Here is a 230,686-nt window from a genome sequence, read left to right as displayed (position 1 = left end):
GAGTAGTGGGAGGTATATTTCTAACCATGAACTGCGGAAGCCCTTCAGAAGTAGCTTCGTTTACCGGACTCATGGCAAAACCGTAACCATGGGTATATTTTAATCTCAAGTTAACCCAAGTTTTTGCCGTTTCCGATAGTTCGTTTTGGTCAAGTTCCCGGGCGGAGAGCATCACCTGCCGGTAGGTTCCGTCCAGAATATATCGGTCGATGTCTATGTCATGGAACTTATAATAAGGTCTGATCCCCTGAAGCTGGTTGTAGGTGGTCTTGATGGGTCGGTAGTCCCACAGCCGGATGTTTTGAATGGTCCCCTGGTTCTGATCCAGTATCTCTGGATCAAGCTGGGTTGAAATTGAATATGTTTCCGTTCTAACATCGTCCAGGGCAAAAGCTTTCCGAGTAAATTCAATATTATGTTCTAGATAGGGCATTTCCATGGTCAGTTCGTTAGGCTCAACCCGGAAATTTTGGATAGCCGCTGGATAAATGGAACCCAGCAAAAGAGAGGCGATAATCAACGCTCCTGCAGCCATGGGCAGGCTTCGGGTACTAGGCTTGAAAGATTTAAAAATAAGAAATAATGCAAGGCCCAGTGATATGAACATCAAAACCCTAAGCATCGGGATCTGTACGGTCACATCGGTATAACCGGCACCAAAGGCAGCTCCTCGAGGAGAAAACAGCATTTCATAAATTTTTAGGTGGTAGTCATAAGCTTTAAGAAGGAAAAAGAAGGAAACCAGCAGAGAAAGATGCTTTTTACCCTCCAACTGATTCCACCAGCCGGTTGGGGAGGCTTCTGGAGACATGCTTATGGTGAGATAAAGACCTCCTATGGTAATAATGGACAGAACCAGCAGTGAGGTTAGATAGTCTTTAACCAGGAGAAAAAAGGGCAGCTCAAACATGTAAAAACCTACATCCCGGTTTAAAATAGGTTCGGTAATATCAAAAGAAGTGCGGTTAACATATTGTAACACGGTCATCCATTGTTCACCGGAGGCAGCAGAAAACAGTAGAGCTACCAGTCCGCTGGCTCCCAAAGCCAGTAAAGTATAAGTTTTTGGGACTAAAAGATTCCCTATTTGACTTTTGAAAAGTTTGTGCCGGAGCATCAAGTTGGACGGGTTTAGAACGGCATTTCGGGCCAGCATTAGATTGAGAAACAACACACCAAAAATTCCTAAAAAATAAAGTACACTAATTCCTATCTGACTAAAAAGGATTGTGGTAAACACGGACCCGTAATCCAGGCTTTGAAACCAGAGTAAGTCCAGATAAAAGCGGTTTAATACATTAAAAAACACGAAAAGTAAAGCCAGTGCGATAAATATTACGTATTTTCGTTTCATGGTTATTCTCCCCTCCCGGAGCAATAGTATTTTTTAAATGAACTGCCAGATAAAGCGATATGAAAGCCGAACCGATTATGACAAGAATATAGCTTTTTTAGAGGAATGTAACCTTAGCAGTCACATTTATAATATAATATATTATTCTATCAAATTAACAGTTTCCCTCTATTAAAATTTTGTGTAAAGAACCAAGGGCAGTGCCAAGGGAACGGTTCTTCTAAATAGTTAGTCTTCTGTATCCGATAGCAATTGGGTGGCTAAAGCTACACGGTTATGTACATTCATTTTACGCATAATATTTTGTATGTGAAATTTTATGGTATTTTCACTCAAAAAAAGATTAGCAGCTATTTCTTTGTTGGTCAAACCCTTTGCTACTAATCTTGCGATGTTTAACTGCTGTTCAGTTAACTGGGGAGTACTGGAATCTTTTCGCGGAACTTCCTTGACTTTCTCAATTAAGTGTTTTGCTACTTGAGAGTCTAATATTGTTTCCCCTCTGACTACTGCTTTTATTGAACGTTTAAGCTCTGCGATTCTTACATTTTTAATTAAAAAACCCTTTGCCCCTGCCATTACTGCCCTTACAATAGAATCCTCCTGTTCAGCATATGCCGTTAAAATAATTATACGGATATCAGGATAACGCCTCATTAGTCTTTTGCAGATATCGATACCGTTTTCATTGGGCATACGGTCATCTAAAAGAATTACATCCGGGCATACATTTTCTAACAGCTTAATTAGTTCATTCCCATTAGCCGCTTCTCCGATGATATTAAAACCAGGTTCACACTGCAGAGTTAATTTAAGTCCTTCCCGTACTATTTCTTGATCATCCACAATTATCAGTGAAATGTTTCCCGTTTTAATCATCCCCTTTAAGTGGAATTAAAACAGATACTTTTGTACCCCAATCGTTTACCCTTTTTATTTCCAGGATTCCATTTAGATAATTGGCTCGCTGCATCATATTTTTAAGTCCAAATTTTTTATTTTCCTGGTATAAGTCGTTCAGGTTATTATCAGAAATTCCTATACCATTATCAATGATTGATAATTCTAACTGTTTCTTTTTAAATATTAAAATAATATCTATCTTAGTGGCTGATGCATGCTTTAGAGCATTTACTAATGCCTCCTGGGTTATGCAGTATACTATGTTATGTAATTCCATCGGTAGTGTAGGTTCTATACCAGTAATATCTATAGTAATTTGGGCAGAACCAACCTGATTCAGGTCCTGTACCAGTTCTATTATACTTTTGCTTAAAGTATGATTTGTTTTCATGGAGGAGAATTCATAAATAACTTTTCGTATTTCCTGGCTCGCTTTATCTACCATTGAATCTAAAACTTGAAGCTTATTATAAACGGAACATCCGGGAGAAAGCTGGTTGTAACACCAGTCAAAGTGAAGCCCTATAGCGAATAAAATTTGCAGTACATTATCATGCAGGTCTGCGGCAATTCTATTTCTTTCTCTGTATAGAGTTTGCTCCTCTCGAACACGGGACAGCATATCGTAAATATTTTTTAATTCCCGGTTTTTTTGCTCCAGATGTTCCTTCTGCAGGCATTCTGCCTCATAGTGTTTTTCTGCTTCTTGTTTTAAAAACAGTGTGTCCTCAAAAAGCTTGGCGTTTTCTAACGCTATGGCAGCCTGATTACCTAGTATTTGTAGTATGGACTGGCAGGCATTATCATGTTTGTACCGTTTATCAAAAAATAATAAAATTAGACCTACTGTTTTTCCACTTGCTCTCATGGGAAAGGCTACTAATTCTGTTAAACCATAGCGTTCCGGTAAAAAACTTAAGGTTGCTTCATCTTTAAGATTTTGATAATGTGTGCCCAGAAAGCTTAAAAAATCTTCTCGATCAGTTTTATTAAACCAGGAAGAAAAATGGGTTTCTAATATCTTCTGTTCTTTGCAAGGTTCGGGTACGTGTATGCTTATGAGTCTTTCATGATTTACCATCATGATTATATACTGTGCATCGGATACCTCCAGAAGAGATTTTCCCAAAGCCTGTATGAGGGGTTCAACCCCCTTATGCAGCATCAGCAGGTTGTTGGACATCATTTCCAGGGATTGGATGGCTTTTTTTAAGCGAATGCTTTCCATCTCTAATTTAGCTATACTTTCTTTTAACACGCTGTAATGAGTTTTTCCAGAAGTTTTAACCCCACTCAATTTTTCCAGAGCAGCCGTTTTTATGTAAGCTGCATTCTGGTAGCTGTTATCCCTGGTTTGACTAAGTGTTTCCGATACATTCAGCTGATTGTTTTTAATGAGGCGAAGAGTCTCTAATACTTTCAGTTGTTTATCACTCTGAAAAGATGTGGGGATAAGATTCTCATTTTTACCGGTGTCCTGTTTTTTGTTTTTATCCGGTTTAGATAGCCCGGAGGAACAATTCCCGGATTTCATCAGGTCCAGCCTCCTTAGGATTGGTAATCAATACTGCATCATTTGCAGCTTCTCTACATAATATATCGAGGCAGTCTTCTGTTAGATTGCAGCCCAAATCAGAAAACTTCTGATTAATGCCTACTTCTTTTGCCAGGGTCCTTACAGTCTCAACAGCACTGAGAGCCGATTCTCTAAGACTTCGGTTTTGAGTTGGCTGCCCCAAGGCCTTGGCAATTTCAGCAAACCGCTCAAAACAGGCCGGTAAATTGTATTCCATTACATAAGGAAGCAGTACAGCGTTTACTTTACCGTGGGGAAGATCAAACATTCCTCCAATTTGGTGTGCCATGGCATGCACTGCTCCGATTAAAGCATTTGAACAGGCTGCTGCAGCCAGAAGGCTGGCCTTGGCCATGGCATCTTTAGCCTTAAGATTGGTTTTACTGGAAACTGATTTGCTCAGGTATTTTGAAATCAATTTGATAGCGGCTAATGCATATGAGTCTGTTAAAAAATTTGCGGCTATTGAAACATAGGCTTCAATAGCGTGGGCCAGGGCGTCCATTCCTGTATTAGCCGTTAATTCTGGATCTTTTGTGGTTAAAATTAGAGGGTCGGTAATAGAGATATCCGGGATTAGGGATTTGCTTATTAGAGACATCTTAATCTGGCGCCTGCTGTCCGCAATGATAGCAAATTGAGTAATGTCTGCACCTGAACCTGCCGTTGTGGGAACCATAATCATGGGAGGAAGGGGGTTGGTGATTTTGTCTACTCCTTCATAATCATGGATAGTTCCCGGGTGAGCAGCCATTACTGCCACTGCCTTAGCTACGTCCATTGGGCTGCCTCCTCCAATGGCTAAGATAGAATCACATTTTGAATCCTTGTAGGCAATTGTAGCCTGTTCTACTTCATAATCTTTAGGATTAGGAGTGAGATTGTGCCAAATTTCAAATTTTATTCCCGCTTGTTTAATTTGTGGTACAGCAACATCTATCCAACCGGCTTTAATAATTCCAGGATCTGTTACGAGAAATACTTTTTCAGCCCCTACCCGCCGGGCGCAGTTGCCTACCTGCTGGATAGCCAATCTTCCAAAAACAATCTCGGGGATTCTAAACTCTCGTATAAATTCCAATTGGACCACCCTTCCCAATATAAATTTAAAAAAATATTACTGTGCTTGTCTTCAAAGGAATGGCTGTGCTTTTATAATAAACATGGCAGTTTTATTCATTCCCCTGTGTTTATAACTTAATATTAACGTAAATAAAGCTTGTCAACAATAGTAAATATTTGTTGATATATAAAAAATCACTGCCGATGACCGTTATGAAAAGTATCAGCAGTGATTATCACTACAGCAATAAATTTTCTATTCTGCTTTACCGCAAAGCCATAGTTGACAGTTCCATCGGCTTCCCGAGGGACTCTGCTGCGTTTCGGGTAACCGAAATGTCCAATGGCACACGGATATTAACAGTTTTCGCTATAGACCCCCATGCCGCCCCCTGCGGCGGCGGCACCAAGGGAATGAGGAAAACATTTTATGAGTCAAGGAACCGTCCCCTGACTCATTGACTCATTGACTCATTGACTCATGATTTTTTATGGAAGGGTAAGGGATCAAGTATACACTATTTATTCATCGGTAGTAGTATATCTGCTCACTTTTTTTAGGAGGAGGAGCAGAGGCAGGAGTTCATGCCTTTAAAATCCAACAATATGAAAATTAAAATAGGTACCGGTATACTCTCGATATGAAAGAGCCCTTACCCCGGGTAAAAACTGATGGGATTGTTAACAATTAGATAATAACAACAGGCTTAATTAGGTCACGGGGTTTATCTTTCATCATCATCAGAGCTTCTTCTGATTTTTCTAAACCATTAAAAACATGGGTAACCAGTTTACTTGGGTCTACTCTGTTATTTTTAACCAGCTCTATCATTTTTTCCATTCTTAAACGTCCACCGGGAGTTAACCCACCTCGGATAGTCTTGTGGGCCATGCCGCAGCCCCAATCAAGTCTAGGGATGGGAAGAGTATCCCCTTCTCCAAAATAGTTAACGTTACCAATTGTTCCTCCGGGAACTGTTATCTTAACTGCGTCAGCCACAGCACTGGGAGTTCCCCCGGCGATAATGGATGCATCAACTCCTTTATTACCTGTCAATTCCATAATCTGTTCCACAATATCTCCGTCCTTGTAATCTACTACATCAGTAGCACCATAAAACTTAGCTGCCTCTATAGTAACAGGCCTGTTGCCAACTACAATGATTCTTCCGGCACCTCTTAATTCTGCACCGGCTACACTCATTAACCCTACTGGACCGATACCCAGAACAGCTACGGTGTCTCCCAGTTGAATATCAGCCAGCTCTGCACCGTGAAAGCCTGTAGTCATCATATCAGGCATCATAGCCGCAACTTCCAAAGGAATATCATTGGGGAGAACAGCAAGGTTCATGTCTGCATGGTTTACATGAAAGAATTCTCCAAATACGCCGTCTTTAATATTTGAGCATTTCCATCCGGCCAGACAGCCTCCCGAGTGCTGGTGAAAACCTTTTTGTATTTCTAAGGTGTCCCAATCAGGAGTAATGGCAGGAACGACTACCCGGTCACCGGGCTTAATATATTTTACTTCACTTCCTACCTCAACTACTTCTCCTATGGCTTCATGTCCTAAAATCATATTGTTTCTTTCCCCAATAGATCCTTCCCAAACGGTATGAACGTCTGATGTGCAGGGAGCTACAGCAAGCGGCCGACAAATTGCGTCGTATGGACCTGCTGTGGGCTTATCCTTTTCAATCCAGCCAACTTCACCGATTCTTAACATAGCAAAACCCTTCACTTTTTAAAACCTCCCTATTGTTTTTTATTGCACTCTTTATGTGTATAATCTTAGCGCTGGCCTGTAATTATGTCACCATGAAGAAGTATAGTCTTTAGGATACATGATATAGTAGTTTTTACACTTATTTCTTACTATACGAATTTACAGTTCTCGTAATTTCCTACCCGATTAGATAGTGTGCTGCTTAACCCGTATGCTTTTTCTTTTCAATCAAAACCCGTGTCATTTCGTGCCAGGATTCAATTGCCGTATAATAGGCCTTAATTCCTTTTTGTGTCAATGTATATACTTTTCTTTTCCGTCCTGCAACTGTACTAATACTACAGGTAACGTAACCCTCGGACAAAAAGTCATTCAGAACAGGATAGAGCGAACCTTCTGACGGAGAACAATTTCCATCAGTCAGCTGTGTAATGAACCTGGTTATGACATAACAGTGCAATGGCCTGCCGTAAAGTACACGGAGAATTAAAAAACGGGAGAGACCAATTTTTAATAGTCCGTTCCAGTAACTTTTGTCAAGATAGTTTCCCATATTATCACCTCCCTGTAATCTTTAACTTTTCATGTTTAGCCAAAGATGTGTAAATAGTGAATTTTAACGACATAATTCTAGCAATTAGGACATCCTTTGTCGCCATGAAAGGGTGTAGTATTTAAATACTAAATATAGTGGTTTCTTTGTATTCTCATTTTACTGTTCAGTTTTATTTCTTTCGTTATTTCACTACCCGTTCAGGTAAGTATTAGCGTACGTTTATGTACATGAAAAACCCTTTTATACCGGGCATAGAATGTTTGACAAGGGTATTTAATCGTGAGATAATGGTTAAAAGTTTGGTGGTCATCAAAGATGCTGCAGTGTAAGGGGGGGTAGGAACATGGAGGATAAGGCAAAAATATTAATAAAGAGGTTATCTGAGCTGAAAGATGAGAGAAATGCCGTTGTTTTGGCTCATAATTATCAAATAGATGAAGTTCAAGACTGTGCGGACCATGTGGGGGATTCTTTTGAGTTAAGCAGGATTGCTGCAGAGACCCCGGCACAGGTGATTGTGTTTTGCGGTGTACATTTTATGGCGGAAAGCGCTAAGATTTTAGCGCCAAACAAGACGGTGCTGCTGCCGGAAACAATGGCGGGCTGTCCTATGGCGGACATGGCAGTGGCCGAGAAGGTCAGGGAAATGAAAGAGAAATATCCTAAGGCGGCAGTGGCCTGTTATATCAATACTTCGGCTGCGGTGAAAGCAGAGTGCGATGTTTGTGTAACTTCTGCCAATGCTTTGAAGGTGATTAACAATTACCCTGCAGATGAGTTTATTTTTTTGCCTGACCAGAATTTGGGTAATTATGTTGCCGGTAAGACCCAAAAGAAAATTATATTATGGGATGGTTATTGTATAACCCATCACCGGGTTACGGCAGAGGAGGCCAGGAAGGCCCGGGAAGCTATTCCTGGGGCGTTACTTATGGTTCATCCGGAATGTCGTCCGGAGGTAGTTGATCTGGCAGATAAAGCATTGGGTACCGGAGGGATGCTCCGTTACGCTGGGGAATCCCAGGAAACCAAGTTTATAGTGGGGACGGAGATGGGTCTTATATATCGTTTGAAAAAGGAGAACCCCAGTAAAGAATTTTACCTGCTTTCGGCAGGAATGATTTGTCCTAATATGAAACTAACGAATCTGCAGAAGGTGGTTGACTCTCTAGAAAATATGTCGCCGCAAATTGAAGTTCCGGAGGATATCAGCACCAAAGCTAAGATCTGTCTGGATCGTATGATGCAGTATTCTTAAGAATTAAAGGCCTTTCTTGGCTCGGGCCAGGAAGGCTTCTTTATTTTTGGTTTATAAGAGGTGTATACTATGTTTCCAAGGTACCTGGTTAATTTTAATCTTTCCGAACTGGAAACTCGAACCAGTGATTTTTTAATCATTGGCGGGGGAGTGGCCGGTCTTTTTACGGCTGTTAAGTTAGCCTCCTTAGGAGAGGTTACGGTGATAACCAAGCTTTCTTTGGATGAATGTAATACTTCCTATGCTCAGGGAGGGATCGCTTCGGTTATTAGTGAAGATGACAGTACCCTCCTTCACGTAGAGGATACTTTACAGGCCGGCGCCGGGATTTGCAACGAAAAGGCAGTGAAAATTCTTGTGGAGGAAGGCCCCTCCAGGGTTAGGGAATTGATTCGAATGGGGTTAGATTTTGACCGGACTAACCAAAATTATGCCCTGGGTAGAGAGGGCGCTCATTCCAAAGACAGGGTTCTTCATGTGGGAGACTGTACCGGCCGGGCTATTCAGAAAGTATTGATGGATACGGTTATATCTAATAAAAAAATAAATATAGTGGAAAACTTGTTTGTCATTGATCTTTTGACGGACCGGGACCGCTGTGTGGGAGCCCTGGTTCTTAATTTAGAGAAGAATCGGATAGAGGCCTACCTTTCCAAATATGTGGTGCTGGCCACCGGGGGGATGGGTCAGCTCTTTAATAGAACTTCAAATTCTGATGTAGCAACCGGTGACGGTGCAGCCATGGCTTACCGGGCAGGGGCTGAGGTGATGGACCTGGAATTTTTTCAGTTTCACCCCACGGTGTTTTATCCCACGAAAGGCAAGCCATTTTTAATATCTGAAGCGGTACGGGGGGCCGGGGGTATTCTTCGCAATGAAGACGAGGAACAGTTTATGATACATTATCATCCTATGGCGGATCTGGGCCCCCGGGATGTGGTTACCCGGGCCATAACCAGTGTGCTTCGGAAAACTAAAACCAATAGTATTTATCTGGATTTAAGGCATATGGGAGAAGACTATATTAAGAAGCGCTTTCCTAACATATACTGTACCCTTAAGGATTATAATATAGATATAACTAAAGATTTAATCCCAGTGGTACCGGCAGCCCATTATACCATGGGAGGAGTAAAGACCAATGTTTTTGGCGAAACCAATATAAAGGGTTTATATGCCGCAGGGGAGGTAGCCTGCAATGGTGTCAATGGAGCCAACAGATTGGCTAGTAATTCCCTGCTGGAGGGCCTGGTGTTTGGAGAACGGGTAGTGAGAAAGATTAAGAGTGACAGGGAAAAAGTCTCATTTCAGCCTTCTTCTATGGAAATAAAGTGTCTGGAAACAGTTGATGCCGCTGATTTAGAGTTGGATATTCCCGCCGTAAGAGCCATGTTAAAGGAAATTATGTTTAGTCGGGTGGGAATTATTCGTTCCCAGGAATCCTTACAATCAGCACTGGATTTTATCAGCGAATATGAAGGTATTTTTGGTAATAAAGATTTAAATCAAAAAGGTTTTGAGTTAATGAATATGTTTTTAGCTGCGGCAATAACGGCCAAGGCTGCCCTGATGAGGGAGGAGAGCAGGGGAGGACACTTCAGACAGGATTTCCCGTCTCAGAGAAAAAAATGGCGGGGGCATCTGGTGTTTTCACTATCCAGAGAAAGAAGGGAGGAAGTGAATTGGATAGAAACCACGTGGTAAGAGAAATAGTAATCAAGGCGTTAAAAGAGGATATAGGAAAAGGGGATATTACCACTGAGAGTATTTTTACCCAGCATCATAACAGCCGGGGTCAGATTGTGGCCAAAGAAAAGGGGATCATCGCCGGCCTGGATGTAGCCAGAATGGTTTTCAGCCTGGTTGATCCTGCTGTGAAATTGATTGCTAAAATGCCCGATGGCGAAGAGATAAAAGATATGCCTTTAGTGGTGGCAGAAGTAGAAGGTCCAACCCGGGGGATTCTCCAGGGAGAAAGGGTAGCTTTGAATTTTATCCAAAGGCTTTCGGGGATTGCCACCCGAACACGAAGGTATGTTGAGGCGGTAAAAGATTATCCAGTTAGAATTACGGACACCCGGAAAACTACTCCGGGTTTAAGAATCTTAGAAAAGTATGCGGTTTCAGTAGGGGGCGGGATTAATCACCGTTTTGGGCTTTATGATACTCCTATGATTAAAGATAACCATATTATAGCTGCGGGGAGCATTCGGGAGGCCGTTAGAAAAGTAAGGGAGAAGGCTCCCTTTACGGTTAAAATAGAGGTAGAAGTCAGCAGTTTAGAGCAGGTTCAGGAAGCCCTGGCAGAGAAGGTGGATATCATTATGCTGGATAATATGAGCCTGGATATGATTAAGGAAGGGGTTTCCCTGGTGAATGGGCAGGCGCTGGTAGAGGCTTCAGGAGGCATAACTTTAATAAATATTAAACAGGTGGCAGCTGCGGGAGTAGACTACATTTCAGTGGGAGAACTTACCCATCATATCAAGTCCCTGGATGTCAGTATGGAATTGTAACAAACACTTAAATAAACATCAACCAATAGATTATTAAAAATTTTTTTTAAAAAATAGTATATATATACTTATTTCGGGACAATATATTATCAGAGCCCGCGACAGTAAAGTTAAACTTCCAGTTCTTGAAAGTTAATTCTTACAGTTTCTTGGGAGTTACTTTAAAACTTTAAAACTGATCCATACTTTATAAGTCCCTGGATTTAAGTTTTTAAGCCAACTGTATCGCGGGCTTTTATTATTGTGTTTCTTTAGTAAAAATGTAGAACCCAGCTTTAGTTAATTAATTCAATTCCATAATTAGAACTTTTTCTTCAAAAAATACAAAAAAATAGCAAAAAAATCACTGCAAACAAGGAAAACCAGAATCAATTGAAGAAGTATTATCTCCTTAATATATTAAATCTTACTTTATTGAAGACAAAATAAATTTTACTTCGAGGTATTTACTTATGTTTTTCAATGTATTTTCCCTTCCGTTATTTGCATCGGCTGTAGTTGCATTTTTGCTGGTCCTTTTTTCCTGGCGCTTTAAGGAAATTAATGGTGCAAAATACTTTATATTTCTTTCCCTTGCCGGTGTTATCTATTCCCTGGGCTATGCGTTGGAGATTTCTACCCAAACCTTATGGGGGTCTTTATTTTGGCTAAAAATACAATATATAGGCATTACCACACTTCCAGCTTTTTTGATCCTCTTCACTTTAAGTTATACCGATAGAGACCGATGTATCACCAGGCCGTTGTTGGCTGTATTATTCTTTTTATCCCTGTTTTTTATGGTTTTGGTAGTCACCTTAGAAAATCATGAGTTTTATTATCAGTCTGTTCAATTGAATGTACAGAGTCCGTTCCCGGTTATTTCTTTTACTAAGGGCCCCGGTTATTGGATGTATATTGTTTACATGGGAGCTGCTTCTATTTTCAGCTCTCTTTTACTATTTCAAATGTGGCTGCATTCCGTTTCTATGTACCGCCGCCAGATTGCTATTGTTCTCATAGGTTCCCTGATTCCCTGGGGGGCAAACCTGGTTTATCTATCATTTATTAACACCTGGTTTTTGGATTTTACCCCCTTTGCATTTACTTTTAGCGGGATTTTGTTTTTTATAGGCCTTTTCCGTTACCAGCTATTTAATCTGGTGCCAATAGCTTCTACAGCTTTATTTAAACAAATGTCTGAAGGAGCACTGGTTTTAGATCAGCACAAGAGGATTGTGGATTTTAATCTGTCTGCTGCGAAATATCTTGGGTTAACCGTAATTGATAATGGAAAATTATGGGAGGATGTATTGGCCTGCTGGCCGGAACTATTAAGTGAGGGGGAAGATTTATTTATAAAAAATCTTGTTGAAGTGCAGAGGAATAAGGATGGGAAATTATGCTGGTTTGAATTAGAGTCTTTTCCCCTGAAAGATAACTCTGAAAAAGTAATTGGGCAAATGCTGGTTATGAAAGAAATTACAAACCGTAAAAATGCGGAGAAAGCTTTGAAGGTTTCTGAAGAACATTACCGTATCCTGGTGGAAAATGCCAATCAAGCTATTGTTGTCTACCAGGATGAAATGCATAAATTTGTGAATCCTATGGCAGTAACACTTTTTGGAGGCAGTAAAGAGAAACTGCTTTCTGTTTCTTTCCTGGAATTTGTTCATTCTGAAGACCGAGAAATGGTAAAAAATAGGTATCTAAAAAGATTAAATGGTCAAGATCCTCCGGACAAATATAATTTCAGGATTATCTTCGAAGATGGCAGTTTAAAATGGGTTGAAATAAGTGCAGTTTTAATAGAATGGGAGGGTAATCCTGCAGTTTTAGGGTTAATTAGCGATATAACCGATAGAAAACGCTACGAAGAACAGCTGACATATTTAAGCCTTCATGACCAGCTTACCGGTCTTTATAACTATACTTTTTTTGAAGAGGAGCTCAATCGATTGAGCAAAAGCAGGGATTATCCCATAACGATTATTGCTGCTGATGTTGATGGGTTGAAATTTATAAATGATACTATGGGGCATGACCGGGGCGATAAGCTGTTAAAAATCTGCGCAAAGGTATTAAAGAAGTCTCTACGTGAATCGGATATCCTGGCCCGGGTGGGAGGTGATGAATTTACAGTTTTGCTGCCCCGAACAGAGAATAAAAAGGGAAAAGAGATTGTTGAACGAATACGATTACAGGTTGTCCGTTATAATAAACAGTTCATTCATTTGCCTTTAAGTATTTCCCTGGGTATTGCTACGGCTAAAAACCAACAAGAATGCCTTCGGGAGACATATAAAAAAGCAGATGATTTGATGTATCGCAGTAAGATCTTACATGGGAGCGGTGCCCGCAGTCAGATTATGAGTACGCTTTTGGCTGCTCTGTCTGAGAGGGACTTTATTACAGAGGGTCATACCCAGAGACTGTCTAAGCTTTGTAAAGTTATGGGGGAAATGATGGATCTTTCATCCCGGCAGATTATTGATCTGGTTTTATTGGCCCAGGTACACGATCTGGGAAAGGTGGGGATCCCGGATCATATATTATTTAAAAAAGGACCGCTGACAGAGGATGAATGGGAGATAATGCGTCAGCATCCGGAAAAAGGATATCGAATAGCTGTCTCTTCTCCCGAACTTAAAGAAGTGGCGGAGTTAATCCTTAAGCATCACGAGAGATGGGACGGTAATGGTTACCCTCTAGGTATTAAAGGGAAGGAAGTTCCTGTGGAGTGCCGTATCCTCTCTATAGTGGATGCTTTTGATGCCATGACTAATGATAGGCCTTATCAAAAGGGGAAATCTAAAGAGGAAGCTGTAGAAGAATTGAGAAGGTGTGCTGGAACTCAGTTTGATCCAGAGCTGGTAGAAAAGTTTCTGTCGGTATTAGATTGGTTAATTATAGATGAAGAGATAGACGAAGAGATAGAGGAAGAAGTCAGTTGAACATAAATTAAAAATATTAACTCCAAAAGGATATTTAATTGCAGAAGCTGGAGCGTCAAAATTGTTATAAATTTACATATATAAAAAATTAAGAATATCTGTATATTAAATTAAAATCGGGACAATATAATATTAGAGTCCGCAAGCAGTAAGTTGTCTTCCAGCGCTTTTAGCCTTGCTTGAGCCTCCTGGAAGCTGCTTTTAAGGCCTTTAACATTCTATACTTTATAAGTCCCTGGAATAAGTTTTTGAGCCTGCTGTCTGCGGGCTTTTAATTTTTTTAAAAAAGTTGTATTAAAAATTGTATAATAATTTAGATAGTGGGCAATATAATATCAGAGCCCGTTGATGTAAGGTTTTTCTTTCAGTGCTTAGAAGTTAATCTTTTTAAGCTTCCTGAAAGTAACCTTTAAGGCCTTTAAATGGTTTCATACTTTCACTAGTCCCTGGAATCATGTATATGCCTTTTGCATCTCGGGCTCTTTTTTGCTCTTTTGGATTTTTTAAGGAGGGCTGATTTCCATGGATGTTGAGATTGCCTTGAAGTAGCCGCTTTTAATGTGTTATAATGACTTAGTTGTTAAGACAACAGAAGCTAAAAGAGGTGTTGGTATGAATTATGATTTGGCTGTGATAGGGGCAGGGCCTGCTGGTGCTTCGGCAGCACGAAATGCAGCGTTAAAAGGACTTTCCGTGGTTATCATTGAAAAACAAGCACTGCCCAGGATGAAACCCTGTGCCGGCCTGGTTAGTAAAAAAGCTCTTACTGAGCTGGACTTTGATTTGCCCGAAGGGCTTACTGCTCAAAAAATTAGAGGAGTTAAGCTGGTTGACTCAGTTTTTAACGAATTTACGGAAAAAACCTCAAGAATTATAGGAAGAACGGTTAAAAGAAGTGAGTTCGATGCTTTTCTTACCCAAAAGGCCAGGGAAGCAGGAGCTGACCTGAAGGACAATACCCGTCTTTTGGACTTCAAAGAGGAGGGCCAAAAAATTGTTCTAAACACCTCTCAGGGCCAATTGACCTGTCGGTTTTTAGTAGGTGCCGATGGCGTTTACAGCAGAGTAGCTAAAAAGTCCGGCATCAGAAAAAAATGGCGCCGTTGGGATTTAGGTTTTACTTTATATATGGATCTTCCCCTGGAGGGCCCCGTGGAGGGCATAGATCCCGAGGTGGCTGAGCTGCATTGTGTTTCTCATCCATTTAGTATGGGCTGGTTATTTCACCACGAGAATTACCTAAATATTGGGATTGGCACATCTAAGTTAGTGGAGAAAAAAAGTATTGGTGTTTTCCATAACTGGTTGGACAGGCTTTGCAGAGAAAAGAATCTTCCTTTGAAAGATTACAAAACTCAAGGATATTATCTGCCGGCGGGGGGTTTTAAAAGAGCTATTTCTCAAGGTCAGGTGTACCTGGCGGGTGATGCAGCAGGTTTTGTAGACTCTTTTTCAGGAGAGGGTATTTATTTTGCCTTGAAAAGCGGACGTTTCATTGCTGAGGAGATTATATCCGGTTTGGAGCAAAATAGAATAGAACAGATTGGTTCTCGATATACTAACAGGTGTTACCAGGATTTTTTAAAGGAGTTTCGACTGTCCCTGGCGGTGGCAATTCTTTTGGGCAAAAAAGTAATTCCCTTTCAGTTTGTCCGTTATAACCCATTTTTGGTGCGTTATATAGCCAATATTATGGAAAATACCGGAGGCTATGGGCCAATGTTAAAGGATATTGGAATTAAGTTTCCGCAGTTGTTAAGCCGTTATGCTAAAGGGAAGATAGGGCAAGAAAAATCGTAGGAACAAACTTTGGGACTTAATTAAAATTTGCAATATATTGATAGGATTAACCATAATAGTAAGGAGGTGCTTTCCCTGTTATATGATGTAATAATTATTGGCGGTGGCCCGGCAGCTTTGACGGCGGCAATTTATGCCAGTAGAGCCAAGCTTTCTACGCTGGTAATAGAAAAAATGGTGTTGGGCGGCACAATAGTGATTTCCGAAAAGGTAAATAATTACCCGGGGTTTCCCCAGGACATTTCCGGATACGAATTGGGTAAGCTTTTTGAAGAGCAGGCTAAAAATTTTGGTGCGGAAATAAAATGGAAAAATATTGTCCGGTTTGAGGACAGAGGCGATGTAAAAGCGGCCATAAGTGAAAAAGAGGAGTTTCTGGCGAAGTCTGTAATTATTGCCACCGGAACCAGTCATAAGAGCCTGGGTGTGCCGGGGGAAGAGAATTTTATCGGCAGGGGGATATCTTTTTGTGCTACCTGTGATGCTCCTCTCTTTAGGAATAAAAAGGTTTTGGTGGTGGGAGGCGGAAATGCTGCGTTACAAGAGGCCATTTTTACAACCCAATTTGCAGAGAAGGTTTATATAGCCCATCGTGGCGAAAATCTAAGGGCAGAAAAAGATTTACAAGAGCAGGCATCGGAAAATGAAAAGATTGAGTTTTTATGGAATACAGTGGTGAAGGAAGTAAAGGGAGAAAATCTTTTAGAAAAAGTTCTGCTTCGGGATAATGTTACCGGGGAAGAGTGGATGTTAGAGGTCGGCGGTATGCTTATCTATATCGGAGTTCACCCCAATACCTATTTTCTGGAGGATTCAGAGGTGGAAATGGATGAAGAAGGCTACATAATAACCAATGAAAAGATGGAGACCTCTATTGCGGGAGTTTATGCCGCCGGCGATGTAAGGCAGAAGAAGGTGCGGCAGGTGATTACCGCCGCTGCTGACGGTGCTGTTGCTGCCAACCTGGCCAAAAGCTATTTAAAGAAGAGAAAATCTTAAAATATAAAGGAGGTCAAATTAATGTCAAAAGTATTAGAGATAAAGGACTATAACTTTGAAGAAGAGGTTCTGCTGCATGAAGGGGAACCTGTTTTGGTGGGTTTTATGGCCCCATGGTGTGGGCCTTGTCGAATGTTAGCTCCGTTTTTAGAGGAGTTGGCTGAGGAATTTCAGGGAAAAGTTAAAGTGGCAAAGGTTAATGTGGACGAAAGTAGTTTAACAGCCACCAATTATAAGGTGTTAAGTGTCCCTACCCTGGTCTTTTTTAAGGATGGAGAGATGAAGGAAGTATTGGTGGGTTTTAGACAAAAGGAAGAGCTGCAAGGTAAGCTGAAAGAGTACATAGTATAAAAACTTATATATTATTGTTGATGTGAATTGATGAATATTGGTGTGAATTGATGTATGTTGGTGTGTATTTATGTGTATTAAAGGTAGTATAATGCTAATTTAATATAAATAAGCCCTCCGGGTTATGTTGATGTATAGAATGCCATTATATTCAAAAGATATAAACAATCAACTTGATCTTTGGGGGGTTTTTTATGCGCACAATTTGGAAGGGAGCTATCAGTTTTGGGCTGGTCAGCATACCGGTAAAACTTTTTCCGGCAACGGAGAGGAAAGAAGTAAAATTCAAGTTTCTGCACAACAAATGTAAAAGTCCTATTAAAAATAATAGAGTATGTTCTTCCTGTCAGCAGGAGGTTGGATGGGATGAAATTATCAAAGGTTATGAGTTTGAAACGGGAAAATATGTAGTTTTTGATTCTGAGGAACTGGAGCGGTTTCCCCAGGGTAGATCAAAAACGGTGGACATTGTGGATTTTGTAAACTTAGAGGAGATTGACCCGGTTTATTTTGATAAAACATATTATATGGCTCCCGGTGAAACCGGAGAAAAGCCTTATGTCCTGCTTAGAAACATTATGGAGGAAACCGGGAAAATTGCCATCGCACGGGTGGTCATCCGGACCCGGGAAAATCTGGCAGCCATTCGGGTTCATAACGGGATTCTTACCATGGAAACGATGTTTTACCCTGACGAAGTAAGGAACACTGACCTGGTTCCTGTGGAAGGCCGGGGAATTACTATTCATGAAAATGAGCTGAAAATGGCTCAGCAGCTGGTGGAAAATCTGGCCTCATCCTTTGACCCAGAGAAATACTTTGATGAGTATCGGGAAAGAGTGCTGCAAATTATTGAGGCCAAAGTAGCGGGGCAGAAGATAGAGGTTCCCGAAGCGCCGGAAAAAGCCAAGATTGTCGATTTGATGGAGGCTTTGAGGGCCAGTGTGCAGATGACGGAGGGTAAAGAGGAAGAGAGGGCAGGACTAAAAAAGGATAAAAAGAAAAAACCACCCCAGGGGCGGAAGAAAAAAGAGAAAGCAGGGATTGGCTAGATTATGGAACGTGACCTGTTGGAGGAAAAAATAAAACCCATGGAACCCCATTCCAGAAAGGATATTCCCCTGGGCCGGCAATATCTATATCAGGTAAAATGGGATGGGGTCAGGATGCTGGCATTTATTAGTGAGGGGAAGGTGAGGCTGCAAAACCGGCGGCTGAAGGATCGGACCCTGCAGTATCCGGAGGCCATCCAATTACCTTCTCAGGTGAAGTTTGCTAAAGGGGTTTTAGACGGGGAGATGGTGGTGCTTCGGCAGGGGAAGCCCAGTTTCCCTTCTATATTGAAAAGAGATCTATTGACTCGTCTGGAACGGCTGCAGACACTGACACACACCCTTCCTGCTGTGTATTATATTTTTGACCTTCTTTATATTGAGGGGAAACCTCTCTTTTCATGTCCCTATGAAGAGCGTCAACGGCTGTTACGAGAGTCGGTGCAGGAAAGTGATTTTATAAAGATTACCGATAATTCACAGGAGGGGGAAAAGCTGTTTGCCTGGGCAAAAGAGAACGGTCTAGAGGGTGTGGTGGCTAAAGTGAAAGACAGCCCCTATGTTTCCGGTAAAAACTCACATCACTGGTGGAAAATAAAGGTGAAGCATAAAATTATGTGCACCATAGGAGGTTTTACGGTTAAGGACGGCCGGATCTCATCCCTGATGGCGGGAGCCTATTTGGGACAGGAACTATTGTATGTGGGCCGAGTAGGGACCGGACTAAAAGAAGATGAGTGGAGAAACCTTATGGGTTATTTAATGGAACGACAAATTTCTGAATCTCCTTTTACCAATCTTCCCTCCTCCCAAAGCAGCATTTGGGTGCAGCCCAGCCTGGCCATGTGGGTGGAGTTCAGTGAGTGGACACCACAATTAAAATTAAGAGCACCCTCCATAAAAGGCTTTACCACCGCAGACCCGGAAGAATGTACCCTCCCCTGACACCTTTTTTCGTTATTTTACTATTTGCACTTATGACTTAGAATATTAATTTAAATTACACAAAAATACAGTGAACTCGTTTCAGCAAGCTGAAACATCTGGGAATCAGGTGGAGACTCTACTCCACCAGATTTTAAGCCCCACCTACGCTAACGCTTAGAGGCGGGGGTCCTATACCCTAAAAAAAAGAGATAAACCGGTTTGTTGTTATAGTTTGGTATGCTGTATCAAGGAGCGCAGCGAAGATTTTGAAAGCAGTGAAAGGAGTGATTTTAGTGTCGTAGTGTCAGGAGATTGTCAAGAGAACTGTCCCCCTGGCAATCCCTGGCACTTAACACTTGAAATGTATGGAAAGTTTTTTTGAAGTTAATGGCCAAGAGTTGAGGTTAACTAATTTAGATAAAGTACTCTGGCCCCGTGAGGGCTTTACCAAATCTCAACTGATTAAATATTATCTGGAGGCTGCTCCTTATTTATTGAAGTATTTAAGGAACAGGCCGGTGGTTTTTCAAAGATTTCCCGGAGGAATCCAGGAAAAAGGATTTTATCAAAAGAATTTTCCTTTGGAGGGTCCATCCTGGGTGAAAACTTTTTCCATTAATTCCCGAAGCAGCTCCAAGGTGACCCGTTATATTCTTGTGGAGGATGTGCAGACCCTGGCCTGGTTGGGCAATCAGGCTTGTATTGAAATTCACCCCTGGTTTTCCAGTCTGCAGAGTTTGGAGAATCCAGATTTCGCAGTGTTTGATTTGGATCCTATGGAGGAATCTACCTTTGAGCAGGTCTGCAGTGTTTCCCTGACTATCAGGGACCTTCTGGTGAAGGTGGGGCTCAAGTGTTACCCCAAGACCTCGGGCTCTACGGGATTACAGGTATATGTGCCTCTTAAGCCTCGTTATTCTTATGAGGAGGTAAGGAAATTTGTATCCTATTTTTGTTCTTTAGTTCATGATATTCACCCTCAGATTACTACCATGGAAAGGAAAGTGGATAAGAGACAGGGTAAGATTTACCTGGATTATCTTCAAAATGCCTGGGGCAAAACCATAAATGCACCTTATAGTATAAGACCCCATCCCGGGGCACCGGTTTCTACCCCTCTGTTATGGGAAGAAATCCAGCAGGGTAATATTACATCCTCTTCAGCTTTTCATTTGTTGAATATAAAGGAACGGCTGGAGGCTAAAGGTGACCTCTTTGAAGGTGTGCTGACAGGCAAGCAGAGTATAGATGGTATCCTGGAGAATCTAATGGTTTCAAAATAATTTCAGAAATTTCTATAGACGCACTACATGCTAATGACAGAAATTTCTGAAAACGAAGGTCCATTCAGTTGATTTTTAAGGAAAAAGCGCATATAATAGCTTATATAACGTATACAGGGAGACATAAAATGAACATTTCCCATTTAGAGTTGGTTATAAGGCTAATTTTATCCGTGCTATTGGGTGGTCTGGTGGGGTTTGAAAGGGAAAGGCATAACCGTCCAGCAGGATTTAGAACACATATTTTAGTTTGTGTAGGCTGTGCTCTGGTAATGCTGGTGTCTATGTATGCCTTTACTTCAGAATTAGGAGAAGTAGGCCGGGGAGCCGATCCATCCAGGATGGCCTCACACGCTGTCAGCGGTATTGGTTTTCTAGGGGCAGGAACTATAATGCGCTATGGAAATACTATTCGGGGGTTGACAACGGCAGCCAGCCTGTGGGTGGTGGCCATTATTGGCCTGGCGGTGGGCAGTGGTTTTTATGTAGGAGCATTGGTAACTACTTTTTTGCTTTTATCCAGTCTTTATGCACTGCGGGGAGTTGAGGTTTACCTGGCCCGACAGCAGCGTCTGAGAAAAATGGCGGTGATGGCAGTAGATAAACCAGGTTTGTTAGGAAAAATAGGGGATGCCTTCGGTGAAATGAACATTAATATTCATAACCTGGAAATGGGCCCGGCGGAGTATTTGGAGGCTTATAAAACCAATGTTATCTCACTGGACTTTTTGCTGAAAATACCTTATAAATTAAAAACCCATGAAATGCTTAAGAAAATAGTTCAGATTAATGAGGTATTGGAAATATCCTGGGACGGGGAAGAGGTAGATAAAAGGAATTATCCCTACAGCCGACCTGGCCCGGGGAAATTTATGGATACAGGCGGCGAAGGTGCCCATCTTGACCATTAAATATTTCTTCATTCTTAGCTTAGAAGGCTGCTTCCTCTAAGCTAAGCGGGGCGGGGACGATGTTTTAATAATAAAAATTGTTAAGTAAAACTTAATATTAAATATTTTAAATTAGGGTAAAAAAGGCACAATTCCGTGCCTTTTTTTAGCAAAGTAAAATAAAATCGTATTATATTAGATATAATAGTTCACAAATAGCAAATAATAAGAAATGCGGGGTTTTTTCTATTTGATAATCTTTGAAAATCATATATAATTAAGCTATAAAGGTCAGGGAAGGTCAAAGAATTGGTCAGGGGGTGGTATTATCCCTAGTTTAGTTGACGGTATTGAATATTATTTAAAACAGCTCCTGGCTCTTTCCTCAAAGGATCATATCCTGTTACAGCGTAGAGAGTTGGCTGCAAAATTTAACTGTGTTCCTTCTCAAATCAACTACGTCCTCTCTACCCGTTTTACCATGGAAAGAGGTTATTCTGTAGAAAGCCGCCGGGGCGGCGGTGGGTATATTCGTATAAATAAACTGGATGTAAGCAAGGTTTCAAATTATACCAAGGTGATCAGTCATCTGCAGGAAGAACCCTTGAACAAAGTTCAGGTGACTAATTTTATATCTCGCCTTTCCCAGGGGAAAGTAATTACCCGTCGGGAAGCTAAAATCATGGAAGTCGTTATGCTGGAGTTTGATGCTTTTGGTGAAGGATTGTTTGCAGAGGATATAAAGAAACAATTTTTGTTGAAAATGTTTGAGGCAGTTATGAAAGGGTAAAAAGATCCTCTAACTTTAAATATTTAGCCTGCTTTTTAATAGACTAATAAGGAGTCTTTAATTATTAATGATTTATACTCTTTTTTCGGCGTTCATCTTTTATTTAAAAAAGGATGGGGTTTTAAGCCGGGGGGGAGTTCAACTAAAATTTTAAGGAGTAATTAGTTATGCTCTGTCAAGAATGTCAAAAGAATAATGCCGTTGTCCATCTGACGAAAATAATAAATGATAAAAAGACAGAAATGCACCTTTGTCAGGAGTGTGCAAATAACAAGGGAGAGCTTGAGCTGACTCTTGAACCCAATTTTTCCTTGCACCATTTTTTTGCAGGGCTTCTTGATTTAGAGGGATTCGAAACAACGGTGGATATTCCCTCCAGCACCAAGATTCAGTGTGAGGGCTGTGGTTTAACATATGCTCAGTTTTCCCAGATTGGGCGGTTAGGCTGTGCCAAATGTTATGAGCATTTCGGAGAAAAACTAGGGGTGTTATTGAAGAGAATTCACGGCAGCATTCAGCATACCGGGAAAGTGCCTGAACGTTCAGGTTCTTTAATTAAGGTAAAAAAAGAAATTGAGAAACTTCGGGCTGCTTTACAGCAGAAGATAATGAATGAAGAATTCGAGGAAGCGGCTGTGATCCGAGATAAAATTCGAGAACTGGATAGAGAAGTAGTGGAAAGTGGTGAGAAACAAAATGACTAAACAACATTTTTTGGATATCCAGTCCAGTAAATGGATGGAGGGAACCGGTCCACATTCTGAGATTGTGTTGACCAGCAGGGTTCGTATGGCCAGAAACTTAAAGGAGCTTCCTTTTCCCTGTCTGGCGGAAGGCGAACAAAGGGGGAAAGTGTTAAAAGAGGTTAATAGAGTCTTAGATCATAAGAAAGAATTCTTTCAATTATACAGCCGTGTAGATCTGTCTAAGCTTACTCCATTGGAAAGACAGCTGTGTGTGGAAAAGCATATTATCAGCCCTCAAATGGTAAAGGATGCCAAAAATAGCTGTGTGCTGCTGAAAAATGATGAGTCCGTCAGCATTATGATAAATGAGGAAGACCATATTCGAATTCAATCTATTTTCCCGGGCCTCCAGCTGGAAAATGCCTGGAAACAGGGAGATGATATTGATAACGTTCTGGAGGAAGATCTTGATTTTGCTTTTAATGACCAACTGGGTTATCTTACCTCTTGTCCTACTAATGTGGGAACCGGCATGCGGGCATCTTTAATGATGCATCTGCCGGGCTTGGCCATAACTAAACAGATTAACCGGATACTTTCCGCCCTTTACCAGGTTGGAATGGTGGTAAGGGGCTTATATGGGGAAGGGACAGAAGTGGTGGGTAATATTCTCCAGTTATCCAACCAGATTACCCTGGGGCAGACTGAAAGGGAAATTATTCGAAACTTATATGGTGTGGCAAAACAGCTGCTGGAGCAGGAAGAGGGGGCCCGGCAGGGTCTTTTGAACGAATGTCGGGAAAAGCTGGCAGATCGGGCAGGCCGGGCGTATGGTATTCTCTCCAATGCCAGGATTATGAGTTCCTTGGAGGCCATGCAGCTTTTTTCAGATTTCCGACTGGGAGTTGACCTGGGGCTTTTAAAGCCTGTAGATCTTAAGGTGCTGAATCAGCTGTTGGTTATTATCAGCCCTGCATTTATTCAAAAAAACGAAGGTAAAGAGCTGAGCGATTATGATATAGATGTCAGCAGAGCTGGTATAATTAGGGAGAAATTGGCGGAGGCGGTGCAAGGTTGAGGAATGAGAGAACACACTAAAAAACTATTACATTGCTTCCATATATAGTTAGTCAAAGAAGGTCATGAATTTATATAAACTTATTCGGTGTAGATCAGGTAAAAGTTTATATCAAAATTTGAAAGGTGAGGTGATATCAATGTTCATGTTCGGAAGATTTACCGAAAGGGCTCAAAAAGTACTTTTTCTGGCTCAAGAAGAAGCCAAGAGATTAAATCATAATTTCGTGGGGACAGAACACCTCCTGCTGGGATTGGTGCGGGAGGGAGAGGGTATTGCTGCCAGAGCTCTGCAGAAATTAGGTGTGGATCTGGTGAAGGTACGCCAGGAAGTTGAAAGAATGATAGGCAAGGGGGATAAACCGATACTTCAGAGCATCAGCTATACTCCCAGGGCTAAAAAAGTAATTGAGTTGGCCATAGAAGAAGGAAGAAATCTGGGTCATAATTACGTAGGTACAGAACACCTGCTGTTAGGGTTAATTAGAGAAGGGGAAGGAATCGCCGCTAAGGTGCTGGCAAATCTGGGAGTGGATTTGAAAAGGGCCCGGGTTCAGGTTATGCACCTTCTGGGAGGAGATGCTCAAGGAATGACTGGAGGGTACGAAAAGGGAAGCAAGACTCCCACCGTTGATACCTTCGGTAAGGATTTAACCAAGATGGCTAGGGAAGGGAAATTGGACCCGGTGATTGGCCGTGACAAGGAAATTGAAAGAGTGATTCAGGTATTAAGCCGCCGCACTAAGAATAATCCCTGCCTTATTGGGGAACCTGGTGTGGGTAAAACTGCCATCGTGGAAGGATTGGCCCAAAGGATTACTACAGCCGATATTCCCGAGACTCTAAAGGAGAAGAGGGTGGTTACCCTGGAGCTTTCCGCAGTGGTGGCGGGAACTAAATATCGGGGTGAATTTGAGGAGAGGCTTAGAAAGCTTATTGATGAATTGAGGTCTGCAGGCAATATGATCGTATTCATCGACGAACTTCACACCATAATTGGAGCTGGCGCTGCAGAGGGAGCCATTGATGCTTCCAATATTTTGAAGCCTGCCCTGGCCAGGGGGGAACTGCAGTGTGTGGGAGCTACTACCCTGGATGAATACCGGAAATATATTGAGAAGGATCCCGCCCTGGAGCGGAGGTTTCAACCTATTACTGTAGAGGAGCCCACCAAGGAGGAGGCTCTAGCCATTCTAAAGGGTTTACGGGATCGTTATGAAGCTCATCACCGGGTAGAGATGAGCGATGCTGCCCTGGAGGCTGCAGTTAAACTGGGAGATCGTTATATCACTGATCGTTTTTTGCCGGATAAAGCAATTGACCTGATTGATGAGGCCGGTTCCCGGGTGCGGCTTCAGACCTTTATGCCGCCTCCGGATCTGAAAGAGATGGAAGAAAAACTGGAAACTCTGCGCAATGAAAAAGAGGGTGCAATTAAGGGCCAGGAGTTTGAGCTGGCTGCTAAGCTCAGGGATAGAGAGCAGAGAATGAGGGAAGAAGTTGAGGATTTGAAGATAGAATGGGAGCAAAAAAAAGTGACCGACAAGTCCGTGGTTACTGAGGAGGATATTGCTCAAATCGTATCCAGCTGGACGGGTATTCCTGTGAAAAAGCTGGCAGAGGAAGAGAGTGAAAGATTGCTGAAGCTGGAAGAGGTGCTGCACCAGAGAGTTATTGGGCAGGATGAAGCGGTGGTGGCTGTGTCCCGGGCAGTCAGAAGAGCCAGGGCAGGGCTGAAGGACCCTAGAAGGCCTATTGGATCATTTATTTTCCTGGGACCCACCGGTGTAGGCAAGACAGAACTGGCCAGGGCTTTGGCGGAGTCTCTTTTCGGAGACGAGGATTCTATCATCCGGCTGGATATGTCGGAATATATGGAGAGGCATACCACTGCACGGCTTATTGGAGCGCCTCCGGGTTATGTGGGATTTGACGAAGGAGGGCAGCTGACGGAAAGAGTTAGGAGAAAACCTTATTCTGTAATCTTGTTAGATGAAATAGAAAAAGCTCATCCCGAGGTATTTAATGTCCTGCTGCAGGTTCTAGAGGATGGACGTCTTACGGACGGTAAGGGCAGAACTGTAGATTTTAGAAATACCGTAGTAATAATGACCTCCAATGTGGGAGCAAACCATATTAAAAAACAGGGTACCATGGGATTCAGGCCAGCAGGGGAACAAGCCGCTTATGAGAGCATGAAGGAACAGATCCTCGGGGAATTGAAAAGGACCTTCCGTCCGGAGTTTTTAAACCGTATTGATGAAGTGATTGTATTTCATTCCTTAGCCAGGGAACATCTGAAGGAGATTGTGGTCTTGATGCTGCAGGAGTTGGTGGAGCGTCTCAGGGATTACGATATTGAGCTCCAGACTACGGAATCGGCCAGGGAATTATTAGCTCAGGAAGGTTTTGACCCGGTGTATGGAGCCAGGCCATTGAGAAGGGCCATTCAAAAACATGTGGAGGATAAACTGTCAGAAGAAATGTTGAAGGGTACATTCCATGATAAAGGCGTAGTTATTGTGGACGCCGGGGATGGAGAATTGGTGTTTACCACCGGGGAGAAACCGGAGAAGGTGAAGCAGTAACATTACATTAGGAGGGATTAAAAAAATGGCCCAAGAGGGAAACAAAGACAGTGAAAGTGCTGAAAGGTTATTCCTACGGTCCATTGGCAGAGCTATTGTTACTCTCAGCTATGCCGAAATACTTTTGAGCAAGGCACTGAAGGATTATGGGCTGCAGCAGATAATAAGCTATCCCGATACAGCTTATTATCTTCCTGCCATCCGGACTACTGAGGGGGACGGCATAAGCTGCCTGGGGCAGCTGCCCGTAATTTTAAATGAGATGAGGGCCCGGGTGAAGGAAGGAGAAATTTCCTTTGCCATGTCCCGGCAGGCAGATGAGTCCACAGCCTATGCTCTGGAAATTATTGAAACTATCAAATTTTTAAAGAGTGAGGAACGTGGGGATGCCTGGACAGGCTTTTTAGACGAACTGTAATTTTAGTGGAAATTTTAGGTAGCATGGGTTTATATTGATGGGCCAGTGTTATTTTGGAGTTGATAAATTTATTTGAAAGTTATGGGACGGTTTGAGAGTCAATCATAGTAGTAAAGGTATCATGGGAGACAGGAGAACCGTCCTTATGTTTTGTCTGAAGAAGAAGTTAATTAAAATAATTGCTGCTGAATAATTGTGGTAATTGATCCAGGTGGGAGGCAATTAGTTTGACTTAAGGAGGTGAGGGGCGGCACTAGATTTTTTGTTTTTGAGGGCATAAGGATAAGTCTTGAAGTGGCTTTGTCAAAGAGTCTACCAGGTGAAAGATGGTTTAATCAAATATTGTTATGATTGGTGCAATGTACCAAAATGTGTTTAAGCGAACTGGTTTCAGCAAGCTTAAAAAATCGGGGAATCTGGTGGAGACTCTACTCCACCAGATTTTAAGCCCCACAAACGCTAACGTTTAGAGGTGGGGGTCTTATTCCCTAAAAAAAAAGATAAACTTAAATATACTTAAATGTACATAATTTATACGTTTGACTTATGAATTAAGCGAATAGGTTAAATTGAAGGGAAAATAAGGAGGAATGAGCTAAGTGAGTAAAAAAGCAAAAGACTTTAAAAACACTTCAGATCCAGCGGCTCTGGAAATCCTGGAGCAGATTGAGGACAAGGGTTACGATACGGCGTTTCAGCGGTATCTGGATCAGCAGCCTCAGTGTAACTATGGAAGTACCGGTGTTTGTTGTAGAATCTGTTTGAACGGCCCCTGCCGGATTACCAAGAAGGCTCCTAAGGGTGTTTGTGGTGCCACCGCCTACACCATTGTAGCCCGTGGTATTGCCCGGGCAGTAGCCGGCGGTTGTTCCGCCCACTCCGACCACGGCCGTCATGTAGCGGAGACACTGTTAGAAGTAGCGGAAGGACATGCTAAAGACTATAAGATTACGGATCCCGATAAGTTAAAGAGGGTTGCCGACAGAGTAGGTATCAGCTACGAAGGCAAAGACGATAACACTCTGGCTGCGGAAGTAGCCAAGCTGGCCCTGGAAGATTTCGGAACCTACAAAGGCGTGCCTCCCGTATGGTTGAGCACCACCATCACCGAAGGCCGCATGAAGAAGTTCAACGAATGTAATATCCTTCCCGCCAACGTAAACGGTTCTGTGGTTGAGATTCTCCACCAGACTCACATTGGTGTGGATGCCGACCCCGTAAACATTATCTTCGGGGCACTTAAGACAGCGCTTTGCGACTATACCGGCATGCATATTGCTACCGACTTGACCGACGTGCTCTTTGGAACACCTAAGCCTGTTAAGTCAGAGGCCAACATGGGAGTTATTGATCCCGAGATGGTTAACCTGGTAGTTCACGGCCACAACCCGCTCTTGAGTGAGATGGTAGTAAAAGCTGCCAAAGAAATGAAGGCAGACGCAGAAGCTGCAGGAGCCAAAGGTGTTAAGTGCATGGGTATCTGCTGCACCGGTAACGAAGTATTAATGCGGCAGGGTGTTCCCATTGTGACCAGCTATGCCTCTCAGGAACTGATTATGATGACCGGAGCAATTGACGCCTATGTGGTGGACGTACAGTGCATCATGCCGGGTCTCCGGGCGGTATCCGAGTGTTTCCATACCCGGATTATCACCACATCTTCAATCTCTAAGATTCCCGGATCCTATCATATCGCCTATAACGAAAAGTATGCCATGGAAAACGCAAAAGACGTAGTTCGCACCGCTATCGCTGCTTATAAAGAGCGTAAGCCCGGCGTAGTTAATATTCCTAAGGTTGTTAAAGATGTTATTGCCGGATTCAGCTTCGAAGCCATGATGGATGTTTTTGCTTCCGTCAATAAAGAGAACCCCATCCGGGTGCTGAATGATGCCATTATGGAAGGCCAGGTTAAAGGTGTAGCTTTGATGGCCGGCTGTAATAACCTGAAGGCTAAGCAGGACGATGGCCACAACACCATAGCCAAAGAACTGGCTAAGAACAACGTTTTTGTAGTAGCCACCGGCTGTGCCGCCCAATCTTATGCTAAAGAAGGCCTGCTGAGTTCAGCAGCTATCGATGAGTATGCTGGAGACGGCCTGAAGGCTTTCTTGAAGAAGCTTTCCGACGCCAGCGGCGTAGAGCTTCCCTTAGTATTCCACATGGGTTCCTGCGTGGACAACACCCGTTGTTATGACCTGGCAACCGCCATGGCCAATGACATGGGCGTAGACGTACCTCGGATTCCTTATGTAGGAAGCGCACCGGAAGCCATGAGTGAAAAAGCGGTTTCCATCGGTTCCTGGGTAGTTGCCTTAGGCCTGCCCTGTCACGTAGGAGTATGGCCTCCCATCGAAGGAAGCCCACTGGTAAATGATGTGGCTCAGCTGATTGCCCATGATGTATACGGCGGATTCTTCTACTTCGAAACCGACCCCAACATTGCGGCGGAAAAACTGATCTATCACCTGGATTATCGTGCCTGGAAACTGAAAGTACAAAAGGCTACTGCTGAGAAACTGGGCACCGACCTGATTCATCTTTGGTAATGAAGTAAGTATTGTCAGGTGAACCGATAACCAACATAGATGCTCTGTAAAAGGTGTTCCCCCAATTAGAAAGAGTGGGGAGAACACCTTTTTTGTAATTGTTTTTATTTTGTGACTTATTAAAAAATTTAAATTATTTTTTGGCAGGAAAAAATCCTTCGAGAAGGAAATAAAAATATATATCAGTTAATGTCTTAATTAATTTCAATTTAAGCGCTGCTGCATTAAAAGTAAGTTTTAGAAGGTTAATTTTTAGAAGGAAAAGTTTTGCAAACATTTGAAAAAAATTTTTTAGAAATGTGTTGTATTTTTTGTTCATATTTCTAGATGTTCTGAGGATAAAAGGGGTTTGCAATGATTTGAAAAGTGAATAAAAGAACTTAAAGTAAAAAAAGGATTTCAATTAAATCCGTCGAATATATATCAAGGGTACATGTAATAGGCTCTAGTATTAATCAAAACTATATATACTTTATTATAGGAGGTTTTGCAGAAGTGAAGATAGCCGTATCCGGAAAAGGCGGTGTAGGCAAAACAACTGTAGCAGCAAACCTGGTTAAAGCTTTTTTAAATGATGGTTATAATGTATACGCCGTAGACGCTGATCCTGATATAAGCCTGGGGCAAACTCTTGGTTTCCCCTCGGAGGAATTGGCTAATTTGACTCCCTTAGTTGAACTAAATGAAGTTATTGACAAAAAAACGACGGGTGGAGGGGGCCTTTTCTTTGACCTGAACCCTGATGTTGACGATGTAATTGAAAATTACAGTATTGCTAAGGATAAGGTGAGACTGCTGAGGATGGGCGGCATAAAACAGGGAGGTTCAGCCTGCTACTGCAAGGAGAATACCTTCCTTAATGCTGTACTGAATTCTCTTCTCTTTGATAAGAACGACGTGGTCATCCTGGATATGAGTGCAGGCATTGAACATCTTACCCGGGGGACATCTGATGGTGTGGATACAATGATTATTGTTACTGAGCCCACCAAGGTCAGCGTGCAGACTGCTAAGGTAGTTCAAAAGCTGGCCCAAGACCTGGGAATCAGGAAGATAAAAGTTTTGGGTAATAAAATTAGACATAGCAAGGAAGAGGAATTCATTCGTGCCCAATTTACAGAAGATGAACTAATAGGAGTCCTTAAATTCGATGAGGGCGTGTGGGAAACCGCCATGGCTGAAGAGAAGGGTGTTCTGGCGGAAGAAGAGTTATTACCCAACCTGGAGGGAGTTTATAAAAAAATTCTGGAGGAGGTGAAGATTTAGTAAGTCGGAGCACTATTTTTTTAGGAAACAATGCATGCGTTTTTATAGGACACATTGCATGCGCTTGAAGGATTTTAGTTAAGCGTATGCTGTGATTAAAAAGATTCAAGGAGGTTAGGAAAAACATATGTCTGCTAAAAAAGCAAAAGACTTTAAAAACACTTCAGATCCAGCGGCTCTGGAAATCCTGGAGCAGATTGAGGACAAGGGTTACGATACGGCGTTTCAGCGGTATCTGGATCAGCAGCCTCAGTGTAACTATGGAAGTACCGGTGTCTGTTGTAGAATCTGTTTGAACGGACCCTGCCGGATTACCAAGAAGGCTCCTAAGGGTGTTTGTGGTGCCACCGCCTACACCATTGTAGCCCGTGGTATTGCCCGGGCAGTAGCCGGCGGTTGTTCCGCCCACTCCGACCACGGCCGTCATGTAGCGGAGACACTGTTAGAAGTAGCGGAAGGACATGCTAAAGACTATAAGATTACGGATTCCGATAAGTTAAAGAGGGTTGCCGACAGAGTAGGTATCAGCTACGAAGGCAAAGACGATAACACTCTGGCTGCAGAAGTAGCCAAGCTGGCCCTGGAAGATTTCGGAACCTACAAAGGCGTGCCTCCCGTATGGTTGAGCACCACCATCACCGAAGGCCGCATGAAGAAGTTCAATGAATGTAATATCCTTCCTGCCAATATCAACGGTTCTGTAGTGGAAATCCTTCACCAGACCCATATTGGTGTGGACGCCGACCCCGTAAACATTATCTTCGGGGCACTTAAGACAGCGCTTTGCGATTACACCGGCATGCATATTGCTACCGATTTGACCGACGTGCTCTTCGGAACACCTAAGCCTGTTAAGTCAGAGGCCAACATGGGAGTTATTGATCCCGAGATGGTTAACCTGGTAGTTCACGGCCACAACCCGCTTTTGAGTGAAATGGTAGTAAAGGCTGCCAAGGAAATGAAGGCAGACGCAGAAGCTGCAGGAGCCAAAGGTGTTAAGTGCATGGGTATCTGCTGCACCGGTAACGAAGTATTAATGCGGCAGGGTGTTCCCATTGTGACCAGCTATGCCTCTCAGGAATTGATTATGATGACCGGAGCAATTGACGCCTATGTGGTGGACGTACAGTGCATCATGCCGGGTCTTCGGGCGGTATCCGAGTGTTTCCATACCCGGATTATCACCACCTCTTCAATCTCAAAGATTCCCGGATCCTATCATATCGCCTATAACGAAAAGTATGCCATGGAAAACGCAAAAGACGTAGTTCGCACCGCTATCGCTGCTTATAAAGAGCGTAAGCCCGGCGTAGTTAATATTCCTAAGGTTGTTAAAGATGTTATTGCCGGATTCAGCTTCGAAGCCATGATGGATATTTTTGCTTCTGTCAATAAAGAGAACCCCATCCGGGTGCTGAATGATGCCATTATGGAAGGCCAGGTAAAAGGTGTGGCTTTGATGGCCGGCTGTAATAACCTGAAGGCTAAGCAGGACGATGGCCACAACACCATAGCCAAAGAACTGGCTAAGAACAATGTATTTGTCGTAGCCACCGGCTGTGCCGCCCAATCTTATGCTAAAGAAGGCCTGCTGAGTTCAGCAGCCATCGATGAGTATGCTGGAGACGGCCTGAAGGCCTTCTTGAAGAAGCTTTCCGACGCCAGCGGCGTAGAGCTTCCCTTAGTATTCCACATGGGTTCCTGCGTGGACAACAGCCGTTGTTATGACCTGGCAACCGCCATGGCCAATGACATGGGCGTAGACGTACCTCGGATTCCTTATGTAGGAAGCGCACCGGAAGCCATGAGTGAAAAAGCGGTTTCCATCGGTTCCTGGGTAGTTGCCTTAGGCCTGCCCTGTCACGTAGGTGTATGGCCTCCCATCGAAGGAAGCCCATTGGTAAATGATGTGGCTCAGCTGATTGCCCATGATGTATACGGCGGATTCTTCTACTTCGAAACCGACCCCAACATTGCGGCGGAAAAACTGCTGTACCACCTGGATTATCGTGCCTGGAAACTGAAAGTACAAAAGGCCACTGCTGAGAAACTCGGCACCGACCTGATTCATCTTTGGTAGTCCATTTTATACAGTAATGCAATGGTATGAACATGTAAATAAAAGGAGGAATGAAAGTGTCTGAAGAGCTGAATTTTGAACAGATTTATAATGAAGCAGAAGAGGCGATTAAGGATAATCCCCCGACGCGCCTGTTCCAGCGGGCTATCAATGGAGCAATTATTGCCTGCAGTTACGCTGAAATTCTATTAAGTAAAGCCTTGGCCGAGTTTGGTCCGGATGCAAAAGTAGGTTATCCTGATACCGCTTATTTTCTACCGGTAATACGGTCCCTCAGTGGTGAGGAAATTACTGAACTGGGACAATTACCCCCTATCCTGAACCGGATGCGTGCCCAAGTTAATGAAAGTGACGTAAGCTTTAACATGGCCCGGTTGGCTGGTGAAACTACCGCCTATGCCGCGGAAATTATTGAAACGGTAAACTATCTGAGATATGGTCACAGGCATGTTGATCCATATACAGGTTTTATTGAAGACCCCATTATGAGGAAATATGGTATTTTGATGGTGGACTGGACCATCCCCGGTGAAGCAGTTATCGTGGGTAAGGCCAGGACCTCGGAAGATGCCGGCAACTTAGCCAGGGAACTGATGGGCAAAGGTATGATGAACTTCTTCTGTAACGAAGTATGTGAGCAGGTGCTTGAAGCTAAGGTTAAAGTTGGTAAGGATTTCTTCCAGTTCCCACTGGGCAACTTTACCCAGGTTATCCACGTGGTTAACTATGCTCTCCGTGCCGGTATTGCTTTTGCGGGTATTGACCCCGGCTTAAGGGAACAGCACAGAGAATACCAGCGTAAACGTATCATGGCTTTTGTCCTTCACCTGGGAGAAATTGATGATGTGCAAGTAGCTGCACACTTTGCTGCTATATTCCTGGGCTTCCCGGTTATTTGCGACACTGAGCTGCCCGAAGATCATCAAATTCCAGGCTGGTATGAGTCCCATCCCGATTACGATACCCTGGTTTCCTATGCTATGGAACTTCGGGGCATCAAGATTAAGATTCTAGATATTCCTGTTCCCATCGCTATCGGCCCATCCTTCGAAGGTGAAACCATTCGTAGAGCCGACATGCATGCTGAACTGGGCGGACCCAAAGCCTCCGGTTTTGAAATTGTTCGTTCCGTGGGAGCCGATGATATTGAAGATGGCAAAATTACCGTGGAAGGCCCTGACCTGGATGCCATTGAAGTGGGTGGACGGCTGCCCATCGGAATATGGGTCAAGGTTTACGGCAAAAAGATGCAGGACGATTTCGAAGGGGTTCTGGAGCGCCGTCTCCACGACTTTATTAACTTCGGTGAAGGCCTGTTCCATATGGGTCAGAGGGATATCAACTGGATCCGTGTAAGTAATGAAGCTTTTGAGAAGGGCTTCCGCGTAAGCCATTTCGGTGAAATCATTCTGGCTAAAATGAAGAATGAATTCCCCGCTATTGTGGACCGGGTAGAAATTGGCCTTTATACCGACCAGGCAAAAGTTGATGAACTTTTAGCCCAGGCTAAAGAAGTTTATGCAACCAGGGATCAGCGGTTGGCCGAGCTCAGCGATGAGTCTGTGGATACCTTCTACTCCTGTATACTTTGTCAGTCCTTTGCCCCGGCTCAGGTCTGTGTAGTTTCTCCTGACCGAACCGGCCTATGTGGTGCGGTTAGCTGGTTGGATGGACGGGCTGCTTATGAAATTGATGCCAACGGCCCCTGCCGTCCCATCGATGTCAGTGCGGCTCCCATTGATGCCGAGAAGGGCCAATGGCAGGCTGTAAATGAATATGTCTATGAAAATTCCCAGCGGAAGACTGAAACTCTGAACCTTTACTCCATCATGGAATATCCCATGACTTCCTGCGGATGTTTCGAAGCTATTGCCGCAATCGTTCCCGAGGCCAACGGTGTTATGGTCACTACCCGGGATCACGGTGGAGACACCCCCTGTGGAATGAACTTTTCCACTCTGGCCGGTTCTGTGGGCGGCGGTATGCAGACCCCCGGATTCATGGGCCACTCCAAAGGGTATCTTCTCAGCGATAAGTTCGTCAAGGCTGAAGGCGGCCTGGCCAGACTGGTCTGGATTCCTAAATCCTTGAAGGAACAGCTGGGTGAAGACCTGGTGAAAGTTGCTGTAAAGCAGGGTCTGGGAGAAGACTTTGTGGATAAGATTGCCGACGAGACCGTGGGCACCACCGCAGAGGAAATTCTGGGCTTCTTAGAGGAAAAAGGACATCCCGCTTTAACTATGGATTCCATGTTTTAAAATAGTTTAATTTAAAAAATGTTCCCTGCCTCCTTTATTAAAGGGGGCAGGGATACAATAAATAGGGTTGGGGCCTCATAGTTTAATTTTTTTATGAAAATTATGGTCGACCCCTTACATTTAAAACATCGATGAAATTCATCGGTGAAAGTAAAAAGTCCCACTTTGAGGAAAAGCCTTAAGGCTTGTCAACTGCTGTGGGATGGAATAAAGCCTCCTTAAAGAGGCAGTCCAAAAATGTATTGAAATGGTAATAGTATAAAAATACTAACTAACTACCATTAAGAAAGGAGTCAGAATTATGGGTTTAACAGGTCTACAAATTTTTAAACTTCTACCCAAGACCAACTGCAAAGAATGTGGTGTTGCCACATGTATGGCTTTTGCTATGGCTCTTGCAAACTCAAAAGCTTCCTTAGATCAGTGTCCTTACGTGTCTGATGAAGCAAAAGAGCAGTTAGATGCTGCTGCTGCACCTCCAATCAAGAAGGTTACACTGGGTGCCGGCGACTTTGTAAGGACTATGGGGGATGAGACAGAACTCTTCCGTCATGACAAGAAGTTCTTCAATGAAACCGTTATCGCAATTATGGTAGATGATACTGAGGATGTCGCCGCCAAGGCTGAGTCCTTCGACAAAAAGGTATATGAAAGAGTTGGACTTACCTTCTATACCGATGCTCTTGCTATTATTAATGCTTCCGGAGATGCCGGAAAATTTAAGGCTGCTGTAGAGGCTGCCATGGGCAAGACCAATCGTGTACTGGTATTATGTTCTGAGGATGCCGATGCCATGGCTGCTGCTGTTGAAGCCGCCGCTGACCGTAAGCCTCTGATTTGTTCAGCTACTGCTGCAAACTTTGATAAGATGGTTGAACTGGCCGTCTCCAAGGGTTGCCCTCTGTCAGTTAAGGGAGCTAACTTAGAGGAAGCCGTTGAACTGGCAACCAAAGCTGCTGCTGCCGGTGCTAAAGAAGTGGTAATCGACAGTGGTTCCCGTCAGGTATCCCAAACAGTGGCTGATCTTACTCAGCTTCGCCGTCAGGCACTGAAGAGGACCAAAGGATTTGGATTCCCCGCTATGGCTGTAGTAACTGCAGAAGATCCCATGGATCAAGTAGTTGAGGCAGTTTCCTATATGTCCAACTATGCCGGACTGATTGCGCTGAAGGCTGATGATGATGCCCTTCTGCTGCCCCTGATGGCATGGAGACAGAACCTGTACACAGATCCTCAAAAGCCCATCGCTGTTGAGCCTGGCCTAAAGGAAATAGGTGATGTAACTCCGGATTCCCCGGTTTATACCACCACCAACTTCTCACTGACCTACTATATTGTGGAGGGTGAAGTGGAAGCCAGCAAGGTTCCTTCTTACATTCTTTCTGTAGATACCGATGGTATTTCGGTTCTTACCGGATTTGCCGCCGGCAAATTTACCGGCGATACCATTGCTGCGGCCATTAAGGAAACCGGTTTAGAAGAGAAGGTTAATCATAAGAATATTGTAATTCCCGGTGGAGTAGCTGTAATCAGCGGTAAGTTGGAAGATGCTTCCGGCTGGAAAGCAATGGTTGGTCCAAGGGAAGCTTCCGGTATACCCAAGTTTGTCCGGGAGAACTTTGCAAAATAAATAATAAACGATGAATATAGTGCCTTAAGGCTTTGATATTAAGATTTTAGAAAGGAGAGTTATAATGGCTTTTACACCGTTAAAAGAGAAATACAGAAATAAAGTAGCACAGATTACCCTGGGAGCCACCGCTGACCAGGGCGGCACCAGGACTTCTACCGTAACCATTGGCGGGGAAGAAGCGCTTCCTTTCCTTCATTTTGAAGGAACCATTGCCAACAAGCCGGTAGTTGCTTTAGAAGTATGGGATATTGCTCCCACGGAGTGGAATAGTTGTTTTGACCAGTATTATGGAGATGTTTACAACGATACCGCTGCATGGGCTAAGAAGTGTGTGGAGGAGTACGGCGCAGAAGTGATCTGCTTGAGGTTCAAGGGTGCTGACCCCGATCTTGGAGATAAATCTCCTGAGGATTGTGTAGCTACCTTGAAAGCCGTTCTGGGTGCAGTTGGGGTTCCCCTGATTGTCCTGGGCTGTGGTAAATATGAGAAAGACAATGCTCTTTTCCCAGCCATAGCAGAAGCCGGCGAAGGCGAAAACCTGCTTTTGGGTGTAGGCGAACAGGAAAATTACAAGACCCTGACCGCCGCTGCACTGGGTTATAAACATGCTATCATCGCCCAGTCTCCCATCGATATCAACATTGCCAAGCAGCTGAATATTCTGATTGGTGAGATGAACTTTGACACCTCCAGAATTGTAATGGATCCCACCATTGCTTCCCTGGGTTACGGAATTGAATACGGATATTCCATCATGCAGCGGGCCCGATTTGGCGCGCTGACCGGGGACAAGGCTATGGCCAACCCCATGATTGGAAACGTAGGTTTTGAGGCCTGGAGAGCCAAGGAAGCCAATGCTAGTCAAGAAGATTTTCCTGGTTGGGGCGATCAGGAGACCAGAGGTATCATGTGGGAAGCAACTACTGCTACCGCTTTGATTTCAGCCGGCCTGGGTATTGCTGTATTACGTCATCCCAAGACAGTGGCACTGGTCAAGAAGAGTATTGATGCTTTGATGGTTCCATCCGCCTATTAATATGAAAAAGCATTTTTAAAAAGGAGGTATGTGAATGTTAATTATTGGCGAGCGTATTAATGGTATGTTTAAAGATATAGCCAATGCGATTAGAACCGGAGATCCCACTGCAGTGCAGATGTGGGCAAAGAAACAGGAAAAGAATGGTGCCGGTTGGTTGGACATTAACACCGGACCCGCTTCCGACGACCCGGTAAAACACATGAAATGGTTGGTTGAAGTGACTCAGGAAGTTAGTGACGTTCCCCTGGCATTGGATTCCACCAACTATGATGCTATTGAAGCCGGCCTGGAAATCTGCAAGATTCCACCTCTGATTAATTCCGTTCCTGCGGAGTGGCCGAAGATGGAAAGAGTTTTTGAAATGGCTCAAAAGTACAATGCTGGTGTTATAGGACTGGCCATGAATGAAAAGGGTATTCCTAAGGATGCGGAAAGCAGAGTAGCCCTGGCTATGGAACTGTGTGCCTGTGCTGACGGTTATGGCATTTCTATGGAAGATCTTTACATTGACCCTCTGCTGCTGCCTGTAAATGTAGGGCAGGATCATGGGCCTGAGGTTTTAGAAACTCTTCGTCAGATTAAAACTCTTTCAGATCCTGCTCCCAAGACTACTATTGGACTGAGCAATATTTCTCAGGGAACTAAGAAGAGAGAACTAATCAACAGGATTTGTGCTGTTATGCTTATTGCAGCCGGCTTGGACACTGCTGTGGGCGATGCCTGTGACGATGAGCTGATGGAAGCTATTGCTACCGCTCGTTTGATTATGAACCTGGATATTTACTGCGATTCCTTCGTGCAGGTGTACAAGAACAGGTGGTAAATTAAAAACAACATAATAAAAATAACTCTGCAGGGCTTTCAAGCCCTGCAGAGTTATAATATGGACTTAAAATAGAATTATTATTAAACTATACATACATAATTTTAAAAATTTTTAACCAAAAAGCAGGAATCTAATGTTTATTATCGAAATTAATTACTGTCTTTAAAAATATATTATGCTAAAAGTGAGAGTATCTAAAATCAGATACTCTCCCCTTTCCTAAGAAAGGAGGAATAAAAAGGGAGTATGAATGCCCAAGCAAAGTATCCACCTGCACCAGAAGAAGTGCAATTCAATCCAACGGTACTTGTTATTGGGGGAGGAGCTTCCGGCATTGCTTCAGCAGTAAAAGCGGCAGAAGCAGGATTATCTGTTGTACTTTTAGAGAAAACTGCTGAATTAGGCGGAAAATTTGCTCAGATCTCCAGTATGTACCAAACAGACCTGTCACCATCCCAATGGCTCAAAGAAAAGATTAACGTATTAGAGAAAAACGATAAAGTAGCCATCTATACTAATGGGAGCCTAGAAAAGGTAAAAGGACAGGCCGGCAGCTTTACAGTTACCTTAAATGTTTCTGGAAAGAAAGAAGAAATTGTTGTCGGGGCCATAGTGGTGGCCACGGGTATGGAGTTAAGTTCCAAGATGCCTGTTCCGGAGGGTGCCGACGCAGGTCGCTTTATGTCCCAAATGGAACTTGAGAAAAAGATGGGTGATTTTACAGGAGATTCCAAATGTTTTGTGTTTGTAGTTAAGGAGGACGATTTTCTTTGCGGGATGGCCAATGCTTTAAAGAATTCGCTAAAGTTGAAGAATTCAGGCCATGAGGTTTATCTCTTTTATGATGAGATGAAAATCAGTGAAGAAAAGATGGAAAAGCTTTACCATCAGGCCCGTAAAGAGGGAGTTTATTTCGTGCGGGGGACTCAAAATCTTAAAATTGGCCAGCAGGCAGATAAGCTGACTATAACTACTGTTGACCCTCTGCTTCCCATTAAATTGGCCAAAGAATTAATTATTAATTGTGATTACCTTATTTTCAATGAGGATTTGGTTCCCGGTGCTGATACTAAGAAATTAGCTGAAATACTAAAAGTTACACGGGGGCCGGGAGGCTTTTTCCAGGAGGACAATTTCCATCTGGAGCCAGTAAATTCATTCCGTGCCGGCATTTATTTTGTGGGTGCCTGTAGGATGCCTGATTTCCTGCATAATGTTCAGGAGCAGGCCGGCTCAGCAGTTAATGCCATTTATCAGTTAAGTACTGCTGATGTAAAGAGTTTAATGGATCAAAAGCCCTTAATTGATGTAGCAAAATGTGCTTATTGTCTTACCTGTTACCGTTCCTGCCCCAGAAACGCCATTGAACTGCTATATGGTATTGAAGGAGCTGCCTGGGACGGTGCACCGTATGTACATCCCTATGCCTGTCAGGCCTGTGGAAGTTGTGTTGCAGAATGCCCCAACCGGGCCATCAGCTTTCCTGGATATACTGATGAAGACATGAAGAAACAATTTTCGGGGATAGGGGGTAAGTCATAATGGCAGAATTTAGTCCTTCTATGGTAACTCTCTGTTGTGAGAACTCAGCCTTCTTGGCTGCAGAAAAAAGCAAACTGTCAGGTGTTAAAGCAGTAAGAATCCCTTGTGGGGCCCAGCTGGAACATGTTCATATTCTTAGGGCTTTTAACGAAGGGGCAGACGGGGTCTTGGTAATGTCCTGTTTAAAAGAAAACTGCAAGCACTCTTTCGGAAATGATCGAGCAGAGAAAAAAGTAGCATACGTTAAAGGTTTATTGAAGGATATAGGAGTAGGTGAGGACCGCCTGGCTTATGCTCCTGTAGCCGCAAATAATGAATTTAAATACAATCAGGCAGCACAAGAGATGCTTGAAAAACTCAAAGAAATGGGTCCGATAGAAGGGAAGGTGAAAAAATGATTATTGGTGAAAGGAAACCATTAGAAGAAATATTTAGCAGAACCGATTCTTTTAAAAAGATTTGTGTTTTAGGTTGTGAGACTTGTATAGCTGTGTGTCTAGCAGGGGGTAATAAGGAAGCCCAGGAAACTGCTGAGGCCATTAAAATGCACAGGGAACAGACAAACAATCCAGTGGAAATTAAAGCTTCATCCATACAAAGACAGTGTGAACTGGAATTTGTTGATGAAGTAATGGAAGAATTAAATGAATACGATTGTGTTCTTTCTCTGGCATGCGGGGTAGGAGTACAGACCATGGCTACTAAGGCTCCTGATATGTTTATACTTCCAGGGGTTAATACGTCATTCCTGGGATATCCTTTGGAGCAGGGAGTATGGATGGAAAACTGTCAGGCCTGTGGAGACTGTGTATTGGACAGGACCTACGGAATTTGTCCCGTCACCCGTTGTTCTAAGAGTATGATGAACGGTCCCTGTGGAGGTTCCTCCGAGGGAGTTTGTGAGGTAAGTAAGGACACCGAGTGTGGGTGGGCCCTGATTTATGAGAGGCTTAAGAAATTAGGCAAATTGGAATACATGGATGAAATTATACCTCCGAAAAATTGGAGTACTTCATTCAGTGGCGGGCCTAGAAAAATAGTAAGGGAGGATGTTAAAATTGTTCGCGGGGAGTAACTTAGAGAAAGTATTATCCAACGGTCACTTTGCAGTAACTGGCGAGCTAGGCCCCATGAGAGGCACAGACCTGGGTCCCTGCCTGGAACACGCGGAACACATGAGAAACCATGTGGACGCTTATAACATCACCGACAACCAGACCGCCGTGGTGAGGATTGCCAGCATGGCAGCAGCTATTAAGTTAGTAGAAAGAGGCCTGGATCCAGTCATGCAGATGACAGTCCGGGACAGGAACCGTATTATGCTGCAGGCAGATGTATTGGGGGGAGCCGCTTGTGGAGTAGGGAATTTCCTCTGCATTCAAGGGGATCACCAGACCCTGGGCAGTGAGCCTCAAGCCAAGGGCGTTTATGATCTTGATTCTACACAGTTAATGCGTATGATCAAGAATATGAGAGATGAAAATGAATTTATCAGCGGGGATAAACTGGAAGCTCCACTAAAGGCTTTCATCGGGGGCGTAATAAACCCCTTTGCAGATCCTTTTGAATACAGGGTGGACAGGTTTGCCAAGAAAATTGAGGCCGGAGTTCAGTTTGTTCAGACACAGTGTATTTATGATATGGATCGGTTAAAGGAATACATGAAAAGGGTAGTAGATAAAGGACTTCATGAAAAGTGCTATATTCTAGCTGGCATAACACCCCTGAAGGCTGTTGGAGCTGCCATGTATATGAAGAATAATGTAGCCGGTATCATCATTCCCGATGAAGTAGTCAAGAGATTAAAAGGGGCCAAGGATAAGAAGAAGGAAGGCCTCAAGATGGCTATAGAACAGATACAGCAGATACGGGAGATTGAAGGTTTTAAGGGAGTTCATATTATGGCTATTGCCTGGGAAGAAATGGTTCCCCACATCGTTGAGGAAGTTGGAGGTCTGCTGCCGCGGCCTAAGATTGATTAAACTGCTAGTTTGGAGGGAGACAAATGGGAAAAGATAATGTACTGGTCCTCGGAGGAGGAATAGCCGGTCTAACTTCCGCATTGGAATTAGCAGAAAGCGGCAGCCAGGTCTTTTTGATTGAAAAAGAGGCCGAAGTGGGAGGATATGCAGGCAAATACTGCTGTAAAGCCCAAGAAGACTGCCAGAAATGTGGAGCCTGCTTTGTTGCGCAAGCCATTGATGATGTGAATAACCATCCCAATATCAGTGTGTTCTGCGGATTGAAAATTAATTCATTCCAGTCAACAGGCGATGGCTTCAAGGTAAATTTTGTTAATGACCGCGGAGAAAAGTCCGGTTTTGATGTAAATGCAGTGGTGGTTGCTACCGGCTTTAAACCTTTTGACGCTACTGAAAGACAAGAGTACGGCTACAAGGTTTATGACGGTATTTATACCGCACTGGACCTGGATGAGAAGGTCAGGGAAAAGGGTAGTTTTACCTATGCATTCCCCAAGCCTGTAGAGAGGATTGCCTTTATACAGTGTGTTGGTTCTAGATCCGATAACCCCCAGCAGGATTACTGCTGCAGGGTAGGCTGCATGTATGCCGTAAGAATGGCCAGCATGATCCGGGAGGAACTTCCGGAAGCAGCTATAGATATATATTATATGGATCTGCAGAATTTTGGGAAGGGATTTATGGAATATAAAAATGACTGCATTACGGATAAAAACATCAACTTTATCCTGGGCAGGCCTGCAAAGACATATTTCCACCCCATATCCAAAAAAGTAATTTTAAAACACGAATCACCGGCAGAGGGAGAGCCTCAGGAACATGAATATGACCTGGTATTCCTCTCCATCGGAAGTCAGCCTGGTGAGGATACAGGCAGCATAGCAGAGATATTAAACCTGCAGTTAACTGAAGATAGCTTCTTTATGAATGAAGACAGTTTAAATCCCGGGGTAACTTCGCAAAAAGGCGTATTTGTTGCCGGGGCCTGTACTGGCCCCAGGGATATAGCTGCCTCTATGCAGCAGGCTAAATCAGTATCTTTGAGTGTAATTGACTATCTTAAAAAATAAGCAGGCTAAACGCCTGCTTATTTTTCTTTAAGGGGTTTAGGTGAGGGAATATGGGAATAATTAAAAAGGTGCAGTTTGTAAAAAGTTTAAAAGTTGGAGACAGGGTAGATACATTACTTGCGGTCAGGGAAAAGAATTTACAGCAATACTCTAAACCCAGCCGGGCAGGTGAGAAATTTCTACGGGTTTTTTTATCGGATACCAGTGGGACTATTACAGGTGTTCTTTGGGACAACGCTCAGGAAGTCAGTCAGATATTTAAGGTTGGGGAGGTTGTTCATGTCACCGGGCAGGTCACTGACTACAGGGGCCTACAAATCACGATTGAAACATTGAAAAAGGTTAATATGAAAAACATTGATCCTACTTATTTCCAAGAGGTAGTTAAAAAAAGCCGTCGGGAAATGATGGAAAAAGTCAAGTCTCATATTAATACTTATGTTAATGATCCTTATCTGTGTCGGTTGCTTCAAGAATTTTTAGATGACCGTGATTTTAACTCTCAGTTCATCAAAGCCCCCGGAGGAAGGCTTATCCATCATAATTATGTGGGGGGATTGTTAGAGCACAGCCTTGAGGTGATGGAGATTTGCATTCAACTGCTGCACCTCTATCCTAAATATATGAATTCCAGTTTACTTATCAGTGGTGCTGTTCTTCATGATATCGGAAAAATTAAAGAATACGATATGAACAGTATTTTGTTCCAGTATACGGACCGAGGTAAGCTCATTGGCCATATCACCATGGGAAGGGATATGGTGATGAAAAAAGCTAATAAATATAAACATTTTCCAGAGGATATTAAGCTGGAGCTAGAGCACATGATTTTATCTCATCATGGCAAAAAAGAGTGGGGTTCCCCAGAAATTCCCAGGACCATAAATGCTTTTGCCTTATTTCATGCTGATTTGGTCAGTGCTCGGATGAATCAGTTTACCGGGGTGATACAGCAAAGCTTGGAAAATGAGCAGCCATGGTCAGATTGGAACCGTTTTTTGGAAAGGGATGTATTTATTCCGAATTATCTTAAAGAGGACAGGGATACTTCTCATGAATAATATTTCATTAAGTTGGTAACCTTTTAGGTTAGCTTATTGTCATAAATGTAAAATTACGGCTTTTTGATATGGGAAAGGCCTAAAAATCATCAAAAAATAACTTTTTTAAAAGGTTATTTTTTTTGCATTTTTTAAAAAGTATGTCATAATGGTGAGTATGGGTTTTTAGTGAATTACCTTCTACCATTTTTACCATAAATTTTAGGAACTAGATATTTAAATGTTTTATATAATTAAAGGAAGGATATTAATGTTAACTTGGAGAAGTATAAATTATTGTTTTTTAAGGATAAATTGTAAGGATAAAAGATTGGTGGTGAATTACAGTTGACACAGGCCAGACAAAGAGCACATGAAAATAAAGTTGTTAAATTTCAAAAGGATGCCAGCTATTATTTTGAAAAGGGCACCTTATATTACAAGCGCAATAATCTCGATAAAGCTCTTATGTTTTTTAGAAAAACCATCGAAACCGAACCGGATAATCCTCTCAATCATTATAATGTTGCATGCCTTTTGAGTAAGATGGGTTGTTTAACCGAGGCCAATGAGATTTTTTGTTATATTGTTGAAAAACTGGATTCCACCATGACAGAATGCTATTTTTTGATGGCAGTAAATTATGGGTTGCTGGAAGATTTGACTCAAACACGGATTTATCTAAAGAAGTATTTGACATTGACTCCAGACGGAGAGATGGCATTCGAAGCGGAGGAACTTCTGGAGGCCATTAGTGAAGATGAAGATTTTTATGAAAATTTTAATTTTATTAAAGCGGAACAAAAATTTCCTCCTATTGTTGAAGAGACTAAAGAAAAATTGGTTGCAAAGTATAATCAGAACCCCCAATTTCGTAATAAACTTTTAGATATTTTATACTGCAGAGATGAAGAAATTGTCAGTGACGTTATATATCTTTATGGCTTAATTGGTACTGACGCCGCGGAAAAAGTATTGAGATCTTTCATAAAGAACCCCTGGGTAGAAGAACAGCACAAACAACTGGCGCTGTTGATATTGAAGGAAATGGGGGCACCTGAACCCTATGAGATCTATTTAGACGGAGAGTTATGTCGGGTTAATCTTAAGGAGTATACTGTGGATGCCCCAGAATGGCTGGAGGAGTGGCAGGAGGTCTTGAACTGCACTCTGCATAAAATGAAAGAACTAGACTGTTATGATAAAGAGTTCATTGAGGATGTTAAAGCCATTTGGTCGGATTTTATTAACACTGTTCACCCCGAGGTTCCATTGATTAAGAAACCCATGGTTTGGGCTGCAGGACTAGAATATGCCCTGGTGCGATTCCACTTCCTGGATTTTACCCAAAAACAGATTGCCCAACGTTATGGGGTTTCAAGCTCCAGCGTTTCAAGTAAGTTTAAATTGATCAATGAGGCTCTGAAGTTAGATGTAAAGGCCTATAAGAATGTTTTAAGATATCTTAGAGAAGAAGAAGAGGATTAGAGGCTCTTAAATGAGTCTCTTTTTTTTTAAAGGAGGTAAAATTTAAGTGAAAATTCTTAATTTGAAAACATCAAGAAGAACAGAATTATTAGAGGTTACCACACTAATAGGAAATCTGATAAAGGAGGAAACTGTGGAGCAGGGGGTATGTTATCTTTACGTCCCCCATACCACGGCAGGACTCACAATAAACGAAAATGCAGATCCTTCGGTAGTCAGGGATATTCTCACCTGCCTTAACAATTTAATTCCCTTTGATGGGGATTACCATCATATGGAGGGAAACTCAGCTGCCCACATTAAAGCCAGCCTGATGGGTTTTTCTTTAAGCCTTTTGATTCAAGGGGGGCAGCTGGTGCTGGGGACCTGGCAGGGTGTCTATTTTTGTGAATTCGATGGCCCCCGTACTCGAAAGCTTCATGTGGAAATCATAAATAATAAGAAGTAAGACATAGTACTGCTTCTTATGGACAGAATGATTTTCAATTCTCAAATCTCAATTCTCAATTCTCAATGCATGATAATTTTAAAGAGGGTGAATTTAATGAAGGTGTTACTGATTCAGGCGGAAATAAAAAAGGGAAACCCTGATAAAAATCGGGAAAAGATTTTAGAAATGATGGAAAAGGCCTTGAATCAAAATCCTCAGGTTCTTGTCCTCCCAGAACTTTGGAATACAGGTTATGCGGATAATTATTTGCAGGTGGCAGATAAGGAAGGGCAGTCTACCTTGGGTTTTCTAAGTTCCTTTGCCAGGAAACATAATGTAAACATTGTAGGAGGCTCTACTGCCGATTATAAGCAGGGGAAGCTTTTAAATCGCAGCCTAATTATAAACCGTCAGGGTGAATTAGTGGGGGATTATTCTAAAATACATCTTTTCAGTCTCAATGGAGAACAAAATTATTTTTCTCCAGGAGAAAAAATAGGATTGTTCAAGTTGGATAATGTTTCCTGCGGTATTATGATCTGTTACGACCTTCGTTTTCCTGAACTCAGCCGGGCTCTTGCCCTGGAGGGGGTGGAGATTATTTTTGTTTGCGCTCAGTGGCCCCGATCCAGGATTCATGCCTGGAGAACCCTGGCATGTGCCCGGGCCGCGGAGAATCAAGTTTTTTTGGTGGGGGTAAACCGTGCAGGAATCGAAGGGGAGCAGGGTTTCGGTGGTTCTCTGGCAGTGGACCCCGGTGGAGAGATCCTGGCGGAAGCAGGGGAAGAGGAATCTGTGCTGGCTGTGGAGATATTTCCAGATCAAATTAAATCAGTTCGTAAAGAAATTTACTATTTACGGGACAGAAGACCGGAAATATATTAAATAAGAAGCTGATCTGTCAAAAGGTTTCATATTTCTGTGGATTTTTATTTCCCCCGGCATAACATAAAGAGCTAAAACAATTTTAAGGGGGTATTCAAATTGACAGAAAAACTCTGGGAAAGGTGCGATAGTATTGCAGCTCTGCTCCCAACATACCAAGAGGGGAAAGGCAGGTTGACCAGGGTTCTGTTTTCTGATGGGTCTGAGGAAAAGATAAACAAAACAATAAAAGGAGTAGTTAAAAAGCTGGCTAGAAAGTTTTCTGTGGATCTAGTGTCTGCAGCTAAAGAATATGGTAAAGTATTGGGAAAAAGTAATTTGGTGCCCATACCATTTTCGCAGCATTTAATTTTAGTACCTTTAAAAACCATTACTCCACTTTTACCCGGAGATTCAGCTTACGGGTATTTTAACCTGCCGGCCATTAAGGAGATCAGAAGAACCAGGGACAGAGAATATAAAACGGCGGTAATTTTCCATAACAAGTCTGAGGTTGGTGTATTTCTAAGTTATGAAACAGTATTGAAGCAGTTAAAGAATGCCGAACTGGTGGATAAGCACTACCGCATCAAGCATTTCTGTTGGTTAAGTGATAAGTCTTCTTCTTTGGATACGGGAGAGGAGATAACCCGGAGAGATTTAGTTTCAATACATCTAAAGCTGGATCAAATTATTTCCTTTTTATTTCAAAAAAAGCATTATTAAGGTAGAAATGGAGGATAGGTCAGGGCACAGATGTATATTATGTTTAAGTTATGTTAATTTCATAGAATTTTAAAGAAGGGTTTTGCTGTCCGTATATCGAATAAAACTCAAGGGAAATTATATACTGGTTGGATTGACACGTATAAAAGGATAAATTATAATTTAGAATGTTATGTTATAATTATGTTGAGAGGGTGCTATGGGGTGGGGAGAAAAAAGAAAAAAGAACCGGTTATGAATCTGACCGGACATTTAGATGAACTTAGAAAGCGAATTATCATTTCTGTTATTGCTATTGTCATCGGTTCTATCGTAACCTTTATGTATGTGGATTTGATAAGAGAGACCATCATCAGGCCCGCTGAAGGAAATCTCGTTTTTATCGGTGTAGCGGAAGCTTTTATGACCAATATTAAAATTGCCATTATTGCTGGTGTTCTGTTGGCCTTTCCGGTTATTTTGTATCAGGTCTGGAGCTTTGTCCTGCCTGGTTTAGATCCAAGAGAAAAAAAGTTTGTTTTTGTTTTCGTGACTGCCTCTCTTCTGCTTTTTACCGGGGGAGTTTCCTTTGCATTTTTCGTTATTATTCCCATAAGCATCAAGTTTTTCCTGGGATTTGAAACAGAAGGAATCTCGGCGATGATTTCTTTTGGTAATTATATTTCTTATATTGCCGGGGTAGTTTTTGCTTTTGGCATGGTGTTTCAAATGCCCATAGCTGTTTTTATACTCTCCAAACTGGGGCTGATTTCCTCAGAGTTCTTAAAAAAATACAGAACTCATGCATTGGTGGTTATATTTATTTTGGCGGCTATTATTACGCCACCTGATGTAATTTCTCAGATCTTGATGGCCATACCTATGCTTTTGCTTTATGAAATCAGTATCCTGGTTGCTAAGGTTACCAGAAAGTAATTTTAAAGGAGGAGGTGATACTGTGATAGGAAGATTAGGTACAACGGAGCTTTTAATCATACTAGGGGTTGTCCTGGTCATCTTCGGACCCAGCAAACTGCCGGAATTAGGAAAGTCCCTGGGAAAAGGGATCAGAGAATTCAGAGGTGCTGCCAAGGATATAAAAGACAGCATAAATATTGAAGATGATGAAGAAAAACCTAGAGTACAAGCCAAGCCTGAGCCTGTAAAAGAAAAGCCTGAGGAGTCTTCATCGGATGAAAAGGATTCCACATCTTAAGTTTCAGAGATTTTAAAGATAATAGAGGGGTCAAAATAGTTTTATTGTTAAATAAGTGCTTCTTGCAGTAACCGTAAGGGTTAAACTATAAAAACTGATTGCAATGCTTGAAGGATGGTATCCAATGGGGAAAACAGCAAAGTCTGCAGTTGTTCTTGCAGGGGGCAGCAGTAAAAGGATGGGTAAGGATAAATCTCAGCTCACTCTTGCTGGGATGACAATGTTGGAAATTATTGTTGGGAAACTTCAGAAAGTGTTCGACGAAATTATTGTGGTAGGGGAAAGGGAAGAGCAAGCAGGAAATCTTCCGGTGATTTTTACCAGGGATATCATTGTTAAGCCCGTGAAAAATTCCCTGACGGGAGTCCATGCCGGCTTAACCAGGTCCTCCAGTGATTTCAGTTTAGTGGTGGCCTGTGATATGCCTTTTCTAAATCTTAATTTGCTGCATTATCTTTCTGAATATCCTGTTAATGACTATGATCTGGTTGTTCCCCTGATTAATGATTGTCACCAGTCACTGCACGCGGTGTACAGCAAGAGTTGCGTAGATTATATTGCTGAACATTTGAACAAGGATTATTATCGAATAGGATATTTCATCACCCAGATAAACACAAAATATATTTCACAGCAGGAAATAGAAAAGTATGACTCAGAATTTCTTTCCTTTCAGAACATTAATACCAGGCAAGAGTTTGAAAGAGCTGTTAATCTGGTTAAGGAAAGGCCTGAGTTGGTCCGCCAGTAAAAAAATATGATTCTCCGAGCCGTTATTCCTAAAGGATAATTCCCATGGTTTGCGGCCGATAGGGTAAGAAGGGAAACTTTTTTGCCTCTCGCTGCTTAGAAAGGAGAATTTGTTGTTTTTTTAGTCAACCTGTCTTTTATAAGCAGCTGGTTGACTTTTTATTTGGAGGGGGATGTAGTATGGGAAAATTAATTGATCCATATGGTAGAGAAATTGATTATCTCAGGGTTTCAGTCATAGATAAGTGCAATTTGAAATGTTTTTACTGTGTTCCCGATGATGTTGGTTCCTGTTCTCCTAATGTATCTGAAGTAATGTCTCTGGAGGAAATTATAAATATATCCAAGGCTGCAGCTGCCCTGGGTATCAAAAAAGTTAGGCTGACCGGGGGAGAACCCCTGGTTAGGAAAGATATTGTGGAGATGGTCTCTAAAATATCTCAAATTGAAGGAATTGACGATATCTCTCTGACCACCAACGGAGTTTTATTAAATAAATTGGCACCGGCCCTGGTGAAAGCCGGCTTAACCCGGGTCAATATCAGCCTGGACTCATTAAACCCGGAAAATTTTAAAAAAATTACCCGGGGAGGTGCGTTGAAAAAAACTCAAGAAGGGATTCAGGCAGCCCTTAAGGCGGGGCTTACCCCGGTAAAAATTAATGTTGTGGCTATGAAGGGTATCAACGACGGAGAGATAGAAGAATTTGTGAAGTTAACTGTGGAAAATGATCTTCATGTGCGATTTATTGAGTATATGCCCATCAGTAAGAGCCACCAAAAGCAGTGGGGGGAGTGCTTTATCCCTCTATCTGAGATTCAAGGGCTTTGCGAAAAAATTGGTCCATTGGAGAAGCAGTTCTCTTTTCATGGTAATGGCCCGGCAGATTATTATCGAATTCAAGGAGCCAAGGGATTAGTGGGCTTTATCTCTCCAGTCAGCAGGCATTTTTGCGGCCAATGCAACCGGTTGAGGATTACCTCTGACGGAAAGATTAAGCCCTGTCTTTTCTCAATGGATGAAATCGATTTGATAGAGGCCGGAGGAGATCAAGAAAAAATTAAGCAGCTGTTTCTTCAGTCCCTAAAGTTTCGGCCGGACCCTCATCAGGTGGATAAAAATCCCGACAGCAGGTTCAACTGCAGCAAGAGGGAAATGCAGCAGATTGGCGGCTAGTTTCTATCAATTAACTTGGGGGAGAGCCTTTATCTTTGGAAGATAAAGGTATGCAGGAAGTAAGCTTTAAAATATTACTAAAATAATAACTGAAAATATTATTATAAATACCAGGGGGAATACTTCATGACAGGGAAAGTTGCAGCTGTCTGTACCAGCGACACCAAAGGGGTCAGAAAAAGTAATGTAGGAGAGGCTGTCCTTCAAGAAGAGCATGGCTTTGTGGGAGATGCTCATGCCGGAGGCTGGCACAGGCAGGTCAGCCTCTTGGCACTGGAGAGTGTTCAAAAAATGAGGGATATGGGGTTGGATGTAAATCCGGGTGATTTTGCTGAGAACATTACTACAGAAAAGCTGGACCTGGTTTCTCTGCCAATTGGCACCAAAATGGCATTGGGAGAAGAGGTGCTCTTGGAAGTAACCCAGATCGGAAAAGAGTGCCATAACCGATGTGCTATTTATTATCAGGCAGGGGACTGCGTGATGCCCAAAGAAGGGATATTTGCCAGGGTTCTTCAAGGGGGCAAGGTTTCTGTGGGGAATACGATTAAGGTATTGGAACAGTAAAAGATTTATTATCATCCTCCGGGTTTGATTTTATGCCGAGAGGACGATTAAACAGGGGGACTTAGAAAAGTTGGAACATATTGTAGGTATTAAGGAAGGCTTGTCCGCAATCTTAAAGGATCTTCCCGTTACCCGGGTCACTTCCCGAAAAACATTAAACAGCCAGGGTTATATTCTGGCTGAAGATATTACCGCACCTTTTGATTATCCGCCCTTTACCCGATCTAGGATGGACGGTTATGGGGTTGTTTCCGGTGATTTTAAGAACCTGCCTCCCGGCTGTACCCTGACTTTAAAAATAAAGGGGACGCTGGGGGCCGGAAGTGAATCCAGGGTTAAAATTAATCCGGGAGAAACCGTTAGAATCATGACCGGTGCGGTTCTCCCCCGGGGGGTTGATGCAGTAGTACCTTTTGAAATGGTGCATCAGCAGGGGGGTTATGCCCAATTTACCCAAAGGGTCAAGCCGGGGGATAATATCTCCCCAGCGGGAGAAGATTTTAAAAAAGGCCGGCAGATATTATTTCGAGGAGGCCTGATTCGTCCCGGGGAGGCTGCACTGCTGGCCTCTTTAGGGAAAGCCAGGGTGAAAGTTTATTCCCGTCCCCGGGTAGGGGTTCTGGCTACCGGTGAAGAATTGATGCCTTTGAATAGAAAGAGGGAATTTGGTAAAATTTATAATTCCAACAGTTATATGGTGAGCAGCCAGGTGGCTTTAAGCGGTGGGGTTCCTGTGTATTTAGGGATTGCCGGGGATAAAAAAAATATTACTGCCGGTGTTCTTAAGAGGCAGATGCCGGGGTTGTCTGTTTTTGTTACTACGGGAGGAGCAGCCCGGGGAGAGTACGACCTTACGGAAGAGGTTTTTTTATCTTTAGGTGCAAAAATTTTATTTAACCGGGTATCCATGAAGCCGGGGAATTACATGGTGGCGGCCCGTAAAGATGGTTTCCTCTTTTTTGGATTATCCGGCAGCCCCTCGGCAGCTTTTGTTTCTTTTCAGCAGCTGGTCAGGCCTGTCCTGTGGAGGCTTCAGGGATGCCAAGAAAGCACGGCATCGGAGGTAAATGCTCAATTGGTGGGAGATATTAAGGGGGTATACCCCCAGGACAGGTATTATAAGGCGAATACATTTGTGCGGCAGGGAGTTTTTCAGGTAGAACCCACTGGATATGGATTTTCCTCCTTCGCCCGGGTAAATTCTCTAATCCATATACCACCGGGAAAAGGGCCATTTGGCCCCGGAGATGAAGTGCAGGTCCAGCTGATGGACCTGCCGTGAATCAGGGGATAGTTTTCTTAGCTGCGCTAACTTAACAAATTAATGAAACACAGTTTTGATCTTAAAACAGTTTGAGGGTTCGAACAGTTCGACCTGTTACATAAAATTTTGGCATGCAATTGTGTCAGGAAGGAGAGAATCTATTGATTCCAGTAATTTCTGTAGTAGGTTGGTCAAATACCGGCAAGACTACTTTGATTTGTAAACTTATTCCAGAACTAAAAAAGAGAGGTTATAAAACGGCCACGGTCAAGCACCACAGGAAAAGTTTTGAAATGGATTCACCGGGTAAAGATACCTGGCTTCATCGGCAGGCGGGAGCAGTAGTTTCTGCCATTTCTTCACCCCAAAGGTTTGCTTATGTCAGGGAACTGGAGGAGGAACTGTCTCTGGAGGAAATCGTAAAGGATGTTAAAGGGGTAGATTTGATTATTACTGAAGGATATAAGTTTGGTGACAGGCCTAAGTTGGAAGTATTTCGAAAAGAGGCAGCCAATAAAATGGAATTGATCTCTTCGCCTCCGGAACTTTTTGCGGCAGCTACGGACTATGATTTTGGCCTGCCCGGAGTATCTCAGTTTGACCTTGAGGATGCGGTGGGAATGGTAGACCTTATTGAACAGAAATTTTTAAAAAAGGCGTAAGGCATTATGTGCAGCTAAAGCTTTTAGAGGACCAGGCAGAGTAAGTAAAAGCGGTTGAATGTAAAAAATAATAATTAGAAGAACAGGATAAAATGTTTAAATTAAGAAAAAGGGTTCAGCAGTAGCATTATTTACTTCACCGTTAAAGGCATAAGTTTCCCTCGGTCACAGCATATTAACAATAGCAGGAAAAAGAGATAAAAAACATGAGAGCGGATGATAATAATATGCTGACGGGAACTTTACATTATACGTTAAACCATATTCTTATATTAAGACTGATGATGGTCTTTCCTTTTAAAAAAGTTAAAACTCTTCACAATTTTTTATACCTGGCTGCCTCCAGGAGCAGTGACTGTCCAAGGCCCTTTATATTTATTAAGCTGAGAAGCGGTGCATACAGCTTTGAAATTCAAAAAGTGCTCAGTGAATTTAAAAGAGCCGAGTTTCTGATGGAAAAGGAAGCCTTGAAATTGAATGACCAGGGCCGTGAAATATATTATAGTTTTGCCCATGTGTTGAAATATCATAAATTTCCACAGAACTGTTTGACAATGGCTGAAAAATACGGTGAAAATTTATGGCGGGTGAACCATGAAATATTATTTGATAGGATGTTTCGGGAGAAGAAAGTAGGGGATAAAATTATTTTTCAACCAATTTTATAACTGTGTTGAGTTAAAATTATTGAAACGTCAGCACTGCTGGCAGATAATTTATTCAGGTCTAGATGGCTGGTGAATTTTTTTCACCAAGATTGTTGCTTATTGTTTCGTTTTCGGGTTGTTTCGTTTCGTATTACAAAAATGGTTTTTTTTTGTTGACAATGCCTTAAGGCTTTGTTAAACTAATTCTAAATGAAGAACCTTTAAACTGACCCCGAGAGGTTAGTAAGGATTCTATATTTAATTTAAGTTTTATTATGATTAAAGAATCTTCCCACTTCTCTCGGTTGGGAAGATTTATTTGTTTAACCTTTAAATTGGTCCGGCGAGGCTGAAAAGGTTTTATTCGCAAAAATGCGTGTACTCCTTCCAGCTGTCCGGCGGTGGGAGTATTTATTTGTACATAATGGCTGTGAGGGAGGTAATAACTTTGCAATGTGAAACCGGTAGTTCCATTACTGCAAGAAATGTGACAGGAAGTGAGTTTATAGAAAAAGACCTGCTGGGAATCAGAGATTTAAAAAAGGAAATCATTGAGCTGATACTAAAGAAGGCGGAGGGTTATAAAAAAGCTTTTCAGGAAAACCTGGAGTTCCCTCCTCTGTTAACGGGGAAAACGGTAGTGAACCTCTTTTTTGAAAACAGCACCAGGACCCGGATGTCTTTTGAAAAGGCTGCAGTGAATCTGGGGGCAGTGGTGATGAACTTCGACAGTGGAACCAGCAGTGTAAAAAAAGGGGAAACATTGGTGGATACGGTGAGGACGGTTGAATCCCTGGGGGTGGAGGGAATTATCCTCAGACATTCCCTGGCCGGTTCCCCGGTCATGGCGGGTAATGCGGTAAAGATACCGGTGATCAATGCCGGGGACGGCTGTCATGAACACCCCAGTCAAGCTCTTTTGGATTTGTTCACTATACAGGAAATTAAAGGCGGCATTGCCGGACTGAAGGTCCTTTTTGTAGGAGATATTCTGCACAGCAGAGTAGTGAGGTCAAACCTCTGGGCACTCCTAAAGCTGGGGGCGGAAGTAACGGTGGTGGGGCCTTTTACTTTATTGCCTCCGGGTCTTTGGGATATGGGGGTCAAAATTTCCTGGGATCTGGAAAGTTGTTTGGAGGAGGCAGAGGTAATATATATGCTGCGGCTGCAGAGGGAAAGACAGGAGAAGGGTTACTTTCCTTCTATAGGTGAATACAGGAAGTATTTTGCGCTTACGGCAGAAAGAGCTGAGAATATTTCTCCTTCTGCAGTAATTATGCATCCAGGCCCGGTATTTCCCGGGCTAGAAATAGACCACAGCTTGATGGATGATCCCCGTTGTTTGATTCAAGAACAGGTAAAAAACGGTGTGTTCGTGAGGATGGCTCTGCTGGACCTTTGGGTCGCCCGGGAGGTGAATTAGAATGCTATTATTAATCAAGGGCGGCACGGTACTGAATCCTCCTACCGGGTTGTTGGAAGTGTCGGATATATTAATACAGGGGGGCAAGATTACTGAAATAGCTCCTCAAATACAAGTTGGCCAGGCGGAAATAATTGAAGCTTCAGGCCTTTTGGTAGTGCCTGGATTGGTTGATCCTCATGTACATCTGCGGGAACCAGGGTTTGAAGGAAAGGAAACCATCCGCACCGGCTGCGCCAGTGCGGCGGCAGGTGGATATACCTCCATCGCTTGTATGCCCAACACTGAACCGGTAACCGACAACCGCCTGACGGTGAATTATGTTAAAAATACCGCAGTCCAGGAGGGCGTGGTGAAGGTTTACCCCATCGGGGCCGTTACTAAAGGTTCTTTGGGGAAAGAAATGGCGGAAATTGGATTGATGGTTGAAGAGGGGATTGTGGCGGTTTCAGATGACGGTCAGCCGGTGGACAGTGCTTCCATGATGCTTTCCGCCATGCAGTATGCGGCCATGTTTGATCTCCCCATAATCAGCCACTGCGAGGAAAGGTCCCTGGCCCAGGGGGGAGCCATGCATTACGGACTGCAGAGCACTCTATTGGGAATTCAGGGAATTCCTGATGTGGCAGAGGCCATCATGGTAGCTCGGGATATCCTGTTGGCAGAGTTTACCGGGGCAAGGCTTCACATCGCCCATGTCAGCTGTGCTAAATCGGTGGAATTAATCCGCAGTGCTAAAGCTAGAGGAGTAAAGGTTACCGCTGAAGTAACCCCACATCATCTGGTTTTGATTGATGAAGATGTGAAAGATTTTGATACCCATATGAAGATGAATCCACCTTTACGGAGTCGGGATGACCGCAAAGCATTGAGGGAGGCCCTGAGGGACGGTACTATAGATATGATTGCCACAGATCATGCTCCACACAGTATTTTGGACAAGGATGTAGAATTTGAAAGGGCGCCCTTTGGGGTGGTGGGTCTGGAAACAGCTCTATCTCTGGTGCTGACGGAACTGGTGGAACCGGGGCATTTGACGTTGGAACAGGCAGTCTCCGCTTTTAGCTGTAATCCGGCCAGCTTTCTGGGAATTGAAGGGGGGAACCTGAAGACTGGGGTTGAAGCTGACCTTACACTAATTGACCTAAAGGCTGAAAAGATTATCAGTCAGGATAAGTTTTATTCTAAGGGGAAAAATACACCCTTTGAAGGCCGAAGAGTCCGAGGATTTCCGGTGATGACCTTGGTACGGGGAAAAGTAGTTATGAAAGAGGGTAGAGTGTTACTTTAAAAATAGCAGGAGCTTATATAAAAGGCAAAGGTGCCTGTTAATATAAAAAAGATGCTCAGACTCAACGGAGAGGAAGGGGTAAATATGAAAACTGTTTTAATGCTGGCTGATGGAACCTGTTTTAATGGAAAAGCTTACGGAAGTCCGGTGAAAGCGGTGGGAGAAGTAGTGTTTAATACTTCCATGGGGATGTATGGGGAAATAATAACGGATCCTGTTTCCTGCGGACAAATTGTGGTGATGACTTATCCTTTAATAGGCAATTACGGCATTCATTCTGCTGAACTTTACAGCCAATACGTTCATGCCAGCGGTATGGTCTTACGGGAAGGGGCTGCAGAACCCAGCAGTTGGAGGATGGAGAGCACCCTGGAAAAGTTTTTACAGGATCATGGAGTCCCGGGGGTGGTGGAGGTTGATACCCGAGCTCTCACCCGGCACCTCCGCAGGCACGGCTCAATGCCGGGATTGATTGCCAGTCAGGATGAAGTGGATCCTGCCTTTTTTAAGAATTACGGGTTTGAACCCGTCCGTTTTATTGAAAAGGTTACTACTGAAAAAGCGTACAACCTGGTGGAAGGGGAAAGCCCTGTGGTGGTGGTAGACTTAGGGATGGGAAGCTGGCTGCCCACTGCCCTTCAAAGTTTGGGATTAGCGTTAAGGGTTGTACCTGCCGGGACACCGGCAGCAGAAATTCTTGCCATGAATCCCCGGGGACTGGTAATATCCAGCGGCCCAGAGGGGGATCCGGAGTTGACAGAGATTGCCCGCCAACTTTATCCGGCAGTCATTTCACTGCCTACGATGGGGGTGGGCTTAGGGATGGAGGTCATTGCCCTGTCTTTAGGTGCCCGCCTTGAAAAAATGAAATTTGGACACCGGGGAACCAACCAACCGGTAACTAACTTGGCCGGGGGCAAAAACTTTATCACCTGTCAGAATCACGGATTTGTTGTGGAGGAATCCAGCCTAAAGGGTACCGGATTAAAGGTTACAGAGAGGAATATTCATGATGGAACCCTGGAGGGGTTAGCTCATGAGGAACTGCCGGTTATAGCTGTGCAGTATTATCCTTCGGTGGAATCACTTTTAGAAGGAGAAGAGACTTTGTTTGCCCGATTTAAAAAGATGATTAAAATATAGCAGGAGGTAAGGATAAGATGCCAAAGAGAAAAGACCTGAAAAAAGTAATGGTAATTGGTTCCGGCCCTATTGTTATTGGCCAGGCTGCAGAATTTGACTATGCGGGAACCCAGGCTTGTCGAGCCCTGAAGGAAGAGGGGATTTTAGAGGTTATTCTGATAAACAGTAATCCGGCTACCATCATGACCGATCCCCATATTGCCGACAAAGTATATATTGAACCCCTTACCGCCGAATTTGTGTCCAGGATTATTGCCAAAGAGAAACCCGACGGCCTTCTTCCCACCCTGGGTGGACAGACGGGTTTAAATATTGCCGTGGAATTAGCAGAAATGGGGATATTGGAGGAAGAAAATGTCGAACTATTGGGGACACCTCTGGAAACTATAAAGAAAGCAGAAGACCGGGAATTGTTTAAGCAGATGATGACGGATATTGGCGAACCGGTGCCGGAGAGTGTCATCGTAACTTCATTTAAGGAGGCCCGGGAGTTTGCGGAATCCATTGGTTATCCTGTGATCGTACGACCTGCCTATACTCTGGGGGGTACCGGTGGAGGTATTGCTCATAATCTTGAGGAATTGGAAGCCATTACTGTCCGGGGTTTACGCTACAGCCGGATTAACCAGGCCCTTATTGAAAAAAGCGTGGTAGGATGGAAAGAGATGGAATTTGAAATGATGCGGGATGGTGCCGGCAACTGTATTGTGGTCTGCGGCATGGAGAATTTTGACCCCATGGGTATTCATACTGGGGACAGTATCGTTACTGCTCCCATCCAGACTCTGACTACTACGGAATTTCATCGACTGCGGCAGTCCTGCATAAAAATTATGCATGCCTTAGGGATTGAGGGAGGCTGCAACGTGCAGTTTGCCGTGGATACCGAGAGCTTTGATTACTATGTGATTGAAGTAAATCCCCGGGTCAGCCGCTCCAGTGCCCTGGCCTCTAAGGCTACAGGTTACCCCATCGCCAAAGTTTCCGCTAAAATTGCTGTGGGGCTTACCCTGGAAGAGATTCAAAATCCGGTCACTGAAAAAACTACTGCTTGTTTTGAGCCTACTATTGACTATGTGGTTATGAAGATTCCCCGCTGGCCTTTTGACAAGTTCTATAAGGCGGACCGGGTGCTGGGGACTCAGATGAAGGCCACCGGTGAAGTCATGTCCATTGATCGGACCCTGGAGTCCTCCTTGATGAAGGCTCTTCGTTCTCTGGAAATCGAAGTAAGTGGGTTGATACTGCCGGGAGTTTCTCAACTCTCTATGGAGGAAATAAAACGTAGGATAGTAAAGGCTGATGATGAGAGGATTTTTCTACTGGCGGAAGCTATAAGACGGGGTATGTTGATAGAGGAAATAAATGAAATCACTAAAATTGACCTTTTCTTTCTAAAAAAGCTGAAAAATATTATAGATGGGGAAAATGAAATTAAAAAGGTTGGTTTTGAAGGTTTAAATAAAGAGAACATGAAAAAGTTTAAAAAGATGGGATTTGCCGATGCGGAAATGGCTCTCCTCCTGGATAGAGAAGAGGAGGAAATCAGGGAAAAGAGGTACGGGTGGAATATAAAACCTGTTTTTAAGATGGTAGATACCTGTGCTGCAGAGTTTGACGCCGTGACTCCCTACTATTATTCAACTTATGAAGAGGAAAATGAGGCGGAAATTTCTAAAAAAGATAAGGTCATCGTTTTAGGTTCCGGCCCCATCCGTATCGGACAGGGGATTGAATTTGACTACTGTTCTGTGCATGCTGTCTGGGCTTTGAAGGAGTCTGGGGTAGAATCCATCATTATTAACAATAACCCGGAAACGGTGAGCACAGATTTTGACACCGCCCACCGTCTTTACTTTGAACCCCTGACTACAGAGGATGTTCTGCATGTTATAGAGCAGGAGAACCCTCTGGGGGTGGTGGTTCAGTTTGGTGGACAGACGGCCATCAATCTGGCGGAACCCCTTCACCGGGCCGGGGTGAAAATTTTGGGAACCTCGGTGGAACAGACTGCCCGGGCAGAGGATCGGGAACAGTTTGATCAGCTGTTGACCAAACTGAATATTCCCAGGCCTGCTGGTAAAACCGGATTTTCTTTGCAGGATGCTAAGAATACGGCGGAAGAATTGGGCTTTCCCATGGTCATACGGCCCTCCTATGTGCTGGGGGGTAGGGCTATGGAGATTGTTTCCAATGAGAAGGAATTAATCTCATACATGGAGACGGCGGTGAAAGTATCCCCCAAACATCCTATTCTTTTAGATAAATATGTTAATGGGGTGGAGATAGAAGTGGATGCTATTTCCGATGGGGAGGACGTGTTTATTCCAGGGATTATGGAGCATATTGAAAGGGCCGGGGTGCACTCCGGCGACAGTATCGCCGTCTATCCCGCTCAAAATCTTCGTCCTGAGACGGAAGCTACTATTGTGGATTATGCCACCCGTATCTGCAGGGAAATGAAGGTTGAGGGAATGGTGAATATCCAGTTTGTGGTCAGTAAGCATAAAGTTTATATTATCGAGGTGAACCCCCGGTCCAGCCGCACAGTGCCCATTATCAGCAAGGTAACAGGGGTTCCTATGGTAAATCTGGCCACCAAGGTGGCTATGGGCAAGACACTGAAGGAACTGGGCTACGGCACCGGCCTGCATCCTAAACCTGGATTTGTGGCCATAAAAGCGCCGGTATTCTCCTTTGCCAAAATGATTGAGGTGGATATTTCCTTAGGCCCGGAAATGAAGTCCACGGGAGAAGTGCTGGGGGTGGATCAGGATTATTCCAAGGCCCTTTATAAAGCACTGCAGGCAGCGGGGATGGATGTCCCCAAACAGGGGGGGGTTCTGGCAACCATATCAGACAAGGATAAAAGTGAATCTTTAGCCTTGATTCGAGGATTCTCAGAGCTGGGCTTTAAAATATATGCTACCAAGGGCACGGCGGAATACTGCCGCAACCATGGGGTTAGTGTATGTGTAGTAAACAAGATTGAGGAGGGTACTCCTAACCTGCTGGATTTAATTCGGGATGATCAGATTAAGCTGGTAATTAACACTCTAACTAAGGGCAAAACCCCGGAAAGGGATGGGTTTAAGATTCGCCGGGAAGCGGTGGAACAGTCTATTCCTTGTTTAACCTCTCTGGACACGGCGGCGGCCCTCTTAAAAGTACTGAATTCTATTATTTTTAAGATGAACCCTATGGAGCATTACATTTCTTAAGAGATAGGAGTTATGTTAAATGAGTCAGGGGACGGTTCCTTGACTCACTGACTCATGGTCATAAATAAAAAGGGAGTTATGTGAAGATGACTTTTTCTGGTAAAGTGGAAGTGATAAAGCAAGAGAAAAAAGGCCCAGGAATTTTCCGGTTGGATTTGGATGCCCCGGAAATATGTGGTGAGGCCATGCCGGGGCAGTTTGTTCACCTGAAAACGACAGATCGGGGATATGATCCTCTGCTGCGGCGCCCTTTCAGTATCTATGACCTGGACCGGCAGCAGGGGGTACTGTCCATAACCTATAAAGTGGTGGGATTGGGCACGGGAATCCTTTCGGGCAGGCAGCGGGGGGAAACCCTCGAAATAATGGGCCCCCTGGGCCGCCCCTTTAGCATCTTTGAGGAGGATCGCCGGGTGCTCATGGTAGCCGGTGGGGTTGGATATGCTCCACTGAACTTCCTGGCCCGGCTGCTGCAGAAAAAAAACGTAGAGGTAGAAGTTCTTTTGGGAGCCAGGAAGGCGGAGGAACTGGTGGGAAAAGAGGATCTGGAACTGCTGGGAATTTCTGCAGAGGTGGCAGTAGAAGAGGGTTCACCCCGGGGATATAAAGGAAGGGTCACGGACCTGTTGGAAAGAAAGCTTAAAGGGCATTCCTTTCACCGTCTTTATTCCTGCGGCCCCTGTTCCATGCTGGAGCAGGTTGCCAGACTTTCCCGGCAATGTTCTCTTCCTGGAGAAGTATCCTTGGAATCCATCATGGCCTGTGGTGTTGGGGCCTGTCTGGGGTGCGCTTTTCCGGTAAAGGTTGATCCTTCTTCCACAGCTGACAATGATCAGAGCATCCAGGCGGTGGAATATGAGACCAGGTATAAAAGGATTTGTGTAGAAGGCCCTACTTTTTCCCTGGAGGAGGTTTTTTGATGATGAAACAGCCGGATCTGTCGGTAAAAATTGCAGGTATAAATTTAAAGAATCCGGTAATGAGTGCTTCGGGCTGTTACGGATATGGTAAGGAATACGCTCTATATTATAATATAGAGCAGCTGGGAGCCCTGGTGGTTAAGGGAACTACCTTAGAACCCAGGGAGGGAAATTGTCCCCCCAGGATTGTAGAAACCTCCTCGGGGATACTAAATTCCGTGGGACTGCAAAATCCCGGAGTGCAGCACTTTATCAGGGAAGAGGTTCCCCTGTTTAAGGAAAGTACTGTTCCTTTGATTGTGAATATTGCTGGAAACCTGGAGGAGGAATACTTCAAGCTGGCGGAAATGTTGGACCAGGTGGAACAGGTGAAGGGCCTGGAGGTGAATATCTCCTGTCCCAATGTAAAGAAAGGGGGCATGGCTTTCGGGACCGATGTAGAATGTGCTTATCGTCTGGTAAAAGGTGTCCGTGCAGTCACCTCGAAACCTTTGATCGTAAAGCTTTCACCCAATGTTACTGACATTGTGGGGGTGGCTCTGGCGGTTCAGGAGGCAAAAGCGGATGCACTGTCGTTAATTAACACCCTTTTGGGCATGGCCATAGATATTCACCGCCGAAAGCCGGTGCTGGGCAATGTCATGGGGGGGCTTTCCGGTCCCGCTGTGAAGCCGGTGGCGCTTCGTATGGTTTGGCAGGTATCGGAAAAGGTGGAAATTCCTATAGTAGGCATGGGCGGAATTATGACTGCCGAAGATGCCCTGGAGTTTATAATGGCCGGCGCCTCAGCAGTAGCGGTGGGTACCGCAAATTTTGTTAATCCCCTGGTGATCCCGCAAATCATTAAAGGGATAGCCGATTTCATGATTGATAATAATATAAGCCAGATGAAAGAGTTAATCGGTGCCGCAAGAAAAGGAGAGTGATGAAGTGATTATCGTTGCCCTGGATGTGGATACCCGGCAGGAGGCTTTGGAACTGGTAGACCTCTTAAAGGGCCGGGTGAGTTTTTTTAAAATAGGGATGCAGCTGTACAACAGTCAGGGCCCTGCTATCGTATCACAGGTGAAGGAAAAAGGGGTAAAAGTTTTTCTGGACTTAAAGTTCCATGATATTCCTAATACTGTAGGTGCGGCTTCAGCAGTGGCGGTGAGGATGGGGGCAGATATGTTCAACCTGCATGCATCGGGGGGAGAAGCCATGCTCCGCAAGGCTGTGGAATCGGCCCAGGAGGAGGCACTGCGCTTAAACCGCAGTGAAAAGCCTCTGATTATCGGAGTAACAGTCCTTACCTCCATGAACCAGGCGGCTCTGGAGCAGTTGGGTATAAATAGGCCTTTGGAACAGCAGGTAAAAAGCCTGGCGGAACTGTGTCAGGGGGCGGGGCTGGATGGAGTAGTAGCCAGTCCCAAAGAAATAAAGATTATTAGGGAATCCTGTGGTAAGGATTTTGTCATCGTAACTCCGGGAGTAAGGCCCCTCTGGGCTTCCCGGGATGACCAGGAAAGGGTTAATACCCCTGGAGAGGCTGCGGCCTTGGGTGCCAGTTACCTGGTCATAGGCCGTCCAATAACGGCTGCTGCTGATCCCGGGGAAGCCCTGGATAAGATATTGGCCGAAATAGAATAAGGCTAAAAACTTCATCTTGTCTTATTTTGTTGTGTCTTTAGCAGTTGCATACGATCTAAATATATCGAAAAAAAGAGAATTGGGGGGAAATATCTTGTCGGAAGCTGGAGTGTTGGATATTTTTGAAAAAAGCGGTGTCCTTCTGGAGGGTCATTTTTTACTGACTTCGGGAAAGCACAGCAGGCGCTATATGCAGATTGCCCAGGTGCTCAAGTATCCTCATTATAATGTGGAGCTTTGTGGATACCTGGTGGAACCTTATTTGAAAGAGGGGATAGATCTGGTGGTGGGGCCGGCCATGGGAGGAATCATTATTGCCTATGAGGCGGGGAGACAGCTGAACTGCAGTGCCTTCTTCGCCGAGCGGGAAGAAGGTAAAATGGCTTTTCGCCGGGGTTTTAAAATATCTAAAGGTCAGAGAGTGCTGGTGGTGGAGGATGTGATCACCACCGGTGGTTCAGTCAAAGAGGTGATTGACCTGGCCATTAGTGAGGGTGCCGAAGTGGTGGGAGCCGCTTCGTTTGTGGATCGCAGCGGTGGAAAGGCTGCCCTGGGAGTCCCTTTAACCAGCCTGGTGTCCATACACATTGAAACCTATGAGCCAAACCATTGTCCCTTGTGCGCTGAAGGACTGCCCCTGGTCAAACCCGGCAGCCGAAAACAGGCATAAAAATAGTGAACTCTTAAAGGCACCTTTTAAGGTGCCTTTAACTATGGATGTTTTTTAGGTACAAAAAATAAATATTATAAAATTTAAAATATTCTAAAAATTCAGAGGAATTTTAAGTATTTAAATAGAACTAATACTATATAATGTATCTAGCAGAAAAATAATTGTTAAAGCAATAAGGCTGACTAATAAACGAGGTGTATCCTATGAAAGTGAATGTTCTGGGATGCGGGAATATATTGGCTTCAGATGAAGGTGCGGGGATACATGTAGTAAGGAAAATTAATAAGTATAGGTTTCCCAGTGAAGTTAAGATTTTTGAAGTAGGGCGTCCAGGCACTTCCCTGCTTGATTTCTTGCTGGGGGCTGAATTATTAATTATAATTGACGCTGTAATCACGGGGGATAAACCCGGTTCAATTATAAAATACGATACTGATAATTATACTCCCCAGGAGCTTTTTAAGATGTCTATTCATGGCTTTAATTTGATCAATAGTTATGATTCCGGTATGAAGCAGTTCCCGCAAATAATGCCTGTTAAGTTTATATTGTACGGTATTGAAGTAAAAGAAAGAGGAAAATTTAGCGCCAATTTGAGCAGTCCGATTAAAAAGTCTGTGAACAGACTGGTCCGGGACCTCAAGAAAGAAATACTTCTGGTGTATCAAAAAGAAAAGAGTTAAGATCAAATAAAATATTCTATTGATGCTTCGGGGAAAAGTTCAGAAATTTTTTTCTGGAAGAATTCTTTTAGTTGTTCCAGATCTTCTTTTTTGTACAAGTATTTTCCATAACCGAACTGTCCCCATTTAAACTGACGTTTTTCTTCCTCCATCTCAAGAAGGCTCTGGGGAAACCTCTCCAGTATAATATTCTTTGCCTTTTTAGTAAAGCGGTGAGTGATTAATTCAAAGGTAAGGTCCATATTTCCTTTTGGAGGGGAGATATTTGTTCTGATGTTTTTTAAAAGTATTTCGTAATCCTTTTCCCAGCCGGAGTAAACAAATATAGGAGCCAGGATAAAGCCCAGGGGATAACCGGCAGAGGCAATTTTAGCTGCAGCTTCCAGGCGGTGCTCCAGGGAAGGAGTTCCCCTTTCGTGAGTTTTGATAATGTGATGAGTATTAAGGCTAAACCGCACGTGAGTGCGGTTGTTGTGTTTTGCTGTCAGCAGGGTATCTACTGCGTTGAACTTGGTGACGAACCGAAGAAGCCCATGCTCCTGCCTGCCAAAGAATTCTATAGTTTTAAACAGGGATTGGGTCCAGGGTTCCAGGGAAAGTGGGTCTGAGGTAGCGCTGGCTTCAAAAAGAGTTATCTCCGGTAATCTTTTATGGATGTATTTTTGGGCAGCTTCTAGTATTTCGTCTATATTCACATATACCCGAATGTAGGGCTGTCGACCCAATGTGGTCTGTAGATAGCAGTATTCACAGCGGCCGGGACAACTGGTGGCCAAAGGGAGCTGATAATGGGCTGATGGTTTGCAGCTGGAGAAACTCAAGCTTTTTTTAACCGTAACTGCCACAATTTTTTTTGCCCTGCGATATTTTTCTGCCGGAGTTTTTCCCGGAAGGTTGGTAACCCTCATGGAGGAGAGGATTTCCAAGGGAATATTGGCATGTTTGAATTTCTTATATAGTTCATCTCCCAGTGGATAGGAAAGGGCCTTTTCTTCAAAAATCACTCTTTCAGGATAAAAAAGATATGTCATGACATAATTTCCTTTATATGTTTTTTTATTTAAACATTCTGTTAAAGGTAGTATTTACTTATTTTAAAAAAAAATTAGCCTTCCTGATTTGATGTTTTCGTAAAAAAATATACAGCTGGTATACGTCAAGTTTTTTTGAATTTAAATAAATTTTTAGAATCCTCCTAACCTTGAGCAGCGGGCCCGGTGGGAAATGAATTAATTATTAAAAAATACTAGACAAACATGTGTTCCATGGGATAAAATTATAATAGGATACCCGTGGGAATCCTTGGGGTTTATTGACCCCCGTGAGGAGGTCACTATAGAAATGGGGTGTTATTATCAGCACTAAAACTAAAAATGTTTTTGAATGTTCAAGTTGTGGATATCAAACTATGAAATGGGCCGGCTGCTGCCCTGACTGCAGTAAATGGAACACCTTCGAAGAAAAGGAAATTTTTGTGACTAATAAAGCAAAAAGCTCAATGAAAAATCCAACTAGAAAGATACCTGTCCGTCTGAATGGAGTCGAAGTAAGCAGGAGTAATAGAATTATAACTTCTATTAGTGAATTTAATAGAGCTATGGGGGGCGGAATTGTAAGAGATTCCGTTACTATTGTTTCAGCAAAACCTGGTGCAGGTAAATCGACATTACTTCTGCAGGTTGCCGATGATATTGCACGGCAGGGGTTTAAAGTACTATATGCTTCGGGGGAGGAAAGTGAAAGTCAATTAAAAAGCAGGGCGGACAGGTTGTTCCAGTCTGTGCATAATAATATTTGGGTGCTCTCTGATTTAAGTATGGACAACGTTCTTCGGACCATTGAAGAAATAAATGCTGATTTGATAATTATCGACAGTATTCAGACCTTTGTGTCAGAAGAATATCCTGGTTCCAGGGCCGGGTCTCCGGTACAAACCATGGAATGTGCAAATAAACTGGTAAAAATATCAAAAGGTTCCATTCGGCCCAGAGCAGTAATAATGGTCTGTCAAATGAATAAGAGCGAAGAACTGGCAGGGCTGCGGGCACTGGAACATCTGGTAGATACAGTGTTAATTATAGAAGGTGAAAATGAGGAGGAGCTTCGGGCCCTGGCAGTTTTAAAAAACCGATTTGGGAGTACCTGGGAAAGGGGTTTCTTCCTTATGTCTGATATGGGGATGTTGCCCATTGACAATCCATCCCAAGTTTTTATGACCAAAAGAGAAAAAGGGGACCTATTCCCTGGAAATGCGTTAACTGTCATAAAAGAAGGTTCAAGGCCTATAATTGTTGAAATTGAGAGTCTGGTATCTAAAACTTTTCTACCTTATCCATCAAGAGTTGGGGAGTGTCTTTCAAGGGAACAGTTGAATACGGTTATTGCTATACTTGAGAAAAAAGGCGGTATCTCTCTTTTTGATAAAGACGTAGTTTTAAAAACTACTGGTGGTATAAAATTTAAAGAACAAGCTGTAAATCTTTCAGTAATGATGAGTATGGTATCCTCTGTGGTAAACAAGCCAATACCAAATGATACAGTATTTATTGCCGATGTTGGTTTAACCGGGGAATTAAAAACAGTTGCTTCACTAGAGATAAGGCTCAAAGAAGTTGACAGATTAGGCTTTAGTAAAGTCTACACAGCTAAAAATGCGGTTATGCGAAAGCTTACTTTAAATAATACGGAAGTAATTAAATGTAAGACTTTATCAGAGGTGATTAAGGATATTTTTAAGTAAGGTTAAAATGACCCAGGGTAGATATTTTGTTTAACTCTTTAGCCAATATTTCATCCAGGTCTAAATCAAGAATATTGCATAAAGCGGCCAGGTAAAAGAGATTATCTCCTATCTTACCTTCAATGATTTCCCTACAGTTTTCGCAAAGGTCACCCTTAAAATGTGAATCCATATATTGTTTGTAATCCCTGAAAGTAGCATCTTTTGGTATGTTTTGACGGGTGGCGTTAACGGTCAGACATCCACAGGTAGTAACAGTTTTAGTGATAGCCCGGTTGACCTTGGCATTGGTATCTTGATATTTTGATAAACTGTCCAGAATGCTGCGATGTCTTATTAAAAGTTGGTCAACTTTTTCCTGAAAATCACCAATAACAACAGTCTTCATATTTTCACCTCATTTATTATTATTATATATATTCAGGGGATGCATGTATTTGATATCATTATATTGCTACGCATAATCCTTTGTCAAGTCAACATCATATTTCCTATACCTGTAAAAATTCCAATATATAGCATAGAAATTGACAGAAAGCCTTTAGTGTGTTAAAATTTGTTTGTAGCTTTTCTAGGAGGTCTTATTATGTTTAATGTGGGGGATAAGGTTGTTTACCCGATGCATGGAGCCGGAGTGATAGAAGCTATAGAAGAAAAAGAGATTATGGGAATCACTAAGAAATACTATATCATGAAAATGCCCATTGGTGAAATGAAGGTAATGATCCCTTTGGATAACGTCAGTAAAATAGGATTAAGGCAGATTATTGATGAAGAAGGCGTTAACAAAGTTTTTACCATACTCAGGGAACATCACACTATTATTTCAACTAATTGGAACCGACGGTATCGGATGAATATGGAGAAAATAAAGAGCGGCAATATTTTCAATGTTGCCGAAGTGGTTCGCAATTTGATGATTAGAGATAGAGATAAGGGCCTTTCCACAGGGGAAAGGAAGATGTTAGAAAGTGCTAAACAGATTTTGGTTAGTGAGTTGGTCTTAGCAAAAGGGATAGACGAGGATCAGATGCTCTGCATACTGGACGAAGTCTTTCAACATCAAAAGTAAGCACTTTTGATGTTTTTCTTTATATAGAGGTTTTTTACTTTGTTTCATATGCATACATATTCAAGCTTGAATTTGGATATTTATATAAGTTATAATGAAAATAGCAGCAGTGATTCTATATTTATTTACATAAAGGAGGTGAAAAAGATGATTCCTAAAATATTTCGTATAATTTCACTGATTATTGGTTTTGTGCTGGGGTACCAGGCCTTTAATGCCGGGTTTAATGCTCTTTCCACAGTTACCACGTTTAATTTAACTGAAACCGGCCTAAGCGCTGCCAGCATAAGCGTTTCTGTTTTGGGAGGGTCAGCATTTGGAATTATATTTTATATTATTACTCCCATAGTAATAAACCAAGTGGTTCAGTTTACATCCTGGGTTGATGGGAAATTGAAGCTTATTCCTACACAGGATATAGTTTTAGGTACCATTGGTTTGGTTATAGGCCTTTCTATTGCGGCTCTTTTGAGTCTTGCTCTTTATAGGATTCCCTGGGTGGGGGTTTATCTTTCCCTGGCAGTTACTCTAGTTTTGGGATACGTGGGGATTCATATTGTCACTAATCGGAAAGAAGAACTTTCTTTTATAACTTCTCTCTTTGCCTGGCAGGCGAAAGGGGAAAAAGTATTATCGGATAAAGGAATAAAAGTACTGGACACCAGTGTAATCATAGACGGTCGCATCGCCGATCTTTGTAAAACCGGTTTTATGGAGGGAGTACTGATGATTCCAGGCTTTGTTTTAGATGAACTCCGTCATATTGCTGATTCATCAGATGTACTTAAGAGAAATCGCGGACGACGGGGTTTAGATATTTTAAACAAGATTCAAAAGGAACTGGATATTCCCGTAAAAATTACTGAACAGGACTTTGAGGACATGGAAGTTGACAGCAAGCTGGTGAAATTAGCTAAACTATTGAAAGGGAAAGTAGTCACAAATGATTACAACCTGAACAAGGTCTGTGAACTCCAGGGGGTTTCGGTGCTGAACATTAATGAGTTGGCCAATGCCTTAAAGCCGGTAGTTCTCCCCGGGGAAGAAATGACCGTTCAAATAATTAAAGATGGTAAAGAAATGGGACAGGGAATTGGTTATCTAGACGACGGTACCATGATCGTGGTTGATGGAGGGAAGAAACATATGATGCAGCATCTAGAGGTAGTAGTCACCAGCGTATTGCAGACAGCCGCGGGAAGGATGATATTTGCCCGGCCAAAAGCATATCTGGCCAAGTATATTAACGAGGCCAAATAGTGTTGGTCTCCGCTGTAGTAGCAGCCGCTGGAAAAGGAAAGAGAATGGGTGAAAAAGTCAATAAACAGTATCTGTTGTGCGGTGGGAAGCCTGTTTTAGCTCAGACTTTGTTAAAGATTTCCCAGTATCCCTTTGATAAAATTGTGGTAGCAGTTGCTCCGGGGGAAGAAGATTTCTGTCAAAATAAAATTATTGATCCTTTACAACTGGATATTCCCATGACCGTGATTCCCGGGGGTAAGGAAAGGCAGGAAACCGTTAACAAAGCACTGAAAACCTTGGCCCCACAGACTGAGGTGGTGCTCATACATGATGGGGCCCGTCCCTTTATTACCCAAGAGCTTTTGAAAGAATCTGTTGATACAGCCAGGAGTTATGGAGCTTGTGTGGTGGCTGTTCCGGTTAAGGACACTATAAAAAGGACAGATGAGGAAGGATTTGTGGTGGATACGCCAGCCCGCAGCCTGCTGTGGGCAGCGCAGACACCACAGGCCTTCCTTTTCCCATTAATCTGTGAAGCTTATGGGAAGGCACTTGAGGAGGGTTTTTTAGGTACTGATGATGCATCCCTGGTGGAAAGGTTAGGCCATAGGGTGAGAATTGTCCAGGGCAGGTATGAAAATATTAAGATTACTACTCCTCAGGATCTGATGCTGGCGGAGGCTCTCTTACGAGAAGAAGGGGTTGGAAAAAAGCCATGGTGAGAGTTGGAATAGGCTATGATGTTCACCGGCTGGTCAAGGACCGGCCGCTTATTTTGGGAGGGGTGGAAGTCCCTCATCATATGGGACTTCTTGGGCATTCCGATGCTGACGTTTTGATTCATGCTCTGATGGATGCTCTGCTGGGAGCTGTGGGTAAGGGAGACATCGGCAGGCATTTTCCCGATACCCAGGAGCAGTATCGGGGAATTTCCAGTGTTATTCTTCTGGCAAAAGTGAATCATATTCTAAAAGAGGAAGGATACCAGATCGTCAATGTGGATACAGTTGTTATCGCTCAGAAGCCAAAATTGGCCCCTTACATAGAAAAGATGACGCAAAATATTGCTTCCACCCTTGGAGTAGATGAAAAAGCCGTCAATGTGAAAGCAACTACCACCGAAGGATTAGGTTTTCCCGGCCGAGAAGAGGGAATAGCAGCACAGGCAATAGTATTGCTTTCAAGTATGTGAGAATATTGCCAAATTGTCAAGGGGACGGTTCTTCTACAATATTATTTAAAACTTTTTTTTAGAAAATTTCATTAGGTTTAAAATCCGTTTAATCTCTTTTTTTTAGGGTATAAGACCCCCACCTCTAAGCGTTAGCGTAGGTGGGGCTTATAATCAGGTGGAGTAGAGTCTCCACCTGATTCCCCGATGTTTAAGCTTGATGAAACGAGTTTACTCATAAAAATTAAAATGTTGTAACAAAAAATATAGATGAAAGTCAGGAGGTATACAATTTTGGATAGAAGAGTGAGGGTTAGATTTGCCCCAAGTCCTACTGGGCCTCTACATATCGGTGGAGCCAGGTCGGCTCTTTTTAACTGGCTTTTTGCCCGAAAAAACGGTGGGGACTTTGTAGTCAGGGTTGAGGATACCGATGTTGAGCGTTCTACCCTGGTATCGGAAGAGGTTATCTTAGATGATTTAAAATGGTTGGGGATGGCCTGGGACGAAGGGGTTTTAGTGGGGGGAGAGAATGGGCCTTATCGGCAGAGTGAAAGACTGTCCCTTTACAGCACTTACTGGGAAAGGCTTTTAGAGGAAAAGAAAGCTTATCCCTGTTATTGTACCGAAGAGGAGTTGGAAGCGGAAAGGGAATCCTTGCGGAATAAGGGACAAATGCCCAGGTACCTGGGAAGGTGCAGGGATTTGACTCTTGAGCAGCGGCAAAAGCTTGAAAATGAAGGGAAAAAGCCAACAGTCCGTTTTCAGGTACCCCAAGGGGAGATTATCCCGGTGGAGGATTTAGTCCGGGGCAGGGTAGAATTTGAAAGCGATGGAATCGGTGATTTTGTTATTGTAAAGTCAGACGGTATTCCTACTTATAATTTTGCGGTGGTTGTGGATGATGCGTTAATGAAGATTAGTCATGTAATCCGGGGAGAGGAGCATCTTTCTAACACCCCCCGGCAGATTATGATATACAAGGCCTTGGGATTTGATATGCCTGAGTTTGCCCATATTTCCTTAATCCTGGGGGAAGATCGGTCTAAAATGAGCAAGAGGCATGGAGCCACTTCTATTCAGCAGTATCGTGAGAAGGGTTATCTTCCCCATGCCCTTTTAAACTTTCTGTCCCTTTTAGGTTGGGCGCCGGAGGGGGAAAGAGAGGTTTTTTCTCTTTCCGAACTGGTGCAGGAGTTTTCCCTGGACCGGGTTTCCAAGAGCCCTGCGGTTTTTAACTTGAAGAAACTGAACTGGATGAATTCCGAGTACATAAAGAAGGAAGCACCGGAGGTCATCGCCGGGTTGGCTTTGCCTTATCTGGTAGAGGCAGGGCTCTTGGAACAGGATCTGACAGATGAGCAGAATGATTGGCTGGTAAAGGTAATATCCCTTCTGCAGGAACAACTGCATTTTATTGAGGAAGTGGTGTCTTTCATTCAGGTGTTTTTCGGGGACAAGATAGATGCGTTTACCCCAGAGGCACTGGAAATGATGAAGGAGGAATCCTCCCCCAGGGTAGTAGAAAGATTTAGAGAGCAGATATTGCAGGAGGAGAACTGGGAGGTGCCCTCCATTAAAGCAATTTTTAAGGGAATCGGAAAAGAACTGGGTGTAGGCGGCAAAAAGCTGTTTCAACCGGTACGGGCAGGTTTGACGGGAAGCCTTGAGGGCCCCGATCTCCAGAATTTAATTCTTCTTTTGGGACGGGAACGGGTGGCCATGCGTTTGGCTTTTACATTGGAAGCCTTAGAACATAATTTTTAAAGGTAAATACCGAAATACGGGGACACCATACTTAATTAGGGAAATAAGGTAATTCAGTATGGTGTCCCCGTATTTTTCCATGGCCAAAAGAGGACGCTTCGGCTTTTTCAGCGGCCTGATTACCCGAGGATTTTTCTAGAATTGATTTTAACTTGATTCACTATAGGGAAATAACGGCGGTAGGAGCTTACGGCTGTTCTCTGGAGCACAGTCGGCAGGCTTTGCAGCTGTTCAGGAAATACGGGGACACCATACTGAATTATAATAAAGAAATATTTTAAGTGAATTCGTTTTAGCTTTGCTGAAACATCGGGGAATCAGGTGGAGACTCTACTCCACCTGATTAAAAGCCCATATACACTAACGCTTAGAGGTGGGGGACTTATTTCCTAAAAAAGAGAGATAAAATAATTCAGTATGGTGTCCCCTTATTGTTCCTTATTGTTCGGTGGTAACTACCAGGAAATGTTTACCATAAATTACTATATTGACATTTCTTTGAATTGCTAATAGAATAATAGTGAAAAATAAATATTATTAGTTCCAGGTGCCTAAAACAGGAGAATAGGGAATTAGGTGAAAATCCTAAACGGGCCCGCCACTGTATGGGGAAGCCGGTACCGGCAGCCACTCCGAGAGGGGGAAGGCGGTATCTTAGGTGATGAAACCGAGTCAGGAGACCTGCCTGGAATGAATGAAAAGAGCTGCTTTCGTGCTCAAAGCAGGCTGTAACGTAGGATGATGGAAAGTCCACGCTGTAATTAGCGTGGACTTTTTTATTTCTAGTATAAAGGAGGGATTTCAACTGAAAGCTGCTGTTTTGGAGGGACGAGAAAAGCTGGTAATCAGGGAAATTGAAACACCCCAATGTGCCGGGGGGGAAGTTCTAGTCAAACTGGAGGCCTGCGGAATCTGCAGGACGGATATGAAGTGTTACTTAATAGGCCAGCGTGACCTTAAGCTTCCCCGTATCCTGGGGCATGAAATAGCCGGCACAGTTTTCGCCATAGGAGAGGGGGTAAAAAATGTAGTGCCCGGAAGCAGGGTGCAGGTGCATCCGGGAATCTTCTGTGGGGAATGCCATTACTGTCGGCAGGGCTTGGACAATATGTGCGACTCAATTAAAATCATGGGGTTTAATTATGATGGAGGTTTTGCAGAGTATCTTCGAGTTCCCCTCCAGGGAGTTCAAAACGGAATATTAAATGAGATACCCCTGGGCCTTTCCTTGGTAGAAGCCTCCATGACGGAGCCCCTGGCCTGTTCATTAAATATGCAGCAGTCTCTGGGAGTACAATCTCCAGACACGGTTCTCGTGGTAGGGGGAGGCAGGCTGGGGATATTAAATGCAAAATTAGCCCGGCTGCGGGGAGCCCAAAAGATTATACTGCTGGAGCAGGATCTTGGAAGATTAGTTGGAGCGGCAAATTATGAGTTTGATTACTGCATAAATCCGTTAAAAACATCTGCTGAGAAAGAAATAAGGATGCTTACAAATGGCATGGGGGTTGACGTAGCTATCCCCTGCTGCCCTGGTCCTGAGGCTGTCAGCATCAGTTTAAATGTTATGGCCAAAAGAGGACGCTTCGGCTTTTTCAGTGGCCTGATTACCGAGGATTTTTCTAGAATTGATTTTAATTTGATTCACTATAGGGAAATAACAGCGGTAGGAGCTTACGGCTGTTCTCTGGAGCACAGTCGGCAGGCTTTGCAGCTGTTAGGGGAAGGGGCAATTCAGGTGAATGATATGATTAGCGGCATTCTTCCGCTGGAGGAGGTGGAACAGGGGATTTGCCGGGTTAAAGAGTTGAAAGGTTTGTCCCTGGTTATTAATTTTCTTGATTCTTAAAGAGGGGTGAACTTTGGGAGTTTTTGATACCCTGTTTTGCAAATATGTAAGCCCTTTTAGTAACTTAAGCAATACTGTTGATTTAAGCAGAGGTTAATAATTTAAAAGCCTATCACATGATGGATTTTAGTTAAAAACTATAAATAAGGGAGGAAGTAGTATGTCAAAAGGAGATGTAAAGGAGTTTGGAGCGGTTATATCAAAACTTATTAAAAAGGAAAACATAACCCGAGAGGAATCCCGGGATATGTTTTATGAAATCCTGGATAATGCTCAAAGCGATATGCACCAGGGTGCTTTTCTGGCAGCACTGGCAGCCAAAGGGGAAACGGCCGAGGAGATTGCCGGTGGTTGGGAGGCTATTTACGAATTGGATACGGTAAAAGTTGTGCCGGAGACGGAAGGCCCTCTGGTGGATAACTGCGGCACCGGAATGGACTCCATTAAGACCTTTAACATCAGCACCGCTGCTTCAATTGTGGCGGCAGCTGCAGGAATTACTATGGCCAAGCACGGTGCTCGGGCCATTACCTCAATCTGCGGCACTGTAGATATATTGGAAGAGTTGGGGGTGGATGTGGAGTGTGGCCCCCAGGTGGTGAAAAGAAGTATTGAGCAGGCGGGTATCGGAATTTTTAATGGTATGAGCCCTGAGGTTCATCCCAGGGCATTGGGCAGAATTCTTTCCCAGATTTCCTTCGGGACGGTGCTAAATATTGCTGCTTCACTGGCCAATCCGGCGCTGCCCGGTTACGGAGTAAGGGGAGTTTATTCCCGGGAACTGCTGCAGCACGCCCCACTGATTATGCGGGAAATTGGCTACAAGAAAGCCCTGGTGGTACACGGCCTGGCGGAGGACGGTGTACATGGCATGGACGAAGCTTCCACCCTGGGGGAAACTCTAATGGCGGAATTGAAAGAGGACGGGAGCATTCATTACAGTTCCTTTACGCCGGAGGATTTGGGGATTAAGCGGGCATCCGCTGAAGATATAAAGCCGCTGCCCGATATTGCCCAGGAGGCGATGCGCTTGGTGAGGCTTTTAAGCGGTGAAGAGAACGGAGCTCCCCGGGACATAGTCTGTTTGAACAGTGGTTTGATTTTATATTTAATGGGGGCCAGCGGCAGCATTAAAGATGGTTATCATTTCTCCCGGGAAATTATTCAGTCGGGTAAGGCCGTGGATAAGTTAAAGGATTGGGTAAGAGAGCAGAATGCACAGCCGGAAGCGGGACTGGCCAGGCTGGAGAAATACTTCAATTAGACTAAAAGGAACAAGGGAGGAAGATATGATTAAGCTTTATGCTTTAAAATGCAGGAATGGGTATGTTAGGAACAGTAGAGAAGAGGGTTGCCAGTGTGTGCCCTTTAATAAAGCCAGCGTATATAATGACCCGATTAATCTTGAGGATATAGTCTCTTTAGCTGAAAAAGCAGGGATAAAGGATATTAAGAGGGTCGAATTGACCATCACGGAGAGGGAATATACCCCATAAGAAAGTAAAGAAATATGGAAGAGGAAATACGGAAATACGGGGACACCATACTGAATTAGGAAATAAGCTAATTAAGTATGGTGTCCCCGTATTTCCGTACCCGTATTTCCGTATTTCCTTTATTTCCCTTAGGTATTTTGAATATAATTATCATTTTGGATAAATTATAAAAAGGTAGAAATATTTAATTTGGGAGGTGAAAGTATTGGGTGTATTATCAGATGCTCCAAAACATATGGATTCCTGTATTAATGCCTGCGCCAAATGTGCCCAGGCCTGTGAAGAATGTTTTACGGCCTGCTTACAAGAGCCGGATGCAAAGGCCAGAGCTAAATGTATTACAATATTAAATGATTGTGCGGAGGTTTGCATGCAGGCTGTTCAGTATATGGCCAGAAACAGTGATTTTTCTAAAGAATTTTGTGATCTTTGTGCAAAAATTTGTGACGCCTGTGCAAAAGAATGTGAAATGTTTAAAGATAAACATTGCCAGGAATGTGCTCAAATTTGCCGCCAATGTGCAGAAGAATGCCGTAAAATGGCCATGGCTGCCGTTTAATATGATAAGGTAACCGTTGGTTTCTAATAAGTGTAATAAGTGTAATAAGGCTAAGGCTAATACCGGGGACACCATACTAAATTAGAGGAAATAAGCTAATTAAGTATGGTGTCCCCGTATTTCCGTGGTGTCCCCGTATTTCCGTCCACCCCGTATTTCCCTAAGTATGGTGTCCTCATATTTCCCTATATGGAAAATTAATCTCCTAATTGACAATGAAATGCCTTATCGTTATAATAAATGAAACAAAGGATAAAAGGGAAAAGTGATGATGGGGAGAAGTACGTTTCCGGGAACCACACCAGAGAGAAATTCTTGACTGAGCTGAGAGGAATTTCGGGGAAAGGAAGCAGAAAATGCACCCTTGAGTGGGACCAGGAAAGCGATTCCGTATGGGTCCCCGGTTAAAGGCCGTTATCTTGTTCAAGAGGGGTGGTAAATTTAATATCACCTAAACAGAGTGGAACCGCGGAATCAATCCGTCTTTGTAATGATTACAGGACGGTTTTTTTATTTTTTTTCTTCGTTAAATTTTGTTGGGGCGCTGGAACCTTTTATGTGACAATTGGCTTGTAAATGTTTCAGAAGAACTGTCCCCTTGACAATTTTATTTTTTAAGGAGGTTTTAAGAAATGTTGTCTAGATTAAAAAGGGACATTAAAGTTATTTTTGACCGGGATCCGGCGGCTAAAAGTATTTTAGAGGTGGTTTTGTGTTATCCCGGCCTGCATGCACTTGTGCTGCACCGTATTGCTCATTTTTTATACCAGAGGAAAATGGTTATACTACCCCGTTTGCTATCCCAGGTGAACCGTTTTTTGACGGGGATTGAAATTCACCCGGGTGCTAAAATCGGTGACGGAGTTTTTATAGACCATGGGATGGGAGTGGTTATCGGGGAAACGGCAGAAATTGGTCACAACGTGACCCTATATCAGGGAACAACTCTGGGAGGCACCGGTAAGGAAAAGGGGAAAAGACATCCTACCATAGGAAGTAATGTGGTGGTAGGGGCCGGGGCCAAAGTGTTGGGCCCGGTAGAAGTAGGAGATAATGCGAAAGTTGGGGGCGGCTCTGTGGTGCTCACCAACGTTCCCCCAAACACCACCGTGGTGGGGGTGCCAGGTCGTGTGGTGAATTTCAATGGGGAAAGGGTCCCCCACATAGATTTGGACCATCACAAGCTGCCTGACCCGGTTTTAGAAAAGTTTAAGGGTATGCAGCGGCAGATTGATGATCTTCGTTATGAACTGGAATGCTTGGAAAGGGGTTGTAACCGTGTCGATAAAGCTGTTTAATACTGCCACCAGAAAAAAAGAGGAATTTCTCCCCTTAAATGGGAAGCAGGTGGGGTTTTATGTCTGCGGCCCCACCGTTTATGATTATTTTCATATTGGAAATGCCCGGGTGTTTATGATTTTTGATGTGATTAGGCGATATTTGGAATACCGGGAGTATAATGTAACCTTTGTGCAGAACTTTACTGATGTTGAGGATAAAATGATTAAAAGGGCCAATGAGATGGGCATCACCATGGAAGAACTGGCGGAAAAATTTATCGACGCCTACCTGGAGGATGCGGAGGCATTAGGGATAAAAAAAGCCGACCATCATCCCAGGGCCACGCATCATATGAAGGAAATTATTCAGCTAATAAAAAAGCTGGAGGAGAAGGGCCTTGCTTATGAGGTGGAGGGGGACGTATATTTTGATACGGTCTCATTCACAGAATACGGAAGCCTTTCTCAGCAAAACCTGGAGGAATTGGAATCAGGATCCCGGGTTGAAGTGGATGAACGGAAGAAGAATCCTCTGGATTTTGCCCTCTGGAAAAATGCCAAAGAGGGGGAGCCTTATTGGGAGAGCCCCTGGGGGAAAGGGCGGCCCGGTTGGCATATCGAGTGTTCCGCTATGTCTATGAAATATCTGGGGGAAACGCTAGATATCCACGCTGGGGGGCCGGATCTGGTATTTCCTCATCATGAAAACGAAGCTGCCCAGAGCCAGGGGGCTACCGGCAGGACTTTTGCCAATTATTGGATGCATGTAGGTTATCTTAACATAGATAAGCAGAAGATGTCCAAGTCCCTGGGTAACATTCTTACTATCCGAGAAATGAAGAAGAAAGTTGACCCTCAGGTAATTCGATTTTTCATGCTTTCCGCTCACTACCGGAGCCCCATAAATTTTAATTTTGAACTGTTGGAGCAGGCCAAAGGGGGGCTGGAAAGGCTTCGCACCATGCTTTCCTCCCTGGAGGAATCCCAGGCCAGGGCCCAGGAACTTTCTTTAGAAGAGAAAGATCTGAAGATGATGGGGGCGGTGAAGGAGTATAAGGAAAAATTTATCCATTCCATGGATGATGACTTCAACACGGCGGATGCTCTATCAGCCCTCTTTGAGCTGACCCGGGAGGCCAATATCTATATTAAAGAAGAAAAATTAGACAAAAGGGTAATTACCAAAATTCTAGATACCTTCCGGGAACTGGGGGGTGTGCTGGGCCTTTTTGCTGACCAGCATAAGGAAGCTCTGGACCCGGAGATTGAAGAAATGATTCAAAAGAGGCAGGAGGCCCGGAAAAATAAGGACTGGGCCACAGCGGACAGCATGCGGGATGAACTGCTGTCTAAAGGGATTATGCTGGAGGATACTCCCCAGGGGGTAAGGTGGAAGAGAAAGAGCTAAAATACGTTTAAAGATCAATATGAGCGCGATCAAAATAGGTAATTTATGCAAAAAAAACTGCTTGCAGCTCATAATATAAAAGGGAGGAGTTTAATGAAATCCCAACTTAAGGTAAGCCTAATTAATTTTACACCCCAGCCGGAGAAAACTATTGCTGCGGCGGCAAAGCTCTGCTACTCCCGGGTGGGGGTAGAAGAGATTGATAGAAACTTGACCCCGGAAAATGTGGAGAAGTTTTTGAAAATTTTGATGGATATGGGACATGAATCCCCTATTGAACATGTCTCTTTCACCTTTGGGGTGGAGGGGGTGAGCCGGGCCATGTCACATCAGCTGGTTAGGCATAGGGTGGGATGTTCTTATTCCCAGCAGTCCCAGCGTTATGTTAAGCTGGAGCAGTTTGATTATATTATACCTCCTTCCATTGAAGCCATTCCTGAAGCCCGGCAGCGTTTTATCCAGGCCATGGAACAGGCTCAAGTTGAATACGATTTCCTGGTGGAGCTGCTGTTGGACAGGCATACAAAAGCCCTCCTGAAGAATGGAATGAAAGAAGAACAGGCCCGAAGAGCCGCGGAAAAAATGTCCATTGAGGATGCCCGATATATATTCCCCAATGCCTGTGAAACTAAGGTGGTTTTCACCATGAATGCCCGGGCCCTTTATCACTTTTTCCACCAGCGGTGCTGTGAGCGGGCTCAGTGGGAGATCCGACAGCTGGCCACAGAAATGCTGAAAAGGGTTCGCCAAATTTCTCCTGTTTTGTTTGCCAAGGCTGGCCCTCCCTGTCTAAAAGGTGCCTGTCCGGAGAAGCAGATGACCTGCGGCAGCGGGGAGGAAGTAAGGAAAAAGTTTCAAAACCTATAAAACAGGAGGATTTTATGGAAATTAATGTTCTGATAGGAGGGGCTGCCGGCCAGGGTGTGGATACGGTGGCCGCTCTTTTATCTAAAGTATTGGTACGGTCAGGATACGGCCTTTGCTCCCACAGGGATTATATGTCTCGGGTGCGGGGGGGACACAACTTTTCCCGCCTGCGTATTGCTTCAAAAACCCCCTGGTGCATTGGGGAAAGTGCGGATATCTTAGTGGCTTTAAATGAGGAGACCTACACTGTTCACCGCTCGAGGCTTACGGAGGGCAGCCGGGTGGTTTATGATCCTGATTCTTTTTCCCTACCTTCAGAGGAAGAGCGGGGAATCGCCGTGAGGCTTCAAGGGTTGGCTAAAGAATCCGGTAGTGCTGTTATGGCCAATACTGTAGCGGTGGGTGCAGTGCTGCTGTTATTAGGATTGAATCTAACCGCTGCAGAAGAACTGTTGGAGCAGATGTTTGCCCATAAAGAGGGAATGGTAGATAAAAATATCACAGCCTTAAAAAAGGGCTATTCAGAGGCTTCCAACCACTGTTCCCAATGTTTTTCCCTGCCGGAGAAGGAAGCAGAGGGAAAGAGGTTGTTTATTGACGGCAGCGAAGTCTTGGGCATGTCTGCCCTGGCCAGCGGGTGCCGTTTCCTTTCGGCTTATCCCATGACCCCCTCCACGGGAATCATGAACTATTTGGCAGGGAAACAGCAGTATGGTGTGGTGGTGGAGCAGGCAGAGGATGAAATAGCCGCTATTAATATGATTCTGGGAGCTTCTTTTGCCGGAGTCCGGTCTATGACCTGTACCTCCGGCGGCGGGTTTGCTTTGATGGTGGAGGGCCTTTCCCTGGCGGGAATGACTGAAACCCCGGTGGTAATCATTATGGGAATGCGCCCCGGCCCTGCTACGGGACTTCCTACCCGGACTGAGCAGGGGGACCTGGAATTTGTAATGCATGGGGGACACGGAGAGTTCCCCCGGGCAATCTTAAGCGCCACCCATCTGGAGGACGCTTTTTACCGGCTTAATAAGGCCTTTTACCTGGCGGATAGGTATCAGCTTCCGGTGATCTTTCTCACTGACCAGAATTTTGCGGATACGGCTTGCTCCATAGAACCCTTTGATTTCCAGAGGCTAAATTATGAGCGTTACCTGGTGGAGCAAAAGGACCTGGTAATTCCTTATTGGCGGTACCGCATTACTGATGATGGAATATCTCCCCGGGCTCTGCCGGGGCAGTTTCCAGGAGAAGTGGTGCTGGCGGACAGCGATGAACACGATGAAAAAGGAAATATCATCGAAGATGCTCACACCCGCAGGCAGATGGTGGAAAAGCGCCTGCGAAAGCAAATGGGGCTGGCCTCTGAAATGGAGGAGCCGGTCTTGTACGGCCATGGAGAACCGGACATCCTCTTACTGGGTTGGGGTTCTACCTATGGGTCTCTGAGGGAAGCGGTGGATGCTTTGGAAGCCCGGGGGAGGAAGGCTGCTTCTCTTCACTTCAGCGACCTTTGGCCTCTGCCGGTTAAAACTGTATCCCAGATTATTCCCTCGGTGCGAAAAAGTTTTTGTGTAGAAAACAATGCCACCGGCCAATTTGCATCCCTGCTCCGGCGGGAAATTGGGTATGAGGTGGATCACAAGATATTGAAATATGATGGGCGGCCCTTTATGGTTGATGAAATTCTTCAGGAGGTGGAGAAGAATGTTTAGTTCTAATTGTTTTATCACGGACCAGGAAATTGCCTGGTGTCCCGGCTGTGGAAACTTTGCCATATTGGAGGTTTTGCAGGAAACATTGGCGGAGCTGGAACTTTCCCCTCACCAGGTTCTGCTTTGTTCCGGTATCGGCCAGGCGGCTAAAATCCCCCATTATGTAAGGGTGAACGGTTTTAACGGCCTGCATGGCCGGGCACTGCCCCCGGCGGTGGGGGCTCGAATCGCAAATTCCTCCCTGAAAGTTATCGTCCAATCCGGGGATGGAGATACCTATGGGGAAGGGGGAAACCATTTTCTTCATACCATCCGTCGAAACCCGGATATCGCCCATTTTGTTCACAATAACCAGGTTTATGGACTGACCAAGGGGCAGGCCAGTCCCACCAGCGACCCGGGAATGAAGACCAAGGTACAGGCGGCAGGAGTAATCCTCTCTCCCTTTAATCCCCTTTCCCTGGCTCTGACCCTGGGGGCCGGTTTTGTGGCCCGGGGATTTAGTGGGGAAAAAGAACATTTAAAGCAGCTGATGAAGGCAGCCCTGAGCTTCCCCGGTTATGCACTGGTGGATATCCTGCAGCCCTGTGTTTCCTTTAATAAGCTGAACACCTTTGCCTGGTATAAAAAGCGGGTTGAGATACTCAAAAACCATGAACCTACGGATATTGAGGCAGCCCAGCGGTTAGCCCGTAAATGGGGAGAGAAGATTCCCATTGGTATCTTTTATGAGGTTCCCACCCCTACCTTTGAGTCACAGATTCCGGCTCTTCAGGGAAAATGGGGCAAAGAACCATTGGCCTATCGTCACTTTGACCCCAACACCCTGGCCCACCTGCAGGAGGAATTTATGTAAAAGTTTAAGGGGTTATTTGTAAATAGTTTTGAAATATTTCGAATAATGTTAGTTTTTTTCATCTTTTAATGTTATATTAATAGGTAATACTATTGATGGATAAACAGTGAACTCGTTTCAGCAAGCTGAAACATCGGGGAATCAGTTGAGATTCTACTCCACCTGATTATAAGCCTCACCTACGCTAACGCTTAGAGGTGGGGGTCTTATACCCTAAAAAAAAGAGAAAAATCAAACAGGTTGTGCTAATTTTATGAATAATTTGGATTTAATTGTAGGACGGCAGCCGGTGCTGGAACTTCTGCGGGCAGGAGGGGTTTTGAAAAAAGTGCTGCTGGCTTCTGGAATAACTGGAACAGTGATAAGTGAGATAGAAAAGCTGGCTCACAGCCAGGGTTTTAATGTGGAGCGGAAAGACCGGAAACATTTGGACAGTCTGGCTCCTGATTTGAATCACCAGGGGGTAATAGCTCTGGGATATGAGTTCCGCTATACTGCTCTGGAGAGTATTTTATCCAGGCTTGAGAAAACAGAAGAGAAGCCCTTTTTGGTTCTTTTAGATCAGATTCAAGACCCACAAAACCTGGGGGCTATTATTCGTACCGCAGAGGCTGTGGGTGCCCACGGGGTGGTGATTCCCTCCCGCCGTTCTGCTCAGGTTACTTCTGCTGTTTTCAAGGCATCCGCCGGCGCTGCTTCTTATATACCCATTGCTTTGGAAAAAAATTTGAATTCTTTGGTGGAGCAGCTGAAGAAAAAGGGATTTTGGATATTCGGTACTGATGCTTCAGGATCTAAAATTTATCATAGGGTGGATTACCGCATTCCATTGGCTTTGGTGTTGGGCAGTGAAGGTAAGGGAATCAGCCGCCTGCTGAAAGAAAAATGTGATTACCTGGTAAATATACCCATGAGGGGGAAAATAAATTCACTGAATGCTTCGGCAGCAGGTGCGGTACTGATGTATGAAGTGCTCAGGCAGAGGGGAAATTAGGCAGTCCCTTTTGAAGGAGAAAATGTTTTGGAATATTTAATTATTGATGGATATAATATTATCAATTCCTGGCAAGAGCTGCGTGAACTGGCTGTGGAGGATATGGATTTTGCCCGATACAGGTTGATTTATAATCTTTCTCAATTCAATGATATGTGGGACAAACTCACAGTAGTTTTTGATGCTCACCTGGTACCTGGCGGAACAGAGAGCCGGGAGATGGTGGATATTATAGAGGTTATATATACCCGAGAAGGTGAAAGAGCGGACAATGTTATTGAAAGAATTACGCATAATTTTAAAGGGAGCTCTAATATAAATATATGGGTAGCTACTTCAGACCAGACAGAACAGCAGACCATCTTTAGTCGAGGGGCCAACAGGATTACGCCTTCGGAGTTAAAGAGCTTTTTGGATTTAGTTAAGCAGGATATCAGCATAAACTATACTGAAAACATTTTTTTGTCAACTAGAAATCCTCTGGATAAGCTTCTTAAAAAAGAGGTTAAAGAGAAACTGGAACAGTGGCGTCGAGGTAAGTGAATTTAAGACCTTGACGATTAACAAGGGATTAAGTTATAATTATTTTGTAACTGCCATATCCCCAAAAAAAATGGAGGCGAGGCTATGTCAAATGCCCAACAAGATATCCGTGAGGTGGTTTTGGAGTATGATTACAAGACCGACGAGGAAATTGCCGAGGAGGCAAAGGAAGGAAGTTCGGTCGCTTTAGAATACTTGATTAACAAGTACAAGAATTTTGTCAAAGCTAAAGCAAGGTCATACTTTTTAATTGGCGCTGATCGGGAAGATATTATACAAGAAGGAATGATTGGGCTATACAAAGCAATTCGCGATTTTAAAGGGGACAAGCTGTCGTCTTTCCGGGCTTTTGCAGAGCTTTGCATTACCCGGCAGATAATCACGGCTATTAAGACGGCTACCCGGCAAAAACACATACCTCTTAATTCATATGTATCCTTGAACAAGCCTATTTATGACGAGGATTCAGATAGAACTCTTCTGGATATTTTGTCCGGGGCAAAAATCACTGACCCGGAAGAGCTGATGATTAACAGGGAAGAATACGATGATATCGAGTTTAAGATGGGGGAGATCCTGAGCGACCTGGAATGGAAGGTTTTGATGCTTTACCTGGAGGGTAAATCATATCAGGAGATTGCTGTAGAACTGAGAAGGCATGTGAAATCTATAGACAACGCACTGCAGAGAGTCAAAAGAAAACTTGAAAAATATTTGGAAATTCGAGAAAGTTAAAAGAGGACTTGACTTTTCATTTGATACCTTGTATAATTTAAAATGTTGCGATTGGCCGACGTAGCTCAATGGAAGAGCAGCTGACTTGTAATCAGCAGGTTGCGGGTTCGAGTCCCATCGTCGGCTCCAAGGAAGATTAACTTTAATAGAACAGTTTAAAATATGGAGAGATACCCAAGTTGGCCAAAGGGGGCAGACTGTAAATCTGTTGGCAGCGCCTTCGGAGGTTCGAATCCTCCTCTCTCCACCATAATGACATTTTTGCGGGTGTAGCTCAATGGCAGAGCCCTGGCTTCCCAAGCCAGTCGCGTGGGTTCGATTCCCATCACCCGCTCCAGGATATGTCCTGGCTATAATACAATTTTAACAACGCGGGGTGGAGCAGTCAGGCAGCTCGTCGGGCTCATAACCCGGAGGTCGCAGGTTCAAATCCTGCCCCCGCAACCAAAAAATTTAAGCTCACGTAGCTCAGGAGGTGGAGCGTATCCTTGGTAAGGATAAGGTCACCGGTTCAAGTCCGGTCGTGAGCTCCAATATGGCGGCGTAGCTCAGGTGGTCAGAGCATACGGTTCATACCCGTAGTGTCCGGGGTTCAAGTCCCTGCGCCGCTACCACATATAAAGGCTTGGTAACGTTACTATCAGGCTTTTTCTTTTTGTAGGGTAGTTTTTTTATTTTGATTTCTTTTTGTCCATATCTAATCTCAATTTATCCTGGCTTGAAAAATTTAGTAAAATAATTACATCAATACAGTATAAAATTTACAATAATTAACATACTAAGTAATTACACCTCACATTGCTAAACCAACTTACCAAAAAGCCAGTATTATCAGTGTTTTGCCCGGTAAAGATTGAAGGCCAAAATGTTGACATTCCCTATAAATTGTGGTAGATTTGATAGAGTGACGAACTTTAAGTTTAATAAATACCAAAGATAAAGTCTAATTTAGCTATAATCCTGGGGGTGTGCAAAATGCGAGTAAAAATAATTTTGGCTTGTACGGAATGTAAACAGAGAAATTATAACAGTATGAAGAATAAGAGGTCTAATCCTGACAGAATGGAAATGAATAAATACTGTCGTTTCTGTGACAAGCATACCTTGCACCGGGAGACCCGATAGAGCTTGTTCAGCTAAAGTCAGATTAAAGGATGTGAAGTTATGGGTGCTCCAGCTAAAACCAAAAAAGAAGTAAAGGGCATTCAAAAGATAAACAAGCACTTTAAAGATGTCAAGGTTGAAATGAAGAAAGTTCATTGGCCAACCCGCAAGGAGCTTACGGTTTTTACCGTAATCGTTTTCATTGCAATAGCTTCTGTTGGAGTATTTTTTTGGTTTTTGGATACCGGTTTTAATGCATTGTTGAGGTTGGTAATCCAATGATCAAGGAGGGAAAGGTATTTTAGGAACTGTAATTATGGAAATTGAAAAACAATGGTATGTAGTACATACATACGCCGGTTATGAAAATAAGGTAATGACAAACCTGGAAAAACGGGTGGATTCCATGGAAATGCAGAACAAGATATTTAGAGTTCTGGTGCCCATGGAAAAAGAAATTGAAATTAAAGACGGAAAGCGCAAATCTATCATGAGAAAGGTTTTCCCTGGTTATGTACTGGTAGAGATGATTATGGAAGACGATTCATGGTATGTGGTGCGTAATACTCCAGGGGTAACTGGTTTTGTAGGCCCGGGATCCAAGCCCGTACCTTTGGCGGCAGCTGAAGTGCAGCAAATATTAAAGCAGATGGGCGAAGTTGAGCCCAGAAGCAGAGCCCGCTTTGATGCCGGGGAACAGATCAGGGTGATTGAGGGTCCTTTTGCTAATTTTATTGCGGTAGTAAAGGAAGTATATAATGATAAACAGAAGCTCAAAGTTCTGGTTTCTATGTTTGGCCGAGAGACGCCTGTGGAACTGAACTATGATCAAGTAGAGAAAATGTAAGGAGGTGGATGGAAAGAATAATGGCCAGAAAGATTATTGGATTAATTAAACTACAAATTCCCGCCGGTAAAGCAACTCCGGCTCCTCCTGTAGGCCCTGCATTGGGACAGCATGGGGTGAATATCATGGCATTTTGTAAGGAATTTAACGAGAGGACCTCAGCCCAGGTAGGCTTGATTATACCGGTGGAAATCTCTGTTTTTGAGGATCGTTCCTTTACATTTATCACTAAAACTCCTCCGGCAGCCGTTCTATTGAAAAAAGCAGCCGGACTGGAAAAGGCTTCTGGTGAACCCAACAAGGTAAAGGTAGCTACCCTTCCCCGCTCTGCTATTAAGGAGATTGCGGAGACTAAGATGGTGGATTTAAACGCCAACGATATCGAAGCTGCTATGAAAATTATCGAAGGTACTGCCAGGAGTATGGGAATCATCGTTGAAAAGTAAAAATAATAATTAATAAGTGGGAGAGCCAATGGCTCGCTGGTACCACAGGGAGGTTTTTTAAAATGGCATCAAACAAAAGATACCTGGAAGCCAAAAAGATGGTGGACAGAGATATGCAATATGAACCAGAAGAAGCTCTGGAAATGGTGAAAAAATTGGCTACCGCTAAATTTGATGAGACTGTTGAGATTGCTGTGAAGCTGGGTGTTAACCCTAAGCATGCTGATCAGCAGGTCAGAGGTGCGGTGGTTCTTCCCAATGGTACAGGTAAAGAAGTAAAGGTTTTGGTTTTTGCCAAAGGAGATAAAATCAAGGAAGCTGAAGAGGCTGGAGCAGATTTTGTGGGTGCCGAGGATATGGTAGCCAAAATTCAGGGAGAGGGTTGGTTGGGTTTTGATATTGCTATTGCCACGCCTGATACCATGGCTTTGGTGGGAAAACTAGGTAGGATTTTAGGGCCTAAGGGTATGATGCCCAATCCCAAGACCGGTACCGTTACCTTTGATGTTGGCAAAGCAGTCAACGACTTTAAGGCAGGTAAGGTAGAATATCGCACGGAAAAAGCAGGATTGATTCATGTTCCCATTGGTAAAGCATCCTTTGAAACGGAGAAGCTTTTGGAAAACTTTTATACATTGATTGATACGTTAATCCGTGTAAAACCCTCTGGAGCCAAAGGACAGTACCTAAAAGGTATTACTGTTTCTTCCACCATGGGGCCGGGGGTTAAGGTGAGCCCTCAAAAGGCAGCCCTGTTGGGGAAAGTAAGGTAGGATTCGCAGACATTTGAATATATTTAATTTCATTTTTGATTTAGGCTGTAGACAGCAGGTGTCCTATCGGGCTTAATCCAATCCTGCCGAGGTCGGTAAATTTCTTATTAGAAATTTGTACCTCCGTATGTCTGCGGGGGTTTTATTATTTTTGACCTGGAGGAGGTGAAACAAATGGTTGTCCAGGAAAAGAAGAAAAAGGTAGTAGAAGAGATTAAAAACAAGATCGCCCAATCCCAAGCGGTTATTTTAACCGACTACCGGGGCCTGAATGTTTCTCAGATAAATGATTTACGGAACAAGTTGAGCCAGGAGGGGATTGAGTATTCTGTAGTAAAAAACACACTTACCCGGATTGCAGCCAAGGAAGCTGGATATGAGGATTTAAGTGAATTTTTGCAGGGTCCTACGGCCATTGCTTATAGTCAAGAGGATCCGGTAGCTCCTGCTAAGATTTTATCAGTTTTTGCCAAAGAGAATGACAAGCTGGGAATTAAAGGTGGGCTGCTGGATGGAAAAATCATTGACATATTACAAATTAAGGCGCTGGCGGACCTTCCCTCCAGGGAAGTGCTGCTGGGCATGGTAGTGGGTGGTATGCAGGCTCCGGTTTATGGTATAGCATATGCCATGCAGGGTTTACTGCTTAAAACCGTTTATGCCCTTAAGGCTATTAGTGAACAGAAAGAGCAGGAGGCTTAAGGTTAGAGCTGAAAAGATTTTTTTAAGATTATCATTTTAAACAGGTTGAAGAATAATAATTCATCCTGAAAAATTTAAAACATATCAGGAGGTTAAAAAATGTCTAAAATAGCAGAAGTAATGGAAATTATTAAAGGAATGACCGTATTAGAGTTATCGGAATTGGTGAAGACTTTTGAAGAGGAATTTGGCGTGTCCGCAGCAGCTCCCGCAGCGGCGGCTGCAGCCCCTGCAGCGGTAGCAGAAGCAGCAGAGGAACAGACGGAGTTTGATGTAATTCTCACCGGTCCCGGAGAAAAGAAAATTCAAGTGATTAAAGTGGTTCGGGAAATTACTGCACTGGGTTTAAAGGAAGCTAAGGCTCTGGTGGATGAAGCCCCCAAACCTGTGAAGGAAAAAGTTGGTAAAGAAGAAGCTGAGCAGCTTAAGGCTAAACTTGAAGAAGCCGGCGGCAGTGTAGAAATTAAGTAGGACTCTTAAAAAAATAGTATGAGCCGCCATTTTGGTTGTTTGTACTGGTGGTTGACTAAGTGAGTGAACTGGTCTCAGTAAGCTGAAACATCGGGATCAGTTGGAGACACTACTCCAGTTGATAAAAAAGCCCCCCTACGCTAACGCTTAGAGGTGGTGCCTTATACCCTAAAGTAAGAGATAAACCAAAGTTAAAAAGAAAGTTAAAAGAAACGCCCACTAACGGGCGTTTCTTATTCCTTGACAAAGGAAAAATACTATCTCGTCTTTGACAGTTGTTACAAGCAAAAAGCTTGATGATCCCTGATTTACAAGGATTATCAAGCTTTTTTTGTATTCAAAAAAGTGAGTAATGTTTTTATTTTTTTGTCGCTTTAAAAATTTTTTTCATTTGTTTTGTTTTTATAATCTGGTAGTCTGTACGGAAATCAAATGCCTCATGTAAATCATCAGTAAAGTCAGTTCTCGTATATGTTGGAGTGTAACCCTCCCCCTTTATTTCATGAAAGTTCATATCCTTTAATCCTCTAATTATTTCACTGCAGGTATATTTCTCACCAAGCTTTTTTTCCAATAATCTGTAAATAATTAAGGATATAAAGCAAGTTGTAAAATGTGCTTCTATTCTGTCATCACGGCTTAAATAAACAGGTCTGGCTTTAAATTCACTTTTCATAATTCTAAAACATTCTTCAATCTCCCATCGTCTATTGTTTACTTTAATTATTTCAGAAGCATCATCCTCAAGGTTTGTACATACAGCATAAAACCCATCAAAGGCTTCTTCTTTAGCGATAACCTCTGTATCAATACTGTATATTTCTTTTTCAGCAATTTCTCCATCAGGAGTAAAATTAGTTTTTTTAATAAATCTTCTGCAATCATTCTGATTACATTTTTTTATTTTTGTAGGATTTGAATCTATTGTTTTTTGTGCACGTTCTATCTGTGAATTACGGATTTTTCTTTGATAATCTCTATACTTGATAGAGTACGTCACAATGATTTTTTGTTCAAGGTCATTTTCTTTAATCCAACGTTCTTTGTAAAACATTTTATTTTTAGCTTTCTCATCATCTAGTTTAGAGATGTCATAGGTTTTTACATCGTTAGAGAGGTGCCATTCGTTTGGATCAAGTGCCCATTTTTTTAGATGTGCTTTTAATTTCTTAATTGATTGAGTTGTAATAAATGCTCGTTCTTCCCTGTCGTTAAATTTTCTGTTATTTTTGGACGCTAGACCGGCATCGGTACATACGATAAATTTAGAAAGATTAAAATCAGATAGAATTTTCTTTTCTAAGGGTTTTAGTGTTAATTGTTCATTTGTATTTCCTTTGTTGATGCTAAATGCAAGAGGGATACCGTCTCCATCCATAAATAGGCCCATTTGAATGATTGGGTTTGGTCTATGCTCTTTTGATGGACCGTATTGCTTATCGCCATCTGCCTGTTCAATTTCAAAAAAATAATTGGTGCAATCATAATAAAGTACACCAGTATTTCTCTTAGAAACTTTTAAACTGTTGTTGTACAAGGATGATTGTAAAAAATCCGTTTCCTTAGCAATAACTTCAAGAGCTCTGTATATATGTTGAAGTTCAAAGTTAGGTTGTTCTATAAATCTTGAGGAAAGTTGGTAAGTGGCGAGCTTAGATGAAGGGAAGATTATTCTTCCGTAAATCAATCTGGAGAGTATGGAGTTTAGGTCATATGTAACCTTGTATTTTCCTAACATTTCTTTACATATTTTGTGAAGGCCAAGTTGATAGTATATTTGTTGAAGAAAAAGATAACCACCGTTAAAAGAGCGCTGTTCATCTTTCGTAATGACCTTGGAAGGTGAGTACTTTACCAACACATCAAGCTTTTCTTCCTTCTCTTTTTGATTCAGCTCTGCTATGTATTTCTTTGCCCATTCAATGGGATCCTGGCCGTTTAACTTTTTACTCAAATCATTAACTGTTCCAAGTTTTTCAACAATCTTTGATGAATGTACACCATTCTCATAAGTTGATTTAATTACGTAAAGAGATGTGGAATTTTTTGATTTCGAAATAGACAATCTCATATTAACCCCCCAATCCCTTATATTATAACATAATACTCAATAATACTCAATAGAAATAGGTGAAAAATTGACAAATTTGCAATAAAAAAAGCCCTATTTTCAAGGCTTTTAAGACATGTGTTCATTATTCAACTGTCAAAGACCCGAGGTGGTGTCTTATACCCTAAAGAAAGAGATAAACCAAAGTTAAAAAGAAAGTTAAAAGAAACGCCCACTAACGGGCGTTTCTTATTCCTTGACAAAGGAAAAATACTATGCTAAAATAGTTTAGCCGGTTAGAAAGACTCCTGGAAGAGGAGGCTTTCCTTAAACCGGTTTTAAACCGCATGAAAAAGGTTTTAAATCGAGAGGGCAGAAGGGAAAGCCCTCCGTACCTATTTTTAGCGAGACTTTTTGAGGAGGTAAAGGAGATGTATGCAGTTATTGAGACCGGTGGAAAGCAGTACAGGGTAGAGGAAGGCCAGGTTATTAAAATTGAAAAAATTGATGCCCAGGTGGGTGATGAAATCACCTTTGACAAAGTACTGGCAGTGAACTCCGGCGATGGTTTAAAAGTAGGCACACCCCTGGTAAAAGGAGCTGCTGCTACCGCCAAGGTTGTAAGACAGGATAAAGATAAAAAGATTATTGTCTTTAAATATAAGGCCAAAAAGAATTACCGGAAAAAGACCGGTCATCGTCAGCCTTACACTCAGGTAAAGATTGAGCGTATTGAAGCGTAAATTTATTTAAATTATCTAATAATAGAAATCGGAGGTGAATGATATGGCTCACAAAAAAGGTGTAGGTAGTTCAAGAAACGGTCGGGACAGCAACGCAAAAAGATTGGGTGTAAAACGTGCAGACGGTCAAACTGTTACTGCCGGAAGCATTCTGGTTCGTCAGAGAGGGACTCACATTCACCCAGGTCTTAATGTAGGTTTGGGTAAAGATGACACCCTGTTCGCAAAGGTAGATGGAATGGTAGCCTTTGAGCGTAAGGGCAGGTCTAAAAAACAAGTAAGTATAGTACCTTCAGAAGCAGGCATAGTTGGTTAATAATCATCCAGTACGTAAGTACTGGTTTTTTTTTACCTCAGAAATTACGATTACTTCATAATTGGAAAGGCTCCTGTCTATGCTAAAAAATTATATACATGATTATAATTTTAAGCGTTTTAAGGCTTTGTCAAATAGAGGAATATAAAGAGATATGACGAATGTAATCCCTATAACTATAACAATAGCAAAAATATAGATAATATAGATTAATGTGGATAATGTGGATAATATGGATAATACCCCGAAAAACATAAAAATCAATCAAATAACCTTAATCATTACGATATTATTGGGATTAATGGTTTTATTATTATTCGGTTTTACCGGCATTGTTACTGTAGGGCAGGTGGTTTTAGTTCAGAGTATTTTCCTGCTGCTTATTTTTTTGCAGTTTTTTAGGCTCAACGGACTGCATCGAAAAGAATTGGAGATAAGAGAACTGGAGGGCCTAAAGCAGTGTCGAAATATATTAAGAGTTTGGCGCCATGATTTTTTAAACGATTTACAGATGCTTCTAACTTTGGTACAGATGAAGAAATATTTCCGTCAGATGGAATATATCAAAGAAATAACGGAAAAAATTCATGAAACGGGAAAAATATTGAGTATAAGGGATGTATCACTGGCTCTTTTTCTCGTAAATCAATATCAGGAATTTGAAACAAAAAATATTGATTTGAAGATTATAGTTGAATCTGATCTCAGTAAAATTACAGCTGACGGAAGGTTTTGCCGTCAGTTGTTTGAAATTATCTTCGGGTTGGTGGAAAAACATCCAAAGGAAGAAGGAGAATGCCTGCTTATAATATCAGATATGCATGAGGGGGTCAAAGTTTATTTTAGTTTCCCAGGGAATGCTGAAGAGTTTGATTTTGCCCGGGCCGATCTACTGAAGAAGAAGATTACTCAGTTCGGAAGTTTTGACCTTTCCTTTGAGGAAGACGAAGTAACTCTGCAATTATTATTTTCGGAACAGAAGTGAACTCGTTTCAGCAAGGTTTAAAATCGGGGAATCAGGTGGAGACTCTACTCCACAAGATTTTAAGCCCCACCTACGCTAACGCTTAGAGGTGGGGGTCTTATACCCTAAAAAAAAGCGATAAATATTTCAGAAAAAAAGGTGATTATTATGTTTATTGATAGAACTAAAGTGTATGTCAAAGGGGGAGATGGAGGAAGCGGTGCAGCATCTTTTCTCCGGCAAAAATATATGCCTTACGGTGGACCCGATGGGGGAGATGGGGGAAGCGGAGGCAGTGTGATTTTTGAAGTGGATTCAGGACTCAGGACCCTGCTGGATTTTAAGTATCAACAGCATATTAAGGGATCCCGGGGTCAGCACGGACAGGGGAAAAAAAGACACGGCAAAAATTCTCCAGACCTGGTGGTAAAAGTCCCCCCGGGAACTATGGTCTATCGGGATGAAACCAGTGAGTTAATTGCCGACTTAATTGAACCGGGACAGAGGGCAGTAATCGCCCGGGGAGGCCGGGGAGGCCGGGGAAATACCCGCTTTGCAAACGCCACCCGCAAAGCCCCGAAATTTGCCGAAAAAGGTGAGCCCGGAGAAGAATTGACTATTATTTTAGAGTTGAAACTTTTGGCTGATGTGGGCCTGGTGGGTTTTCCTAATGCCGGGAAATCTACTTTCCTATCCAGGATCTCTGCTGCTAAACCAAAAATCGCCTCTTATCCCTTTACTACTCTTACTCCTAACCTGGGAGAGGTCCATATTTCTTCGGGAAGAAATTTTGTGGTGGCAGATATCCCGGGAATAATAGAGGGGGCTCACCAGGGAACGGGACTGGGGTTGAAGTTTCTACGACATGTGGAAAGAACACGTCTTTTGCTCTTTATATTGGATACAGCGGGAACAGAGAATCGGGAACCCCTGGAGGATTTTAATGCTCTGCAGAGGGAATTGAGGCTGTACAGTGAGAAACTCAGTGAAAAACCCCAAGTAGTGGTGGCTAATAAAATTGACCTGCCTCAGGGTCAGGAAAATATTGAAAAAATCAGGAAAAACCTTCCTCAGGGCCTTCGTTTTTTTGCTGTATCTGCAGTAACCGGAGAGGGAATTCAGGAACTTCTTTTTTTCCTGGCGGATGAATTGGATCGACTGGAGAAGGAAGAGAGGGAAACAGTTTCTGAGGAAAAGCTGCAGGATAAAGAAAGAAAAATATACAGACGCCGGGATGAACCAGAGGAGCTGTCCGTCATTTTTGATGGGGAGGCGTACCGGGTTAAGGGAGAAAGAATAGAAAAGTTGGTTCATATGACAGACTTTAATTACGAAGAAGGCGTGGAGAGGCTCCAGTATATTTTTAGCAAAATAGGTCTGGAGGAGCGGTTAAAAAAAGAGGGTATTAAAGAGGGGGATCTGGTTAGAATCGGCCCCATGGAGTTTAACTTTACGGAGGAAGGGTTTTGAGGTGATTATTTTTGAAAAGGGAGAAAGAACAGAGGAACGGAAATATTGGGATTATGGGAGGAACTTTTGATCCTATTCATTTAGGACATCTGCTGGCAGCGGAAGAAGCCCGGGAACAATACTACCTGGAAAGGGTAATATTTGTTCCCTCAGGAAACCCTCCTCATAAAGAGGAAGAATGCCTGAGCCACTGGGAACATCGCTACATGATGACGGTAATTGCCACCATCACTAACCGTTATTTTTCTGTCTCCAGGATTGAACTGGATTCTGCCCCATATCACGTTAACTATACGTTGGATACCGTTAGTAAAATTAAAAATATTTTTGGTGAAGACTGTAGACTGTTTTTTATCACCGGGGCTGATGCTATTTTGGATTTAACAACCTGGAAGGGTTATGAGGATCTTTTGAAAATGTGTGAATTTATCGCCGTAACCCGTCCCGGTTATTCACTTACCCGTCTTAAAAAAATTTTTGATTCAGAGCATTCTGAGCTTTTATCCCGGATAATGATTTTGACCATTCCTGGACTGGCTATATCCTCTACGGAAATACGGGAGAGGGTCAAGCAGGGGAAGACTATTAAATATCTCACTACCTCTGGAGTGGAGCAGTATATTTTAAAAAATAACCTTTATGGGGAGTAAAAATATTTTATTTCAAGTTATGTATAATTTTTGCTCAAAAGGAAAATAATATATCGTAGGTTACTAGTGAAAGGAGGGAGAGCTATGACTAAGACCCTTTATGTAGGGAACATTCCATGGGCTTTAGATGAGAATGAACTCCTGACCGTTTTTTCTGAACACGGTGATATCGTTAACTGCAGGATAATCACCGACCGGAGAACTGGAAGGTCTAAAGGTTACGGTTTCGTTGAGGTAGATGAAGAATCAGCAGATAAAATAATTGAAGCCATGAACGGGACAGGACTTAATGGAAGAGAGATAATTGTAAACGAAGCAAAAGCTAGAGAAGAACATTAAATTAAAGGCAGCGAAAAGTTGCCTTTTTTGTTTTTAAGGCAGGGAATACTTCTATGACTGTCGAAGAATAAAATTTTGGAAGATTAATTGGAAATCACAAAGATAATTGGTAATCGCTTGGAAGGTGAAGGATCATTAACTTAAACAGCTGGAAAAAAATTTTAAAAAGAGTACTGGACTCAGAAAGGTTTATTCATTCAATTGGGGTACAAAAAGCTTCTTTAGAATTGGCTCTCCTTTATGGTACGGACCCGGTAAAAGCGGAAACAGCCGGCCTTTTGCACGATTTTGGAAAGCAGTTTAAGACTGGTGAGCTTTTAAAAAAAGCCCGGGAATGGGGAATCCCCGTTCAATTGGTAGAGGAATTGTCTCCGGATTTGCTGCACGGCCCAGTGGGTGCCCAAGTCTTAAAAAGGCAGTTCGGCCTGGCGGATACGGAAGTTATTGAAGCTATAAGTTTTCATACCACCGGAAAAGAACAAATGGGGGATTTATCCCGCATTGTTTTTTTAGCAGACTATATTGAAGAAAATCGTTCTTTTCCAGGAGTCCAAGAAATCAGGGTGTTGTCCAGAAGGGATTTAAGAGAGGCGTTGCTTGAAGCACTAGATGCGACTATACGTTATGTCCTGAATCGGGGGCTTCCCCTTCACCCGTATTCTGTAGATTTTCGTAATGCTATTCTGTGTGAAAAAAGAGACAAGTCCGGAGGAATAGATTAATGCAGAGAAAAAAGACAGTTCGCCTGAAAAAAAAGAAAGTTATTTTTTTGTCGGCAGTACTGCTTTTCATTGCCTTGCTGCTTATTACCGTAAGGATTGTGAGTCTTTTAAACAGTCTACAGATTAAATCCGTGGTTTCGGAAAGCCTGATAGAAACCGGGGATGAGGAATGGGAAAATACCTTACTGGTGGGAGTAGATACTGGAGAGAACGGAAAAAAATACATAGATCAGCTGGTGGTGGTGAGTTTTAATCCTTCTGAGAAGAGGGCTTTTATGCTTCATATTCCAGGAGAAACCCAGGTGTACTTGAGGGACTATGGTGGTGAAAAGGTGGAGAATATTTACGCCTTGGAAAGTGCTTCCAATCAGCTGCCTCTTCTGGTGGAAACAGTAGCGGAACTTTTGTATATGCCAATGCATTACTATTTTGAGATAAATTATTGGGAACTTCCCCAGGCTATTAAGTCGGTGAAAAATATCACGGTAGATGTGAAAGAAACCTTAACCAATAACCAGAGAATTGTTTTTCCCCGGGGAGAATATCTTTTGGAAGAGCAGGTAGTATACCAGTATTTTACCTTTGAGTTAGAGGGGGAGCATGCCCTGGACCGTTTGGAAAGACAGCGTATCTTTATGGCTGCTCTGGGGGAGAAAGTGATGGGGAAAAACTTGATTACAGGACTGCCGGGGTCTATCAGCAGACTGTCTCCTTTGGTCAGCACCAATATGGCATGGAGAGAATTGTTACAGTACTATAATCATATCAAGGACATGTCTTATAAGGGACAGGTTTCCGCTGAAATTATTCCGGGCTGGTGGGAGGAAATAGATGAAGTTACTTACTGGGTGGTGGACAGGGAAGAGACCCGAGGCCTGATTAACGATTTAACCGGCGGGGAGATGCTAAGTCTTGAATCCGGGATTACCTTGGAGGTTTTAAACGGTAAGGGAGTAGGAGGAACTGCCAACCGGGTTTCCAGGGCCCTGAGTGGACTGGGTTATGAAGTGGTCAGGGTAGCCAACGCGGATCATTTTAACTATACCTCTACACAGATAATAAGCCGTATTGAAGACCTGGAAACGGCCGAAATCGCCGAAACCCTGGCAGAACTGTTTGAGGGTTCTGAAGTGGAACAGGAGATTATTGAAGGCCATAATGCACAGATTACTATTATTATTGGACATAATTTTGATGAAAAGCGGTTAACAGAAAGGCTGCAATAAGGTATAATAGGGATTAATGAAGGTTATACTAATATAAAGGTTAAGGAGGGGTTTTGTGAGCCAAACGGCGAAAGATTTAGCTCTGAAAGCCGTTAACCTGTTGGAGGAAAAGAAAGCCGCAGATGTGGTAATATGCGATATTAGAAAGATTTCATTAATTGCTGATTATTTTATTATCTGCAGCGGTCAAACGGCTGTTCAAGTTAAAGCCATTGCCGATTTTTTGGTTGATAAACTGGACGAGCATAATTATGTTCTTATGAGGCAGGAAGGGTACCGAGAAGGATTATGGGTCTTATTAGACTTTGGTGAAGTGGTTATTCATATCTTCCAGCCGGAGGTAAGGAGTTTTTATAATCTCGAACGTTTGTGGAAAAATAGCTCCCAGATTTATCCCGAAAGTAACAGTTCCTTAACTTCCATGGGTTTTTCGGAAAAGGAATAATATATTTAATATTTTTAACATGCTTTGAAGAGGAGTAGTAAGCTTTTAACCAGGATTCAAAAGAGAACCGGCGGCAGGTGAAAAGCCGGTAGTCTTGGTCAGCTGAACTCGCCTCGGAGCATCTCCGGGGAAGGCCTTTTTATAAAAGGTTGATATTCGGAGACGGCTGGCAGCGTTATTTTGCTTTTTAAAAGGGAACGCAGGACATTTGAATGACATTTTATTTTTAAAGTCCAGCAGCGTTAATTCGGGTGGTACCGCGGGAAAAATTCTCTCGTCCCAACAGACGGGAGTTTTTTGTGTGTCAAGTGCCAAGAAGTTAGAAAACATTATGGCAGGAGGAAAAATTTATGACCAGCAGAGAATATAACCCTAAAGAAATTGAGCCTAAGTGGCATGATATTTGGAAAAAGACTAATTTTTATCAGACCGGGGATGAGCCGGGAAAAGAAAAGTATTACGTTTTGGAGATGTTCCCCTATCCTTCAGGGAAACTTCATATGGGCCATATGAGGGTTTATTCCATTGGGGATGTCCTGGCCCGGTATTTTAAAATGAAAGGGTACAATGTCCTTCACCCTATGGGTTGGGATGCTTTTGGGCTGCCGGCGGAAAATGCAGCCATTCAGAATAATGTGCATCCCTCCCAGTGGACAGACCAGAACATTGCCTATATGAAAAAACAGCAGGAATCTTTGGGGTTAAGTTATGACTGGAACCGGGAGGTTACCACCTGCTATCCTGATTATTATCGATGGACTCAATGGCTGTTCTTAAAACTGTATGAAATGGGCCTGGCCTATAAGAAAAAGGCTGCGGTAAACTGGTGTGCCCAGTGTGAGACTGTACTGGCCAATGAACAGGTAGAAGACGGCTCTTGTTGGCGCTGTGGCACCGATGTTGCCACAAAGGACTTGGAACAGTGGTTTTTTAAGATTACCAGTTATGCTGACCGTCTCTTAGAAGATTTGAAAGAACTGGAGAACTGGCCGGAGAGGGTCAAAATTATGCAGAGAAACTGGATTGGGCGTAGTGAAGGAGCAGAGGTGGATTTCCCGGTGAAAGATTCTCCGCAGGTAATTCAAGTGTTCACCACCAGGCCTGATACCCTTTATGGGGTGACTTACATGGTGCTGGCCCCGGAACATCCGCTGGTCAGCCAGATTACTGCCGGAACTCCTCATGAAGAAGAGGTCCAGGCCTTTGTTGAAAAGATGAGGAAAGTAAGTGAAATTGAGAGGACTTCGGGAGATACAGAAAAACTGGGGGTTTTTACCGGTGCTTACTGTATTAATCCTTTAAACGGAGAAGAAGTCCCTATACTGGTAGGCAATTATGTGTTGATGGGTTACGGCACCGGTGCCATCATGGCTGTGCCTGCTCATGACCAGAGGGATTTTCTGTTTGCAAAAAAATATAATTTATCTATACGGCAGGTTATTAAACCAAAGGACAGCCAATTAACTTTGGAAAGTATGACCGAAGCCTTTGAAGAGCCTGGGATAATGGTCAATTCTGCTCATTTTGACGGGATGGAATCTAAAGACTGTATTAAGAAAATCACCTCTTATTTAGAGGAGAAAAACTGGGGGAGAGCTCATATAAACTATAGGCTCAGGGATTGGCTGGTTTCCCGTCAGCGTTATTGGGGAGCCCCTATTCCCATTCTTTACTGTGAACGCTGCGGCACAATACCTGTCCCTCTTGAGCAGCTGCCGGTAATCCTGCCTTTAGATATACATTTTGAGAACAAGTCCCAGTCACCTCTGGCGGAATCGGAGAGTTTCATGAAGGCGGTCTGCCCACAGTGCGGCGGGGAAGCCCGGAGAGAAACAGATACTATGGATACCTTCGTTTGTTCCTCCTGGTATTTCCTCCGATATACCAGTCCCACAAGCGAAGACCTTCCCTTTGATAAAGAACCAGGGGATTACTGGATGCCTGTAGACCAGTATATTGGTGGAATTGAGCATGCCATCCTGCACCTGATGTATGCCCGTTTCTTTACCAAGGTGCTGTATGATGCCGGCCTGGTGGGGGCCACAGAGCCTTTTTCCCGGCTGTTGGCTCAAGGGATGGTCTATAAAGATGGGGCCAAAATGGCCAAGTCCAAGGGGAACGTGGTGTCTCCCAATGAGATTATTGACAAGTACGGGGCGGATACCGGTAGACTGTTTATTTTGTTTGCCGCTCCTCCAGAAAAGGATCTGGACTGGAACGACCAGGGAGTAGAGGGTTCTTTCCGCTTTTTGCGTCGAGTTTGGAGACTGGTTAATGAAAACCAGAACCTGGTTTTTTCTGGTGACACTACTATAAATCTCATGAGACTGAGCAGCATGGAGCAGGAGCTGTATCAAACTCTGCACTCCACCATAAAGAAGGTTACCGAGGATGTAGGTCAGAGATTTAATTTTAATACGGCTATCAGCTCTATCATGGAATTGGTAAACGCCCTTTATCTTTATTTGGATAAATCAAAAGAGTCAGAGGTCAATCGTTACCTGTTTACTTCAGCGGTAAAAAACCTAATCACTCTTCTGGCTCCCTTTGCACCTCACATCTGCGAAGAATTGTGGATTGTCATAGGGGAAGAGGGAAGTGTCCATCTTCAAAGCTGGCCGGAATATGAGAAGGAGGCCCTCCAGGTAGCGGAGGTGGAAATTGTGGTGCAAATAAACGGAAAGGTCAGGGATAAAATTAAAATTTCCGTAGACTGTAGTAAAGAAGAAATGATCAGCACAGCCATGGAACTTCCTCGAATTCAGGGTTACCTGGAGGGGAAAAGTATTGTGAAAGAAATTGCAGTTCCAAAGAAGCTGGTAAATCTGGTGGTTAAGTGAACCTGGTGAGGACAAAAAAATCTTGAAAAAGAAGGTTATCATAAAAATAAAAAACCGGAAAAATCCGGTTTTTTATTTTTAAAAACTTATTTGAGTATTGACAGGAGAATGAAATTCTTATAATATATTACTAAGTTACTAAGTAATATAAAGTTCTTTTAAATTAACTTTTCTTTTTTAACGGGGACTAAAAAACTAGTCAGTTAAAGCAGGTTCATCATTAAAGTATAAAAAGGAGGAAAATAATTGTGGGAAAGCTGATAAAAAGGGATATTATTAAAATTAATGAAGATTTATGCGATGGGTGTGGAATATGTGTGCCCTCTTGTGCAGAAGGTGCTATTAAAATTATTGACGGTAAGGCTAAATTAGTGAGTGAGATTTATTGTGACGGACTGGGAGCCTGTTTGGGAGATTGTCCACAGGGAGCCATAAGTATTGAGGAGCGGGAAGCACAGCCCTTTGATGAAGCGGCGGTAGAAGAATATTTAAAATCGTTAGCACCAGAAGAAAAAGAGGAGAAAGAAATTTCCTGCCTTTCCGAATCAGCCTGTGCCTGTCACTTAGAGGGGAAGGAAGTCTCTGAAATTCCTCAAGAGGAATCCCAGGGAAACTGTGCCTGTCATCAGGCCGGGGAAAATCAAGCTAATGCGGAAATGCTGCAGGCAGCCTTCAGCCCGGAAAATTCTTCTCATCATGAAGCGGGGGCTTCCCATGACCATGAAGATGATGGTGGTTGTCCGGCTTGTGCGGCCTTAAGCGGAGAGATTCATCGGGAAAATAAGGGGAAAGAAGTTATGGAGACTGTCGGGGAAGGGCCTACTATTGAATCGGAGCTTACCCATTGGCCGGTGAAGTTGAAACTGGTATCTCCGGAAGCTTCATTTCTAAAGAAGCCCCATCTATTAGTGGCGGCGGATTGTGTCCCCTTTACTTATGCTGATTTTCACCGCCGTTTTTTACGGGATAAACCGCTGGTAATTGGCTGCCCTAAATTGGATGATGCTTCATATTATATGAAAAAGCTTGTGCAGATTTTTAAGAATTATGATTATAAGAAAGTGACAGTAGTAAATATTGGTATTCCCTGCTGTTCAGGGCTCCAGGGTTTGGTGGAAAAAGCCTTGTTGGAGGCGGGATCCAAAGCTGAGTTAGATAATGTTGTAATAGGCATTGAGGGGAATATAAAATAATAGTTACCTTAGTTTCCCAGGCCCAAATGAGCAGGAGATCAGTTCCGGGGTAGGAAATAATGCTAATCAGGCAGTGGGAAGGCGGCAAAATGAAAGGAAAAGGGAACCGCAAAAGTATTTATCACGGCTTTTCCGGTTCCTTATATGGTAATAATAGTGCATGCTCAGCTTACCTTGGCTCTTTGTCGGTTGGTTATGAAGTTAGCTGTAAGGTTAATTATAATGATAGCTATTATTAAGACAGAGCCTGTGGCATACGCTTTTTCCATGGAAATACCTTCTACTGCCAGGATATAAAGGTGAACTGACATGGAGCGTCCCGGATCAAAAAGCGATGCCGGAATGCCCAGGGCGCTTCCAGCGGTCAGTATTAATGCGGCAGATTCTCCAACAGCTCTTCCGATACTAAGAATAATACCGGTAATAATGCCGGGCAGGGCAGAGGGAATTACTACTCCTACTATGGTCTGCCATTTGGTGGCCCCCAGGGCCAGGCTTCCCTCCCTGAAAGGGTTAGGCACAGCAATAATAGCCTCTTCGGCGGTGCGGACCATGGTTGGCAAAATCATCAAAGCCAGGGTAAGTCCACCGGAAAGGATTGACCAACCTAATTTTAAAAATATAACAAAGAAGGCAAAGCCAAATATTCCAAAAATTATAGAGGGGATACCCGCCAGGGATTCTGTAGTAAAGCGTATTAGCTTTAACAGTGTCCCTTTTTTCTTATATTCTGTAAGAAAAATAGCCGAGCCTATTCCTATGGGAGTGGCTATTAGCAGGGAAAAGATAATTAAATAGATTGTGGAGATGATGGAGGAGAATATACCTCCTTCTCTTCCCATGCGCCGGGGACTTTCCAGCAGAAATTCCAAATTAATAAACTGCAGGCCGTTTTTTAATATATTGCCGATGATGGCCAGCAGGATAAACACAGTAAAGAAGGCCATGAGCCAGAGAAGGGTTTTACATATTTTTTCTTCAAGTTTAGGGTTCATCAGGCTTCACCTTCCTTTTTAAATTTAAGATTAACCAGAATGTTGAGTATCATGATAAAGACAAAAAGCACGACACCGGTGGCAAACAAGGCCTGTTGGTGATCACCGTAGGCGTAACCGATTTCAATGACTACGTTTCCGGTCAAAGTTCTAACAGGATCCAGGAAAGAATCGGGCATGGCAGCGACGTTACCAGTAACCATTATGATGGCCATGGTTTCCCCGATAGCTCTTCCCATGCCCAGGACTATGCCGGTAATTACTCCGGGTCTGGCGCAGGGAAGTATGACATGTTTTATGGTCTGCCAGTGGGTAGAACCCAGAGCGAGAGATCCTTCTTTATATTCATTGGGGACTGAAAGAATAGCGTCTTCGGAAATATTGACAATGGTGGGAAGAATCATAATGGCTAGAATAATAGAACCAGCCAGGGCGCTGAAACCGCTGCCTCCAAAATAATTTCGCATCAGGGGGACCAGGATGATAAGGCCCCAAAAACCGTAAACTACCGAGGGAATGCCCGCCAATAACTGAATGGCCGGCCGTAGAAACCGTGTAATAAATTTTGGAGCAAATTCAGCCAGGAATATAGCGCCTCCGATTCCCAGGGGAACTGCCAGAGCCAGGGCTCCAAAGGTAACCATAATTGAACCGGCAATCATGGGGAAAATGCCGAAAATTCCCTGCATGGGAGCCCAGGTGCTGTTAAAAATAAAATCCTTAATGCCAATTTTAAAAATTAATGGCAGCCCGCTGTAAAAGACAAAAATAGTGATGGTGGAAACAGCCACAATTGAAGTTATAGCGCAGATAAACAGGAGCTTTTCCACCATATTTTCATACAGCTTTCGGTTGAAAAATGATTTGTAATCAAATTTTTCCTTTAAATTAAACAGACCGGTTTTATACCTGGGGGAAACTTCTATCTGGAAGTTGTTTTTATGCATTATCATCATCCTTTAAAATTTGTCTTTGTTTGCATTTGATCATAAGATAAAACAAAAAAACGTCAAAGATATAATTAAAAAAAAGAATGGGGAGGGAGCAGTTTTTTTTTAAAAAAACTGCTCCTTTAAAGATGCTGCCTTGTTTTTAGCTAGAGGATAAATTATTTTACTGCAACCAGCCCTTCTTCATTGCACAACTCTTGGCCTTCGGCACTCAGTATAAAGTCTATAAAAGCTTTAACCAGACCCTCAGGTTCTCCTTTGGTCAGGTAGAGGAAAGGCCTTGCCACTTTGTAGCTTCCACTTAAGATATTTTCTTTAGTAACTTCAATCCCGTCTACTTTAACTGTCTTAACATCATTATTTAAAGCTGCCAGGGAGATATATCCGATAGCATTAGGGTCACCGGCCACCGTAGTGCTTATGGCACCGGTTGAACTTTGGACAATAGCTTTGCTGCTGATGGGGTTATCGCTGCCCATTACAATTTCTTCAAAGGCTCCGCGGGTTCCTGAACCCTCTTCCCGGGTTACCGCAATGATGTCAACATTTTCTCCACCCACTTCACTCCAATTTGAAATGCTGCCGGCAAAAATGTCCCGCACCTGTTCCATGCTTAGGGTGTCGACATTGTTGGAGGGGTGAACTACAACAGCAATTCCATCCTTGGCAATTACGATTTCATTTAAGTGTTTTTCTTCATCCTTAAGATCCCTGGAAGATGCTCCAATATCAGCCGCTCCCTCATCTGCAGCTTTAACACCGGCGCTGGAACCTCCCCCCTGAACGTTTATTCTTACGTCAGGGTATAAATCCATAAATTCTTCTGCCAGAACTTCAGAAATAGGCTGAACTGAAGTTGAACCGGCGATGGTGATTGTACCGCTCAATTGGGTGGGTTCCTCTTCAGCAGGGGTATTGTCAGCAGATTCATCAGTTGTGGTGTCGGAGGATGAATCCGATTCGTCACAACCAACCATGGAAAACACTAAGAGCGTTAAGATGGTAACTAAAGATAGTAACTTTATGACTTTCTTAAAATTCATAAACTTTTTTCCTCCCTTAATATTAAATTATATTTTTTTAAGGCCTGGCCAAGTTAAATATAACATGTTAGTGTAAATCTAAATTCTAGGGTGTGTAAAGTTATTGTAAAGATATCCTTTAATGTTAATCCCATATATCAAGCAGATTGTTTTATCTTAAATTACTGATAAATTAGGAGTGTGAAAATTTAAATTAGAGGTGTGATATTGACAGTGGATTAAAATGTTATAATATGATTTTTTTTGTTTTAAAAAAAAGAGGGAATTAAAAACATCGTGGGGAATAAATGGAATAAATATATTTTTTTGTAAGGTGGTGTTCTGGTTTTGAAAAATTTTCGGTGGAGAGAAAATGCAGCGGTGATTTTATTAGTTTTGTTGATTATTGCTGGTTTGGGTTACAGGTTAATAGTGGGCCGGCAGGCGGGAAGGGGCGGCCAATTTACGTTAGAGACCTCAGGAAACCAATATGCTGAAGGGAAAAGAACTGACGAGAGCTTCCAGGAGGAACAATTTGTGGAAGAGTCAAAGGAGCCTGTTATAATTCATGTTGTTGGAGCGGTAAGAAATCCAGGAGTGTATACTCTTCAGGAGGGGGATAGGGTATTAGAAGCGGTAAAAAAAGCAGGGGGTTTTTTAGAGGATGCTTATGGGGATGCGGTTAACCTGGCGGCCAGGGTCTATGACGGGCAGCAAATTTATATTCCTCGGGAGGGGGAGGAGGCCTCCCTGTCTGTCTATCAGGAAACTCAATCACAAAAGATTAATATTAACACGGCCTCTCAAGTTGACCTGGAAACCCTGCCTGGAATTGGCCCTGCCAAGGCCGGAGCCATAGTCCAGGACCGGGAGAAAAATGGCCCTTTTAAATCGGTGGAAGACCTTACCAGGGTCACAGGGATTGGGGAAAAGACGCTGGAAGGGATGAGGGATAGTATAACAATTTAATTTGTAAGTGCCATTTTGTGTATCAGATAATTGTAGTTTTTTAAAAATTAATGTTTAAATCTTACTATTAGTGGGAAAATATAATGTTTGTATTATGTCATGTTTATAGAAAAACAAAAATATATTAGAAAATTTTTATTTGCTATAGGAGGTTACCATGGAACAGCAGCAGATGGTTCAAGAAATTGTAGACTTTGTTACTCGAAACAGTCATTCTCATGCCAGCCGTATTGTATGTCAGACAGCTCTAGGGGATTATCATGCTCAGTTGAATCTGCAATCTAGAGAGGAACTGTTGAAAAATTTACAACAAATTGGTTATGATGACCTGGAATATTGTTACTATTTAATAAAGTAATTTTTTACTTAGTATTGTAATCACATATAACTCTCCATCATTAAAAAGCTCGCCAAAATATAAGTGAGCTTTAAATTTCAATGATTTAATAATACACAATATTCTATTAGAAAAGTATGGAAAAAAAACTGTACATTATCATTATACTACCCATATTATTTTAAAGGACTCAGTGGCTTAAAAATACTTTCAATAATGTCCGTAGGGTTGATAACTTCTACCCCTAGAACCAGGGCCAAAGCCAGGGAGAAGCTTATAAACATGAAAAGGGAATGCACGGCTATTTCCTTCCACATTTTTTTTTGGTACAGGGGAATTACATCAATGCTGCCCAAGAAAAGGAAGAGCAGCACTACCAGTACAGCCATGGGTTGGGCTCCTTTCATTATTCAATATTATTGTAAACTTTAATAGATTTGTAACAGCGTTATTCCTGTATTATGGGGGGTGAGATAAGCCCCGTCCTTCTTATTTCTGCGCTTACCCTTACCTCTATTTCCACTTCAGGAAGCAATTCCCGCCAGTTTTCCTCAATTTCTTTCCATTTCTTCTGGTCTTTACGCCGGAAGGACGCACCGAATGCGAAAAAATCAGACTTGAATTCTTTGGATTTCGTAACGGCCATCAGTATCTCCTGTTTAATCTGATTGGCCAGTGTCTTTTCCAGTTCTTCAATCACTTTAGGGTCGGTAATATCCTGTTTAATATTAGCGGCTGCAATATCTCCCTCTGTTTCAACCTGAATGCTCATTTTTAAGCAATTTTCTGTAAACTCCGGTTCCAGTTTACTGATGCTTCGGGTTATATATACCGTAACCTGTCCCCCGTTGGATTGTCTGGGGATCAGGTTAGCCCTGTTTACTTCCCCTCGAACCCAGAGGAGCCCTTTGGTCTCGGGAACATTCAAGTAGCCTGCCAGTTTATCCTCAGAGAAAACGGCTGTGCCCTGGACGGAGATAAATTTTTTGTTTCTTTCACTACTACCTATAAATTCTTCATCCGGAGCAGGGTTTTTCTCCCGTACTTCTATTACCGGGGCATAGGCATCGGCGCCGGGCCGGTTTAAAGCATTTAAAAAATCTTTTAAGTCCATCGTGGGAGCAGCAGAGAGGTTCTGTTGGTTCTCCAACAAACCTTTTATTTCCTGGGATAATATGTTTTCCAACTGCGGTTCGGCTCTTATTACTTCCCCTGCTGTACACTTAGTAACTAGTAGAGGGTGAATGAGACGGTGTTCCCTTTCCCGTACAATAAAATCAACTAATTCACCTATTCCCCGACGGGCCAGCTCTTCTCCTACTACCATGGCCTGCATATGGGATTCAAAAAGACGGCGGGGGTCTTTGACAGCTATATTGCGGGAGGCCTCAAATATGGTTTTTCCAGTGGATTGGGCAACCCATACTGGACCCATAAAGAGCTGTCCCACCCCTCCCTCTGTTCCTCCCCCCAACTGTCCGGGGCGGGCTATGAGGGAGGTGTAGACTATCTGGTTTTTTTCCGGACAGTAGTCTATTCCCGCTACCATGGCCAGGGAAAGTTTGTCAATTTCCTGACGGTCCCAGCAGCCTAAATTGAAAAAGAGCAGGAAGAGCATAAGGATCCCGGCCGCTGTTTTTTTAAGAACTTTTCTGGGATGAAGCATTGTTTATCCCTCCTTTTCTTCGGATTAAAGCGGTAAGTAACAGCAGGGCCGGGATTCCCACTTCAAAGGTGCTCAGGGCATACACAGGAAAGGTCATGCTTAAGAAATCCACCAGGTCCACCACTCCTTCAAACAGGTGTATGGAGAGGATTACGTTCAGGATTCCCAGGGGCAGGGCCAGGGGGCGGTAGTCCTTCAGGTTAAACCACTGGGCCGCAGCCATAACGGTAACGTAATGAAAGAGGGAAACCTTTATGAATACTCCGCCTACCCAGATCACCATGACCAGGGTTTCAATTCTCTCAAAAAATTCAGCCAGACTGATTAAACGTGCTACTTCAATAATAGGAAATTTGAAATGGCTTATGAGTTCCGGACCGAAAATGCCAATGGTAATTATAGCTCCAGCAAGCAGGAAAGCGCCGGTAATCAGTTGGGCTCCCACGGCAGCCCGGTATACTCTCTGGGGTTGAGTTATAAAGGGGAAGATCATTCCCAGGGTAATAATTTCACCGAACCAGCTGGTAGGGGTATATGCTCCCCGTAGAGCGGGTATGATGCCTTCTTCCAGGGCGGGCTGCAGGTTTTCTAAATTCACTTCAAATAAAGAAATAGAAATAATTGTGATTAGAATAAAGGAATTCAGTATGAATAACCATTCGTTCATTCTGCCTATTGGTTCCAGGCCGTTTTTAACCGCCATGACTGCCAGGATGACGATCATGGCGTTAAAGACCAGCAGGGGAGTCCTGGGCATGAAGGCAGCCACCATGAAGTCGCCGAATTCCCTAACAATGATGGCATTGGTGCTCAGAAAGAACCAGATGTAGCCCAGGCCGATTATTTTACCGATAAATTTTCCCATGATGTCTTCACTGTACTGTATCAGGGTTTGTTCCGGGAAACGGCGCATAAGGGTAACCACCAGCAGGGCAATCAGTACTCCATTGGTTGTGGCAATAATTGTGGAAATCCACGCATCCTGCAGAGCCTGTCGGGTAGAAATAGCCGGCAGAAAGAGGATGGCGGTAGCCAGGACGGTGGTTACCATGAGCAGGGTTGCCTGCCGGATTGAAATTTTTCCTTCTTCCAGCATATGATTTTCTCCTTTATTTTAAGGATTATCCTTTTTTTCGCCGCTTTTGTCAGATTGTGGTGGTCGGGGCATAAGGTTTTCCTCCTGCCTCAACGGGTCCAGGGATCGAACATAGCGGGGCCGACGGTTCATAGCCCAGAAAGGGGGGCGCATAAAAATATCTTTTAAATCCCGGGGCATCAGGGGAGCCAGCGGGGCCATGTAGGGAACTCCAAAGGAGCGCAGAGAAGTTATATGTATTAAAATGACCAGCAGTCCAAACATCACTCCGAACAATCCCAGGGTAGCCGCCAACAGCATCAGGGGAAAGCGCATCTGCCGTAAGGATAAGGCTACCGCAAAGCCAGGGATAGAAAAGGTGGAAATGGCGGTCAGGGCCACCACGATTACCATGGCTGGGGAGACGATACCGGCCCGGATGGCGGCGTCCCCCAGCACTAAAGCACCTACAATGCTGACGGCAGTACCGATGGAGGCCGGCAGGCGCAGCCCGGCCTCCCGCAGGAGTTCAAAGGTAACTTCCATAATCAAGGCCTCCACCAATGCGGGAAAGGGCACCCCCTCCCGGGCCCCAGCCAGGCTTACTAAAAGTGGTGTGGGAATTAGTTCCTGGTGAAAGGTGGTTATAGCAACATAAATGGCCGGGAATAGCAGGGCGACATTAAAGGCAAACACCCGAAGCCAGCGGATTAAGGCTGCTCCAAACCAGGGGCGTTGGTAGTAGTCGTCTGCCGCCTGCAGGTGTTCAAAAAAAGTGGTGGGAAGAATCATACTGAAGGGAGTATTTTCAATTAATATAGCCACTCTACCCTCATAAAGCCCTGCAGCCACCACATCGGGACGTTCTGTAACTTTTGCTTGAGGGAAGGGGGAAAAGGGGTTATCCTCTAAAAATTCTTCCATATCGCCGGTGTCCAGGATATGGTCGGTATTGATACGCTCCAGGCGTTGTTTAATTTCCTTGACCAGTTTAGGGTTGGCAAGGTTATTTAGATACGTCACTAATATTGTAGTCTGGGAGATAAGTCCAATATAATAGGAGTCAAACCTCAGGTGGGGTGATTTTATACGCCGCCTGAGTTGAGACATGTTCACTTTTAGAGTCTCGGTGAAGCCTTCCCGGGGCCCCCTGATGGTTGATTCATTTTCCGGTTCTTCTACTCCCCGTCCTTCCCAGGCCCGGGTGCAGACAGCGATAAAGGGAAGGTGGCCGTCAATTAAAATAATGGTGTCGCCTCCCACCAGGTGTGCAAAAAGTTCGGAATTATTTTCCTTTTCCATAACTTCTCCGGCAGAAAGGCGGTTTTCAATGAGCTTTTTAAAAACTTTTTGAGGGGATAATTTCTCTAATGTTTGGATAGACTGTGCTTCAAACATAAGGGGGCGAAGAATATGCTCAAAAACAGTATTTTTATCTACAATACCGTCTAAGTAAATTACAGCCGCCGGTATTTTAGATTCATCCCCAATGACAATTTCCCGGATGACCACATCCAGGCTGCTCCCCATAACTGTTTTTATCATGGCAATGCGCATTGAGAGTTTGGAGGTAGCTGGAATATTGTCAAACTCCGCGGTATTGCTTCCGCTGAGCTGTTTGTTCTCACCGGGTTTTTTAGACTGTGATATAAATATCCGCAGAATCTTTCTAAGCAGAAACCGCATTATATTTATCTCCTTTATAAGGGTAGCTTTACATTATTTATGTATTAAAAAATTATTTACTACATAATACAGATTTATACAACATTTTTCCTCTGTTAACTTCACATTTATTTTCAAAAAGTTTTTAGCATTGCTTTGTTCCCTTTGTAACTTGTTATAAGACTGCTTAAAGTTCAATCTCCGGGTAATACTCTCAAAACTAAACATCCGCTGGAAATGCTAGCGGATGTTTAGTAAAGTACGTAATTATGAAGGAATTAAGGGAATTAAGGGGGAATTAAGGGGACAGTATACTTAATTCCTATGATGTAAGGTCCCTAATATCAATGAATGCTGAATTTTAGTGACTTTTAACCCGGGGTACTGTTACACTGCCGATGGGAAGGATGTAGACTTGTTTATGATCCGGTTCCGCCATATCCATGGCTTGTTCCAGGTTTCCTGCCGGGGTAAAACCCATCTTTTTGACAGTATCTCCAGACAGCTCCGACACCATAATTACCGGGCTTCTCCGGGCTATTCGCATCACCGAAAGGGCAGTGAACCCGTTCAGCTCAAAGTTCTGCCTGAGCAGTTTCTCCGCAGCTTCCGGGGAAGGGTAAGAAAACCAGTTTAGAAAAAGTTCTGAACCCATGCCTCCAGCGCATTCCGCCAGGAGTATAATACTTCCTCCCTCCTTTACAGCCAGGGAAGCATTGAAAAGGGTTTTTTGAGCTTGAATCACATTAATATCCTTGGGATAACCGCCGCAGCTGGCCACAATCAGTTCGGCTTTTTCTTTAAGGGGTACGGAAAATATTTCGTCAGCTTTTTGGCAGCCAAAATAGTGCGCCTTAACGTAGTCTCCCCCTACTGCCTCCAGGATGTTTCCTTTCATATCTAGAATTACGTTCAGCATGAAATCAGGTGGGGCAAAAGCAGCGGCCTCTATCATATCTTCATGAACCGGGTTCTCCTCTAAGATTCCCGGAGCTATCCGAGGATGCACTCCGGTTTCCCGGTCCAGGTCAAAGACCAGCCGGTGATTGGCTAAAATAGTCTCCCGGGAGGAAACCCCCGGCAGCAGGGATTTGCGTCCGCCCCCAAATCCGGCAAAATAGTGGTGCACTATGGCACCGGTAATTATCTTAAAGTCAGCTTCCACATAGTGCCGGTTGAATTTCACCGGTGTCCCCCGGGAGGTTACTCCTAAGGGTATCAAGTCTTCTTCTCTGTCGGCATCATGGCAGATGATTTTGATCCTGTTTAAGATTTCTTCTCCCAATAACATTATTTTTTCCTGGTGGCTTATGTTTTTGTGCGTACCGGTGGCTATAAGTATGGTAATATCCCTGTCAGGGATCCCGGATGCATTTATTTCTTCAACAATTAAAGGCAGAAATATTTCGCTCCGGGTAATTCGGGTGGAATCTGATACCAGGATGACAACTTTGTCTCCGGCGGAGGCAATTTGTTTCAGGGGCTTTGAATCATAGGGATTATTAAGTGCGTCCTGAATCACAGAGTTTGCATCCTTTGGGACAGGATGTGGGGGAGGGGTGATCATTTTAAAGTTTTCTTTTAAAGCTAAAGGTAATTTTTTCTTACCGTAGCTAAGTTTTATATTGGTTATCATTTTTTCCTCCAGTTGAAAGGTTTTTCAATAGAAAGGTAGAACTTTGGCGGCCGGGGCCTTCCCTCCTGGGACGAAGGGTCCAAGTTGAAAGGTTTCAAAATATATATGCATAATTATATTAGTGACATATTAACATTAATTGCAGTTTTGGGCAATTATATTATAAGACAAAAAACTTATTAACAGGTGCTTACTAATTTTAGCTGTATACTAATTTAAGCACCAAGTCAGGCAGGATATTTTTAATAGGACCCCCACCTCTAAGCGTTAGCGTAGGTGGGGCTTAAAATCTGTTGGAGTAGAGTCTCTACCTGATTCTCCGATGTTTTCAGCTTGCTGAAACCAGTTAACTGGATTTCAGGAGCAGATAGGGTCTTATGGAAATTTTGTGGTAATCATGGTATACTTACCAAAAGTACAGTGACCTACTCATGGGGTCAATAGACTCAAAGGATTTGGAGGTGTTAAGGAGAATTATGAAAAAGCATATAGAAATATATACCGATGGAGCCTGCTCCGGTAATCCCGGTCCGGGGGGGTGGGCGGCAGTTTTGATGTATGGTGACAAAAAGAAAGAGATTTCCGGTGGGGAGCCTCAAACTACTAACCAGCGGATGGAAATGAAGGCGGCGGTGGAAGCACTGAAGGCGCTGAAGTATCCTTGTGATGTGTCCTTATATAGCGACAGTGCTTACCTGGTGAACGCTTTTAACCAGGGATGGTTGGACCGGTGGCAGAAAAACGGCTGGAGGACTTCGCAAAAAAAACCGGTGGAAAATAAGGATCTGTGGGAGGAACTTCTGAAGTTTGCCGCTAAACATAAAGTAAAGTTTATTAAAGTAAAAGGGCATGCAGACAACGTATACAACAATCGCTGTGATGAACTGGCCCGGGCAGAAATTACTAGGAGGAGAAATTAGTTTGAGAGGGTAAGCCCTTTTTACGCACAAGTTATTAGTTTATATTTTAAAAAAAGGTGATTCTTTTTTATAGAACACCTTTTTTATATTGGCACTTAAGCTTGTTACAATTACAAGCTTTAAATTGTGCAATTAAAATGTGGAGGTGAAGTTTTCTTTTATTATCGTATATTAGTTCCCTCTATAGAGAAAATAATAGGGTATATAAGATAATACGAGGTGATTATAAATGAAGCCAAAGGTTATGCTTGTTGAAATAGAAAAGGAAGAAAAGGAATATTTTCGAAAAAGCCTGCGAAAGGATGTATCCATAGCATTTCAGGAGGAAATTTTGACCGAGGATAATGTGGAAAAGTATAAAGATGAATTAAAAGATACGGAAATACTTAGTGTATTTGTATATTCTAAAATTACTGAAAAGGTAATAAAGTCAATGCCCGCATTAAAATATATAACCACCCGTTCCACCGGATATGACCATATTGATGTAGAGTTCTGCAATAAAAATGACATCATAGTATCTAATGTTCCGGTTTACGGGGAAAACACAGTGGCGGAGCACACCTTTGCTTTAATTCTTTCCCTATCCAGGAATATACATAAGGCTTTTTATCGTACCGCCCGGGATAAATTTGATTTAGTTGGCCTTAAGGGGTTTGATTTGAAAGATAAAACCTTAGGAGTGATTGGAGCCGGACATATCGGTCTCCATGTAATTCGCATGGCCCGGGGATTCGGCATGGAGGTGTTGGCTTATGATGTAAATAAGCAGCCTTTTTTAGCAGAAATTTTGGGGTTCAGGTATGTACCTTTAGACCAGCTTCTGAAAAATTCAGATGTAATAACCTTACATGCTCCTCTGATTGAGCAGACCTATCACATGATAAATAAAGAAAATATTCAAATAATTAAAAAAGGGGCTCTGCTCATCAACACAGCCAGGGGGGAACTGGTAGATACAGAGGCTCTTCTGATGGCCTTGGAGGATGGTATTATATCTGGTGCGGGACTGGATGTTCTGGAGGGAGAAGCATTAATTCTTGAAGAACATAGACTCTTTTCCCCTGAATTACCCCAGGATTCTCTGCAGAAGCTGGTAAGAAATCATATTCTCCTTCATCGGGAAGATGTGGTTATCACCCCCCACATTGGCTTTTACAGCACAGAGGCCATTCATCGCATCCGCCGCACTACGGTGAAAAACATACGGGCTTATATTCGAGGAAATCCCCGTTACACGGTAGGAGAGAAAAAAAATCGGTCTAAAGATCTTCAGCCTGTGTAGCAGTGGGGGAGTTCTCTACTGGAAAATAAGAAAGACAAGGACGGAAAAACCCTTACAACTGGACAAGTGAGTTGTTTTTTGTTACCTTAAAGGAAGATGCGTAAAATAAGAGAATATATGGGTAAACAACTTACTATTTCAGCAGGAGGGTATTTATGGATAAATTGAACCAAGAACGGTGGGCCAGAATTATTAATACGGCCAGGGAAGAGCAGCCTGCAGACCTGCTGCTGCTCAACGCCCAGGTAGTAAATGTATTTACCGGGGAAATAGTTAAAACCAATGTAGCTGTTGTGGAAGATACTATTGCTGGGGTTGGAGAGAATTATAAGCAGGCCGGTGAAACTATTGATTTGCAGGGTGCCTACCTCATACCAGGATTAATTGATGCCCATATTCATATTGAAAGCAGTCTCTTGAGCCCCAGGTACTTTGCGGAAGCTGCACTGAGTTGGGGAACTACGGCGGTTATTGCTGACCCCCATGAAATCGCCAATGTCCTGGGTGTTTCGGGAGTGGAATTTATGCTGAACTCTAGTGAAGGACTTCCGGTAGATTTTTTCTTTACCGTGCCCTCCTGTGTACCTGCTACGGACATGGAAACTTCCGGGGCACGGCTCACGGTAAAGGAAATTGGAGATCTGTTAAAACATCCCCGGGTTTTGGGACTGGGGGAAATGATGAATTTTCCCGGAGTTATTTATAAAGATCCCGAAGTAATGGAGAAGCTGTCCCTGGCGAAGAAATTAAATAAAACTATTGATGGCCATTCTCCGGGGCTGTCGGGAGGTGACCTTCAGGCATATCTGGCAGCAGGCATCCACACGGACCATGAATGCACTTCCTTAGAGGAAGCTCAAGAGAAAAGTTCGCTGGGGATGAAGGTTATTATTCGGGAGGGCACGGCAGCCCGAAATTTAAGGGATCTTCTCCCCGCCGTAAGGCACAACAATTATTCTCAGTTTCTGTTTGGCTCTGATGATTTGGAGGCCCATGATCTGATGAACCGTGGTCATATTAATCATGTCCTTAAGGAAGCGGTCAGCCAGGGACTTGACCCGATAACTGCTGTAAAAATGGCTACCATTAATACCGCCGGAACCTATGGATTGATGAACCGGGGTGCAGTGGCCCCGGGGTATCGGGCAGACCTGGTGGTGGTTTCGGACCTGGTATCTTTCCAACCTACTGTGGTTATTAAAAACGGCCGGGTGGTTTACCGGGGTGGAGAAGTAACAGGAATCCTAAAAGAAACCTCATCTCTGCCGGAGCAGATATTAAAAAGTGTAAATTTAAAAGAGATCTTTTCTCCAGATATGTTTACTTTACGGCTTCAAGGGGAAAAGGCCCGCGTTATTGATATTATCCCCGACCAGGTTGTCACTAAGAAGTCAGTTCTTTCACCTAAAAAGCAGCAGGATATGATCCTTTCGGACCCAGAGAGGGATGTATTAAAAATTGCCGTAGTGGAACGTCACCGGGGTACTGGTAATGTTGGCCTGGGTCTGGTCCGGGGAATGGGACTTAAAGTTGGGGCCATAGCATCTAGTGTGGCCCATGATTCCCATAACATTATTATAGTAGGAACTAATGATGAGGATATGTATGCAGCTTTAAAACAGATAGTGCATATGCAGGGAGGTTTTGCGGTAGCACAGGGGGGAAGGGTAAAGGCCTCACTACCCCTGGAGATTGCGGGGATTATGTCCCAGAAAAATGCGGCAGAAGTGGCTGAGGGGATGGAAGCTGTGGTGAAGGCAGCTCATAAACTGGGGGCCCAACCTAAAAATCCTTTCCTAACCATGTCTTTTTTAGCGCTGCCGGTAATCCCTTCATTGAAGCTGACAGACCGGGGTTTAGTTGATGTAGACCTTTTTCAGTTTACGTCTCTTGATGTGTGAAGATTTTCAAATGCAGTATGTAATATATCACCCATGCCAGAAGTCCCTTCCTTTAGGCATAGCTAAAGCGGGGATGAAATAATTTTCTTCTAAGAGCGTCTATTTTTATTTTTTGAATATTTTTAAAATGAAGTAAACGATTAGCCCCAAAAACCAACCGCAGGGGAACCCAACCAAGGCTATAAATAAATATGTTTTCAGTTGGTTGGAGGATCCATATATTATATTGGAGAAAATGAGCATCAAGTAAAGAATTAAAGCCAAAACCAGGGGAAAAAGGATGAGAGATTTCCATGGGTTGTTTATATTAAATACGTTTAAAATAGTTGCTATCAAAAAAAATGAGACCAGGCCCATCAGGGCAAAACCAGCTGTGCAGCCTAAAAATATGGATATTTCTGTAGGGAACAAAATCCTTCACTTCCTTTGGAGTCAATTCTTCACTACTATAATATTCAATGAGTATTATTAATTATCCTGGAAGGGTTTCGTAAAAAGTAGGAAGGTTAAAAAATAAGTTTTAATTCACAGGAGGATAAGAAATGTCTGAAGATATCTTGACTGTCCCTGAAGAAATACAGGATTACCGTCATTTTTATCTAACTGGAAATCAATATATATCTCTGCCGGATATTGATCCCATGCAGGGGGGTGTCTGTTCTGTAAACGCTCTGCATTTAGGAGCGAAAGGCCTCTTAGAGTTCAGGGGAGAAGCAAAAAAAACACTGCTCTCGCCTTTTATTCGATTGGAGGGAAAAGAATTTCCCCTGTCAAATAAACTTTCCTGGAATTACCTGCACTCCTGGATTCCGGCCTTTATGCTGGATTCTAAAAAACTTCAGGTGGAAGGATCAATATATTTTCCCCCGGGACATAGAGGGGGAGTATACTGTCTTAAGGTTAATAATCCAGGTATTAAGCCTATAACCCTGGAAGCCGGCTTTGAAGTTGACTGGGCTCAACTTAATCTGGTGATTTTTAAAAGCCGGGAATTAGAGGTCCAGCGGCGGGCCTTCTTTGATAAATGGACCGGAAGCCTGGTGATGGAGGCCGGGTGCGGGCTGCCCCTGGTATCTATGGCCCTGGGAATGGCAGGCGGCCGGTCCTGGCACGTTGAAGAGCAGTCGCCGGGTGCTCAAAGGGCAGTTACCGGGGAGCAAATATATCTTAACCCTGGAGAGGAAAAAAGTATTCCACTATATATCGCTTTAAATATTGAAGGGGACGGTGCTGCCACTACTGTGGTAGATCTCCGACGGCATGGGTTTCAAAAGCTTTTTAAAGATACGGTTAATTGGCTGCGGCAGCGGGAGATGTTTCCGGAGCCGGACATTTCAGGCAGTTATAATGAAGCAGTGAGAAAGGTTGGGAATGAGTTCAATAATGGACTGCAAACAGAAGAAAATTGGTCAATTGGGGAAGGCCTTGAGGGAAAAAGGACGGAAGGAATAGAGACCGCCGGTGAAACCGCAGTCGGTTGTGATGATAATACAGTCAGGTCAATGGCGGACCAAAATCTCTTCTTCAATTTTTTCTATGCCCTGGGGAGAACCATAGATACAGATGAATTGATTCCGGTCACCTCCCGTAGTCCTAATTATTATGTGAGCGCTGCCTTTTGGGGTCGGGACTGTCTTCTATGGAGTTTTCCCGGTCTACTGCTTGTAGATCTTAAGATAGCCCGGGAGGTTCTGGTCAGGGTATACTCTCATCATCTGGATAAAGCCGGGGAGCACGCTCACTATATAAATGGAGTTTTACTGTATCCTGGTTTTGAGCTGGACCAGCTGTCCGCTTACCTTCTGGCCCTAAAAAATTATGTGATTGCTGCCGGTGACTGGAGTATAATAAAAGAGGGGCTTATTAAAAAGGGTATAGTTACTGTGGCGGATAAGCTTCTGTCCTGCAGAGATGAAGATACCGGCCTGTTCAGCACTTTTTTGGACCCCTCAGATGACCCGGTAAAGTATCCTTTTTTGATTTATGATAATGGCCTGGCTCAGAGGGCGCTGGATTTTTTGGCAGATTTACAGGAGAACAAACATATTAATTTCTTAGAAAATTTCAGAGGAATGGCAGAGGGTTTAAAAGAAATTATTTATCGGCTGGGAGTAGTAGACGGTCCACTGGGTCCCATGTTTGCCTGGTCAGTGGACGGTGAGGGGAATAATGAACTGTACGACAATCCCCCGGGGAGCCTTCAGCTGTTGGCTCATTATGGCTTTTGCTCTAAAGAAGATCCTGTTTATGTAAATACTGTGAAGTGGGTGAATTCTTATCATAACCCTTATTTTTGTCAGGAGGGTAAGGTTAAAGGAGGGGCTGCTTCCCGACATGCAGGTAACCCGTGGCCCTTGTCGGGGGTAAATGACCTCTTGTCCCTAAACCTTTCGGAGGGCAGCTTTTTTTATAATGTTACCATGGACAACGGGTTTTTCTGTGAAACGGTGAACCCTTCAACGGGCAGGGCTTCCACAGGGCTGGCCTTTGCTTCTGCTTCTGGATTTCTGGCCTATGCCCTTTGGAAAGTTTACGGAACGAGAGATTAAGGAGAGGTTACCGGAACCGGACAAGCCCCTAAGGCAGCTTAACGTTTTAGCAGAATCATGTCTAAAAGGTTAGGTCCAGAACTTATGTAAACAATAAGGAGGGAGAGTCGAGATAATGTTAAAAAAGCTGCCCTTTTCAGGGAAGATGCTTTATGCCTCCTCTTCAGCGGGTTGGGCAATGATTGATAGGATTGTGCTAACCTGGCTTATGTATTATTACATTACTTCCCCTGCAGGGGGGGAGCCTCTGATGATGCCGGTGGTGTTTGGGACTATTATGCTCCTGGGAAGAGTGGTGGATGCGGTGGCAGATCCCATGGTGGCCTTGTGGTCCGATAACTTTAAGGGCAGGTTAGGGAGGAGAATTCCTTTCATGCTTGTGGGAGGTATCTTTTACTTTATTGTTTTTGTAGCTCTATTTTACCCTCCGGTGGCCGGGAACAGTGTGGTTAACGTGGTTTACCTTGCCCTTCTGGTGGGAATGTATTTCTTTCTTTTTACCGTATATGTTTGTCCTTACCTGGCGCTTTTGCCGGAGTTGGCAAGGACCAGCAGGGATCGCGTGGATCTGGCAACTCTACGAGCAGTTTTTTCTCTTCTGGGAGTGGCTGTAGCCCTGGTGGGGTCCGGTCTCTTAATTGCTGCTTTAGGATTTAAGGGTATGATATGGAGCCTGGGTTTTTTGGGCCTCTTGTTTATGTACCTTCCGGCCTTAATAAAAGAGAAGGATTATGCTCAATCTCTGCCGGCGACCCTGGGGTTAATTGATGCAGTAATGACTACATTCAAAAATAGGGCTTTTCGTATTTACCTGGTTGGAAACGCTACTTTCTGGTTTGGATTTAATATTATTACACTGGGGCTGCCCTTTTATGTTACAGTTTTGTTGGGTCTTCAGGAAGAACAGACTTCTATCTTTTTTGCCGTAACCTTTGGAATGGCTGTGTTAACTTTTCCTCTAGTTAATATTCTTGCTAAAAAAATGGGGCCCAAAATAGTAATGGTAATTTCCATGTTTCTTTTTGTCCTGGTGCTTCCTTTCTTTTATTTCCTGGGAGGGGGTTACCTGGGGCTAAGCCCCTATAATTTTGGGCTTTTGATTATGGGTTTTGCAGGTATTCCTTTAGCCAGTCTGTTCGTTCTGCCTGATGCCATAGTGGCTTCCATAACCGATGTGGAACAAAGCCTCTCGGGGCAGAGGCGGGAGGCTATGTACTTTGGTGCCCAGGGCTTTGTATTAAAAATAGTTATGGGGCTGTCCTCCTTCATCACGGGGCTTTTAATGCAGTTTTTTGGACAGACTGCTGCCAGTCCTCTGGGGATTCAGCTCACCGGTCCCGTGGCCGCTGTATTCATTCTGTTGGGGAGCCTGGCTTTCATGAAATACCCTGAAAAAGAAGTGCTTTCTTATGAAAAAACAATACCCCCTGTTGGGGGGTAGCAGAACCAGCTTTAGGGTGTATTTTGGTAAATCCCAGGGAAATATTTTTGTTGAAGATTATCATTCCTGTCTCCCAGATAGGGATGATTTTTTTTGAGTTCCCCAAGGGCCAACAGGTTTATTTCCGCTGTAATCAGCGTTTCTTCATTCGAAGTTTTTGCCTCTGCCAGGACTCCGTCCCCTTCAGGAGTCAGTTCCAGGGGAGCAAATATGCCCGCTTTTCCCGTCAGGGTATAACCCAGCAGATTTCCTACCAGGGCGCTCTTTATTCCATAGGTTAAACTTTCCTGCACCCGGGGCCAGATACCTCTCAGGGCCAGCCAGTAGTTATAAGGTTCCGGGTTGGCGATAGGTACCATCACCACTTCTGCCCCCATATATTCTAGAATTCGAAACGTTTCAAAGTAGGTGGCGTCCATGCATACCGGCATTGCCAGTCTGCCCAGGGGGGTGGGAAAGATATGGAAACCGGAACCCTTGGATAGGCCCCAGTCATTTTCTATGGGCATAAGGTGGGCTTTGTCCTGAGTACCCAGTTGACTGCCGTCGGGACCAAATAAATAAGCTTTGTTGAAGACCTCTCCCCCCTTCGGAGTAAGATAGCTTCCTGCCATGATGTACATGCCAAAAGCCCTGGCCAGGTAGGAAAAGGTTATTTCCGCTGTTCTGTTGAACATGGGCCCCACAGAACGAAAAATATCCGCAACTTTCACGGAAGGATTACCCTCAATTGCAGCGGCATTCCCCACTTCTCCCGTCTCCCCCATTTCTTCTATGCCTGGAAGAAGTCCCAGCAGGTGGAAGGAATTATTCTCCGGGAATACCAGAAGCTGCACTCCTTCTTTGGCGGCAGCTTCTACCTTTTGATACATTATTTCTACGTAATCTAAAGGGTCTGATAGCAGTTTCAGTTCCAACTGGCAGGCTCCTACTTTGATTTTTTCCGGGTCGGGGAGGTTTATGTTATCGGTTCTGCTAATATTTTTTGATTGCAGATATTTATTTATGGGCGCAGGCCTGGTTCGCCATTTTAAGTATTTTAGGAACAGCCATTCTTTTGTAGTATTTAGCTTCACCGGTCGGTTTCCTTTCTTGAACATACTTTAGTGGAGATGCAGGGGTCCATAGGCTGCCGGGTTCAGCAGTTTTAACAGGGGATAATTTTTTATTACTTTTTTTCGGGCTTTAAAGTCCAGCAGTGCCTCTTGAGGTTCAGAGTATAGTATCCCTTCGGTTGTTTTGTTAGTGTCTAGATCATCGCCATTTTGTTTTTTATTTTTCTGTTTCCCTTGGGTCAAATCTTTCCGGGGCAGTCCGGACAGGTTGGGGCCTCCCCGGGCCAGGAAACCACTTTTGTCACTGGTCATTTCACAGGGGGCCATGATATAGGAACTTCCTTGAAAATTCCGGCCAAGGATGGAGGAAGCTAGCTGGCTTTCTAAGCAGAAAAATTGGTTCTGCTGAACCTGGGACCACATTCCTGACATCTGTCTCCAGTAAATAATTCTATCTTTTTTAGGCGCTAATTCTTTTTCTAAATCCTCTTTATTTCCGGTATCTTCATCTTGAATATTGAAAATATTTTTTTTCTCCCCTGGTGATTCTGTCTGGGTCTCCTCCGGGAGAGCGCCGCAATGGCAAACTATTTCTGCTCCCTTCAGGGCCAGTATCCGCCCTACCTCCGGGTAAAAAGCATCGGTGCCTATCACCAGGCCTATATTTCCTAGAGGGGTTGGGAAAACCTGTAGGCTATCACCCCGGGAAATCTCCAGAGAACGCTCTTCCCGGGAGAGATACAGCTGTTTCTGGCAGCCCAGTATACGGCCCTGGGGTGAAATCAGGTGGGTGGCAATAAATTTATTTGTATTAATTGTTAATATGTCTGTTCCACATACTATATATAAGGATAATTGGCGGGCAGCCTGAATATGAAGGGATAGCAAATCTTCATGCCAGGAAGCAGGCAGTTCTAAATATGCTTTATATGCTTCTTTGAAGTGCGCAGGAGTGCCCAGGTCCCCCCAGTTTAAGGCCAGCGTTAGGCCGGAATTACCCGGAAGCACCACCAGGCATTTTTGCCCATTATAAGTTTTTAAAATGTTAGTTAAATATAACATATAATTTTTGCGGGTACCGAAGGCTCCCCGGGAAAAATTTAAAGTAACAGCCTTCATAATCCTGCCCCTTTCCATTACTTAATATTTCAATATTTCTGTCTATTTTTCCTTCTTTAGTCAGACAACCTTCCATTTTAAACACATTTATGGGTTTTTTTAAAAGAAGCAATCTGCAGGACTTTAGGGTCATCTGCCAGGGTTAGAGCTTCTTGTTTTTTTTAACGGTAATATTTTTATTTATTTTATAAGCGAATAAAGATTCATTTTTTTTTAGATACTAAAGGCGAGGTGAGATAAAAATGACTGTTGCTTCACAATTAAAACAGACGTTGGCCAGTTTGAAAAGTGCTCAGGGAACCATCAGAACCTATGCACTGCAAAGCCAGGAGGAAGAACTGCGCAATATTTTTCAAGAATCTTTGGAAACTACTGGTGAGATTATTAACAGTTTAGAAGATAGGTTGAAAAAGATAGAGTTTGAAGAACCACAATATAAGGGAAATTAAGGGAGCAAGATAAAAATGCCTATATGGATAGTAATACTGAGGTCAATATTATTATTGTTTTTAGTTTTATTTTTGGTTCGAATCATGGGGAAGAGAAACCCCTCCCGCTTGATTCCCTTTAAATTTATCATCTATGTGATGATTGGAGTAACTGCCGTTTTTACCGCAGTGGGTGCCCTAAATCTTTTCCTGGGGGTTGTAGTTTTGGCTGTTTTTACTCTGCTTCCCATAGGGTTGGAGGTTTTGTCTGTACGAAGCAAATTTGTCCATGACGTGGTGAACGGCCGGGAAACCGTGCTGATTAAGGAAGGAACAATCATGGAAGAGAATTTAAATCAGGTGAGGCTTACCGGGGAAGACCTGCTGAGAGAACTTCGCTATAAAAATGTTTTCAACCTGAACGATGTAGAGTTTGCCGTTATGGAAGCTACGGGAGATATTAATATGGTATTAAAGTCTGATAAAAAGCCAATAACCCCTAAGGATTTGGAGTGGAAGGTTTCTCCTCAGACAGAACCGCAGACGGTAATTTTAGATGGCAGTGTATTAAACGAACCTTTGACAGAAATGGGGTTGAACCGGAACTGGTTGGAACAGCAGCTGGAAACTATGGGCATTTCCCTGGAAAATGTTTTTGTCGGCCAGATGGATACCGTAGGGGAATTATATGTTGACCTTTTTGACGATACAGTAAGTGTTTCTCAGCCAAAGGTCAGGGAATTGCTTTATGCTAACCTGGAAAAGGCACAGGCCGAGCTATCCGGGTATGCCCTGGAGACAGAAGACCAAGAGGCAAAGGATGTATTTTCCGGAGATGCTCAAAGGCTGGAGGGTTTACTGCAAAAATTGAGGCCGCAATTATTACGGTAAAAAAATGTTCAAATATAATGAGGATGGTTTACTTATGTCAAATCAAAAGAAAAAGAAGTTAAGCCCTACGCAGCAGCAGTATCAGGTTTTTGCCCAGGCCCGGGAACCCAAGCGGCCCGTTCTCTTGAACAGCGCCAGAGCTTTCCTGGTGGGTGGAATTATCAGCACCATCGGCCAATTTTTCCATTGGATTTTTGTAACCTTTTTTGACTTTACCGATGTTTCTGCCAGTAATCCTACGGTAGCTGTGCTTATCATAATTGCTGCTCTGCTTACGGGATTGGGAGTATATGATCATCTTGCCCAATGGGCGGGAGCAGGCACCATTGTCCCGGTAACCGGCTTTGCCAACACCATTGCCTCATCAGCCATTGAGCACCGTAGTGAAGGTTTTGTGCTGGGGGTAGGGGGAAACATGTTTAAAATAGCCGGCCCGGTAATTACTTACGGGGTTTTTGCTGCCTTTGTGATAGCCATTATCAAATTGATTTTCATGGAACTGGGGGCGATTTAGCTGCTTAAGGGACACCAGTCATGGTTATTTGAAAATGAACCGGTAATTCTGGCTGCGGCCACTGTAGGGGGGCCCTTTGAAGCACAGGGAGCCCTGGCCCGGGAAATTGATATTCTTCACGATGATATATGGTTGGGACAGCCCAGCTATGAAAAGGCAGAGATAAAACTGCTGGAGCAGGCTTGTGAAAAAGCTATTGATAAAGCCGGTAAAAGGAAAGAGGATGTTCAGTTTTTTTTAAGTGGTGATTTAATTAACCAAATTATTGCCAGCAATTTTGCAGCCCGAACCCTTTCCATTCCCTATATAGGTATGTTTGGGGCCTGCTCCTGTTCTATGGAGGGATTGGCTTTAGGCGCTCAGCTGGTGGACAGCGGATCTGCTAATTTAATTTTGGCCGCTACCTCCAGTCATAATGGGGCGGCGGAGAAACAGTTCCGTTATCCTACGGAATACGGGGCTCAAAAACCTCCTACAGCTCAGTGGACAGTAACTGGAGCCGGGGCAGCCCTGGTGGGACTAAAAGGAGAGGGGCCCAGGGTTACTTCTGCTACCATAGGCAGAGTGATTGACATGGGGCTGTCCGACCCTTTTAATATGGGTGCAGCTATGGCTCCTGCGGCTGTAGATACCATTGAGGCACATTTCAGGGACTTGCAGAGGGATTCTTCGTATTATGACTTGATTGCCACCGGCGATCTTGCCCAGGTGGGGCATCGGATTGCTGTAGATTTGTTCAAGGAACATAATATTGATGTGCCGGAGGAAAAATTTACTGACTGCGGACTCTTAATATATAAAAAAGATCAGCCGGTGATTGCCGGAGGAAGCGGTTGTGCCTGTTCTGCTGTGGTAACTTACGGTCATCTTTTAAACCGCATGAAAAAGGGGGAGCTGAACAAAATATTGGTTGTGGCTACCGGTGCACTGCTCTCTCCCCTTTCTTTTCAGCAAAAAGAAAGCATACCCTGCGTTGCCCACGCGGTGTCCATAGAAAATCATTAAAGGAGCAAGTTTAAAATGGAACAATTTTTATATGCATTTTTGGTAGGGGGGGCAATCTGTGTAATAGGCCAGCTTTTGATGGACGTAGGGAAATTGACTCCGGCTCATACTACCGTTACGCTGGTGGTAGCGGGAGCGGTGCTGGGGGGGTTGGGCCTTTATGAACCACTGATTGAATTTGCCGGCGCCGGCGCCTCGGTTCCCATCAGCAGTTTTGGTAATTCCTTGGTTAAGGGTGCCCTGTCGGAGGCAGAGAGGACTGGAATTGTTGGGGTTCTCACTGGCATTTTTGAAGTTACCAGTGCAGGTATTTCAGCAGCCATTATTTTTGGGTTTATGGCAGCTTTGATTTTTAAACCGAAAGGATAGTGAAAAAATTTTTTCAAATGATAACGAAGCTTGGTTAACAGGGCATTACAGAAAAGTGTAAGCAGCAGAAACTCTATTTTTAAAAAGTAACGCTTAAGTAACGTCATATGTGCGCAGGAGGATAAAAATTGCAACGAAGTAAACAGACAAAACAACAGGAGGTGAAATCTATGACTGTAGGAACTCAAATTCAGCAGGCTATTGCCGGTGTGCAGAGCGCCGCGGCCAGCATGAAGACCTGTGCCCTGGAAACCCAGGATCAACAGGCTAAAAAGACTTTTGAAGAATTAGCTCAAACTATGGAGGATGCGCTGACTAAATTAGAACAAAGACAAAAGTACATCCAGGAACAGGAGCCCCAATATAACTAATTTATAAAAAACTACGACTGAAAGGTAGCAGCTGCCTTTCAGTTTTTTAATGCAGTAATTGTCCTTCTCTTTAATCGAACCTGTTTTTTTAAGAGAGTTACATATTTTAATCTGGAACATATCTGAAGGTGATTGCATAACGTGGAATATTAATAGTGAACTAGTTTCAGCAAGCTTTAAAATCGGAGAATCAGGTGGAGACTCTACTTCACCAGATTTTAAGCCCCACCTACGCTAACGCTTAGAGGTGGGGTCTAATAACCTAAAAATAAGATAAATTTTTGAAAAATTAGTGGTTTCGGGCGGTTTCATAATATTATTTGTATTAATTGCAGAGGCAGGAAAGGGGGGAAGGGATTGTCCGGACACGATCAAGCTCAAAAAACTTTCTGGAAGCTGCAGAAACAGTATTTTACGGCGATTCATGAAGCAGAAATAGCGAATTTGGTTATGAAAGAACATGAAGAGGGTTTCAGGGAGGGAAATATGATTGAGGTGGTAAATAATGTGATTAACGCTCAAATAAAAATTTCTTTGACCTACATGAAACTGGAAAGTCACATTTTAAAATACATCGACCGGGAGTTTTCTCTCTTCAACCCGGAAGATATAGATGAAAATATTCCCAAAAAAAGAGAAGAGAAGTAAAGTGAAAATAAGCCTCTATTTTAAAGATTTAAAGGGGCTTATTTTTAATTTTACCTGTTCACTTGACTTATGGATAGTTTAAAACTATAATGAAACCAACCGACCGTCGGTCTTTTTTTGGCTGGTGGGGTTTTCTTTATCAAAGAGCACCTTAAAACACCTGGCTGGCGTAAGTCATGGGGATTATTAAGGAAGGTGAATTGAAAAATGCATGATAGTGGTCGAAAACAGGAATTCTTGGCTGCTGCCCTGGAATTATTTTATGAAAAGGGTTATGACAAAACAACTGTTAATGATATTGTCGGCAGGCTTAATGCGTCTAAAGGGGCATTTTATCATTATTTTAAGTCAAAGGAAGACATACTGAGAGAAGTGGTGTTTTGTCATATTGAAGAAGAAATTACATTGAGCCGAAAGATAGCACATAACAATCAGTTGAGTGCTGGTGAGAAGCTTACCAAAATTTTTAATGAAGTATTAATGCATCAGGATTCTAATATAGAGAAACGTAAAAAGCTTTTTATTGTGTTTAAAGATGAGGGAAACGTAAAATTTCGGCGTAAAATAGTAGAAAACAAGATAAAAATGCTGCGCCAGCCCTATAAAATTATAATCCAGCAGGGAATCAAGGAGGGTATTTTTGATACTTGTTATCCTGAAGAAGCAGCGGAGCAGATAATAAATTTATTAATTATATTGAAGATGTCTGTGGTGGGACTTTCCTATAATGTAGAAAAAAATCTTGATAACATTGATATTGTTAACCGAAAGATTGAAGCTTACCGGGAGGCAGTTGAAAGAATCTTGGGAGCCAAAGGCAGTCTTATCAACACAACACAGGTGGCGGAATATTTTAAAGATCAATCTATGCAGAATAACAGCCAATAATTTTTCTTGGCATAAATTGTATTTTTGTCATTAAAAAGTTATACAACATGGAGTTTGAAAATGGCTGGACAAAAAAAAGAAATATTGGAGGATAAAGAGATGAGCAGTAATGATATGGAGGAGCCCATCATCCAGGTAACGGATCTGGTGAAAAAGTATGGGGAATTTTCAGCTGTTGATAATATTTCTATCAGTGTGAAAACGGGGGAAATATTTGCTTTTCTGGGTCCCAATGGTGCCGGTAAAACCACCACCATTAAAATGTTGACTACATTGTTGGTCCCCACCAGCGGTCAGATAATCCTAAATGGTTATGATCCGGTTCGGGAGCAGGACGCGGCCCGACGCTCTTTTGGCATTGTGTTTCAGGACCCCAGCCTGGATAATGAGCTGACCGCTTATGAAAATATGATTCTTCACGGGGTGCTGTACAGCATGCCTAAAAATTCCCGGGATGAGCGCACTAAAATGCTGCTTGAACTGGTGCAGCTTTGGGATCGGAAAGATGAGCTGGTTAAAAAATTCTCCGGGGGTATGAAACGTAGATTGGAAATTGCCAGGGGATTGCTGCACCTGCCGCAGATATTCTTTCTGGACGAACCCACCCTGGGGCTTGATCCCCAGACCCGAAATCTGCTCTGGGAACATATAAGGGAATTGAACCAAAAGGAAAATATCACCGTATTTTTTACGACACATATGATGGAAGAAGCTGAACGTTCGGCAGACACTGTAGCTGTTATTGACCATGGTAAAATAATCGCCCAGGGCTCTCCTAAAGAATTAGCTGAACGAACCGGTACAAAATCTCTGGAGGAGGCCTTCCTGGCATTGACGGGCAAGGAGATAAGGGAAGAGGAAGCGGAAAATAAAAATCGAATGGTTAATAAAATGATGAGGGGTAGGTGGTAGTATGAATGTTATTTATATACTCTGGCTGCGTCAATTGAAGAGGTATTATCGTTCTAAACCCCGGATAATAGGTGCCCTTGGTCAGCCTCTGCTTTTTCTCTTTGCTCTGGGGTTTGGTTTTGGGCCGGTATTTCAAAGGGCCGGGGAAGGAAACTATCTGGAGTTTCTGGTCCCCGGTATTATTGCCATGACTGTTTTGTTTACATCTATGTTTAACGGAATTGAAATCATCTGGGACCGTCAGTTTGGTTTTTTGAAGGAAACACTGGTGGCTCCGGTTTCAAGAGTTAACATCATGCTGGGTAGGACTCTGGGTGGTGCCACGGTGGCCGTGTTCCAGGGGATAATCGTTTTGGGTATATCTTTTTTAATTGGTTTTCGGGTTTCCAATCCGGTGATGCTGCTGTCGGCATTAGTTTTTATGTTTCTCATTGCTATACTTTTTACTGCTCTGGGTACGGCAATCGCCTCGGTTCTGGAGGATATGCAGGGCTTTCAGTTGATTATGAATTTCATGATCATGCCCTTGTTTTTCCTTTCCGGCGCGCTGTTTCCGTTAAACGATCTTCCTGCAGCAGTAGCTACCATAGTTCATATAAATCCTCTTTCCTACGGGGTAGATGGGCTGCGGGGTGTTCTGATTGGCCAGTTTCAAATGGGGGTATGGTTGGATCTTGGGGTACTGTCAATCAGCAGCTTTATCCTGGTTATAATCGGTGCTTATATGTTTTCTAAAATTCAGATATAAGCCGGTGTTTGGTTTGATTTTTTTAGACAGAATAAGCTAAAGGTTAATGACTTTAGCTTATTACTTTTTGACCATCAGTTGACACGGTTTAACTATAAATGCAGTCAGCAGTTTATCACGGTGATATATTTGAGAGGAGCAACTGATATGAAAGAGGCTGACCAAATGTTTTATGTTTATATATTGGAATGCAGGGACGGGACCTTATATACAGGTTGGACTATGGACATAGCAAAAAGGCTGGCAGAACACAACCGGGGAAACGGTGCAAAATATACCCGGGGAAGATATCCGGTAGCAGTCAGGTATTATGAAACATTTGGGACAAAAAGTGAAGCTATGCAGAGAGAATACTGTATAAAAAGATTGTCCAGGGAAGAAAAATTAAAAATGATTGCCGGGCATAGCTCTTAGGGATACTGTTAGGAAATTTGATGGGCTGCATCTGTGTTGAGCGTAATGTAATATCTTTACCATAGTTTTTTTAATTCAATGTTTAACCCTGAAAAATCTGGATGTTCTACAATATCTTCATCCATTCCCGCTGTCACCAGTGCATACATGTCATCCCGAAGGGAAAAGCATTCCAGGGTTTTTTCCGCCGGATCCACTATCCAGTAGTGCTGCACCTGAACTTTTTGGTATATGCGCATTTTTTGCAGTCTGTCCTTGCGGAAGTTGGAAGGGGACAAAACCTCAACTACCAGAGTAGGTGGCCCGTCAATCCGGGTATCTTTTACAATATTTTCTTGTTCTGCTGATACATAGAACAGGTCCGGTTGGACTACAGTAATATCGTGGAAGGTTACATCTAGTGGCGCATTGAAAATTTCTCCTTTGGGGTCAACCTCCCAAAAATAATCTTCTAAGATACGCTGCAGCCGACGGGAAACCCGCTGGTGTATAACATTGGGGGAGGGGTCTTTTATCAATATCCCTTCCAAAATCTCGAAGCGATAGCCAGGTTCTTCCGGTAGCTCCAGGTAGTCCTGATAAGTGTATTTCTTATCGGTTTCGGTTTTGTACGGGGCTGTTTTTTCTCCAAGGGTTGAATTGCTCAGCGCCCGGACTACATCAGTAAGTTTATAGCGGTACTGTTTTCTGCCTAATTCGATGTAGGGTATTTTTTTTTCTCTGGTGTATCTCCATATTGTTTCTACAGAAAGGTCTAATGCTTCCGCCAGGACCTGTGCAGTTATCAATTCCTTATTACCAGCCATAATTATCACCTCCGACTCTAGTATAGGTTTATTGTTGACAAAAATCAAGTAAAATAAACTAAAAGCAATTATTTTTTTTGAATCTTATAGATAAATAATTTATAGCTTATTAGTTTTTAGCAGTTCCAAATGAATCTAAAAAAGCTGACTGTTCAGTCAGCTTTTCCTTTCCTTAAGATTGCAGGGTAAGGCAGGTAAGTATCTACGGATAATATTTCTTCACTTTTTTCACCATCTGGCCTTTGTATTATTCTCCAAACCTTTATAGTACCGCCGGGTTTTCCTTTTAACTTTTCTTCTTCTCCCGGAGCCAGCTGGGAGGTAACTTCAATTCGTAGAGACGGTTCAATATAATTTAGATAGTTGGTCTCAATTTCAACTTCTTCCTCCAAACCACCGCCTACTATTGCAATGGTAATTTCACCGTTTTCTACCCGGGTATTTATTAAAATATGATGATCCCGGTTGTTTCTGAACATTAAGTCGTAGGTGCCATAAGAGACGGCTGCATCTCTCCCGGCAGAAACATAGGCTGCCATGAAGCGATGATTATGCCGTTCTAAAATTTGCATATTGGAGAGAAGTGCAGCGTTGTAAAGGGTGGAAGAAACCTGGCACACTCCCCCTCCGTATCCTGTGGTGAATTCTCCTCCTTGAATGATAAGAGCTTCCTTATATCCTTTATCGGGGGTGGTATCACCAACAATTTGGTTAAAGGAAAATATATCTCCGGGAGCAATAAGGTGTTTATTAATTATTGATGCAGCCAGCTCTATATTATGGACACGTTCTTCGTAGGAAGCATCAAAGGCGGTGGTAAAGGAAGCCATCTGTTGGGTAATTCCCTTTTCTACAAAATGGGAAACGGTGAAGTCCGGGGTGATTTCTGTTCCCGGAACGGTTATCTGCAGGGGCGTTTCCTCTTGTTCAAGATTCTTTAATATTTCTTGAACAAGATTTTCTTTTTGAACCTGAAAACCAAATTTTTCAGGATTCAGTTGGGCAGTTTCCTTAACAATTTCAAAACCAGCATCTGCCGGCGCTCGATTAAAGGTATTTATAAGGTTATCTACGCTTTCATATAATTGGTTGTCATTGATTTTATAGGGTAATGAGATATAAGAACCTTTTTTTAGACTCAGCCGATCCAGATAGTTGAACGGCCATATACGCTGCCTCCCCATTTGGTAGCATTGGTGAATCATTTCATCGTTTAAGATTTCTACTCCTAAGTTTTTTAAGGTTAATGATTCTTTTTCTTCCCCCGGCCCCCAAAAAGTCATTTGAAGATTTTTTACAGTGTTTTCCGCTTCTGACAAGGTTTTATTACCAAGGTTTATTTCTTTGATATAAATCCCCGGGTACAGTCTTTGATTATAATAAAAATAGTCTGCCCCGCTGAGGAGTAAGATTAATCCCAGCAGCAGGAAAATAAAGTATTTGTTAATTCCTCGTTTTAATAAAACAATTTTCATATGTTCACCTTTTTCAGGAGAGATTTTCTCCTCTTTTTTTACGGGCGGTTTTAAAAGTTTAATAAGACAAATAGATACAGTTGTTCTAAGAACCTCTGAAATAAGTATATATAAAATAGCGGTAAGTTATGAGATATTATTAAAATTACTTATAATTTGGAGTTGAAGGAATTTGCCTTTATATCGTGGATGGAAAGTAGCCCTGGCGGGGGCTGGGGTAAATTTTCTGGTAGGGATAAATTATACCTGGAGTATTTTTGCCACAGGACTGGTAGAACAAAAGGGGTGGACTTATTCCCAGGCTTCTCTGCCTTATTCAATATTTTTGTTTTGTTATGCCTTCTGCATGGTCTCGGCGGGTAGGGCGCAGGATAATTACGGCCCTCGGCCGGTGATCAGCCTGGGGAGTTTTTTTGCCGGCGGAGCTTTTATTATCAGTGCATACTACCTGGATTATCCCTTTACCGCAGCAGTGTTGTGGGGGCTGTTTTTAGGAATGGGGTTGGCTTGCTGTTTTGCTTCCACTACTCCCGCGGCTATGAAGTGGTTTTCTACGGAAAGAAAGGGGACCATCACCGGACTGGTGGTCACCAGCACCGGCCTGGCGGCGCTGATTATGTCTCCATTGATTCAGCGGCTGGTCCACAACAGAGGCACCGCTCAATCTTTTGTGATCTGTGGGCTGGTTTTAACTCTGGGTATTTTTATACTTGCTCAGTTTATCCATAATCCACCCTTGAGATTTGGGGACCTGAGAGGACGGCTTTCCAGAGGACGGTTTCCGTCTCTGAAGGATCCGCAGCTCTATCATTTCTGGGTAATGTTTTTTTTGACTACTGGTGCCGGAGTTACTATGGCGGCTCATCTAAATAACATCATGGGGGTCCAAACGGGCTTTGAAAAGGGTTACATCGCCGTGGCTCTTTTTGCCGCCTGTAATGCTGCCGGTCGTATTTTAGGGGGAATACTTTCAGACATAATTGGGCGGGCCCGGGCTATGACTGTTATTTTCAGTACCATAGCCTTGATGCTCACCTTTATGATGATGATTGAAACTCCCATTCTACTGATGGCGGCAGTTTCTGTTATGGCCCTGGCCTACGGTAGTTTATACAGCATCTTTCCATCGGCTGTAGTCAGCTTTTTTGGAGAATCCAATTTCGGGTTGAATTATGGAGTAGTTTTCACAGGACTTGGAGCGGCCGGACTTTTTCCATACCTGGGTGGAGTTCTTTTTGAGCTTCAGGGACATTACATTTCCACATATGCTCTGCTTTTGGGAACCACTCTGCTGGCGGTTATGTTCTCTCTGAAAATATCGGAGCCGTCCCATTGAACTCTTGCGTTGTCATGTTTCTTGTCAGGGAACGGCTTCTTTGTGAAAATGGTCATAACTTTGACGAACTCAGGTACTTGTTAAAATTAGAAAGTATCATGGGCTGCGTATTCCGCAGCCCATGATACTCCTAACATAATTAAAGTAACAAGCTTTAATTAGTTGGGGTAAAGAATGATTTTGCCGCACTGTCCTGACTGCATAATTGAAAAAGCCTCTTCATACTGTTCTAATTTAAATTTATGGGTTATGACCGGGCTGACATCCAAAATTCCGTTTAACAGGGCAGATGTTTTGTACCAGGTTTCAAATATTTTCCGTCCGGTAATGCCGGCCAGGGTAACACCCTTAAATATTATTTCGTTAGTCAGATCCAGGCAAATTTTTTCCTCGGGGAGGCCCAACAGAGCTAATCTTCCGCCGTTCTTTAAGGTTTTTAGTCCGTCTTGCAGACTTTGCTTATTGCCGCTCATTTCAACCACAATATCAATTCCGTCTCCTTTGGTGCCAATCAGCACTTTTTCCACGATGTTATGCTCCAAAGGGTTAATTATATGGCTTGCTCCCATCTGTCGGGCAATCTCTAAACGGTAATCATTTATGTCCACGGCGATTATTTTGTGAGCACCCAATACTTTTGCCACTCCCACCGCAAAGAGGCCGATGGCACCACATCCGGTGATTAAGAGGTTTTTCCCAGTAATATCGGTAGAGGCAGCAGCCATTAACGCATTTCCCACGGGGTCCTGCAGGCAGGCTACTTCCGGGGGAATCCCAGGGTCATTTTTCCACAGGTTGGCTTCCGGAACCCGTATATATTCCGCAAAGCATCCGTCAAAATCTACTCCTAGTATAGTATAATCTCTGCAGATGTGTGCCTGGCCTGTTCTACACTGGTAGCACTGGCCGCATGTTTTATGACATTCCAGGCTGACGTAATCCCCCTTGTGCCAGTTTTTTACTCCTGCCCCTACCTTAACAATAATTCCTGACATTTCATGTCCTATTACCACAGGAGGTTTCATCCTGGAGGCCGCCCATTGATCCCATTTGAAAATATGAAGATCAGTACCGCAGATGGAGGTGGCCAAAACTTTAACTAATACATCATGAGGCCCGGGCTGGGGGATTTTAATATTTCTAATAACAGCTCCTTTAGCAGGATTTTCCTTAACTAACGCTTTCATCATGCTTTTCATCATTAGTTCCTTTCTATTCTATTGAGAGTTTAATAAGACCCCCACCTCAAGCGTTAGCGTAGGTGGGGCTTTTAATCAGGTGGAGTAGGGTCATCCACCTGGTTCTCCGATGTTTAAGCTTGCTGAAACCAGTTCACTGTGCTATCCTTTCGCTTTTTATGACTATGGGGACATTGCATAGGGACATTCCTTTTCAGCAGTGTCCCCTTTTCTTAATATATTCTATAACTGTTGCAGTGTGCAGATTGTTATAGATAGCGTGAGATAATGAGATAGTGTAATTGTTTTTCATAAAGCCCTCCAAAAGCTGTCAGGGACTAGAATTTGGAACTATAATTAGAAACTATATATATTTTTTGTTATAATTATCTTACATTAGTTAAAGAGGATGTTGTTTTTTTCAGGGGGTTTTTTCCTCGACAACTCTTAACTTGTGGGAATGAGGTGTGAATATGAACAAATATATGAAAGCTGCTTATAATGAAGCCTTGGAAAATATTAAAGGCCATGAGGGAGGACCTTTTGGCGCTGTTATTGTAAAAGACGGGGAGATAATAGCGGCGGCAAACAATCAAGTGCTTGCCACCAATGATCCCACCATGCATGCGGAAATTGCTGCAATCCGCATTGCCACCCAAAAATTAGGCCGGTTCAGTCTGGATGATTGTTCAATTTACGCAACCTGTGAACCCTGCCCTATGTGTATGGCTGCTATTATCTGGGCCAGGATTCCTAAGTTATACTATGGCACTGATAGGAAGGATGCTGAGGCAATAGGTTTTGCTGATAATTATATTTATGATTTTATTACCGGTGTTGCAGCGGAAAAAAGGATTTCTGTTGAGGTTTTAGATCGCTATAAGTGTATAGAGTTGTTTGACAAGTGGATGAAAAAGGAAGATAAAGAAATGTACTAAATTTGTGTAAAGATGAGGTTGTTGTAGGAATTACGGAATTACGGGGAATTACGGGGACAGTATACTTGGTGGAATTACGGGGACAGTAGGGAATTACGGGGACAGTATACTTAATTTCAGTAAAGTTAATTAAAAGTTATTATAATTTTTAAGTATCAAACAATATTTAACTTTTTCTTTTCCCAACGCATATAACGAAGGTAGTCTTCCCCAATAGCTCCTGCCAAAGATTCTTTTGAAGTCGGTACTGCTATTAAATGAATGTAATTTGGCATGAGGCAGTATGCCCATATTTCAACGTTCCAATGGGAGTACCATTGTGCCATTAGTTTAAGGTATTTCTGATAATCTCTTTCGTAAAAAAAATACCTAACATTCCATAAACATTAATTGGTTGCCTTCCCGAAATTCTATTGTCACAGATGTCGCAAATGGGATAACCTGCCAGAGAATCGTTACGATAAATAATTAAGTAAGGTGTCCCCATGTTTCCCATGTTTCCCATGTTTCCCCCCACCTAAATTTTCTTCATACCATAAGCAGCAATGGTTCCCAGAGTTTAAGCATTTCCATGGGTTCCATAGCTATTGCATTGTTTTTTACAGCTTGTCTGGTGGGTATCCTGGGGTTTTTCTTCAGCGTCCGACTCCTGGAGGAACGGCTCCGGCCGTAACCTATGCAATATCCTGGCCTTTGACCGTAATGGAGAACCGGCAGCTTATCAGAGTGAAGGAACTTATCTTGCTGAATATTTCTAAAGGAAGATTTTTGGTGAAATATTATGGATAATATAAAACTGGTACCTGCCCGCATGTTGGAAAGGAAAAACCGGTTTGTGGCCCTGGTTGAAGTAAATGGAGAGGAAAAACTGGCTCACATTCCTAACTCCGGAAGAATGAAAGAACTTCTCTTTCCCGGTGCCCGGGTTATTCTGAGGGAGGCTTCGGGTAAAGGGCGCAAGACCCCCTATGAGCTGCTTTTTGCTTTCCAGGAGGGTATGCCGGTAGCCATTAATTCTCAGCTTCCCAACCGCATTATGTCCGAAGCTATTAAACGGGGGGAAATACAGGAGTTGGCCGGTTATGAAAAAGTAAAACGAGAAGCAGCCTGGGGGCACAGCCGTTTTGACCTTCTTTTGAGTAATGGCGAAAAGCCAGATTGTCTGGTGGAAATTAAATCCGTTAACCTGGTTAAAGATAGAACGGCTTTTTTCCCCGATGCTCCCACTACTAGGGGCAGGCGGCATCTGGAGGATTTGGGACAGGCAGCTCAGGAGGGGTTTAGAACCGCAGCTTTCTTCTTAGTAATGAGGGAGGATGCCGACAGGGTTTGCCCTAATGATTCAATGGATCCTGAATTCGGTCAGGCACTGCGGTGGGCTGTGGCGCAGGGCATGGAGGTTATGGCTCGGACCTGCCGTCTGCGGGGATTTAAGGTGGAGGTGGGAGAACCTATTCCGGTTATTCTGAATCTGTAGGAATTCCGGGGAATTCCGGGGACAGTATACTTAATTCCGTAAAAAGTTAATCAAAAGATATTATAATCTCTAAATATCAAACAGTGACAATTCCCCTGATAATTGAATTTTTTTATAGGCACATTATGAAAAATTAATGAAGGGATTTTTACAGATGAGAAAGATATTACTTATATCAGCGGAGTGGATAAAGCTGCGCCCTATTAAAAACTCTGACTTCAGAAGAAATAAATTTTAAGGAGAGCTTTGCCTTTGCGGATAGCTATTCGGATATAAATATTTTAGAACTGGTAGGAAATCCGGTAGTGGTGAATCCAGAAAGAGAGCTATATAAATTAGCTGTAGAAAAAAATTGGAAGGTTATGGGTAAATCCAAATAGAAAGAGCGTATTTTTCACTGCTGCAGCTTTTTTAATATGTCAGGCAGCAACGGATGATAAAATTTTGGAAAGGGAAGGGATGAAATGTCTTCTGTGTTTGCCCAGCGCCAGTTTTTTTTATTATCCGGGGAAGGGTCGGGACTTTCTGCGGGATATACGGAAACCTTCCAATGCTGGTGGCTGAAAGTATGATTGAGTTGAATTATTCTTTTTTTTAATGTTACTACATTCTTCAGTAGAAAGGAAAAAGATTCTTCTAACTCATTCTTTTTTTTATTCTTTTTCTTAATAAACGGAAGTTCCCATAATCCTCCCAACATACCGTTACGATCTCTTTTGTGCAGCAGACATCGTCTTTCTTTGGTAATAATAGCAGCGGCATATTCTATTGTTGGAATATGCCCTGTTTTTTTTCGTAATGGAAGTTCCTCGGCTTTTCCCCTTTGATAAGCCAGACATTCTTTTGTCAATATACACTTAAGACACTGAGGATTTCGGGGTAGGCATATAACGGCCCCCATTTCCATCATGGCCTGGTTAAAATCTCCCGGACGATGGGGATCCAAGAGGTTTTTGGCTGTGCCCTTGATTAATTTTAAAGTACTACTTTTAGTAGTATCATCCTCAATCAGAAACAGCCGGCAGGTTACCCGAACCACATTGCCGTCCACTGCTGCCAGGGGTTTTTGATAGGCGATGCTCAAGACGGCGGCGGAGGAATAGTCCCCAACTCCTCGGAGTTTCTTAAAGTCTACAGGGTCCGAGGGAACTTCTCCACCATAGGTCCCCTGCACTTCTTTTACCGCATCTAAAAAATTTCGTCCCCGGGCATAGTATCCCAGACCTTCCCAGAGCTTCAGGACTTCCTGTTCATCGGCGTTGGCCAGGGAAGAAAGGGTTGGGAATTTGTCTAGGAATCTTAGGTAATAGGGAATTACAGTGTTAACCCGGGTCTGCTGCAGCATAACCTCTGAAAGCCAGATCCGGTAGGGATCTGTTTCTCTGCGCCAGGGAAGATCTCTGTGGTTTTGGTCGTACCAGGACAACAGTTTTTGCCGGATTCCTTCTGTTAATAATTTTGTGTCAACATTGTCATGCATATTTTGCCTCGTTTCTTTCACCCTCAATAATAATGTCCCGTCTTAGTTTTCTTCAAAAAATTATAAACTCCTCTTTACTACCCCAGGGGATTTTTTTTTCGTGGTAATTCCTTATTCCTTATTTTGTTTTTTCTTAGAAAAGTTATTGACATGTGATAATTTATTTTTCCCCATCTCTGTCGCAGCTGTGGCTCTTGTGCATACTTTTGTCCCAATAAAGCTATAAAGGAAGTAGATAGAGAGCTGGGGATGATTTGAAAGGGTAACGCTGAAAATATTGAATTTACCCACGGAATACTTAATGTAGGAGAAGCTATGGCAGTGCCGGTCTGCTGAATTACGTGGAATTACGGGAATTACAGGGGAATTACGGGGACAGTATACTTAATTTCTCAGTAAAATTAATCAAAAGATATTATTAACTTTTTCTTTTTTCCCGAGGTTCTTTTGGACCAGGTTTACGAGGTCTTAAATTTCTTCCCACTATTTTTTCCATATCTATAATAAATTTTTCATTTCCAAGTGGACGGCCAGTTTTCTCGTGACTTCTGAATTTTTCTGTTTCTTCAGCAGAAATGCCCTCAGAAAGATATTTTTGCCAATCACCAAACATTTCTAGCAGTGGTTTTGATTGTACTAATAAGTCGTCTCGTCCTTGCATGTGTGCAGCGGCGCTGCTCCAAGGGTAATCCCATGGGTTTTTAACTAATCCCGCACGTACAGGGTTGAGCTCAATATAGCGGGCAGCAACATAGAGATGTGCATCATCCATTGGAAAAGAGGAAAAACGACCCTGCCAAAGATGCCCGCTCCAGCCCTGACGTAAGTTTACCCAACGCGTATAACGACGGTGAGCTTCCCCAATAGCTCCTGCCAGGGATTCTTTTGAAGGCGGTACTGCGATTAAATGAGTGTGATTTGGCATAAGGCAGTATGCCCATATTTCTACTTTCCAATGGGAGCACCATTGTGCCATTAGTTTAAGGTATTCCTGATAATCCCCTTTGTAAAAAAATGTTTGGAGACGACGGTTACCTCTTTGTGTAATGTGGGAGGCACACCAGGTGCCACTACTCTTGCTATTCTTGCCATATCTATATTTTACCACATACGTTACTAGAAAATCTATAATAATTTGTAAAAAAATACCTTACATTCTAAAACAATATTAATTGCCTTCCAGTAATTAATTGTTATATAGTGTCGCCAAAGGTATAGATGCCAGAGGGTCATTACGATAAATAATTAAGTAAGGCGTCCCCATATTTCCCCCCCATATTTCCTCCATATTTCCCATATTTCCATATTCGGGGGAGGTTCACTGCTTGACAAAAGATAAATCGTAGCTTATTATGTTGAGTAGCATTATACCCCAGGGGGGAGGGGTGTTAAGATGCGGGGGAGGGTGTTATGATAAATAAAAAATTTGAAGTAACAGGAATGACTTGTTCCGCATGTTCTACTCATGTTGAAAAAAGTGTGGGGAAAGCAGTTGGCATAGAAAAGGTAAATGTTAATCTCTTAAGCAACAGCATGACGGTACAATATGATGGAGCTAGCATAGATGAAGAAAAAATTATAAAAGCTGTTCAGGATGCAGGGTACAATGCTTTTGTTTATACGAACAAAGAGAAATTGGCAGCAAAAGTTTCAAAGCCGGTGAATGTAGATAATGTTAATAATGAAGTTATTCAGATGAAGAACCGTCTGATTGTTTCTTTTATTTTTACTATTCCCCTTTCATATATATCCATGGGACATATGTTTGGTTTTCCTCTGCCGGGTGCTTTTCTAGGGCATGAAAATGCTTTAATTTTTGCCTTTACCCAAATGCTTTTGGCATTGCCTGTGGTATTTGTGAACAACAAATATTATAAGGTAGGCTTTAAAACTCTCATCAAGGGTTCGCCCAACATGGATTCCCTTATTGCCATTGGCTCTTCTGCAGCGTTCATTTACGGAATCTATGCTATCTATAAAATTGGCTATGGTCTGGGACATATGGATATCCCCTTAGTTCATCAGTACTCCATGAATCTATATTTTGAATCTGCTGCCATGATTCTTACACTAATTACTCTAGGAAAATTTTTTGAAATAAGGGCAAAGAGAAGAACTTCTGATGCTATAACTAAACTAATTAATTTAGCTCCCCAGAAAGCTCTGGTTATAAGAGAAAATGAAGAAGTAGAAATTGCGGTGGAAGATGTGGTCAAGGGAGATATCCTCATTGTAAAGCCCGGTCAAAGTATCCCTGTAGATGGTATCATTGTGGAGGGCAGTTCATACGTGGATGAGTCGGCATTAACAGGGGAGAGCATCCCGGTAGAGAAGAAAAAGGGAGACCAGGTTATTGGAGCAAGCATTAATAAATCTGGATATTTTCAGTTCAAAGCGATGAAGGTGGGTGATGACACAGCACTTGCCCAGATTATTCGGTTGGTTGATGAAGCAAGCTCTTCGAAAGCTCCCATTGCTAAAATGGCAGACAAAATCAGCAGTGTGTTTGTTCCCATTGTAATTATAATTGCTCTGGTGGCTTCGGGTGTCTGGCTTTTGCTGGGTTATTCTTTTGAATTCGCATTTTCTATTGGAATATCGGTGCTGGTGATATCTTGTCCGTGTGCATTGGGGCTGGCTACACCAACAGCTATTATGGTAGGGACAGGGAAAGGTGCGGAGAATGGGATTTTAATAAAATCAGCAGAGTCACTTGAAATAGCACATAAAATTGATACGGTAGTTTTAGATAAAACAGGGACGATTACCCAGGGGAAACCTAAGGTTACTGATATTTTAACAAATAGTGAGACAAGCCAGGAGCAGCTTCTTACACTGGCGGCATCCATAGAGAAACTTTCTGAGCACCCTTTAGCAGAGGCAGTAGTGGAAGAAGCAAAGGACCAAAATATGGACTTGTATCCCGTGGTAAATTTTTTGTCCATCCCCGGACAGGGGATTGAAGCTGTTGTAAATAATAAGAAAATTTTTTCAGGGAATTTAAGGCTTATTATTGAGAATAATATTACTTTAAATGATATGGATATGATAGGCAGTAAAATGGCAGAGGAAGGGAAAACCCCTCTTTATTTCGCCGATGAGGAAAAGGTATTGGGCATCATTGCTGTAGCAGATGTTGTTAAGCCTACCAGCAAAGGGGCTGTAAGAGAGTTTGAGGCTATGGGGATTGATGTAGTAATGCTTACAGGGGATAACCAAAAAACAGCTGAAGCTATTAGAAAGGAGCTTGGTATTACCCGTGCAATATCTGAGGTAATGCCTCAGGATAAAGAGCGGGAAATACAAAATATCCGCAGTGCCGGTAAAATAGCAGCCATGGTGGGGGATGGAATCAATGATGCACCGGCATTAGCAAGAGCCGATGTGGGTATTGCTATCGGAGCAGGAACAGATGTGGCCATTGAATCTGCTGATATTGTATTGGTAAAAAGTGATCTCCTGGATGCCGTTGCTGCGATACAACTAAGCAAGTCCGTCATACGAACTATTAAACAAAACCTGTTCTGGGCATTATTTTATAACAGCCTGGGGATTCCGTTGGCAGCCGGTGTATTCTATCCCCTGTTTGGCTGGAAACTGAGCCCCATGTTTGGAGCTGCAGCTATGAGCTTAAGTTCAGTATGTGTTGTAACTAATGCATTAAGATTAAAGATGTTTAAACCCCACTTTACGCAAAAAAGGGGAGACAGTGTTGGTTTTCATGTTGTTCCCAACGATATAAAAAATAAAAATAAAGGAGTTGATAGTGTGACAAAGAGGATTATGATTATTGAAGGTATGAGCTGCTCCCATTGTTCTGGTAGAGTTGAAAAGGTACTTAATGCTCTGGAGGGAGTAGAAGCTGTGGTGAATCTTGACAAAAACCAGGCCATTATAACATTATCAAAGGAAGTGTCTGATGATTTACTGAAAAGCACGGTAACTGATGCCGGCTATACAGTTGTTGAGTTGTCGTAAAATAAGGATTATGTACAGGAGGCATTATGAGAGCTGATAAACAAAAAATAACTCGTCTTCTTAAAACGGCCAAAGGTCAAATTGAGGGCATATTGAAGATGGTTGAGGATGACCGATATTGTATCGACATATCTAATCAAATTATGGCTGCAGAGTCTATCCTCAGAAAGACCAATAAAGAAATCATTCATGCTCATATGAGCAATTGTGTGAAGGAGGCCTTTCAATCCGGAAATGAAAATGAGAAAATAGAAGAAATCATTGAAATTTTGGATAAGATTTCAAAGTAATAATTACGTGTAACGTAACACAAAAATTTCATGGAGAGGTTTTAGAGGAGGCGTTTTATGAAAATTGCTGTATTTGATTTTGACGGAACCCTTTATCCCTTTGATACTTTACCTTTTTTATGTAAACAATTAAAAAGCAACTCCAGGTTCACCTATTATCGTGTAATGACTACGCTGGTCCTCCTGTATGTGATCTATAAACTCAAAATTATTTCAGGGGAAATAATTAAGGAAAGAGCACTTTTTACTTTTATGAAAAGCTTTAGAGGTTTTAACGAGGAAGAGATAAATGACTTCTTTCGTAATGCTTATCAGCTTATGAAGAAAGATCTAAATCCAGAGGTTGTAAAGGAGGCGGAAACCTTAAAAGCTTCTGGTTACATATTGGTAGTCGTTTCCGGAGCCTGTAAACCATTGGTAAATTTTTTGGGAGAAGACCTGGGATTTGATCTGGTTATTGGGACGGAGTTTTCATTAAATGAGGGGATATTGAAAGCTGAGGAAGATATTACTTATATCAGTGGAGAGAATAAAGCTGCAGCATTACTTAAAATACTTCCTTCTGAAGAAATTAATTTTCAGGAGAGCTTTGCTTTTGCAGACAGTTATTCGGATATAAGTATTTTGGAAATGGTAGGAAACCCGGTAGCGGTGAATCCAGAAAGAGAGCTGTATAAATTAGCTGTAGAAAAAAATTGGAGGGTTATGGGTAAACCCAAATAGAAACAGCTTATTTTTCACTGCTGCAAATGGTTTAATATGTCAGTCAGTAATGGATGATAAAGTTTGCCCTGTCTTTTTTTGGTGATAATAGCAGGAGCATATTCTATTGTTGGAATATGCCTCTGTTTTTTTTGTACCGAAAGTTCCTGTGCTTTTTTACTTTGATAAGCCTGGCATTCTTTTGTCAATATATACTGATTGCATAATTACAAACTCCCTTTTATAATACCGGGGGATTTTTTTGGTGCTAATTTTTTTTGCAGAAAAGTTATTGACATATGCTCATTAATAGTATATTATTTTGTTATGAACATATGCTCATTACGCAAAAGGTAAGATTATAAAAAGAGCGTAAAACGATAAGACAATAGAACAGTAAGAATCGTAGGAGGATGACCATGAAAATCGGGATAGCCAGCGGCAAGGGTGGAACAGGGAAAACTACATTAGCTGTCAACCTTTCTGTTTATTTGCAGGAAAAACATCCGGTAATACTGTTGGATTGTGATGTAGAGGAACCAAATGCGCATCTTTTTTTAAAACCAACTTTTTCCGAAGAACAACCGGTCTTTGTAAAAAATCCTCAGGTTAACCGAGAAAAATGTGACTATTGTGGAAAGTGTAGTGAAGTATGTGCATTTGGAGCTCTTACCGTTCTCAAATCAAAAATATTATTTTATCCCCATCTCTGTCACAGCTGTGGCTCTTGTGCATACTTTTGTCCCAATAAAGCCATAGAGGAAGTTGATAGAGAGCTGGGGATTATTCAAAAGGGCAGTGCTTTGAATATTGAATTTACACACGGAATACTTAATGTGGGAGAAGCCATGGCCGTGTCGGTCATAAATGAAGTTAAAAAGAGTCAGGGAGTTGACCAGATAACCGTAATAGATATTCCCCCCGGCACTTCCTGTCCGGTGGTTGCATCTCTAAGAGATATTGATTTTTGTATTATTGTTACCGAACCAACTCCCTTTGGACTTAATGATATGGGACTGTTGGTGCAGCTGTTGCAAAAAATGGAAATCCCATCTGCCGTGGTGATCAATCGTTGGGATTTGGGAGATACCGGGGTAGAAAGATTTTGTCAAAATGAAAAAATTCCTGTTTTAGTCAAAATTCCTTTTGACAAGGAATTTGCCCGGCTCAATGCTGAAGGAGGGAATCTAATAGAAAAGATTCCGTGGTTTAGGGACTCAATTCAGGAGCTGTGGGCAGGGGTGAAGGGGTTGGAAAAATTATGAGTTATAAGGAAATAGTGGTGATCAGTGGTAAAGGAGGTACCGGTAAAACAACAATAGTTGGGTCTTTGGCTTCCCTGTTCCAAGAGATAGTATTAACGGATTGTGATGTGGACGCTGCAGATCTTCATTTATTATTACATCCGGAAATCAAGGAGAAAAATGATTTTTATGGGGGAGAAAAAGCTTCTATTGATAGAAACAAATGCAGAGAATGTGGGCTATGTGAAGAGATGTGCCGCTTTGGCGCCATTGATAATTTTCAAATTGACTCCATTTTTTGTGAGGGATGCCGTTTCTGCTATCATCTTTGTCCTGAAGAATCCATCTCCATGATTGAAGAATTTTCCGGCCATTGGTATGTTTCTCAGACCAAATATGGACCTTTTGTTCATGCCAAGCTGGGCATTGCTGCAGAAAATTCAGGAAAATTGGTATCCCGAGTGCGGGCAAGAGCCCGGGAAATTGTTCGGGAAACCAACGTTAAATATATTATAACCGATGGACCTCCCGGCATTGGTTGTCCGGTGATCGCTTCCATGACCGGGGCAGATTTGGTTTTGATTGTAACTGAACCTACAATATCGGGTTTTCATGATTTAGAAAGAGTTGTGGATACAGCGCGGCACTTTAATGTAATTCCCCTGGTCTGTATAAACAAGTATGACCTTCATCCGGGCAAAGCTCAGGAAATTGAGGATTATTGTAAGGATAAAGGAATTAAGCTTGGGGGAAAGGTTAGCTTTGACAGGGATGTCATTGGATCCATTGTAAAAGGAATGCCCCTGGTAGAATATTCTGATGGAAAGGCCTCAGGGGAAATTAAAAAACTATGGCAGGAAATTCTAAAATGTCTTTAAAACATTACAAGATTTAGGAGGTGATAATATGGCCGAAATTGCAATATCCAGCAGTGGAGAAAAAGTAGAATCCCCAGTGGTTCAAAACTTTGGAAGAGCTCCTTACTTTGCTCTTCTTGATGAATCGGGAGAATTTAATGTTTATGCAAATCCCGGATTAGATGCTATGGGAGGAGCAGGGGTTAAGGCAGCTCAATCTGTTGTCAACGCCGGCGTAAAAACTGTAATAACTGGAAAAGTTGGACCTCGGGCGGAAGATGTTTTAAAAGAAGCAGAGATTCAGGTTTTTGTATGCGAAGATTCAATATCGGTTAAGGATGCTTTTGAATTTTATAAAAATGGAAAACTGCAGAGGCTTTTTTAGTAAGAATTTACGATTTAAAAAAGCTGTGCAATTTTTCAAAAAGAGCATAAGGAGGTGAAGAAAATGCCGGGATATAATGGAACAGGACCAGCTGGCTGCGGCCCAATGACGGGTAGGGGAACAGGATATTGTTCTGATTTTGATAGGGACGTTGACAGGAGAAGAAATTTTAGAAGCAGGAGAAGATATCTAATGGATGATGACAGGGGTATTTGTTATGGAATAAGACGCAGGTTCAGGGATAGATTTTTTTCTTCTCCAGGATATTACAGAAGGTATGGTCAACAAATGGGGTATCCTAACCGTGAATATTCTGAGGAATTCCCCACTGAGGCAGACAGAGAATATCATCCCAATCCCCTTTGCCATTTTTGTAGAAAGGTATTATACTAATAGGAGGCGTATCTATTTTGAAAATTGCTATTGCAACTGATGGAAACAGTGTGGCTCAGCATTTTGGACGGTGTGAACAATACACCTTAGTAAGTATTGAAGATGGTGAAGAAATTGGGCGGGAAAATGTTTTAAGTCCTGAACATCAGCCGGGAATTTTACCTTTATTTTTGTCAGCATATAACATTACTCATATTGCCGCCGGTGGAATGGGACCAAAAGCTCAGGAGTTATTTGTAGAGAAAAATATACAAGTTATGGTTGGTGTTTCCGGGATATTGGAAAATGTTATAGAGGACTTTATTCAAGGGAGCTTAACAATCGGAGAAAGTCTATGTGAGCATGGCCCTGACCATGTTTGCGACCACGAATAAAATTTTTTTGAGGAGGGGGAGCATTATGCCAAGGCCGACTAAGTGGAGACATGTCCAGTTCATGCCGAAATACGGTTATTTCAAGCCGGCCGGAGTTCCCCTAAAAGATTTGGAAGAAGTTATTCTTCATGTGGAGGAACTAGAAGCTATTCGTTTGAAGGATAAGGAAGGCTTGGAGCAGGAAGCCTGTGCGGAAAAAATGAATGTTTCCCGGCCTACCTTCCAGAGGATATTGAGTTCGGCCCGGGGCAAGTTGGCCGAAGCCTTGACCCAAGGGAAAGCTATTAAAATTGAGGGAGGTAACTTTAAACTTGCCAGCCGACATATCTTTTGTAAAAGCTGTGATTTTCAGTGGCAGGCTCCTTTTGGAAGTGGAGATAGGGCCCGGGATATGTCCTGTCCCCGGTGCAGTAAAAGATCAGTTTCTCGGGAAGATAATAGCTTAAAGTAAATCTTGATTGGATTACTTGGGTTTAGTATTTTTGCTTCAATGATCCAGTAGAATTGTTGCAAATAACTTATAAATATAAAAAGCAGGACAGGCATATAAGAATGTTAGGGTAGTTTAAATATTATAGATTTTTATAATGGAAAGCTTCAGGGTTAAAACCTGGAGCTTTTCTATTATTTTATCAACCAGCTGTTGTTACCAGGTCTTTTTCACAGGGCAGGGAGGACAGAAAAGTCACAAATTCTTATTGACCGATTTAGTTTAAACTAATATAATACTTATAAGAGTGAGTGCTCACTCATTTAAGGTAATTTTGGAGGAGGAGGTTTGAAGATTGTTGCAAAAAAGACTAGTATACATAACTTTATTCACTATATTCTTTATAGCTGTGGGAGCAGTTTCTGTAATTGCTGAAAATCAAAATCCGGAAAGCTGTGTTAACTGTCATGAAGGTGCGGCCAGGGACTGGGAACGGGGCTCCAAATCGGAGTTCATGTTATGTGTTGACTGCCATGGTGAGGCTCATACCGGACCGGGCGATGCACACCTGGTTGAGGTTCCCACACCCAAGGATTGCGCCGTTTGTCATCCTCAAGAAGTAGAACGTTTTGAAGAAGGAAAGCATGCATTTGCCTGGGAGGCCATGTTAGCCGTTCCAACTTTTCAGGATATGCCCAAGGCGGCCACTGACAAGGGTTGTGTTTTATGCCATCAGATTGGATATGAATGGGATGACGGAAGCCGGGGCAGATGTGATTCCTGCCACAGCAGACATGTATTCTCAGCAGAGGAAGCCCGGGAGCCGGAGTCCTGTGGACACTGTCACACGGGAGATCACCCACAGTATGAAATGTGGCAGAGTTCTAAACACGGTATGATATATGCCATAGAACAAGATCCAGAACGTGCCCCTACTTGTGTTACCTGTCATATGCCGGAAGGAGACCATTTTGTAATGACTGCCTGGGGTTTTCTGGGTGTCCGGGGGGAAGAACCTTACGCAGAATGGGAAGCCGACAGGGAAAAAATTCTTTATGCTCTAAATGAGATGGGACCCGCCAGGGCCCCTGAGGTAATGCGGGAAACGATGGGAGAATGGGAAGAATTAAGGGCGGAAATGATTGATATCTGCAGTCAGTGTCATGCAACCAGCTATGCCCAAAGGGATTTAGAAAAGAGTGATGCCCTATTAAGGGAAGCCGACAGGGTAAATGCCCAAATTGTTGATTTAACTAACCAGTTTTATGAAGAAGGGCTAATTGATGAGCGAACCCGGTTCAATACTTTTAGGGATGCTACGGCAAACCGCTTTGCCACTTATATGGGGGCATTCCATAACTCTCCACTCTATGCCTGGGATAAAGGGTTTTTGGCATTAACTTCAGATATGGTTTACCTGCGGGATGATTTGATACAAGAAAAGAAGCTGGACATTTTTGGCGGAAAAATCAAGCAGTCCTTATTCTTAGGGGGGACAGCACTGGTTATTGCCGTTGCAGGATTGCTGGCCTTCACTGTGGTGACAGTGAAAAGAAAGAAAAAAGAAGAAGGAAGCAGTAATGAGAAGGAAAAGCATGATGATAATTAAAAATCTAATATAATTAAACCTCCCGGTTATTTTACCCAGCAGTTTGCAATTCTCAAACCATTGAGCTATGATAAAAGCAATTTAATAGAGATTTAATAACCGGGAGGTCATTTTATGGTTACAATCAAAAAACCAAATCAACAAAAACCAGTCCGGAAAGAATTAATACTGGCAGCAGCCAGGGACGTTTTTAGTCGAAAAGGGTTTAAAGGTGCTGCCACGGCGGAGATTGCTGCCCAGGCTGGAGTGGCAGAAGGGACAATTTTTCGATATTTTAAAACAAAAAAAGAACTGCTCCTGGCTGTAGTTGAACCTGTTGAAAATGCCTGGATAGATGAATTTTTGCACAGCGCCACCGGGGAAAATGGCACTGAGACTTTACGAGTTTTTCTGAAAAATCACCTGGGAATGGTAAGAGAAAATTTTGATCTTTTCAAGGTTTTTTTCTATGAATCTCAGTTCTACCCGGAATTGAGGGAAAAATTCGTAGAAAATGTAGTATTAAAGACCCTTGCCCCGGTAGAAAATCATCTGTCCCGAATGATTAGTTCAGGAGAATATCGGGAAGTGGATGTTAAAATAGCCTCCAGGGCTCTGTATGGAATGTTGGCGGTTTTCATTGCCTGGAAAGAAATACTTCAGGCTGAAGATGTTTGTAACTTTGATGACGGTGAGGTTATAGAGAATATTATTGATATTTATCTACATGGCGTGAAAGCAAAGCATACTGAGTAGATTGTTTGAATTGACAAAAAAGGGAAAGCATAATACAATAATGAATGAACGTTCATTCATTTATTAATCCATCCATTGTTTTGCTCCAGGCCCTCTGCTGACTTGTAGTTCCGGCTAAGAATATTGGAAAATTTCTAAGGAGATAATCACAAAATGGAAAAAAACTTGAAAGATAAAAAAGAAATGGTCTATCAAGGTGCTGTAGAGGTGATTTCTCGGGAGGGGTTTCATAATGCTACAGTTGAAAAAATAGCCTCCTCCGCGGGGGTTGCTGTAGGCACAGTTTATAATTATTTTTTGAATAAAAATGACATCCTGGATTATATTTTTCAAAAAGAGTTTGAGAAACGGAAAAGTTATTTTTTAGAAATTAAGGAAAAAGATCTTCATCCCTTAGAAAAATTAAAAAGTATTCTTTCTATGCATTTTGAAGAAGTTAAGAAAAATAAAGAGGTTTTCTCAGTTATTTTGCGGGAAAGAGGTATGCACATAGTCTGCCACTCCCAAGGAATAACCCGTTTTGAAGGTCTGCCCCGTTTTATTGAAGAAATATTAATAGAAGGAGTGAATAACGGGGATCTTCGATCTGGTGATCTTAAAGTGATTTCATTGGTAATATTTGGAGCCATCGAGGGGTTAATGAGCCGCTATCTTTTTGAACTGGAGGAAAAGGGACATTCCACTCTATTGGATAATGCGGCAGAAGAAATTGCCCGGATATTGTGGCAGGGTTTGAATAATTAAAGATATTATTATAAAAATGAATGAATGAACATTCATTCATTTTAACCAAAGGAAAGGAGTGATATTTTTTGGAACTGGTGCTTATTTATTCATTTTTAATTATTGGGCTGGCTGTTTCTATATACAAGGATAGAGGCAAAACAAAAAAGGCTGTATTTATAGGTTCCCGTATATTTATCAAGATGCTCCCCAGCTTGCTTCTCATCGTGGGCTTAGTAGGGCTCATCTTGGTGTTTATTCCTCCGGACACTATTGGACGCTATATGGGAACAGAAGCCGGTTTTTCGGGCACTTTGCTGGCAGCAGTATTTGGAGCAATTACCTTTATTCCCTCTATTGTATCTATCCCCCTGGCAGGTTCACTTGCTCTTGTGGGATTCATGGCCGCCATATTTCTTTTCATACATTTTCTGTATCCTCCCCAGTCTGTAGAAGTCTATTCTATATCTTTAAATTACCTGAAGGAAATGGCTCTAATCATTCCACCGGTGTTCATTTTAATGGGACTGTTTGAGGTGTGGGTTCCGAAAACCTTTATACAGAAATATATGGGTAAAGAGGCAGGTTTTAAAGGGGCGGCCCTTGCCTTTGTGTTCGGCACTATCCCCACGGGCCCCGTTTATATTGCTTTCCCCATAGCTGCCGGTATGTTAAAAAAAGGAGCCCGTATAATGAATATTAATATATTCCTTGGAACCTGGGCCGCTGCTAAACTGCCTCAACTTTTAATTGAACTAAAGTTTTTGGGTCCGGCTTTCACAGCTCTTCGCTTTGCCCTGACAGTAATTTCTGTAGTAATTATCGGTTTTCTGGTTGAAACCCTGATGTTAAAGAAGGAAAATCAAGAACGGTGTGCCACGGAGAAAGGATAAAAGTAACAATTTTTTCGAGAATTACGGGGGAATTACGAATTACGGGGACAGTATACTTAATTTCAGTTAAGCTAATCAAAAGATATTATAATCTCTAAATATCAAACAATATTTAACTTTTTCTTTTTTCCCTAGGTCCTTTTGGACCAGGTTTACGAGGTCTTAAATTCACTCCCACTATTTTTTCCATATCTATAATGAATTTTCATTTCCAAGTGGACGGCCAGTTTTCTCGTGACTTCTGAATTTTTTTGTTTCTTCAGCAGAGATGCCCTCAGAAAGATATTTTTGCCAATCACCAAACATTTCTAGCAGCGGTTTTGATTTTACTAATAAGTCGTCTCGTCCTTGCATGTGTGCCGCGGCGCTGCTCCAAGGGTAATCCCATGGGTTTTTAACTAATCCAGCACATACAGGGTTTCGCTCAATATAGCGGGCACCAATATAAAGATGTGCATTATCCATTGGAAAAGAGGAAAAACGACCCTGCCACTACTCTTGCTATTCTTGCCATATCTATATTTTACCAGAAGTTACTAGAAAATCTATAATATTTTGTAAAAAAAAGCCTAACATTCCATTTTATTGTCACAGTGTCGTCAAAGGTATAGATGCCAGAGGGGCATACGATAAATAATTAAGTAAGGTGTCCCCATATTTCCCCCATATTTTCATATTTCACATATTTCAAAAGCTTATTTATCATTTAATAAATTGGCTGCAGTTTCAGGGTCATTTACTTTTACGGCAGCTTAATAAACAGCTGGTGGTTTTTGATTGTTTGATTTCAAGGGGTAGGAAAAATATTCTTGACAAGTTTAAAGAATCAACTTATACTAATTATATGAGAATGAATCTCAATATCAATTATTTATGACGGAACGTAAGAAACTAATGGAGGAGTGATAATGCTTGAAATAAAAAAATTAAGTTTTTCTTATGGTAAAAGTAAGGTGTTACATAATATTAATTTCAATATTGAAAAAGGTGAAATAGCTGTTCTTGTAGGGCCCAACGGTTCTGGAAAATCTACACTTCTTCGCTGTATTGCCGGTCTTTTCAAGGCATCGGAGGGGGAAGTATTGTTAAAGGGAAAAAAGATGCAGTCCTGCAGTAAAAAATGGCTTTCCAGAGAGGTCTGTTTTTTACCTCAAATACAAATGCCTGTAAGGCATATCAATGTTTGGGAATTAGTAGCAATGGGAAGGAGCCCTTACCAGTCTGTTGGTTGGAGTTACTCAAAAGCTGATAAGGAAAAAATACAATGGGCCATAGAGTTTATGAATTTAAATAAACTGCAGCATAAACCTCTAGATGCTATTTCAGGGGGAGAAAGACAAAGGGCATGGATCGCTATGGTTCTGGCACAGGATACAGACTTGATTCTATTAGATGAGCCAATTACCTTTTTAGACATTAAATATCAATGGATGCTGCTGGATATGGTTAAAGATATTCGAAACCGGTTTGGTAAAACCTTTATCTTTGTCTTACATGATATTAATCATGCTCTGGCTGTGGGAGATAAGACCATTGTGCTGAAAGATGGATTTATTCATGCCTCAGGATGTCCTCGCAAAATACTAACTTCAAAGCTCTTATATGATGTTTATGGGATAAATGCTCACATTTGTTCTTTTGCAAAATGTTCTAGACCAGTTATCGTGCCTGAAAGTGCAAGTTAATTTTTTTAAAAAAAGAGGGGGTATATTATGTTAAAGAAAAAATGCTTTTTACTTATAATGGCAGTGCTGTCTATATTACTTATTTTGGGCTGCAATAACGATGCAGTGAAGGAGGAAGCCCAGGAAGATGACCCGGAAATAGAGCAAATAGAAGCAGAGGCAGATGAAGAACCAAGAATCATAACGGATCATTTACAAAGGGAAGTTGAGATTCCCGAGGATCCTCAGAGAATATTAGCTCTTACAAGAAATTTTATGGAGGAGTTGTTTGAACTGGGGGTAACCCCTGTGGGTAAAGTGGAGGAGTATAATAACCGGCTTGAGGGAACAGCTCTTCCCAGTGTTTCCAACCAGACAACACCCAACATTGAAGCGATATATGAATTGGCACCGGATTTAATATTTGCCAATACACGTCAGCATGGCGAAATTATTGATGCTTTGGAAGGAACTGGTGCGGCAGTAGTTTTCATTGACCCCGGAATGGTTCAGGAGGACCCACTGGTAGATAGAATAAAATTTATGAGTGAAATTTTAAACAGGCAGGAAGAAGCTGAAGCATACATAGCACATTTAGACCAGGTATCGGAGGAGCTGCGGGATAAAATCTCTGACTGCTCTTTTGAAAAAGGTTTAATTCTTGACTCTGGAGACAAGATTTCCGCAGCGCAGCCTACCGGTTTCTTTGGTGCTTTACTATATCGTCTGGGGATAGAAAACATTGTTCCCGCAGGGCTGCCGGGGTCAGGTCAATCAACTTGGGTAGATTTTGATGCAGAAACCATAATTAAAGAAGATCCAGACCTTATTATGCTTCGGGCTGCCAGTAATGATGAGAATGAGCATAAGCAATTATTAGAGAATTTTTTAAATAATACTGCATGGCAGGGCTTAAAAGCAGTAGAGGAAAACAAGGTTTTTGTTCTTTCTACAAAGATTAGTCCAGGAAATATAAGTAATGAAGAGGCTTTAAGGATGACTGTTGAGATAATATGTCCTGAAGGGAACTAAAATGTCACACTTGGAATCTGAAAGTCAGTTGATTGTACAGCAAAGAAAAAAGGTATTGCTTATTTTTTTCTTTGCTGTAACTGGCTTTGTCATAATGTTTATCAGTATAAATATAGGTACACTTTTCTTTGACTTAAATCAGGTAATTTCTGTTTTGTTTGGGAAAACAGCAGATACGCTTGCCCATCAGATTATCTATAACATAAGACTTCCAAGAATATTAACCGGCACACTGGTGGGAATGAATTTAGCCCTTTCCGGGGCTTTGCTGCAGGGGGTTTTGCGGAATCCTCTGGCCTCTCCCCAAATCATCGGGGTAAATTCAGGAGCTGGTTTAGCTGCGGTTATCATCATGATTTACTTTCCAGGGAATATTACCATGATACCTCTGGGGGCTTTTTTAGGTGCTTTCCTGGCTGCCACCCTGGTATATTGTTTAGCTGCCATGGATGTTGGAAGCTCTACCATAAGTATCGTTTTGGCAGGGGTAGCTATTTCGGCTTTTTTAAATGCTTTTACCTCAGGGATGATGATTTTAAACGGCGATGAGTTGGAGGTTACTTTTTCATGGCTGTTGGGAGGGCTAACCGGCAGGGGATGGTCCTATTTTCATATTATACTGCCTTACAGTGCGGTAGGTTTGACGGCTGCCCTTTTTTTAAGCCCCAGGGTAAATTTATTTGCCCTGGGGGATGAGGTCAGCAGCAGCCTTGGCCTGCCTGTTAAAATATACAGGGTTTTAGTAATAATAACTGCTGCCGTTTTAGCAGGGAGTGCAGTAAGTGTTGCGGGCACTATTGGTTTTGTTGGGCTTATTGCACCTCATATGGCCAGGCTCCTGGTGGGAAATGATTACAGATATATGCTGGTTTCCAGTGGTATGCTGGGGGCAGTGCTTTTACTGTTGGCAGATACCATTGCCAGGACCGTTTTTCAACCTGTGGAACTGCCGGTAGGTGTGATTACTGCTGCTTTAGGGGCGCCTTTTTTTCTGTATCTGCTGTATAGAAAGGGGGGTAACGCAAAAATATAAGTTCTTAAAAAAAATCCTGGTGTTCATAAATATGTGTAAGGTGAAGGTTTAACCCAATGAATGACAATAAAAAAAGTAGGTGAGTAAAGTGCAAAAAGATTTTTTGGGACTTTTACCCTGTGCTTTAAAAGTTCCCTTTGAGGAAAAAATCAATCTATTTGTTGAGGATAGTTTAAAGGATATACACTTTGATTACCTGGTGGAAGCCAATGCCAACAAGCAGTTAGATTATTTTGATCAAATATCAGCCATTGATGATATAGAAGATTTGCCGGATATATTTATGGCCCCGGGTTTCAATGGTTTTTATTACAAAGCTTTTATGGAACGGTTTAAAAATACGGGATGTTTTATATCAATTAATCATAAGGAAATTAATGATGATCTGGCTTCCTTAAGTATTCTTGACCCCCATGATGATTATACCATTACCTGTTTTAATCCTACGGTGATGTTGGTAGACAGAAGTTTTTATGTGGATCTCCCAGTGCCGGAAAGCTGGCAGGATCTTTTAGAGCCTGAGTTTGCCGGCAAGGTAGCCATAAGAGGCCATGCTAATGACGATTTTTGTGAGGGTATTCTTTTAAATATTTTTAAGGATTACGGTATGTCTGGAATACAAAAATTTGGTCGATCCTTTAAAGTTGGACTCCACCCTGCCCAAATGGTTAAAATGGCCGGGAGAAAGAGAGAAGATGCCCCCGCTGTCAGTGCCATCCCTTATTCCTTTGCAAAGCTGGTAATGGACAGTGAAAGAGTTACTAGTAAAAGGGTTACAATCGTTTGGCCCAAAGACGGAGCAATAGTTAACCCTGTGACTACTTTAGTGAAAAAGTCCAGTGTTTCTAAGTTAAAGGCAGTATTGGATTTTTTAGCTGGAGCAGACGCCGGGCAGATCTATGGAACGGCCCGCTTTCCTTCGCTGCATCCTCTTGTGCATAATGACCTTCCCCAGGGGGCAGCTTTTAAATGGCTGGGTTGGGATTTTATTCTTGAAAATGATTTAGAAGAATTAATTGATGAGCTAAACATTGTGTTTAAAGCCTCTTTTCAGGGGGCAGCAGTATGAAACTGGTGACATTCTCCGGGCCTCCGTCATCGGGAAAGACCTCAGTAATAGTAAATGTGGCGAAGTCTTATCAACAGGAGAAAAAGTCCGTAGGAGTTGTGAAGCTTGACTGTTTGACCACCAACGATAACCTTATTTTCGAGAAAGCTGGAATCAAGGTGAAAGTGGGGCTGTCTGGAAATTTATGTCCCGACCATTTTTTCATCAGCAACATTGAAGACTGCGTCAGCTGGGGAAAAATTAACAAATTTAACATACTGTTTAGTGAAAGCGCAGGTTTATGCAACAGGTGCTCTCCCCATATAGAAGGAGTCACGGCAGTATGTGTTATTGATAATCTAATGGGAATAAATACGCCACAAAAAATAGGGCCCATGTTAAAACGGGCAGATATAGTGGTCATTACAAAATATGATATTGTATCTCAGGCGGAAAAAGAGGTTTTTGCCTTCAGAGTCAGACAGGCTAACCCCAAGGCTGTAATTATTCATGTTAATGGGATTACAGGACAGGGAGCAGCTGAGCTGGGTAAACTGTTAATAAAAGCTGAAGAAATTGACAGCCTTATTGGAATGAAATTAAGATTTTCAATGCCTGCAGCTCTCTGTTCATACTGCCTGGGAGAGGTGAGAATAGGGAAGGATTTTCAGATGGGAAATGTTCGTAAAATTAATTTGAAGTAATAACCTGCTGTTTTAAAGTTTTGAACCGGTGAGAGGGAATCACTGAAGGTGAGTCAGTATTGCATGGGATAAAGGGGAGTGGATGCGGGGAAATGGATTATAAAAATTTTAAAATTACCTATTTATTGGATCATTATCCCTTTGTAAAGAAATTTTTTGAGGTTACCGGACTACCGCTAAACAGGGCAGAGGTATCCTTTAAAGAGTATGTAAAAAGATTGGAGCCGGCTTTTTTAGAAGACCTGGGCATGGAAAAACAAGAGATAATAGAAAAATTTGACTATTTCATGATGCATATGCAGACTTTAAAAGAAGGCAAACCCTTCTCAGTTTCTTCTATTACCGTGCTTGGCGGCCACGATAAGGAAGGTAACCCGGAATGTTATGATATAACCTTGAAAAAGGGAGAGATATTTTGTATCGTTGGGCCAACTGGATCAGGAAAAAGCAGGCTTCTAGCAGACATTGAGTGGATGGCCCAGGGAGATACTCCTACGGGCAGGGGAATTCTGATTAATGGCAGCGTTCCAGATAGTGAGTGGAGATTTTCTCTGGAGCATAAGCTTGTTGCCCAGCTTTCCCAGAATATGAACTTTGTTATGGATATGACTGTATATGATTTTATTAAAATACACGCGGAAAGTCGAATGGTGACACAATTGGAGGAGAAGGTTGAAGAAATAATTACCCAGGCTAATATGCTGGCAGGGGAAGAATTCTATCCCGATACACCAGTTACCTTTCTCAGTGGTGGTCAATCCAGGTCTTTAATGATTGCAGACACTGCTTTCTTAAGTACTTCCCCTATTGTTTTAATAGATGAAATAGAAAATGCCGGAATAGATAGGAAAAAAGCTCTTGAGCTGCTGATAGGCAACGAAAAGATTGTTTTAATTGCTACCCATGATCCTATTTTAGCATTGATGGGGGACAAAAGACTGGTTCTAAAAAATGGAGCAATTCACAAGGTAATAGAAACATCGGCCAAAGAAAGAGAACAGTCAATGAAGCTCCAAAAGTTGGATGAGACATTGTTACAGTATCGAAACCTGCTGCGCCGGGGAGAAATGATAGAGGAAGTAAAAATATAGTTTCTATAGAAGAATATAACATATATCTTGACAGGGGCAAGAATTGTGGTAAAATTTAATTAAGTATTTACTAAAATAGATTTAAAAATGCTTTTTATTATTTGAAAGGAGGGAGAAAACATGTGTGAGTGCGGCTGCGGATGTCAAAAGCCGGAAAAACGGGAAAATGAACCAGGCAAATGTAGTCCGGAGAAGATAAAAGAATGCCATGGGGACGAGGAAAATCATCCCTGTCAAGATGGAAAGAAGTAAAAGGTTATAAGCTATCATAAGTTATTATGAAAAGCTCCAGGGTTATCTTTACCCCGGAGCTTTTTTTTATTTAACAGTTATTCAGTGTGGAGGAGAGGTAAAAGAAGAAATTCTTCCCAGTGTGCATTGAACAGTTAATAGAAAATTAGTATAATTAAGGAAAACACCTGTGTTCAGGTATATGCCTATTGCTTAATGAGCAATTATGTTCATCTACTGATGAAAGAAGGAAGAGAAAGCTTAGGTTAATAGACCTGTAGGCAATGTAATAGTAATCTCCTGTAAGGAGGTAAATAAAAACTTGAAATTTAGATTTAATACCATGTCATTTTTTCTCATATGCATTTTTTCTGCTATTTGCATATCATCAGTTTCTCTATTTGCTGCTATAGAAGAAAGGACAGTAATATCTGAAATTAGCCGGGGGAGTTATAGCGAGAATGCTGTACATTTTACATTTAAAGAAGATAATTGGTGTTTTGAAAGTCTTATTAACCAGCTATTACGAAGTCGGTTAAGTGATTTTGTTTTAATTTATGATGATTACGAAAAACATATCAGGCAAATCTATGTTATGGGAAATAATGACCCGCCGCCTATGCTTTCAGGACGTTATTTTAATGAAGATGATTTTGATTCAGGAAAAGCACATGCGGTAATTGGCACCAACCGGTTACATGAAGTAATTAATAAGAATGGCCGTCAGCAGATTAAAGTGGAAAATACAATGTTTGATGTTATTGGCATTGTTGGTTATCGAATTCATACTATGCTTGATGATATGATTATTGTAAACGCGGATGCCCTTTCATACAAATCCAATAATAATAATATTTTTATTCTGGATGCATACTCGGGTAAACCGCCAGGACACTGTATAAATGTGTATAAAGATTTGGAGCAAAATGTAACTGATGGTATGTCTCAAGGAAACCAAGTTCCAATTACACTATTAGAAATAAAACCTGGGGGTATCGACAGGTTATTGCAAAGCATTATAAGCATTACTACTATATATTTACTTTTAATAGTATGCTATGTGCTTTGCAGCATAGCAATATCTTTTGAGTGGATTAGTAAGAAGCGAAGGGAAATAGCCGTAAAACGTTTGATTGGATGGAGTGATAGAAGACTAAAAATTGAGATATATTTAAAATATTTCATTTTCGCTTTTATCGGATCAGGCCTAGGTTTAATGGGAATTTACTTCTTCGGCACCCTAATAACAAAGGTAGAATATATTCTAGCTGTGGTACTTTTAAATATATTTATGGGATGGCTGATAACAATACCACCTGTTAAAAAAATGCTTAAAGTATCTGTAACAGAAGTATTGAGGTGATGTGTTTGCGCAATTTTAATCGGGAAATTATAAAAAAAGAAATTTGCAGTAGTTTTCAGCAAAACAAATGTATTACCATAGTGCTTATATTGCTGTGTGTGGTTTCTTTTACACTTGTTGCCATGGTTGCTGCCAATACCATGGCAGCATATTCAAGCACCGGGCATTTTAAAGAATTTATAGGCAAAAGAGATTATTATACGTTACACGATAATGCTGATGATGATAACAGTTATAAAGAATACATGAATTCTGATGAACAGTATTACCGTCTCCAAAATTTTGTAAATCAGCTGAAGCAAAATGAAAAAATTGTATTTATAAGCTCTATACGTCAACCTTTGGATGTTAGTAATATTAACATCCCCGGAGACATTCCTGAAAAATTTTTTTTTTGGTTATGAAGAAGGTATAATAAACCCACCCATGTCACTTGATGAAAACAGCGATGAACTGTTTTATTTTTTGAAGTGTTTACATATATCGGATAATGTGTTTGCTGAATTTGGAATATCTGTGAACGAGGGAAGGTCATTTCAAGAACGAGATTTTAAATTAGACTTAGATGATGGGGCAAAAGTTATTCTGGGACATGAATATAAGGATATATTTTCAATAGGGGATACCTTTGAAGCATTTAATTTATTTGAAAATATGAGCTATGAGGTGGTTGGTTTTTTGCCTCCTGACACATATATGCCTGTTAATGGTTATTAATCTACCTGGATCGATACATGATTGTACCAGCGTATTCAGAAGTAGATTTTGAAAAATATCCCGATTTTGCAAAAATAACATTGCTGCAGCAGGCTAATGGGGAAATTATAACCCCACCGGATTTATATATAGATCTTCAAAGTCTCGTAAACGACTTATCTAACAAATATAATACTATCAGATTTTATGTATATCAAGCAGATAAAACAGGAATTTCCACCACTATGGAGTTATCTGAAGAAGCTGTAGCACAAATTTTGAGGATTGCTTTAACCTTGATTATGTTTACGGTGGTAGGTCTATCAACAAACATATTGGGTCGTGTAAGGGAAAACTATTATAGATATGGGGTACATTTGATGAGTGGAGGGACGTTAACAGGTATTGCCTGTCAAATGGCCGGGTTAGTTCTTTATATTATTGGTTATGCACTTTGTATATCTTTGCTGATATCAGCCATAACCCTTGGAATTGGAATGCATTTGATTGTTACATTACTTGTTGCGCTTGTAGTATTTGGATTATCCTGCATTGCACCTACTATTGCCATAACCAGGCTTAATGTAAACCAACTTATCAGGAGGAAGGAATAATGGCTTTAATTAAACTCAATAAAATAAACAAATACTATGGTCATGGTCAAAATACGGTGTTTGCCTTAAGGGATATCTCTCTATCAATTGAACAAGGCGAGATGATATCTATAGTAGGTAAAAGCGGATCAGGGAAATCAACATTATTAAACATTCTAGGTGGGCTTGATACTCCTACCAGTGGTGATTATTGTTTTCAAGAGAAAAAAATAAATAAGCTAAATCAAAATGCTCTAGCTGAATTTCGTGCTCGAAATGTTGGTTTTATCGTTCAGCATTTTGCATTAATAGACGACATGACTGTATTTGATAATATTGCCCTTCCACTCAGGTACAATAGAATTTCCGGCCTAAAGCTTAGAGAAACTGTTGAGCATCTTTTAAAACAGATGGAGCTTATAGATAAAGCCAGTTTTTTCCAACTCAATTATCAGTAGGGCAATGTCAACGGGTTGCCATTGCCAGAGGGTTATCATGCAAACCAAAATTATTGCTTGTAGATGAACCTACAGGTTCTTTAGACGAAAAAACAGGATTTCAGATTCTTGAAATTTTCAAAGCGCTCCATAAACAAAATATTACTATTATAATAGCCACCCATGATAACAGTATCGCAAATTCATGCAAAAGAGTAATCAGGTTAGTTGATGGTGAAATGAGCTTAGCCTGATGTCTTTTTGTAGGCCTTTACCCGGCTTGGGCAAAGGTTTTTTCAGATCCATTATCTTAGAAAAGGAGGGAAGTTTTTATGAATAATAGTTTTAGTTTTGCTGGTTTTGTTTTCCAATTATTAAATTTTTTTATTATTGTTGGGTTCATTTATGGTATCATATTTATTATTCGTATTAACAGCCGCATCAAAATGGTAGAAGAAAAAATAATGCAATTGGAAGCAAAGTCAAAAAAATAGCACAGGCAAGGAGTGTCAAGGGACTTTCTGACGGTTTTTCTGACGGTCCTACTGACGGTCACACAGTTAACAGGTAACGTAAAAGAAGAAATTATTCCCAGTGTGCATTGAACAGTTAATAGAAAATTAGTATAATTAAGGAAGCCATCAGTGTTCCACGGGTTATTAGTTTCCAGTGGACATACGACCATGTATTACTTAATGCAAAATCACATCCCGGTGGGATAACTAAAAATGTTTATCACTGGTGGGGATGGTTTATGTGGCTTAACAATGCGGACACTGAAACACTTGTATGGCAACTGATCATGGCAGGTGGAGGGTCAGTATTTTTTGGAGGCGCATACTTCGGCACCGCTTATGGAATGGCTGCAGCAACAATTGATTATTATAATAAAGGTTGCGGTGTGATATTTAGGATAATATATCCAATGGAATTTAATGGAACATGGACTCAATGTCACTATCTAGGGTCATGTACAGTATTTGATTAGAGCAACTTGAACAATATATTTAGCTATCCTGTAAAAACACATTGATTACGAAGGGTAGCTTTACGATGTGTTAATTCCAAAAGATGGTATGCCTATAATGATTAATTCATTCATAGTTTAATATTAGCCCATGAGGAAGAGGGTAGTGTCCAAGTTAAATATAAGTTGGGGCTAGCTAAATAACCCCATAACCCCAACAATATACACTGGCTTTTTGCAATTTTAATATATAATAGCGCGATTGGGGTGATTCAAATTAGTAGTATTGTAGATATAATTTTTTATTTACTAATTTTGGGCAGTGGCATAGTAGTTATAATATTTCATTTTAATCAGAAGCGTTATTTCGGTGAACTCGCTATTGTAATTTTTACTCTAATACTTTTTCTTTCTAGATTAAAAAAATTTATATTCACTTCTGTTTCATTTGCAGATTTATTACCAGTCATCACATTAATAATACTGGGTCTAGCAATTGTTATTTCGTCAGTTCGTTTGGTGAAGAAGATTCTGAAAAAGGAATAACATACCAAAGTTTAGTTTTAGTAATGCCCGGAGATTCAGGCCCTTGCCCCTTGGCAAATTCCGGAAACTTCCTCTCGGGGCCAGCCCTTGCGGGAGTAGCCGTCAGGAATTAGGGGGGGGAATTAGGGAGACGGGGAATTAGGGGGAATTAGGGGGACAGTATACTTAATTTCAGTAAAGTTAACCAAAAGATATTATAATCTCTAAATATCAAACAGTATTTAACTTTTTCTTTTTTCCCGAGGTCCTTTTGGACCAGGTTTACGAGGTCTTAAATTCACTCTCACTATTTTTTCCATATCTGTAATTAATTTTTCATTTCCAAGTGGACGGCCAGTTTTCTCGTGACTTCTGAATTTTTCTGTTTCTTCAGCAGAGATGCCCTCAGAAAGATAATTTTGCCAATCACCAAACATTTCTTTGCCAATCACCAAACATTTCTAGCAGTGGTTTTGATTGTACTAATAAGTCGTCTTGTCCCTGCAAGTGTGTAGCGGCGCTGCTCCAAGGGTAATCCCATGGGTTTTTAACTAATCCTGCACGTACAGGGTTTAGCTCAATATAGCGGGCACCAACATAGAGATGTGCATTATCCATTGGAAAAGAGGAAAAACGACCCTGCCAAAGATGCCCGCTCCAGCCCTGGCGTAAGTTTACCCAACGCGTATAACGACGGTGAGCTTCCCCAATAGCTCCTGCCAGGGATTCTTTTGAAGGCGGTACTGCTATTAAATGAATGTGATTTGGCATAAGGCAGTATGCTCATATTTCTACTTTCCAATGGGAGCACCATTGTGCCATTAGTTTAAGGTATTCCTGATAATCCCCTTTGTAAAAAAATACCTAACATTGATAAAATGTTAATTGATTGTCCTTCCAGTAAATCCATTGTCACAGTGTCGTCAAAGGTATAGATGCCAGAGGGTCATTACGTTAAATAATTAGGTAAGGTGTCCCCATATTTTCCCCATATTTTCCCAAATTAGTAGATAAGTTTATTTTTGTAGGGAGGAGTTTTTACACGATGAGTTTCGGGAAACGACTTCTAACTGGTTTTTCATTGTTAGCAGTTATTTTTGCTTTGATTATTTCATTCGTTGAACCAGGAAAACTTCAGTCATTTTTAATTGCTGTAACTGTATTTGTAGTTTCAGTGGCAGTAAATAGGTTATCTTAGAAGGCAGAAGAGTCAGCTTGATATTCTCCTGACTTTATCAGTTGTGCCTGCTGGAACAAATCAGTTTAAAAGGGCCGCAGCTGATAAAGTCAGGAGGCTCCCCTTTACTTAGAAAACACAGTGTTTTTTAAGAAGAAATTTTTCCCAGTGTGTATTGAACAGTTAATAGAAAATTAGTATAATTAAGGAAATCACCTGTGTTCCACGGGTTATTAGTTCCCAGGGGATGTTGTAGAAATTTTTTTTGCAGGGGAGTTGTGAGATTATGTGGTCAGACTTAAAGGAGGAGGCAGAAAAGCGCCCCCTCCTGTTATGCTCAGCTTTCTTTTTAGTAGGCATAGCCCTGGGAAAAATATTATGGGAACTTGATCCTTTTCTTTTATTATACTATGGTGTTTTAGTCTTTCTGGCAGCTGTGTTGTTATTTTTATACCGTTCTTTCTTATCCTCCCGCCTGATTATTATCCTTCTGCTTTTTCTTTTGGCAGGTTCACTGAATTTCTACCGCAGTGTTTACGTCCCTAAAAATGATATCAGCCGTTTTTCCGGTTCCCATCTTTCAGTGACAGGTATCGTCTGGGATGAACCTATGGTAGACGGTAAGCGGACCAGTTTCGACCTGAAGGTGCAGGAGGTTGACGGAGCGTCAGAGGGCCAGGATATTAATAATGACCTGGTGCCGCAGACTGTATCTGGAAAAATTAGGGTAACCCTTTACGGGGCTGGAGAGCAGCTGCATTACGGGGACCGGGTGAGAATCCGGGGTGAACTGGAAAGGCCCCCCCAAAGGCGAAATCCCGGAGGATTCGACTATCGTTTTTATTTGCTTACTCAAGGGATATCTACCACCCTAAGGACGGAATTTGGTCAGGCGGAACGGTTGGAGGGGGGAGGTGGGAACCCTCATGTTTATTATAGTCTTTCCTTAAGAAGAAATCTGCTCCGGAAAATTGAACAGGGATTACCTCCCCAAGAGGGTGCTCTTCTGGGGGGAATTCTTTTGGGAAACCGGGAGGGGATTTCAAAGGCCATGCAGGAGGACTTCCAAAGAGCGGGTATTGGCCACCTGTTGGCGGTCTCCGGTCTGCATGTGGGATTAGTAGCTGGTATTTTTCTTGCCCTGTTTAAGTTTTTTAAGGTGAGGGATGAGTTTTCCTGGGCATTCACTCTTTTGATAATCTTGATTTATCTTGGGGTAATCGGTTTTAAAGCTTCTGCCCTGAGGGCTTCTCTCCTGCTGTTGTTAGGTGGAGGGGCTTTTCTGCTTCGCAGGGAAAAGGACCCCCTGACTGCCCTGGCAGCGGCAGCCCTTATTTTACTTACGTTTAAACCCCTGTGGCTGTTTACTCTGAGTTTTCAGCTGTCTTTTTCTGCTGCTCTATCTATCCTCCTCCTGATGCCTTTCTTAGAAAGCATTACAATTTTTATTCCTGCACCTTTGAGGAAAATCCTTTGTGTAACTTTGGCGGCCCAGTTGGGGGTGTTTCCTCTGACTGCCTATTATTTTTATCAAGTTTCTTTGGTGTCCCTTTTAGCCAATGTTTTGATACTGCCGGTGGTGGGAGTGGTGGTATCTCTGGGTTTTCTATCTATTTTTGTCAGTCTGCTTTTCCCAGGATTGGAGTTTTTTTTCTTTGATATCTGTAGATTGCTGTTGAGTTACTGTATAAACACTGCCGGGATTCTTTCGGAAATCCCCGGAGCTTACCTTACCTTAAACCCTCCCAGTTACCTTTTTTTCCTGCTCTACTATGTTTTTCTTTTCCTTCTGCTGCCCTGGGAATATCTCCGGCAAAAGTTAAAGCAATGTAGAATCATTAAGTTAAAAGAGTTCACCTGCAGTGGACACAAAGCATTACCTTTCGCCTTGTCACTGACTGTGCTGTTGATTTGGTTTCCGGTTTTTTCGGAAACTCAACAGTTTTCTGTAGTATTTTTGGATGTGGGACAGGGGGATGCTGCTTTTATTCGAACTCCTTCAGGCCGTCATATTCTAATCGACGCCGGAGGTAGGCCTGCCTATCTGCAGACCGAGGAATATGGCACTGAATTTGTGGGAGAAAGAGTGGTCGTTCCATTTTTACGGCACCAGGGGGTAAAAAAACTGGACATGGTAATTCTTTCTCATCCACATGAGGATCATTACGGGGGTTTATTGGCGGTGGTGGATCATTTTCCTGTGGAGTTGTTTGTTACTACCCGGGCTCAGAGTGATTATCCTCTGTTTCTTGAATTAATGGAAAAAATAGAAGAAAAAAATATTCCACTTTTGTATCTGGAGGCGGGAAACAGTATCAGCAGTCCCGAACTTGATCTGGAACTTTTTAACCCTCCTAAGTCGGGAAAGCTTTTTCAGGGGACAACGTCAGATTTGAATAATAATTCCCTGGTTTTTCGGCTTACGGCCGGGGATATTTATTTTCTCTTTACCGGAGATGCGGAACAAGAGGCGGAGGAATATATGCTAAAAACAGGCTTTGACCTTAAAAGTCAAATGCTTAAGGTAGGGCACCACGGGGCCAGGAGCTCCTCCGGGGAAGAGTTTCTGGAGGCGGTAAGGCCAGAATTTGCGGTTATTCAGGTAGGAAGAAATTCTTTTGGCCATCCATCACTTGAGACCCTGGAAAGGTTAGAGAACATAGGTTGTAACATTTACAGAAACGACCTGCATGGTGCTGTAACAGTGAAGATAAAGGGAGATTGTTTTTGGGTTAAGCCATTTATTGAGTTTTCAGAAGAGTCGTCTTTTTAAAAATACCATTTATTTGGTTGTCAGAAGAACCTTCCCCCTGGCAACTTTTTTTTAATTTTAATTTTAATTTAAAGTTATTTCTTCAAATGATATAAGTTTGGGTTAACTTGGTTATAATAAAAAAGTCAAAGTGAACTCGTTTCAGCAAGCTGAAACATCGGGGAATCAGGTGGAGACTCTACTCCACCTGATTCAAAGCCCCACCTACGCTATCGCTTAGAGGTGGGGTCTTATGCCCTAAAAAAAAGAAATAAAAGAACGTAAAAAAAGTAAATATGAGGTGAAAAGTGTGAGAATAATGATGTTCTCCTGGGAATACCCTCCAAAATCTGTTGGAGGTCTGGCCCAACATGTTTACGACCTTACTTCCGCACTGGTTGAGACCGGGCAGGAAGTTGATTTGATTACGGTGGGAGACCACCAACTGCCCTCGGTGGAAAAAGTCAAAGGAATTACGGTACACCGGGTGACTCCCTACGATCTAACAACTCCCCATTTTATCCCCTGGATTATTCAGCTGAACATATCCATGCTTGAAGTAGCTGTATCCCTATTCAACACAGAGCAGTATGACCTGGTTCACGCTCATGACTGGCTGGTAGCCTATGCCGGAAGAGCTTTAAAACATATTTATAAGGTGCCTTTGATTGCAACCATACATGCAACAGAGTACGGCAGGAACAACGGCCTCCATAATGATGATCAGAGATATATTAGTGATGTAGAATGGTGGCTTGGCTTTGAAGCCTGGAAGGTAATATGCTGCAGCAGCTATATGGAAAAAGAATTAAAGAATATTTTTGGCCTGCCCAAGGATAAAATTTCTGTAATATATAATGGAGTGGACATAGAAAACTATCAGGCCAATGTATCTAAAGAGGCAGTCAAATCTTTCAGAAATCAGTTTGCCTCCCCTGAAGAAAAGATAGTATTCTTTGTGGGAAGATTGGTAAAGGAAAAGGGAGTTCAGGTTCTGTTGGAGGCAGCACCTCAAATCTTGAACTATCATCCTAAGACCAAATTTGTGATTGCCGGAAAGGGTCCTATGATGAATGATTTAAGGAATAAAGCTCTGGATCTGGGTATCGCGGAACGGGTGATTTTTACAGGTTATGTGGATGACGATACCCGCAATTTACTGTATGCTTCTTCGGATGCAGCCGTTTTCCCCAGTCTGTATGAACCCTTCGGTATTGTGGCTTTAGAGGGGATGGCTACCCGAACTCCTGTAATAGTATCAGACACAGGGGGTCTTTCCGAAATTATTGAACACAACGTGGATGGTCTGAAGGCTTTTGTAGAGAACCCCATCTCCCTGGCAGATAATATTTTAAAGGTTCTTATGGATGAGAAGACAGCCAAACGGCTCAGTCAAACAGCATACCGAAAGGTTACGGATCATTTTAGTTGGATGGGAATTGCGCGAAAAACTGTTACGGTATATGAGGAAGTTCTAGACTATTACCGTCAAAGCCCCTGGAGCGCTGAAAACGAAGAGCTATACAAAACTATGCTGCAATCCTTAAGCATTCAGCAGGGGAAGCAGGAAGAATATGCTGTACACGCAAGTCCTCCGGGTTTAAATTTGAGAAAACATTAAGTTTTTAGATAATGCAGATTAATTATGAATTTAGTAAAATAAACCCAAGTAATTTTAGTCTGCAGTTTATCAAATGCTGATGAAATTGTCAGCATAAAGTCATAAAAATAACCCCTGGAGAGAAATATTGCCGGGGATTATTTTTATGACTTTTAAGAATATGGCACTTTTTTCAAAGTTTTAAGGCCGGCTTTAATGGAAATAATAGTTTTAAGTAAACAACGGAAAAAGAAAGGGATGATTTTTTGAAAGCTGTAATAATGGCTGGGGGGGAAGGAGCCAGGCTTAGACCACTAACCTGTGACCGTCCTAAACCCATGGTTCCTATTATGAACAAACCCATGATGGAGCATATAATCAGGCTGTTAAAAAAGCATGATTTCCAGGATATAGCCGTCACACTTCAGTATATGCCGGAAGCTATTAAAGATTTTTTCCAGGATGGTACCGGTTGGGGAGTTAATTTACAGTATTTTGTTGAAGAAATTCCCCTGGGCACAGCAGGTAGTGTTAAGAATGCTTCATCTTTTTTAGACGAAACTTTTCTTGTAATCAGTGGAGATGCTTTAACTGATATTGATCTGACCAGAGCAGTAAAATTCCACCAGGAAAAAGGATCTATGGCAACTATTGTGCTTACCTCCGTAGAGACACCCCTGGAATATGGAGTAGTAATCACTGAAAAGGACGGAAGGATATCTCAGTTTTTAGAAAAGCCCAGCTGGGGTGAAGTTTTCAGTGATACTGTAAACACAGGGATTTATATTTTGGAACCGGAGGTATTGGATTATTTTGAACCGGGAGTAAAATTTGATTTTAGTAAGGACCTCTTTCCTAAATTATTAGAGAATAAGGATCCCCTCTATGGTTATATAGCTCCGGGTTACTGGTGTGATGTGGGCAACCTCCGGCAGTATCTTCATGCACATTTTGATGTGCTGGAGGGTATGGTAACCCTGGAGATTGATGGAACAGAACAGAAAAAAGGGGTTTGGGTTGGTTCCGGGGCAAAAATATCCCCGGAGGCTGATCTGGTCCCGCCGGTTGTCATTGGTGATGGATGTATAATTGGTCCCGGAGCCGAAGTAAAAGAGTATTCCGTTATTGGTATGGGAACCACCATTGAAAAGGAATCATCTATTAAACGCAGTGTCTGCTGGCAGAATAGTTATTTGGGGAAAAAATCTGCCCTTCGGGGAGCGGTGGTCTCAAGCCAGGTTCATGTAAAGGAAGGAGTACAAATTTTTGAAGGGGCAGTCATCGGAGAAGGAAGTACATTGGAAAAGCACAGCCAGATCAAGCCCGGAGTGAAAGTTTGGCCCCAAAAAACGGTGGAAACTGGTTTAACCCTGTACAACAGCCTTATATGGGGTCAGGGGGTTTCAAAGAACCTTTTTGGCAGTAATGGGATTCGGGGAGAAGCAAATTTGGAAATTACTCCCGAACTGGCGGCGGCCGTTGGAAATATATTTGGAGTTCTTTTAAAGGAGGGGGCAGTGGTAACCCTGAGTTCAGACGATTGGAAAGCATCCCGACTGTTGAAGCACGCTGTGGCTTCAGGACTCATGGCCTCCGGCGCAGAAGTTATAGATTTGGGCGATCTTTTAACTCCTATGGCCAGGCTTTCTGTTAAGGAAAAGAAGGCAAAGGGAGGAGTTCATATCCATCGGTCACCCCGGGAGAAGGGGGAAGTATATATCCAACTTTTTGATGATTTAGGTTTAAATATTCCCAAGGGGCTGGAAAAGAAGATTGAACAGTCTTATCACAGCCAGGACTTTAAAAGGATGCCCGGCAGTGATACTGGAGATATGGAAATTCAAGCAGGTTTTGAGGAAACATACCGGGAAAATGTTTTGGCAAACATTGATCAAGAGGTTATTATTAGAAATTCCCTGCGAACTCTGCTGGTTAAACCAGAACCCCTGGTGTACTCGGTTATTTCACCAATTTTAAGTGAACTGGCAGTAGACACAGCTGTCTATCAACCCTTTGAAAATGATGAGCCTTATTCTCTGTCTCTACTAAAGGGGGAAAGGAAAGATATTCTAGAAAAGATGAAAAAGGCCAACACTGACATGGCTGTATTCATGGATGTTACTGGAGAAACATTATCTTTAATGGATGATAAGGGGAGGATAGTTACCGGAGATTATTTCACCGCCTTAATCTCTTATATGTTGTTTAAAGGCAGAAATGGTGGAGTGGTAGCTGTACCGGTTACTGTCTCTGGAGTTATTGAAAAGATGGCCGAGGATTTCAATGGGAAAGTGTTACGGACAAAAACCTCTCCCAGGCATTTTATGGAGCAGCTTCATGAAAAGGATCTTCACCTGCAGTTTACACTTCAGTATAACGCTCCTGCCTCTCTGGTGAAGATTTTAGAATTTATGAGTCAGGAAGGGGTATCTTTTTCACAACTTGTCAGCCAGTTACCTGATTCTCATCTTTCTCATAAAAAAACCAGCTGCCCCTGGGGAGTTAAGGGCAAGGTAATGAGGAAGTTAATTGAAGAAAATCGTGGAAAAGAGGTAGAATTGATTGATGGAGTGAAGATTCACCATCCTGAAGGTTGGGTCCTGGTGCTTCCAGATCCTGAGGAGCCTTTATATCAAGTTTTTGGAGAAGGCATTAGTGAAGAAAAATCAGAGGTTCTAACTGATACCTATGTGGGAAAAATTCAAGAGATACAAAGGGAGAGCACATAAAAAGGTAAATGGAGAACAAATAATAAGGAGAACACATAAACAGTAAAACAGGGGACTAAAAAGGGAAGCTAAAGCTTCCCTTTTTAGTCCCTAATTATTAAATTCATTTTATTTCATTTTCATATCATATCATTTATTCTATTTCATTTTAATAAGATCCCCACCTCTAAGCGTTAGCGTAGGTGGGGCTGTTAATTAGATGGAGTAGAGTCTCCACCTGCTTCCCCGATTTTAAAGCTTGCTGAAACGAGTTCACTTCATTTTTAAAAACTATACCCGCAATAGTTCTGCTGTCTTTTCCACCAGAGTTGTGTTTTCAAAACTTCTGAAGATACGATAGTCAAGACAGGGGAATATGTTATCTGCAGCATACAGCCGATTCACCCAGTCAGGGTCTATTCGATTCTCAGAGATATCGTCATACAGCTTAGTAAAGCGGCTGATATGGTCTTTGAATCTGTTTACCGCATATTGAGTCATAGTTCCAGCGTTCATAATAAACTGCCAGTCGCTGCTTTGAGCCAGCAGCAGCTCTCGGGCGGCCTGATTTAAAGCTTGTTTTAGATTCCCTTCGGCGTTAGGAAAACGATCCGCCAGCTCAACCATTCTCGCCCCCGCCTTATGAAGATGGGAGTAGGTCCAGTCATTGGTTCGGTTAAGCCACACTTCATGGTAGCCTTTGTTTCCCCAACTGGAGGCAGAGGGAGTAGAAATCTGTAGAGTTTGATTTAATTCAAGATATTCGCTGGGCGTGATGTTTTTTACTGTATCCTGATCATAAGCCATCTTTCTCATCAGGTAATCAAGCCATCTGGGCCCTTCATACCACCAATGCCCGAATAGTTCAGCATCATAGGGAGCTACAATAATGGGAGGCGGATCTACCAGGCTGGACAGCCATTCCACCTGTTTTTCCCGGTTAAACATAAAGTTTCCTGCATGTTCTGCTGTTTTTTCTCTGGCTATATCCGGACTGTAAGGTTCTTTATGATCGGTATTGCCGGTAATACGGTAGTATTTAATACCTGTATGGATGCGAATACCGTCTGGATGAATGTAAGGTTTTACATAATCGAAATCTAAATCGTAACCGATATCCCTGTAAAAATCACGATAGTAATAGTCCCCAGGGTACCCTTCAGTTCGGCTCCAGACCTGCTTGGTTGATTCCGGGTCACGGGCAAATACAGCAGTATCTGAAGGTGTGAGAATAGGGGTATAAACACCGTATTTAGGTTTGGGGGTTGCATAGGCTGCGCCGTGAGAGTCTGTGAAAAAGTATTTTATACCTGAGTCTCTCAGTATTTCTTCATCCCCAGGGTTGTAGGCGCATTCAGGAAGCCAAAATCCCTTGGGGGCTTTTCCGAAGATTTTAGTATGCTGGTCCACGGCGGTAACCACCTGGGCATATAAACTTTCTCTCTGCAGGCCAATCAGAGGGAAATATCCGTGGGTAGCGGCACAGGTTATAAGTTCTACCTTACCAGCATCTTGAAACTTTCGGAAGGCCTGCAGCAAATTTTTATTGTAACGTTCTTTAAATAAATAGTAACTTTCAGAAAACTGGTCCTGATACATCTTTGCCAGGTGATGAAAAGAGGGTTTATCCCTCGTCCGCTGTACTTCTTTTTCTGCCAGCTCCATAAGCTTTTCCAGGTGGCGGACATATCTCTCTTGGAGGAAATCATCTGAGAGCATCCCAACCAGTGTGGGAGAAAGGGAAAGGGTAATCCTAAAATCAATCTGGTCTTCGATTAGTTTGTCGAAGACTTTAATTAAAGGCAAATAAGTTTCAGTAATGGCTTCATAAAGCCATTTTTCCTCTAGGGAATATTCATATTCCGGGTGACGGACATAGGGCAGGTGAGCATGCAGCACCAGACAAAGATATCCTTTGGGCATATAAACACGTCCTTTCGGCTTACTTCCAGCCTGCATTTTAGCTTTGTCAGGCTTGCTCGAAGTTTAATTTTGAAATTTTACTTTTTATATGATCTTAATGTGGGAGTCATTACAGGTTTCAAACTCTTCCGGATCAATTCCCTTACTCTGCAGTTCAGCTGAGCTCAGGTGATACATGGTCATTCTGCGGTATATTCTCTGCTGCAGGCTGAAGAGGCGCCATTTTTCATCAATGATATCGCTTTCTGAATCCCGGGGGGTATTAACAGAATTAGAACAGAGGATGGGAATATATTCCCCTCCTGGCAGTTTCCTACCTATTTCTGCGTAGTATCTCCGGTTGGGCATGCCTACATTTATATGCCAGCTGTTAATGTTATGTGAAAGTTCAATATCAAAGGTTATTTCCGGCTGGTCTAAAGGTTCTAACCCTACAGGAAACCTGTATACTCGAATTATGGGAGTGCTGTTGTCCCATCCTGACTGGTGATATTTTTGACGGTAGTAATTTTGTGTGCCTCCAGTAATTTCCCAATAAGAGAATAACCAGTAAGGATCCCGCAGCATCAAAATCATACGGTCTTCTCCATAGTGTAGAGGCAGATGATAACCAGCGTTTAGATTATCTCTGTAAAGTTCGTGCACGTTTTTAACCTCCAACAATTTTCCATTTTCATAAAATAACATTTAGTATTATACCCAAACATTCTTGTTTTATTTTTCAATGTTTGAATTATTGCAATTTATTTTACTTATAAATATTCCAATTGCAATCTTTCTCCTTCTTTCTATAATAATGAAGTAATTATTTTTGTTGGGTAAATTACTTTCTAAGGTGCGGCAGTCGCATAAAAATTGTTGAAAAGGGGAAGATAAACCTGATTTTATTTATAATTTCAACTAAAAAATTGGGATTAAAGGTATAATATTGTTATTATCAATTTTTTTGTGTATTAGTTTGGCAGCTTAAAAGAGTTATTTTTTTTAGTTTTTACTATTATGTATATGTATAGAAGAAGAGAGAATCGGGCGGCTGTTTATCCGGATTATTATAACTGCATACATCGTAAGGAGGAAACAATATGCCTGAAATAAGGAAGGACATTGTCTCGGGCAGCTGGGTAATCATTGCTACGGAACGGGCAAAACGGCCGGAAACTTTCACTCTGGAAAGAACAAAGAAGATTGATAAAATAGAGAACTGCCCCTTCTGTTACGGTGGTGAACATACGACCCCTGCTGAGGTGTTGGCCATTCGAAATAATACCTCCGCTCCGGATGAACCGGGTTGGGACGTCCGGGTAATCCCCAATAAATTTCCCGCTCTTTCTTTCAATGAGAATCAACAATGGGAGAAACAGGGACTTTTTGAATTCATGGGAGCTAAAGGAGTCCACGAGGTGATTATTGAAACCCCTGATCATAACAATAGCCCTGGGAAATTGCCGGTAGAACATGTTAAAAAAATTATAGACAGTTATTATCACAGGTTTTTGGAACTGGAAAAAAATAACGATGTAAAATATATTCAAATTTTTAGAAATCACGGCAAAGAAGCAGGTGCTTCCATAGAACACCCTCATTCCCAGTTAATGGCTCTTCCTGTCCTGCCTCCCTCTATAAAACAGGAAATGGAGGAGGCCAGGAAATATTACTTTCAAGAAAAACGTTGTGTTTACTGTAATATTATAGAGGAGGAACTGGAGAGAAAAGACAGAATTATTACGGAAAACCAGGATTTTATAGCTTTTATCCCCTACGCCGCCAGGCTTCCCTTTGAAACCTGGATAATACCCAAACGGCACCAATCTTCTTTTTCTGAAATAACCATGGGGGAAAGGCAGAGCCTGGCGGATATTCTACAGGAAGTGCTCTCCAGGTTGTGGGAATATTTAAATGACCCTCCCTATAATTATTATCTGCACACCTCTCCCACAGGTTATAAGGAAATTCCTGATTATCACTGGCACTTTGAAGTGGTACCAAAGCTAACTACGTCAGCCGGATTTGAATTGGGGGCAGGGATGTTTATCAATATTTCCAACCCAGAGGCTTCGGCAGAATTTATGAGGAAAGGACATTAATGACAATGGATAAAAAAATTAATTTTATTTTTGGCCTTCACAATCACCAGCCTGTAGGAAATCTGTCCCATGTTTTTGAGGAGGCCTTTGAAAAGGCCTACGAACCCTTTATTAGGGAACTTCGGCAGCATCCGGAAATTAAGGTGACCCTGCATTATACGGGCATTCTGCTGGAATGGTTCTTAAAAGAAAAGCCGAACTTTTTAGAGCTAATTCGTGACCTGGCTGCCCGAGGACAGGTAGAAATAATGGGGGGAGGTTTTTTTGAACCTATTCTCTCTATTATCCCTGACGAGGATAAGCTGGGTCAAATTAAGAAGATGTCAGACTTTGTGAGGCTTCATCTGGGAACAGAAGTGAAGGGGATTTGGCTGGCAGAAAGAATTTGGGAACCTTATCTGGCTAAACCCATTGCGGAGGCAGGAATTGAGTATGTGGTTGTAGATGATGCTCATTTTAAAGGGGTAGGACTTACTACGGAGGATTGTACCGGTTACTATATTACGGAGGAACAAGGACGGGAATTGAAGATATTTCCTATTAGTGAAGAGCTGCGCTATCTAATTCCCTTTAAGAGCCCAGAAAAAACTATTGATTATCTAAGAGAGATGGCCACCGACGAGGGGGATCGGGTTATGGTACTGGCAGATGACGGGGAAAAATTCGGAAGCTGGCCCGAAACTTATAAATCGGTTTATGAAGATGGTTGGCTGAATCATTTTTTTGAAATGCTGAAGGAAAACTCAAGCTGGCTTGAAACTATGACCTTCAGTCAATACATTGATAGTTTCCCTGCAAAAAATGTTATATACCTTCCCAACGGTTCTTATCGGGAGATGATGGAATGGTCTGGAGGTTTTTGGCGAAATTTTATGGTTAAGTATCCGGAAAGCAACCGTATGCATAAGAGGATGCTGGCCACCCGGGAAAAAGTGTACCGTATTACAGATCCCATGCTTAGGAATCAGGCCATTGACAATCTGTGGGCCTCACAGTGCAACTGTGGTTACTGGCATGGAGTCTTTGGTGGGCTCTATCTGAATTTTTTGCGCTCCGCCATATATAATTCGCTGATTAAAGCTCAGATTCTGGCGGAGGAACAGCTTCATCCCCAGGAAGACTGGGCTGAGGTAGAGGAAAAAGATTTTCTGTATGATGGAAGAGATGAAGTAGTAGTTAATACTAAGGATTTGGGAGTTTACATTGACCCCTCCAAGGGTGGGGCTATATATGGCCTGGATTATAAACCCTCTGCTTTCAACCTAATGGACACACTAAGCCGTCAGCCGGAAAGCTATCACCAGAGAATCTTTGAAATGTTAGAGGAGGGAAAGGATTGTGAGGTCAAGGGTGAAGCTGTGGTAAAGGAGGAAAACAGCGGAGGCGGGACCAAGACCATTCATGATATTGTTAGGGTCAAAGAAAAAGGCCTGGAAAAATACTTAGTTTACGATAATTACCAAAGAAGCTCTCTTCTGGACCACTTTTTTTATCCTCAGGAGACCCTGGATAACTTTAAAGAATTGAAACACGTGGAATTAGGTAATTTTATTATGGAACCATACCAGGTAGAAGTGCGTAAAGATAATAAAGACATTAGGATAGCTTTGAGTAGGGAGGGTTTTATAGAACAGGAGGATACTAAAAAACCTTTAACCCTGGAGAAGGTAATAACCATAAATCCAAAAGTTTCCGGCCTGGACATTAAATACAAGTTAAAGAATCCAGGGAAAAACCCCATCCACACCAAGTTTGGAGTTGAGTTCAATTACTCCTTTCTGGCAGGTTATGCTGATGACCGGTACTATTATGGGGATCAAGGGGAAATTGAGGATCCCAATCTAGCCAGCAGCGGAGAGCTACAGGATTCGAACAAAATAGGGATCAAAGATCACTGGCTGAACATCGATCTGTCTTTAAACTTCAACCGACCGGCAGGAGTTTGGCGGCTCCCTATCGAAACAGTATCCCAGTCTGAGGAGGGTATAGAACGAGTTTACCAAAGTTCAGTGATGTTTCCTTATTGGGACTTAGAACTTATGCCCGGGGAAGAGTGGGAAGTAGAGATTAGAAAAGATATTAAAAATGCCTAAGGATGTGAACCTATTATTATGTCTGAAAAGCCGTTAAATATAGCCTTTGTCTGGAATCAGCACCAACCTTATTATAAGGATACTGTTAAAAATGAATATATTATGCCCTGGGTAAGACTCCACGGCTGCAAAAATTACTATCAGATGGTGGCTATTCTCAGGGAATATCCTACCATACGGGCTACATTTAACCTGACTCCGGCTTTGATTGAACAAATTGAGGATTATCTGGAGGGGGAGGCTGTTGACTACTACATGTTGGTGATGAAGCCTGCCAGGGCTTTAAGCAGCCGGGAAAAGAGTTTTCTGCTGCAGCATTATTTTGATATTCACTGGGACCGGGTGGTGGCTCTTTATCCCCGTTATCAACAACTGCTGAATAAGCAGGGAAGAAAAAGGGAACCTGTAAGTCTGGAAGGTGTGATTGATAAGTTCAGCACTCAGGATTACCTGGATTTGCAGGTCTGGTTTAATCTGGTTTGGATTGATTTGGAAATCAGGGAAAAGGACCTATTTTTAAGGGGCCTTCAGGAAAAGGGCAGCGGTTTTACGGAGGAGGATAAGACTACTTTGCTGGCTAAACAGTGGAATATTTTGCAGAAAATTATTCCTGAGCATCGGGAATTGCAGGAAAATCGGCAGATAGAAATTATAACTACCCCTTATTATCATCCTATTCTTCCACTGCTCATTGACAGCAACAGTGCTCTTAGGGCCAATCCTGATATGCCTCTGCCAAAACAATTTGCCTATCCCCAGGACGCCAGGGAACAGACAGAAAAAGCGATTCAGCAATACGAAAAATATTTTGGCTTTAAACCATATGGTGTTTGGCCCCCCGAGCAGGCGGTCAGTCCCGAGACCATAACTCAACTGGTGGAACAGGGCTTTAGATGGACTATTTCCGATGAAGAAATTCTGTCAAAATCTTTAGGTCTAGATATTCATCGGGATGAATTTGGCCATGTGACCAATCCCGAAGTTCTATATCAACCTTATCGAGTAAATATCAACGGCAGTGAAATTTCCATGATTTTTAGAGACCATTATTTGTCTGATAAGATCGGTTTTTCTTATCATCATATGTCGGTACAACACGCCGTAGACGACCTGCAGCATCGACTGCACAAGATTCGGGAAAACCTGCATAATTCTCCAGGGAATTACTTGGTTACCATTTCCCTGGATGGCGAGAATGCCTGGGAGTGGTATCCAGGGGATCGCAAAGATTTTCTGCATCAGTTATACCGTCGTTTGAGTGATGACCAGCTGTTGAACACTGTAACGGTAAATACTTATCTGGAGGATAATCCACCCAGCCAAAAATTAAATTATCTTTTCACCGGTTCCTGGGTTCACCACAGTCTGGCCCGGTGGATCGGTACCCGAAATAAAAATGTGATGTGGGATTACCTGACTAAAACCCGCAAGGATTTTCAAAAAAGAGTAGATGCGGGGGAAAAACCTGAAATAATTCAGAAAGCCAGGGAGAGTTTGTTTATGGCCGAGGGTAGTGATTTCCCCTGGTGGGTTGACAGCACCTCCTATTATTTGGCAGCTCCCTTTGAAGCTCTATTTAGAAAACACCTGATGAACGTTTATAAGGTGCTGGGGATGGAGGTTCCCGAATACCTGAAAAGGCCGGTGCTGGAGGCACCCCAGGAGGAAAGGGAATGGAAACATGATCCCCTGGCCGGGCCTACAGCTATGGCCTAGCATGTCAAGTTGTCAAGGAGACGGTTCTTCTGACAACCCATTTATTTACAAAAGCTTTGGGAAACGTCCCCTGGCTTAGCGGTGTAGTTCAAAATAAGCAGCCTTTTTCTAAGAGTCTTCATTTAAAAAATCAGTTCATTAAATCGGCCAGCAGAAGATCCATGGCTTCATAAGGGTCCTGCCTGCCGGTTTTTATTTTTAAATCAGTTTCATGAGCAAGGATTAGAGCCTGACTTAACTCCTCAATAGAAAAATTTTCTGTTTGGCTCAGCAGTTTATTCACTATAAAAGGAGCCAGCTTGAGATGAGAGGCTATATCTTTACGATGAATTCCCTCCTCCAGACAGTATTTTACTTGAAGTAACAGTCGGAACTGCCGGGCAACCATAGTCAGTATTTTTAAGGGGTGTTCATTCATCCTCAGAATTCCCTGAAGTAGAATTAAGGCCTTTTTCTGATCTCGGCTGCCTAGGGAATCTACCAGCTCAAATATATTTACATCCATCTGGCCTACAATCAGTTGATCCACCATTTCCCGGGTCATGACTTTTTCCTCTCCCAAATAACAGAACAATTTGTTTAGCTCATTTTCAAGCCGCTCCAGGTTTGGCCCCGCCCTTTGAATCAGAAGCTTTTGGGCCTCCGGCTCCATTACTTTATTCTCTTGCTGGAATCTCTTTCTTATCCACATGTTCAGACTATTACCTTTTATCGGTTCACAAGAAATAGCCCAATTATTTTTCAGCATGATTTTAGTAAGTTTTTTTCTCCGGTCAATAGTGGGGCACATAAACACCAGACAGGTAAAGGTTACCGGCTTTTCTAGATAATTCTTTAAAGCCTCGGCTTCTCTATCCTTTAGGGGTTCAAAGAAATAAGGTGAATCGCTGATTACCAGCAGACGGTTTTCACTTAACACCGGGGGAGATTCAGCCCGAGAAATGATCTCAAAAATAGTGCTTTTTTTCCCATTGTATATATCATAGTTGAAGGACAGCATTTCATTGTCCAAAAGTTTTGCTTGAAGGGCTTCCAGGATTTTTTTCTTCAGGTATTTTTCTTCACCATACAGGAGGTAGCAGGAAAAAATGCTGTCTTTTTTTATTTCCCTCAATGCTTGTGCTGCATCCATTTTTTAAACTGTTCCTTTCTAACCTTTGTTCAGTCATAACTTAACTTTTCTACCGTCAAATTAAAAAGACTGTGTTTGTTTACTTTTAATCTTTGTTCTGCCATAACTCCCAGGCAGGATAAAAATAAAGCAGGAGTATTTATCAACGTTTAGTTCATTTTATCATAAGTGCAAGGATTGAGGTATAGAAATAGTAAGGCAGGTGACTGTTGGAGCGTCTCCGTGAGCGAATCTAAGGGCTGAACAGCTCAAAGCACGGGAGCATTGATGTTGACTGCAAAAGGAAGCCTGATTATAATGAAGAGGATTGTGTAAATTTTTAGAAAGGGTGTGGGGTATGTTTAGTCCGGGCAAAAAAAGGTACATATTGGTATTCAGCCTGGTGTTTCTTTTACTATTAGGATACAGCCAGGCAGTATATTCAGATGAGCAATATAAGCAATATGATTCTTATGAAGAATTGGTTTTAAGGGGTAGAGTAACTGCAGTTACAGACATTGTCCCTACTGCCGATTATATTACCATGGAACAATCGGTAGAAGTTAAGGTTACTTCAGGGGAATACAGGGGGCAGGTTTTTACTATTGAGAATGTCCTTATGGGCCATCCTTACTTCGATGTTTACCTGGAGGAGGGACAGGATATCCTTCTATTGGCAGAGATGGAAGAAGGAAGCATTCAGATGGTTTATTTTCAAGAGGTAGTAAGGGACAAGTATATTTATTACTTAATTGCCTTTTTTATTGTGCTGCTGCTGCTGATTGGGGGTTTAAAAGGACTGAAAACCCTGATTGCCTTAGCTTTTACGGGGGTTATTATTATTATGGTTATGCTGCCCCTGATTTTAAGGGGTTATAATCCTATCCTGGTTTCGGTGATTTCTGCCAGCATTACTGCGGTGTTTACCTTATTCATGGTAGGAGGTTGGGGAAAGAAAACCCTGGCTGCAGTGGTAGGCACCATAAGTGGTGTAACCGTTGCCGGCTTATTGGCTCTTTGGACGGGAAAACTGGCCCTATTGACGGGTTTCAGCAGTGAAGAAGCCCAGATGCTTATGTTTATGGACCATGCTACCATAGATATCCAAGGCCTTCTGTTTGCAGGGATCATAATCGGCTGCCTGGGGGCGGTGACCGATGTTGGAATTTCTATCTCTTCGGCGATTTCTGAATTAAAGGAGAATAGCCCGGGGTTGAGTTCTTATTCCCTGCTGGTATCGGGGATGAATATCGGGCGGGATATTATGGGCACCATGGCTAATACTTTAATTTTGGCCTATGTTGGGAGCGCTACTCCTCTGTTATTGCTTTTGATGGGTTATGAGATGTCCTGGATTAAAATAGCAAACTTAGATCTAATAGCTACAGAAATTGTGAGAAGTATAGCCGGCAGTATCGGTCTGGTGGTCACAGTTCCAGTTACCGCCATAATGGCCGCCTGGCTTTACCGTCTGAAATAATAGATAAATTATAACCCCGGGGAGATCTCTCTTTGGGGTTTTTTCTGTTATGATATTTTCCATATTAGTAGCTCACATTTTAACTGTATATTTGTATTATACGCATGAAGTTATCAAGGGAGATAATTTAAATATATATTGACAGAGTGTTATTGGTGAGGGTATAATCTTCTTATAAATGAGAATGAGATTAGCTCTCATTCTCGGGTTTTTTGCTAGATTGAAAATCTTATTAGATTGCTAGATTGCTAATTAATTAGAAAAATAAAGGGAGGTTTTTAAATTGACATTGGATAAAGTGAAAAAGGGACAATCTTTTAAAGTAGTTTATATCCCTGATGAAATGACCAGGTCACAGGCCATCAGGTTTGGTATTGCTGAAGGGGAAATTTTAATGTGTGAAGAAATAATTCCCGCCGGCCCTATTGTTGTGCGGAAGGAAAGGCAGGAAATTGCGTTGGGAAGAAATCTCTGTAAAAGTATTGATATTACTACTGAATTAAATTAAAATATTATGTTATTTTAAGGAAAATTATAAGCCCAGTAATCTATGTGTTCCATAAATTAAAAAAGGACAACAAGACAAGGAGGCATTCAAATATGGCATCCCATAATCATAATTTAACTCTGGACATTAATATACCTGCTGGAGCAAAGAAAGTTGTCCTGGCGGGAAATCCCAACTCGGGAAAATCAGTTTTTTTCAATTACTTTACGGGGATGTACGTCGATGTTTCCAATTATCCGGGAACTACATTGGAAATATCTCATGGTAAATTCGGTAATGATGTGCTTATGGATACTCCCGGAGTTTACGGAATATCTTCCTTTAATGACGAAGAAAAAATAGCTCGGGACATTATTTTGTCTGCAGATCTGGTAATCAACATAGTTAATGCCGTTCATCTGGAACGAGATTTGTTTTTAACTCAGCAGATTATAGATACAGGAATACCCGTAGTTATTGCCTTAAATATGTTGGATGAGGCGGAGAAAAGGGGCCTTGGTGTCAATGCTGAACTGCTGGAGAAGGAATTGGGAGTGCCGGTTGTTCCCACTGTAGCAGTTAAGAAAAAGGGGTTAGAAGAAATAAAGGACAAGCTGTCGGAGGCCCGAAAAGGTAAACGTATTTCGGTTCTAAAGAATATCATAACCAAATATATGGATCGAGTGGGGACTGAAGGAGAGGCTCTGCTGATCCTGGAGGGAGACCCGGTCATCGCGGCACGGCATGGAGTGGAGCCGGATAATTTAAGGGAGGACATTTATTTAGCACGACGCCGTAGAGTGAACCAGGTGGTGCAAATAGTTATGGAGGAAAAACAGGTTAAGAAAACTCTCTCTGCTCAATTGGGTCGATTGATGATTCGTCCCGTTACCGGAATTCCTCTGTTGCTGCTGGCCCTTTGGGCCATGTACCAGGTGATCGGCGTATTTATTGCGGAGACGGTAGTGGATTTAATGGAGGAGGTAGTATTTGAAGAGATTTACAGTCCTGCAGTGACCAATTTTCTTTCCCGGTTTATCCCGGAAGGAACGGTATTTTCTGAAATATTGGCAGGGGAGTTTGGCCTGCTGACTATGACTGTTACCTATGTGTTCGGTATTCTTCTTCCCCTGGTAATAGGATTTTATTTTTTCCTGTCCTTATTTGAGGATTCCGGTTATCTTCCCAGGATTGCTACTCTTGTGGACCGGGCTTTGAGTGGGATTGGCTTGAATGGAAGAGCGGTTATCCCCTTTATCCTGGGCTTAGGCTGTGTCACCATGGGCACGATTGTAACCAGGCTTTTGGGTTCAGAGAGGGAAAAGAGAATCACTATCTTTTTATTAGGGCTCACCATTCCTTGCTCTGCCCAGCTGGGGGTAATCGTGGGTATGCTGGCAGGCCTGGGCTATCAATTTGCCCTGGCTTACTTGATGGTAATCCTGGCGGTATTCATAGCTGTGGGAAGCTTCCTGCATGCTCTTCTTCCCGGGGATTCTACCGACCTGTTGATCGATCTGCCTGCTTTACGGATACCTCGAGTGGACAATGTTTTTAAAAAGACTATGATCAAATCTTACCAGTTTATCAAGGAAGCGATTCCCCTGTTTGCCGTGGGAGCTCTGCTTATCAGCACTCTAAGTCTTTCCGGGCTTCTGGAAAGGGTACAGATTTGGCTGACCCCACTGACGGTAGGCTGGTTGAACCTGCCTGCTGGGGCAGCAACTGCCTTTATCATGGGTATAGTCCGGAGGGATTTTGCAGCGGCCGGCCTGGCATCCATGTCCTTGGCTCCCGTTCAGGTGCTGGTTTCCTTAATAACCATTACTTTGTTTGTTCCCTGTATTGCCTCGGTCTTGATAATTTTTAAGGAACGGAGCAAGAAAGAAGCTCTTCTGATGTGGGCCGGAACCTGGGTTGTTGCTTTCCTGGTGGGAGGTATTATGGCTCAGCTGATTACATTGTTCTCCTTTGTGGGTGAATCAGGAAGCATTATGGCAGCAGCGATTTCCTTCAGCGTTACCATAGTGGTTCTCTCCACCCTTTGCAAGCTAAAGTACAGAGGCTCTCAAAAAGTTGGGGCCATTCCTTTGGGTAGATAGGAAATAGTAGATAGAGCAGTACTGGTATTTAATGTCATCTAAGTGAGGGCTATGATTAGCCTAAAAGCATCCGGCCCCTTTTTTTAGAAAACTTGAAAGGGGCCGGAACTTTTCATTTGTGAATTGAAAGAGAGAGAAATTGAAGCTTCAGCAGTGAATCTAAAAATATTAAAGTAAGAAGGGTTACCATATGAATAATAAAAGCTTTGTTTGTCCCAAGTGTGGTTATAAAAATGAAAAAGCAGTACTGCGCTGCCCCAGGTGCTTTCAGTGGTTGGCCATCTCCTGTGATGGCAGGTGCAGCCGCTGTAAGCAAGAGAAAAACAAGGAAAAATGTTCATAGTTTCAAATTATTCTTAAACTATTTTTTAACTATTTTTTTACCATGTATAGCAGAATTTATGCAGCGCCTTAAAGTACTGTTCCTGTTTAATGAACATAATATTATTATGATCAGCTTCACGGATTACCAGAAGTTTTTTCTGGGAGCCGTCCAGCTCATTATGCAGGTCCTTTCCCTCCTGAAGAGGGACCAGTTTATCATTTTGCCCATGGATAACCAGGGAAGGAATGGAGATACCCTTAGCTTTTTCTAAGCATTCTTTTTCCAGCGAGTCCAGGTCCATGCCCTGAGAAGGAAGCCCCAGATGTTTTATCAGTCGTGTGACGCAGATAAAACCGCTTTCAATGATTAATCCTTTAAAGGCCAGTGGGTATTGCCGGGCCAGTTCCAGGGCAGCGATACTACCCATAGACCGTCCCATGATGAACAATCTATCCGAATATTCCCGATGGATAAGTTCCTCCTGTATTTTTTTTAAAACATCATGAGAATCCTCTATCAGGGCTTGAAAGGTGGGCCGCCCACTGCTGGCCCCGTAGCCCCGGTAGTCCGATACTACCAGGTTTAGTTTCTCCCGATGATAAAGGGGAGCGATATAATCATAGTCACTAACTACCTCTCCGTTTCCATGGAAATATAAAATCCAGGGCCAGTGTTTGTCTCCGCTATAAAAACGGCAGGATACGGCGACATTTTCCTTTTCATCCACAGGGACCATCAGGTCAAAGGAATTTTCAGGACAGGGACTGAAGTCCGACTGAGGGAAGAAAAGGTACTGCAGCAGCAGTGGCGTGTCCAGAAATTTATAACTGCTCATAAGTTTCCTCCTTTTTTAATATTTTGCGGCGATGGGCATTCTTCGTCCGACTCCAAAGGCTTTGGTGGTTACCTTTAATCCGGGGGCCGCCTGTTTTCGCTTGTATTCGTTTTTATCTACCGTATGGGTAACCCACATTACCGTTTCCCGGTCAAAGCCCAAGGCTATTAACTCTTCTACAGAAAGCTGCTCATCTATATAATTATGAAGTATTTTGTCCAGTATAGGGTAAGGGGGAAGGGAATCTTGATCAAGCTGGTCCGGCCTAAGTTCTGCCGAAGGTGGCTTATTCATGATTTCTTTAGGGATGATTTCAGTTTTTCGGTTGATGAACCGGGCTATTTCATATACCAGGGTTTTGGGGACATCGGCCAGGAGGTTGAGGCCTCCGCTCATATCTCCATATAGGGTACAGTAGCCTACGGAGATTTCACTTTTATTTCCCGTAGATAACACCAGGTGACCGTATTTATTAGAAAAGGCCATCAGGATATTGCCTCGAATTCTGGCCTGTATATTTTCCTCCGTTACGCCTATTTCGGTGTTTTTTTCATCAAAATGTTTATTTAGGGTATTCAGGTAGGCCTTGTAGATTGGTGTAATCTCTATTTCTTTAAAATCAATTCCTAAATTTTCCGCCAGTATTCTTGAATCCTCCACACTACCCCGGGAGGAATAGGGTGAGGGCATAGAGATGCCTAAGACATTTTCCCGGCCCAAGGCTGCCTGGGCCAGGCAGCAGGTAACGGCAGAATCGATTCCGCCGGAAAGGCCTACTATGGCTTTTGAAAAACCGCACTTGCGCAGGTAATCCTTCAATCCCAGCACCAGGGCATCAAAGGCGGATTCAATTTTTCCCTGGGGGCGGTAAAGCCCTGGAGTCCCTGGAGCGCAGGTATCAACAGTTTCTATATGCTCCACAAAGGAAGGCAGGATGGTGATGGGCTGGCCCTTCTTATCAAAACACATGCTTCTGCCGTCGAAAATCAATTCATCGTTTCCCCCCACCTGGTTTATATAGATAAAAGGGATACCGTGCCTTTGGGAATGGTTGGATATCAAGCGGTACCTTATTTCCTCTTTACCGATACAAAAGGGGGAAGCGGAAATATTAACAAACAGGGTTGCACCTTTTTGTGCCAGTATTTCTATGGGATCCAGGGCATAAATTCTTCCTCTAGGCCACAGTTCCGGTTTATTCCAGGCGTCTTCACAGATTGAAATCCCCAGTTTTTCCCCTTTAAAGTAGGCTATGTTAATTTCCGGAGCCGGTTCAAAATAACGAGCTTCGTCAAATACATCATAGGTGGGCATTAGAGATTTGTGCTGGCTGAATATGACTGTCCCCTGATATACCAAAATAGCTGAGTTGTGTAGTTTTTTCCCGGTCTGACCGGCGGGGGAAGGGATGCCAACCAGTATTCCGGTTTCAGGGAAGCGCAGAGATATTTCCTGTAGTTTTTGGACAGCTTGATGGGTTTTTTTAATGAACCAGGATCTTTCCAGCAGATCCCGGGGAGGGTAACCCACCAGGAACAATTCTGGGACTGCCACCAGGTCGGAATTTTCTTGCTGGCTTAACACCTGAATGAGTTTAGATAAATTTCCTTCAATATCTCCCACAAAGGGGTTCAGCTGAGCCATGGTAATTTTCAATGGTTAATCCCCCTTAAAATAAAAGAAGCACATTAACTGTGCCTTCTTTTTTTAAAATAATAGTTCAAATTACTAATAGTTTTCTGATGTAAGAACTGATGCTAAACAGCTATTTTTTTATTTAACATTCTGGCTAAACGGGATTTCTTGCGGGAGGCGTTATTTTTGTGTATAACTCCATGTACCACAGCTTTATCGATAACCTTGCAGGCTTTAACTAAAGCTGTTTTAGCCTCCTCTACATTATCAGAGTTTATGGCTTCCTGAAAACGGCGAATACTGCTTTTTAGCACAGTTTTAACGGACTTATTTCTCTTGGCCCGTATTAAATTTGTTTTTACCCTTTTGGCTGCACTTCTAGTGTTCGGCATCTAATTCCCTCCCTTCCCCAAAGATGATGTTAATTATAAAAAATTTAAAATTTCTATTTATAAAACCATAGGCTATTTTATCATTTTAATAAGTAAAATGCAACTAAAATTGACTTATAACTCAAATTCATAAATTTTGTTACTAAAATTTATAAAATTATTAAGATTCATTATTTTTTAAACAAAAATACAGCAGCAAATAAATCTAGATTATAACTGACAAGAATATTGCCAGTAGTTATTCTGAGAGGGGTAAGGCTGAGAAATGTTCCCTGTGCTTTGAAGGGGTCTTAAGGGCGATGAAACCTACTGCTCTGAAGCTTGTCCCGTGGGAGCTATCACCTTTGGGGACAGGGATGAGCTGATTTCTAAAGGTGAGTCCCGGGTAAACACCCTGATTGATAAGGGTAGGGACCAGGCCAATCTTTATGGTGCAGAGGGAACAGGTGTCCTGCTGGTGTTGGACTACGACCCTTCAGATTATGAACTTCCCGATGAGTCAAGCCTGGCTGGAAACATGAGCCTGCCAAGTTTTGCTTCCCCTGCGGGAGGTTTGACCATAATGGCTGCGTTGGGTGGATTGGGACTCAGCTGTTTCCGTAAACTCCGAACAGCCAGGGAAGATAATGTAGAATAATAACAGTAAAAATTAAAAAAAAGATAATTTTTTTAAAAAGGAAGGGTTTCCCATGACTCTTCCTTTTTTTGCAGGTGGAAACGTATAATAAGATGTCTGTTGGTTAAGATATATAATGTTTAATGTTTATACAAATTATGACCAGGAGGTGAAAAAATGTTTCGGTTAATTATACGATTTATTGTTTCTGCCTTGGTGATCATGTTCGTAGGATTCTTACTTCCCGGCTTTGCTGTGTTAGGTTTTGGTGAGGCTTTACTGGCAGCAATTGTCATATCACTTCTGGGTTTTATTATCGAAAACTTGATGGGAGAAAAGATATCTCCTCAAAACCGTGGTGTAGTGGGATTTATTACAGCGGCAGTAGTAATATACGTGGCACAGTTTATTGTGCCTGCTATGAGAGTATCTATCCTGGGTGCTCTGCTGGCGGCATTGATCATCGGGATCATTGACGCATTTGTCCCTACAGAACTTAGATAGTCCAGTTGTAATTAGGTGGTAAAATGCTTTAAAAGATTTGTGCCAACAGCGGGTAATAAGTAAGGGGGGTGAACCTCCTGAAAATGAAGGGGTGTATGTATGGCAGATGGGTCTGTAGAAAACTTGGTGGGTTGGTTTCGCACTGATTTGGCAATTGAAGCAGCAGAGATGGTTGCCGTCAGCCCTCAAGAGGAAATACCTGGAGTAAAAGTAGATAGAAGTGAAGATAATGGAATCGCTGTGAACAGGGTTTCCGTTCTAAATCAAGAAGGGCAGAAAAGAATCGGTAAAGCGGTTGGAAACTATATTACCCTGGAAGTCCCTGGGCTGCGGAAAAGGGATATCCCTTTACAGGACAGGGTTAGTCAGACCTTTACCCGGGAATTGAATAACATGGCGCAGTTTACGGAGGAAATGAACATTCTGGTGGTGGGCCTTGGAAACTGGAATGTTACTCCCGATGCTTTGGGTCCCAGGGTGGTAAGGGATCTGCTGGTTACCCGACACCTGATGACATTAACCCCGGAGGTTTTGGGGGATGGATACCGTTCGGTATGTGCCATAGCTCCAGGAGTTTTAGGACTCACCGGCATAGAGACCAGTGAAATTATATTGGGCATAGTACAAAATATTAAGCCGGACCTGGTATTGGCTATTGATGCCCTGGCTTCTAGAAGTATGTCCAGAGTTAATACCACTATTCAGATTGCCGATACCGGCATTAACCCCGGATCCGGTGTTGGCAACAAGCGGATGGGAATTAACCGGCAGACTTTAGGAGTCCCGGTAATTGCCGTGGGAGTTCCTACGGTGGTAGATGCAGTTACCATTACTCTGGATACCATCGATCGGGCAGTTGACAAACTCATCAAACAAAATCCCGAGGGAAGTAAAATATTTAATGTGCTGGAAGGAATGGAGCGGGATGAAAGATTTGCACTGATAAAAGAGGTGCTGGAGCCCTATAATGAAAACCTGATGGTTACTCCAAAAGAGATTGATACTATCATCGATGATATTTCCATTATTGTTTCCGGAGGGTTAAATGCCGCCTTTCATCCTGTAATTCACAGGGAAGAATCAACCAAATATATGCATTAGTTAAAAACTTAATATAAATTAATCAACTTTTTAAAAAAACCTGGTCTAGGAGGCCGGGTTTTTTAATAGGTATATATGGACTCCACTTTAAAATTTTTAGTGAAAAGACCAATTAATTTATGAAGCAGGGTGATTACATGGCTAAAATAATACATTTTAAAAAAGTAAGGCCTAAAAGGAGCAAAAGAAGAGAATACAGCGGTGGTTTAAACAGCGGGCTGGTAACAGCAGTAATTTTGATCTTAATTGCCGGTTTAGTTTTTGCATTGGGCAGCCACATGGTCAGCCGGGTTTCGACAGTTTCTAGTTCAGCTCAAAGCACTATAAAGGATGTTTCCTGGCAGCAGGAGGTATTAAAAAATATACTGAGTCAAAATATACCAGGGATGGTTGAATTGGAAAACACTGATGGTGTGGACATGGACATGGTTAAAGATGACGAAATTGCTTTAAAGCCAGACAAGAACCATAATGACAATATGCTAAAATCCACACTATACGCCTTAACCCGGGTGAATCCCGATGACCCAAAAACTTTTCTCAATTCCCAGTTAACCTCCATGGAAATGGTTTCTCTTTTGGCGGAATCCTATTCTCTGGAGGATGATTCCATTATGATGGAAAAAATTCAGCAGGAAGAAGAACTAATGGAGGGAAATCCTAATGATCATTTGATGAATTCTTCTTTGGGACAGGAGTTAAGCCCTCTGGTAATTATTTACCATTCTCATACTACCGAATCCTTTTTTCCCACCTCAGGTCAGAACTATACAACGGATTTAAGCCAAACGGTGGTACGGGTGGCAGAAGAAATTATTCAATATCTTGAAAATGATTACGGAATTAAAGTAATCCACAACAAAGAAATACATAATATCCCTCATAACGAGGCCTACAGCAAGTCCATTGAAACGGTAAAAGAGCTGGTTAAAAGGTATCCGGAGGCTGCCATGGTTATTGACCTTCACCGGGATGGAGTCAGCCGGGAGGTGTCCACAACCCAAATTAACGGGCAGGATGTTGGGAAAACTCTAATTGTGCTGGGTTCAGATCACTCTAGATGGAAACAGAACTATGGATTTGCTTATAATTTTCATGAAAAGAGTGAAGAACTTTACCCCGGGCTTTCCAGGGGAATTTCAGAAAGACGTTTCACCTACAACCAGGAGGTTCATCCCCAGGCTATTTTGTTGGAAATCGGAGGCCACAGGAACAGCCTGGAGGAAGCCCTTAGAACCGGGCGTTATGTGGCGGAAATTATAGGTGAATTGTTCAAAGAGCTGTGATCTCCAGTAAGAAATAATACAGGCAGCAGGACAGGGGAAGGCTCTCCTGTCTTTTCTTTCGTCTGTATTTAGAAAGGTAGAGAAAGAGATTTTAACTACAAAGGGATAAATAATTTTTTATGAAAGGGTAAAACTATTTTGTAATGGCCTGTTAATAGTTATATTTATATTATAATAAGGAAAGAAAAAATGCCGGGCAGTTTAAACTGAAGGCTGTGAAAGGATAGAAAAATTTGAGCAAACGTCTTTTCAAATATTACTGTAGTATTGGTTTAACCCTTTTTTTGTTTTTGGGAATTCTATATTTTGCTTTTAATCAGGTGGAAAGAAATATAAATCAACTGGCAGGTATAGAAACACCTCTTCAGTCATTTGTTCTGGATTTAGAAACGGGGGGATTACTGCGGCTTACCTTTGGCGGGGAAACTGTCAGGCTGTCACTGCCGGCCATCTTTAAAACCTGCTTCTATCCCGGAGTGCTCATACATACCACTTATCTGCATGAAAAAATATAATTTCACTTTTTAAAAACTAATTTGAAAAATATTATCAAGAAGTTAAGGTTCCATTAACTTTTCGAGGTTTTTGCCAATAGCATTAGACAAATTCTACAAATAAGGGTCAAAATTGCTTTTAAGAACTTGACAAATACCCCGGGGAGTGGTATTTTTTAATTAGAAAATTTAGCACTCACCAAGCTAGAGTGCTAACAGGAGATGCTGACAATGAGCCTTTCTCAAAGAAAAAAGCAAATACTGCAGGCAGTAATTACAGAATACATTAAAACTGCGGAACCTGTTGGTTCCAGGACCATTGCCCGCCGTTATGGCCTGGATTTAAGTCCCGCCACAATTCGAAATGAAATGTCGGATTTGGAGGAGCTGGGTTACTTAGAACAGCTCTACACTTCATCGGGACGGATTCCTTCTCAAAAAGGGTACCGTTTTTATGTGGATTCCCTTATGGAATTCAAAGATTTATCCGCCAATGAAATTGCCTGGATTCATAAGCTTTATAACATTAAGCTTAGAGAAATTGACAAGATTGTTCAGCACACCGCTAAAGTGCTTTCTGCTATCACCCAATATACAACCTTAATCCTGGGGCCTCAAATTCAAAAAAGTGCTTTTCAGCAGCTTCAAATTTTTCCTCTGGATGCAAGTAAGGCTCTAGTAATACTGACCACAGATACCGGGTTTGTGGAGAATAAAATTATCGAGCTTCCCCGGATGCTTTCCACTGAGGAATTGTTTAAAATTGTTGAATATATGAATAGGAAATTAAAAGGGTTGAGTATCGATAGGATTACCAATACTTTAATTCGGGAAATGAAAGTTGAAATGATTCACCAGATGGACTTTATTGAGCAGGCCATCAATCTCTTAGATGAAAGTTTTTCCTTTGAGAAGGAAAAAAAAGTCTATCTGGGGGGGACTGCCAATATCTTAAACCAACCGGACTTTAAAGATGTATCCAAAATAAAAAAGATTTTTGATGTTTTGGAGGAGGAAACTCTCCTGTCTAAACTGCTGGAGGATGCTTCCACAGCAGACAGGATGCAGGTTATTATCGGAGAAGAGATAACCATTGAAGAAATACAAGAATGCAGCTTGATAACGGCAACCTACAGGGTGGGAGAGAAGACCATAGGTTCAATTGGGGTCTTGGGTCCAACCAGAATGAATTACTCTAAAGTAATTACTATCGTGGAGCATATCACCCAGGAACTAAACGGTATTCTAAATGATATTTATAAAAAATAATGTTTTTGCTTAATTTGTTCTTTGATTATTTTTGTATATCCAAAAAGGTAAAAGAGGATATTTTTGTTTTAAATTTAACAGGAGGTACTTGGATATGGAGAAAGGTTGTAACAATGAAAGAAACCCATCTAACAAACCTAACAGCACCGGAGAAAAAGAACGGCTGCATGATGAATTTCTTTCGAAGGATGAAAAGAACGGCGGGGCAGGTGAGGGTGTAAAAAATTTTCGACAAAATGATTTGGAAAAAAGAGGATTTGGTGATATTGATGAAGAAATTACAAGCGTTGAGGAAGTTCAGGAAGTTGAGGAAACATTGATGCAGCAGGTGCAAAGCTTACAAAAAGAAAAAGATGAGCTGTTTGCCAGGATGCAGCGTTTGCAGGCAGATTTTGACAATTATCGTAAAAGGTCTCTGGGGGAACAGAACCGCTGTGTTCAGTATGCCCTGGCAGAATTATTTAAATCCCTTGTTCCGGTGATTGATAACTTTGAAAGGGCTCTGGATTCCGGAGAAAAGGGCGAAGGTTTCGTATCCGGGGTAGAAATGATATTTAAACAGCTAAAAGAAGTATTAAAGAAAGAAGGTTTAGAGCAGATCATAGCGGAGGGGGAAGTTTTTGATCCCTATGTTCATGAAGCAGTGATGCATGTGGAAAGCGAAGGCCATGAGGAAAATTTAGTTATCGAAGAATTTCAAAAGGGTTATAAATTTAAAGATAAATTAATCAGGCCAAGCATGGTTAAAGTGGCTAAATAATAATATACAGAGGAGGGTAAAAAATTTATGAGTAAAGTAATAGGAATTGACTTAGGAACTACTAACTCAGTTGTAGCTGTTATGGAGGGCGGAGAACCGAAGATTATCGCCAATGCCGAGGGAGAACGGCTTACCTCTTCTATCGTAGCGTTTACCAAAACCGGAGAACGCCTGGTAGGTCAGGTGGCTAAGCGTCAGGCCATAACTAACACCGAGAGGACTATTCTTTCTGTGAAGAGGCATATGGGAACAAAATTTAAAGTAAAAATTGATGATAAGGATTATACTCCCCAGGAGATTTCTGCCATGGTTCTGCAGAAACTAAAAAAAGATGCGGAAAGCTACCTGGGAGAAAAAGTAGAACAGGCGGTAATTACGGTTCCTGCGTATTTCTCCGACAGTCAGCGGCAGGCCACCAAGGATGCCGGTAAAATTGCGGGGCTGGAGGTTTTGCGAATTATTAACGAGCCCACCGCGGCTGCTCTGGCTTATGGCCTGGATAAAGGAGAAGATCAAACTATCCTGGTTTTTGACCTGGGGGGCGGAACCTTTGATATTTCTATTTTGGATTTAGGAGAAGGGGTCATTGAAGTTAAGGCTACCAGCGGTAATAATAAGCTGGGAGGCGATGATTTTGATGAAAAGCTGATTAACTATCTGGCTGACCAGTTTAAAAAAGATAACGGGGTAGACTTAAGGCAGGATAAAATGGCTCTGCAGAGACTCAGGGAGGCATCGGAAAAGGCTAAGGTAGAGCTTTCCAGTGTAACCACAACTAATGTCAACCTTCCTTTTATAACTGCCACACAGGAAGGCCCCAAGCATTTGGATTATAACATAAGCAGGGCTAAGTTTGAGGAACTTACCCGGGATTTAATTGAAAAAACCATGGGCCCTACTCGACAGGCCCTATCGGATTCCGGACTGAAACCGGAACAGATTAATAAGGTGATTCTGGTGGGAGGTTCCACCCGGATCCCTGCAGTACAGCAGGCTATTAAAGACCTTTTGGGCAAAGAGCCCCATAAAGGGGTTAACCCTGATGAGGTGGTGGCCTTAGGGGCAGCCATCCAGGCAGGGGTGCTGGGGGGAGAAGTAAAGGATGTCCTGCTTTTGGATGTAACTCCTCTGTCTTTAGGGATTGAAACCCTGGGTGGAGTCTTTACCAGGATTATCGAAAGAAATACCACCATCCCCACGGACCGAAAGCAGATCTTCTCCACAGCTGCAGATAATCAAACCAGTGTAGAAATTCATGTTATGCAGGGAGAAAGACAGATGGCAGCGGATAACAAAACCCTGGGAAGGTTTATTCTGGATGGGATTCCCCCATCACCCCGGGGAATTCCTCAGGTTGAAGTTAGCTTTGACATCGATTCCAATGGTATTGTGAACGTTTCTGCTAAAGACCTGGGAACCGGGAAAGTACAGAGTATTACCATTAAGGCAACCACCAGTCTTTCCGACGATGAAATTGATAAAATGGTTCAAGAATCAGAAAAATTCGCGGAAGAAGATAAAAAGCGCAGAGAACTGGTAGATGCCCGAAACAGTGCAGATTCAACCGTTTATAGCACCGAAAAAACGTTGAAAGACCTGGAGGAACAGGTTTCCGCCGAGGAACGAGAGGAAATCGATAAGTCCATGGAGAAGGTAAAAGAGGCTGCCAAGGGTGAAGACGTAGAAGCTATTAACAACGCTGTGGAAGAGCTGACTAAGCATCTGCATAATCTCTCCACCAAGATGTATGAAAAGGTAAAGCAGGATCAGCAGGCCGCCGAAGGTGACCAGCAGGATACAGGCGGTCAGGAAGGTGCACCTGCCGAGGAGGATGTAGTGGATGCGGATTTTGAGGAAGTGGATTAAACTCTGTAAAAGCCTTTCTATATTTAATGATTTAAAAGGATAACAGGAGCTATTCTTTAAAGTGAGGAGCTAGTCGATGATGGCCAGTAAGCAGGATTATTATGAAGTGTTGGGGTTAAACAGAGATGCCTCAGCAGATGAAATAAAAAAAGCGTATCGTAAATTTGCCCGAAAATATCATCCGGATTTTAATGCTGGGGATGAAGAATCGGCAAAAAAGTTTAAAGAAGTAAAGGAAGCCTATGATGTCCTGGCTGACTCTCAGAAGCGGGCCCACTACGACCAGTTTGGTCACGTGGATCCCAATCAGGGTCAGGGGTTTGATTTTTCCGGTTCAGGCTTTGGGGGCGGATTTGAAGATATTTTTGATAGTTTTTTTGGCGGGGGATTTCGCCCCCGCCGGTCCGGTGGGCCTCAGAGAGGTTCTGACCTCCGGTATGACATGGAGGTCAGCTTTGAAGAAGCGGCCTTTGGAAAGACCGTAAATATAAAGGTCCCCAGGATGGAGACCTGTAACCGCTGTGACGGCAGTGGGGCAGAGCCCGGGACTTCTCCGGATACTTGTCCTGAGTGTAAGGGCAGCGGAGAAATAAGATATGCGCAAAATACTGCCTTTGGCCGGTTTATTAATGTGAGGGCCTGCAGCCGCTGTCAGGGGGAGGGTAGGATTATTACTGATCCCTGTACTGACTGCAGTGGGGCAGGAAGGGTAAGAAAAAGCAAAAAAATTGAAGTTAAAATTCCGGCGGGGGTAGAACGGGGAACCCGGCTCAGGGTTTCAGGAGAAGGTGAAGCCGGAGTTAAGGGAGGCCCTCCCGGGGATCTTTATGTGATTCTTGATGTGGCTGCCCATGAAATATTCCAGCGCCGGGGGGATAATATTTATTGTGAGATTCCCATCAGTTTCGTAATGGCCTCCCTGGGAGGAGAAATCATGGTTCCTACGTTGGAGGGAAAAGCAAAGCTTAGAATACCCGATGGCACAAAATCCGGGACATTCTTTAAAATTAAAGGCAAGGGGATTCCCCGCCTCAGGGGTATGGGACGGGGGGATCAGCACGTAAAAGTGGTGGTGGATGTTCCCGCAAAACTCACGGCAAAACAAAAAGAACTCCTTAAGCAGTTTGCAAAAGAAAGTGGTGAAGACCTTTCCACTTTAAATCATAAAGGAATATTTGATAAAGTGAAGGATGCATTTGGAGGAAGTAAAGCATGAGTTGGTTCAATATTAGCGTAGAAATGAGCCGAGAAGCCTCAGAGGGGGCATCGAATTATCTAATGGAGCAGGGTTCTCCCGGTGTGAGCATCGAGGATTCTGCTTATTTTTCTATTCCCTGTGGGGAGGATGTTATCTGTGATGAGAGTTTAAGGCCTTTGGGAGAGAAAAACATTGAGGGCCAAAGCTCAATGCCTGGGGAGACTGTTTCTATCAGCGGATATTTTGCTGTTGATGAGGAGAGAATATGGGAGGTTATTACAGGCCTGGAGAGCTATCTGGAAGACCTCATCCAATTAGGAATTGACCCGGGTAACTTTGCTATAACCTGTAAAAAAGTAGAGGAAGCAGACTGGGCTGAATCCTGGAAAAAACACTACCATTCCGTGGAGGTCAGCGAATCCCTGGTAATAGTGCCCTCCTGGATTCAACATACTGAAAAGACTGGACAGACTAAAGTCCAAATGGACCCTGGGATGGCCTTTGGCTGCGGCACTCACCCCACTACACTGATGTGCCTGATGGCCCTGGAGAAGTGTAAAATTAAGGACAGTATTGTGTATGATTTGGGCTGTGGTTCCGGTATATTATCCACAGCTGCAGCCAAGTTGGGAGCAGCCAAGGTGATTGCTGTAGATTTTGACCCCATCAGTGTTAAGGCCGCTGAAGAAAACTGCCGGTTGAATCAGGTAAGCAGCCAGGTGCAGGTTTACCAGGGAGAACTGCCGGCATTTATAGAAGACAATAAAGATTTACCCCCCGGGGATATAATCCTGGCCAATCTGACCGCCGGACTGATAATTAATAATCTTCCCTACCTTTCTGCTCTGTGTAAAGAGGATACGGCAATTATTTTCTCAGGTATTATTCAAGAGAAGTTAGAGAACCTGCTTAAAAACCTCTTAGATCAGGGATACCGGGTGGAAGAAACCATAACAGAAAAGGGTTGGGTAACTCTTTGGGTGGTTAAGGTGTAAACCGCGACACCTTAAGATGTAAAAAGATACAGGTTTCGTCCAGTATAGGCTGAGTTAGCGAGGAACATGATATGAACCGTTTTTTCATAGATTCAGAAGATATAAATGAAGAGGATGGTACGGCGGTGATCCGGGGAGAACCGGTGAAGCATATCAGCCGGGTTCTGCGGATGAGAATTAAAGACCCACTGATTATTGCTGATGGCCAGGGGAATTCATACCTGTGTGAAATAAATGAGATTGGCAGGGAGCAGGTTTTAGCATCTATAAAAGAAAAATTGATAAAAAGAAAAGAGACTTTCCTGGATTTAGTATTGTGTCAGGCTCTGACCAAGGGTGAAAAAATGGATTTCATTATCCAGAAAAGCACTGAATTAGGGGTAAAAAAAATTATACCATTTACTGCTGAGCGTTCTGTGGTAAGAATTAGCGTTGATAAGGCCCGGGACAGGGTAAACCGCTGGCAGAAAATTGCGAAGGGTGCCGCAGAGCAATCCCATCGGGATAGGATCCCTGAAGTTGGAGCAATAACTTCTCTGGAAAGCATCCTGATGGAGAACCAAGATACTGGACCGGTACTCTTTTTATGGGAGCAGGAAGAAAAACGGGGGTTAAAAGAAGTTCTCAAAGAAAATCCAGATATTAAAAAAGTATTACTGTTGGTGGGACCCGAAGGGGGATTTACTCTCCAGGAAGCTGAACTGGCTCTTTCCCAGGGAGCTGTTTCTGTTTCCCTGGGTCCCCGTATTCTCCGTACTGAGACGGCGGCTGCAGCCGCGGTAACAATGGTTTTATATGAGCTGGGAGATTTGGGTGAAGCAGATGGAAAATAAAAAAGCGAATAAAAAGGCAGCACTTTACACATTAGGCTGTAAAGTAAATCAATATGAAACGGAAGCCCTGGCCCAATTGTTTCGGGAACAGGGCTATACTATAGTTGACTTTACAGAAAAAGCCGATGTTTATGTGATAAACACCTGTACTGTCACCCACTTAAGCGATGGAAAATCACGGCAGATGATTCGCCGGGCAAAAAAAACAAACCCTGAGGCCAAGATTGCGGTAATGGGCTGTTATGCCCAGATGGCTCCGGAGGAAATAAAAAAAATCCCGGGGGTAAATGTGATAAGCGGTGTTCAAAACCGCCGGGGTATCATGGACTTACTGCATCAAATGGAGGAAGAACCCCTGGTCAAGGTGAGCATGCTTAATCAGGCGCCTTTTGAGGAAATTCCCTTAGGAGAAATTCGACGCACCCGGGCTTTTATAAAAATTGAAGACGGCTGTGAACAATTTTGCTCATACTGTTTAATTCCCTTTGCCCGGGGGCCGGTGCGCAGCCGAAAAATGAAAGATATTTTGGAAGAGGTTAAAAGATTGACTGCCCTGGGAACCAGGGAAATTGTATTAACCGGGGTTAATCTGGGAGCTTATGGAAAGGACCTGGAAGGGAAAATTACACTGGCGCAGGTAATCGGTGAGCTGGACCAACTGCCAGGTGTAAGAAGAATTCGCTTAAGTTCACTGGAACCTACTGACTTTACCATGGAACTGATGGAGGCTGTAGGAGATTCAGAAAAAATATGTCCCCATCTGCACATCCCCCTGCAGAGCGGTGACAATGAAACATTAAGAAGAATGAATCGCCGCTACACCACTGATGAATACCGAAAACTGGTTAATTTCTTAAAATTTATGATGCCGGATCTGGCCCTGACCACCGATGTCATGGTGGGTTTTCCCGGAGAAAAAGAAGAAAACTTTGAAAGATCTTATAGCTTTGTTCAGGAAATGGCTTTTTCCAGGCTGCATGTTTTCAAATATTCTACCCGGGAAGGTACCGCGGCTGCAAAATTCAAAGACCAGTTATCACCTCGGAAAAAGGAGCAGAGAAGCAAAAAGCTAATCCATCTGGGCGAAAAGCTGGCGGAGGATTATGCCGAAAAGTTCCTGGGCCGAGAGGTGGAGGTTCTATTTGAGGAGGAAGTGCCGGGGGGGTATCTGGAAGGGTTTTCGCAGTACTATTTTAGGGTGCGGGCAGAGGCCGGACTGCGGAGGAAAGGGGAGATTTTGAGGGTGCGGGTGGATGAGCAAGAGAGAGAACATCTTGTAGGCACAATTATTAATTAATCAAACCATCTCGGTCCAGTCCCCACAACTTTATCCCCTTCATTTTAAAAAAATTCACCAAAATCTGAAGTGGATTAAAGTAATCATGTAAAAAGCCGCATACAATCCATGTGGAGTGTGTAGTATTGATAACAAGAAGGTAAAGCTCTGAAAATACTGTAAATATTGGGTTTTATAAAATAAAAGTAAATCTATCCACTCAACTTAAACCCTCGATATACGTTCATGGGAACATATCGAGGGTTTATTTTTGAGAAAAATATGAGCTTGAAAATTAGATGGGGTTGAGTTGACAGAATAGATAATGCATAAGTTGAGGAGACGGAATAGATGTAGCTAACTGTTTGCACAGATTTATAGAAGAGTCCACTGGAACAATCGAGGATGCAGGTCCATTGTCTGGCGATGCGTCAGCCGCCTTGAAGAAAAGGGTTCCGACTGCCCTTCCCCAACCATCAATGAAGAGGTTCTTAAGGCAGCAGTTGGAAAAGCAATGAATGAGGTGTTAGCCGGAAAAGACACGTTCCTTGCAGTCTTAAAAGAGAATATTGCCACCGCTTTGAATGAAGAATGCGACAAAGCCACAAAAGACATTGATGAAAAACTGGACGAGTTTCAAAAAGAATTATTAAGACTGGCCAACTCCAAAGCGAATTATGAGTATGCGGCGGATGAGGTCTATCGCCTTAGGGAATTAAAGCAAATTGCCCTGGTTGAAAATGCAGAGCGTGAAGGAAAAAGGCAACGTATTATTGAAATGGCCGAGTTATTAGATGAGCAGCCAGGAGAATTGGAAGAATATGATGAACAGCTGGTAAGAAGGCTCATTGAGAAAGTGACGGTTTTTGAAAAGAATTTTACGGTTGAATTTTAATCAGGTGTAGAGTGTGATGTAGTTATATAATATATTGAGCTGACCGCCAATCAGGAGATAAATTCTCTTGCTGGGCGGTTTCGTTTTAATAAAAAGTATTATTAATAGCTCATTTAAAGTGAGAGAAAAGACGTTGACAGAAGGACTATCTTGCAATACAATATATATAACAGAATATTGTATTGCAAGATAGCGAGAGGAGGTTTTATTATGATTCCTTCACAGATGCTAAAAGGTGTGTTAGAAGGATGCATTTTAGAAATAATTCGAAAACGAGAGACGTATGCCTATGAAATCTCAAAACAGTTAGAGGAATATGGATTTGGAATGATATCTGAAGGAACGATATATCCTATTATTTTGCGCTTGCAGAAAAGTGAGCTTGTGAAAGCTACTTTACAAGACTCTAATAGTGGACCGAAACGTAAATATTATCGCTTAACTGAAAAAGGGGTTAATACGTTAAGTCAGTTTAAAGAAAATTGGCAGGAGCTAGATCATGCGGTTAATCAATTATTAATGGGAGGAAAAGAAATTGAATAAATTAGCAAAGGAGTTATTAAAGAAAAATATCAGTAGAGAAAAAGCAATTTCTGATGAAAACAAGGAAATTTATACAAATATGGTTGTCTACTTACGAGGTTCTGATCTAACAGAATATAATCAAGAAGCTGTAAGAGAAGATATTATCGAATTAATTCTAGATGGTCAGCAACGAGGTGATAATATTCAAAAGGTCATGGGGGGAAGATATAAGGAAATTTGTGATGAGATTATCGAAGCTATGCCTAAGAAGACAAAAAAAGATAGGATTACGGAATATGTAGGTACTTCTCTTAATGCATTATGGATTTTAGGGGTAATAGCTTTAGTCAAAAACTTGACAATTAGCCTCGTATCAGACGAAGCTGAGTTTAATTTTATCTTAACAGTTGGAGACATTATCACTATACTTGCTATTATTCTCATAGCAAATGTGATAGTATGGTTTATCACTAAAACGGTATTTGACACAAAGAAAAATAATAAAGTAGCCTCTTTTTGGAAATCGTGGTTGATTGCGACAGCTATTTTTGCTGTATTAATATTTAGTGGTTTATACTTTAGAACCATTATAGTGAGTATTCCTTTATGGTTAGGAGCGATAATCGTCTTATTCATTTTTATTATTGGGAAAATAGTAAGTGAAAGAACGTGATGTGTGCCCGGGAGATTTCGGTCCTTGCCCCTGGCAATTACCAGAAACTCTCTCTTAGGGCCTTTACGGATAAGTATCCTTTTTTTATGTATTTGATGCAGCATACATTGGTAACCGAAAGGGTTTTCACTTGCAGCGGCCGCTAACCTTTTCCATGTCCTCCGACATAATACTTTCAAGTAAATAATAATGGCTGCAGTATTTAACTGACTATTTTAATGCATTTATACATTGAGTTCGATCTTTCAACATGGTAATATTAAAACATGATTGATAGTCACAATTTACATTAAGGTGATAGAAAATGACTGGCAAACAAAAAGAAAAAAGCGTCGCAACAAGGAAAAGAATCATGGAATGTGCTGAGGAGCTTTTTTGCAGAAAGGGATTCGATAAAACTCCTGTTTGGGAGATTGTTAAAGCTGCTGGGGTAGCCCAAGGGACATTTTATCTTTATTTTGAAACCAAAGAAGAGATCCTTAAAAAAATTGCAGAAAAGGCTTTTGTCGACTTTAATTATTATCTCGAGATGCTTGATACCGAAAATCCTACTCTTGATGATATCGATAAGCTTATAGATACCATGGTTTTATATATGAAAATGAATCCAAATACAATGAAGCTTTTTCATGATGCAAACATAATAAGGATGTTGGAGTTTAAAGAGGCTTTTGAGCATGTATACTTTTCCATGAAATCAATTGAAAAGTGGCTAAGAAGTGCTTCTGAAAAAGGAATTATCAAGGAAAAACCGCCTAAGCTTTACGCAGGTATCCTTTTTCAACTGACGCATGAAATTTTAGAAAAGTCAATTCTGTATGAGTTTCCGGACAACATTGATGTTGTAAAGGATGAGGTAAAGCAAATTATCAAGGATATATTAACCTAGCATTCATATGATAATTCAGGGCATTTTTCTCTATGGTATTGTAGTTAATAAATAAATCGACGACAAGCAAACTTAGGGCAGTGTGATAAACCATAAGTTTATTTGCTGTGCATTAAAACAAGACGGAGGTATTGCTGTGTTTAAAACATTATCTAAAACAATAGTAGAAAGATACAAACTGGTTTTAATTATTAGTGCTGTGGCATTTGTTATATCAATATTGATGGCAATGAATGTGGGGATGGATTCCAGTATGGAGGGAATGCTTCCGGAAGGAAGCCGCAGTTTGCAGGCGAGCAGGGAATTTGAAGAATACTTTGAATCACAGGATAATGTTTTAGTGGTGGTACAGGGGGAGAAACACGAGAGTGAAGGGTTTATAGATGAATTGGGAGATAAACTGCAAAGCAAAGATATTATTAGCAGTATACTGTACAAGGTGGATATGGCTGAAATTAAGGATTATCTTCATCTGTATATAGATAAGGGACACTACGAAGGCTTGGAGAAAGAAATAAATGACCGGACCAGTGCCTTGTCTCAATTCATGGAGGAAAAAGAGTTTGTAACTTTGTCTGCTTTATTTCTACAAAGATTTGATGATTTGCCGGAAGGTAACAGAGAAGCTTTTTTAAACAGCTTTGCAAAATTTGTTGTTTCACCGGAAGATCTTACGGATAAAGAGCGGGAGCAATTGTTTTCGGTAATGCTTTTTGGTTATACAGCAGACAGGGAAGAAGATGCGGGTTATATAGTATCGGACAGCGGTGATACCTACCTGATGATGATTAAGCCCAATATAAACTCAGAGGACTTTGTGGAAGACAGGGCTTTATATTTTAACACACTGGAAGATAGTATCGTACAAGTAAAAGACAGTGGCGGATATGAGGTGAGTGTCGGTTATACCGGCGGAGCCTTTGTACAGGATTATGAAGCAGATGAGACCATGTTTGACGGCTTTTTATCTACTGCCGCAATTACATTCATTTTAATAATTCTATTTATAATACTGTCTTTTAAACGGTTACTACTGCCGGTATCGGCAGGGTATCCATTGCTGCTGGGAGCAGTTTTGGCAACGGCTTTTGCTTGGCTGGTGTACAAAAACCTGAACATGTTTTCCATAAGCTTTGCCATTTTGTTATTAGGTCTGGGGATAGATTTCGGGGTACACATAATATCAAGATATCTGGAGGAACGGGAAGGAGGCCTTGACGTTTCGGCAGCAGTAGCAACGACTGTCAGAGAAACCAGTTCCGGTATTTTTGTGGCAGCCATTACCACTGCCATAGCCTTTTTTACTTTCCTCATGGCAGAGTTTACTGCTTTTACACAAATGGGTGTCATATCCGGCGGAGGAATAATTCTTTTATGTGTAACGATGATATTTGTCATGCCTTCTATAATTTTGCTGTTTGACCTGAAAGGCGGTTCCCAAAAGCAGCTAAAAGGCTCTGGTTATGAGTTTTTAAAGCCTGTAGGCAGAGCCGTTGAACAAAAGCCGCTGGTTTTCGTTGTGATATTTGCCATCGCAGCAGTTATCCTAGCGGGTAATGTTTTTAACACTAATATTAAAACAGATATATCGGAAATATATCCCGAGGACATGGAGTGTTTGCAATGGCTTGATGTTGTGGAAGACGAATTTGCATTTAACCCTACTACACTTGTCTTTATGGTAGATGATATGGATGAACTGGAAAGGGTGTCTGAAGAACTGAGCAGCAGAGATGACATCAGGCAGTTGGAGTCAGTTCTTAATTATATGCCCGAAGAACAGGACTATAAGGTTTCTGTTATAAAGAAGCTAAATACAGGACTTAGAATAAAACCGCAAAATGGGAAATCAGTTACTCAAGAAGAATTATTGTTTGCGTTCGGAGGTATCATTAACTTCCTTGCGGAAAGAGGGATTGACGAATCTGCAGAAGGTTACAGATTAATGGAGAATGCCAGGACAGCATTTCTGACAGAAGGAAACAACGAGAGTACAGAGGCTGTTGAAACAACTGATAACAATACAGAGTCAAGTAGAGGTGCGAGTGGTTTTTATTCTGTTACAGCAGACATAGAAAACCTTCTTCTAAATGAAAAAAAATTCACTTATGATAAACTGCCCCATGATATAAAGGCAAATTATGCAGGGAAGGACGGAAAACTCAGTGTGGAAGTTGTTCCTGATGTGAATGTCTGGGACAGTGAAAACTATCAAAACATAGCCGAAGCAATATATGATGTTTCAGGAAGAACACCCGTTGGCATGCCTGCTATCATGAACGAAGTGACAGAATATGCAAAAAGCGATGTTGTCAGAATCAGCCTCTTTTGCCTGGGAACATTGTTTATCATACTGTGGTTAATGTTTAAAAGCATGAAAGATGCCATAATTGTTATAATACCGCTGGTGCTGATGATATACATGACATTGGGTATTGCACCGATAATCTTTGGGGATGACTTAAATATTTTTAGTATTATTGCTTTTCCTGTACTGGTAGGAATAGGAGTTGACAGTGGTGTCCATTTGCTTCACAGGATAAAACATTCCGAAGATAAGGATCTGTCACATATTTTGGCCTATACAGGCAAGGCGATTGTCATGACAACTATAACAACGCTAATAGGTTTTGGCAGTCTTTATTTTATAAACCATCCAGGGCTTTCAAGCTTTGGTTTGGTAACTATTGTGGGCATGGCTTTGTGTCTTATGCTGACATTGATCCTGGTTCCTTCTTTATATCTCTTATTTAACAAGAAAGGCAGAAATGAAGGTACTGTGTGAGAAGTATTGCCCGGGAGATTTCGGTTCTTGCCCCTGGCAATTAACAGAATCTCCCTCTCAGGCTCAGGGGACAGCAGACGTTCTCTTCTTGGCGCATTTTTGATTGCTGGTGTAATTCGATAACATGTTAACAGAAAATGGTCAGCACAGGCAGATATGACATAGATCAGATAGCTGAAATGCTTACAGAATTTGACCAGAAATATGGTTTAGCCGTGGTAAAGCTTGGCTGAGATAAGTAATTATAAATTGCTTGAGAGTCAAAAGTTTTTATGCATTCAAGCCACATTCCTGGTTTCGCTATGATAATTAAATGAAGCATAAGGAATGCTGGCCGATAAATCACCCTGCGTCGATTGATGACGGGAAAATCATTTTATCGCAGGGCAAGGATGACATTCTGGACAGATATGCCTTGGTTCAGATTGATAAAGAAGTTATGACCGACGCTCTCAGAGTAGAACTGATTGGGGTAAAGGAAACGGCTTTCAAGTTCAGTGGTTTATGTATCAGAGAAAAGCTTCGCAATGTAACTGGGGTATAAATGGTCCAACCTACCATTGAGGATATAATCATATTCTTTCGTGAGGTCAGTCGTCATGCTGAGAAAAATATTCAACTACTAAAAACTAATGTATAGCTCAACACCGTCTCCATTATAAGGAACGACAGAGCTAGGAACGGTGCTTATGTAGGATTTTTTCTTCTCGCCTATGGTTTGCTTTCTGCATTAAAAAGCGTTATGCCAGTATCCCCAAATACCGGAAAAGTAGAGTTTCTAGAAAGCCTCTCCATCATGCCTCAAGTAAATCAGCTTTTAATGGGGTTTAGTATTGCCATTATCTTTATTGTCCCTTTAAGTGTGTATGTAGGCTATAAGCTGTACATGGTTCCACACGATAATCATTAGGTTTTCTCTGCGGGAGAGCATCCGCTATGTATAAACATAAACCACCTTTATCTGTTTGGTAGAACAGGTAAAGGTGGTTTAACGATTATTTGTGGGTTTGTCTTGACTGCAACCCTAGGTTGTATTACAATGTAGTTGCTAGGGTGTATTACAGGGTAGGTGGATATGATGAAATCACCCCAATTGTTAAAGGGTGTTATTGAAGGTGCAATACTAAAAATTATTTCGCAAAAAAGCACCTATGGTTATGAAATATATCAAATATTAATGCAGTACGGTTTTAATGATTTTTCCGAGGGCTCCCTGTACCCGCTGCTGGTTCGCCTTGAAACAAAGCAATATATTAAGTCTGAAAAAAAAGAATCCCCACTGGGACCGGACAGAAAGTATTATTATCTAACCAGCCTCGGTGAGGAGCAACTGGCCAATTTTGAGACATCTTGGTTAAGCCTGGTAAGAAGTATGAAAGCGTTATGGGGAGGTCTTAACAATGAATGTATATAGTTATTTCGATAAAGTTAACAAAAGGAAAGAACTGGAGAAAAAGCTGCAGGGTGAGTATCTGAAAACATATCGTGCAGTGTTTATTTACCTGGTTTTTCGCACAATGAATCATTCACTTCTTGAAGAAATTACACAGGACATTTTGGATTTGTTTTTGGAAAGCCAAAGCAGGGGAGAAGAAATCCAATCAGTCATTGGCGAGGATTATAAAAAGTTTTGTGATGAAATTATCAGTGAAAGTGCACTTAAAATGAACCCCGTTTCCTTGATGAATTTTTTTATCAAACAATTTTTATTCAGTTTAGCGCTTTTTGTTAGCGGTTTGGGTTTTTTGTATCTATATTATTATTATACAGGGGAAAGGACGATGCCGGTCTTTGACGTTACATTAGTCCCCATAATTATTATTTTAGGGGCTTTCCTGGGCACCATTGTCATAACCCTGCTCATTGGCCGAAGCGGATATTCATTTTATAAGCTCTGGCTGACTCCTTTCGCGCTTCTTTTACCGTTGGCTATCATAGAACTGCTCAGTTTACTGGCCATCGAGACGGACTCTTATTATTCAGAATCAATATTGTTTTAACCATTGCCTTGTGCTGGGGGATTTATTACATTGCCGCTGCAAAAGAGAAAAATCTGGCATACGATAGCTTCCGCCTTTCTGCTGGGGAAATTATTAAATCCTGCTCCAGTGATAAAGATCAAGAAAGCCGTGATAATGTAATACGAAAAATTCCTTTTTTACCCTCACTAAAAAAGACAACGGTGCTTTCACTTTATCATATTGGTGGCTGGCTTTTGGCCACTTTTGTTTCACTGACAGCGACAGTCGTTGACTATGATAAGGTGCGCCCCGTTTTTTGGCTCATTATTCTGTTTAACGGTTTATTGTATCTCCTTTATACTAATGGTAGCCTGCCGGAACCATCAAAAATAGCGGTTAATAAATTGATATTATCCCTTGCTACAGCCCTGGGGCTGGTTATAACGGTATTGTTACTCAACTATGCCATTGTTAATTTTTAAAAAAAGCCATCTCTCTTCATCCATTGCCTGAAGTAGTAAATTAAAAAAACCACATCTAGTAAATTTTTTAAGCTTTATTGCTGATAAATAAGTCAAGGGAGTAAAAGTCAAAAAGTCAAGGGGACGTTTTGTTTGACTTGTCCCTTTCAAGCTTTTTGTATGATGTTCCTGCCAATACCCTGTACTCTTTCAAGTTGCCTGATGCTGGCTCCTGTTTCATTTTTAATTCTTCTTAAAACTATAATACTACCAAAAGTTTTATAGAATTTAAAAACCAAAAAAATTACGATAATTCCCTGGATTATAAGGAGAAAAAAGATATACTGATGATGATTTAAGACAAATAATTTCAGAAATCATAAAAATAGAGAAATTATTACTGATGGAGATAAAAGCAAGAAATATATGTTTATTTTTCCTATTTTGCTCTTTATACTAGAACTAAAAAGCCCTACAAGGTCGCCTTCAAAGGTGTGGTGTTGATAGGCTTTTTTTTATTTAAATGAGAAAGGTATCTGGATCTGTTAACAAAATGAAAATCAGTTCCTTACATGTATTTTTAGCATAGGTAAAGTCTTAGTCTTTATGTAAATCGTATCCTCAAGAATCAGCGAGCAGGTGATAGCCATTAGGTATTATATATCAATGCTTTTGATCTTCGTTTGTAAAGTTAAATAAATTCTTGTTTTAGAAAATGACAAGGCAGTCAAATCTTCTATAGCAATATATTCACCAATTGGTTCATATCCGGCATTTCTACATTTCTGAAGTAATAATTTATAGGCTTTTTTCATTTCACTATAATCACCAATATCGATATTTAAACAAAAGTAGTAGCCTTCCTCCAATTCGTAGGTGGAAATGCCAGATAATTGTTTGTTCTCCTTGCAATTATATAGACAACTTATATTCAAAGAGTCAGTGAAAATAGTGAAAAGCAAATGTGTATGATCCGTATAATCTAAATCATATTTTTGGATAAAGTCATGAACTTCTTTTTCGGTTTTATCAATAGTAATATCATTGTCAATAATATAAAGGGTGCGGTTTGGATAATGAATAATTTTTTCAGTATCTGTTATAAAGTCTTTATAACTTTTCCTTAGCTTATTAACAGTAATTAAGGTTTTTCTAAGCTGCGTCATTTTTTCTTCAATTTGTTCAGCAGCTTTATCTAGTAATTCAAGAAAGTTATAATCATTTTTTTGTTGTATGATCTCTTTGATTTCAGATATTGAAAGATTGAGCTTTCTAAAAGTTACAATGATTTCAAGGGTATCAAGTTCTTTGTAAGAGTAAAGCCTATACCCATTTTCATCAATCATACGAGGCATTAATAACCCTTTTTTTTCATAAAAGCGGATCTGTGAAGTAGTAAGGTTTAGAAGAGTGGCAACTTCGCCTATAGTTAAAAATTTTCTCAAGTTACAACACTCCTATTGACATTAAACTTAGTTTAAGGTTTATTATAGCATTTGTAATTGATTAATTCAAATGGAGTAGTTATTAAAAGATGAAAAATGAAGAGGTGACAATATTGAAAGAAAATAAAACATTAGATTTAGGAAAAACAAATATTAATAAAATCTTTTGGATTTATGCCATACCTTCTATACTTATGATGATTGTACAAAGTACAGCTGCTTTCATTGATTCTGTATTTGTGGGAAGATATGTGGGAGCAGACGGATTGGCAGCAATAACATTAGTGACACCTTTGATTATGTTAATGATAGGTTTAGGGGCAATGATTGCTGTTGGAGGAACAACTCTTGCTGGAATCGAAAAAGGTGCTGAAAACTTCAAAAAAAGCAATAATCTATTTAATGTAACATTAAGCTTGATGCTGGTTGCAGGATTTATTGGAACCTTAGTTATTTATATAATGGTTCCTGTGCTGGCTAGGTTAACTGGTGCTCAGGGAGTTGTTCTTACCCAAACTGTGGAATACGCCACTTATATTAGCTATTTTATTTCTATATTCCTTTTGAATTATGTTTTTGGATTTTTCCTTAAGCTTGATGGGAAACCAGTTGCAGTAGTTTTAATTATGTTAAGTGGTATGATAGTAAATATAGTGCTGGATTATTTGTTTATTGCAAAATTTAGTATGGGCATTCGAGGAGCTGCTTTAGCGACGGGTGCTTCACAAGCATTACCCTTTTTTATGTTTCTTGGATTCGTAGTATTTAGATCAAGTTGGAGAATCAAAAAGCCAGAATTTCATCTAAATGAAATTGGACAAATATTCTTTAATGGTATGTCTGAGTTTTTAAGCAACATTGCTCTATCATTAACCGGGATATTGTTTAATTACATCATTATGAGACGTATTGGTAGCGATGGTGTTGCGGCATATGCGATTGCTTTACAACTTGCTGGAATTGTAGTTTCAATAGGATATGGTGTTGCTGAAGGTAGTCAAGTAGCTATTAGTTATAATTTTGGAGCAGAACAATACAGTAGGGTAAAGACTATTAGGAACTTGTCCTTAAAAGTAAACTTTATTTTAGGCATCTTGCTATGTATAGCCTCGTTATTATTTGGTAATGAGCTAGCAGGGATATTCGTAAAAGAGGGAGAAATCATTCACATAGCTACTGAAATTTTAAGTTACTATGCCATTGCTTTTATTTTCATCGGTATCAATATTAATATTGGTACCTATTACACTGCTATTAATGATCCTGTTCGTTCCGCAGTTGTTACGATATATAGAAGCTTAGTTGCAACCATTATAGGATTGGCTTTACTTCCACTGATATTTGGCAGTAAAGGTATATGGCTGACGATTTTATTTGTTGAAATTAGCACACTTTGTATTGGATTTTTAGTTTTAAAAAGGAATCCTTTTGGTAACGTAAAAAGTGAGAAAATACTTTAGTGCTTTAAAGTTGTGAGTCCCCTGACCCTGAAAGGGAGTTTATGGAAATTGCCAAGGGGCAAGATCCGGAAACTCCCGGGCATCTCGGTTAGCCCATGCTTTCAATCGGGCGCTGCCGGTTATTTTGTCCCAGGCTGTCTTCATGATTTTCCTACTCTTCTAATAAATACTTCAAGAATCTTTCAGTATCTTTTAGAAAGTTCCGGGTTACTCTATAATGCTCTGTTTCTTTGTAATGTACCTCAGAATAACCTTCTTCCGAAAGTTGATATATCTTTGCGTGAGGGTAAGCCATGATGATAGGAGAATGAGTAGATATCACAAACTGTGACTCCTGTTTAACCAGTTCATGGATTCGGGCCACAAGTGCCATTTGACGCGATGGTGATAATGCCGCTTCCGGTTCATCCAGAATATAAAGCCCTTTCCCGCCAAATCTTTGAATAAACAGGGTCATAAACCCTTCCCCATGGGACTGCTCATGTAACGAAATATCCCCATAATAATCTGTGATTTCTAATTCATCGATACTTGTGGCTACATTATAAAAGCTCTCCGCCCGCAAGAAATAACCATCCTTCATATGTTTAAAACCCCGAACAATCTTTATATAATCGTGCAGTTTGGAATGGGTTTCCCTGGTGCTGAAGTTAAAATTTTTGGAACCCCCTTCAGGGTTAAAGCCCACCGCAGCCGCCAGTGCCTCCAGGAGCGTAGACTTACCGGTTCCATTTTCACCGATAATAAAAGTAACCGCCGGGTGAAATTCCAGGTGATTGAGCAGCTGAACAGCAGGCAGGGAAAATGAATAGTCATTATAGGAGTTAAGAAGTTCTCGTTTTAAGCTTACTTCTCTGAGATAACAATCGGAAGTTAGCATCCGGCCTTTCTCCTTTCGGACTGGATTCTTTTTTCCAATGAAGCATCGGCCAGGCTGAGCCCAGCAAATAATAAACTGCTGACTAAAAATCTCGTTAATTTCATTTTCCCTGGTATTCTAACATTTCAGAAACCGTTTTAAACGTATATCCCTCTGCCCTCAACGTACTGACAATTCCTTCAATGGCGTTCAACGATTCCACCCTACTTTCATACATGATATGTAAAAGAACAATTGATCCGGGCTTAACATTTTCAACAACGTGATTAATAATATTATGTGAGCTGGAGGCAATTTCTGACCATGAATCCGGCTCTATATCCCACATTATGGTTTTAATTTGTTTTTGTCTTTAAATATAAGGTAAAATAACTAACTTTTTTCCATTAGGTGGCCTGAAGTGAATCTCCCCTTGATACCCTGCTTCTCTAATCAACTGGTTCGTTAATTCAATTTCTTTTCGTATAAATGAGGGCGTTTTTAATACCATTCGTTTATGCGAATAAGAATGGTTTCCCAACTCATGACCGGCTGATACAATATTTTTCCCTTCCTCTTTATACTGTTCTAATTCCCTGCCGGTGACAAAAAATGTTGCTTTGACCTCCAAGCCCTCCAGAAGTTCCAAAATTTCACAGGTTTTCTCCGTAGGGCCATCATCACAAAACACCTCATTCAGCAACACATTTTTCTGCCCAGCCACCACCACGAAAAATTCGATAGGAACCATATATTTCTTTATCATATATATCCCAACACCATTCCCTAACATTCCCTAACATATCATACAGGCCCCATGCATTTGGTTCCTTTCTGCCTACTTCTTGGAGTTTGCCTCCTGAATTATCTTTAACCCATGCAATCATACCAAGCTCTCCATATCTATACCCTGTTGTTCCTGCTTTACAAGCATACTGCCACTCTGCTTCTGAAGGAAGACGATAACCTTCTGCTTCCCAGTCACAGATAATATCTTTACCATTATTATCTTTAAAATAACATTTTTTCAATCCAGCTTTCTAAGAAAGTAAATTGCAGGAATTAATTGCATTATTCCATGAAACATTTACAATTGGCTTCTGATTTTCATCCAGCGGAAGGGATGATTCTTAATATAATTCTTTATTTCATTGGGCAACTCCACTGCCTCCTTAATTTATATCAATACTGCCATCTTACAAATGCATAAAGAAATCCTAACAATTCTTTTTATCAGGGCCAAAGATGGACTGAGTCAGTGAGTCAAGGAACCGTCCCCTGACTCACTGACTCACTCTGCCTAAATTAATGCCCAAGATTTTAATACATACTTTACCTTGAACATTTTCAAGAGGGATTGGGCCTACCTGCCTGCTGTCCCTGCTGGCATTCCTGTTATCCCCCATAACAAAAACATGGTTTTGAGGAACTACAACTACTTCGTCCATACAAATCATTTCTTCCTTAATATAGTCCTCCACCAACAAAAGGCCATTTCGAAATACTCCACCCTCTCTAAATTCTAATATGTCACCTGACAGGCCGATAACTCGTTTAATCCAAATATAATCACTGTCAACGCCCGATATTTTGTTAATAATTGGTGCATTAACAATTTCATCTTTAAAGGTCCTTTCTCTTTCAACTCTACTATCAATCATCACTATATCTTCGTAATCAGGTTCAATGTCAAAGAAATAAGGTGTTTTGAAAACTAAAACCATATCCCCCTCCTTATGAAAAGTAGGTTCCATTGAACTGCCGTAAACTCTATAAGGTTGAAAAATAAATATAGTAATAATCATCGTTACGACCATAACTAAAACAGTAGATTTAATCCAATCAATGAGCTCATTAATTAACTTTCGGCTGACCATAAACTTGCTCCACTCCTTTTCTTCGATTTTTAACCGTTGCCTTTCCTGTTATCACTTTCATTCCCCGGAGGGAAACACGAGGGGACGGTTCTTTTGTGCTGCTTGCCATCATCGGTTTTAAATATCGTCCTGAATATCCCTATAATTAACTTTTAGAGAGTCCCCCCAGATAACATCCATTATATATCCCGTATGACTGCAAAGCTGATTCCAGTTAACCCTTCTTAAGCATAGCAGGATTATTGTCCCTTTTCAACATAAAAGAACCGTCCCTCCCCCCCTATATTCCTGTGTTTTCATGCACCAACGCTGTGGCAAAACGCTAATATTTTTTTACACTTTTAGTCAAAAAAAATTCTTTGCCATGAGCAAGATCCGCCGTTTTGCCCAGACGCATGCACCAGCTATAAAAAACGAAAGGATGATGAAAGGAATGAGAACAGAGGGCCTATTTAAGGAGATAAGAAAATTAGGATAAAAATAATAAGAAAATTAAAAAAATTATTTATTGTTTTTCGATATTTTTATATTGTATATCAATATTATTTATGCTATAATGCACCCAATAAAGCAATTTTATCCGATTGGAGGATGAAGCGATGTGGAATGACAAAAATTCCCTCAACCTGAGCAAATTGTGTTTGCTTATTTTTATGTTAGGGTTGATCGGAACCATGGTAACAGCTCCATGGCTGACGCGGTGGTTTCTGGGTTTTTCCCGGGCAGAACTGCTGTGGGCTGCTCCTTTCTTTCTTGCCACAATCTATATTGGAGCCATCCCGGCGGGAATCCTGCTTTACAATCTGTTTGGACTGCTGCGAAGGATTGAGAAGGAGCAAGTGTTTATCACAGATAACGTATAATACCTGCGACGAATTTCCTGGAGCTGTTTTATAGGTGCGGGCATAGGCGTAGTTTCCGCTTTCTACTATTTCCCGTGGGTTTTTGTATCCATTGCAGCTGCCTTTATGGGGCTGATTGTCCGTGTTGTGAAAAATGTGCTGGCAAAAGCCGTTAAACTGCAAAACGAGGTTGACTACACCATTTAAAAGGGGGAGGACAATATGCCAATCGTAGTTAATCTGGATGTGATGATGGCCAAGCGAAAGATGTCCTCCGGCGAACTGGCCGAAATCATTAATATCAGCCCGGCCAACCTTTCCATCCTCAAGACCGGAAAAGCCAAAGCAATTCGGTTTTCCACATTAGAGGCCATTTGTATTGCACTGGATTGCCAACCGGGAGACATCCTGGAATACAGAGCAGTAAAAAAAAGGGGATGCAAGTCAGATGAATGATCCATCCAGCAATGAGCACGTCTTTTCGGGCAATATTGAGCAGCAATTCAGGGAACATTACAACAAACACCAAGAAAATCCCGCTGTTCCCGTATCCACCTTAAAAGAACCATTTGAACCGGATCAAAAAGAAGGTATTTTTGCTATCTTTGTCTTTATATTAGGATTTCTTTTCGTAAGGTGGGTACTGTTTCATTGGCAGGGATGGAGCGTAACGTTCTTTTCCGCCGGCTACTTAGGAGCAATTACTATATATTTTCGAAAAAAAGATGTGATGATTCCAAGTGAAGGCTGGTTTTGGCTGGCAGTAACGGCGCTTAACGGGATCAGCTTTTCTCTTTGGAATAATCATGGCCTGGAACCATGGCGCAGCTTAATGTTTTTCTTTAGCGCAGTATACTGGGTGATATGCGCGACAGGTCTGCCGCTGCTGGGAAGAACCAGTAATTTTATTATCTTGGATTTTCTTAATGGCCTGCTGATCATTCCATTTAAAAACTTTGATACCCAGTTTAAGAGCTTCACCTTTTTGGGAAGAAAGAAAACAGCGACAATATATCAAATTTTCTCCATAGCACTTGGAATTGCTTTCGCGTTAATCATCGGGGGTATGATTTTACCGTTGCTGCTAGAGGCTGACAGCGGAGGCTTTGCCATAATTACAAGCAACGGGCTGCAATACCTCCAAGGCATGAGAAATGAATTTGCAGAACTAATCTTTCATTTGATTATCGCTATTCCGACAGCAGCCTACATTTTCGGATTAGTGGCAGGCAGTGTTCATAAGAGGGGTTTCTTCCCCTTATCCTAAAAAAAAGACAATCTGGAAAAGAATCTCTCATCCCTAAGGTTTTTGCCAATGGTCACGGTTTACACTCTGCTGGGCTTGGTATGCGGCTTGTATGTTGTCTTTATCATCAGCCAACTGCCCTATTTTTTCTCCGCTTTTATGGGAGAACGGCCGGAGGGCTGGTTGATTTATTCCCAATACGCACGCAAAGGTTTTTTTGAATTGTGTGCTATAGCGGCCATCAATATATCACTGCTGACGGCAGCAAACCTTTTCTCGAAAAAACAACGGCTGGTCAGCCCCGTATTGAAAATTTTCAATGTGTTATTGGCGCTGCTTACATTATTGTTTATTTCAACCGCCTTCAGCAAAATGGGCCTTTATATCGGGGCATATGGACTTTCTGTCCGCCGACTGCTCCCCAGCGTTTTCCTGGTATTCCTGGCCATTATTTGCGGTGCGGTAATTGCCATGCAAAAACACCAATTCTCTATTTTACGGCTTGCTGCCTTCACAGGGGCGGTGATGCTTTGCCTGCTTTGCCTCTTCAATCCTGACGGACTTGTGGCCCATTACAACGCAGAACGTTATTTTGCGGGAACACTCAGCAGCTTTGATGTTGATATCTTATACCATGGAGGCCCTGCCGGGGTAGAACCGGCACTGCAGGTTTACAACCGAACCGATGACCCTCTGCTGCGGGAGCAGCTAAAACTCTTCCTAAATATCCAGCAGCAGCGTTCAGCAAGGGTTGCCGCTACTCCTTGGGACAGTTTAGAAAGTTTACGCGCCCGGCAAAAAACCGCATGGCCATAACCCAGATTTCGGTATCGCAGGCAAACATCAATTAAATTACCTTTAGAAAATTCTGATAATCTACCCAGTGTTTATCAAATTCAATCTACTCTGTTGCTTCCCATGCAGCTAAAACTTCTCCTTTGGCAATGGAAAGCGAGATGTTTTTTATAATTTGCCTGTTTCTCTTACATATACTGATGCCCTGAGATACTGGCACTATTTTAGGGTGCGGGTGGATGAGCAAGAGAGAGAACATCTTGTAGGCACAATTATTAATTAATCAAACCATCTCGGGCCAGTCACCACAACTTTAAAGCACTAAAGTATTTCGAAAAACTGAACCGATGAAGTAATTCATTGAAAGGCATTTTACCTCTAGTAGCATTTTTAGCTTTTGGTCTTTGCTTAAGAAAAAAGCGAGTGAACTCGTTTCAGCAAGCTGAAACATCGAGGAATCAGGTGGAGACTCTACTCCACCTGATTAAAAGCCCCACCTACGCTAACGCTTAGAGGTGGGGTCTTATACCCTAAAAAAAAGAGATAAATAGGGATAAACAACTGAAATTTGAAATGATTGATTAATAAGGTTGTATATCTAGACACCTAGGGAGGACATTGATAATACCCATTATTTACCGTTTACGGGGCTTTGATGCAATTCACCTGGCCAGCGCCATAGTAATATCCGGGCACTATCTATCCGTAACTTGAGGAGAGTTACCATTTATGTTATAGTTTAAAAGAGTATTTTTGATGAAAAAGAGGATATAGAATGTATCAAAAAACAGCGGGCTTTGCCTTTACTATAAATGCGCTGATTTTTTTCTTTCAGGCCTTAACCAAATCTATATACCCGCCTCTTATTTTGCCGTTAAGGGAAGCACTTGGCATTGATAACGCAGCCGTAGGTTTTTTGGTAACCCTTGTGTTTTTCGGATACGCATTAGCCCGCTATCCTTCCGGGGTTATGGCGGATAAATGGGGCTGCACCAAGACAATAATCATTGGGAGCCTGGCTATGGCTGTCTCATTTCTAGCTGTAGCTTTTTCTCGCAGTTTTTTCATTATTGCCTTGTTTACATTTTTACTGGGAGTAAGCAGTGGACTTTATGTTACAGCCGGATATACGTTAGCCGTGCTTATCGGGACAAAACACCGTGCATCCTTAGCCACCGCTGCTTTTGAATCCTTTGGAATGGTGGCAGGTATTATTTCCCCTTTTCTGGTCTCCTTTTTTGTGCTTTATTTAAACTGGCCATGCCTGTTTATAGTTCTTGGTGCGGCACTTTTCTGTATTACATTGCTTTTTGGGAGTAGGCAGGAAATGATACAACGGCTGGAACAAGCCCGGTCTATTGATGGGCTGTCGTCTTACAATGCGTGCGGCCATTCACGGGTAGGGTTCAGGGAACTGTTTAGGGAGATGATAAAGCCCTTAGGTATGCTTCATGATCCCTTTATTAAGCGCTTTTTGATTTGGAGTACTCTGGTGGGAGGGCTGGGGGCCATTTCTTGGACAGGGGTCAATGCTTTTATTCCCACGTTCCTGGTGGAGCAAAAAGGATATAGCTTTGAAAGCGCCAACACCATGTTCGCTTTGATTGCTGTTTCCGGGTTGACCACAAAAATCGCCTTGGGTTTGTTGGCTGACCGTTTTGGCAGTAAGCGGATTATGATTGTTAATCTGCTTCTTAGTGTGCTTTTTTTCTATGCACTTACGTTGGCCGGTGCCCATTGGCAGCTGCTGTTAATATTGATTTCGCTGGGGGCTACCAGCTTAAATGCCAATATGCTTATTAACGCCTATGTGTTGAAAAGTATGCCTGAGCAAAACCGGGGAGCTGGCTTTGGACTATTTTGTACCGCGTACACCGTAATCTACAGCTTCGGCCCCTATCTTACCGGGCTTTTGTCTGTGGCTGTGGGACTGAGCAGAGCGATACAGCTCAGCGCTGCGGGGGCTGCTGCAGCGCTGCTGCTGGTGTTATGTTCAGGCCGCCTTTTACCCCTTCAGATAACTGCCAAGTAAGTTAAGCCTCTATTAAAATATACAAGAAACTAAAGACAAGGAGCAAAGATGACATCTCTAAAAAAACACCCGGATTATCTGAAAGAAACCAGGCGCCTGAAGTCTACTATACAATATATGGATATCTATATTCAGGATATTTACAAGAAACAACAATCAAGCACCCATGAGATCAAGGAAGCCATGATAAACCTGGATTATCTGGATAGCAGTCAGAGTTACATTACAATACTTGTTAATGCCAAATATCTAGATTACAGCCGGGAGAGCCTGGAAAAAGTTTTACGGGCCAAAGCAAAACCTTACTTCAGCAGAATTGACTTTCGGGATCATCGGGAAAAACAGCCCGCAAAATATTACATAGGGAAACTTTCCCTGTTTAAAGATGACCACGAGCCGCTGATTATCGACTGGCGCGCTCCTATTGCCGGTGTTTATTACGATGGCAGGCTGGGAGAAGTTTCTTATGAAGCGGAAGAAGGCACCGTCACCGGCGAACTTCTTCTCAAACGTCATCATACCATTTGAGAGAGGATGTTAAAACTTGATGAGAAGTTACAAAAGCGCAGAGGAGCGCAGGATAGAAATACTGGAGACCGCTCTGGATCTGTTTTCACGACAAGGTTTTCAGGGTACTACCATGGAACATATTGCTTCATCCATTAAGATAGCAAGAACAACCTTGTATGAGTATTACAAATCAAAAGAAGATATTCTCTATTCACTAATACACGAAGTAGTAGAGGAAGATAGCGAACATCCATTGGAAGGTTCAATACGGACTCAATTGGAAATATTAGCGGCAGCCTCTATCACCAGGTTACAAAATAATTTCACACTTTACAAAATTTTGTTTCAGGAGCTGCCAACATTGGCAAGACCAACATCTGACAAAATTAGAGCGTGGCAAGGTCGCTCAATGATTATGGTTCAACAGGTCATTGGGAAGGGAACCAGCGAGGGAGTTTTTGCATCTAATTGGAAGGTTGAGGATATAGCTTTCGCCTTTAAAGCTTTGATTGGTCAAAGGTTAGCTGACCTTCTTCTTACAGAAACGCAAGTTCAACCGGAAGAAGATGTTCAGCAAGGAGGTTAAATAATATGTTTGAAGGTTGTGTGGTGCCTGATATTTCCGCTCTGGCTGTTTGGCAAGAAATCTGTTTTCAGCATGTTTCGTAAAGCAACTGAACCACTAGGTAAACCTAAGTGGTTGGGTGCGATACTCTTGTTTATACTTCCACTATTTACTCTGGCCTATGCGCTTCCATTGCAGCTGCCAAAGGCCACGGCTATAATTATTGTTTTATCAATGGTAATTGCAGTTATTAACGCAATCTGCGAGGAGATTCTATGGCGAGGGGCTTACTACAAGGTTTTTCCAGGTAGCATTTGGTGGGGCTATCTTTATCCGGCAGTATGGTTTGGTATCTGGCATTATGCACCACAGTCCGTGCTGACAAGCAGTTACCCGGGCGGAGCCCATTCACTGGTTTTATTTGCGGTGGTTCTTGGTTTAATGTGGGGTTGGGTTGCCTGGAAAACCAGGTCGATACGCTGGGTTACCGTTGCCCATATTGTTTTGGATTTTTCGGGATTAGGAGCCCTCTTTTATTTCCATTAAAGGCAGTCTGACGTTCCTCCTGCTCTTTTTGCCAAAGGTTCCAGTCTGCCGTCCCCATTGAGAATTGTCTTGCAAATTGAACTACTCCTACTTAAGAAGTCTTTTTTATAGATCCTGTTTGGAAAAAAATCATTTTTCCACTTGAGATGCACCTCCTAAACGTAGCTTATATAGTAATATTATACATTTTAGAACATATGTTTGTATAGTGTTTTTTTAAAAGAAAAGCGAATCATCCCCTACCTTCGCTCTGCTTAGGGGAAGGGGTCTTCTCGCTAAGATGATAAAGAGATTCAAAATGCAAGGCATGAATACCAACAAACACCACATTTTTTCAAGTGTTTAAACCGATTTTTTCAAAAAAGTACACTCAAGTTTTTTAAACACTGGAGGTTGATCGGTACGTTTTTGGGAGGCAGAAGAACTATCTCTCTGCCTCCCTTATTTTCTGTGGTCCCCCTTTTTGGGTGCCGAACGCATGAAACCGGATGGGAAAGCGTTGACACACCTAAAAGTACTTAGCCATTCATGGAGGGGTCATGTTCTATTGATGTGATTTGAGCGCAGCAATAACGAACAAAATTTGTCTGTCCGACGGGATTAAGAACAATAGTGTTCTCCTCTACCGCTATTAACTCCCCCATAAAAGGTTGCGGGCCCGCGGCACCTCCGGTAGTAAAAACGCGAATATTATCTCCTATTTGAATTTCGAACTCAGTACCGACTCCAAGAAGCTCATCGCACCGGCAACCGCAGACTCTATTATTTATGCCCAATGTTTAACCACCTTCCTTTTCATATTGTTGGTATATCTTATTAGGCAGCGGGTGAATATGTTACAAATTATCTATTATCTTGTTGATTAATTAATTACAAAACAGGTGCAAAATGCATATAATATAACAGGTGATTGATATGAGAGAAAACCCGCAAATTGGCATAGTTCTGAAAAACCCTAGACCTATTTCCCGCTATGAAAGTGTGGCATGCCTGGGAGCAAGTCTGTTATTATTTAGGCCTTCCGAAATTATATGGAAGGAGCAAAAAATCAAAGGGCTATTGTTCAGTGATGGAGTATGGAAAAAAACTTACTGTTCTTTTCCTTTGGCAGTCTACAATCGATGCTATTCATCCAAAAGTTCGTTGGCAAAAAAGTTGGAAAGAATTATCGGTAGGGGCAAAGTTTTTAATCATATAACCAGGTTCGACAAATGGAAAATTTACTGCATCTTAAAAAATAGTGAAATTCATAAATACCTGCCAGATACCTACCGATACAGTCAGGAAAATATGCTGAATCTGTTACGCGAATACAAAAAGTTAGTTCTCAAGCCTTCCAGGGGCTATTTAGGGCGCAGCGTTTACTGTTTAGAACTAGCTCCCAACAGCGAACTACAATTGTTTTTTAAGACCAGCATTCCCCGCTTAACAACAACCAGCGAAAAAGATTTTGTTGAAGAGATAAAAAAAATAACCGGTACAAGAAATTTTATATTGCAGCAGTTCATTAACCTGGAGGAAAAAGATAAGCAGGTTTACGATATCCGGATGGTTGTACAAAAAAACGGCATTGGGAAGTGGGAGGTTTCGGGCGGCTGTAGCCGGCAATCTTTAGCAAATTATTACCTGACAAACTCACCGAGAAGAGTAAAAAGCTTTGATAAATTAATTGCGGAGGATAACCTGGTTTCAGAAGAAATCATAGAGCAAATTAAAAACATCAGCCTCAAGACAGCCGTCATTATAGAGAAAGAGTTCAGGCATATGGGAGAAATCAGCGTTGACTTCGGAGTGGACTCTCAAGGCAAACTTTGGATTATAGAGGCAAATGGTAAACCTCAAAAGATATTGATTGACAGGCTGAAAGACGAGGAACTTAGCGCAAGAGTATACCGGAGGCCCCTGGAGTATGCTTTCTATCTAGCAGGAGGCACAAGAAATGAAGGAGAGTATTAATAGTAAAGATTAACTGTATTTTAGCAAATTAATATAGCCAGAGTGGGCCGATATTTTCACATTGAAATAAATGACACAAAGGAGCAACCCTACTATAAGGTGCAAAACCAATATCACTTTATAGTAGGATTTTTTTCAGAATTTCCAAATTTATTAAGAAAGAGCAAACGAAATATATCGAAATAGTAATGGAAAGAATGGAGGAAAGTATAGGTTTAGAAAATACTAACAAAGTTTTACAAGAATCTGGTGCCCAATGCTGTGGTAAATCATGGTCAAATTTGGTTAAACAAATAAGGGATATCCAAAATCACAAGAAGATTTCTTTGTTAATTTGAATAATGAAGAGAAGAAATATGACACTCACATATTTCTTATAATTCTGAATACAAACCCATTTCAGTAGTTAGGAGATAGATGAATTTGCCGAATCAGCTTTCTATCTGTTGGTTCTGGATCTAATAACATGATCTTTTTCTGTTCTTCCATGGAGTACACTTTTTACTAGTTCGACCGCTATTGGATTTTAATAGGCATTTGCTTAGTTACCGAGCGGATAAGCCATAATCCTAAGAAAATCAGAATCAAGGTGCCAATAATCGATAGCGGAACGGTAAGATATGGAACTGGGATGCTAATCGATGCCAACAGAGGAAGAGATAGGCTGCCTTCCCATAGAAGATCCATTATAGAGACGAAGAGAATGGCGATACCAATAAAGCCAAATCCCCCCAAATTTCCGTATCGATAAAACCCGACAGAAATAGTCCAGCCTGCAATATAGTAACATAGAAGGATTAAACTGAGGGCAATCACGGGGATGACCCAAGTAGAAGATGTATTCTCAATGAACTCAAGCCGAATTCCACCCGGTGAATTATTTGAGAATACACCGAGTAGCTGTAATATTCCGGTAATGATTGCTGAGATAATCATTATGCTGAATGCAACTACAGCCGCAGCTATTGCTGAACCAAGAAAATAGTCTTTTCTTGTAATGCCGTTTTTTACGTAATAGGAAAGCAAGGCGTTACAGAAAATGATACCAATTACCAGCATAAAAATTTTAGATGATTGATAGATCATGGACATTTGATTCAAGCCATTTTCTTGCATCCCAGGAACAAATTGAAGCAGAATAAGGCTAGCGGCCGTGACAATTGGAATGTACCAAAGTGTCGGTTTCATTTGAATGTAATATAGATCTATTATTATTTTTGCCGTTACTGAATTAATAAATTTCATCATCTTATTCCTCCTCACGAGTTAGGTGGATAAATAAATCTTGAAGAGCCACGGAACCAATCTCTAACCCAAGCGTTTCTGCCTCAAAACGCTGTGTTTCAGTAATATCTTCGTAGACCATCACCGACTTTGTGCTGCCAAGTTGTTTTGTGTTCAATTGTGTCATGCTGCTGACAAAACTATCAACTAACTCTGCTTCGCCGGTGATAGATGCGCCCCTGCTCATTACTTCGTCGATGGGCTTATCAATTTTTAGAGTTCCTTGATCCAGGATTAATACGTGATCAAATAAATACTCCATTTCAGACACCAGATGAGTCGATAAAATTATAAGTCTTGGGTGCCGGGACTGTTCCTCTAATACCTCTCTGTAAAAGAGATCACGGGCAGGGGCATCCATACCCACATAAACTTCATCAAAAATTGTAACAGGGGTACGGCTTGCCAGGCCAAGTGTTGCATTTAATGCCGACTGTTTTCCGCTTGAGAGTTTATTAATTGGTTTATCTAATGGTAATTTAAATTGAGCTGCTAGTTCTGTTGCATATTTCAGGTCAAAATCAGGCCGATAACGTTCAGAGAATTCAAGATAGCACGATACCTGCTCATCTTCATCACTGTAATCTGTCATATAGGAGAAACTTACGTTGGACATGATTTTCCGGTTCTCAAATGGTTCTTCGCCGCCTATGCGAATTATGCCGGAGCTTGGTTGTCTATATGAAGCAAGCAATGAAAGCAGGGATGTTTTACCAGCTCCATTTCTCCCCATGAGGCCATATATCTTACCTGGTGAAAGGGAAAACGAAACATCCTTCAACGCTTTTAAAGTTTTATAATTGAGACAAACATCCTTCAAGACCACATCAAGATTCATCCTCATCACGCTCCCTTAGGAAATTAATTAAGTTAGATACATCATTGTCTGTTAATCCCAGTTTCTTGGCTTCTTGAATCATTGGTAATACGTAACTATCTGCAAATGCATTTTTGCGATCCTGTATTAGTTTTGATCTAGCTCCATCGGCCACAAACATGCCCACACCTCGTCTTTTATAGATGATGCCCTTATCAACTAGTAAATTAATTCCTTTCGCTGCAGTAATATGGTTTATTTTATAAAAATGCACCATCTGTGTTGTTGAAGGTATTTGGTCATGCTCTTGTAGTTGTTCATTAACAATCTGGTCCTCTATCATATTTTTAATCTGCAGATAAATGGGCTTACTGTCATGTAGGATTGTCAACAAGTCTCACCACCTATATGGTTATATAGCTATATATATAAGTATATAGGCTTAAGTGTTTCTTGTCAAGAACTTTGGGGAATATGACCTGGGTGGATAGAGACGAACTTAAATTGATAACCCAGGAGACGCAGGAGTTGGAAGTGGTTACTGATAAGAATAAATATTATCGCGTTCAGTTTGGAGCTTTCTCTAAGAAAGAAAATGCAGAAGCCTTGCTGAAAAAGATCAAGGCCTTTTGTCCCCCCAGTCTTAATTTTCAACGTTTTTAGTAGGCTGAGATGTGCATTGTATTACTTACTTGGTAGCACATAAGCCAGTTGAGATGAGGGGAATTTACTTAACTAATCCCTTACTCATCTACAATGGACTTGTTCCCCTATACCTCGCTTTCTTAAAAATCAGCGAAAAACCGATTGATATGTTTCCTCATACGTCGGGGGCAAAAATGTAGATATTTCTTTAATTGTTAAATATTTTTATGTTAAAAGAAGAGTTGCAGTCGAAAAAAAAATATAGAAAAAGGTTTTTCATGCGTCAGCTCTGTCTTACGATATTCATTGTGTAAATGTTGGCTCTATAGTGGTATAATATGAAATTGTTGAATTTTCAACGGAGCCAGTTAATATGTAATGAAAATCCAAGAAACTCATCGGATACCTGCGTTACAAAGCCATTATGAACGCTCAGTAGGTCGAAGAATTCGATGAGAGGGGTACAACCAGGACCTGTTCCGGTTGCGGCAGCCAACAGCAGATGCCACCACACAAAAGGGTTTACCTTTGTCCAAAGTGTGGCTTTAAAGTGGAACGTGATATTAACTTGGTGCTTAATTTTTTAAAAAACGATAATTATGCCATGTGGCATGGCCTAGGCGAAGTGCTCAGTATCGTCAGTTAACGTTTTAACCCTGTAACTGGCGCAAACCAAAGGATTGAAAGTTGATCTGTCATCCTGAACTACCAGGATGCACGGGTCTATTGACCCCGTGAGGATGTCACGAATTGATATTTCTGAAAAAATGCTTCAAGTTGCAAATCAAGAAAATAAATGCGATAACGTAAATTTTATGCAAATGAGCATGAGTGATTTAACAGCTATAAATGAAAAATTTGATGTTGTGGCTAGTTCTCTTGCTGTGCATTACATAGAGGATTTCGACAAATTAATCAGTAGTGTATATAATTTACTGACGGATAACGGACTTTTTGTATTTTCACAAGAACATCCGTTGGCTATAGCCTTGCTGAAGGAAAATTATTGGTCAAGAGATAATGAAGGGAATGTTATTCATTACAACTTAACAGATTACAGTTTGTTGGGTGAACGAAAAACAAGATGGATTGTCGATGGTGTAATTAAGTATCATCGCACATTTTCGTCGATTTTTAATTCCTTAATTAAAGCAGGATTTGTAATAGAAAAAGTGTTAGAACCATTACCGGAGGAGAAGATTATGGAACGATATCCTTCGTACAAAAAGTATTATCATAAGCCGGATTTTCTTCTGATAAAAGCAAGGCATTATAAAAGTTAATGTTGTACAAAATGGGCACTTACCAAGGCAAGGCACCCTCCGTTGTAAGCAAAATGATCTATTTAATTAGAAAACTGCTTACCGATTAAATAGGTTGAATAATAATTTTTTGATTTACTATTGACAAAAGAACATCTACGGAATATAATGTGACTTAATAGTCATATGACTATTAAGTCACATTATATTGTTTATATCGAAAGGTGTTTATTGTAATGGGATTGAATTTATTTAAAGTATTAAATGTAGTTCTGGCTTTTTCTGGCTTTTTATGCCTTCATTAAAGTACTGGCTATTATGGTAACAGTAATAACATTGTATATATTTAAAAGGCAGGAAATCTAGAAATGAGGGAATAAGCTAATGCCAAAAGAAACATTTAATAATTTACCGGAGGAAAAGAAAAATTTCATTATTCAAATAGCTACTGATGAGTTTTATGAGTATGGCTATGAAAAATCCAGTATAAGCCGTATTGTTGAGATGTCAGGAATAGCTAAGGGTAGTTTTTATCAATACTTTGAGGGAAAGGAAGACCTTTTCCGGTTTATCATGACAATGGCAAGCGAAAAGAAGCTGGAATATCTTAACGATTTAATATCTAATTTAAACAATATGGATTTATTTAAATTACTTAGGGCATTATTTCTTGGCAGTTTAGTTTTTCAAAAAGATAATCCCAAACTGTCAGGATTAACAGACCGATTTCTGAAAAATGCAAACTCAAAACTTAAGGAAATAATACTGGGAGACAGCAAAAAAAATAGCAATTTGTTTCTTGAAAACCTTTTACTTCAAGATATAGCTCGTAATGAAATACGATCTGACTTAAATATTTCTTTTACAGCTCATCTGATAACAGGCATTGCTGTATCTTTGTCTGATTATATGCGAGATAGGTTTGAGGATATGGACAAATTAGATGAAAATATGTATGAAAATCTGGTGGATGAATCCATTAAGTTACTGAAAGAAGGAATTCAACAGAAGTCTCAAATTTAAAAGGAGGTGCGTGATGGAAGTTGTTCTGATATCAGGGGCAAACGAGGGCATAGGTTTTTATATGGTTTCACAATTGCTGAAAGATGGGAAACAGGTTGCTGTTTTAGACATCAATACAAGTAATCTTGAACAGCTTAAAAGGGAATATAAGGATAAAATTGTTTACTTCACTTGCGATATTGCAGATGCAGAACTGGTAAAAGAACTGACATCAGAAGTTAATCAGTTTTTTGGGTCTATAGATTATGTCATTCATAATGCCTGTAAATGTTTATTTACAGATTTTGAGAAAACATCAAAGGATAACTTCGAAAGTGTTTATAACGTAAATTTTTATGGTGCCATTAATCTTACAAATGCAGTCTTGCCTATCATGAAAAAACAAAAGCAAGGCAAAATCATTTTTACAGGATCAGGGGTAGGAATAACAGGATTTAAAAACATCAGCGCTTATGCATCAAGCAAGGCTGCAATTGAATGTTTGGCAAAATGTCTTAACATAGAATATCAAAGTATAGGGATAACGTTTCATGTAATGCATCCGCCTCTTACCAAAACCTCATCTTGCAACCCATTACCTGTTCCGAATGAATTTAAAGCAGACCCCGTAAAAGTTGGAATTGGATTAGCAAAGAATATTGATAAAAAGAGCTTTTTTATTTGCCATTCTTTAATACAACCGATACAGGTAAGGTTAGCCTATTTATTCCCGATCAAGCTTGGAAAAATAATGAGTAAAATGGCATGTAATTATATGAAAAAGTTATAAATTAGATTCCTATGTTTGATTATAGATAGATACTATTTTAATTTAAAAAAGTAATTTCATATATTTTAAGTGATTGGTCTAAATGGTCTCTTGCTACAAAAGTAGGGATGGAAAGAATTTTGCAAGGGCTATTATCAATTTCCAGTAGCCTTTGTTAAAGGGAAAGGATAGAGGATAGATTGCGGATGAAAAAGATAGAATTTCAATTAATCGGACAATATGAAGTGCTCAAGAATTATGAAGGTGTACACAACAACCCAACTAGAATCAGTATTAAAAATGAATTTAAAAATGCTCTGATTAAACTAAATCTTTTTAGTCATTGTGTTATATTTACCAAGGATGAGAATGGGGTTTATTGTTATACTTCAAAAATCATAGAACTTAACGAAAAAACTGGGGACTTGATTATTGAAATAGAAGGAGAAAGTCATGATATCAAGGGAGATTTGGTAGATATAAAGCCGTACTTTCCTTGTGAAGAGGTTGTTAATTGTTATGTGAATAAGGACAGCATCGATCATGAATACTTCACACCCATTTTATTTAAGGGAAAGCCTGTTGGAGAATATTTATATGTTAATAATAGTGAGGTTATTCAAATTCGTGAAACGGAAAGCTTCACCGCAAACGAAATTGAAAAATCACTTGAACAAGTACATACTGGTGATTTTGTAAGAGTATTATGGTGGTTTCACAAGTTTGATGATAAAAAATACCGTAGTCACTTAATGTGTAATCCGCCGTATGAAAACGCACCAAAATCTGGTGTGTTTGCCACAAGGTCGCCTGTCAGGCCAAATCCTATTGCCTCAACAGTTGTTGAAGTAAAAAAAGTAGACAAGTATAATCATAATTTGTCTGTTTTAGGTTTTGACGGCTTTGAGCACTCAGCTATTTTGCAGATTATGCCCTATAGGGGAGATTTGGCTGAAAATATAATCGTACCAGAATGGTTGAGGCATTGGACTCCTTATAAAGTTTTTCATGATGACTCAAGGAATAATACATCTTTAAATTCTAAAGAGGATAACAATCCCTTTTTTTGTGAAGACGTTTTTTTTAAAGAGCTTGAAGGCGAGGGAAGTTTTGAAAAAATAGACCATAGTGTGAATGAAATAGTTGTAGAGGGTGCAAGATTGCACAATTTAAAAGATATTACAGTTAGAATTCCAAAGGAGAAGATAACCGTTATAACCGGAGTCAGCGGAAGCGGAAAGTCAAGTCTTGCCTTTGATACAATTTATCACGAGAGCCAAAAACAGTTTATTGATTTGGTTGCGTCTAATTCCCCCATTTACAGTGATTTGAAAGATTCAATGGTTGGCAAGATATCTGGGCTTCAGCCAGCTATAGCCATTGAGCAGAGAAATCTTGGAACTAATCCTAGATCAACAGTAGCATCAGTGACAAGAATAGGGGATTATCTTAGATTACTCTTTGCAACTATTGGTGAGAGGATTTGCCCAAATTGCAATTCAATTATTCCAAGAAACAATGTCTGTGACGATTGTGGGACGATTTATTTCCAGCTTATACCGTCCATTTTTAATTATAATCATCCTGAGTACATGTGTCCTGTGTGTAGAGGGCTTGGGGAAGAGCTTCAGATAGACATTGATTTAATTGTTAGTGATCCGGATGCATCAATCTTGGATGGGGCCTCTGTTTGGTGGGGAAATTTAAGAAAGCATAGAGAAAAGCCCAATGCCAATTGGATGAAGGGTGAAGTCCTGGCATTGGCGAATGATATGAACGAAGACCTCGAGCTGCCTTTTAAAAATCTTTCAGATGAGTTCAAAAGACAGATCTTCTATGGGAGTGATGGCCGGGAGGTAACTTTAAGCTACGAAAATCCAAATGGCAGGAATGGGACAATAACCAGACCAGTAGAGGGTGTTGTAAATACTCTGAATCGGCTTTTAAAAGACAATAGCGCGGACGGTTCTATGAAATATATTGAACGATATATTGTGAATAAAAAATGCAGCAGATGTAAAGGGGAGAGATTACTTGAAGAAGGACGCTTGGTAAGAATAGGTTCAACAAGATATCCGGAAGCTACCATGATGAACATAACCAGGTTAAAAAGATGGTGTCATGGAGCTTATAATCAATTAAACGATAATCAGAGAGAAAAAAGTAAGGGTATTTTCATAAAGCTTATTAGCAAACTCAAAAAACTTGAACAAGTAGGATTAAGCTATCTTAATCTTGATAGAAGCATCCCCACTCTATCTGGTGGAGAAGCACAAAGGCTCAAAATTGCATCACAATTTGGCTCTGGAATTTCTAATATTCTTTATATAATGGATGAACCTTCAAAGGGATTACATCCAAGGGATTATACGTTTCTGATTGAAACCATAAAGGACTTAAAAAAACAAAGGAATACAATTATTGTTGTAGAGCATAAAAAAGCTTTTATGGATATGGCAGATTACTGGTTAGAGATGGGTCCTGGAGCTGGTCACTATGGTGGACAAATTATACGTGCAGGTGAGGTAAGAGAAAGCCATTCGACGGTTCAAGATGATTTTGATTATGACATCCATGAAAAATTGACGGCTTCACATAAAAAAATTGTATTAAAAGGTGCAAGAACGAACAATCTTAAGAACATTGATATTTCTATACCTGTTTCTGCATTTACATGTGTTATTGGCGTTAGTGGATCAGGGAAGAGCAGTCTGATATCTAAAACTTTATACTCAGCGATTTTGAAAGAATTTGGAAAAAATGCTGAATTTACAGGGGGGTATGACAGGATAGAAGGGTTAGGTTTCATTAGTGATATATATTATGTTAGCCAAAAGGCTATTGGCAAAAACTCCAGATCAAATCCAGGAACTTATACAGGGGTGTTTGACTTAATACGTGAGTTTTACTCAAAGTTATCTATTGCGAAAAAGATGAAGTTAACAAAGGAACACTTTAGTTTTAATAGCAAAAAGGGACAATGTGCAGAGTGCAAGGGCGCAGGTGAAATAGCAATACCAATGCACTTTATGCCGGATATTTATGTCAAATGTATGAAGTGTAATGGCAAGAGATATCGGGATGAAATACTTACTGTTCAATACAATGGATACTCCATCTCAGACTTATT

At 42.0% G+C, this 230,686-nt stretch carries 225 protein-coding genes, 6 tRNA genes, 3 pseudogenes, 2 riboswitches and 3 other annotated features (2 of these 239 only partly in view); of the genes and pseudogenes, 192 read left to right on the top strand and 42 right to left on the bottom strand.

All coding sequences use genetic code 11. The features are described 5' to 3' along the window. From HUE98_RS15680 to HUE98_RS15665, 4 genes are all read right to left on the bottom strand, one after another. Positions 1-1,354, bottom strand: partial view of a UPF0182 family membrane protein gene (locus HUE98_RS15680; RefSeq protein WP_241421535.1) — the start only. Its footprint begins 1,412 nt before the window's first position; the window shows 1,354 of its 2,766 coding nt (coding positions 1-1,354); its start codon is at positions 1,352-1,354; the stop codon falls past the left edge of the window. Between the two features lie 228 nt (positions 1,355-1,582). Beyond that, entirely contained in the window at positions 1,583-2,233 is a 651-nt protein-coding gene (locus HUE98_RS15675; protein ID WP_241421534.1) for a response regulator, read from the bottom strand. Next, positions 2,226-3,791: a GAF domain-containing sensor histidine kinase gene (locus HUE98_RS15670; RefSeq protein ID WP_241421533.1), complete on the bottom strand. Its 1,566-nt coding sequence runs from the start codon at positions 3,789-3,791 to the stop codon at positions 2,226-2,228. The genes HUE98_RS15675 and HUE98_RS15670 overlap by 8 nt, the downstream gene beginning before the upstream one ends. After that, positions 3,757-4,914 (bottom strand): iron-containing alcohol dehydrogenase, encoded by a 1,158-nt coding sequence (locus HUE98_RS15665; RefSeq protein ID WP_241421532.1) that lies wholly within the window; start codon positions 4,912-4,914, stop codon positions 3,757-3,759. Before HUE98_RS15665 ends, HUE98_RS15670 begins: the two co-directional genes overlap by 35 nt. A gap of 158 nt (positions 4,915-5,072) precedes the next feature. Here HUE98_RS15665 and HUE98_RS15660 point away from each other — a divergent pair, with 158 nt between their 5' ends. Beyond that, positions 5,073-5,357 (top strand): hypothetical protein, encoded by a 285-nt coding sequence (locus HUE98_RS15660; RefSeq protein ID WP_241421531.1) that lies wholly within the window; start codon positions 5,073-5,075, stop codon positions 5,355-5,357. 226 nt (positions 5,358-5,583) lie between these two features. On the opposite strand, the gene HUE98_RS15655 is transcribed toward HUE98_RS15660, so the two are convergent. Next, positions 5,584-6,639 carry an NAD(P)-dependent alcohol dehydrogenase gene (locus HUE98_RS15655; RefSeq protein WP_241421530.1) on the bottom strand — a complete coding sequence of 352 codons (1,056 nt, stop codon included), beginning with the start codon at positions 6,637-6,639 and terminating at the stop codon, positions 5,584-5,586. 187 nt (positions 6,640-6,826) lie between these two features. Further along, entirely contained in the window at positions 6,827-7,177 is a 351-nt protein-coding gene (locus HUE98_RS15650) for a PadR family transcriptional regulator (protein ID WP_241421529.1), read from the bottom strand. Positions 7,178-7,523: 346 nt separating this feature from the next. Here HUE98_RS15650 and nadA point away from each other — a divergent pair, with 346 nt between their 5' ends. From nadA to HUE98_RS15400, 50 genes are all read left to right on the top strand, one after another. After that, positions 7,524-8,438, top strand: a complete 915-nt coding sequence (gene nadA, locus HUE98_RS15645) for a quinolinate synthase NadA (protein WP_241421528.1) — start codon at positions 7,524-7,526, stop codon at positions 8,436-8,438. 69 nt (positions 8,439-8,507) lie between these two features. Further along, positions 8,508-10,142 (top strand): L-aspartate oxidase, encoded by a 1,635-nt coding sequence (gene nadB, locus HUE98_RS15640; RefSeq protein ID WP_241421527.1) that lies wholly within the window; start codon positions 8,508-8,510, stop codon positions 10,140-10,142. After that, complete coding sequence (nadC, locus tag HUE98_RS15635) at positions 10,121-10,954, top strand: carboxylating nicotinate-nucleotide diphosphorylase (protein ID WP_241421526.1); 834 nt, start codon at positions 10,121-10,123, stop codon at positions 10,952-10,954. Before nadB ends, nadC begins: the two co-directional genes overlap by 22 nt. A 452-nt stretch (positions 10,955-11,406) precedes the next feature. Further along, the gene (locus tag HUE98_RS15630; RefSeq protein WP_241421525.1) at positions 11,407-13,887 is read left to right on the top strand and encodes a histidine kinase N-terminal 7TM domain-containing protein; all 2,481 of its coding nucleotides are present in this window, start codon (positions 11,407-11,409) and stop codon (positions 13,885-13,887) included. A gap of 612 nt (positions 13,888-14,499) precedes the next feature. Beyond that, positions 14,500-15,687, top strand: coding sequence for an NAD(P)/FAD-dependent oxidoreductase (locus HUE98_RS15625; RefSeq protein WP_241421524.1), 1,188 nt, complete (start codon positions 14,500-14,502; stop codon positions 15,685-15,687). Positions 15,688-15,714: 27 nt separating this feature from the next. Beyond that, the gene (gene trxB, locus HUE98_RS15620) at positions 15,715-16,686 is read left to right on the top strand and encodes a thioredoxin-disulfide reductase (RefSeq protein ID WP_241421523.1); all 972 of its coding nucleotides are present in this window, start codon (positions 15,715-15,717) and stop codon (positions 16,684-16,686) included. Positions 16,687-16,707: 21 nt separating this feature from the next. Further along, entirely contained in the window at positions 16,708-17,037 is a 330-nt protein-coding gene (gene trxA / locus HUE98_RS15615; protein ID WP_241421522.1) for a thioredoxin, read from the top strand. Positions 17,038-17,231: 194 nt separating this feature from the next. Further along, positions 17,232-18,089, top strand: coding sequence for a non-homologous end joining protein Ku (gene ku, locus HUE98_RS15610; RefSeq protein WP_241421521.1), 858 nt, complete (start codon positions 17,232-17,234; stop codon positions 18,087-18,089). A gap of 3 nt (positions 18,090-18,092) precedes the next feature. Next, positions 18,093-19,034, top strand: coding sequence for a non-homologous end-joining DNA ligase (gene ligD, locus HUE98_RS15605; RefSeq protein ID WP_241421520.1), 942 nt, complete (start codon positions 18,093-18,095; stop codon positions 19,032-19,034). A 347-nt stretch (positions 19,035-19,381) separates the two neighbouring features. Continuing rightward, the gene (gene ligD / locus HUE98_RS15600) at positions 19,382-20,299 is read left to right on the top strand and encodes a non-homologous end-joining DNA ligase (protein ID WP_241423588.1); all 918 of its coding nucleotides are present in this window, start codon (positions 19,382-19,384) and stop codon (positions 20,297-20,299) included. Between the two features lie 128 nt (positions 20,300-20,427). Then, entirely contained in the window at positions 20,428-21,210 is a 783-nt protein-coding gene (locus HUE98_RS15595; protein WP_241421519.1) for an MgtC/SapB family protein, read from the top strand. A gap of 304 nt (positions 21,211-21,514) precedes the next feature. After that, positions 21,515-21,979, top strand: a complete 465-nt coding sequence (locus tag HUE98_RS17715) for a CtsR family transcriptional regulator (protein ID WP_318036570.1) — start codon at positions 21,515-21,517, stop codon at positions 21,977-21,979. A 167-nt stretch (positions 21,980-22,146) separates the two neighbouring features. Further along, entirely contained in the window at positions 22,147-22,683 is a 537-nt protein-coding gene (locus HUE98_RS15585; protein WP_241421518.1) for a UvrB/UvrC motif-containing protein, read from the top strand. Beyond that, the gene (locus HUE98_RS15580; protein ID WP_241421517.1) at positions 22,676-23,743 is read left to right on the top strand and encodes a protein arginine kinase; all 1,068 of its coding nucleotides are present in this window, start codon (positions 22,676-22,678) and stop codon (positions 23,741-23,743) included. Before HUE98_RS15585 ends, HUE98_RS15580 begins: the two co-directional genes overlap by 8 nt. Positions 23,744-23,888: 145 nt before the next feature. Then, positions 23,889-26,330, top strand: a complete 2,442-nt coding sequence (locus HUE98_RS15575) for an ATP-dependent Clp protease ATP-binding subunit (protein WP_241421516.1) — start codon at positions 23,889-23,891, stop codon at positions 26,328-26,330. A gap of 25 nt (positions 26,331-26,355) precedes the next feature. After that, entirely contained in the window at positions 26,356-26,748 is a 393-nt protein-coding gene (locus HUE98_RS15570; protein WP_241421515.1) for an anaerobic carbon-monoxide dehydrogenase catalytic subunit, read from the top strand. A 599-nt stretch (positions 26,749-27,347) separates the two neighbouring features. Continuing rightward, positions 27,348-29,297, top strand: coding sequence for an anaerobic carbon-monoxide dehydrogenase catalytic subunit (gene cooS, locus HUE98_RS15565; RefSeq protein ID WP_241421514.1), 1,950 nt, complete (start codon positions 27,348-27,350; stop codon positions 29,295-29,297). A 495-nt stretch (positions 29,298-29,792) separates the two neighbouring features. Continuing rightward, the gene (locus HUE98_RS15560; protein ID WP_241421513.1) at positions 29,793-30,563 is read left to right on the top strand and encodes an ATP-binding protein; all 771 of its coding nucleotides are present in this window, start codon (positions 29,793-29,795) and stop codon (positions 30,561-30,563) included. 127 nt (positions 30,564-30,690) lie between these two features. Next, complete coding sequence (cooS, locus tag HUE98_RS15555) at positions 30,691-32,643, top strand: anaerobic carbon-monoxide dehydrogenase catalytic subunit (RefSeq protein ID WP_241421512.1); 1,953 nt, start codon at positions 30,691-30,693, stop codon at positions 32,641-32,643. 68 nt (positions 32,644-32,711) lie between these two features. After that, on the top strand, positions 32,712-34,901 hold the full coding sequence (gene acsB, locus HUE98_RS15550) for an acetyl-CoA decarbonylase/synthase complex subunit alpha/beta (RefSeq protein ID WP_241423587.1): 2,190 nt from the start codon (positions 32,712-32,714) through the stop codon (positions 34,899-34,901). Between the two features lie 301 nt (positions 34,902-35,202). Further along, positions 35,203-36,531 (top strand): acetyl-CoA decarbonylase/synthase complex subunit gamma, encoded by a 1,329-nt coding sequence (gene acsC, locus HUE98_RS15545; protein WP_241421511.1) that lies wholly within the window; start codon positions 35,203-35,205, stop codon positions 36,529-36,531. 37 nt (positions 36,532-36,568) lie between these two features. Then, positions 36,569-37,570, top strand: a complete 1,002-nt coding sequence (cdhD, locus tag HUE98_RS15540) for a CO dehydrogenase/acetyl-CoA synthase subunit delta (RefSeq protein ID WP_407080328.1) — start codon at positions 36,569-36,571, stop codon at positions 37,568-37,570. Between the two features lie 34 nt (positions 37,571-37,604). Then, a complete protein-coding gene (locus tag HUE98_RS15535; RefSeq protein ID WP_241421509.1) occupies positions 37,605-38,396 on the top strand; it encodes a methyltetrahydrofolate cobalamin methyltransferase in 792 nt (263 codons plus the stop codon). Positions 38,397-38,645: 249 nt separating this feature from the next. Next, a complete protein-coding gene (locus HUE98_RS15530) occupies positions 38,646-39,941 on the top strand; it encodes an FAD-dependent oxidoreductase (protein ID WP_241421508.1) in 1,296 nt (431 codons plus the stop codon). Then, positions 39,941-40,339: a hydrogenase iron-sulfur subunit gene (locus HUE98_RS15525; RefSeq protein ID WP_241421507.1), complete on the top strand. Its 399-nt coding sequence runs from the start codon at positions 39,941-39,943 to the stop codon at positions 40,337-40,339. The genes HUE98_RS15530 and HUE98_RS15525 overlap by 1 nt, the downstream gene beginning before the upstream one ends. Further along, the gene (locus HUE98_RS15520) at positions 40,336-41,016 is read left to right on the top strand and encodes a methylenetetrahydrofolate reductase C-terminal domain-containing protein (protein ID WP_241421506.1); all 681 of its coding nucleotides are present in this window, start codon (positions 40,336-40,338) and stop codon (positions 41,014-41,016) included. Before HUE98_RS15525 ends, HUE98_RS15520 begins: the two co-directional genes overlap by 4 nt. Next, a complete protein-coding gene (locus HUE98_RS15515; protein ID WP_318036504.1) occupies positions 40,991-41,923 on the top strand; it encodes a methylenetetrahydrofolate reductase in 933 nt (310 codons plus the stop codon). The genes HUE98_RS15520 and HUE98_RS15515 overlap by 26 nt, the downstream gene beginning before the upstream one ends. A gap of 23 nt (positions 41,924-41,946) precedes the next feature. Further along, complete coding sequence (locus tag HUE98_RS15510; protein ID WP_241421504.1) at positions 41,947-42,993, top strand: FAD-dependent oxidoreductase; 1,047 nt, start codon at positions 41,947-41,949, stop codon at positions 42,991-42,993. A gap of 50 nt (positions 42,994-43,043) precedes the next feature. After that, positions 43,044-44,054, top strand: a complete 1,011-nt coding sequence (locus HUE98_RS15505) for a 3'-5' exoribonuclease YhaM family protein (RefSeq protein WP_241421503.1) — start codon at positions 43,044-43,046, stop codon at positions 44,052-44,054. A gap of 327 nt (positions 44,055-44,381) precedes the next feature. Continuing rightward, positions 44,382-45,521: a tetratricopeptide repeat protein gene (locus HUE98_RS15500; protein ID WP_241421502.1), complete on the top strand. Its 1,140-nt coding sequence runs from the start codon at positions 44,382-44,384 to the stop codon at positions 45,519-45,521. Between the two features lie 46 nt (positions 45,522-45,567). Further along, the gene (locus HUE98_RS15495) at positions 45,568-45,969 is read left to right on the top strand and encodes a secondary thiamine-phosphate synthase enzyme YjbQ (RefSeq protein WP_241421501.1); all 402 of its coding nucleotides are present in this window, start codon (positions 45,568-45,570) and stop codon (positions 45,967-45,969) included. Positions 45,970-46,065: 96 nt separating this feature from the next. Next, the gene (locus HUE98_RS15490) at positions 46,066-46,836 is read left to right on the top strand and encodes a carbon-nitrogen family hydrolase (protein ID WP_241421500.1); all 771 of its coding nucleotides are present in this window, start codon (positions 46,066-46,068) and stop codon (positions 46,834-46,836) included. 99 nt (positions 46,837-46,935) lie between these two features. Beyond that, positions 46,936-47,541, top strand: coding sequence for a competence protein ComK (locus tag HUE98_RS15485; RefSeq protein ID WP_241421499.1), 606 nt, complete (start codon positions 46,936-46,938; stop codon positions 47,539-47,541). 204 nt (positions 47,542-47,745) lie between these two features. Beyond that, positions 47,746-48,456, top strand: coding sequence for a twin-arginine translocase subunit TatC (gene tatC, locus HUE98_RS15480; RefSeq protein ID WP_241421498.1), 711 nt, complete (start codon positions 47,746-47,748; stop codon positions 48,454-48,456). A 22-nt stretch (positions 48,457-48,478) separates the two neighbouring features. Then, positions 48,479-48,736 carry a twin-arginine translocase TatA/TatE family subunit gene (locus HUE98_RS15475; RefSeq protein ID WP_241421497.1) on the top strand — a complete coding sequence of 86 codons (258 nt, stop codon included), beginning with the start codon at positions 48,479-48,481 and terminating at the stop codon, positions 48,734-48,736. A 124-nt stretch (positions 48,737-48,860) separates the two neighbouring features. Further along, complete coding sequence (mobA, locus tag HUE98_RS15470; RefSeq protein WP_241421496.1) at positions 48,861-49,487, top strand: molybdenum cofactor guanylyltransferase; 627 nt, start codon at positions 48,861-48,863, stop codon at positions 49,485-49,487. Continuing rightward, a riboswitch (molybdenum cofactor riboswitch) is annotated at positions 49,488-49,609 on the top strand. A 57-nt stretch (positions 49,610-49,666) separates the two neighbouring features. After that, the gene (gene moaA / locus HUE98_RS15465) at positions 49,667-50,662 is read left to right on the top strand and encodes a GTP 3',8-cyclase MoaA (protein WP_241421495.1); all 996 of its coding nucleotides are present in this window, start codon (positions 49,667-49,669) and stop codon (positions 50,660-50,662) included. Positions 50,663-50,788: 126 nt separating this feature from the next. After that, positions 50,789-51,229: an MOSC domain-containing protein gene (locus HUE98_RS15460; protein ID WP_241421494.1), complete on the top strand. Its 441-nt coding sequence runs from the start codon at positions 50,789-50,791 to the stop codon at positions 51,227-51,229. Positions 51,230-51,299: 70 nt separating this feature from the next. After that, positions 51,300-52,511 carry a molybdopterin molybdotransferase MoeA gene (locus tag HUE98_RS15455; protein ID WP_241421493.1) on the top strand — a complete coding sequence of 404 codons (1,212 nt, stop codon included), beginning with the start codon at positions 51,300-51,302 and terminating at the stop codon, positions 52,509-52,511. A gap of 143 nt (positions 52,512-52,654) precedes the next feature. After that, positions 52,655-53,155, top strand: a complete 501-nt coding sequence (mobB, locus tag HUE98_RS15450) for a molybdopterin-guanine dinucleotide biosynthesis protein B (protein WP_241421492.1) — start codon at positions 52,655-52,657, stop codon at positions 53,153-53,155. A 206-nt stretch (positions 53,156-53,361) separates the two neighbouring features. Further along, on the top strand, positions 53,362-53,823 hold the full coding sequence (locus HUE98_RS15445; RefSeq protein ID WP_241421491.1) for a hypothetical protein: 462 nt from the start codon (positions 53,362-53,364) through the stop codon (positions 53,821-53,823). 427 nt (positions 53,824-54,250) lie between these two features. Continuing rightward, a complete protein-coding gene (locus HUE98_RS15440; RefSeq protein WP_318036503.1) occupies positions 54,251-55,225 on the top strand; it encodes an aspartate carbamoyltransferase catalytic subunit in 975 nt (324 codons plus the stop codon). A 1-nt stretch (position 55,226) separates the two neighbouring features. Continuing rightward, positions 55,227-56,516 (top strand): dihydroorotase, encoded by a 1,290-nt coding sequence (locus HUE98_RS15435; RefSeq protein ID WP_241421490.1) that lies wholly within the window; start codon positions 55,227-55,229, stop codon positions 56,514-56,516. 84 nt (positions 56,517-56,600) lie between these two features. Further along, positions 56,601-57,659, top strand: coding sequence for a glutamine-hydrolyzing carbamoyl-phosphate synthase small subunit (gene carA / locus HUE98_RS15430; RefSeq protein WP_241421489.1), 1,059 nt, complete (start codon positions 56,601-56,603; stop codon positions 57,657-57,659). A gap of 17 nt (positions 57,660-57,676) precedes the next feature. Beyond that, on the top strand, positions 57,677-60,880 hold the full coding sequence (gene carB / locus HUE98_RS15425; RefSeq protein ID WP_241421488.1) for a carbamoyl-phosphate synthase large subunit: 3,204 nt from the start codon (positions 57,677-57,679) through the stop codon (positions 60,878-60,880). Positions 60,881-60,966: 86 nt separating this feature from the next. Next, positions 60,967-61,800, top strand: a complete 834-nt coding sequence (locus tag HUE98_RS15420) for a dihydroorotate dehydrogenase electron transfer subunit (protein ID WP_241421487.1) — start codon at positions 60,967-60,969, stop codon at positions 61,798-61,800. A 2-nt stretch (positions 61,801-61,802) separates the two neighbouring features. After that, positions 61,803-62,726 (top strand): dihydroorotate dehydrogenase, encoded by a 924-nt coding sequence (locus HUE98_RS15415; protein WP_241423585.1) that lies wholly within the window; start codon positions 61,803-61,805, stop codon positions 62,724-62,726. Further along, positions 62,704-63,429, top strand: coding sequence for an orotidine-5'-phosphate decarboxylase (pyrF, locus tag HUE98_RS15410; protein WP_241421486.1), 726 nt, complete (start codon positions 62,704-62,706; stop codon positions 63,427-63,429). Before HUE98_RS15415 ends, pyrF begins: the two co-directional genes overlap by 23 nt. 94 nt (positions 63,430-63,523) lie before the next feature. Further along, positions 63,524-64,099: an orotate phosphoribosyltransferase gene (gene pyrE / locus HUE98_RS15405; RefSeq protein ID WP_318036502.1), complete on the top strand. Its 576-nt coding sequence runs from the start codon at positions 63,524-63,526 to the stop codon at positions 64,097-64,099. 206 nt (positions 64,100-64,305) lie between these two features. After that, on the top strand, positions 64,306-64,785 hold the full coding sequence (locus HUE98_RS15400) for a hydrogenase maturation protease (protein WP_241421485.1): 480 nt from the start codon (positions 64,306-64,308) through the stop codon (positions 64,783-64,785). Between the two features lie 2 nt (positions 64,786-64,787). Here the strand turns inward: HUE98_RS15400 and splB are convergent, their stop codons facing one another. Then, the gene (gene splB, locus HUE98_RS15395) at positions 64,788-65,816 is read right to left on the bottom strand and encodes a spore photoproduct lyase (RefSeq protein ID WP_241421484.1); all 1,029 of its coding nucleotides are present in this window, start codon (positions 65,814-65,816) and stop codon (positions 64,788-64,790) included. A gap of 320 nt (positions 65,817-66,136) precedes the next feature. On the opposite strand from splB, the gene radA reads away from it, so the two are divergent. Continuing rightward, positions 66,137-67,525 carry a DNA repair protein RadA gene (radA, locus tag HUE98_RS15390; protein ID WP_407080327.1) on the top strand — a complete coding sequence of 463 codons (1,389 nt, stop codon included), beginning with the start codon at positions 66,137-66,139 and terminating at the stop codon, positions 67,523-67,525. Here radA and HUE98_RS15385 read toward each other — a convergent pair. Then, positions 67,518-67,913, bottom strand: coding sequence for a nucleoside triphosphate pyrophosphohydrolase family protein (locus tag HUE98_RS15385; protein ID WP_241421482.1), 396 nt, complete (start codon positions 67,911-67,913; stop codon positions 67,518-67,520). The two genes, radA and HUE98_RS15385, sit on opposite strands and share 8 nt — an antisense overlap. 198 nt (positions 67,914-68,111) lie before the next feature. Here HUE98_RS15385 and HUE98_RS15380 point away from each other — a divergent pair, with 198 nt between their 5' ends. The 30 genes from HUE98_RS15380 to rplL all read left to right on the top strand — a co-directional run bounded on the left by HUE98_RS15380 (position 68,112) and on the right by rplL (position 89,419). After that, positions 68,112-68,597, top strand: a complete 486-nt coding sequence (locus HUE98_RS15380; RefSeq protein WP_241421481.1) for a CarD family transcriptional regulator — start codon at positions 68,112-68,114, stop codon at positions 68,595-68,597. 147 nt (positions 68,598-68,744) lie between these two features. Continuing rightward, positions 68,745-69,857, top strand: coding sequence for a PIN/TRAM domain-containing protein (locus HUE98_RS15375; protein ID WP_241421480.1), 1,113 nt, complete (start codon positions 68,745-68,747; stop codon positions 69,855-69,857). Beyond that, positions 69,857-70,561 carry a 2-C-methyl-D-erythritol 4-phosphate cytidylyltransferase gene (gene ispD, locus HUE98_RS15370; RefSeq protein ID WP_241421479.1) on the top strand — a complete coding sequence of 235 codons (705 nt, stop codon included), beginning with the start codon at positions 69,857-69,859 and terminating at the stop codon, positions 70,559-70,561. Before HUE98_RS15375 ends, ispD begins: the two co-directional genes overlap by 1 nt. After that, positions 70,555-71,031 (top strand): 2-C-methyl-D-erythritol 2,4-cyclodiphosphate synthase, encoded by a 477-nt coding sequence (ispF, locus tag HUE98_RS15365; protein WP_241421478.1) that lies wholly within the window; start codon positions 70,555-70,557, stop codon positions 71,029-71,031. Before ispD ends, ispF begins: the two co-directional genes overlap by 7 nt. Positions 71,032-71,301: 270 nt before the next feature. After that, the gene (gene gltX, locus HUE98_RS15360) at positions 71,302-72,777 is read left to right on the top strand and encodes a glutamate--tRNA ligase (protein ID WP_318036569.1); all 1,476 of its coding nucleotides are present in this window, start codon (positions 71,302-71,304) and stop codon (positions 72,775-72,777) included. A gap of 528 nt (positions 72,778-73,305) precedes the next feature. Further along, a riboswitch (cobalamin riboswitch) is annotated at positions 73,306-73,480 on the top strand. A 63-nt stretch (positions 73,481-73,543) separates the two neighbouring features. Next, positions 73,544-74,626 (top strand): zinc-dependent dehydrogenase, encoded by a 1,083-nt coding sequence (locus tag HUE98_RS15355; protein ID WP_241421476.1) that lies wholly within the window; start codon positions 73,544-73,546, stop codon positions 74,624-74,626. Positions 74,627-74,786: 160 nt separating this feature from the next. Continuing rightward, positions 74,787-75,890: an anthranilate phosphoribosyltransferase gene (trpD, locus tag HUE98_RS15350; RefSeq protein WP_241421475.1), complete on the top strand. Its 1,104-nt coding sequence runs from the start codon at positions 74,787-74,789 to the stop codon at positions 75,888-75,890. A gap of 25 nt (positions 75,891-75,915) precedes the next feature. Next, complete coding sequence (locus HUE98_RS15345) at positions 75,916-76,122, top strand: hypothetical protein (protein WP_241421474.1); 207 nt, start codon at positions 75,916-75,918, stop codon at positions 76,120-76,122. A gap of 205 nt (positions 76,123-76,327) precedes the next feature. Continuing rightward, positions 76,328-76,681, top strand: coding sequence for a four-helix bundle copper-binding protein (locus tag HUE98_RS15340; RefSeq protein ID WP_241421473.1), 354 nt, complete (start codon positions 76,328-76,330; stop codon positions 76,679-76,681). 259 nt (positions 76,682-76,940) lie between these two features. After that, positions 76,941-77,171, top strand: a binding site (T-box leader). 142 nt (positions 77,172-77,313) lie between these two features. Continuing rightward, complete coding sequence (gene cysE, locus HUE98_RS15335; protein WP_241421472.1) at positions 77,314-77,979, top strand: serine O-acetyltransferase; 666 nt, start codon at positions 77,314-77,316, stop codon at positions 77,977-77,979. Next, on the top strand, positions 77,966-79,369 hold the full coding sequence (gene cysS, locus HUE98_RS15330; RefSeq protein WP_241423583.1) for a cysteine--tRNA ligase: 1,404 nt from the start codon (positions 77,966-77,968) through the stop codon (positions 79,367-79,369). Before cysE ends, cysS begins: the two co-directional genes overlap by 14 nt. 93 nt (positions 79,370-79,462) lie before the next feature. Further along, positions 79,463-80,236: an FAD-dependent thymidylate synthase gene (gene thyX / locus HUE98_RS15325; RefSeq protein ID WP_241421471.1), complete on the top strand. Its 774-nt coding sequence runs from the start codon at positions 79,463-79,465 to the stop codon at positions 80,234-80,236. A gap of 14 nt (positions 80,237-80,250) precedes the next feature. Next, entirely contained in the window at positions 80,251-81,948 is a 1,698-nt protein-coding gene (locus tag HUE98_RS15320) for a 2-oxoacid:acceptor oxidoreductase subunit alpha (RefSeq protein ID WP_241421470.1), read from the top strand. Then, the gene (locus HUE98_RS15315; protein ID WP_241421469.1) at positions 81,941-82,804 is read left to right on the top strand and encodes a thiamine pyrophosphate-dependent enzyme; all 864 of its coding nucleotides are present in this window, start codon (positions 81,941-81,943) and stop codon (positions 82,802-82,804) included. Before HUE98_RS15320 ends, HUE98_RS15315 begins: the two co-directional genes overlap by 8 nt. A gap of 253 nt (positions 82,805-83,057) precedes the next feature. Further along, positions 83,058-83,798 carry a 23S rRNA (guanosine(2251)-2'-O)-methyltransferase RlmB gene (rlmB, locus tag HUE98_RS15310; protein WP_241421468.1) on the top strand — a complete coding sequence of 247 codons (741 nt, stop codon included), beginning with the start codon at positions 83,058-83,060 and terminating at the stop codon, positions 83,796-83,798. Between the two features lie 27 nt (positions 83,799-83,825). After that, positions 83,826-84,341, top strand: a complete 516-nt coding sequence (locus HUE98_RS15305) for an NYN domain-containing protein (protein WP_241421467.1) — start codon at positions 83,826-83,828, stop codon at positions 84,339-84,341. Between the two features lie 84 nt (positions 84,342-84,425). After that, entirely contained in the window at positions 84,426-85,076 is a 651-nt protein-coding gene (gene sigH, locus HUE98_RS15300) for an RNA polymerase sporulation sigma factor SigH (RefSeq protein WP_241421466.1), read from the top strand. A 54-nt stretch (positions 85,077-85,130) separates the two neighbouring features. After that, positions 85,131-85,205 (top strand) — tRNA-Thr (locus HUE98_RS15295). Between the two features lie 35 nt (positions 85,206-85,240). Continuing rightward, a tRNA-Tyr gene (locus HUE98_RS15290) sits at positions 85,241-85,326 on the top strand. Positions 85,327-85,339: 13 nt separating this feature from the next. Further along, positions 85,340-85,413, top strand: a tRNA-Gly gene (locus HUE98_RS15285). A 33-nt stretch (positions 85,414-85,446) separates the two neighbouring features. Further along, positions 85,447-85,523, top strand: a tRNA-Met gene (locus HUE98_RS15280). A 10-nt stretch (positions 85,524-85,533) separates the two neighbouring features. After that, positions 85,534-85,609, top strand: a tRNA-Thr gene (locus HUE98_RS15275). Between the two features lie 4 nt (positions 85,610-85,613). After that, positions 85,614-85,690, top strand: a tRNA-Met gene (locus HUE98_RS15270). Between the two features lie 361 nt (positions 85,691-86,051). Next, the gene (rpmG, locus tag HUE98_RS15265) at positions 86,052-86,201 is read left to right on the top strand and encodes a 50S ribosomal protein L33 (protein ID WP_241421465.1); all 150 of its coding nucleotides are present in this window, start codon (positions 86,052-86,054) and stop codon (positions 86,199-86,201) included. A 39-nt stretch (positions 86,202-86,240) separates the two neighbouring features. Beyond that, the gene (gene secE / locus HUE98_RS15260; RefSeq protein ID WP_241421464.1) at positions 86,241-86,462 is read left to right on the top strand and encodes a preprotein translocase subunit SecE; all 222 of its coding nucleotides are present in this window, start codon (positions 86,241-86,243) and stop codon (positions 86,460-86,462) included. A 40-nt stretch (positions 86,463-86,502) separates the two neighbouring features. Continuing rightward, positions 86,503-87,027 carry a transcription termination/antitermination protein NusG gene (nusG, locus tag HUE98_RS15255; RefSeq protein ID WP_241423582.1) on the top strand — a complete coding sequence of 175 codons (525 nt, stop codon included), beginning with the start codon at positions 86,503-86,505 and terminating at the stop codon, positions 87,025-87,027. A 20-nt stretch (positions 87,028-87,047) separates the two neighbouring features. Next, positions 87,048-87,473, top strand: a complete 426-nt coding sequence (gene rplK, locus HUE98_RS15250; protein ID WP_241421463.1) for a 50S ribosomal protein L11 — start codon at positions 87,048-87,050, stop codon at positions 87,471-87,473. Positions 87,474-87,535: 62 nt separating this feature from the next. Then, on the top strand, positions 87,536-88,246 hold the full coding sequence (gene rplA / locus HUE98_RS15245; protein WP_241421462.1) for a 50S ribosomal protein L1: 711 nt from the start codon (positions 87,536-87,538) through the stop codon (positions 88,244-88,246). Between the two features lie 27 nt (positions 88,247-88,273). Further along, positions 88,274-88,402, top strand: a sequence feature (ribosomal protein L10 leader region). A gap of 18 nt (positions 88,403-88,420) precedes the next feature. Continuing rightward, complete coding sequence (rplJ, locus tag HUE98_RS15240) at positions 88,421-88,948, top strand: 50S ribosomal protein L10 (RefSeq protein WP_241421461.1); 528 nt, start codon at positions 88,421-88,423, stop codon at positions 88,946-88,948. 99 nt (positions 88,949-89,047) lie between these two features. Then, complete coding sequence (gene rplL, locus HUE98_RS15235; protein WP_241421460.1) at positions 89,048-89,419, top strand: 50S ribosomal protein L7/L12; 372 nt, start codon at positions 89,048-89,050, stop codon at positions 89,417-89,419. A gap of 358 nt (positions 89,420-89,777) precedes the next feature. Here rplL and HUE98_RS15230 read toward each other — a convergent pair whose 3' ends face one another. Beyond that, positions 89,778-91,490: an IS1634 family transposase gene (locus HUE98_RS15230; protein ID WP_241420966.1), complete on the bottom strand. Its 1,713-nt coding sequence runs from the start codon at positions 91,488-91,490 to the stop codon at positions 89,778-89,780. 410 nt (positions 91,491-91,900) lie between these two features. Here HUE98_RS15230 and rplU point away from each other — a divergent pair, with 410 nt between their 5' ends. The 11 genes from rplU to HUE98_RS15175 all read left to right on the top strand — a co-directional run bounded on the left by rplU (position 91,901) and on the right by HUE98_RS15175 (position 102,377). Continuing rightward, the gene (rplU, locus tag HUE98_RS15225) at positions 91,901-92,212 is read left to right on the top strand and encodes a 50S ribosomal protein L21 (RefSeq protein ID WP_241421459.1); all 312 of its coding nucleotides are present in this window, start codon (positions 91,901-91,903) and stop codon (positions 92,210-92,212) included. A gap of 43 nt (positions 92,213-92,255) precedes the next feature. Continuing rightward, positions 92,256-92,528 carry a 50S ribosomal protein L27 gene (gene rpmA, locus HUE98_RS15220; protein ID WP_241421458.1) on the top strand — a complete coding sequence of 91 codons (273 nt, stop codon included), beginning with the start codon at positions 92,256-92,258 and terminating at the stop codon, positions 92,526-92,528. Between the two features lie 232 nt (positions 92,529-92,760). After that, on the top strand, positions 92,761-93,513 hold the full coding sequence (locus HUE98_RS15215) for a Spo0B domain-containing protein (protein WP_241421457.1): 753 nt from the start codon (positions 92,761-92,763) through the stop codon (positions 93,511-93,513). Between the two features lie 147 nt (positions 93,514-93,660). Then, positions 93,661-94,962 carry a GTPase ObgE gene (gene obgE / locus HUE98_RS15210; protein WP_241421456.1) on the top strand — a complete coding sequence of 434 codons (1,302 nt, stop codon included), beginning with the start codon at positions 93,661-93,663 and terminating at the stop codon, positions 94,960-94,962. Positions 94,963-94,973: 11 nt separating this feature from the next. Next, entirely contained in the window at positions 94,974-95,612 is a 639-nt protein-coding gene (gene nadD, locus HUE98_RS15205) for a nicotinate-nucleotide adenylyltransferase (RefSeq protein WP_241421455.1), read from the top strand. Between the two features lie 84 nt (positions 95,613-95,696). Continuing rightward, a complete protein-coding gene (locus HUE98_RS15200; protein ID WP_241421454.1) occupies positions 95,697-95,951 on the top strand; it encodes an RNA recognition motif domain-containing protein in 255 nt (84 codons plus the stop codon). 131 nt (positions 95,952-96,082) lie between these two features. Then, positions 96,083-96,673 (top strand): bis(5'-nucleosyl)-tetraphosphatase (symmetrical) YqeK, encoded by a 591-nt coding sequence (gene yqeK, locus HUE98_RS15195; protein WP_318036567.1) that lies wholly within the window; start codon positions 96,083-96,085, stop codon positions 96,671-96,673. Next, positions 96,673-97,899, top strand: a complete 1,227-nt coding sequence (locus HUE98_RS15190; RefSeq protein ID WP_241421453.1) for an LCP family protein — start codon at positions 96,673-96,675, stop codon at positions 97,897-97,899. Before yqeK ends, HUE98_RS15190 begins: the two co-directional genes overlap by 1 nt. A 55-nt stretch (positions 97,900-97,954) precedes the next feature. Further along, the gene (rsfS, locus tag HUE98_RS15185; protein ID WP_241421452.1) at positions 97,955-98,344 is read left to right on the top strand and encodes a ribosome silencing factor; all 390 of its coding nucleotides are present in this window, start codon (positions 97,955-97,957) and stop codon (positions 98,342-98,344) included. A gap of 15 nt (positions 98,345-98,359) precedes the next feature. Continuing rightward, positions 98,360-98,629 (top strand) — a binding site (T-box leader). 65 nt (positions 98,630-98,694) lie between these two features. Beyond that, positions 98,695-101,184: a leucine--tRNA ligase gene (gene leuS, locus HUE98_RS15180; RefSeq protein WP_241421451.1), complete on the top strand. Its 2,490-nt coding sequence runs from the start codon at positions 98,695-98,697 to the stop codon at positions 101,182-101,184. 257 nt (positions 101,185-101,441) lie between these two features. After that, the gene (locus HUE98_RS15175) at positions 101,442-102,377 is read left to right on the top strand and encodes an ATP-binding protein (protein ID WP_407080326.1); all 936 of its coding nucleotides are present in this window, start codon (positions 101,442-101,444) and stop codon (positions 102,375-102,377) included. A 164-nt stretch (positions 102,378-102,541) separates the two neighbouring features. Here the strand turns inward: HUE98_RS15175 and pstA are convergent, their stop codons facing one another. The 3 genes from pstA to HUE98_RS15160 all read right to left on the bottom strand — a co-directional run bounded on the left by pstA (position 102,542) and on the right by HUE98_RS15160 (position 105,365). Beyond that, positions 102,542-103,372 (bottom strand): phosphate ABC transporter permease PstA, encoded by an 831-nt coding sequence (gene pstA / locus HUE98_RS15170; RefSeq protein WP_241421449.1) that lies wholly within the window; start codon positions 103,370-103,372, stop codon positions 102,542-102,544. Continuing rightward, positions 103,372-104,205, bottom strand: coding sequence for a phosphate ABC transporter permease subunit PstC (pstC, locus tag HUE98_RS15165; RefSeq protein ID WP_241423580.1), 834 nt, complete (start codon positions 104,203-104,205; stop codon positions 103,372-103,374). The genes pstA and pstC overlap by 1 nt, the downstream gene beginning before the upstream one ends. A gap of 275 nt (positions 104,206-104,480) precedes the next feature. Continuing rightward, on the bottom strand, positions 104,481-105,365 hold the full coding sequence (locus tag HUE98_RS15160) for a phosphate ABC transporter substrate-binding protein (protein WP_241421448.1): 885 nt from the start codon (positions 105,363-105,365) through the stop codon (positions 104,481-104,483). Between the two features lie 327 nt (positions 105,366-105,692). On the opposite strand from HUE98_RS15160, the gene HUE98_RS15155 reads away from it, so the two are divergent. Both HUE98_RS15155 and HUE98_RS15150 read left to right on the top strand, forming a co-directional pair. Next, complete coding sequence (locus tag HUE98_RS15155) at positions 105,693-106,313, top strand: helix-hairpin-helix domain-containing protein (protein ID WP_241421447.1); 621 nt, start codon at positions 105,693-105,695, stop codon at positions 106,311-106,313. 157 nt (positions 106,314-106,470) lie between these two features. After that, on the top strand, positions 106,471-106,671 hold the full coding sequence (locus HUE98_RS15150) for a hypothetical protein (RefSeq protein WP_241421446.1): 201 nt from the start codon (positions 106,471-106,473) through the stop codon (positions 106,669-106,671). 155 nt (positions 106,672-106,826) lie between these two features. Here the strand turns inward: HUE98_RS15150 and HUE98_RS15145 are convergent, their stop codons facing one another. From HUE98_RS15145 to HUE98_RS15125, 5 genes are all read right to left on the bottom strand, one after another. Continuing rightward, positions 106,827-107,039 carry a hypothetical protein gene (locus tag HUE98_RS15145; RefSeq protein WP_241421445.1) on the bottom strand — a complete coding sequence of 71 codons (213 nt, stop codon included), beginning with the start codon at positions 107,037-107,039 and terminating at the stop codon, positions 106,827-106,829. Between the two features lie 59 nt (positions 107,040-107,098). Beyond that, positions 107,099-108,316: a Ger(x)C family spore germination protein gene (locus tag HUE98_RS15140; RefSeq protein ID WP_241421444.1), complete on the bottom strand. Its 1,218-nt coding sequence runs from the start codon at positions 108,314-108,316 to the stop codon at positions 107,099-107,101. After that, positions 108,291-109,412: a GerAB/ArcD/ProY family transporter gene (locus HUE98_RS15135; protein WP_241421443.1), complete on the bottom strand. Its 1,122-nt coding sequence runs from the start codon at positions 109,410-109,412 to the stop codon at positions 108,291-108,293. The genes HUE98_RS15140 and HUE98_RS15135 overlap by 26 nt, the downstream gene beginning before the upstream one ends. Positions 109,413-109,430: 18 nt before the next feature. Beyond that, positions 109,431-111,077, bottom strand: a complete 1,647-nt coding sequence (locus tag HUE98_RS15130) for a spore germination protein (protein WP_241421442.1) — start codon at positions 111,075-111,077, stop codon at positions 109,431-109,433. Between the two features lie 340 nt (positions 111,078-111,417). Then, a complete protein-coding gene (locus HUE98_RS15125; RefSeq protein ID WP_241421441.1) occupies positions 111,418-112,692 on the bottom strand; it encodes a nickel-dependent lactate racemase family protein in 1,275 nt (424 codons plus the stop codon). 476 nt (positions 112,693-113,168) lie between these two features. Between HUE98_RS15125 and rnhA the strand changes: the two genes are divergently transcribed. The 6 genes from rnhA to HUE98_RS15095 all read left to right on the top strand — a co-directional run bounded on the left by rnhA (position 113,169) and on the right by HUE98_RS15095 (position 120,788). Then, entirely contained in the window at positions 113,169-113,612 is a 444-nt protein-coding gene (gene rnhA, locus HUE98_RS15120) for a ribonuclease HI (protein WP_241421440.1), read from the top strand. A gap of 229 nt (positions 113,613-113,841) precedes the next feature. Next, the gene (locus tag HUE98_RS15115; protein ID WP_241421439.1) at positions 113,842-114,897 is read left to right on the top strand and encodes a hydroxyacid dehydrogenase; all 1,056 of its coding nucleotides are present in this window, start codon (positions 113,842-113,844) and stop codon (positions 114,895-114,897) included. A gap of 155 nt (positions 114,898-115,052) precedes the next feature. After that, the gene (gene ade, locus HUE98_RS15110) at positions 115,053-116,798 is read left to right on the top strand and encodes an adenine deaminase (protein WP_241421438.1); all 1,746 of its coding nucleotides are present in this window, start codon (positions 115,053-115,055) and stop codon (positions 116,796-116,798) included. Between the two features lie 280 nt (positions 116,799-117,078). Further along, the gene (locus tag HUE98_RS15105; RefSeq protein ID WP_241421437.1) at positions 117,079-117,270 is read left to right on the top strand and encodes a hypothetical protein; all 192 of its coding nucleotides are present in this window, start codon (positions 117,079-117,081) and stop codon (positions 117,268-117,270) included. Positions 117,271-117,340: 70 nt separating this feature from the next. After that, the gene (locus HUE98_RS15100) at positions 117,341-119,347 is read left to right on the top strand and encodes a glycoside hydrolase family 125 protein (RefSeq protein ID WP_241421436.1); all 2,007 of its coding nucleotides are present in this window, start codon (positions 117,341-117,343) and stop codon (positions 119,345-119,347) included. A 115-nt stretch (positions 119,348-119,462) separates the two neighbouring features. Further along, on the top strand, positions 119,463-120,788 hold the full coding sequence (locus tag HUE98_RS15095; RefSeq protein ID WP_241421435.1) for an MFS transporter: 1,326 nt from the start codon (positions 119,463-119,465) through the stop codon (positions 120,786-120,788). A gap of 11 nt (positions 120,789-120,799) precedes the next feature. Here the strand turns inward: HUE98_RS15095 and HUE98_RS15090 are convergent, their stop codons facing one another. Together HUE98_RS15090 and HUE98_RS15085 are read right to left on the bottom strand one after the other, a co-directional pair. Further along, complete coding sequence (locus tag HUE98_RS15090) at positions 120,800-121,864, bottom strand: nitrilase-related carbon-nitrogen hydrolase (RefSeq protein ID WP_241421434.1); 1,065 nt, start codon at positions 121,862-121,864, stop codon at positions 120,800-120,802. Between the two features lie 27 nt (positions 121,865-121,891). Next, the gene (locus tag HUE98_RS15085) at positions 121,892-122,962 is read right to left on the bottom strand and encodes a carbon-nitrogen hydrolase family protein (RefSeq protein WP_241421433.1); all 1,071 of its coding nucleotides are present in this window, start codon (positions 122,960-122,962) and stop codon (positions 121,892-121,894) included. Positions 122,963-123,204: 242 nt separating this feature from the next. Here HUE98_RS15085 and HUE98_RS15080 point away from each other — a divergent pair, with 242 nt between their 5' ends. From HUE98_RS15080 to HUE98_RS15030, 11 genes are all read left to right on the top strand, one after another. After that, positions 123,205-123,411, top strand: coding sequence for a DUF1657 domain-containing protein (locus HUE98_RS15080; protein ID WP_241421432.1), 207 nt, complete (start codon positions 123,205-123,207; stop codon positions 123,409-123,411). Between the two features lie 15 nt (positions 123,412-123,426). After that, the gene (locus tag HUE98_RS15075; protein WP_241421431.1) at positions 123,427-124,281 is read left to right on the top strand and encodes a DUF421 domain-containing protein; all 855 of its coding nucleotides are present in this window, start codon (positions 123,427-123,429) and stop codon (positions 124,279-124,281) included. A 34-nt stretch (positions 124,282-124,315) separates the two neighbouring features. Further along, on the top strand, positions 124,316-124,795 hold the full coding sequence (gene spoVAC, locus HUE98_RS15070; protein ID WP_241421430.1) for a stage V sporulation protein AC: 480 nt from the start codon (positions 124,316-124,318) through the stop codon (positions 124,793-124,795). After that, positions 124,796-125,800, top strand: coding sequence for a stage V sporulation protein AD (gene spoVAD / locus HUE98_RS15065; protein WP_241423579.1), 1,005 nt, complete (start codon positions 124,796-124,798; stop codon positions 125,798-125,800). Between the two features lie 15 nt (positions 125,801-125,815). Beyond that, positions 125,816-126,169, top strand: coding sequence for a stage V sporulation protein AE (spoVAE, locus tag HUE98_RS15060; RefSeq protein WP_241421429.1), 354 nt, complete (start codon positions 125,816-125,818; stop codon positions 126,167-126,169). Between the two features lie 170 nt (positions 126,170-126,339). Then, positions 126,340-126,540, top strand: a complete 201-nt coding sequence (locus HUE98_RS15055) for a DUF1657 domain-containing protein (RefSeq protein ID WP_241423578.1) — start codon at positions 126,340-126,342, stop codon at positions 126,538-126,540. Positions 126,541-126,897: 357 nt separating this feature from the next. After that, on the top strand, positions 126,898-127,188 hold the full coding sequence (locus HUE98_RS15050; protein WP_241421428.1) for a hypothetical protein: 291 nt from the start codon (positions 126,898-126,900) through the stop codon (positions 127,186-127,188). 207 nt (positions 127,189-127,395) lie between these two features. Further along, on the top strand, positions 127,396-128,076 hold the full coding sequence (locus HUE98_RS15045) for a TetR/AcrR family transcriptional regulator (protein WP_241421427.1): 681 nt from the start codon (positions 127,396-127,398) through the stop codon (positions 128,074-128,076). A gap of 114 nt (positions 128,077-128,190) precedes the next feature. Then, positions 128,191-128,988: an ABC transporter ATP-binding protein gene (locus tag HUE98_RS15040; RefSeq protein ID WP_318036566.1), complete on the top strand. Its 798-nt coding sequence runs from the start codon at positions 128,191-128,193 to the stop codon at positions 128,986-128,988. Position 128,989: 1 nt separating this feature from the next. Next, positions 128,990-129,736: an ABC transporter permease gene (locus HUE98_RS15035; RefSeq protein ID WP_241421425.1), complete on the top strand. Its 747-nt coding sequence runs from the start codon at positions 128,990-128,992 to the stop codon at positions 129,734-129,736. A gap of 165 nt (positions 129,737-129,901) precedes the next feature. Next, positions 129,902-130,150, top strand: a complete 249-nt coding sequence (locus tag HUE98_RS15030) for a GIY-YIG nuclease family protein (protein WP_241423577.1) — start codon at positions 129,902-129,904, stop codon at positions 130,148-130,150. Positions 130,151-130,206: 56 nt separating this feature from the next. Here the strand turns inward: HUE98_RS15030 and HUE98_RS15025 are convergent, their stop codons facing one another. Further along, the gene (locus HUE98_RS15025) at positions 130,207-130,956 is read right to left on the bottom strand and encodes a Uma2 family endonuclease (protein WP_241421424.1); all 750 of its coding nucleotides are present in this window, start codon (positions 130,954-130,956) and stop codon (positions 130,207-130,209) included. 152 nt (positions 130,957-131,108) lie between these two features. Beyond that, entirely contained in the window at positions 131,109-132,431 is a 1,323-nt protein-coding gene (locus tag HUE98_RS15020; RefSeq protein ID WP_241421423.1) for a VanW family protein, read from the bottom strand. 172 nt (positions 132,432-132,603) lie between these two features. Between HUE98_RS15020 and HUE98_RS15015 the strand changes: the two genes are divergently transcribed. Next, positions 132,604-133,767 carry an MFS transporter gene (locus HUE98_RS15015; RefSeq protein WP_241421422.1) on the top strand — a complete coding sequence of 388 codons (1,164 nt, stop codon included), beginning with the start codon at positions 132,604-132,606 and terminating at the stop codon, positions 133,765-133,767. Positions 133,768-133,925: 158 nt separating this feature from the next. Here HUE98_RS15015 and tdh read toward each other — a convergent pair whose 3' ends face one another. Further along, the gene (gene tdh / locus HUE98_RS15010) at positions 133,926-134,969 is read right to left on the bottom strand and encodes an L-threonine 3-dehydrogenase (protein ID WP_241421421.1); all 1,044 of its coding nucleotides are present in this window, start codon (positions 134,967-134,969) and stop codon (positions 133,926-133,928) included. A gap of 449 nt (positions 134,970-135,418) precedes the next feature. On the opposite strand from tdh, the gene HUE98_RS15005 reads away from it, so the two are divergent. Next, positions 135,419-135,883 carry a nucleoside deaminase gene (locus HUE98_RS15005; RefSeq protein ID WP_241421420.1) on the top strand — a complete coding sequence of 155 codons (465 nt, stop codon included), beginning with the start codon at positions 135,419-135,421 and terminating at the stop codon, positions 135,881-135,883. A gap of 155 nt (positions 135,884-136,038) precedes the next feature. On the opposite strand, the gene HUE98_RS18205 is transcribed toward HUE98_RS15005, so the two are convergent. Together HUE98_RS18205 and HUE98_RS15000 are read right to left on the bottom strand one after the other, a co-directional pair. Further along, the gene (locus HUE98_RS18205; RefSeq protein WP_407080266.1) at positions 136,039-136,209 is read right to left on the bottom strand and encodes a hypothetical protein; all 171 of its coding nucleotides are present in this window, start codon (positions 136,207-136,209) and stop codon (positions 136,039-136,041) included. Beyond that, positions 136,209-136,388, bottom strand: a complete 180-nt coding sequence (locus tag HUE98_RS15000; RefSeq protein ID WP_241421419.1) for a hypothetical protein — start codon at positions 136,386-136,388, stop codon at positions 136,209-136,211. The genes HUE98_RS18205 and HUE98_RS15000 overlap by 1 nt, the downstream gene beginning before the upstream one ends. Before the next feature lie 276 nt (positions 136,389-136,664). On the opposite strand from HUE98_RS15000, the gene sfsA reads away from it, so the two are divergent. After that, positions 136,665-137,360: a DNA/RNA nuclease SfsA gene (gene sfsA, locus HUE98_RS14995; RefSeq protein WP_241421418.1), complete on the top strand. Its 696-nt coding sequence runs from the start codon at positions 136,665-136,667 to the stop codon at positions 137,358-137,360. A 394-nt stretch (positions 137,361-137,754) separates the two neighbouring features. Here the strand turns inward: sfsA and mutY are convergent, their stop codons facing one another. After that, positions 137,755-138,840, bottom strand: a complete 1,086-nt coding sequence (gene mutY, locus HUE98_RS14990; protein ID WP_241421417.1) for an A/G-specific adenine glycosylase — start codon at positions 138,838-138,840, stop codon at positions 137,755-137,757. Positions 138,841-139,002: 162 nt separating this feature from the next. On the opposite strand from mutY, the gene HUE98_RS18200 reads away from it, so the two are divergent. Next, positions 139,003-139,098 (top strand): 4Fe-4S binding protein, encoded by a 96-nt coding sequence (locus HUE98_RS18200; protein WP_318036565.1) that lies wholly within the window; start codon positions 139,003-139,005, stop codon positions 139,096-139,098. Between the two features lie 160 nt (positions 139,099-139,258). Here the strand turns inward: HUE98_RS18200 and HUE98_RS14985 are convergent, their stop codons facing one another. Then, positions 139,259-139,948 carry a transposase gene (locus HUE98_RS14985; RefSeq protein WP_241421416.1) on the bottom strand — a complete coding sequence of 230 codons (690 nt, stop codon included), beginning with the start codon at positions 139,946-139,948 and terminating at the stop codon, positions 139,259-139,261. Positions 139,949-140,250: 302 nt separating this feature from the next. Between HUE98_RS14985 and HUE98_RS14980 the strand changes: the two genes are divergently transcribed. The 28 genes from HUE98_RS14980 (at position 140,251) to HUE98_RS14855 (ending at position 162,333) form a co-directional block, all read left to right on the top strand. Beyond that, positions 140,251-142,818: a heavy metal translocating P-type ATPase gene (locus HUE98_RS14980; protein ID WP_241421415.1), complete on the top strand. Its 2,568-nt coding sequence runs from the start codon at positions 140,251-140,253 to the stop codon at positions 142,816-142,818. A gap of 26 nt (positions 142,819-142,844) precedes the next feature. Beyond that, complete coding sequence (locus tag HUE98_RS14975) at positions 142,845-143,108, top strand: metal-sensing transcriptional repressor (RefSeq protein WP_241421414.1); 264 nt, start codon at positions 142,845-142,847, stop codon at positions 143,106-143,108. 57 nt (positions 143,109-143,165) lie between these two features. Then, complete coding sequence (locus HUE98_RS14970; protein ID WP_241421413.1) at positions 143,166-143,831, top strand: HAD family hydrolase; 666 nt, start codon at positions 143,166-143,168, stop codon at positions 143,829-143,831. 398 nt (positions 143,832-144,229) lie between these two features. Continuing rightward, a complete protein-coding gene (locus tag HUE98_RS14965) occupies positions 144,230-145,075 on the top strand; it encodes an ATP-binding protein (RefSeq protein WP_241421412.1) in 846 nt (281 codons plus the stop codon). Continuing rightward, complete coding sequence (locus tag HUE98_RS14960) at positions 145,072-145,932, top strand: ATP-binding protein (RefSeq protein ID WP_241421411.1); 861 nt, start codon at positions 145,072-145,074, stop codon at positions 145,930-145,932. The genes HUE98_RS14965 and HUE98_RS14960 overlap by 4 nt, the downstream gene beginning before the upstream one ends. 28 nt (positions 145,933-145,960) lie before the next feature. Beyond that, positions 145,961-146,296 carry a NifB/NifX family molybdenum-iron cluster-binding protein gene (locus HUE98_RS14955; protein WP_241421410.1) on the top strand — a complete coding sequence of 112 codons (336 nt, stop codon included), beginning with the start codon at positions 145,961-145,963 and terminating at the stop codon, positions 146,294-146,296. Positions 146,297-146,359: 63 nt separating this feature from the next. Further along, a complete protein-coding gene (locus HUE98_RS14950; protein ID WP_241421409.1) occupies positions 146,360-146,689 on the top strand; it encodes a DUF5320 domain-containing protein in 330 nt (109 codons plus the stop codon). A 17-nt stretch (positions 146,690-146,706) separates the two neighbouring features. Beyond that, entirely contained in the window at positions 146,707-147,063 is a 357-nt protein-coding gene (locus HUE98_RS14945) for a NifB/NifX family molybdenum-iron cluster-binding protein (protein ID WP_241421408.1), read from the top strand. Between the two features lie 25 nt (positions 147,064-147,088). After that, positions 147,089-147,514 carry a DUF134 domain-containing protein gene (locus tag HUE98_RS14940; RefSeq protein ID WP_241421407.1) on the top strand — a complete coding sequence of 142 codons (426 nt, stop codon included), beginning with the start codon at positions 147,089-147,091 and terminating at the stop codon, positions 147,512-147,514. Between the two features lie 334 nt (positions 147,515-147,848). Further along, positions 147,849-149,102 (top strand): multiheme c-type cytochrome, encoded by a 1,254-nt coding sequence (locus HUE98_RS14935; protein WP_241421406.1) that lies wholly within the window; start codon positions 147,849-147,851, stop codon positions 149,100-149,102. Positions 149,103-149,216: 114 nt separating this feature from the next. After that, complete coding sequence (locus HUE98_RS14930; protein ID WP_241421405.1) at positions 149,217-149,837, top strand: TetR/AcrR family transcriptional regulator; 621 nt, start codon at positions 149,217-149,219, stop codon at positions 149,835-149,837. 153 nt (positions 149,838-149,990) lie between these two features. Beyond that, positions 149,991-150,581, top strand: a complete 591-nt coding sequence (locus HUE98_RS14925; RefSeq protein WP_241421404.1) for a TetR/AcrR family transcriptional regulator — start codon at positions 149,991-149,993, stop codon at positions 150,579-150,581. 77 nt (positions 150,582-150,658) lie between these two features. Further along, the gene (locus HUE98_RS14920; RefSeq protein ID WP_241423576.1) at positions 150,659-151,453 is read left to right on the top strand and encodes a permease; all 795 of its coding nucleotides are present in this window, start codon (positions 150,659-150,661) and stop codon (positions 151,451-151,453) included. Between the two features lie 908 nt (positions 151,454-152,361). Further along, positions 152,362-153,138, top strand: coding sequence for an ABC transporter ATP-binding protein (locus tag HUE98_RS14915; protein WP_241421403.1), 777 nt, complete (start codon positions 152,362-152,364; stop codon positions 153,136-153,138). A 27-nt stretch (positions 153,139-153,165) separates the two neighbouring features. Next, positions 153,166-154,149 (top strand): ABC transporter substrate-binding protein, encoded by a 984-nt coding sequence (locus HUE98_RS14910; RefSeq protein ID WP_241421402.1) that lies wholly within the window; start codon positions 153,166-153,168, stop codon positions 154,147-154,149. 1 nt (position 154,150) lies between these two features. Next, positions 154,151-155,182 carry a FecCD family ABC transporter permease gene (locus tag HUE98_RS14905; RefSeq protein ID WP_241421401.1) on the top strand — a complete coding sequence of 344 codons (1,032 nt, stop codon included), beginning with the start codon at positions 154,151-154,153 and terminating at the stop codon, positions 155,180-155,182. Positions 155,183-155,270: 88 nt separating this feature from the next. Beyond that, complete coding sequence (locus tag HUE98_RS14900; protein WP_241421400.1) at positions 155,271-156,251, top strand: ABC transporter substrate-binding protein; 981 nt, start codon at positions 155,271-155,273, stop codon at positions 156,249-156,251. Continuing rightward, positions 156,248-156,934: a GTP-binding protein gene (locus HUE98_RS14895; RefSeq protein ID WP_241421399.1), complete on the top strand. Its 687-nt coding sequence runs from the start codon at positions 156,248-156,250 to the stop codon at positions 156,932-156,934. Before HUE98_RS14900 ends, HUE98_RS14895 begins: the two co-directional genes overlap by 4 nt. Before the next feature lie 92 nt (positions 156,935-157,026). Further along, a complete protein-coding gene (locus HUE98_RS14890; protein ID WP_241421398.1) occupies positions 157,027-158,025 on the top strand; it encodes an ATP-binding cassette domain-containing protein in 999 nt (332 codons plus the stop codon). Positions 158,026-158,145: 120 nt separating this feature from the next. Next, a complete protein-coding gene (locus HUE98_RS17710; RefSeq protein WP_277623686.1) occupies positions 158,146-158,277 on the top strand; it encodes a hypothetical protein in 132 nt (43 codons plus the stop codon). Between the two features lie 301 nt (positions 158,278-158,578). Then, complete coding sequence (locus tag HUE98_RS14885; RefSeq protein ID WP_241421397.1) at positions 158,579-159,619, top strand: ABC transporter permease; 1,041 nt, start codon at positions 158,579-158,581, stop codon at positions 159,617-159,619. Positions 159,620-159,624: 5 nt separating this feature from the next. After that, on the top strand, positions 159,625-160,023 hold the full coding sequence (locus HUE98_RS14880; RefSeq protein WP_241421396.1) for a hypothetical protein: 399 nt from the start codon (positions 159,625-159,627) through the stop codon (positions 160,021-160,023). A gap of 22 nt (positions 160,024-160,045) precedes the next feature. Next, positions 160,046-160,336: an ABC transporter permease gene (locus tag HUE98_RS14875; protein ID WP_241421395.1), complete on the top strand. Its 291-nt coding sequence runs from the start codon at positions 160,046-160,048 to the stop codon at positions 160,334-160,336. A gap of 17 nt (positions 160,337-160,353) precedes the next feature. Next, a complete protein-coding gene (locus tag HUE98_RS14870; RefSeq protein ID WP_241421394.1) occupies positions 160,354-160,929 on the top strand; it encodes a hypothetical protein in 576 nt (191 codons plus the stop codon). Next, positions 160,929-161,366 (top strand): ABC transporter ATP-binding protein, encoded by a 438-nt coding sequence (locus HUE98_RS17705; protein WP_277623685.1) that lies wholly within the window; start codon positions 160,929-160,931, stop codon positions 161,364-161,366. Before HUE98_RS14870 ends, HUE98_RS17705 begins: the two co-directional genes overlap by 1 nt. A gap of 20 nt (positions 161,367-161,386) precedes the next feature. Further along, a complete protein-coding gene (locus tag HUE98_RS18195; RefSeq protein WP_407080325.1) occupies positions 161,387-161,599 on the top strand; it encodes a P-loop NTPase family protein in 213 nt (70 codons plus the stop codon). A gap of 78 nt (positions 161,600-161,677) precedes the next feature. Next, positions 161,678-161,839, top strand: coding sequence for a hypothetical protein (locus tag HUE98_RS14860; RefSeq protein WP_241421393.1), 162 nt, complete (start codon positions 161,678-161,680; stop codon positions 161,837-161,839). Between the two features lie 260 nt (positions 161,840-162,099). Continuing rightward, positions 162,100-162,333 carry a hypothetical protein gene (locus tag HUE98_RS14855; protein WP_241421392.1) on the top strand — a complete coding sequence of 78 codons (234 nt, stop codon included), beginning with the start codon at positions 162,100-162,102 and terminating at the stop codon, positions 162,331-162,333. 746 nt (positions 162,334-163,079) lie between these two features. On the opposite strand, the gene HUE98_RS14850 is transcribed toward HUE98_RS14855, so the two are convergent. Together HUE98_RS14850 and HUE98_RS14845 are read right to left on the bottom strand one after the other, a co-directional pair. Next, the gene (locus tag HUE98_RS14850) at positions 163,080-163,274 is read right to left on the bottom strand and encodes a hypothetical protein (protein ID WP_241421391.1); all 195 of its coding nucleotides are present in this window, start codon (positions 163,272-163,274) and stop codon (positions 163,080-163,082) included. Next, positions 163,264-163,608: a transposase gene (locus tag HUE98_RS14845; protein ID WP_241421390.1), complete on the bottom strand. Its 345-nt coding sequence runs from the start codon at positions 163,606-163,608 to the stop codon at positions 163,264-163,266. Before HUE98_RS14845 ends, HUE98_RS14850 begins: the two co-directional genes overlap by 11 nt. 692 nt (positions 163,609-164,300) lie before the next feature. Between HUE98_RS14845 and HUE98_RS14840 the strand changes: the two genes are divergently transcribed. From HUE98_RS14840 to HUE98_RS14830, 3 genes are all read left to right on the top strand, one after another. Further along, positions 164,301-166,787, top strand: a complete 2,487-nt coding sequence (locus HUE98_RS14840) for a DNA internalization-related competence protein ComEC/Rec2 (protein WP_241421389.1) — start codon at positions 164,301-164,303, stop codon at positions 166,785-166,787. Between the two features lie 298 nt (positions 166,788-167,085). Next, entirely contained in the window at positions 167,086-168,387 is a 1,302-nt protein-coding gene (locus tag HUE98_RS14835; RefSeq protein WP_318036564.1) for a glycosyltransferase family 4 protein, read from the top strand. A gap of 245 nt (positions 168,388-168,632) precedes the next feature. Beyond that, on the top strand, positions 168,633-171,095 hold the full coding sequence (locus HUE98_RS14830) for a sugar phosphate nucleotidyltransferase (RefSeq protein WP_241421387.1): 2,463 nt from the start codon (positions 168,633-168,635) through the stop codon (positions 171,093-171,095). Between the two features lie 270 nt (positions 171,096-171,365). On the opposite strand, the gene HUE98_RS14825 is transcribed toward HUE98_RS14830, so the two are convergent. Both HUE98_RS14825 and HUE98_RS14820 read right to left on the bottom strand, forming a co-directional pair. Continuing rightward, positions 171,366-172,997 (bottom strand): glycoside hydrolase family 57 protein, encoded by a 1,632-nt coding sequence (locus tag HUE98_RS14825; RefSeq protein WP_241421386.1) that lies wholly within the window; start codon positions 172,995-172,997, stop codon positions 171,366-171,368. Positions 172,998-173,081: 84 nt separating this feature from the next. After that, entirely contained in the window at positions 173,082-173,642 is a 561-nt protein-coding gene (locus tag HUE98_RS14820) for a DUF4912 domain-containing protein (protein WP_241421385.1), read from the bottom strand. A 437-nt stretch (positions 173,643-174,079) separates the two neighbouring features. On the opposite strand from HUE98_RS14820, the gene galT reads away from it, so the two are divergent. From galT to HUE98_RS14805, 3 genes are read left to right on the top strand one after another with little or no spacing between them, the layout of a single operon-like run. Continuing rightward, positions 174,080-175,081, top strand: a complete 1,002-nt coding sequence (gene galT, locus HUE98_RS14815; protein ID WP_241421384.1) for a galactose-1-phosphate uridylyltransferase — start codon at positions 174,080-174,082, stop codon at positions 175,079-175,081. Then, positions 175,081-177,174 (top strand): alpha-amylase/4-alpha-glucanotransferase domain-containing protein, encoded by a 2,094-nt coding sequence (locus HUE98_RS14810; protein ID WP_241421383.1) that lies wholly within the window; start codon positions 175,081-175,083, stop codon positions 177,172-177,174. The genes galT and HUE98_RS14810 overlap by 1 nt, the downstream gene beginning before the upstream one ends. Positions 177,175-177,192: 18 nt before the next feature. Further along, positions 177,193-178,890: a glycoside hydrolase family 57 protein gene (locus HUE98_RS14805; protein WP_241421382.1), complete on the top strand. Its 1,698-nt coding sequence runs from the start codon at positions 177,193-177,195 to the stop codon at positions 178,888-178,890. Between the two features lie 130 nt (positions 178,891-179,020). Here the strand turns inward: HUE98_RS14805 and holA are convergent, their stop codons facing one another. After that, positions 179,021-180,022 carry a DNA polymerase III subunit delta gene (holA, locus tag HUE98_RS14800; protein WP_241421381.1) on the bottom strand — a complete coding sequence of 334 codons (1,002 nt, stop codon included), beginning with the start codon at positions 180,020-180,022 and terminating at the stop codon, positions 179,021-179,023. 337 nt (positions 180,023-180,359) lie between these two features. Here holA and HUE98_RS14795 point away from each other — a divergent pair, with 337 nt between their 5' ends. From HUE98_RS14795 to HUE98_RS14780, 4 genes are all read left to right on the top strand, one after another. Further along, positions 180,360-181,481 (top strand): YibE/F family protein, encoded by a 1,122-nt coding sequence (locus tag HUE98_RS14795; protein WP_241421380.1) that lies wholly within the window; start codon positions 180,360-180,362, stop codon positions 181,479-181,481. 283 nt (positions 181,482-181,764) lie between these two features. Beyond that, on the top strand, positions 181,765-181,989 hold the full coding sequence (locus HUE98_RS14790) for a FeoA family protein (RefSeq protein WP_241421379.1): 225 nt from the start codon (positions 181,765-181,767) through the stop codon (positions 181,987-181,989). A gap of 92 nt (positions 181,990-182,081) precedes the next feature. After that, a complete protein-coding gene (gene feoB, locus HUE98_RS14785; protein ID WP_241421378.1) occupies positions 182,082-184,070 on the top strand; it encodes a ferrous iron transport protein B in 1,989 nt (662 codons plus the stop codon). A 190-nt stretch (positions 184,071-184,260) separates the two neighbouring features. Then, on the top strand, positions 184,261-184,413 hold the full coding sequence (locus HUE98_RS14780) for a hypothetical protein (RefSeq protein ID WP_241421377.1): 153 nt from the start codon (positions 184,261-184,263) through the stop codon (positions 184,411-184,413). 37 nt (positions 184,414-184,450) lie between these two features. On the opposite strand, the gene HUE98_RS14775 is transcribed toward HUE98_RS14780, so the two are convergent. The 3 genes from HUE98_RS14775 to rpsT form a co-directional block, all read right to left on the bottom strand. Continuing rightward, complete coding sequence (locus HUE98_RS14775) at positions 184,451-185,230, bottom strand: alpha/beta hydrolase (RefSeq protein ID WP_241421376.1); 780 nt, start codon at positions 185,228-185,230, stop codon at positions 184,451-184,453. 15 nt (positions 185,231-185,245) lie between these two features. Continuing rightward, positions 185,246-186,886, bottom strand: a complete 1,641-nt coding sequence (locus HUE98_RS14770; protein ID WP_241421375.1) for an NAD+ synthase — start codon at positions 186,884-186,886, stop codon at positions 185,246-185,248. A 101-nt stretch (positions 186,887-186,987) separates the two neighbouring features. Continuing rightward, positions 186,988-187,257 carry a 30S ribosomal protein S20 gene (gene rpsT / locus HUE98_RS14765; protein ID WP_241421374.1) on the bottom strand — a complete coding sequence of 90 codons (270 nt, stop codon included), beginning with the start codon at positions 187,255-187,257 and terminating at the stop codon, positions 186,988-186,990. 328 nt (positions 187,258-187,585) lie between these two features. Here rpsT and HUE98_RS14760 point away from each other — a divergent pair, with 328 nt between their 5' ends. The 21 genes and pseudogenes from HUE98_RS14760 to HUE98_RS14660 all read left to right on the top strand — a co-directional run bounded on the left by HUE98_RS14760 (position 187,586) and on the right by HUE98_RS14660 (position 207,665). Next, positions 187,586-187,894, top strand: coding sequence for a 4Fe-4S dicluster domain-containing protein (locus HUE98_RS14760; protein ID WP_241421373.1), 309 nt, complete (start codon positions 187,586-187,588; stop codon positions 187,892-187,894). A gap of 156 nt (positions 187,895-188,050) precedes the next feature. Next, positions 188,051-188,377 carry a phage holin family protein gene (locus HUE98_RS14755; protein WP_241421372.1) on the top strand — a complete coding sequence of 109 codons (327 nt, stop codon included), beginning with the start codon at positions 188,051-188,053 and terminating at the stop codon, positions 188,375-188,377. Between the two features lie 99 nt (positions 188,378-188,476). After that, positions 188,477-189,478 (top strand): GPR endopeptidase, encoded by a 1,002-nt coding sequence (gene gpr / locus HUE98_RS14750; RefSeq protein ID WP_241421371.1) that lies wholly within the window; start codon positions 188,477-188,479, stop codon positions 189,476-189,478. A 137-nt stretch (positions 189,479-189,615) separates the two neighbouring features. Beyond that, positions 189,616-190,764, top strand: a complete 1,149-nt coding sequence (spoIIP, locus tag HUE98_RS14745; RefSeq protein WP_241421370.1) for a stage II sporulation protein P — start codon at positions 189,616-189,618, stop codon at positions 190,762-190,764. 233 nt (positions 190,765-190,997) lie between these two features. Continuing rightward, positions 190,998-191,279, top strand: a complete 282-nt coding sequence (locus HUE98_RS14740; protein WP_241421369.1) for a hypothetical protein — start codon at positions 190,998-191,000, stop codon at positions 191,277-191,279. Positions 191,280-191,489: 210 nt separating this feature from the next. After that, positions 191,490-192,527: a heat-inducible transcriptional repressor HrcA gene (gene hrcA, locus HUE98_RS14735; protein ID WP_241421368.1), complete on the top strand. Its 1,038-nt coding sequence runs from the start codon at positions 191,490-191,492 to the stop codon at positions 192,525-192,527. A gap of 94 nt (positions 192,528-192,621) precedes the next feature. Continuing rightward, the gene (grpE, locus tag HUE98_RS14730) at positions 192,622-193,287 is read left to right on the top strand and encodes a nucleotide exchange factor GrpE (RefSeq protein WP_241421367.1); all 666 of its coding nucleotides are present in this window, start codon (positions 192,622-192,624) and stop codon (positions 193,285-193,287) included. Positions 193,288-193,314: 27 nt separating this feature from the next. Continuing rightward, positions 193,315-195,153 carry a molecular chaperone DnaK gene (dnaK, locus tag HUE98_RS14725; protein ID WP_241421366.1) on the top strand — a complete coding sequence of 613 codons (1,839 nt, stop codon included), beginning with the start codon at positions 193,315-193,317 and terminating at the stop codon, positions 195,151-195,153. A 79-nt stretch (positions 195,154-195,232) separates the two neighbouring features. Next, positions 195,233-196,369, top strand: coding sequence for a molecular chaperone DnaJ (gene dnaJ / locus HUE98_RS14720; RefSeq protein WP_241423575.1), 1,137 nt, complete (start codon positions 195,233-195,235; stop codon positions 196,367-196,369). Beyond that, positions 196,366-197,346 carry a 50S ribosomal protein L11 methyltransferase gene (gene prmA, locus HUE98_RS14715; RefSeq protein ID WP_241421365.1) on the top strand — a complete coding sequence of 327 codons (981 nt, stop codon included), beginning with the start codon at positions 196,366-196,368 and terminating at the stop codon, positions 197,344-197,346. Before dnaJ ends, prmA begins: the two co-directional genes overlap by 4 nt. 71 nt (positions 197,347-197,417) lie before the next feature. Further along, entirely contained in the window at positions 197,418-198,179 is a 762-nt protein-coding gene (locus tag HUE98_RS14710; RefSeq protein ID WP_241421364.1) for a 16S rRNA (uracil(1498)-N(3))-methyltransferase, read from the top strand. Beyond that, complete coding sequence (gene mtaB / locus HUE98_RS14705; protein WP_241423574.1) at positions 198,169-199,476, top strand: tRNA (N(6)-L-threonylcarbamoyladenosine(37)-C(2))-methylthiotransferase MtaB; 1,308 nt, start codon at positions 198,169-198,171, stop codon at positions 199,474-199,476. The genes HUE98_RS14710 and mtaB overlap by 11 nt, the downstream gene beginning before the upstream one ends. Positions 199,477-199,828: 352 nt before the next feature. Next, positions 199,829-200,350: pseudogene (locus HUE98_RS14700) on the top strand (recombinase zinc beta ribbon domain-containing protein); the annotation flags it as partial. A 210-nt stretch (positions 200,351-200,560) separates the two neighbouring features. After that, positions 200,561-200,893, top strand: coding sequence for a PadR family transcriptional regulator (locus tag HUE98_RS14695; RefSeq protein WP_241421362.1), 333 nt, complete (start codon positions 200,561-200,563; stop codon positions 200,891-200,893). After that, positions 200,886-201,548, top strand: coding sequence for a DUF1129 family protein (locus HUE98_RS14690; protein WP_241421361.1), 663 nt, complete (start codon positions 200,886-200,888; stop codon positions 201,546-201,548). Before HUE98_RS14695 ends, HUE98_RS14690 begins: the two co-directional genes overlap by 8 nt. A 304-nt stretch (positions 201,549-201,852) precedes the next feature. Further along, complete coding sequence (locus tag HUE98_RS14685; RefSeq protein WP_241421360.1) at positions 201,853-202,437, top strand: TetR/AcrR family transcriptional regulator; 585 nt, start codon at positions 201,853-201,855, stop codon at positions 202,435-202,437. Between the two features lie 136 nt (positions 202,438-202,573). After that, on the top strand, positions 202,574-205,222 hold the full coding sequence (locus HUE98_RS14680; RefSeq protein ID WP_241421359.1) for an efflux RND transporter permease subunit: 2,649 nt from the start codon (positions 202,574-202,576) through the stop codon (positions 205,220-205,222). A 313-nt stretch (positions 205,223-205,535) separates the two neighbouring features. After that, positions 205,536-205,766, top strand: coding sequence for a hypothetical protein (locus HUE98_RS14675; protein ID WP_241421358.1), 231 nt, complete (start codon positions 205,536-205,538; stop codon positions 205,764-205,766). Between the two features lie 534 nt (positions 205,767-206,300). Then, positions 206,301-206,636 carry a PadR family transcriptional regulator gene (locus HUE98_RS14670; protein ID WP_241421357.1) on the top strand — a complete coding sequence of 112 codons (336 nt, stop codon included), beginning with the start codon at positions 206,301-206,303 and terminating at the stop codon, positions 206,634-206,636. After that, positions 206,623-207,222, top strand: a complete 600-nt coding sequence (locus tag HUE98_RS14665) for a DUF1048 domain-containing protein (RefSeq protein WP_241421356.1) — start codon at positions 206,623-206,625, stop codon at positions 207,220-207,222. The genes HUE98_RS14670 and HUE98_RS14665 overlap by 14 nt, the downstream gene beginning before the upstream one ends. 215 nt (positions 207,223-207,437) lie before the next feature. Beyond that, the gene (locus tag HUE98_RS14660) at positions 207,438-207,665 is read left to right on the top strand and encodes a hypothetical protein (RefSeq protein WP_241421355.1); all 228 of its coding nucleotides are present in this window, start codon (positions 207,438-207,440) and stop codon (positions 207,663-207,665) included. A 635-nt stretch (positions 207,666-208,300) separates the two neighbouring features. Here HUE98_RS14660 and HUE98_RS14655 read toward each other — a convergent pair. Next, complete coding sequence (locus HUE98_RS14655) at positions 208,301-209,089, bottom strand: helix-turn-helix domain-containing protein (RefSeq protein ID WP_241421354.1); 789 nt, start codon at positions 209,087-209,089, stop codon at positions 208,301-208,303. An 89-nt stretch (positions 209,090-209,178) separates the two neighbouring features. On the opposite strand from HUE98_RS14655, the gene HUE98_RS14650 reads away from it, so the two are divergent. Next, a complete protein-coding gene (locus HUE98_RS14650; RefSeq protein ID WP_241421353.1) occupies positions 209,179-210,549 on the top strand; it encodes an MATE family efflux transporter in 1,371 nt (456 codons plus the stop codon). 151 nt (positions 210,550-210,700) lie between these two features. Here HUE98_RS14650 and HUE98_RS14645 read toward each other — a convergent pair whose 3' ends face one another. From HUE98_RS14645 to lepB, 4 genes and pseudogenes are all read right to left on the bottom strand, one after another. After that, a complete protein-coding gene (locus HUE98_RS14645; RefSeq protein ID WP_241421352.1) occupies positions 210,701-211,429 on the bottom strand; it encodes an AAA family ATPase in 729 nt (242 codons plus the stop codon). 352 nt (positions 211,430-211,781) lie between these two features. After that, the gene (locus HUE98_RS14640) at positions 211,782-212,159 is read right to left on the bottom strand and encodes a polysaccharide deacetylase family protein (RefSeq protein WP_318036562.1); all 378 of its coding nucleotides are present in this window, start codon (positions 212,157-212,159) and stop codon (positions 211,782-211,784) included. Next, a pseudogene (locus HUE98_RS14635) lies at positions 212,119-212,520 on the bottom strand (formylglycine-generating enzyme family protein); the annotation flags it as partial. The gene HUE98_RS14640 and the pseudogene HUE98_RS14635, both read right to left, overlap by 41 nt. Before the next feature lie 171 nt (positions 212,521-212,691). Beyond that, a complete protein-coding gene (gene lepB / locus HUE98_RS14630) occupies positions 212,692-213,285 on the bottom strand; it encodes a signal peptidase I (protein WP_241421349.1) in 594 nt (197 codons plus the stop codon). Positions 213,286-213,884: 599 nt separating this feature from the next. Between lepB and HUE98_RS14625 the strand changes: the two genes are divergently transcribed. The 10 genes from HUE98_RS14625 (at position 213,885) to HUE98_RS14585 (ending at position 221,777) form a co-directional block, all read left to right on the top strand. Beyond that, positions 213,885-214,148, top strand: a complete 264-nt coding sequence (locus HUE98_RS14625; RefSeq protein ID WP_241421348.1) for a hypothetical protein — start codon at positions 213,885-213,887, stop codon at positions 214,146-214,148. A gap of 3 nt (positions 214,149-214,151) precedes the next feature. Next, on the top strand, positions 214,152-214,334 hold the full coding sequence (locus HUE98_RS18190; RefSeq protein ID WP_407080324.1) for a DUF2975 domain-containing protein: 183 nt from the start codon (positions 214,152-214,154) through the stop codon (positions 214,332-214,334). 15 nt (positions 214,335-214,349) lie between these two features. Then, positions 214,350-214,583, top strand: coding sequence for a helix-turn-helix domain-containing protein (locus HUE98_RS14620; protein WP_241421347.1), 234 nt, complete (start codon positions 214,350-214,352; stop codon positions 214,581-214,583). After that, positions 214,576-215,394 (top strand): hypothetical protein, encoded by an 819-nt coding sequence (locus HUE98_RS14615; protein WP_241421346.1) that lies wholly within the window; start codon positions 214,576-214,578, stop codon positions 215,392-215,394. The genes HUE98_RS14620 and HUE98_RS14615 overlap by 8 nt, the downstream gene beginning before the upstream one ends. Positions 215,395-215,406: 12 nt before the next feature. Next, the gene (locus HUE98_RS14610) at positions 215,407-216,189 is read left to right on the top strand and encodes a DUF4153 domain-containing protein (protein ID WP_318036561.1); all 783 of its coding nucleotides are present in this window, start codon (positions 215,407-215,409) and stop codon (positions 216,187-216,189) included. Positions 216,190-216,943: 754 nt separating this feature from the next. Further along, positions 216,944-218,200 (top strand): MFS transporter, encoded by a 1,257-nt coding sequence (locus HUE98_RS14605; RefSeq protein ID WP_241421344.1) that lies wholly within the window; start codon positions 216,944-216,946, stop codon positions 218,198-218,200. 48 nt (positions 218,201-218,248) lie between these two features. Next, complete coding sequence (locus tag HUE98_RS14600; protein WP_241421343.1) at positions 218,249-218,728, top strand: helicase domain-containing protein; 480 nt, start codon at positions 218,249-218,251, stop codon at positions 218,726-218,728. Positions 218,729-218,747: 19 nt separating this feature from the next. Beyond that, positions 218,748-219,296 carry a TetR/AcrR family transcriptional regulator gene (locus HUE98_RS14595; protein WP_241421342.1) on the top strand — a complete coding sequence of 183 codons (549 nt, stop codon included), beginning with the start codon at positions 218,748-218,750 and terminating at the stop codon, positions 219,294-219,296. An 18-nt stretch (positions 219,297-219,314) separates the two neighbouring features. Continuing rightward, complete coding sequence (locus HUE98_RS14590; protein ID WP_241423573.1) at positions 219,315-219,821, top strand: CPBP family intramembrane glutamic endopeptidase; 507 nt, start codon at positions 219,315-219,317, stop codon at positions 219,819-219,821. A gap of 915 nt (positions 219,822-220,736) precedes the next feature. Further along, positions 220,737-221,777, top strand: coding sequence for a YheC/YheD family endospore coat-associated protein (locus tag HUE98_RS14585; protein ID WP_241421341.1), 1,041 nt, complete (start codon positions 220,737-220,739; stop codon positions 221,775-221,777). A gap of 516 nt (positions 221,778-222,293) precedes the next feature. Here HUE98_RS14585 and HUE98_RS14580 read toward each other — a convergent pair. From HUE98_RS14580 to HUE98_RS14570, 3 genes are read right to left on the bottom strand one after another with little or no spacing between them, the layout of a single operon-like run. Further along, positions 222,294-223,025: a hypothetical protein gene (locus HUE98_RS14580; protein ID WP_241421340.1), complete on the bottom strand. Its 732-nt coding sequence runs from the start codon at positions 223,023-223,025 to the stop codon at positions 222,294-222,296. A gap of 1 nt (position 223,026) precedes the next feature. Then, on the bottom strand, positions 223,027-223,899 hold the full coding sequence (locus HUE98_RS14575) for an ATP-binding cassette domain-containing protein (RefSeq protein WP_241421339.1): 873 nt from the start codon (positions 223,897-223,899) through the stop codon (positions 223,027-223,029). Then, a complete protein-coding gene (locus tag HUE98_RS14570) occupies positions 223,889-224,272 on the bottom strand; it encodes a GntR family transcriptional regulator (protein WP_241421338.1) in 384 nt (127 codons plus the stop codon). The genes HUE98_RS14575 and HUE98_RS14570 overlap by 11 nt, the downstream gene beginning before the upstream one ends. A gap of 80 nt (positions 224,273-224,352) precedes the next feature. Here HUE98_RS14570 and HUE98_RS14565 point away from each other — a divergent pair, with 80 nt between their 5' ends. From HUE98_RS14565 to HUE98_RS14545, 6 genes and pseudogenes are all read left to right on the top strand, one after another. After that, positions 224,353-224,541 carry an SPOR domain-containing protein gene (locus HUE98_RS14565; RefSeq protein ID WP_241421337.1) on the top strand — a complete coding sequence of 63 codons (189 nt, stop codon included), beginning with the start codon at positions 224,353-224,355 and terminating at the stop codon, positions 224,539-224,541. A 433-nt stretch (positions 224,542-224,974) separates the two neighbouring features. Continuing rightward, positions 224,975-225,169 (top strand): annotated as a pseudogene (locus tag HUE98_RS18185) (zinc ribbon domain-containing protein); the annotation flags it as partial. A 94-nt stretch (positions 225,170-225,263) separates the two neighbouring features. After that, a complete protein-coding gene (locus tag HUE98_RS14560; protein WP_241421336.1) occupies positions 225,264-225,806 on the top strand; it encodes a class I SAM-dependent methyltransferase in 543 nt (180 codons plus the stop codon). A 363-nt stretch (positions 225,807-226,169) separates the two neighbouring features. Continuing rightward, positions 226,170-226,808, top strand: a complete 639-nt coding sequence (locus HUE98_RS14555; protein WP_241421335.1) for a TetR/AcrR family transcriptional regulator — start codon at positions 226,170-226,172, stop codon at positions 226,806-226,808. Between the two features lie 13 nt (positions 226,809-226,821). Next, on the top strand, positions 226,822-227,577 hold the full coding sequence (locus HUE98_RS14550) for an SDR family NAD(P)-dependent oxidoreductase (RefSeq protein WP_241421334.1): 756 nt from the start codon (positions 226,822-226,824) through the stop codon (positions 227,575-227,577). A gap of 185 nt (positions 227,578-227,762) precedes the next feature. Next, a protein-coding gene (locus tag HUE98_RS14545) for a TrmO family methyltransferase domain-containing protein (protein ID WP_241421333.1) crosses the window boundary here: on the top strand, positions 227,763-230,686 show its 5' portion. The gene runs 427 nt beyond the window's last position; only the first 2,924 of its 3,351 coding nucleotides appear in the window; the start codon lies at positions 227,763-227,765; its stop codon lies off the right edge, out of view.

Origin of the sequence: Candidatus Contubernalis alkalaceticus, assembly GCF_022558445.1 — a bacterium.
GTDB lineage: Bacteria > Bacillota > Dethiobacteria > SKNC01 > SKNC01 > Contubernalis > Contubernalis alkaliaceticus.
The sequence above is the reverse complement of the archived record's forward strand: the minus strand, read 5'-3'. Positions and strand labels throughout refer to the sequence as shown.

Excerpts from the sequence above, each read along its gene's own strand:
- HUE98_RS15675 (WP_241421534.1), bottom strand. The coding sequence starts at position 2,233 with ATGATTAAAACGGGAAACATTTCACTGATAATTGTGGATGATCAAGAA.
- HUE98_RS15670 (WP_241421533.1), bottom strand. The coding sequence starts at position 3,791 with ATGAAATCCGGGAATTGTTCCTCCGGGCTATCTAAACCGGATAAAAAC.
- HUE98_RS15650 (WP_241421529.1), bottom strand. The coding sequence starts at position 7,177 with ATGGGAAACTATCTTGACAAAAGTTACTGGAACGGACTATTAAAAATT.
- nadA (WP_241421528.1), top strand. The coding sequence starts at position 7,524 with ATGGAGGATAAGGCAAAAATATTAATAAAGAGGTTATCTGAGCTGAAA.
- nadB (WP_241421527.1), top strand. The coding sequence starts at position 8,508 with ATGTTTCCAAGGTACCTGGTTAATTTTAATCTTTCCGAACTGGAAACT.
- HUE98_RS15630 (WP_241421525.1), top strand. The coding sequence starts at position 11,407 with ATGTTTTTCAATGTATTTTCCCTTCCGTTATTTGCATCGGCTGTAGTT.
- HUE98_RS15625 (WP_241421524.1), top strand. The coding sequence starts at position 14,500 with ATGAATTATGATTTGGCTGTGATAGGGGCAGGGCCTGCTGGTGCTTCG.
- trxA (WP_241421522.1), top strand. The coding sequence starts at position 16,708 with ATGTCAAAAGTATTAGAGATAAAGGACTATAACTTTGAAGAAGAGGTT.
- ku (WP_241421521.1), top strand. The coding sequence starts at position 17,232 with ATGCGCACAATTTGGAAGGGAGCTATCAGTTTTGGGCTGGTCAGCATA.
- ligD (WP_241421520.1), top strand. The coding sequence starts at position 18,093 with ATGGAACGTGACCTGTTGGAGGAAAAAATAAAACCCATGGAACCCCAT.
- ligD (WP_241423588.1), top strand. The coding sequence starts at position 19,382 with ATGGAAAGTTTTTTTGAAGTTAATGGCCAAGAGTTGAGGTTAACTAAT.
- HUE98_RS15595 (WP_241421519.1), top strand. The coding sequence starts at position 20,428 with ATGAACATTTCCCATTTAGAGTTGGTTATAAGGCTAATTTTATCCGTG.
- HUE98_RS15585 (WP_241421518.1), top strand. The coding sequence starts at position 22,147 with ATGCTCTGTCAAGAATGTCAAAAGAATAATGCCGTTGTCCATCTGACG.
- HUE98_RS15580 (WP_241421517.1), top strand. The coding sequence starts at position 22,676 with ATGACTAAACAACATTTTTTGGATATCCAGTCCAGTAAATGGATGGAG.
- HUE98_RS15575 (WP_241421516.1), top strand. The coding sequence starts at position 23,889 with ATGTTCGGAAGATTTACCGAAAGGGCTCAAAAAGTACTTTTTCTGGCT.
- HUE98_RS15570 (WP_241421515.1), top strand. The coding sequence starts at position 26,356 with ATGGCCCAAGAGGGAAACAAAGACAGTGAAAGTGCTGAAAGGTTATTC.
- cooS (WP_241421512.1), top strand. The coding sequence starts at position 30,691 with ATGTCTGCTAAAAAAGCAAAAGACTTTAAAAACACTTCAGATCCAGCG.
- acsC (WP_241421511.1), top strand. The coding sequence starts at position 35,203 with ATGGGTTTAACAGGTCTACAAATTTTTAAACTTCTACCCAAGACCAAC.
- HUE98_RS15535 (WP_241421509.1), top strand. The coding sequence starts at position 37,605 with ATGTTAATTATTGGCGAGCGTATTAATGGTATGTTTAAAGATATAGCC.
- HUE98_RS15530 (WP_241421508.1), top strand. The coding sequence starts at position 38,646 with ATGAATGCCCAAGCAAAGTATCCACCTGCACCAGAAGAAGTGCAATTC.
- HUE98_RS15525 (WP_241421507.1), top strand. The coding sequence starts at position 39,941 with ATGGCAGAATTTAGTCCTTCTATGGTAACTCTCTGTTGTGAGAACTCA.
- HUE98_RS15520 (WP_241421506.1), top strand. The coding sequence starts at position 40,336 with ATGATTATTGGTGAAAGGAAACCATTAGAAGAAATATTTAGCAGAACC.
- HUE98_RS15515 (WP_318036504.1), top strand. The coding sequence starts at position 40,991 with ATGTTAAAATTGTTCGCGGGGAGTAACTTAGAGAAAGTATTATCCAAC.
- HUE98_RS15510 (WP_241421504.1), top strand. The coding sequence starts at position 41,947 with ATGGGAAAAGATAATGTACTGGTCCTCGGAGGAGGAATAGCCGGTCTA.
- HUE98_RS15505 (WP_241421503.1), top strand. The coding sequence starts at position 43,044 with ATGGGAATAATTAAAAAGGTGCAGTTTGTAAAAAGTTTAAAAGTTGGA.
- HUE98_RS15490 (WP_241421500.1), top strand. The coding sequence starts at position 46,066 with ATGAAGGTGTTACTGATTCAGGCGGAAATAAAAAAGGGAAACCCTGAT.
- mobA (WP_241421496.1), top strand. The coding sequence starts at position 48,861 with ATGGGGAAAACAGCAAAGTCTGCAGTTGTTCTTGCAGGGGGCAGCAGT.
- moaA (WP_241421495.1), top strand. The coding sequence starts at position 49,667 with ATGGGAAAATTAATTGATCCATATGGTAGAGAAATTGATTATCTCAGG.
- HUE98_RS15460 (WP_241421494.1), top strand. The coding sequence starts at position 50,789 with ATGACAGGGAAAGTTGCAGCTGTCTGTACCAGCGACACCAAAGGGGTC.
- HUE98_RS15445 (WP_241421491.1), top strand. The coding sequence starts at position 53,362 with ATGAGAGCGGATGATAATAATATGCTGACGGGAACTTTACATTATACG.
- HUE98_RS15435 (WP_241421490.1), top strand. The coding sequence starts at position 55,227 with ATGCTATTATTAATCAAGGGCGGCACGGTACTGAATCCTCCTACCGGG.
- carA (WP_241421489.1), top strand. The coding sequence starts at position 56,601 with ATGAAAACTGTTTTAATGCTGGCTGATGGAACCTGTTTTAATGGAAAA.
- carB (WP_241421488.1), top strand. The coding sequence starts at position 57,677 with ATGCCAAAGAGAAAAGACCTGAAAAAAGTAATGGTAATTGGTTCCGGC.
- HUE98_RS15420 (WP_241421487.1), top strand. The coding sequence starts at position 60,967 with ATGACTTTTTCTGGTAAAGTGGAAGTGATAAAGCAAGAGAAAAAAGGC.
- HUE98_RS15415 (WP_241423585.1), top strand. The coding sequence starts at position 61,803 with ATGAAACAGCCGGATCTGTCGGTAAAAATTGCAGGTATAAATTTAAAG.
- HUE98_RS15400 (WP_241421485.1), top strand. The coding sequence starts at position 64,306 with ATGAAAGTGAATGTTCTGGGATGCGGGAATATATTGGCTTCAGATGAA.
- splB (WP_241421484.1), bottom strand. The coding sequence starts at position 65,816 with ATGACATATCTTTTTTATCCTGAAAGAGTGATTTTTGAAGAAAAGGCC.
- HUE98_RS15385 (WP_241421482.1), bottom strand. The coding sequence starts at position 67,913 with ATGAAGACTGTTGTTATTGGTGATTTTCAGGAAAAAGTTGACCAACTT.
- HUE98_RS15380 (WP_241421481.1), top strand. The coding sequence starts at position 68,112 with ATGTTTAATGTGGGGGATAAGGTTGTTTACCCGATGCATGGAGCCGGA.
- HUE98_RS15375 (WP_241421480.1), top strand. The coding sequence starts at position 68,745 with ATGATTCCTAAAATATTTCGTATAATTTCACTGATTATTGGTTTTGTG.
- ispF (WP_241421478.1), top strand. The coding sequence starts at position 70,555 with ATGGTGAGAGTTGGAATAGGCTATGATGTTCACCGGCTGGTCAAGGAC.
- trpD (WP_241421475.1), top strand. The coding sequence starts at position 74,787 with ATGTCAAAAGGAGATGTAAAGGAGTTTGGAGCGGTTATATCAAAACTT.
- HUE98_RS15345 (WP_241421474.1), top strand. The coding sequence starts at position 75,916 with ATGATTAAGCTTTATGCTTTAAAATGCAGGAATGGGTATGTTAGGAAC.
- cysE (WP_241421472.1), top strand. The coding sequence starts at position 77,314 with ATGTTGTCTAGATTAAAAAGGGACATTAAAGTTATTTTTGACCGGGAT.
- thyX (WP_241421471.1), top strand. The coding sequence starts at position 79,463 with ATGAAATCCCAACTTAAGGTAAGCCTAATTAATTTTACACCCCAGCCG.
- HUE98_RS15320 (WP_241421470.1), top strand. The coding sequence starts at position 80,251 with ATGGAAATTAATGTTCTGATAGGAGGGGCTGCCGGCCAGGGTGTGGAT.
- HUE98_RS15315 (WP_241421469.1), top strand. The coding sequence starts at position 81,941 with ATGTTTAGTTCTAATTGTTTTATCACGGACCAGGAAATTGCCTGGTGT.
- rlmB (WP_241421468.1), top strand. The coding sequence starts at position 83,058 with ATGAATAATTTGGATTTAATTGTAGGACGGCAGCCGGTGCTGGAACTT.
- sigH (WP_241421466.1), top strand. The coding sequence starts at position 84,426 with ATGTCAAATGCCCAACAAGATATCCGTGAGGTGGTTTTGGAGTATGAT.
- rpmG (WP_241421465.1), top strand. The coding sequence starts at position 86,052 with ATGCGAGTAAAAATAATTTTGGCTTGTACGGAATGTAAACAGAGAAAT.
- secE (WP_241421464.1), top strand. The coding sequence starts at position 86,241 with ATGGGTGCTCCAGCTAAAACCAAAAAAGAAGTAAAGGGCATTCAAAAG.
- rplK (WP_241421463.1), top strand. The coding sequence starts at position 87,048 with ATGGCCAGAAAGATTATTGGATTAATTAAACTACAAATTCCCGCCGGT.
- rplA (WP_241421462.1), top strand. The coding sequence starts at position 87,536 with ATGGCATCAAACAAAAGATACCTGGAAGCCAAAAAGATGGTGGACAGA.
- rplJ (WP_241421461.1), top strand. The coding sequence starts at position 88,421 with ATGGTTGTCCAGGAAAAGAAGAAAAAGGTAGTAGAAGAGATTAAAAAC.
- rplL (WP_241421460.1), top strand. The coding sequence starts at position 89,048 with ATGTCTAAAATAGCAGAAGTAATGGAAATTATTAAAGGAATGACCGTA.
- HUE98_RS15230 (WP_241420966.1), bottom strand. The coding sequence starts at position 91,490 with ATGAGATTGTCTATTTCGAAATCAAAAAATTCCACATCTCTTTACGTA.
- rplU (WP_241421459.1), top strand. The coding sequence starts at position 91,901 with ATGTATGCAGTTATTGAGACCGGTGGAAAGCAGTACAGGGTAGAGGAA.
- rpmA (WP_241421458.1), top strand. The coding sequence starts at position 92,256 with ATGGCTCACAAAAAAGGTGTAGGTAGTTCAAGAAACGGTCGGGACAGC.
- HUE98_RS15215 (WP_241421457.1), top strand. The coding sequence starts at position 92,761 with ATGGATAATACCCCGAAAAACATAAAAATCAATCAAATAACCTTAATC.
- obgE (WP_241421456.1), top strand. The coding sequence starts at position 93,661 with ATGTTTATTGATAGAACTAAAGTGTATGTCAAAGGGGGAGATGGAGGA.
- HUE98_RS15200 (WP_241421454.1), top strand. The coding sequence starts at position 95,697 with ATGACTAAGACCCTTTATGTAGGGAACATTCCATGGGCTTTAGATGAG.
- HUE98_RS15190 (WP_241421453.1), top strand. The coding sequence starts at position 96,673 with ATGCAGAGAAAAAAGACAGTTCGCCTGAAAAAAAAGAAAGTTATTTTT.
- leuS (WP_241421451.1), top strand. The coding sequence starts at position 98,695 with ATGACCAGCAGAGAATATAACCCTAAAGAAATTGAGCCTAAGTGGCAT.
- pstA (WP_241421449.1), bottom strand. The coding sequence starts at position 103,372 with ATGAACCCTAAACTTGAAGAAAAAATATGTAAAACCCTTCTCTGGCTC.
- pstC (WP_241423580.1), bottom strand. The coding sequence starts at position 104,205 with ATGGTGGAAAAGCTCCTGTTTATCTGCGCTATAACTTCAATTGTGGCT.
- HUE98_RS15160 (WP_241421448.1), bottom strand. The coding sequence starts at position 105,365 with ATGAATTTTAAGAAAGTCATAAAGTTACTATCTTTAGTTACCATCTTA.
- HUE98_RS15150 (WP_241421446.1), top strand. The coding sequence starts at position 106,471 with ATGGAACAGCAGCAGATGGTTCAAGAAATTGTAGACTTTGTTACTCGA.
- HUE98_RS15145 (WP_241421445.1), bottom strand. The coding sequence starts at position 107,039 with ATGGCTGTACTGGTAGTGCTGCTCTTCCTTTTCTTGGGCAGCATTGAT.
- HUE98_RS15140 (WP_241421444.1), bottom strand. The coding sequence starts at position 108,316 with ATGCTTCATCCCAGAAAAGTTCTTAAAAAAACAGCGGCCGGGATCCTT.
- HUE98_RS15135 (WP_241421443.1), bottom strand. The coding sequence starts at position 109,412 with ATGCTGGAAGAAGGAAAAATTTCAATCCGGCAGGCAACCCTGCTCATG.
- HUE98_RS15130 (WP_241421442.1), bottom strand. The coding sequence starts at position 111,077 with ATGCGGTTTCTGCTTAGAAAGATTCTGCGGATATTTATATCACAGTCT.
- HUE98_RS15125 (WP_241421441.1), bottom strand. The coding sequence starts at position 112,692 with ATGATAACCAATATAAAACTTAGCTACGGTAAGAAAAAATTACCTTTA.
- rnhA (WP_241421440.1), top strand. The coding sequence starts at position 113,169 with ATGAAAAAGCATATAGAAATATATACCGATGGAGCCTGCTCCGGTAAT.
- HUE98_RS15115 (WP_241421439.1), top strand. The coding sequence starts at position 113,842 with ATGAAGCCAAAGGTTATGCTTGTTGAAATAGAAAAGGAAGAAAAGGAA.
- ade (WP_241421438.1), top strand. The coding sequence starts at position 115,053 with ATGGATAAATTGAACCAAGAACGGTGGGCCAGAATTATTAATACGGCC.
- HUE98_RS15105 (WP_241421437.1), top strand. The coding sequence starts at position 117,079 with ATGAGAGATTTCCATGGGTTGTTTATATTAAATACGTTTAAAATAGTT.
- HUE98_RS15100 (WP_241421436.1), top strand. The coding sequence starts at position 117,341 with ATGTCTGAAGATATCTTGACTGTCCCTGAAGAAATACAGGATTACCGT.
- HUE98_RS15095 (WP_241421435.1), top strand. The coding sequence starts at position 119,463 with ATGTTAAAAAAGCTGCCCTTTTCAGGGAAGATGCTTTATGCCTCCTCT.
- HUE98_RS15085 (WP_241421433.1), bottom strand. The coding sequence starts at position 122,962 with ATGAAGGCTGTTACTTTAAATTTTTCCCGGGGAGCCTTCGGTACCCGC.
- HUE98_RS15080 (WP_241421432.1), top strand. The coding sequence starts at position 123,205 with ATGACTGTTGCTTCACAATTAAAACAGACGTTGGCCAGTTTGAAAAGT.
- HUE98_RS15075 (WP_241421431.1), top strand. The coding sequence starts at position 123,427 with ATGCCTATATGGATAGTAATACTGAGGTCAATATTATTATTGTTTTTA.
- spoVAC (WP_241421430.1), top strand. The coding sequence starts at position 124,316 with ATGTCAAATCAAAAGAAAAAGAAGTTAAGCCCTACGCAGCAGCAGTAT.
- spoVAE (WP_241421429.1), top strand. The coding sequence starts at position 125,816 with ATGGAACAATTTTTATATGCATTTTTGGTAGGGGGGGCAATCTGTGTA.
- HUE98_RS15055 (WP_241423578.1), top strand. The coding sequence starts at position 126,340 with ATGACTGTAGGAACTCAAATTCAGCAGGCTATTGCCGGTGTGCAGAGC.
- HUE98_RS15045 (WP_241421427.1), top strand. The coding sequence starts at position 127,396 with ATGCATGATAGTGGTCGAAAACAGGAATTCTTGGCTGCTGCCCTGGAA.
- HUE98_RS15040 (WP_318036566.1), top strand. The coding sequence starts at position 128,191 with ATGGAGGAGCCCATCATCCAGGTAACGGATCTGGTGAAAAAGTATGGG.
- HUE98_RS15035 (WP_241421425.1), top strand. The coding sequence starts at position 128,990 with ATGAATGTTATTTATATACTCTGGCTGCGTCAATTGAAGAGGTATTAT.
- HUE98_RS15030 (WP_241423577.1), top strand. The coding sequence starts at position 129,902 with ATGTTTTATGTTTATATATTGGAATGCAGGGACGGGACCTTATATACA.
- HUE98_RS15025 (WP_241421424.1), bottom strand. The coding sequence starts at position 130,956 with ATGGCTGGTAATAAGGAATTGATAACTGCACAGGTCCTGGCGGAAGCA.
- HUE98_RS15020 (WP_241421423.1), bottom strand. The coding sequence starts at position 132,431 with ATGAAAATTGTTTTATTAAAACGAGGAATTAACAAATACTTTATTTTC.
- tdh (WP_241421421.1), bottom strand. The coding sequence starts at position 134,969 with ATGATGAAAAGCATGATGAAAGCGTTAGTTAAGGAAAATCCTGCTAAA.
- HUE98_RS15005 (WP_241421420.1), top strand. The coding sequence starts at position 135,419 with ATGAACAAATATATGAAAGCTGCTTATAATGAAGCCTTGGAAAATATT.
- HUE98_RS18205 (WP_407080266.1), bottom strand. The coding sequence starts at position 136,209 with ATGGCACAATGGTACTCCCATTGGAACGTTGAAATATGGGCATACTGC.
- HUE98_RS15000 (WP_241421419.1), bottom strand. The coding sequence starts at position 136,388 with ATGGGAAACATGGGAAACATGGGGACACCTTACTTAATTATTTATCGT.
- sfsA (WP_241421418.1), top strand. The coding sequence starts at position 136,665 with ATGGATAATATAAAACTGGTACCTGCCCGCATGTTGGAAAGGAAAAAC.
- mutY (WP_241421417.1), bottom strand. The coding sequence starts at position 138,840 with ATGCATGACAATGTTGACACAAAATTATTAACAGAAGGAATCCGGCAA.
- HUE98_RS14980 (WP_241421415.1), top strand. The coding sequence starts at position 140,251 with ATGATAAATAAAAAATTTGAAGTAACAGGAATGACTTGTTCCGCATGT.
- HUE98_RS14975 (WP_241421414.1), top strand. The coding sequence starts at position 142,845 with ATGAGAGCTGATAAACAAAAAATAACTCGTCTTCTTAAAACGGCCAAA.
- HUE98_RS14970 (WP_241421413.1), top strand. The coding sequence starts at position 143,166 with ATGAAAATTGCTGTATTTGATTTTGACGGAACCCTTTATCCCTTTGAT.
- HUE98_RS14965 (WP_241421412.1), top strand. The coding sequence starts at position 144,230 with ATGAAAATCGGGATAGCCAGCGGCAAGGGTGGAACAGGGAAAACTACA.
- HUE98_RS14960 (WP_241421411.1), top strand. The coding sequence starts at position 145,072 with ATGAGTTATAAGGAAATAGTGGTGATCAGTGGTAAAGGAGGTACCGGT.
- HUE98_RS14955 (WP_241421410.1), top strand. The coding sequence starts at position 145,961 with ATGGCCGAAATTGCAATATCCAGCAGTGGAGAAAAAGTAGAATCCCCA.
- HUE98_RS14950 (WP_241421409.1), top strand. The coding sequence starts at position 146,360 with ATGCCGGGATATAATGGAACAGGACCAGCTGGCTGCGGCCCAATGACG.
- HUE98_RS14940 (WP_241421407.1), top strand. The coding sequence starts at position 147,089 with ATGCCAAGGCCGACTAAGTGGAGACATGTCCAGTTCATGCCGAAATAC.
- HUE98_RS14930 (WP_241421405.1), top strand. The coding sequence starts at position 149,217 with ATGGTTACAATCAAAAAACCAAATCAACAAAAACCAGTCCGGAAAGAA.
- HUE98_RS14925 (WP_241421404.1), top strand. The coding sequence starts at position 149,991 with ATGGAAAAAAACTTGAAAGATAAAAAAGAAATGGTCTATCAAGGTGCT.
- HUE98_RS14915 (WP_241421403.1), top strand. The coding sequence starts at position 152,362 with ATGCTTGAAATAAAAAAATTAAGTTTTTCTTATGGTAAAAGTAAGGTG.
- HUE98_RS14910 (WP_241421402.1), top strand. The coding sequence starts at position 153,166 with ATGTTAAAGAAAAAATGCTTTTTACTTATAATGGCAGTGCTGTCTATA.
- HUE98_RS14905 (WP_241421401.1), top strand. The coding sequence starts at position 154,151 with ATGTCACACTTGGAATCTGAAAGTCAGTTGATTGTACAGCAAAGAAAA.
- HUE98_RS14895 (WP_241421399.1), top strand. The coding sequence starts at position 156,248 with ATGAAACTGGTGACATTCTCCGGGCCTCCGTCATCGGGAAAGACCTCA.
- HUE98_RS14890 (WP_241421398.1), top strand. The coding sequence starts at position 157,027 with ATGGATTATAAAAATTTTAAAATTACCTATTTATTGGATCATTATCCC.
- HUE98_RS17710 (WP_277623686.1), top strand. The coding sequence starts at position 158,146 with ATGTGTGAGTGCGGCTGCGGATGTCAAAAGCCGGAAAAACGGGAAAAT.
- HUE98_RS14875 (WP_241421395.1), top strand. The coding sequence starts at position 160,046 with ATGTCACTTGATGAAAACAGCGATGAACTGTTTTATTTTTTGAAGTGT.
- HUE98_RS14870 (WP_241421394.1), top strand. The coding sequence starts at position 160,354 with ATGATTGTACCAGCGTATTCAGAAGTAGATTTTGAAAAATATCCCGAT.
- HUE98_RS17705 (WP_277623685.1), top strand. The coding sequence starts at position 160,929 with ATGGCTTTAATTAAACTCAATAAAATAAACAAATACTATGGTCATGGT.
- HUE98_RS14860 (WP_241421393.1), top strand. The coding sequence starts at position 161,678 with ATGAATAATAGTTTTAGTTTTGCTGGTTTTGTTTTCCAATTATTAAAT.
- HUE98_RS14855 (WP_241421392.1), top strand. The coding sequence starts at position 162,100 with ATGTGGCTTAACAATGCGGACACTGAAACACTTGTATGGCAACTGATC.
- HUE98_RS14850 (WP_241421391.1), bottom strand. The coding sequence starts at position 163,274 with ATGTTTGGTGATTGGCAAAATTATCTTTCTGAGGGCATCTCTGCTGAA.
- HUE98_RS14845 (WP_241421390.1), bottom strand. The coding sequence starts at position 163,608 with ATGCCAAATCACATTCATTTAATAGCAGTACCGCCTTCAAAAGAATCC.
- HUE98_RS14840 (WP_241421389.1), top strand. The coding sequence starts at position 164,301 with ATGTGGTCAGACTTAAAGGAGGAGGCAGAAAAGCGCCCCCTCCTGTTA.
- HUE98_RS14835 (WP_318036564.1), top strand. The coding sequence starts at position 167,086 with ATGATGTTCTCCTGGGAATACCCTCCAAAATCTGTTGGAGGTCTGGCC.
- HUE98_RS14825 (WP_241421386.1), bottom strand. The coding sequence starts at position 172,997 with ATGCCCAAAGGATATCTTTGTCTGGTGCTGCATGCTCACCTGCCCTAT.
- galT (WP_241421384.1), top strand. The coding sequence starts at position 174,080 with ATGCCTGAAATAAGGAAGGACATTGTCTCGGGCAGCTGGGTAATCATT.
- HUE98_RS14810 (WP_241421383.1), top strand. The coding sequence starts at position 175,081 with ATGACAATGGATAAAAAAATTAATTTTATTTTTGGCCTTCACAATCAC.
- HUE98_RS14805 (WP_241421382.1), top strand. The coding sequence starts at position 177,193 with ATGTCTGAAAAGCCGTTAAATATAGCCTTTGTCTGGAATCAGCACCAA.
- holA (WP_241421381.1), bottom strand. The coding sequence starts at position 180,022 with ATGGATGCAGCACAAGCATTGAGGGAAATAAAAAAAGACAGCATTTTT.
- HUE98_RS14795 (WP_241421380.1), top strand. The coding sequence starts at position 180,360 with ATGTTTAGTCCGGGCAAAAAAAGGTACATATTGGTATTCAGCCTGGTG.
- feoB (WP_241421378.1), top strand. The coding sequence starts at position 182,082 with ATGGCATCCCATAATCATAATTTAACTCTGGACATTAATATACCTGCT.
- HUE98_RS14780 (WP_241421377.1), top strand. The coding sequence starts at position 184,261 with ATGAATAATAAAAGCTTTGTTTGTCCCAAGTGTGGTTATAAAAATGAA.
- HUE98_RS14775 (WP_241421376.1), bottom strand. The coding sequence starts at position 185,230 with ATGAGCAGTTATAAATTTCTGGACACGCCACTGCTGCTGCAGTACCTT.
- rpsT (WP_241421374.1), bottom strand. The coding sequence starts at position 187,257 with ATGCCGAACACTAGAAGTGCAGCCAAAAGGGTAAAAACAAATTTAATA.
- HUE98_RS14755 (WP_241421372.1), top strand. The coding sequence starts at position 188,051 with ATGTTTCGGTTAATTATACGATTTATTGTTTCTGCCTTGGTGATCATG.
- gpr (WP_241421371.1), top strand. The coding sequence starts at position 188,477 with ATGGCAGATGGGTCTGTAGAAAACTTGGTGGGTTGGTTTCGCACTGAT.
- spoIIP (WP_241421370.1), top strand. The coding sequence starts at position 189,616 with ATGGCTAAAATAATACATTTTAAAAAAGTAAGGCCTAAAAGGAGCAAA.
- hrcA (WP_241421368.1), top strand. The coding sequence starts at position 191,490 with ATGAGCCTTTCTCAAAGAAAAAAGCAAATACTGCAGGCAGTAATTACA.
- grpE (WP_241421367.1), top strand. The coding sequence starts at position 192,622 with ATGGAGAAAGGTTGTAACAATGAAAGAAACCCATCTAACAAACCTAAC.
- dnaK (WP_241421366.1), top strand. The coding sequence starts at position 193,315 with ATGAGTAAAGTAATAGGAATTGACTTAGGAACTACTAACTCAGTTGTA.
- dnaJ (WP_241423575.1), top strand. The coding sequence starts at position 195,233 with ATGGCCAGTAAGCAGGATTATTATGAAGTGTTGGGGTTAAACAGAGAT.
- prmA (WP_241421365.1), top strand. The coding sequence starts at position 196,366 with ATGAGTTGGTTCAATATTAGCGTAGAAATGAGCCGAGAAGCCTCAGAG.
- HUE98_RS14710 (WP_241421364.1), top strand. The coding sequence starts at position 197,418 with ATGAACCGTTTTTTCATAGATTCAGAAGATATAAATGAAGAGGATGGT.
- mtaB (WP_241423574.1), top strand. The coding sequence starts at position 198,169 with ATGGAAAATAAAAAAGCGAATAAAAAGGCAGCACTTTACACATTAGGC.
- HUE98_RS14695 (WP_241421362.1), top strand. The coding sequence starts at position 200,561 with ATGATTCCTTCACAGATGCTAAAAGGTGTGTTAGAAGGATGCATTTTA.
- HUE98_RS14685 (WP_241421360.1), top strand. The coding sequence starts at position 201,853 with ATGACTGGCAAACAAAAAGAAAAAAGCGTCGCAACAAGGAAAAGAATC.
- HUE98_RS14675 (WP_241421358.1), top strand. The coding sequence starts at position 205,536 with ATGAAGCATAAGGAATGCTGGCCGATAAATCACCCTGCGTCGATTGAT.
- HUE98_RS14670 (WP_241421357.1), top strand. The coding sequence starts at position 206,301 with ATGAAATCACCCCAATTGTTAAAGGGTGTTATTGAAGGTGCAATACTA.
- HUE98_RS14665 (WP_241421356.1), top strand. The coding sequence starts at position 206,623 with ATGAATGTATATAGTTATTTCGATAAAGTTAACAAAAGGAAAGAACTG.
- HUE98_RS14650 (WP_241421353.1), top strand. The coding sequence starts at position 209,179 with ATGAAAAATGAAGAGGTGACAATATTGAAAGAAAATAAAACATTAGAT.
- HUE98_RS14645 (WP_241421352.1), bottom strand. The coding sequence starts at position 211,429 with ATGCTAACTTCCGATTGTTATCTCAGAGAAGTAAGCTTAAAACGAGAA.
- HUE98_RS14640 (WP_318036562.1), bottom strand. The coding sequence starts at position 212,159 with ATGGTTCCTATCGAATTTTTCGTGGTGGTGGCTGGGCAGAAAAATGTG.
- lepB (WP_241421349.1), bottom strand. The coding sequence starts at position 213,285 with ATGGTCAGCCGAAAGTTAATTAATGAGCTCATTGATTGGATTAAATCT.
- HUE98_RS14625 (WP_241421348.1), top strand. The coding sequence starts at position 213,885 with ATGTGGAATGACAAAAATTCCCTCAACCTGAGCAAATTGTGTTTGCTT.
- HUE98_RS14620 (WP_241421347.1), top strand. The coding sequence starts at position 214,350 with ATGCCAATCGTAGTTAATCTGGATGTGATGATGGCCAAGCGAAAGATG.
- HUE98_RS14615 (WP_241421346.1), top strand. The coding sequence starts at position 214,576 with ATGAATGATCCATCCAGCAATGAGCACGTCTTTTCGGGCAATATTGAG.
- HUE98_RS14605 (WP_241421344.1), top strand. The coding sequence starts at position 216,944 with ATGTATCAAAAAACAGCGGGCTTTGCCTTTACTATAAATGCGCTGATT.
- HUE98_RS14600 (WP_241421343.1), top strand. The coding sequence starts at position 218,249 with ATGACATCTCTAAAAAAACACCCGGATTATCTGAAAGAAACCAGGCGC.
- HUE98_RS14595 (WP_241421342.1), top strand. The coding sequence starts at position 218,748 with ATGAGAAGTTACAAAAGCGCAGAGGAGCGCAGGATAGAAATACTGGAG.
- HUE98_RS14585 (WP_241421341.1), top strand. The coding sequence starts at position 220,737 with ATGAGAGAAAACCCGCAAATTGGCATAGTTCTGAAAAACCCTAGACCT.
- HUE98_RS14580 (WP_241421340.1), bottom strand. The coding sequence starts at position 223,025 with ATGATGAAATTTATTAATTCAGTAACGGCAAAAATAATAATAGATCTA.
- HUE98_RS14575 (WP_241421339.1), bottom strand. The coding sequence starts at position 223,899 with ATGAATCTTGATGTGGTCTTGAAGGATGTTTGTCTCAATTATAAAACT.
- HUE98_RS14565 (WP_241421337.1), top strand. The coding sequence starts at position 224,353 with ATGACCTGGGTGGATAGAGACGAACTTAAATTGATAACCCAGGAGACG.
- HUE98_RS14560 (WP_241421336.1), top strand. The coding sequence starts at position 225,264 with ATGTCACGAATTGATATTTCTGAAAAAATGCTTCAAGTTGCAAATCAA.
- HUE98_RS14555 (WP_241421335.1), top strand. The coding sequence starts at position 226,170 with ATGCCAAAAGAAACATTTAATAATTTACCGGAGGAAAAGAAAAATTTC.
- HUE98_RS14550 (WP_241421334.1), top strand. The coding sequence starts at position 226,822 with ATGGAAGTTGTTCTGATATCAGGGGCAAACGAGGGCATAGGTTTTTAT.